Genomic DNA, 229731 nt, shown 5'->3' on the forward strand with positions numbered 1-229731 from the left:
CCGGCCACACCGTGACCATAGTGGCACCGGCCGTGCACGGGCAGCGGGGGCGCTCGATCGCGCCCGACGAGGCCTACCTCGACATCCCGTCGATCCCGATCACGCCCGACCGCGAGTACTCGATGTCGTGGCCCGGCCGGAGGACCGATCGATGGGTGGATGCCGCGCTCGCGGCGCGCCCGCCGGTCGACGTCGTGCACGTGCAGGCCGACTTCTGGGGTGCGTTCATCGGGCACCGCTTCGCTGCGCGGCAGGGACTCCCCGTCGTGCACACGATGCACAACCGCGTCGACGTGGGGATCGAGGCGACCGCGCCGTTCCCGAGGCTCGTGCTGCGGGTGCTGAACGCGTGGCGGCGGCGGGCGGTGCGTTCCGCGGCGCCGGGATCGGACGGCTGGGCGTACCTGCGCGGGCTCGCGTCCGGGGCATCCGCCGTCACGGCCCCATCGGCCCACTTCGCCCGGCGTCTCGAGCAGCACGGCGTCGTGCCGGGGGTGGTGCCGCCCGGCGCGACGGCGCCGGCCGGGGTCGACGTGATCTGGAACGGCATCGACGACGACCTCCTCGACGAGGTGCTCGCCGAACTCGCCCACCCCGATGCGAAACGGCGGCCGAGGTTCGTGTGGCTCGGCCGGATGAGCCCCGAGAAAAGGCTGCTGCCGTTCCTGGAGGCGCTCGCCGTGTCGGGTGTCGACGCAGACGTCGAGGTGATCGGGGGCGGCGGACAGCTGCGCGCCGCCCGCAAGGCCATCGACAGGCTCCGGCCGCGGGCGACGGTCGTGTTCGCAGGACGGATGCCGTACGCCCAGACACTGCGCAGGATCGCGGACGCCGACGCCGTCGTGCAGACCTCGATCGGGTTCGAGACGCAGGGGATGACGATCTTCGAGGCTGCGTCGCTCGGCACGCCGTCCATCGTGAGCGATCCCGATCTCGGCGCAGAGCTCGGGACGGGATTCTGGCCCGTCTGCGACGGCGTCACCCCGGACCCGTCGGTCGCTGCGCTCGCTGACGCGCTGCGCGCGGCGGCATCCGACATCGCCGCCGGCACGCCGCGTGTTCCCGACCCCGCGATCCGCGAGCGCTTCCGACAGTCGTCCCGGACGGCCGCGATGATCGAGGTCTACGAGCGCGTCACCGCGTGATCAGGCCAGCACCTGCACGAGTGCGCCGTAGAAGACCCCGCCGAGCACGGCCCACAGCGCGGTGACACCGATGCCGAGGCCGATCCCCGCGGCGCCCTTGGCGCGTCCGCGCAGCGCGAGCCCGATGCCGCCGCACGCGATCGCCGCCAGCGCGAGCGCGCCCTGCACGAGCGCGAAGGCGCCGAGGATCGCGCCGATGGCGGCGTAGTCGCCGGTGCGCATCATCGACGCCTGGACCACGAGCGACAGGCTCGAGGTGAGCAGGACGATGACGCCGAGGACCAGCGCGACGATGCCGAGCGCGTTGCGGGCTGGGCGCGTGACCGGGGCGGGCGCCCCGCCGTACCCCGCCGCCCCCGAGGGCGCGATCCCCGGGGGGACCGCTCCGTACGGCGCGGAGGGCTGCGGTGCGGCGAGGTGCGCCGCCGGCCGAGGGTCCGCCTGCCCGGCGGCGGGGCCGGGCTCGGGGGACGGCCAGGGCGTGTTCGAGGGAGTCGTCACGCCGCGAGTCTAGGGGCGTGACTCGGCATCAGGGGAGGCGCGTGCGATCGACCGGAGTCCGCCGGTAGCCGTCGCTGCGGAGGTTGACGATCGTCGAGGCGATCGCCACTGCGGAAAGGGCTGAGAAGAGAATCACCATCAACATGGCAGAAACGCTACGCTTGTGCTGCAACTGCCACGAGTGGCAGAATAGCCATGTCTCGTAGGAAAACTGCCAGGAGGTTCCTCGTGAAGACCGTCGCCTGCATCGTGATGGACGGGTTCGCGCCCTTCGAGTTCGGCGTGGCCTGCGAGGCGTTCGGCATCGACCGTGCCTCGGACGGCGTGCCGAACTTCGACTTCCGCGTCGTGACCGCCGACCCCGGGGTCGTGCAGTCCAAGCTGGGATTCTCGATCAACGTCGACAACGACCTGTCGTTCGCCTACGAGGCGGATCTCGTGGTGGTGTGCCCGACCCCGCGCGAGTACTGGCAGAACACCGACCCGCGCGTGCTCGACGCCGTGCGGGCGGCTGTGGCCCGCGAGGCCTGGGTGCTGAGCGTGTGCAGCGGGTCGTTCATCCTCGCTGCGGCGGGCGTGCTCGACGGCCGCCGTGCCACGACGCACTGGATGTACGCGCCCATCATGATGGCGATGTACCCGCAGATCGACGTCGACCCCGACGTGCTCTACGTGCAGGACGGCCGCATCATCACGAGCGCCGGCACCGCGGCCGGCCTCGACGCGTGCCTGCACCTGCTGCGACAGGAGCTCGGCGCCGAGCTGACCAACAAGATCGCGCGCCGCATGGTCGTCCCGCCGCAGCGCGACGGCGGCCAGGCCCAGTTCATCGACAAGCCGCTCCCCGCGACGACGTCGCTCTCGCTCGCCCCGGTCACCGACTGGATGCTCGACAACCTGCGCCTCGATCTCACGGTCGACCAGCTCGCGGCCAAGGCCCACATGTCGCCGCGCACGTTCGCCCGCCGCTTCAAGGCCGACTATGGCGCGACGCCGGCGGCGTGGCTCGCGCGGCAGCGGATCATCCACGCCCAGCGGCTGCTGGAGAAGACCGACCTCGGCCTCGATCGCATCGCGTATGAGAGCGGCTTCGGATCGGCCGCGGTGCTGCGGCAGAACTTCGCGCGCGTGCTGGGCACGACGCCCACCGCCTACCGCGCGCGCTTCTGCTGCGCGGACGAAGAGCGTGAAATGACGACGGATGCCTCGGCCTCCGCCGAAGTGGGAGCCGAGGCATCCGTTCTCGTCGCTTGACGGGCCCGCGTCAGGCCGTGCCCGTCAGAGCAGCGGGGTTCAGCGCGCCTTGAGCTCGCGACCGTGGACCGTGAGCGCGTAGATCACGAGGATGTCGAGCGCGAGGACCGTGAGCGAGAGCCAGGGCTGAGCGGCGATCAGGGTGAGCTGAGCGATCGCGTTCAGCGCGACCAGGATCACCGCGATGACGCGTGCCCACGTCGCACCGCCCCACAGTGCGAAGCCGACCAGGAGGATCAGCGCGCCGAGGATCAGGTGGAACCAGCCCCACGCCTCTATGTCGAGCGAGAACAGGCCCGCTTCGCCGAGGAAGTACGCGGTGTCGGGCCCGATGAGCGCCTGGAGTCCGTGGAAGATGTTGATGATCCCGGAGATGATGAGCAGGACGGCGGCGAACACGCCCCATCCCACCCAGCCGGTGACGGTGGTGTCGTTGTCGGTCATGGAGGATCCCTTTCAGGTTGGCGGAGTCGCTGCGCCCCGGGCAGGGCGCCGGTGCGGTACTCCGCGTAGCTCGATTCTGGGAGAAACCTGAGTGCCGCCGCGTCACGCAAGTCGCGTGAAATCCTGCGGGGGAGTCGTGTGCGCGGGCGCGTGGCGGGCGTCGGGAGGCGGCGCTCGCTAGCGTGGGCGCGTGAGTCTCGATCCGCGAACGTGGTTCTCGCGCAAGACGCTGCGCCGCGATCTCGTGGCGGGCGTCACGCTGGGCGTGGAGAGCGTGCCCGATGGACTCGCGCAGGGCCTCCTCGCCGGGGTCAACCCGCTCGCGGGGCTCTACGGCCACCTCTTCGGAATGGTCGGAGCCGCACTGTTCACCAGCAGCGCGCTCATGACGGTTCAGGTCACGGGCGCGATGGCGCTCATCGTCGCCGACGCCGACCTGCAGACCCGTGCCGACCCCGATCGCGCGCTGTACACGCTGGCAGTGCTCAGCGGAGTGCTGCTGGTGGTGCTCGGGCTTCTGGGCGGTGGACGGCTCGTGAGGTTCGTGCCCACCGCGGTGATGACCGGCTTCGTCACGGCGGTCGGGGTGAACATCGTGCTCGGGCAGCTGTCGAACCTCACCGGCTACGCGTCCGGCGGCGTGAACCGCATCGCCAAGACGCTCGACCTCGCGGCACACGTCCTGGAGTGGAACGTGCCGTCGCTCGTGGTGGGCGCCATCACGATCCTCATCATCGTGCTGCTGCAGCACACCCGGGTGGGCGCTCTCAGCCTCGTCGTGGCGGTGATCGTCGGCTCGCTCTGCGCGGTGCTGCTGAACCTGTGGGTGCCGCAGCCGGTCGTGGTGCTGCACGACCTCGTCGATGTGCCCGGCTCGCTGCCGACACCCGTGCTGCCCAGCCTCGACGACATCCTCTTCGTCTCGATCCCGGCCGTGTCGCTGACCTTCGTGGCGCTCGTTCAGGGAGCCGGCGTCTCGGCGGGGATCGCCTCACGCGACGGCAAGCCCGCCGATGTCTCGCGCGACCTCATCGGGCAGGGAGCCGGGAACATCCTGTCGGGGCTGTTCCGCGGCATGCCGGTGGGCGGGTCGTCATCGGGTTCGTCGCTCGTCATGACCGCCGGTGCGCAGACGCGGCTGGTGTACTTCCTCGCAGCCGGGGTCACGTCGCTCGTGATCCTGTTCGCCTCGGAGCTCGTCGCCTTCATCGCGATGCCTGCTCTCGCCGGCCTTCTGATCGTCGTCGGCGTGACGGCGGTGAAGCCCAGCCGGGTGTACTCCGTGATCAAGAGCGGGCCGCTTCCCACCGTGGTCATGGCGGTGACGTTCGTGCTCATGCTCGTCATCCCTCTCCAGTTCGCGGTGCTGGCCGGCGTCGGGCTCGGGATCATCCTGTTCGTCGCGCAGCAGTCCAACCGTCTCCGCGTGCGCCGAGTCGTCTTCGCACCCGACGGCCGGATGCGCGAGATCGACCCGCCGCACGCCATCCCGCCCCGGGAGATCGTGGTGCTCCAGCCCTATGGCAGCCTCTTCTTCGCAAGCGCTCCGACGTTCGAGCGACAGCTGCCCGCGGTGACCGCCGAGTCGCAGAACTCCGTCGTGATCGTGCGGCTGCGCGGCACCGATGACGTCGGGCTCGCGTTCGTCGAGGTGCTGCGGCGTTACGCGCACGACCTGGCGAAGGTGGGCTCGAGTCTCAAGCTCGTCGTGAGCGAGCCGGTCGTCGTGCGGCAGCTCGAGGCGGGAGGGCTCGCCGCCGACCTCGGCGACGACAACATCTACCGCGGCACCGAATGGGTGGGCGAGGCGCTGCGGCGGGCGTACGACGACGCGCGCGAGGAGCGCAACCGGTCCTGAGCCCTCAGTCGTCGAGGACGAAGGTCACTTCCAGCACGACCTGGAACGACGTGATCGCGCCGTCGTCGCACTCGACCTTCTGCTCCTTGACCCAGGCTCCGCTGACATTGCGGAGGGTCGCATGGGCTCGGGCGATGCCCTCCTTCAGAGCGGCCTCGAAGCTCTCGGGCGACCGGGCGGTGATGGTGGTGACGCGTGCGACCGACGTGCTGCTCATGATGAACTCCCTTGTTCGCGTGGGTCCAGGATCGTCCTGCGCGCACGTGGGATCAACCCCTCCTCTACCGCCGCGGGCGCGGCTTTGCTAAACTTGAGCCAGCACGACTCAAGTTTCGTGAACACAGACTTTCAGGAGAACGAATGAACGCACAACCCATGTCCGGGCAGGAGGACCAGCGCAGCGCGCTCGAGCAGTTCGGCATCAACCTCACCGACCGCGCCCGGCAGGGCAAGCTCGACCCCGTCATCGGGCGCGACAGCGAGATCCGGCGCGTCAGCCAAGTGCTGACCCGCCGCACCAAGAACAACCCCGTGCTCATCGGCGAGCCCGGCGTCGGCAAGACCGCCGTCGTCGAGGGCCTCGCGCAGCGCATCGTCGCCGGCGACGTCGCCGAGTCGCTGAAAGACAAGGAGCTCGTCACCCTCGACATCTCGGCGCTCGTCGCGGGCGCGATGTACCGCGGCCAGTTCGAGGAGCGCCTCAAGAGCGTGCTCAAGGAGATCACCGAGTCCGACGGGCGCATCATCACGTTCATCGACGAGCTGCACGTGCTCATGGGCGCGGGCGGCGGCGAGGGCTCGGTCGCGGCGTCCAACATGCTGAAGCCGATGCTGGCCCGCGGCGAGCTGCGCATGATCGGCGCCACCACGCTCAACGAGTACCGCGAGTTCATCGAGAAGGACGCGGCGCTCGAGCGCCGCTTCCAGCAGGTCTACGTCGGCGAGCCGAACGTCGAGGACACCGTCGCGATCCTGCGTGGCCTGAAGGGCCGGTACGAGGCGCATCACGGCGTGACGATCACCGACGGTGCGCTCGTCGCCGCGGCATCCATGAGCAACCGCTACATCCCCAGCCGCCAGCTGCCCGACAAGGCGATCGACCTCATCGACGAGGCGATGAGCCGCCTGAAGATGGAGATCGACTCGAGCCCCGTCGAGATCGACCAGCTCCGCCGCCAGGTCGACCGCATGCGGCTCGAGGAGCTCGCCCTGAAGAAGGAGAAGGACGACGCCTCGAAGGAGCGCCTGGCGAAGCTGCGCGAGCAGATGCGCACGGCCGAGTCGGAGCTGAAGCAGCTGGAGGCCCGGTGGGAGCGGGAGCGGGCAGGCCTCAACCGCGTCGGCGACCTCAAGAAGCGGCTGGATGCGGCGATCACCGAGCGTGATCAGGCGCTGCGCGCGGCCGACTACGCGAAGGCGTCGCGCCTCGAATACGAGACGATCAAGCAGCTGCAGGCCGAGCTCGACGCGGCGGAGAGCGCAGAGGCCGACCCGTCCGAGGAGCGCATGGTCAACGAGCAGGTGACCGACGAGGACATCGCGGCCGTCATCGCGGCCTGGACCGGCATCCCGGTGGGGCGCCTCCTCCAGGGCGAGACCGAGAAGCTGCTGCACCTCGAGGCCGAGCTCGGCAAGCGCATCATCGGGCAGAAGGATGCCGTCAAGGCGGTGTCCGACGCGGTCCGCCGCTCGCGCGCCGGCATCAGCGACCCCAACCGGCCGACAGGCTCGTTCCTGTTCCTCGGCCCGACCGGCGTCGGCAAGACCGAGCTCGCGAAGGCGCTCGCCGAGTTCCTCTTCGATGACGAGCACGCCATGGTGCGCATCGACATGTCGGAGTACGGCGAGAAGCACTCCGTATCGCGCCTGGTCGGCGCCCCTCCCGGATACATCGGCTACGAGCAGGGCGGTCAGCTGACCGAGGCCGTGCGGCGCCGGCCGTACAGCGTCGTGCTGCTCGACGAGGTCGAGAAGGCGCACCCTGAGGTGTTCGACGTGCTGCTGCAGGTCATGGATGACGGGCGCCTCACCGACGGCCAGGGCCGCACGGTGGACTTCAAGAACGTCATCCTGATCCTGACGTCGAACCTGGGCTCGCCGATCCTGATCGACCCGACGCTCTCGTTCGAGCAGAAGCGGGAGCAGGTGCAGGGTCTGGTCCGGCAGGCGTTCAAGCCCGAGTTCGTGAACCGGCTCGATGACATCGTCGTGTTCCAGGCGCTCACCGAGGACGATCTCGCCCAGATCGTGGAGCTCGCCGTGGATGCGCTCCAGCGACGGCTGCACGACCGGCGCCTGACCCTCGCGGTGACGCCCGACGCGAGGGCGTGGCTCGCCGAGCGCGGCTACGACCCGGTGTTCGGCGCCCGGCCGTTGCGACGGCTCATCCAGTCCGAGATCCAGGACCGCCTCGCGATGGCGCTGCTCTCGGGCGGCGTGCGCGACGGCGACGTCGTGCGGGTGGATGTCGCGGCCGACAGCTCGCAGCTCGTGCTGACGAGCGACGGCCCGGCGGCCGCGCCCGGCACCGACACCGACTCCGACGAGGACGAGGTCATCGAGGCCGAGCTGCTCGACGACTGAGGCGGCCGCCGCCGCTCCGTCCATCCCGCACGCGAAAACACCAGTCCGCGGCAAGACACGCCGGACCGCGGCATCCGTTACCGGCGTGTCGCCGTCACCGACTGGTGTCTTCGCAGCGGAGAGGGGCGAGTGGAGAGGGGCCGGTGAAGACGCGTGGCGGGGACTACGGGGGCGGCGGGCGGGGCGGAGGCGTGAGAGCATCGAGCGTGCGTACCGTCCGCGCCCTGTGGGGCTCGTCGCATCCGGGACCGACCCTCGTGGTCACGGCGCTCGCGCTCGCCCTCGGCGTCGCGACCGGGCTCGAGCCGTGGCGGCTGGTGCTGTTGACGGTCGCGGTGTTCGCCGGGCAGCTGTCGATCGGCATCTCGAACGATGCCCTCGACGCTCCGCGGGATCGCGCCGTGGGGCGCGCCGACAAGCCCGTCGCGCGCGGCGACGTGTCGGTGCGCGCGGCGTGGGTCGCGGCATCCGTCGCCCTCGCCGTGGCGCTGGCGCTGTCGGCTCCGCTCGGATGGCGCATGCTGGCGGCCCACGCCCTGACGCTCGGCTCGGCGTGGGCGTACAACGCGGGGCTGAAGTCGACCGCGTGGTCGATCGTGCCGTTCGTGGTGAGCTTCGGCACGTTCCCGTCCCTCGCGACGCTCTCCGCGCCGGTCCCGGCCTTCGCCGCGGGGTGGGCGTGGATCGCGGGCGCCGCGCTCGGGGCGGCCGTGCACCTGACGAACGTCCTGCCCGACCTCTCCGATGACGCGAGCACCGGTGTCCGCGGACTGCCGCACCGGCTCGGCCCGCGGGTATCGGCGGTCGTCGCCGCGCTCGCCGTCGTCGCGGGAGCCGTCGCGGTGCTCCTCGGAGCTGCGGGCGGGGATCTCGCCGCGGTCGCACCGGTGTCATGGGTGTTCTTCGCGGCCGTCGTGCTCGTCGCCGGCGCGACCGCGTGGCTCGCGGCGACGCGGTCGCCCTCACGCACGCTCTTCCGGCTGGTGATGCTCGCCGCGCTGCTGCTCGCGGCGCAGCTGGTCGCGTCGGGCAGCGCGCTCGCGGGGTGACGGAGGCATAGGCCGATCCGGCTCGGAACTAACTCTTCACAGATCGGCGCGAGTCTGGAAGTATCTTCCAAACGGAACGACCAGGAGGATCGACGATGCCCCTCGAACGCACACCACACGTCACGCCGCTCGAATCGCGCTCAGCCGGCATCGGCCGGCGCGGCTTCCTGACGCTCGCCGTCGCGGGAGCGGCAGCGTCCGCCTTCACCGTCACGATCGGCACGCTCAGCCCGACGCCCGCGTTCGGCTCGACCGCGGCCGCCACGGGGGACTCCGCCGTCGCACCCCGCAAGCGGGAGCTGCGGGCCATGTGGATCTCGTCCGTCGTGAACATCGACTGGCCCTCGCGCACGGGACTCTCCGCGGGCGACCAGCAGGCCGAGTTCCTCCACTGGCTCGACGTCGCCGAGCAGTTCAACCTGAACGCCGTGTTCGTGCAGGTGCGGCCGACCGCGGACGCGTTCTGGCCGAGCCCGCTCGAGCCGTGGTCGCAGTACCTCACCGGCGTGCAGGGCCAGGACCCGGGCTACGACCCGCTCGCCTTCATCGTCGACCAGGCGCATCGCCGCAACCTCGAGCTGCACGCCTGGTACAACCCGTACCGGGTCTCGATGGGCGCCGACCCGTCGAAGCTCGTGCCCGAGCACCCGGCCCGCGTGCACCCCGAGTGGATCTGGGCGTACGGCGGCAAGCTCTACTTCGATCCCGGACTGCCCGAGGTGCAGGAGCACATCCAGCAGGCGATCCTGCACTCCGTCGAGCACTACGACCTCGACGGCGTGCACTTCGACGACTACTTCTATCCGTACCCGGTCGCAGGGCAGACGATTCCGGATGCCGCGACCTACGCCGCGCACGGTGCGGGGTTCGCGAACATCGCCGACTGGCGGCGTCACAACGTGAACACGTTCGTGCACTCAGTCTCGCAGCGCATCAAGGCGCTGAAGCCGTGGGTGAAGTTCGGCATCAGCCCCTTCGGCATCTGGCGCAACCGGACGACCGACCCCCTCGGGTCGGAGACGGGCGGCTCGCAGTCGTACGACATGCAGTTCGCCGACACCCGCAAATGGGTGCTCGAGGGCTGGCTCGACTACATCAACCCGCAGATCTACTGGCAGTTCGGGCTCGCCGTCGCCGACTACGCGAAGCTCGTGCCGTGGTGGGCCGACGTCGCCGCGGCATCGGGCACGCACCTCTACATCGGCGAGGCGCTCTACAAGGTGACCTCGCGCGTCTTCACGGATCCGGCCGAGCTCTCGAAGCACCTGACGTTCGACCGCGAGATCGATGCGACCCGCGCCCCCGTGCACGGCAACGTGTACTTCTCGGCCAAGCACGTGCCCGCCGACCCGCAGGGATCGATGTCGCTCGTGCGCGCCGACCACTACTCGCACCCCGCGATCGTGCCGGCGATGCCGTGGCTTCCGGCGAGCCCCGTCCGCACGCCCGTGCTCGCCAACGCCGTGCACGGCGCCGGCGGAGTGACCGTGAAGTGGTCGGATGCCGCACCGCCGACTTCGCGGGCGACCTCGTTCGCGGTCTACCGGGTCGACGGCCACGCGAACGCGATCGACATCGACGACGCCGCGAACCTCGTGGCCACCCGGCGCGCAGAGCCGGGCGTGGTGCAGCGCTTCGTCGATGCGACGGCCGAGCCCGGCGCGACGTACACGTACGCCGTGACCGCCCTCGACCGGGTGTGGAACGAGACCGCGCCGAGCGGGGTGCGCGTCACCGAGTAGCGGCCCAGCGGCGCGGCCGGGGCTCAGGCGTCGGCGTCGGCGTCGAAGCCCATCGCGTAGGCGTGGGCGAAGAGGCGGTCGGCGGGCGGAGCGAGCATCGCCCGCACCGTCGCGCGCCGTGCCCGGTCGAGCGCGGCCGGCAACGGCCGGCCGAGCGCGGTGTTGGCCCAGGCCAGGCGCGCCGCGGCTGTCGCCGAGCGCACGCGCCTTTCCTCCCAGCGTCGCAGGTCGGCTTCGGGCGCCTCGTCGCTGCGGATCCATGCGGCCAGGAGGGGCGCGAGCGTGACGGCGTCGAGCAGGCCGAGGTTCATGCCCTGCCCGCCGATGGGACTCACCTCGTGCGCGGCGTCGCCGATCGCGAGCACCCGGCCGTTGCGCAGGCGCGGCGCGACGAACCGGCGCACGCCGAAAGCCGTCGCCTGCTCGACGGCGTCGGCGGCCGCCGTCTCGCCCCGGCGCTCGAGCGCCGCCCGCAGCCGGCGTGCGCGTGCCGCGGGATCGGGGTCGGCGCCGGGATCGTCCCACGCGACGAACCGCCGTGCGCCGCCCGGCAGCGGGAACGACTCGAGCACCCCGTCGGGGTCGAGGTGCACGATCGCCACCTCGGGCTCGGCGCGGGCGCCGGCCGCGGCATCCGTCATCAGATACCGGTCGCGATACTCACGCGGGCGCGCCGCTGCGGGCCGGTACACCAGGCCACGCCCTCCCGCACCCGCCGCGACCACGACGATGCGGCTCTCGAGCTCGATCGGCCGTCCGCCGACGCCTGCGCGCACGCGCACGCCGTGCGGGCCCGGCAGCACCGTCATCACGTTCACGCCGCGGCGCGGCTCGGGCGCGTCTGCGGCGAGCACCGCCTCGGTCGCCGACTGCGGCAGCGTCGCGACGAACGGGAACCTCGTCGCCACCCGGTCGAACCGCACGACCCCGAGCAGACGCCCGCGGCTGCGCGCCTCGCCGCGGCCCACGCGCACCGCGTCCGCGAGCAGCCGCTCGGTCACACCCGACGCCTCGAGCGCCGCGAGCACCGGAGCATGCACGCCGATCGCGCGTGTGCCCTCGCCGGCGCCGGGTCGCCGTTCGAGCACCTCGACGTCGATCCCGCGCCGCGTCAGCTCCCCCGCGAGCAGCATCCCGACCGGCCCCGCTCCGACCACGGTGACGTCAGCCACGATCGCCCCCCGCCGCCCGTGGTTCGGGTGGCGCGTTGTGTCGCATCGGAGGTGCGGATGCGGCGTGTCGTGACACCTGAGCGAGGCCGAGGCGCCGGATGCTGCGCCCCGCAGCCGAGGGACCGTCGAGGTCAGCCATGGCCGCGGCCCTCCGCGAGCAGACGGAACGGCACGGGGACCGACACGGTCCACACGCCGGGCACGTCGCGCTCGAGCGTCTCGGCGAGCTCGGCGCGCGTGTAGCTTCGGCGGATCGAGCGCAGACCGTCGGTGCGCAGGAACGTCCCCGGGGCGAGCGGCGTGATGCCGACGGCGTAGAGCCCGTAGGCCACACGGCTGCGGGCGATGTCGCTGTGCAGCACCATGCCGCGCGACAGGGCGGTGGATGCCGCCACGAATCCCGGCAGCTCGGCCCCGAGATGATGCAGCACGTGGTTCGACAGCACCACGTCGAACAGGTCGCCCGCGGCGACGAGGGTCGCGGCATCCGTGCACCGGAACGTCACCTCGGCCGGACGCGGACGCTCGAGTGCGGCCCGATGCGAGCGCTCGTCGGGATCCGCGCCGGTCCACGAGACCTCCAGGCCGTCGCGCCGCGCCGCTTGGGCGAGGCGCACGACGATGTCGCCGCCGCCCGAGCCGAGGTCGAGCACCCGCGCCGGGCGTGACAGCGACGCCAGGTAGGGGCCCAGTGTCGACCGGTAGACGGCGCCCCACCCCGCGACGAGCCGGTTCACGGTGTCGAAGCGGCGGAGCGTCGCGCGCAGGCGTGCGGGGTCGCAGCGCGGGTCGTCCATCAGCTCGGTGAGAGCCTCGTCGCGCGCGGCCAGCGTCATCGCGCTCCCGTCACGCCGGGACCGCCACGGCGGCCGCCGCGGCCGCCGCCGAATGCCGCGGTGCCGGTGCGCGCTTGGTGAGCATCGCCGACTCGACCGTCAGGCCCGGGCCGAACGCGAGTCCGGCGACGCGGGCCCCGTCGGCCACGGAGTCGTCGCGCAGCAGGTCGCGCAGGATGAACAGGATGGTGACGCTCGACATGTTGCCGTAGTCCCGCAGCACGGCGCGCGACGCGGCGAGGGCTCGCGGGTCGAGCGCCAGTCCCGTCTCGACCCGGTCGAGCACGCTGCGGCCGCCCGGGTGGACCGCCCACACGTCGGGCGGCCGGTCGTCGCCGACGAACCGGTCGACCGCACCGCGGATCTCGCGCCCGATGATGCGGGGCACCTCCGCCGACAGCACCATCTCGAAGCCGTGGTCGCCGATGGTCCACACCATGTCGCTCTCGCCCTCGTCGGTGAGCGCGGTGCCGAACCGGTCGAGCTCGAGCCCGCCCGGTCGGCCGACGTCCGCGGAGGTCACGACCGCGGCGGCCGCGCCGTCGGCGAAGACGGATGCCGCGACGATTTGCTGCGGGTCGTCCGAGGCGCGCACGTGCAGCGAGCACAGCTCTGTGCAGACGACGAGCACGACGGCGTCCGGCTGCGAGTGCGCGAGCCGTGCCGCGAGGCGGAGGGCCGGAAGCGCGGCGGCGCAGCCGATGAAGCCGAGGTGGTAGCGCTCGACGGTGGTCGGCAGGCCGATGTCGCGCACGAGCCGGTAGTCGGGCCCGGGCGCGAAGAAGCCCGTGCACGAGACGGTCACGACATGGGTGACGACGGATGCCTCGATTCCGGCATCCGTCAGTGCCCGCGTCGCCGCCTCCGCCGTCAGCGCCGGCGCGAGGCGGGTGTAGAGGTCGTTGCGCATGCCCGTGGTCGGTGACAGCAGCACCCCGGCGCTGTCGAGGAAGCGGCGGCCGGCGTCGTCGGGCGCGGCCGCCTCCCCGAGCTCGGCGAGCACGGTGTGCCGCTGCTCGATCGCCGACGCACCGAAGGCGGCATGGATGCGACGACGCGCGAGCCGGTCGAGGCCGGGCTGGTCGGCGAACAGATCGCGCACGTGGTCCTGCGGGATCCGCGTTGCGGGAACTGCGGTGCCGATCGACACGATGCGGGCCGTCATGGAGCCACCTAAGCACGGAGAGGCGGCGCGGCGGCAGAGGTTGCGCGATGTCTCCCGGCGGGTTATCGGTTTCGCGCGCGCTGCGTCGAGGGAGACGCCAGCCTCGGCCCGCACCCTGCGCGGCGGGCCGAGGCTGGGCCCGCGCGCCCGGAGGGGGCGTGGGGATCGCGGTCTGATCAGCTCGACTCGGGTTCGTGCTCGGCGTGCACGTCGGGCAGCTCCCGCAGTCTCCAGAACGGGCCGATGACGACGAAGAGGCACGCCAGCAGCTCGCCGGTCGCCGCGAGCCACAGCGTCGGGACGGTGCCGATCCACGTGCCGAGCGCACCGGCGAGCAGGGCGCCGATCGGCATGACGCCCCACACCACGAAGCGGATCGAGGCGTTCATGCGGCCGAGGAGGCGCGGCGGCGTGATGCGCTGGCGGAAGGTCACCTGCGTGACGTTGTACAGCAGGATCGTGAAGCTCATCACGAAGAACTGGATGACGAGCAGCGGGAAGGCCAGGGCCGGCACGAGCGAGATCGCCGGCAGGAAGAAGGGCGCCAGCGAGAACGCGATGGCGCTGACCGGGATGGCGCGCGCCTCGCCGAGGCGCTTGACGATGTGAGGGGTCGCGATCGCGCCGAGCAGGCCCCCCACGGCTGACAGCGAGAACACCACGCCGAGCATCTGCGGCGTGAGCCCGAGCTCGCGCAGCGCGAAGATCGGCAGCAGGGTCGTGGCGATCGTGCCGAAGAAGTTCGCCACGCCGGTGGTGCCGACGATGCGCCGCAGCAGCGGGTTGCCGAACACCCAGCGCAGGCCCTCGCCGATCTCGTGGACGAGCGGCTTGTGCTCCTCGGGCGCACGCAGCGTCTCGTGGTCGCGCGTGAACAGCAGCGCGATGAACGAAGCGACGTAGGTGCCGACCGTGATGAGGATCGCGAGCGGCGCCGCCAGCACGCCGACGAGCCATCCGCCGAAGGCGGGGCCGGCCAGACCCGCCAGCTGCTCGGTGGACTGCAGCTTTCCGTTCGCCTCCGCGATCTGGTTCGTGCGGACGAGCGAGGGGATGAGGCTCTGGTTGGACACGTCGAAGAACACCGTCGCGACGCCCATCACGAGGGCGACGAGGATCATGTGCCAGATCTCGAGCACGCCCAGGAGGGCCAGCACGGGCAGCGTGGAGAGCGCGACGGCCCGCACGGCGTCGGCCCAGATCATGACGTGGCGCTTGCGCATGCGGTCGATCCACGCACCCGCGGGGAGCCCGACGACGAGGAACGCCGCGACCTGCGCCGCGTTCAGGAGCCCGACCTCCCACTCCGTCGCGTTGAGGATGAGCACTGCGAGCACGGGGAGCGCGAGCTCCGTGATCTGGGCGCCGAACTGGCTGAGCGCCTGGCCGCCCCACATCGTGAGGAAGTTGCCGTCGCGCCACAGCGAGCCCTTCGGCGCGGGCGTGGCGGCGGCGGCCGCGGCATCCTGATCCGACTCGACGGCGTCATCGGCGCTCGCGCGGGAGGTGAGGGTGGAGGCCTCGGCACGGGCCTCGGCGACGGCTTCGTCGATCGCGGAGTCGAGCCCGCCCGGCTCGTCTGATTGGGACATGTCAATCAGTGTGCGACACCGATTGAGAACTGTCAATCACTCTTGTACGCTAGCCCCATGGCGGACGATCGCGAAGAGCGCATCGAGCTGCGGCGCGGCGATCCCGAGGCCGAGGCGCGCATGCGCGCGCTGAGTTCGCCGCTGCGGCTGCGCGTGCTGCGACTGTGCGCGTTCGAGTCGCGCACGAACAAGGAGCTGGCCGGGCTCCTCGGCGTCAACCCCGGCACGATGCTGCACCACGTGCGCACGCTCGTGCAGACGGGGTACCTCGCCGCCGAGCCCGAGCGCAGCGGTGCGCAGGGCGCCAGGGAGGTGCCGTACCGTGCGACCGGCCTGTCGTGGCGCACCTCGATGCCGGGCGGGTCGTACGTGCTCGTCGAGACGTTCCTGCAGCAGATCGAGGGCGTCGCCGACGAGGACCTCGACGCGACGTGGCTCGGGCTCAAGCTCAACGGCGAGCACAAGAGCGAGTTCCAGCACCGCCTCTACGCGCTGGTGAACGAGTTCAAGGAGCGCGGGCCCGACCCCGACGGCGACACGTACTCGTTCTTCAGCGCCCTCCACCCCGACGACAACCCGCCGGCGCGGGCGCCCGCGGACGTCGAGAAAACAGGCTGAAGCGGCCCACACGTCTTCCCCGCAGCGGAAACCGGCGGATTCTTCCTGCATTCTCAACGCCGCGCCGCGCCGCCAGGCGCCTAGCGTGGGCCCATGGGCACTTCGACAGCCGACCTCTACGACGAACGCGGCGACGGGCTCGACTCGCTCGCGTTGCAGCTACACGACGTCGGCGGGCGGATCGCGTTCGACGGACCGATCCGCACGGTCCGCTGCCATCGCGACAACGCGCTGGTGAAGTCCGTGCTCGCGACGCCGGGCGAGGGCGCCGTGCTGGTGATCGACGGCGGCGGATCGCTCGAATCGGCCCTCGTCGGCGACCTGATCGCGGCCTCGGCCGTCGCGAACGGCTGGGCGGGCCTCATCGTGCACGGAGCCGTCCGCGACACGGCGGTGATCGCGACCCTCCCGCTGGGGGTCAAGGCGCTCGGATCGAATCCGCGCAAGAGCGCCAAGGAAGGCATCGGCGAGGTCGATGTGCCCGTCACGATCGCCGGCGTCGCCTTCGTGCCCGGTCGGCACGTGTGGGCGGACGCCGACGGCGTGCTCGTGGAGCGCTGAGCCGGCCGTCGCCGGTCGCTCAGGGCAGCTTCGGCCATTCCTCCGGGCCGAGCGAGCCGGCCGGGTACTCCTCGAGCGGCACGCTGCCCGCCCGCCACGCGGCCAGCACCGGGTCGACGATGCGCCACGACTCCTCGGCGGCGTCGCCGCGCACCGCGAGCGTCGCGTCGGCGTCGAGGATGCCCGACAGCACCTCGCCGTAGGCCTTGAGCGCACCCGCGCCGAGGTCGGCCTCGAGGAGCGCGCGCTCCAGCTCGAACGGGTCCTCGCCGCCGTTGACGTTGAGCTCGAGGTCCATGCGGTCGGGGCCGAGCGAGAAGCGCAGCACCGACCCGGGTGCGTCGCCCTTGAGGCCCTCGGGCACGTGGTTGACGGGCCGGAAGGTGACGACCACCTCGCCGTCCTTGCCGGCGAGCGCCTTGCCGGATCGCAGCGTGAACGGCACGCCCTCCCACCGCTCGTTGCGCACCTCGCACGTGAGCTCGGCGAGCGTCTCGGTGCCCCGGGCCGCATCGACACCGGGCTCGTCGACGTACGACGGCAGCCTCCGGTCGCCCACGACGCCCTCGATGTACCGCGCTCGCCGAGAAGCTCTCGCCGGGTCGTCGCCCCACACGTGCGTCGCCCGCAGCACCGCGGCCGTGGCATCCCGCAGATCCCGCTCGTGCAGCGTCGACGGCGGCTCCATCGCGAGGATCGCCATCACCTGCAGCAGATGGCTCTGGATCATGTCGGCGAGGGCACCGGCACGGTCGTAGTAGCCCGCGCGTCCCTCGAGTCCGAGCGTCTCGTCGTATCGGACCACGACCGACTCGATGTGCTGAGCCGACCACACCGGCGCGAAGATGCGGTTCGCGAAGCGGACGCCCAGCAGGTTCAGCGTCGTCGATCGACCGAGGAAGTGGTCGATGCGGAAGATCTGCTCCTCGGGCACGAGCCGCGCCAGGGTCGCGTTGAGCGCGCGTGCGCTGGCCTGGTCGACGCCGAACGGCTTCTCGAGCGCGAGCACCGTGCCTTCGGGGATGGCGACGTCGGCCAGCGCCGTGCACGCCGCCGCCGCGACGGCGGGCGGCACCGCGAAGTACAGCGCGAGCCGGTCGCCGGAGTCGGCCATCAGCGTCGTGAGGTCACGAGGGTCGGTGATGTCGGCACGCTGGTAGGTCGTCTCGGCGACCGCGTCGAACGCGTCGGCGAAGCCCGCCGAGGTGAACGCCTCGCGCACGACCTCCCGCCAGCGGTCGTCGTCCCAGTCGTCCATGCCGGCGCCACGCAGGCGGATCCGGCGGTGCGGCTCGAGCGTGAGCAGCTGTCCGAGCGCCGGGAGCAGGAGTCGTGAGGTCAGGTCGCCCGTGGCGCCCAGGATCAGAAGCGTGGTCTGCGGCTCCGCCATGCGCCCAAACCTACCCGGCGCCGAGTCGAGGGCGACAGACAAGGATGCCGCGGCCGGCGCAGAGCGCCGGGCCGCGGCATCCGGAATCCCGCGTCAGCGGGCGAGGGCCTCCGCGAGCTTCACGCGGCCGCCCATGCGCAGCAGCGAGTTCTCGTAGATGCGCGCGCCGACGAAGATCGCGGCGACGCACGTGGCGACGAGGATCGCGAGCGACACGAGCGGCTCCCACCACAGCGCCTCGCCCAGGAAGATGCGCATCGGCATGCCGACCGGCGCCGAGAACGGCACGTACGACATCACCGCCAGCACGACGGGGTTGTCGTTGAAGAAGATCACCAGGAAGTACGGCGCCATGATGAGCATCGTGAGCGGCGTCGTGGTCGAGCCGATGTCCTCCATGCGCGACACCATCGACGCCGCCGCCGCGAACAGCGACGCCAGCAGGATGAAACCGAACAGGAAGAACACCGCGAACCACGCGATCGGCGCGCCGAGTCCCTGCAGCAGGGCGGTCTGGTCCGTCACGGTGAGACCCACGATCGCGATCGCGGCGAGGATGAGGATCTGCGCCATCGCGAGGACCGTGTTGCCGATGACCTTGCCCGCCAGCAGCACCCGCACCGGGATCGCCGAGATGAGCAGCTCGACCACGCGGGTCTGCTTCTCCTCGACGACGCTCTGGGCGATCGTGCCGCCGAACATCGACGCGGCGAGCAGGAACACGATGCCGAAGCCCACCGCGGCGATGTAGCCGAGCGCGGGGTTGGTGGCGTCGGGGCTCAGCAGCTCGACCGGCGGCAGCTGCGCGAGCTGCAGCAGCAGCTGCGTCGGTGCGTCCGACTCGGCCACCACGGCGAAGCCGGTGGGCGACGAGGCGTCGCCCACGATCGCCGCGTCGACGTCGCCGTCGGCGACGAGCGCCTCGGCCTCGGCGCGGTCGGCGACATCGGTGATGTCGAGATTGTCGACGCCCGCGACGTACTGCGTCGCGTCGGAGGTCACCGCGACCGGCGTGCCGCTGGCGTTGGAGGCCTGGAACCCGGCCCAGATGACGAGCGCCAGCGCACCGAGGAAGAGGATCGCGGTCGAGATGACGAACGCCTTGCTGCGCAGCTTCGAGCCGATCTCGCGCTCGGCGACGAGCCACACTCCCTGCGCGGCGCTGAGCGACGGGCCGGCGGTCTGGACGGTGCTCACTGGATGACCTCCTTGAAGATCTGGGCGAGGGTGGGATGCTGCGGCGCGAAGCTCGCGACATCGCCCTGCTCGACGGCGCGGCGCAGCACGCGCTGCGCGGTCTCGTCGCTGTCGGCGTCGAACACGGCGTATCCGCCGTCGAAGCTCAGAACCTCGACGCCGGGCTCGGTGCGCAGCCACCCGGCGTCGCCCGCCGAGACGAGCTCGTAGCGGCGCGTGGAGTGCTGGGCGCGCAGCGTGTCGCGCGGACCGGCGGCGCGGATCGTGCCGCCCGCGATGATCACGAGGTCGTCGCACAGCCGCTCGACGACATCGAGCTGGTGCGACGAGAAGAGCACGGCGGCGCCGGCGGCGGCGCGCTGCTGCAGCACGCCGGCGACGACGTCCACCGCGAGCGGGTCGAGCCCCGAGAACGGCTCGTCGAGGATCAGCACCTCCGGGTCGTGCACGAGCGCCGCTGCGATCTGCGCGCGCTGCTGGTTGCCCAGAGACAGCGTCTCGACGTAATCGCCCAGGCGCTCGCCGAGTCCCAGCCGCTCGAGCAGCGCGGTGGCGCGGGTCGCGGCATCCGTCTTCGAGAATCCGTGCAGCCGCGCCAGGTACACGATGTGCTCGAGCACCTTCATCTTGGGGTACAGCCCCCGCTCCTCGGGCATGTAGCCGAAGCGGCGGCGATCGGATGCCGTCACCTCGGCGCCATCGAGCGTCACGGTGCCGGCGTCCCGGGCGAGCACCCCCAGCACGATCCGCATGGTGGTGGTCTTGCCTGCGCCGTTGCCGCCGACGAAGCCGGTGAGCCGGCCCGGTCGGACGTCGAACGACACCTCGTCGAGCGCGCGGCGGCCCGCGTAGCTCTTGGTGATGCCTCGCAGCTGCAGCATCGTGTCTCCTCTGGTCGGAATCGTGAGACCCACGCTACGGACGGCGGCCGCCGCATCCCTCCCCCTGGAGGGGGATTCCCCGCCGGTCCCTCGTACGGGGGAGGAACCCGTGTGACGCGGGTTTGCATTCTCTGGAATAGAACTCGGATACATGTGCTTGCATGGAAGTGGAATGTCCACGGTGGTCCCCGCCGGGGACCGCTTTGTCTTAAGGAGCCTTATCCATGACCGACCGGACCATCGGCTACATCGTCGGCAGCATCTCGTCGACCTCGATCAACCGCCGCCTCGCGAAGGCGCTCGAGCGACTCGCGCCCGAGGGCACGACGCTCGTGGAGATCCCGATCAACGACCTCCCGTTCTACTCGCCCGACTTCGACGCCGACTTCCCGCAGGTCGCGCGTGACTTCAAGAAGGCGATCGAGGACGCCGACGGCGTCATCATCATCACCCCCGAGTACAGCCGCTCGATCCCGGGCGTCCTGAAGAACGCCCTCGACTGGTCCGCGCGCCCGTGGGGCCACGCGTCGTTCAACGGCAAGCCCACCGCCGTCATCGGCACCTCGCAGGGCGGTATCGCGACCGCCGCTGCGCAGCAGCACCTCAAGGCCATCCTCAGCCACTACAACGCCCCGACGCTCGGCCAGCCCGAGGGCTTCGTCCAGACCACGCCCGGCCTGTTCACCGAGACCGGCGAGGTCACCAACGACCAGACCGCCGAGTTCCTGGTCGGCTACCTCGAGGCGTTCGGCGCGCTCGTCGACCGCTACGCGCCCGCGCGCGAGGCCATCGCAGCCTGACCTCCTCCTCCCGCCGGCGGATGCCTCGCTCCTCGCCCCCCCGCGGGCCGGGGTTCGAGGCATCCGTCGTTCCCCCCCCGGTTCTCTTGCGCCCGGCGCTCCTCTGCCGGTGCTCCGCGGTCGGCTTCCGCGGACTACCGCCCCCAGTCCGCACACGTTGTGACTGCGGAGCGAATGGTCCGGGTGCTCCGCAGTCGGTTTGTGCGGGTTGCCGCGGTTCGGTCGCGCACTTCGTGGCCGCGGAGCGAGTGGGGCGCGGCGCAGACGGGGCTCAGGCGAGGCCGTGGCGGTGGGCGTACACGACCGCGGCGACGCGGTCACGGGCGCCGAGCTTCTGCAGGACGTTCGACACGTGGGTCTTCACGGTCGCCTCTCCGATATAGAGGCGCTGTGCGATCTCGGCGTTGCTCATCGCCTGCGCGACGAGCCGCAGCACCTCGGACTCGCGTTCGGTCAGCTCGACGCGGACCGCTTCGCCTCCCGGCGGCTTGAGGGAGCTCTGCTGCTCGCCTCTCGCGAAGTGCTGCCCCGGGCGGCCGTTCGCGATGGGGGAGCGGTCAGGGGTGGAGACAGGGGAGCGGTCGGGATCGCCCGGCACGGCGAAGCGGGCGATCACGCGCCGCGTGACCTCGGGGGCCAGCAGTGCGTCGCCGGCGGCGGCCACGCGCACGGCGTTCACGAGCTCCTCCGGGCCGGCGTTCTTCAGCAGGAACCCGCTCGCGCCCGCGGCGAGGGCCTCGAACAGGTAGTCGTCGCGGTCGAAGGTCGTGACGACGACGACCGCCGCGTCCACCCCGCCGTCGGCGACGATGCGCCGGGTCGCCTCGAGGCCGTCCATGTCGGGCATCTGCACGTCCATGCAGATCACGTCGGGACGGAGAGCGGATGCTGAGGCCACCGCCTCCCTGCCGTCCGACGCCTCGCCGACGACGACGATGTCGCTCGCGGCCTCGAGGATCATGCGGAATCCCGCGCGCATCACCGCGTGGTCGTCGACGAGCAGCACGCGGATCGGATCGCCGCTCACGCGCGGGCCTCCGGCGAGACGGCGGCACGCAGCGGTACGCGCAGGCGCACCAGGAATCCGCCGCGCGGGCGGGGTCCTGCCTCGAGCGTTCCCCCCGAGGCCAGCGCGCGCTCGCGCATGCCGACGAGGCCCAGGCCCGGACGCATCGCCACGACCGCCCGGCCGGTGTTGGTCACCTCGAGCTCGATGGCGTCGTCGCCGTAGCGCAGGCGCACGTCGGCCGAGGCATCAGGCCCGCCGTGGCGGCGCGCGTTGGTGAGCGCCTCCTGCGCGACGCGATACACGTTGACCTGCACGAGATCGGGCAGCGGCACCGGCTCGCCGACGACCGTCAGGGTGGTCGGCAGACCGTTGTCTTCGGCGTGGGCGACGAGCGCCTGCAGGCCCGACAGCTGCACGGTGGAGCCGCCCTCGTGGTCGCCTTCGGGCGTCCGGAGCGTCTCGAGCAGCTGGCGCAGCTCGTCGAGGGCCGATCGGGCGGATGCCTCGACCCCGAGCAGTGCGGAGCGCGCGGCATCCGGGTCGCGGTCGAGAACGGCCCGCGCCGCGCCCGCCTGCACGCCCATCGCCGACACGTGGTGCGCCACGACGTCGTGCAGCTCGCGGGCGATGCGGACGCGGTCGAGCGCGACCGCCTGGGCGGCCGTGACCTCGCGCTCGCGCTCCAGCTCACGCGTGCGCTCCTCGAGCGCCGCGCGCTCCATCGCCGATGCGTATGAGCGATCGCCGAGATAGTACGCCCCGCCGAAGAACGCCGCGTTGACGAGGAACTGGATCAGCATGTACGCGGCGAACGGCGAGAACAGCCCGCTGCGGGAGAGGAACTCGTCGGACGGGTCGATGGCCGCCTGGAACGTCGTGATGATGAGCCACACGAACATGCCGACGATCACGGCGATGCGCACGTACATCGCGCGACGGCGGTCGTCCACCCACGCGCCCACGGTATACATCGCGATGAACAGCGAGATCTGGTTGACGTACATCTCAGGGATGCGCGCCGAGATGCCGACGAAGAAGACGATCGCGATCGCGACCAGCGCGACCTCGGGGAAGCGGCGCCGGATCGCGAGCGGTGCGGTCAGGGCGAGCGCGTACAGGAGCGCCCACCCCATGCTCGGCGCGCTGTCGTCGCCGAAGAATCCCGCCACCGACCCGAGCGCGGAGCTGATGACGGCGCCGACAAGGAGCGCACCGGCGAGCCATACGTCGTTGCGCAGCTCCTGCGCAGCCGGCGGCGGCCGGTGCGCGGGGCGGGTGACAGGGGTGTCGAGCATGCCCTCAACGGTAGGCGGCGGCCCTCGGTCTCGGCATCCGTCGTGCGGGGGAGAAAGTCGATTGCTTGTTATTGACAAGCAGGGTTGTTATTTGCAAGCATCGGCGTATCGGGGCTGGACCCCGAACCGCACCTCGAGCAAGGAGCACGGCAATGACGCACATCTTCGTCAACATCCCGACGATCGACCTCGAGAAGGCGAAGACCTTCTACACGGCGCTCGGCGCCGACATCAATCCGCTGTTCACCGACGAGAACGCCGCGTGCATCGTGTGGGACGAGAACGTCTTCTTCATGGTGGTCACCAAGGATTACCTCGGGACGTTCACCGACAAGCCGATCGCCGACCCGAAGTCGGTTGCGCAGACGCTGGTCGCGCTGAGCCGAGAGTCGCGCGACGAGGTCGACAAGACCGTCGAGGCGGCGCTCGCCCACGGCGGCACGGAGCCCAAGGAGGCGCAGGACTACGGCTTCATGTACAGCCGCCAGCTCGAGGATCCCGACGGCAACATCGTCGAGTTCGTCTACATGGAGCCGCAGGCGGCCGAGCAGGGCCCTGACGCGTACATGGCGGAGCAGGCGCAGGCGTAAGTGGCCGCCCGCAGCTACGGACAGCACTGCGGGGTCACGACGGCCGTCGAGCTGATCGGCGAGCGGTGGGCGCTGCTCATCGTGCGCGATCTGCTCGTCGGTCCTCGCCGGTACACCGACCTCAAGCAGGGACTGCCCAAGATCCCCACGAACATCCTCTCCACACGGCTCAAGGAGCTGCAGGAGGGCGGTGTCGTGCGCCGCGTCCCGCTCCCCAACTGCGGGCTGGTGTACGAGCTCACGCCTTACGGCCGCGAGCTCGAGCCGATCGTGCTCGCGCTCGGCCGGTGGGGGTTCGCCCGGATGGGAGACGCGGGGCCCGACGACATCGTGACAGCCGACTCGCTCACGATGACCCTGCGCGCCGCATTCCGTGAGGATGCCGCAGCCTTGCTTCCGCCGGCGGACTACGAGGTCCACGTCGCCGACGTCGTCCTCCGCGTGCAGGTCGACGGTGCCCGGCTGCGCATCGCGCAGGTGCGGCCGGCCGGCCGCCCGGTCGAGCCCCGGTCGACGCGCGTCGCCGACGCCTCGGCGGGCGACCCCGGCCTGGTGTTCGCCGCGGGCTCCGGCATCCGTCGGCTCATCGCGGGTGACGTGACACCCGCCGAGGCGATCGATCGCGAGATCCTCGCCATCGTGTCGGGCGACGCCGGGCTGCTCGAGCGCTTCACGGCGACCTTCCACCTCGACCCAGGGGCCGCACGCGTCGCGTGACGGTGGGGGACTGTCAGGCGACCGGTTCGACCGGGGCGAGTGCGGTGATGGTGAACGTGGCGAGCCGGCCGACCCTGTCGGTCTCGGGATCGACATAGCGGACGCCGACGACGTGGTCGCCGGGAGCCGTGTTGTACACGACGCGTCTCAGGGGAGTGCCCGTCAGCTCGTGCCTGTTGCCTGTCGATGTGCCGTCGAACGAGACGACGGCAAGCCACCCCTGCTGCCCGTCGAGGAACAACGCCAGGTCGTCAGCCGCGCCGTCGCCGTCGGCGTCCTCGAGGAACGTCTGGGCAGTCCCCTCCGCCGTCGTGACGCTCGGGGCGGGAAGCGTGAAAGGCCCTGTCGCGGCACTCGGTTCGGAGGTGAGCAGGCCAGGGGCGGTCTGCACGGCGCGCACCGTCATGCCCTCCCGGAGGAGGTCCGCCGGGATGTCGGCGATGAACACCCCGTCAGGCTGCACCGTGGTCTCTGCGAGCGTTGTGCCCAGTTCGTCGTTGAGCACGACAGTCGCGCCGGGAACGCCCGTGCCGGTGATCGGGTCAGGCACGGGGGCGTCGAGGTTCGGCACCGGTGCGAGCGCCGGTGCCGCCGTGCGAGCGGGTTCGACGGGCGGAGTCGGAGTGGGAGTCGGATTCGGGGCCGGCGTGGGCGGCGGCGGCGGTGGTGCCGGTGCCGGCACAGGCGCAGGGGCCGGCGCGGGGACCGGCGCGGGCGGCGCCGGCGGCGCCGGAGCAGGCGCGGCCTCGACGACGGGCGGAGCGACCGGCTCGGGCACCGTCGGCACATCGGGTGTCGTCGGTGCCTCGTCCGCATCCGTGCCGTCGCTCGTCGGCGGTGAGTGCTGGCCACTCGATGCGTCCGAGACGATGGGAGCGGCATCCGTCTCACCCAGCGGCGCGTTCCATGGCGCGAGCGTGATCACGACCGCGACGGCCGCGGCCGCGGCCACCGCGCCGGCCGCGATCCCGACTGCGGACAGGACGGTGGTGCCGGCGCCCCCCGCGCCGGCACCCCCGTCCGAGGCGCCCCCAGATGCGCCTGTTCCCCCAGAGCCGGACGTCCCCCCTCCCCGAACGGGCGTTCCGGTCACCACCGCTGCCACGGCCGGAGTGGCATCGGTGGTGTAGGCAAGGGCCCCAACCCCGCCAAGTACAAGTGGCAGCAGCACCATCCGGAGCTTCTGCGACACGTTCTCGAGGTCGGCCGCCACGATGCGGCACGCCTGACACTCGCGCAGGTGCGCGTCGAGCCGACGCCGATCGCCACGACGCACCGGCTTCCTGTCGCTCGCGACGAGCAGCTCGCACACCCAGCGGCACTCCGCGGGCCGCGCGGGATCGCTGATGTGGGCCTGCAGCCAGGACTGCTTGAAGCCTTCGCGGGCGCGATACGCCAGCGCCGAGACGGCGTTGGGAGTCATTCCCAGCAGGGGCGCCACCTCGCGCGGCTTCATGCCCTCGACCTCGGTGTACCACAGCAGTTCGCGCCAGCGCTCGGGCAGCTCGCGGAACGCCTGCGCCAGCACCGAGCGATCGGCTACCAGCTCGGCGAACTCGGCCGAGGAGTCTGCCGCCCGCTCGTCGAGATCGTCGAGCGGGATCTCCTTGGCCCGGCGGCCCCACGACGCGGCGATGTTGCGAATCGTGCTGAACAGGTACGGGCGGAAGCCCTCGTGCGGTCCGCCGCCCTTGCGAATGGCGCTCAGGATCAACGTGAACGCCTCGGACACCAGGTCGTCCGGGTCGACCGTCGGGCTGACGGCTCGCGCCGCATTGCGCCCGCTCGCGACGTGCCGCTCCCACAGCTCCGCGTAGGCGGCGTCGTCCCCCGCGCGGGCGGCGTCGACGAGCTCCTCGTCGGAACGCACGGGCAGCGAGTCGTCCACGACGTCGCTGCGGGGGGTGTTCACGTCGACTCCTCGCCGGATGGCATACGGGTTTCACGGGTGACCGGCGGGGCGGATCCGCGCCAGATTAATGGGATGCGCTGGGAAACCCCTGGTGAGGGGCATCCGTCGTCGGGTGGACTGTGCGCTCCATTGTTCATGACGTACCGAGAGCTCGATCATGACGCGACGGCGGAAAAAACTTCTGCAACGTCTGGATCCCGCGCCGAGGTCCCCATTCACTGCAGCCTGCGGCTCGACCACGACGCAGCGGCGCACCAGCGGTCGTTCCTCGCATCGACCCGTTCCGCGTCAGAAGATCATCGGGCGATCGTCGTCGTCCGGACCCTCGAGATCGAGGTCGACGACGACCGGCACGTGGTCGCTCGGAGCTTCGCCCTTGCGCTCGTTTCGGTGGATGGCCGCGCCCGTCACGGCGTCGGCCAGCACGTGCGAGCCCAGGATGAAGTCGATGCGCATGCCTTCGTTGCGGGGAAAGCGCAGCTGCTTGTAGTCCCAGTAGGTGAAGCCCGTCGGCACGAGCGGACGCACGACGTCCTGGAGACCGGCCGCCTCCAGCGCGGCGAACGCCTCGCGTTCGGGCGGCGACACGTGCGTCGCGAAGCCCTGGACGACCGAGGGGTCGCCGTTGTCGGCATCCGTCGGGGCGATGTTGAAATCGCCGACGAGCGCGAGCGGCAGGTCCGGGTTCGCGGCGAGCGCGCCCGAGGTGTACTCAGCGAGCGCCGACAGCCAGTCGAGCTTGTAGAAGTAGTGCGGGTCGCCGAGCGAACGGCCGTTGGGCACGTACAGGCTCCACACCTCGACACCGCCGACCGTCGCGCCCATCGCACGGGCCTCCAGCGGGGCATCCGTGCCTACATGGTCCTTCGCGAACCCGGGCATGCCGGGGAACGCGGTGCGCACGTTCTCGATCGGCTCGCGGCTGGCGATCGCGACGCCGTTCCACTGCGAGAACCCGAACGCCTCCACGTGGTAGCCGGCGTCCTCGAAGCGCTCGAAGGGGAACTGCTCGGTCTTGCATTTGATCTCCTGCATCGCGAGCACGTCGATGTGCTCGCGCACCGCGAAGTCGACGATGCGGTCGACCCGGGCACGGATCGAGTTGACGTTCCAGGTGGCCAAGCGCATGGACCCCAGCCTATTCGCGGGCGCAGACGCTCACGGTCGTCGCGGCGTCCGTAGACTCGTCGGCATGACCGTCGCCTCCACGCCCGAGCTCGAAGCCGACCGCCAGTACCTCATCGCGCTCATCGAGGACGAGGCGGTGTTCCACGGCGACTTCACGCTCTCGAGCGGCAAGCAGGCGACGTACTACGTCGACATGCGCAAGCTGACCCTCGACCACCGGGCGGCACCCGCCATCGGGCGCATCATGCTCGACCTCATCCGCGACGTCGACGGCGTCGTGGCCGTGGGGGGCCTGACGCTCGGCGCCGACCCCATCGCGAACGCCGTGATGCACGAGTCCGCGCGCACGCACCGTCCGCTCGACGCGTTCGTCGTCCGCAAGGAGCCCAAGGACCACGGCCGTGGACGGCAGATCGAGGGGGCGGATGTCGCGGGCAAGCGCGTCGTCGTCGTCGAAGACACGTCGACCACGGGCCAGTCCGCGCTCAAGGCTGTCGAGGCGCTCCGCCGCGAGGGCGCCGAGCCCATCGCCGTCGCGGTGATCGTCGATCGCAAGACCGGCGCGCAGGCCGCGGTCGAGGCCGAGGGGGTGCAGTGGCTCGCGGCGATCGACCTCGACGACCTCGGGCTCGAGCCGCAGTAGCGCCGGGCGGGTCGGGTCAGTCGTCGTGGCGGTCGCGGCCGCGCCACAGCTGCCACACGAGCACGATGAGCGTGCCGAGCACGATCACGGCCGATACCGAGAGCAGCAGCGTCTGCTCGGTCCCTGAGATCACGGTCGTCGTCCTTCCGCAGCATCCGTCACGATCTTGGCGATCCGCGCGGCCCGCGTCTCGGGGCGCCGCGCCATGTCGACGCTCGCGATGCCGAGCTTGCGGGCCGACGGCGGGAACGCGTCCCACGCCGCGCGGGCTGCGGGCACCGCGTCGAGCGCCGTGGCGAGGTCGTCGGGCTCGCGCAGCGCCTCGGAGTTGTCGAGCACGCTCCACGCTCCGTTCGCCTTCGCGACCTCGATGGCTCGGATGCCGGCTTCCGTGAGCAGCCCCTCGGCCTCCAGCCTCGCGACCCTGGCCTTGTTCGTCGCCGCCCAGCCGCTCGACGGACGCCGGGGTGCGAACCACAACCCGCCACGGAGCTCGTCGAAGGTGCGCACCGGGCCGTCGATCCACCCGAAGCACAGAGCGTGGAGGATCGCGTCCTCGTACTCCACGAACGTGAGACCCGAACCGGCACGCGCCCGGACCAGCCACGCCCCCTTCGACGTGCGATGGTTCGCTTCGAGCCACGCGCGCCAGGCCGCGGCATCCGTCGCCTCCACCATCTCACCGTCGTCGAGCGCGCCCATGCGATGAACCTACCGGGGGCCTGCGACCTCGCGCACGGCGTCGGCGAGCCGGGCGACCGCCTCGTCCACGAGCGGATCGGCGAGATTGCCGTAGCCGAGCACGAGCCGCTCTTGCGCCCGTGAGGCCGGCGACACCCGGTAGCGCCGGAGGTCGGTGATCGCGACATCGCGCTCGGCCGCGGCACCGACCAGGCGTGCGGCGCTGACGTCGGGCTGCAGCTCGAGCACGACGTGGAGCCCTGCGGCGATGCCGGAGACACGGCACTCCGGCAGCCGCCGCGAGAGGGCGTCGAGCACCGTCTCGCGCCGCCGGCGGTATCGCGTGCGCGCTGCGCGCAGATGCCGGTCGAGGTCGCCGGCGGCGACGAAGCGGGCGAGCGCGAGCTGATCGAGCGTCGACGGCGAGGCGGCGCCGTCGACCGTCACGGGGGCGTGCAGCCACGGCGGCAGCACCATCCACCCCAGGCCGAGCGCCGGCGTGGCGCTCTTGCTGAGGCTGCCGACGAGCGCGACGCGGTCGGGCGCCATCGCCTGGAGGGCGCCGACGGGCCGACGGTCATAGCGGAACTCGGCGTCGTAGTCGTCTTCGATGACGACGCCCTCGTGCTCACGCGCCCACTCGACGAGCCGCTCGCGGCGCGATGCCGACAGTGCGGCTCCGAGCGGGAACTGGTGGGCAGGCGTCGACAGCACCGCGCGCGCACCCGTGCGGGCGGTGGCCTCGACCAGCGCATCGACGTCGATCCCCTCCTCGTCCACCGCAACCGGCACCGACGCGAGCCCCTCGGCTGCGGCGAGCTCGCGCATCCGCGGCCACGAGGGATCCTCGACCAGCAGCGACCGATGGCCGAGCGCGCGCAGGGCACGGGCGAGCCGGCGCATGCCGTCGGCCGCGCCGTGGGTGACGACGACGGCGTCCGCCTCGGCGCGCGCGAAGCGCGAGCGGGCGAGATACGACGCGACGGCGGCCCGGGCTGCGGGCACATCGGCATCGAGCCGGAAGAGCTCTGCATCGGGCGACTCGGTCAGAGCCGCCGACATCGCGCGGAGCCAGCGGGCACGTGGTGCATGACGAAGGTCGGGCACGCCGGGAGCCAGATCGAAGCGCGGCCGCTTCAGTGCGGCGGGCGGCTCGGGCGCCGGCCGGGGGATGGCGACGGCGACGGATGCCGCGACCCGCGTGGCCGAGCCGGTCCGGGCCTCGAGGATGCCCTCGGCCGCGAGGCGTCCGTAGACCTCGGTGACGACCCACCGCGACACGCCGAGCGACGCCGCGAGCAGGCGGCTCGGCGGCAGCGCGGCCCCGGACGGCACGCGACCGGTGGCGACGGCATCCCGTATGGCGTGTTCGAGGCGCAGATGCTTCGGCCCGGGTGTGGCGCCGAGGTCGAGCAGCATCTCCCATGCCACCGAATTGGTCTGGATTTCTGCCATCGAATCGGATCGTACCGCCGGACCGAACCGCTTGCACCATTGGAAGCACCACCACACGGAAGGACGCCTCATGCAATACCGCACCCTCTCGAACGGGACCACGGCCTTCGACGTCTCGGTTCTGTGCCTCGGCACGATGTTCTTCGGCACGCGCACCGACGTCGCGACCTCGCTCGAGATCCTCGACCGGTTCTCCGAAGCCGGCGGCACGTTCATCGACACAGCCAACAACTACAACGCGTGGGTGGGCGGTCACGGTCGCGACAGCGAGGACGTTATCGGCACGTGGATCCGCCGCCGCGGCGGCGCCGGCGACACGCGCATCGCCACGAAGCTCGGGGCCGCGAAGAAGGACCCGGCGCTGCCCCTTCAGAACGTGGAGCCGACCAACTTCCAGGGCCTCGGCGCCGAAGTCGTCGCCCGCGAGGCGCGGGCGAGTCTGGAGCATCTCGGGATCGACCGCATCGATGTTCTGTACGGGCATGTCGACGATCGCTGCACGCCGATCGCCGAGACCGTCGCCGCGTTCGGCGAGCTGCAGCGCGAGGGACTCGTCGGCATCTCCGGCATCTCGAACGTCGCGCTGTGGCGGTTGGTCGAGGCCCGCGAGGAGGCTGCGCGCCAGGGCGTCGCGCCGTACGGGGTCATTCAGCAGGGTTACAGCTACGTGTACCCGAACCCCGGAGCAGGGCGGACGAACGACGTGTCGGTGGAACTCCTGGACTACGCGGCGTCCACCGGCGTGGACGGTCGCCCGCCGCTCACCATCACCGCATACTCGCCGCTGCAGCAGGGTGCGTACACGCGTGCCGACAAAGAGCTCTACCCGCCCATGCGCCACGCGTCCAGCCGGGAACGCGTCCGGGTGCTGCACGACGTCGCGGCCGGGATCGGCGCCACGCCCAACCAGGTCGCGCTGGCGTGGCTCCTCGGAGGCGAGGTGCCGGTGATCCCCGTCGTGGGGATCTCGACGGTCGCGCAGCTCGACGAGGCGCTGGGCGGAGTCGACCTCGTGCTCGACGCGGAGCTGCGCGCGCGCCTCGACGCGGTCTGACCTCGGCAAGGCCCCGGGCTGAGGCGCCCGAGGTGTCAGAGCAGCTCGGGGTCCTCGGATTCGACGGGGTGGGCGTCGAGGAGGTCGGCGACCGAATCCAGCACCTCGTCGGGCCGGAACGGGTACCGCTGGATCTCGGCGGCATCGCTGATGCCCGTGAGCACGAGCACGGTGTGCAGGCCTGCCTCGATGCCCGCGACGACGTCGGTGTCCATGCGGTCGCCGATCATGCCGGTGTTCTCGGAGTGCGCGCCGATGCGGTTGAGGGCCGAACGGAACATCATCGGGTTCGGCTTGCCGACGACATACGGCTCCATGCCGGTCGCCTTCGTGATGAGGGCGGAGATCGCGCCGGTCGCCGGCAGCAGCCCTTCGGTCGACGGCCCGGTCGCGTCGGGGTTGGTGGCGATGAACCGGGCACCCGCTCCGATGAAGCGGATCGCCTTGGTGATCGCCTCGAACGAGTAGTTGCGGGTCTCGCCGACGACGACGTAGTCGGGGTCTGTCTCGGTCATGATGAACCCGGCCTCGTGGAGGGCGGTCGTGAGGCCCGCCTCGCCGATCACGAACGCCGTGCCGCCGGGCATCTGAGACTTCAGGAAGTCGGCGGTCGCGAGCGCCGACGTCCAGATCGACTCCTCCGGCACGATGAGCCCCGAGGCCCGAAGCCGCGCCGACAGGTCGCGCGGCGTGAAGATCGAATTGTTCGTGAGCACCAGGAACGGCACCCCCTGATCGCGCCACTGCTGCAGGAGAGCGGATGCCCCGGCGATGGGCGTGTTCTCGTGCACCAGCACGCCATCCATGTCGGTGAGCCAGCATTCGATGTCGGAGCGCGTGCGCATGCGTCCAGGCTAGGGGGTCGCGCTGACGGAGCGCGTCGGGCAGGCGTAGGGTCGAAGCGTGACGTGGGACCCCCGGAGCCTTCCCGATCTCTCCGGACGCGTATACCTCGTGACGGGCTCGAACGCCGGTCTCGGCTACTTCGCGTCGGAGCAGCTCGTGCGCGCCGGCGCGAAGGTGCTCATGTCGGGCCGCCACCCGAACCGGCTGTCCGCGGCGCGGGCGGCGATCCGTCGCCGGGTTCCGGATGCCGCGGCCGATGCCACCGAGCCGCTCATCCTCGACACGTCCAACCTCGGGTCGGTCCGCTCGGCGGCGGCGAGCGTCCGTGGCAGGGGCGGGTTGGACGGCGTGCTGCTGAACGCGGGGATCGTCCACGCGCCGCGATCGCGCGAGACCACGATCGACGGCCACGAGGTCGTCTTCGCGACGAACGCCCTCGGCCATTACGCCCTGGCAGGCGAGCTGCTGACCGCGCTCGCCGCGGGCGCCGGCCGCATGGTGTGGGTGGGGAGCATGTCGACTGCGCTCACGCCGTACGACCCCGTCGACCCCCAGCTCGCCGAGCGCTACTCGGCGTGGCGCGCCTACGTGCAGTCGAAGGTCGCGACTGCGGCTCTCGGGTTCGAGGCCGACCGTCGTCTGCGCGCCGAGGGCGTCCCGGTCGAGAGCGTGGTGGCACACCCGGGGTACTCGACGGGAGGCCGCACCCCCGGCATCGTCGGCGTCAACGAGCCGTCGCGCGCCAAGCGCTTCCGGGACAACCTGCAGGCAGCGTTCGCGCAGTCGAAGGAGCACGGCGCGTGGCCCCTCGTCCGTGCCCTCGCCGACCCCGACATCGAGGGCGGCGAGTTCTGGGGTCCGAAGACGGGCACCCGGGGCGCTCCCCGGCGTCAGACGGCGTCGAAGGTCACGCGCGATCCCGAGGTCGGTGCCCGCCTGTGGCGGTTCGCCGAGGCCGCGACCGGCGTGCACTGGCCCTTCGCGGCGGCCGCGGCATCCGCCCGCCCCTGAGCCTGTCCCCCAGGTGCGGGGCCCGGGTACGCGCTTCGGGTGTCACGACACGCGGGATCGTGCGGGGGATGCCGCGTGTTGCGCCACCTGAGGGTCGGCGCCCGGCGGTCGGCACGCGCGGGGCCGAGGGCGGGGCTTCGGGTGTCACGACACGCGGGATCGTGTGGGCGATGCGGCGTGTTGTGCCACCTGAGGGTCGGCGCCCGGCGTCGCGCGTGGGCCTGGGGCCGGGTTCGGGTGTCACGACACGCGGGGCCGAGGGCGAGGGTTCGGGTGTCACGACACGCGGGATCGTGTGGGCGATGCGGCGTGTTGCGCCACCTGAGGGTCGGCGCCCGGCGTCGCGCGCGGGTCTGGTGCGGGGTTCGGGTGTCACGACACGCGGGATCGTGTGGGCGATGCCGCGTGTTGCGCCACCTGAGGGTCGGCGCCCGGCGCCCGGCGCCCGGCGTCGCGCGGGCTCGGGTGCGGGGCTTCGGGTGTCACGACACGCGGGATGGTGCGGGGGATGCCGCGTGTTGCGCCACCTGAACGCGTGACGCGAGGTGGGGGACCCGATCGCAGTGCGCCCGGTCAGGCGCTGAGCCACACCGCGTCGGCCGCGGCGGGGGGAAGGTCCACTCGGGAGCCCGCGATGACCAGGGTCGCGGCATCCGTCACCGTCGCCTCCGCCCCGACGGCCACGCCCGCCGCCTCGACGGCGCGGAGCAGGTCGGGGTCGCGGTCGCTCACGCGCAGCACCCGCCCGACGTGACCCGGGATCGCCGCGCCGAGCAGCACGAAGGGCTCGCGGTGGACGTGGCCCGAGGCATCCGGGATCGCATCGCCATGGGGGTCGTAGCGCGGGCGGCCGAGACGGTCGTCGATGCCCTCGAGCAGGCGGTCGCTGATGGCGTGCTCGAGCACCTCGGCCTCGTCGTGCACCTCGTCCCACGCGTACCCGAACTCGCGCACGAGCCATGTCTCGATGAGCCTGTGGCGGCGGATGATGCCCGCGGCGCGCTGCTCGCCGGCTTCGGTCAAGGCGATCGGCCCATAGGGCCGGTGCGTCACGAGACCCTGCGCCGCGAGCTTCTGCACCATCTCGGTCACGCTCGACGGCGCGAGGCCCAGCTCGCCCGCGAGCTGCGACGGCGTGATGCGGTCGGTCTGCCACTCGGTGTGGTGGTAGATCGTCTTCAGGTAGTCGTCGATCGCGGGAGAGGCCACCGCATCAGGCTACCCGCGGGCTCACGACCCGCTCAGGACGAGCCACAGCAGGATCGCGTTGAGAGCGATGAGGAAGACGGATGCCGCGACCCCCGCGATCGTCGTCCACACGCGGTTGCGGAAGCCGCCGAGCACGTCGCGGTTCGCGGTGAGGGCGACCAGCGGGATGAGGGCGAAGGGGATGCCGAACGACAGCACGACCTGGCTCAGCACGAGTGCGACGGTGGGGTCGAACCCGATCGCCAGGATCGCGAGCGCCGGGATCAGCGTGACGAGCCGGCGCGCCAGCAGCGGCACGCGGATGTGGAGCAGGCCGTGCATGATCTCGGCCCCGGCGTATGCGCCGACCGAAGTGCTCGCGAGTCCGCTCGCCAGCAGGCCGACGGCGAACAGCGTCGCGACGAGGGGTCCGAGCCCCGCGTACAGCGCGGCGTACGCGCCTTCGAGCGAGTCGGTGCCGGGAACGCCCGCGAGGTTCGCCGCGGCCAGCAGCAGGATGCACAGGTTCACCGTGCCCGCGATCAGCATCGCGATCGTGACGTCCCACTTCGTCGCGCGCAGCAGGCGGCGGGTCGGCATGCCGCGCAGCTCGGCGAGCGTGGCGTCCGGTGCGGTGCGGTCGCTGAGCGGGGTCTCGGGGCCGGCGGCGGGCGGGGCGAACCGGTCCCTTGCCAATGCGCTGTGCGCATAGATGGCGTGCGGCATGATCGTTGCGCCGAGGATCGACGCGGCGAGCAGCACCGAATCGGTACCCTCGAAGCGCGGCACCAGACCCGCAGCGACTCCCGCCGCGTCGGGCGGTGCGACGAAGACCCCGAACGAGAAGCCCAGCGCGATGATCGCGAGCAGGCCGATCACGACGAACTCGAACGGCCGCGGTCCGCGGCGCGACTGGATCAGCAGCAGCGCGATCGACACCGTGCCCGTGATGACGCCGCCCCACAGCAGCGGGATGTTGAACAGCAGGTTGAGCGCGACCGCGCCGCCGATCACCTCGGCGATGTCGGTCGCCATCGCGACGAGCTCGGCCTGCAGCCAGTACGCCCGGCGGCCCCACTTCGACCGGATCCGTGCGCCGAGGGTCTCGGGAAGGCTGCGACCGGTGACGATCCCGAGCTTGGCCGACAGATATTGGATGAGCCAGGCCATGACGTTCCCGATCACGACCACCCACACCAGCAGGTACCCGTAACGCGCGCCGGCCGTCATGTTGCTCGCGACGTTGCCCGGGTCGAGGTACGCGACACCGGCCACGAGGGCGGGCCCGATCAGCCACGCGACCCGGGGGATCGTCGAGGGGCGGCGGGCGTTGTCCGACGAGGTGCGGGCACTGGCGTCGGCGACAGTTTTCGGCATGCCGAAATATTAGCCTCCTTTCGGGACGCCGAAAAGAGGCTATGTGTCGAGAACTCAGGAGACGCGCCGACGCACGGGCCGTTCGCGCGCCGCACGGTCGCGTCCTTCCTGAATTCTCTGCACGCAGCGGCGATACCCTGGGCCGGTGAGCACGCCCGACCCCGACGGCCCTGAGACCTTCGCGCCGCGGCCGGAGCGGGCCGAGTCCGGATCGGCCGAGCCCGAGCAGGCCGAGCCCACGCTGCCGGTCGGGGTGGGACCCTGGCCGGGTGGGCCCGACGCGTGGCCCGACGACCCGCGCTACGACCTCGAGCTGCTCGCACACGGCGACGCCCGCAACGTCGTCGACGAGTACCGGTACTGGACGATGGACGCCATCGTCGCCGACCTCGACAACCGCCGCCACCGGTTCCACGTCGCGATCGAGAACTGGCAGCACGACATGAACATCGGCTCGATCGTGCGCAGCGCCAACGCGTTCCTGGCCGCCGAGGTGCACATCATCGGTCGGCGTCGCTGGAACCGGCGGGGTGCGATGGTCACAGACCGCTACCAGCACGTGCGCCATCACGAGTCGATCGCCGACTTCACACGGTGGGCGGATGCCGCTTCCCTGCCCGTCATCGCCGTCGACAACGTCGCCGGCTCCGTGCCGCTGCAGGACTCCGACCTCCCCGAAGCGTGCGTGCTGCTGTTCGGCCAGGAAGGACCCGGGCTCTCGCCCGAGGCGCTGGCCGCGGCATCCGTCGCCGTCGAGATCACGCAGTACGGCTCCACGCGGTCGATCAACGCCAGTGCCGCGGCCGCGGTCGTGATGTACGAGTGGTGCCGCCGCTGGGCGTGACGCCTGTCAGGCGCCCGCTGTCGTCCAGGCCGACCCGCGCACACGCCAGCCGAGGGTGCCCAGGCGCGCCAGCATGTAGACGCCGAAGAACGCCACCGCGAGCCACGCGAGCCCGGCCGCGCCGGCCGGGTGCAGCACGGCCACCAGCACGAGCGCCGGCAGGAACGGCACCAGGTTCAGCACGCCGACGATGGCCAGGTACTTCGCGTCGCCCGCGCCGATGAGCACGCCGTCGAGCACGAACACGACGCCGCACACCGGCTGGGCGACGGCGAGCACGATGAGCGCGGGCTGCACGAGCGCCGCGATCTCGGCATCCCCCGTGAAGACGAGGCCGATGACCCCTGACAGCGCGCCGATCGCGACGCCCACGATGACTCCGAACCACGCGCCCCACGCGACGGTGCGTCCGAGCACGCGCCTGACCAGCGGGGCGTCTTCGGCGCCGAGCCCTTTGCCGACGAGCGCCTGCGCGGCGATCGCCAGGGCGTCCAGGGCGAACGCCGCGGTCGAGAAGATCGTGAACGCGACCTGCCAGCCGGCGAGCTCGTCCGTGCCGAGGCCTGTCGCGACGGCGACGGTCGCGAGCAGCGCGATGCGCAGCGACACCGTGCGGACGAACAGCCAGCCGCCTGCTCGCGCCGACCCCCGCACGCCCTCCCGCTGCGGGCGGACGGATGCCTCGTGCCGCCGTGCGAGCCTTCCCACCACGACGACGTACGCGGCGACCATGCCCCACTGCGCGACGACGGTGCCCCATGCCGATCCTGCGATGCCCCACCCGAAGCCGTAGATGAACGCCCAGTTGAGGAGAGCGTTCGCGGCGAAGCCCAGGCCCGCGATCCACAGCGGCGTCACGGTGTCCTGCATGCCGCGCAGCAGACCCGTCGCCGCGAAGACCACGAGCATTGCGGGAAGACCCCACATCGAGATGCCGAGGTAGGTCTCGGCCTGCTCCGCGACCCCGGGCGCCGCGCCGAACAGCCCGACCAGCAGCGGGGTCGCGAGGTAGCCGCCGAGCGCGAGCACCGCGCCGATGCCGAGCGCCAGCCACATGCCGTCGATCCCGACCGACACGGCGCGCGACGGGTCGCCCGCGCCGAAGCGGCGCGCGACGGCCGGTGTGGTCGAGTACGCCAGGAACACCATGAGCCCGACGATCGTCTGCAGAACCGCCGAAGCGATGCCGAGGCCTGCGAGCGGCACGACGCCGAGGTGCCCGACCAGCGCGGAGTCGACGATGAGGAACAGCGGCTCGGCGACGAGGGAACCGAGAGCGGGCACGGCCAGCCGCAGGATGTCGCGGTTGAGAGTGTCGCGGGCCGTCGTCACCCTCCGAGCCTACGAGGGCAGGGAGACACCGGCGGCCGAAGCCCTCCCGGCGGGCGGCTAACCTGGAACGCATGACCGATGCCCTCCGCTCCGGTCTCGCGCTCGACGAGCTCAGCGCCGAGATCCGCCCGCAGGACGACCTGTTCCGTCACGTCAACGGCGCGTGGCTCGAACGGACCGACATCCCGGAGGACAAGGCCCGCTGGGGCTCGTTCCACCTCATCGCCGAGCAGGCCGAGAAGGACGTCCACGCGATCGTCGAGGAGTCGCAGGGCGCCGAGCCCGGCAGCGAGGCGCGCAAGATCGGCGACCTCTACACGAGCTTCATGGACACCGAGCGCATCGAGCAGCTCGGCGCCTCGCCGCTGGCCGATGTGCTGGCGCGCGTGGACGCGATCGACAGCATCCCGGCGTTCCTCCGCACCGTCGGCGAGTTCGAGCGCGACGGCGTCGCGGCCCTCATCCACCTGTACATCGAGCCCGACCCGGGCAACCCGCAGCGGTACGTGCCGTTCTTCATCCAGGGCGGCCTGTCGCTGCCCGACGAGAGCTACTATCGCCTCGACAACTTCCAGGAGACGCGCATCGCGTTCCGGACGCACGTGCACCGCATCCTGGAGCTGGCGGGAGTGACGGATGCCGAGGCCGCCGCCGACCGCATCGTCGCGCTCGAGACGGAGCTGGCCACGCACCACTGGGACAACGTCGCCAGTCGCGACGCGGTGAAGACCTACAACCTCAAGACGTGGGACGAGGTCCAGGCTCTCGCGGGCGTCGATCTGACGCCGTGGCTCGAGGGCATCGCGCCCGACCACAGCGAGGCGTTCGCAGAGATCAACGTCTATCAGCCGAGCTTCCTCGAGGGGCTCGGGCTGCTGCTCGTCGAGGACCGCCTCGAGGACTGGAAGGCGTGGCTGCGGTTCGCCGTCGTGCACTCCGGTGCGCCGTTCCTCTCGGAGGAGTTCGTCGCCGAGAACTTCGGCTTCTACGGCACGCAGCTCACCGGTGTCCCCGTCAACCGCGAGCGCTGGAAGCGCGGCGTGAGCCTCGCGGAGGCGGCGATGGGCGAGGCGATCGGGCGCGTGTACGTCGAGCGCCACTTCCCGCCGGCGGCCAAGGAGGCGATGGACGAACTGGTCGGGAACCTCATCGAGGCGTACCGGCACTCGATCTCCGACCTCGAATGGATGAGCCCCGAGACACGCGAGCGCGCGCTCGCCAAGCTCGACGCCTTCACGCCCAAGATCGGGTACCCGGTGAAGTGGAAGGACTACTCGAGCCTCGAGATCGATGCGGCCGATCTGATCGGCAACGTGCGCCGCGCGCACGTGTGGGAGCACGATCGCCAGCTCGACAAGGTCGGGCAGCCGATCGACCGCGACGAGTGGTACATGACGCCGCAGACCGTCAACGCGTACTACAACCCGCTCATGAACGAGATCGTGTTCCCCGCGGCGATCCTGCAGTACCCGTTCTTCGAGGTCGACCGCGACGCCGCCGCGAACTACGGCGGCATCGGCGCGGTCATCGGCCACGAGATCGGCCACGGCTTCGACGACCAGGGCAGCCGCTTCGACGGCGACGGCTCGCTGCGCGACTGGTGGACCGACGCCGACCGTGCGGCGTTCGAGGAGCGCACGAAGATCCTCATCGACCAGTTCGAAGAGCTCGTGCCGCGGGGCCTGGCCGAGGAGCACCACGTCAACGGCGCCCTCACGATCGGTGAGAACATCGGCGACCTCGGCGGGCTCGGGATCGCGATCAAGGCCTACCAGCTCCACGCCGAGCGGGCCGGCGACCCCGAGATCGACGGGTTCACCGGCATCCAGCGCCTGTTCCTCAGCTGGGGGCAGATCTGGCAGCAGAAGGGGCGGGATGCCGAGACCATCCGCCTGCTGACGATCGATCCGCACGCGCCCAACGAATTCCGCTGCAACCAGATCGTCCGCAACATCGACGCGTTTTATGATGCGTTCGGTGTGACAGAGCCCGACGCCCTCTGGCTCGACGAAGACAAGCGCGTCACGATCTGGTGATCGTGCGGGCCCGGCCCGCACGCGACTGACGAGTACCACCCCGAATCCGAACAACACTGGGAATCACAGAACCGGAAGGACACCCGTGGGCACCGAGCCCAGAAGGGATGCCGAGTCGCAACGGGGGGCGCGACGAAGCACCAGCAGACGACTGCCGAGGAGGGCGGCGGTCGGCCGCCGTTCGTTCACGTCGACGCTGAAGGCGCTCGACGAGCTGGCCGCATCCGGCGCGAAGATCTCGGTGCGCATCACCGACCTCGATCGGGGGACGTCCGTCCTCGCCGGCGACGACTTCGTCACGCTCCCGGTCGCGGGGCTCGGCGTCGTGCCGCTGCTCATCGAGGTGGCCGCCGGGTTCGAATCGGGGCGGCTCGACCCGCTGGAGATCATCGACCGCTCGCACATCGATCCGGTGACCGTCGCGGGCGTGTGGCAGCACCTGAAGGCGCCCGCACTGCCGCTGTCGGACCTCGCCGTGCTCACGGCATCGACCGGCGACGCGCTCGCCGCGAACGCGCTCCTGTCCCGCGTGGGGCTCCCGGCCGTCCGGGCGCGCATCGAGCAGCTCGGGCTCGCGCGTTCGGCGCTGCTCGACCGGTTCCGCGACGAGCGCGGTCCCGACGACGCGCCGCATTTCGCTCTCGGCTCCTCGCGTGAGCTCGCCGAGGTGTTCGCCGCGCTGGTGAACTCGCAGGTCGTCTCGCCGGGCGTGAGCGCCCAGGTCGCGGAGTGGCTGAGCCTCAACCACGACCTCTCGCTCGTCGCCTCGGCGACCGGCCTCGACCCGTTCTCGCACGAGAACGACGAGCACGGTCTGCTCTTCGTCAACAAGACCGGCCGGGATGCCGGCATCCGTGTCGAGGCCGGAGTGCTGGCGGGTCCGCGGGCCGGCGTCTCGTACGCGCTGATCGTGTGCTTCGACGACCTGTCGATCTACCACCGCATGCGGGCTCACGAAGCGTTCCGCATCCTCGGCATGGACCTCATGGAGTACGTGTTCTGACGGTGGTTTCATCGCGGATTGTGACGGTACGTTTCCCTATGCCTGGAGGCATCGGCTAGCCTCGCAAGGGTGTCAACACCGCCGTTCCGCGCCGACATCGTCGGCAGCTTCCTCCGTCCCGCAGCCCTCGCCGAGGCGCGCCGCCGCTTCGCGGAAGGCGCGATCGATGCCGATGCGCTGCGCATCGCCGAAGACACCGCGATCGCCGAGCTGGTCGTCCGCGAGGCCGATGCGGGCCTGAAGCTCGCGACCGACGGCGAGTTCCGCCGGTCGTGGTGGCACTTCGACTTCTTCGGACTGCTCGACGGCGTCGACATCGTCGAGCTCGATCACGGCATCCAGTTCCAGGGTGTGCAGACGCGGCCGCGCGGCATCGAGATCACCGGACCGATCGGCTTCAGCGACAGTCACCCGTTCCTCGACCACTTCCGCTCGCTGAAGAGCCTGCTCGAGCGCACCACCGGCGCCGTGCCGAAGTTCAGCATCCCCGCGCCGACCGTGCTCGACTTCCGTCTCGAGCCCGACCACATCACCGCCTCCGAGTACGACGGCCGCGACGCCATCGTCGACGATCTCGTGAAGGCGTACCGCGACGCCGTGGCCGCGTTCTACGACGCCGGCGCCCGGTACCTGCAGTTCGACGACACGGCGTGGGCGTACCTCTGCTCGGACGTCGAGCTCGCCAAGGCCCGCGAGCGCGGCATCCGCACCGACGGGATCGCCGAGCGGTACGCGACCATCCTCAACCGCATCCTCGACGGCAAGCCCGACGACCTCGTCGTCACGACCCACGTGTGCCGCGGCAACTTCCGCTCGACGTGGATCTCGTCGGGCGGCTACGAGCCGGTCGCCGAGCAGCTGCTGGGCAACACCGCGTACGACGGCTACTTCCTCGAGTACGACAGCGAGCGGGCCGGCGGGTTCGAGCCGCTGCGCTTCCTGCCCGAGGGTGACAAGACGGTGGTGCTGGGGCTCATCACGTCCAAGAGCGGGGAGCTGGAAGACGTGGATGCCGTGAAGAAGCGCATCGACGAGGCATCCGCGTTCGCCCCGCTCGAGCAGCTCGCCCTCAGCCCCCAGTGCGGCTTCGCCTCGACCGAGGAAGGCAATCTGCTCACCGAGGACCAGCAGTGGGCCAAGGTGCGCGAGGTCGCCGACATCGCCGCCGACGTCTGGCGCTGAGCCGCGGTATTTTTCGCCCGGCGGCCGCGACTCAGCGCAGGTCGCGACGGAGCGGCGCGACGACCGCGATCGCGGCCGCGAGCAGCGCGTACGCGACGAGGATCGCCGCACCGATCAGAGGTGAGGCCACCGGTGCGCCGCCCAGGTCGGTCTGCTCCGCGATGGCGTCGGTGAGGAAGGTGAGCCGCGTGAGCGACGCCGTGGCCCCGCCGGGCAGGAACGGGTACAGGGCGTTGGCACCCGGGATCAGCATGAGGGCGTGCTCGAGGAAGTAGAAATACCCCAGCACGATGCCGATCGCCAGGAGCTGGTGGCGTGCCAGCGCGCCGATGCCGACCCCCAGCACCATGTAGACGGCGGATGCCACGGCCAGCTGCCCGAGCGTGACGATCAGCTGCTCACCCGTCAGGCCGAGGGTCACGCCGCGCAGGGCGGCGGCGCCGATCAGCGTGAGGCCGGACGTCGCCGACGCGACCACGCCGTAGAAGAGGCCCAGGAGCGCGTATACCACGAGCTTGGCGCCGAGGACTCGGCCGCGGCGCGGAACGCTGAGGAACGTGGTGCCGATGGTGCGGTGCCGGTACTCGCTCGTGATCGCGACGGTGCCGATGAGGGCGGGCACGAACAGCAGGAGCGCCCCGAGGCCGACGACGAGGCCGGCACCCTCGGCGGTGTCGACGCCCGGCATCGGCGTCGTCGAGTTCTCGGGTCCGATGAGGGCCAGGAGGCCCGTGATGCCGCCGCCGCACACGGCGGCGAGGAGCGTCCAGAGCGGCAGCCGGGTGGAGAAGAGACGGATCAGTTCGCCGCGGATCGTGTTCATGCCCGTGCGCCTTCCTGCGTGAGGTGGAGGAACGCCTCTTCGAGCGAGAGGCCGGTCGTGAGGAGGTCGGAGAGGGTGCCGGCCCACGTGATCCGGCCGTCGTCGATGAGGACGACGTCATCGATGCTGTGCTCGAGATCGTTGAGCAGGTGACTCGAGACCAGGACGGCGCCGCCGGCGGCGGCGAAGCTGCGGAGGAAGCCGCGCAGCCACGCGATGCCGGCGGGGTCCAGGCCGTTGGAGGGCTCGTCGAGCACGAGCACTTCCGGATCGCCCAGGAGTGCGGTCGCGAGCGACAGGCGCTGCGTCATCCCGGTGGAGAACGTGCCGATCCGGCGGTCCGCGAAGCCGTCGGCCTGGACGGTCGTCAGCACGCGTTCGACCCGCTCGGCGGGGAGTCCTGCCAGGGCGGCGTAGGTGCGCAGGTGCGCCCGTGCGGTCGTGCGGGGATGTGCGGCGGCGATGTCGAGGACGGCCCCGACCGTGGCGACCGGAGAAGGCAGGTCGCGATAAGCGCGACCGTCGATGAGCGCGCTTCCTTCGTCGGGTCGGATCAGGCCCAGCAGCATCCGCAATGTCGTCGACTTGCCCGCTCCGTTGGGCCCCAGGAACCCCGTCACGCGGCCCCGCTCGACGCGGAAGGTCGCGTCGGACACGGCGTGCACCGCACCGAAGCTCTTGGTCAGGCCGGCCACCTCGATCGCCGGATGCCTCACGAGCGCACCTCGCGCTCGATCCGTGTCGCGTTCGCCAGCGTCTTCATGTCGCACCTCGTTCGATAGAATCGTTCTAACGAAGAGAACATTATCAGACTGAGAACAATGGAGAGGGGACGAGCGATGGACGACTCCTCGATCGCCGACGTCGTGATGCATCCGGTGCGCCTGCGGATCATCCAGCAGCTCGGCGGACGCAGCCTGACCACCGCCCAGCTGCGCGCCGCGCTCCCGGATGTCACGCAGGCGACGCTGTACCGGCACGTCGCGACGCTCGTGGACTCCGGCATCCTGTCGGTCGTGGAAGAGCGGAAGGTGCGTGGAGCCGTGGAGCGCACTCTCGCGCTCGGCGACCGCATGGCCCACGTCGACCAGGCCGAGCTGCGGGCCATGAGCGCCGCGCAGCTGCGCTCGGCATTCCTCGCCTTCCTGGGCGACGTCTCGGCGGACTTCGACCGGTTCGTCGACGGCGAGGACCCCGGGCTGCGCGATTTCGTCGGCTTCGGGCGGGTGGCGCTCTATGTGGACGCCGCCGACCTCGCCGCCATCCAGGCGGGCCTCTCGGAACTCCTCGCGCCCTACCTCGCCGAACGCGGCGGCGGACGGCGCCGAGTGAGCCTCGCGACGGTGCTCATCCCCGAGTCCGAGCCGCTCCCTGCCTAGACGAGCGGAGTGCCGTGGGTATGGAAGGTCTCGATCGTCTTCATGCCCCACGCCTGGCCCTTCTTGCGCTCGGCCTCGGACCACTCGACGACGGGCTGGTCGGGGTCCAGCAGCAGGCGCGCGCCGGCCTGGGCGAACTCGATGCGGTTGCCGCCGGGCTCCCACACGTAGAGGAAGAACGTCTGGTTGATGGCGTGCTTGTGGGGCCCGGACTCGATGTGGACGCCGTTCTCGAGGAAGATGTCGGCGGCCTTGAGGATGTCTTCGCGAGTGTCGGGGGCGAAGGCGATGTGGTGCAGGCGGTTGCCGTGCTTGGTCCAGTCGTCGGAGTACACCACGTCGTACGACTTCAGTGAGAAGTGGAACCACCAGGCGGCGAACCGGCCGCTGTCGAGGCGGATGCGCTCGGACTCGCGCATGCCGAGCGCGCTCGCGAGGAACTCGCCGTTCGCCTCGACGTCCTTCGCGAGGTAGTTGATGTGGTCGAGGCGGCGGGCATTGACTCCGCGGCCGGGGAAGCGCGACGCCTGGTTCTTCAATGCCGGGCGGTCGTCGTCGCCGGCGACGTAGCGCTCGGTCTCGTAGTAGATGCCCATCGAGTGGCCGTCGGGGTCGCGGAACGCGTACGTCGGACCGGTTCCCACCTCCCCCTCGACCCAGCCCTCGCCGAGGCCCGTCGCCTCGATCGCAGCGACGCGGCGGTCCAGGGCCTCGCGCGACGATGCCCGGAACGACGTGCGGCCGACGCCCGCTGCATCCTTCGCCGTCAGCTTGATCGTGTACAGCTCGTACTCGTCCCAGGTGCGGAGGTAGACCGAGTCGCCCTCATCGGCCACCACGCGCATCGCGAGCAGCTCTTCGAAGAACCAGCGGCTCTCGGCGGGCTTCGGGGTGAACAGCTCGACGTTGGCGAGGTGGGCGACGTCGAACGACGTGTACGCGGTCATGGGGCGTCCTCTCTGACGGGCGGGGGTTCGGGTCACAGGCGCGGTCGCGGAAAGACGACGCCGTCGAAGAGCTTGCGTGCCGTGCGCAGCGAGAGCGACGTCGCCTGCCACACGCCGTCGTCGCCACGTGCCACGTGCACGCGCGACGGGAACGTCCCGCTCGGGTGCTCGATGAGCGCGGTGTCGCCGTCGAGGGGGGCCGCGAGCTCGGCGCCGACGGCGCCAGGGATGCGGAGGGCGGCTGCGACGGATGCCGCCATCAGGACGCCGATCGAGCTGTGCACGCGCGCCGGGATGAAGGCGCGTGTCGAGATCGCGCCGCCCGCGCGCGGCGGCGACAGCAGGAGCAGCTTCGGCACGCTCTGCGCCGTCACATCGCCGAGCCCCATCAGCGGGCCCGCCTCGCGACGGATCCGCTCGATCCGCTCGCGCAGGGTCGCGTCGCCTTCGAGCTCGGCCGGCGACTCGTCGCCGCTCAGGCCGAACTCGTCGGCACGCAGCAGCACGACGGGCATGCCGTTGTCGATGAGGGTCGCGCGGTGGCCGTCGATCTCGTCGGCCGGGCGGCCTGTCGGCAGCAGCGGCTTGCCCGGTCCGCCGCCCACCTCGAGCGAGATGGCCGATGCGGTGCCCGGGACGCCGTCGATCGTGGCGTCGCCGTCGTAGTCGGGGCGGCCGGCCGAGGTCGCGAACTCCGAGGTCGCCACCGCGCCGGTGTTGAGAAGGCGGATGCGGACGGTGGTCCGAGGCTCGGAGGGGGCGACGAGGCCGCGCTCGACGGCGAACGGCCCGATGCCGGCGAGGAGGTTCCCGCACGTCTGCGCGTCGCCGACAGTCGCCTCGTCCACGCCGATCTGCAGGAACAGGTAGTCGACGTCGACGCCCTCCGCGGTCGAGGGCGACACGATCGCGACCTTGCTGGTGAGGGGGTGCGCACCGCCGATGCCGTCGATCTGACGTTGGTCGGGCGATCCCATGATGCGCAGCAGCAGCTCATCGCGCGCCTCCCGTTCCGAGGGGAGGTCGTCCGCGAGGAAGTACGCGCCCTTCGATGTCCCGCCGCGCATGAGCATGCAGCGGATGCCGTCGCGCACCGCATCCGTCGTGCTCCGGTCAGCCATCGTCCCGTGCCTCGTAGCGGGCCTGCGTCACGTACTCGACCCCGAGTTCGGCGAGGAGCGGGCGCAGGCCCTTGCGGTCGAGGCTCAGCTCGGCTCCCGACGCGTAGGCCTCGCGATCCGCCGCCTCCTTCGCGACGCGGGCATCGGCCGCCGCCAGCACCGCCGATGCGCGGTCGCGGGGCACGACCACGACACCGTCGTCGTCGGCGACGACGACGTCACCCGGACGCACTGTCGCGCCGGCGAGGACGACGGGCACGTTCACCGAGCCGGGCGTCGCCTTCACGGTGCCCTGCGCGTGCACGGCTCTCGACCACGCGGGAAAGCCCATCTCGCGCAGATCCGCGATATCGCGGACGCCCGTCGTCGTGACGAGCCCGCGCACGCCGCGGGCCTTCAACGCGGTGGCGAACAGGTCGCCGAACGCGCCGTCGCTCGACTCCGACGTCGTCGCGACGACGAGCAGGTCACCCTCGCGGCACTGCTCGATCGCTGCGTGGATCATGAGGTTGTCGCCCGGCTGGCTCAGGACGGTGATGGCCGTCCCCGCCACGCGTGCACCCGCCTGGATCGGACGGATGCCGGGACCCACGAGGCCCGCACGACCCATCGCCTCGTGCACGGTCGCGACGCCGTGCGCTCCGAGCGCGGCGGCGGTCGCGGCATCCGCCCGCTCGATGTCGGTGACGACGACCGGGCCTCTCATGCCCGGACCTCCCCCGCGCGAGACTTCACCATTGTCATCGCCCAGGCTCGAAATCGAGACAGAGGTGAAGTCTCGCGGCGTGAGGGGGTCATGACAGCCTCGCGGTGACCTGCGGGAAGTAGCGCATGTAGGCCTCGCCCATCGTCTCGTGAGGGAGACCCAGGTTCGGGCCGGCGTTGCGCTTGAGCTGGACGCCACGGCGCACGGCGAGGTCGGTGTAATACGACCACATGTGCTTCTGCGCGGGGAGGCACTCCATCGCCGCCCGCTTGCGGGGGAAGGCGTCGGTGATGTCGAGCAGCACGTCGGGCGTGAAATCGCACTGCTCGGGCTGGTGCGGTTCGAAGAAGAAGACAGGGGGCGCGCCGATGATCTCGTCCTGCGTGGGGAACGAGCCGTCGGAGTTCGCGACGCCGATCGCCTGGGCGAGCACGCGGGCCTCGAGCGCCATGCGTGCCGCAGCCGGGTGGTCGCCGTTGTAGGGGTCGCGGAGCGTGTGGGTCAGCACGATCGACGGCTGCACGCGACGGTAGAGGTCGACCAGCCGCGCGATCGCCTCGCGGGACTCGGCGAGGGGGTAGTCGCCGAGGTCGAGGAACTCGATCTCGGCGCCGAGAGCGGATGCCGCAGCCTCCGCCTCCGCGCGGCGGATGGCCTTGATCTCGTCGAGGCTCTTGCCCTGCAGCCACTGGCTCGCAGACTCCCCACGCTCACCGTAAGAGAGGCACGCGACGACTGCGCGCTCGCCGCGCATCGTGGCGGCGGCGATCGCGCCGCCGGCCCGCCACACGAAATCGCCCGCGTGGGCGCTGACCACGAGGAGCGTGTCGGGGGTGTCCGTCATGGGGCCAGCGAAGCATACCCCTGGCGGATTGGTCAACATATTGTCTACAATCGTGGCGACCCGGATACCTCTGGACATAGGTATCTGGCCCACGTACCATCGCGGTCAGGCCCCGCGGTGCCAGCACACCGGACAAGGAAGTCGAGGGACTCATGGCCAGCAACCTGCAGGAGCTGATGGACCAGCGCGGAAGCGTCGTCGAGATGCTGCGCAACGCGCAGCTCGGGACCTACATCTACCCCGTGGTCCCCGCGGAGTTCACGAACTGGCGCCGCGAGCAGAAGGCGTGGCGCGAGACGGCGGTGCTCTACGACCAGACCCATCACATGGTCAACTTCTTCATGACCGGCCCGGACGCGTTGAAGCTCCTGTCCGACACGGGGATCAACTCGTTCGCGAACTTCCCGGTGAACACCGCCAAGCAGTTCGTGCCGACGTCGTCGACCGGCGGCGTCGTCGGGGACGGCATCCTGTTCCACCTCGCGGAGGACGAGTACGTGTACGTGGGCCGGGCGCCGGGGGCGAACTGGCTGCAGTTCCACGCCGAGACCGGCGGGTACGACGTCGAGACGCGCTACGACGACCGGTCGCCGTCGCGCCCGTATGGGGCCGCGGTCACGCGGGAGTACTACCGCTTCCAGATCCAGGGCCCGAACGCATGGCAGATCATCGAGAAGCTCGCCGGCGGCCCCGTCGAGCAGGTGAGGTTCTTCCACATGGGCGAGATCGAGATCGCGGGGCAGCGCGTGCGCACGCTCCGCCATGGCATGGCGGGCGCCCCGGGACTGGAGATCTGGGGTCCGTACGAGCAGCACGGCAGGATCCGCGACGCGGTGCTGCAGGCGGGGGCGGAGTTCGGCATCGAGCCGTGCGGCTCGCGCGCGTACTCGTCGAACACGCTCGAGTCGGGCTGGATCCCGTCGCCGCTGCCCGCGATCTACAGCGGCGGCGCGATCGAGCGGCGCTACCGCGAGTGGCTGCCGGCCGACAGTTACGAGGCGATCAACGCGCTCGCCGGCTCTTTCGTCTCGGACAGCATCGACGACTACTACCTGAACCCGTGGGACCTCGGCTACGGCTCGTTCGTGAAGTTCGACCACGACTTCATCGGCCGCGACGCGCTCGAGCAGATCGACCCCGAGCGGCAGCGCAAGAAGGTCACGCTCGCGTGGGACGACGAGGACCTCGGCCGGATCCTCGCCTCCGTGATCGACCGCGAGGGACCGGGCTACCAGTTCTTCGACCTGCCGAACGCGAACTACGGCTCGTCGAACTACGACGCCGTGCTGGATGCCGACGACAACGTCGTGGGCCTGTCGCTGTTCACCGGCGTCACGGCGAACGAGCGTCGCGGGCTGTCTCTGGCGACGGTGGACAGCGACGTGCCGATCGGCGCGGAGGTGCGCGTCGTGTGGGGCGAGCCCGACGGCGGCACGCGCAAGACGACGGTCGAGCCGCACGAGCAGATCGCGGTGCGAGCCGTCGTGAGTCCGGTGCCGTACGCCGTGACGGCGCGGCAGGAGTACCACGGCGGCTGGCGCACCGCCGGAGCGGCGTAGCGGCCCATGGCACGCGGCTCGGACGGCGAGTCCGTCCTGCACAAGCACCTCCGGGTGCTGCAGGCGTTCGACATCCTGCGCCCGTTCCTCACGCTGACCGAGATCTCCGAGACGACCGGGCTCCCGGCATCCACCACCCACCGGCTCGTCGCCGAGCTCGAGCGCGAGGGGCTGCTCGAGCGGATGCCCGACCGCTCGTACCGGCTCGGGGTGCGGCTGTGGGAGTTCGCCTCGCGCACGCCGGGTGCCGTCGGTCTTCGTGAGCTGGCGCGCCCGTGGCTCGAGGCCGTGCACGCGCGGGTGCGTCAGCACACGCAGCTCGGCGTGCTGAGCGGCCGGGACGTGCTCTTCATCGAGCGCCTCTCGACGCGCGACGCCGTGGTCAACGCGACCCTCATCGGCGGTCGCGTGCCCCTCCCGGTGAGCTCGAGCGGGCTCGTGCTGCTGGCGCACTCGGCACCCGGCGCCGTCGACGAGGTGATCGTGGAGGGGTGGCCGCGCTACACGTCGGCGACGATCAGCAACGGCGACGAGCTGCGTGCCCGCCTGCGTCGGATCCGCGCCGACGGCTTCGCCGTGACCGATGGGCACATCCATCCCGAGTCGCGCGGGATCGCTGTGCCGGTCATCAGCGCGCGGGGGCGGACGCACGCCGCGATCGGCGTCGTCGTGCCCAACGACGGCACATCCGCGCAGCCCGTGATCGAGCTTCTGACCGTGGCGGCCTCGGGCATCTCGCGTGCGCTCGAGGAGGCGTACCTGCCCGACGGCGCCGGCGACACGGGCACCGCAGGGCACGGGCTGCGCGCGCTCGTCAACAGCTCCCGTCCGTCGCTGGACTACTTCGCGTCGCTCGACGCACGGGCGCCCTCGGCGGCGCGCGGCGCCTGAGCGATCCGCCATGCGGGACCCCGGCACCCGCCGGGGTCCCGCATGGCGGGTGCCGGTCAGCCGGTCACGCAGGCGAACGAGCCGGCCTGGTCGAGCGAGCCCGCGCCCTCGTACCGGGGCCACGACGGGTACTCGCACATCGGCCGCGTGCGGTCGGCGCCTGGATTCCCGTCGCGGGCCACGAGTCCCGAGGGCTCGACGCCGTTCTCGACCCAGTCGACGATCGCGTCGAGGCCGTCGTACTGGGCGACGAAACGGCCCTGTCCGTGACCCCAGCCGGGCACCATGTAGAACTTCGCGAACGAGTCGAGCCGGTGGCCGAACTCGTCCTGCAGCGACTCCCAGTACTGCACGGTGTTGTGCGGGGTGATGAAGTCGTCGATCGTGCCGTGGGTGAGGATCACCTTGCCGCCGTGCGCGCGGAAGCGGTTGAGCGACACATCCGTGACGTCCATGATCTCGCCCACCTCCTGCACGCGATCGGCGTAGTCCAGCGGATCGGCCGTGTACGCGTCGAAGCCGGGGGGATCGCCGGCCACGCCGTAGCGCATGGTCGCCTCGAACACCTGGAACTGCAGGCCCTGCGACAGCGGACCGCTGCCGAAGCCCGGGAACCCCTGGTAGAGCGCGCCCTCGAACAGGGCGCTCCGCGCGAAGACCGAGTTGCCCTCGATGTCGATGCCGAGGTCGTAGTCGGTGGTGATCTTGATCGCCGCCTCGATCTCGGTCTCGGAGAGACAGCTGTCGACCGCCGCGGGGTCGGTTCCCGCCGGGCACGCGAGCGTGTCGATGTCGAACGCGTCGCCGCAGCCCGCGACGTCGCTGACGATGCCGTCGGCCGCTCCGTCCAGCCCGTCGCACGCGGCATAGACGGCGCCGGTGATGGTCGACGTCTCTGCGGCGTTCAGGTGCCCGGCGCCGCCCTCGAGGAGGAGTGCGTCGCGGAAGTTCACCGCCCCCACGTGCATCATCGTGACGTTGTACGCGGGGTAGTTGGCGATGACCCCGTCGTAGTCCTTCGGGTACCGCGCCGCGGCGTCGAGCGCCTCGTGTCCGCCCTGGGAGCCGCCGATGAAGTACGACCACTCCGGATCGACGCCGTACGCCGCGTCGATCACCGCGTATGCCGCGTCATGCGCCTTCTTCACGGACCACTGCCCGTAGTTGAGGAACAGCTCCTCGTCGAGCTGGAAGGTGCCGTCGAAGCCGGGAGCGCCCTGATGCCCGCCGTCCGAGCCGAGCGTCACCCAGCCCTGGGCGAGCGCGGTGGGCGTTCCCGAGGGCTGCGCGGTGTACGCGCCGGTCGCGGTCACGAGCGACCCGTCGAATCCGCCGCCGCCGAACTGCAGCGTGCGTCCGTTCCATGCACTCGGGAGGTTGACCTGGAACTGCATGTCCTGCGGCGCCGAAACGGCGCGGATCCACCCGGTGACGGCGCAGTAGCTCCCCGCGGCGTCCCACACGGCGGTCTCGATGTCGGCGCCCCGCGTGGGCAGTCCGATCTCCTTGGCGGGGACGGCGAGCCCGGCCAGCGAGGCGCACTGCGCCTCGGTGAGCGCGGGCGGGTCCCCGTGGGGTCCGCCCGCGGCGGCGGCGGACGCCGTCCCCGCACTCGCGACGAGCACTGCGGCGATGCCGATCGACAGCGCCGTCAGTCGCCTTGACGTGGTTCTCATGACGCTCCTTTGCGTTTGTCTTCGCCCGGCGCTGCGGCACGCCGCGCCGTGCACGTGCCGCGACGATGACAGGTCGGCCGGCGCGCGACAACCGCATTTCCGTCCAGTGCCGCTTCCCGTTGTGCGCGGCGACGGACGGGGGTATCGTCGCGTGGCTCTGCGTGTCGCGCAGCGTCAGCCGTCGCGCTGCTCGCCGACGATGCGCTCGAACCACGCGAGGGTCGCGCGGGTCATGTCGGCGGGCTGACCGGCCTCGTCCAGCGATTCGAGGGCTGCGCGCACCTCGTGCTCGCGTCGCGCCGCGTGGCGCCGCGTCCCCTCGATGAGTCGATCGACGAGGCGTGCGCCGTCGGGGCCCAGTTCGATGGCCATCTGCGCACGGAGCCAGTCGTCCGCGCCGGCGGCGCGGGCGGCCCCGAGCCCTTCGAAGACGAGTGCGGCCAGTCCCTTCATGAACACGCTCCGCAGCAGGCGCAGCCGCGCCGCCTCGCCGGCGTCGGCGTCCAGCACATCGACGGGCACCTCGTACGGCTCGAGGCGCGCGGCGAACTCCCGTGCGCCGGTGCCGCTGGCGAGCAGCGGGGTGCGGTGTCCCTCCCGGGCGACGGGGGCGAGCACGGCGACGTCGGCCATGGCGAGGCCCCGGTCGGCCGCCACCTCGGCGATGTGCTGCTTGATGTCGGGCGCGGCGGTGTTCAGATCGGCGTACACGGAGTCGGCGGGCACGTGCGGCAGCGCAGCGCGGGCGACGGATGCCGCGGCCTGGCCGGTCACGAGGCTCAGCGTCACGTCGGCGCCCGCCACCGTCTCGGCGAGTGTCGCGAACTGCGGCACGGCGGGGTCGCCGAGCTGATGGTGCGGGTCGTGGCCGCGCACCGCCGCACCGGCGCGCGCGAATCCGCGCGCGTAGAGGCGGCCGGCTTCGCCGAGGCCGAGGATCGCGATGGTCGTCATGCGCGGCCCCCCTGGAGCTCGGCCGCAGCGATGGGGTGAGGCGCGGCGGCATCATGCGGGTCCGTCTCGAGGCTCTCGAGGTACTCGAGTGATCGCCGGGAGCCGCTGACGAGCGGGCGGATGCCGTGCGTGCGCTCGTCGACGTCCGGGCGGTAGGCCGTCGCGAGGTCGCGGGCGATGCCCGCCGCCGCACGCCGGAGCAGTTCGACATACGGGTGGGGCGAGCCGCCGTCGTTCGGCAGCACGACGCCGATCGCGGCGTACACGCTGCCCCCTGGCCCGGCGACGGGCACGGCGATGCCGCGCGACTCGGGATGGATGTGCCCGTCCGTGAGTGCGTAGCCGTCCTCCCGCACCCTGCTCAGCCGCGCGCGGAGCTCGGCCTCGGTGCGGATCGTGCGGTCGGTGTAGGTCCGCAGTCCGCGCTCGACGACCGCGTCGACGAGGTCGGGCTCCGCGTACGCGAGGAGGGCGAGTCCGCTGGAGGAGGCGTGGAGGGGGATGCGGCCGCCGATGAGCGTCGCGTTGACCACCGCGTCGCGCGTCGACAGACGGTCGATGAACAGCACGTCCCGCCCGCTCAGCACCGCCAGCTGCGTATGCTGCCGCACGCGCTCGTGCACCGCGCCGAGCCACGGCCGGGCGATCTCGCGCAAGCCGACCGCCCCGGGGGTGCGGCTCGCGAACTCCCACAGGCGCACCCCGAGCCGGTACGTGCGGTCGGGCAGGCGCTCGAGCAGCCCCTCGCTCTCGAGTTCGGCGATCAGCCGATGCGCGCTCGAGCGCGCGAGGCCCGCGGCATCCGCGATCTCGCTGAGCGTGAGGAACGGATGCCACGCGTCGAAGCTCTCGAGCACGCGCAGGTGGCGGTGCAGCACCGACTCGCCCGCTGATCCCCGTGCCACGGCATCCTCCTCGACGACGGCGCCATGCTACCCGCCGGCTCCTGGGCGGGGGCCCGGCGTGACGGCGTCACGTGTTCTGGCGATAGACCGTCCGCGCGTAGTCGTGGTACGGCGCGGGAGCGACGGTCGCACGGATGCGCACCTGGCGGTGATCGGCGTCGACCGAGTCCTTGCGCGAGACGGGGTCCTCTCCCCACACGACCTCGACCTGCTCGCCGTCGCCGATGCCGGTGTCGAGCGTCGCGAGCGACATGTAGAGCTGGTCGTACGCGACGTACCCGGCATCCGTCGAGATCCCCACGCGCTCGCCGTCCTTCAGGATCTCGTCCATCTGATAGAGCCCGTAACGGGCCTTGGGGAAGTCCAGGTACTTGGCGGGCGTGCCTGGCTCGAGCTGCGAGCGCACGACGGCGGCGACGTCCTCGGAGTTCCAGATGAGCGTGACCTTGCGGCGTCGCTGGTTCTCGGCGTGCTTCTCGAGCGCCTCGCGCCCGTGGAAGTCGTGGTCGAAGCGCACCGAACGGCCGAGGCCGATGTCGAAAGGCGTCATGTAGTAGTCGTGGACGTCGGGGGAGTACAGCGAGCCGCCGACCGACCCGATCCGCGCGGCCGGCAGCCATTCGCGGTAGTCCGCGAAGTCGTCGTCGAACACGGCGGGGAACGGCGTCGGCACCCAGCCCGACTCCAGCGGCGACGACGAGTACGCCTTGGCGCCGACGCGACGGATGTCGTGCTCGGCGCCGGCCTCCATGAGCGCGTCGAGCACGACCTCGTTGTCTTCCCAGGGTCCGTAGAACTCGAAGCCGGGCTGCCCGGCCATGCCGTGCCGCAGCGCCTTGACGGGGCGTCCGGCGATCGTCACATCGCCGATGTGGAAGAACTTGATCTCGGGCGCGGGGCCGCCGAAGACCTTCTCCATCACGATGTCGGCCTTCGGTCCCTGGAGCTCGTAGCGGTAGAACGTCGGCGGGCCCTGCCGCATGTGCGAGTTGGCCTCGAGCCGGTAGCGCACGTCGCGGCCTGCGGCCTGCGCCTTCTCGACGTTGTAGCGCACCCAGTCGATGAGGATGTGGTGCCCGATGAGCACGAGCCCCTCGGGGCCCTCGGAGTTGTAGAAGAGGATGCCGTCGCCGATGAGGTAGCCGTCCTGGTTCACCGAGATCAGCTGCTTGGCGACACCCGGGCGGAACGTCGCGAACGTGTTCGGCGAGATCGAGCTCAGCAACGGGATCAGGTCGGTCCCGTCGAGGAAGAGCTGCGTCATGTGATGGGACTGGTCCATGAGCGCCACGGTCGTGTTCCACGCGCGCTGCTCATCGCGCCAGTTCGTGAACTCGGGCGCCACGGGGAACGTGAACGCCGGCCAGTTCTGGTTGCGCAGCAGTTCGACGGCGCTTCCTGCGCGGTCGATGGCTTGGGCGAGTGTCTCGGTCATCGTCGACCCTTCCGTGTGAGATCTGAGCTGCGGTCAGCGTAGGAGCGGGGTCCCGAGAGGCCTCGTCGGTATTCCGTTGAGTGGAAACGGATGCCGCGACCGTGCGTCCGGCGGGAGACCATCGGATCGAAGATCACGGTCGCGAAACGTCACGCCAAAATCGTTGACAATCTCGACGTAGCTCCGTAGTTTTCGGGCAGGGGAGGACTCGAGTCCCCTGGTCGACCACGACGCGATGACGCGAAAGGTGGAGGAATGGGCGCTCGGCTCGCTCTCCGCGACGTCAGCCTCCACTTCGGCGGCGTCAAGGTCCTCGAGAGCGTCTCGTTCACGGTGGAACCGGGTCAGATCTTCGGCCTCGTCGGCCCGAACGGCGCAGGCAAGACCTCCCTGTTCAACTGCGTCAGCGGCCACTATCGGCCGAGCGCCGGCTCGGTCATGATCGACGACGCCGAGGTGCTCGGCTGGCGCCCTGCGACGCTCGCGAGGCACGGCCTCGCCCGCACGTTCCAGCATCCGGCGCTGCAGTTGCGTGAGACCGTGCTCGAGAACGTGCTCCTCGGCGCGCACACCCGGCTTCCGGGCGGCCCTGTCGAGTGGTCGCTCCGGCTGCCGCGCACGACGCGCGCCGAGAAGGCGCTCCGCCAGGAGGCGCTCGACCTCCTGGAACGCAATGGGCTCGGGTGGGCGGCGAAGATGCGCGCCGAAGAGCTGTCGCACGGACTCCACAAGGGGATCGAACTGTGCCGCGCGCTCCTGACGAAACCGCGCCTGCTGCTGCTGGACGAGCCGGCGGCGGGGCTTCCCCACTCCGAGGTGGAACAGCTGATCGACACCGTGCGGCGGGTGCGCGACGACGACATCACCATCGTGATCGTGGAGCACAACATGGGGCTCATCTCGGCGCTCACGGACCGCGTCGTCGTGCTCGACCACGGTCGCAAGCTCATGGAGGGCTCGGCCGCCGAGGCGCAGGCCGACCCTCGCGTCATCGAGGCGTACATCGGCAAGGAGGCGGCCGATGACGCTGCTTGAGCTGATCGACATCACTGCCTCGTATGGACGCGTCCAGGTGCTCGAGTCGGTGTCGCTCGCGGTCCCCGATGGCGGAGCCGTCGGGATCCTCGGTGCGAACGGCGCGGGCAAGACGACGACGCTGCGCGCCATCTCGGGCACGGTGAGATCGACCGGCACCATCCGCTTCGACGGCCGGGAGCTGCGCGGACTCCGGCCCGACCAGGTCGCCGCGCTCGGGATCGCCCACGTCCCCGAGGGTCGCGGCACGCTTTCCGACCTGACGGTGCGTGAGAACCTCCGCGTCGGCGCGTACAAGCGCAAGGACCGCAAGGGCATCCAGGCCGACATCGACTACTGCCTCGACCTGTTCCCGCAGCTGCAGGACCGGATCCGCTCGAACGGTTCGGCGCTGTCGGGCGGCGAACAGCAGATGCTGGCCATCGCCCGTGCGATCATGGCGAAGCCGCGGCTGCTGCTGCTGGACGAAGCATCCCTCGGTCTCGCCCCCGGCACGGCCAGGGCGGTGTACGCCGCGATCCGCCGGCTGCGCGTCGAATCCGGCATCGCGATGCTCGTCGTCGAGCAGAACGCGAATCTCGCCTTCACGCTCGTCGACAGCGCGACCGTGCTCGAGACCGGCCGCAGCGTCCTGACCGGCTCCGCGGCGGAGCTCAAGGGCATGGACGAGATCCGCCGCGCATACCTGGGAGGCTGACGGTGGGGACCTTCATCCAGCTCGTGATCGACGGCCTGTCGACGGGGTCGATCTACGCCGCCCTGGCCCTCGCCATCGTGCTCGTGAACCAGGCCACCGGCCTCATCAACTTCGCCCAGGGCGGCATGGCCGTGCTCTCGGCCTACATCGCGTGGGCCATCTACGGCTTCGGCGTCCCGCTGATCCTCGCGATCGTGGCATCCGTCGCGATCTCGTTCGTGCTCGGCGCCGTCATCGAGCGCTACCTCATTCGGCGGTTCGAGCGCGGCGACCCCGACACCGCAGTCGTCGTGACGATCGGCCTGCTCACGCTCATCACGGGCCTCTGCGCGTGGATCTGGACGTACAACAACCGCCTGTTCCCCTCGCTGTTCCCGCTCGAGACGATCCAGATCGCCGGGGCGGTCGTCAGCGTCCGCTCGCTCGGCACGTTCATCGTGATCGTGGCGATCATGCTCCTGCTGCAGGCGCTGTTCCTCGGCACCAAGCTGGGGCTCGCGCTGCGGGCGGTCGCGATCAATCCCGATTCGGCGGCGTTCTCGGGGGTGCCGGTCGGCCGACACCTCATGATCGGGTGGGGACTCGCCGCTTCCCTCGGTGCGGTGGCCGGCGTCCTCGTCGCCCCGCAGCTGACGCTCACCCCCGGGATGATGGACTCCGCGCTCGTGTACGCGCTCGCCGCGGTCATCCTCGGCGGCCTGTCGAGCCCCATCGGCGTCGTCGTCGCCGCATGGCTCATCGGCGTCCTCGAGAACCTCGCCGCCGTCTACGTGCCGTTCATCGGGCACGACCTCAAGATCGCGGTGCCGTTCATCCTCATCTTCGTGGTGCTCATCCTGAGGCCGCAGGGCCTCTTCGGCCGGAAAGCGGTGGTGCGCGTCTGATGTCGACGACCGAAGCGACTCCCCGCCGCGCGTCCGTTCCCGACGCGACGCCGTTCCTCCACCGGCCGTGGGTGCGGTGGGCCGGCATCGCGCTGATCGTCGTCCTCGCGGTGGTCGTGCCCCTCATGCTCCCCGAGTTCGCGAACCAGACGATCGCGCGCATCGGCGTCTTCGCCGTCGCGGTGCTCGGACTCAACGTCGTCATGGGATACACCGGCCAGGTGTCACTGGGGCAGATCTTCTTCGTCGGACTCGGCGCGTACGTGACGGCGTGGGGGGTGCAGGCCGACCTCAACATCGTGGTGGTGTTCGTGCTCGCCCTCCTCGTGCCCGCCGTCGTCGGACTGCTCATCGCGCTCGCCGCGGCCCGGCTCGGCGGGCTCGCCATCGCCATGGTGACGATCGCCCTGCCCATCGTCGGGGTGCCGCTGGCCAAGCGCCTGTCGGACTTCACCGGGGGCTCTCAGGGCACGTCGGCCCGATTCTCGGATGCGCCGGAGTGGACCGGCCTCTACGACGACCAATGGCAGCTGTACATCGTCATCCTGATCGGCGGCATCACGTTCCTGCTCACGCGGAACCTCGTGCGCGGCAAGTACGGCCGGGCCTTCGCCATCGTCAAGGGCAACGAGGCGGTCGCCGGAGCCATGGGCGTCTCGCCGTACCGCTACAAGGTGCTGGCGTTCACGATCGCATCGCTCATCGGCGGCATCAGCGGCTTCCTCTACATGGTCGTGATCCAGTACACCTCGCCCGAGACCCTTCACTTCGGCCACTCGATCGAGCTGCTCGCCTCGATGGTGATCGGCGGCGCGGGCAGCATCCTCGGGTCGCTGCTCGGCGGCATCTGGTACGTGGTCGTGCCGCAGATCACGAACATCATCGATCCCAACATCACGGCGATGCTGCAGGGCGCGATCCTGCTCGTCGTGCTGTTCATCCTCCCCGGCGGGCTCGTCTCGCTGCCGCGGCTGTTCCGACGCCGTCGGCGCGACTCGGGGTCCGCCCCGCGGCCGGGCGGCGCAGGATCCACCACACGGGCGGACGCTCCCACCAAGTCACCACCACCTACGACGCAGTCGTAAGAACACAGAGAGGCAGGACCCATGAGCACGAATCGCAGAAGGATGCGCGTCGCCTCGGTCGTCGCGGGAATCGGCATCGTCGCCGTCCTCGCTGCCGGCTGCGCGCGCGGCGGCGGCACGCCCGAGGGCACGGAGGGCGGCGGCGAGGCCAGTCCCGGCATCACCGACGACTCCATCACGCTCGGCATCACGACCCCGCTGTCGGGGCCGACCGCCGGTCCCGGCACCTGCACGGTCGCCGGCATCACCGCCTACTTCGGCGCGAAGAACGCCGAGGGCGGTGTCGAGTTCGGAGACGGCAACACCCGCACCGTCGAGATCGAGGCGCTCGACGACGAATACGACCCGCAGAAGGCCAAGGCCAACTACGACCAGCTCAAGAGCAGCGTGTTCGCGATGACGGCGGGGCTCGGCACGCCCACCAACCGGGCGTGGCGCGAGGCGGCGATCGCCGACGAGGTGCCGCAGGTGCTGATCATGACGGGCGACCCGATCTTCAGCGACGCGGCAGAGAGCCCATGGCAGCTCGGGTTCGTCCCGATCTACCAGAACGAGGGTGAGGCGTTCGGAGAGCTGCTCGCCGGCTCGGCCGAGGACCACAAGGTCGCGATCCTCTCGCAGAACGACGACTACGGCGAGGGCTACGTCGAGGGCTTCAAGTCGGCGATCGAGGGTGCCGACAACATCGAGGTCGTGAAGGAGCTCACCTACGAAGCCACCGACACCTCGGTCGACGCCCAGCTGACCGAGCTCGCAGGCTCCGGAGCTGACGTGTTCTTCAACGCGATGTCGATCACGCCGCTGGTGATCTCGTCGCTGCAGAAGACGCAGGAGCTCGGATGGCTGCCGTCCTGGTTCCTTCCGTCGAACACCTCGAGCCCGAGCGCGATCCTCGAGCCCGGCGGCGCCACGGCCTTCCCGGGCGTGTACACCGTCGCGTTCGCGCAGTCCGCTGCCGCGCCGACGTTCGCCGAGAGCGAGGAGGGCGCTGCCTTCCTCGAGCAGATGGCGGAGTACGCGAACTACCCGGACGTTCCGGCGTTCCCGCACTGCGTCTGGTCGTACCAGATCGGCGCGACCCTCGAGCAGGTGTTCGCAGAGATGACCGAGCCCACGCGCGAGAACTTCATGGAGGCCCTTCGCAACGTCTCGGGCTACACCGCGCCCCTCATGCTGGAGGGTTCGACCGTCGACACGACCCAGGACGGCCAGCCCGCGGTCTCGACGGTGCAGGTGCAGAAGTACAACGGCAAGGGCTACGCCCCGGCCGAGAGCTGGGACGAGTGACCTGAACCGGCGAGAGGGGCGGCGTGGAGGCATCCGCGCCGCCCCTCTCTCGTTCCGGGCTGTCACCGGCGGCGACGAGATCAGGTGATGTCACGGGGGCAGGTGGTTTCGCGCTGGTTCCGCCTACGCCGGTGACATCACCTGATCTCGTGACGGATGCCGCGGCCGGCCGCGCCGATCACTCCATGCTGTGGAGCACCTCGACGATGCCCGACAGGTGCGCGCGGGTCGCGGCCTCGGCGGCGTCGGCGTCGCCCGCGAGGATCGCGTCGATGATCGCGATGTGCTCGGGTGCGGACTGGGCCGCGCGGCCGGGGTGGAACGCGAGGCGAAACTGATGGCGAGCCGACTGCGCGCGCAGGCGCTCGAGCAGCTGGGTGGCGGTCCCGTGCCGGCTCAGGTCGCGGATGCGGCGGTCGAGCTCCTGGTTCAGGCGCGAGTACCCCACGAGGTCGCCGGAGCCGACGGCCGCCTCGATCGCGCCGCGGAGCTCTCTCAGCTGTTCCGCGTCGGCGGGCGTGACGTGCTGGGCGGCCTTGCGGGCGCACAGCGTCTCGAGCCCGATGCGGACCTCGACGATCTCGATGGCCTCGTCCACGCTGATCGCCCGTACGCGCGCGCCGCGGTTCGGGAGGCGCTCGACGAGACCCTCTCCGGCGAGGTTGAGCAGCGCGGTCCGCACGGCTGCCCGCGATGCGCCGTAGCGTTCGCTGAGGTCCGCCTCGATGAGGCGCTGGTGCGGCGCGAACTGCGCGTCGAGGATCGCGTCCCGGATCTGCTGCGTCAGATCGGGGCGTTCCGTCGCATCATCCGTGTCCAGCAGCGCGGCATCCGTCATGTCGGCCTTCCCCTTCGGCATCCTCGCCCGCACTGACACTATCTCGCGATCCGTGCGGTGTTGAGCAGCATTCCATACGAAATCTTCGCGGATTTCGTCGACAATCTTGATTCGGCCGCATGCGAGGAGCACGCTGGAGACAACGGTCCGCGCACCCGAGCGCGGACCTTGCACGGAGAGGTGGGCGTTCCATGAGCGAGACGGTGGCGGGGACTGCGGTCCGGACGGGACTGTTCATCGGAGGTGAGGAGCGATTCACCGACGACGTGCTGTCGATCCCCGATCCCGGCAAGCCGGGTGTGACCGTCGGCGAGGCGGCGGCGGCGTCGCCCGCGGACGTGACGGATGCCGTCGCCGCGGCGAAGGCCGCGTTCCCGGCATGGGCGGCCCTCTCGCCTCAGGAGCGCGCTCGGCAGATGTCCGAGGCGATCGCAGGCATCGCCGACGATCGTGACACGGACGCGGCGATCCTGTCGCAGGAGAACGGCAAGATCCGGCTCGAGGCGTGGATCGACGCCCTCGTGTTCGAGCTGCGCTGGAACCTCGCCCTGATGCTCGCCGACGAGGTCGACACCGGCAAGACGCTGCCGCCCGTCCCCGGCGCGATCCCGGTCTCGACCGACGTGTCGTACCAGCCACTCGGAGTGGTCACGGTGATCGTGCCCTTCAACTGGCCCATCGCGATCCTCGGAGCGTCGCTGCCGCACGCGCTTCTGGCGGGCAACACCGCGATCGTCAAGCCGCCGCCCTCGGCGCCGCTCGCGACCGCCCGGGTCGTGCAGCGCGTCGCCGAGAAGCTGCCGCCCGGCGTGCTCAACGTGATCACCGGCAGTGATCAGGACATGGCGGGACTCATCCAGAACCCGGATGTCGCGAAGGTGTGCTTCACCGGATCCGTGAACGGCGGCAAGCGGATCATGGAGATGGCATCGAAGACGCTCACACGGGTGACGCTCGAGCTGGGCGGCAACGACGCGGCCGTGTTCCTCGAGGACGCCGTCCTCGACGACGAGCACCTCGACCGTCTGTATGCGGCGATCTACGACACGACGGGCCAGATCTGCATGAACGCCAAGCGCGTGTTCGTGCACCGCTCGCGCCTCGACGAGCTCGTGGCAGGACTCGCCGCGCGCCTCGAGAAGGCACGACTGGGCCACGGGCTCGACGACGGCACCACGATGGGGCCGCTGCATCAGCCGGCGCAGAAGGCGTTCGTCGACGAGATCATCCAGGAGGCGAAGGATGCCGGAGCCGACGTCCGGGAGTTCGGCGAGCTTCCCGGCGGCGATCTCTCCGGCGGCAACTTCGTGCGGCCCGCGATCGTGGTCGAGCCCGACCCGCAGCTGCGCGTGGTGACGCAGGAGCAGTTCGGGCCCGTCATCCCGGTCATCCCGTTCGACACCGAGGAGGAGGCGGTGCGCCTCGCCAACGACACGTGGGGCGGTCTGTGCGGCTCGGTCTGGACGGCCTCGCCCGAGGCCGCGAAGCGCGTCGGCTCGCAGCTGGTGTGCGGGTACGTGTGGGTCAACGACCACGGCGCGACGCGCCTGGACCTGCGGGCTCCGTTCGGCGGCATGAAGCAGTCGGGCTTCGGCCGCGAGCAGGGGATCGAGGGTGTCCGCGCCTTCCAGGACACGCGTTCCATCGCCACGATCGACCCGGAGGCCCTCGCGTCGATGGCGCACTGACCGGCGCGGGTCGGGAAGTGCGGAATGCCATGATGTAGCGCATGACCCTCGCCGACGAAGCCCCCAACGGCTTCGGCATCCGTCGCGCGTCGCCGGTGCGACTCGTGCTCACGATCTTCGGCGACTACTGGTGGCACGTCCAGGAGCCGCTGCCCACCGGCGCGCTGGTGGCGGCGCTCACGGATCTCGGGCTCAAGGAGGCGGCCGCGCGCGCCACGCTCACGCGGATGACGCGCAACGGGCTGCTCGACGCTCAGCGCGCCGGCCGTCGCACCACCCACAGGCTCACCGAGCGTGCGATCGCGATCGTCGACGAGGAGGCGCGCTGGCTCGATGACTTCGGGGTCGACGAGCAGCCGTGGGACGGCTTGTGGACGGTGCTCGCCTTCTCGATCCCCGAGTCCCGGCGCGCCACGCGCCACCTTGTGCGCTCGCGGCTGAAGTGGCTGGGGTTCGCGCCGCTGTACGACGGCGTGTGGATCTCGCCGCGGGATCGCGCGGCGGAGGCGATGGCGCAGCTGCGCGAGCTGGACGTCGCCGACGCGACCGTGATGCGCGCACAGCTGGAGACGTCGATCCCGGGCGGCCCGCAGTCGGCGTGGGATCTCGCCGGCGTCGCGGAGCGGTATCGTGCGTTCGCGGCGGAGGTCGCGGCATCCGTCGCCGATGCCGACCCGGCAGACGCCTTCGTCGAACGCACGCGGCTCATGCTCGCGTGGCAGGCCTTCCGCGTGCTCGACACCGGGATCCCGGTCGAGCTCGTGCCGGCGGACTGGCCACGGGCGGCGACGCGGCGCGCGTGGGCGGATCGTTACAACCGACTGGGGCCGGCCGCCGAGCAGCGCATGCGCGGGTTCGTCGCCGAGATCTCCGTCGACCTCGCCGACCTCGTCACCCGGCGCCGGCTCGCGGACTAGCGCGGACGAACGGGCCCAGGCCGTCCGGCTCCGGGGGCCACGGTGCTGCACCGTGATCAATAGTTGATGTTTGATTGACGAGCGTCAGTCATAGTTCTAGTCTTTCGCGTGAGGCGGCGGCAAGGGTGCCGGTGCCGAAGGACGACGGCGTCTATGGAGGTTGCGCGATGAACAGATCCAGAATCGGCCCGCTCGCGATCGGGGTGACCGCCGCTGCCGGCGCACTCGTGGCGGGACTCCTCATGCCCGCCGCCGCGACGGCCGCGCGGCCGGTCCATATCGAGATCCTGTCGGGCAGGGCCGACTCCGTCACCGGCGGCGATGCGTTGGTCTCGGTGGCCGATGCGCGCCGTGACTTCCGCATCGTGGCGGCCGGCGTCGATGTGACCGACTCGTTCTCACCGCTCGGCGGTGCACTCGTGGGGCTGGTCGAGGGGCTGCCGCAGGGGACGAGCGAGATCGCGGTCACCAAGAAGAACGGTCAGGTGCAGGCCGTGCTCGAGGTCGAGAACCACTCCGTCACCGGTCCGGTGTTCTCGGGTCCGCAGCATCCGATGTACTGCACCGCCGACCGGGCCCCCTGGAACCTGGGTGCCGTCGACGACGACTGCCATGTCGCGGCGCCGGCGGTGACGTACCGCTACCGCACGACGTCGGGCCAGTTCGCGAACTACCCGACCGACGGGTCCGTGCCTGCGGACGTCGCGACCGCGACCGTCGAGGGCCAGGCCGTTCCCTACGTCGTCCGCATCGAACGCGGCACGATCAACCGTGCCGTCTACGAGACGGCGGTGCTCCATCAGCCGGGAGCCGCCGACCCCGTACCGACGCGGCCCTCGGCCGGCTGGAACGGCAAGCTCGCCTACACGTTCGGCGGCGCGTGCGGTGTCGGATACTGGCAGGGATCGAGCACGGGAGGGGTCGAGAACGACCTCTTCCTGAGCCGCGGCTACGCCGTGGCGTCGGCGACGTTCAACGTCTACGCGCAGAACTGCAACGACGTGACCAGCGCCGAGACCGCGATGATGGTCAAGGAGCACGTGATCGAGCAGCTCGGCCCCGTCGAGTACACGGTCGGCTCCGGCGGCTCGGCGGGCACGATGCAGCAGCTGCTGCTCGCGAACAACTACCCGGGCATCATCGACGGCGTGCTGGGTGAGATCGGCTACCCGGACGAGCGATCGACGACCATCGGCGGACACGACTGCCGTGGACTGCTCGGCTACTGGAACTCACCTGCCGGCGCCGGATGGACGAACGCCCAGAAGATGGCCGTCACCGGTCATGCGACGCCCAACACGTGCTTCGGGTTCACGTTCTTCGACGGCGTCGACGATCCGAACCGCGGCTGCAACGCGGCCATTCCGATCGCGGACCGCTGGTCGCCGGCGAATCCCGACGGGCTGCGCTGCACGATCGCCGACATGGTCAAGAACGTGTACGGAACGGATGCCGCGGGCCGCGGCCTTCGCGTCGAGCCCGACAACGTCGGGGTGCAGTACGGCTGGAACGCGCTGCAGGAGGGTGCCATCACGGTCGAGCAGTTCATCTCGCTCAACGAGGGCGTCGGTGGCATGGACATCGACGGCAACCGCACCGCCGCCCGCTCCGAGGCGAGCGTCGAGGCGATCGAACGGGCGTATGCGACCGGCCGCATCAACATGATGACGGGCGGCCTGGCATGGACGCCGGTCATCGAGATCCGCAACTACACGGATCCGACGGGCGACTTCCACGAGCGCTACCGCTCGGCGATCATCCGAGAGCGGATGCTGGCCGCACACGGCGACGCCGGCACCCATGTGAGCTGGACCGGGGCGAACATCCCGGCGAACACCGCCGCGATGCGTGCGACAGCGCTCGACCAGCTCGAGGCATGGCTGGATGCGATCGAGGCGGCCGGGGGTCCAGGCGACCGTGACCGCACGATCGCGGCGCGCCCCGCCGACTTGGCCGACGGCTGCTTCGACGCGCAGATGACGTTCATCGAGGAGGTGCTCGACTACGACGACCCGTCGACCGCGTGCAACCAGCTGTATCCGTTCCACTCGCAGCCGCGCGCGGAGGCGGGCATGCCGCTCCTCGCGGATGGGCTGAAGTGCGCGCTGGTTCCTGCCGACCGCACCGACTACCCGTCGATGAGCGATGCGCAGTGGCAGCGGCTGAGGGCGGTGTTCGCCGGCGGCGTGTGCGACTGGTCGCAGCGCCCCCAGGGCTACGAGGAGCTCGAAGGCACCTGGCTCAGCTTCGGCTAGCCTCGGCCGGGCGCACGGAGGGGCAGGTTCTCGCGCTGCGGGGACCTGCCCTTCCGACGGGAGGCCGGATCCGCCGATCGAACCGGATCTCGCGGCGGGTGCCGTCGTCCTTCGTCGTCAGCTTCGACGCTTCCAGCGGCGCGTGCGTGAGGCGACATGTTCGAGATCCGCCCGTCGCTGACGCTCGCGTGCTTCCGCCGCGCGCTCAGCCCGTCGTTCAGCCCATGACCGCACGGTCTGGTCGACGTCTCGCGGCATCGTCACGAGCGGCGGGCCGGCGGAGAGATCGTAGCGCGCGCGGATGACCCGCGAGTTGAACGCCTCGATCTCGCGGCGCACGTCCTTCTCACGAGACAACCCGTCGAGCTCTGCGTCCAGGGCGGCGTCGTCCTTCCGCAGCTGGATGGAGGGAGGGAGCATCACGAGCCCCTCCCTCTTCATGAGGCTTTTCAGCCACCAGTCCGGGTCGTGGCTGTCCGAGAGGTCGAGTGGCTTGCCGCTTCCAGGCAGGTCGTCGAATTCGCCACGCTCGATCGCTCGGCGGATCTGAAGATCGGCGAGCAGCGCGATCGCGACCTCGGAGTCGATGGACACGGCGTACGGATTGAAGAAGGAGGTGGGTTGTCCGGGATCCGTCACACGTCCTCCTCACTTTTATAGGTCATCTGTATTATGTCATCTGTATTGGAAAGGAGGTCGGATGCCGAGACTCGTGGACCACGACAAACGGCGGGAAGAGATCGCCGAGGCGTTATGGCAGGTCGTCGACCAGCAGGGCTGGAGCCGGGCGACCATGCGGGAGGTCGCGCGAGAAGCCGGTGTCTCGCTCGGGCAGCTGCAGCACTACTTCTCGTCGCGCCGGGAGATGCTGACGTTCGCTCTGGAGCTCGCGGCGGAGCGGACGTCCGATCGCGTGGAGCGCGCCATGCTCGCGCTCCCGCAGCCCCCACACCCAGGGGAGGCCTTGCAGATCGCTCTCACGGAGATGCTTCCGCTCCATGCCCATTCCCGCGCGACGAGCCGCCTGCAAGCCGCCTTCGTCCTCGAGGCTCTGCACGACCCGCAACTGCATGGCGAGGCACGGACCGGGTTGCAGGCCGGACGCGAACGGGTCGAGCAGATCATGCGGGGCGCCGTAGCCGACGGCTGGATCTCCCGTGACCGCGACGTGGCGGTGGAGACCGACCTGCTTCTCGCTCTGACGGGCCTCGCACCTCTCCTCGACCTCGGCGTGATCACCCCGGACGCGGCCCGCGCTGCGATCCGGGCGCACCTGGAGCGCCTCTTCTCCAGCGTGTGATCCCGTCGGCGTCGACACGGGATACTGGACGCATGTCGTCATCCGTCGAACGCCAATCCAATCCGACTGCCTGGGCCGCGTTCTGGTTCGCGCTGGCCGGCCTCGTGCTGATGCCCATCCCGCTGTTCATCGGGCTCATCCTGGGCGGCGGTCTGTCCATCGTCGCCGCGGTGCTCGCCGTGATCGCCCTCTTCAAGGGACTCGCGCGCAGCGGCAAGGGCATCGCGCCCGTCGTGTTCGCCGCGATCTTCATCGCGCTCACGTGGGGCGGCATCTCGATCGGCGGCGGCACCATCTGGTAAGGGGCGGCCGAGGCGTTGCCCCACATCCGAGCCTGGCCTCCGTGCGCGGCACGGCAGTCGGGCGGCCGTGATTAGCCTGGAAGCATGGCGAGAAAGATCGGACTCCTGGCTGGCGGCATCGTCCTGATCGGGCTCTTCCTGGCCTGGATGCTTTTCAAGGGTACGGATCCGGTCCAGTCCTGGACCGACGCGAATCAGCTCCTGGGTCTGGTGGCATGGGGAGTCGCGTGGCTCTGCGTGCTCGGCGGCGCCGCTCTCGTCGCCCGCGCGCTCTTCCATCAGCCTCCGGACTCGGTGGCCGACCGCGACTGATGCGGTCCGATCCTCTCGGTCAGCCCTGGCCCGGAGCTCCGTACATCGCCCCGTCGGGGAGGGGCGGGCAGACGGCGGATTCGGTCATGGCTGCGATCTCGGCTCTGACCGCGACGCCATCGGCGGTCCTCTCGATCGTGTAGACGATCCCTTCCTGCGAGTCCGGTGCAGGGATATAGCCGACGATCGCGGAATTGATCGCCGGATCGTCGGGCACGGGCGCAACCGACGTCGTCGTCAGGTCCGCGGTCGGATTCTCCCTCAGCCAATTGGCCGTTCCGGGGACGGTCGCGCCCGGGATCGTCCAGAACGCTTCGAGTTCCTCGACCGGGCCGCACGGCCAGCCCGTGAAGGAGCTGAAGCTCGCGACGCTCACATCGGAGCGGATGGCGCCCGGCGGGAGGGTGGCGGCGTCGAGCCACGCCTCGGCTTGAGCGCGTGCCGCGGCATCCACGCTCGCCGAAGCGGCGGGCTCGGGCGACTCGGAGGGCTCGCTCACCGCACGGGGAGCAACGACCGTGCCGTCACCTGGAGGCGTGGCGCAGGCCGCCAGGGAGAACGCGAGGATCGACAAGCCGACCGCGAAAGCTGTACGAGACCGCATGCTCCCACCGTAGGCCGAACTCGCAGCTCGGTTCACGTTCGCATCGCGATGAGATCGCGCCTCCGGGTGGGGACTTCGTGGCGGGTCGCCACCTCACGTGCGGGTTGACGTACCTAGGCGTGGAGGCGGTCGACGAGATCGAGGCCGCGGCGGGCCCACGCGATCTCGCCCTGGGCCCGCTCGACGAGTCCCTCGTACGCGAAGCGCTTGTACGCGATCGTGCGCTCGCGGTCGGTGTCGGCGGTGACGGCCAGGCGCCGCACCAGCATGGGGTTCGCGACCGCGTCGATGCGCTCGAGCTCGCCTTCCCACTGTGCGAGCTCCCCCTCCCACTGGGCGATGTGCCGCTCGAGGAACTCGCGCGCGGCCTCGGGCGTTGTCGCCTCGAGGTAGGCCGCGCGCAGGTGCGCGGGGTCGCGCACGCGCTGGTACTCCAGGGGAGACGTCATCCATTCGAGGAAGGCGCGGTCTCCGGCATCCGTCACGTGATACATGCGCCGGGTGCCGCGCTCGCCGCGGGGCTGCTCCTCGCCCTCGATGAGGCCGAGATGCTCCATCTTGCGCAGCTCGGGGTAGATCTGCGAGTCGGGCGCGTGCCACACATGCCCGACGGACTGGTGGAACTGCTTCTGCAGGTCGTAGCCCGAGAGCGGTCCGACCCGCAGGATCGCCAGCAGCGCGTAACGCAGACTCATGGATCTCCTCTCCCTGCCCGAGGGTAGCGGTCGGAGCGCCGGCTCCCGCGCCCCGCCCGGGCGCGTTCAGGTGTCACAACACGCCGCAACACCTCGGTGAAGCGGCGTGTCGTGACACCCGAGCTGCGCGGCGCCGACGTTCGAGTGTCACAACACGCCGCAACGCTGCGGGCGAAGCGGCGTGTCGTGACACCCGAACATCAGGGGACGGATGCCGCGGGTCAGGCGGACTGCTGATACCCGGTGCGCCAGCCGCCCTGGTAGGTCTGGCGGGCGACCGTCGAGTACGGCACCGGCGAGACGACGGCGCGCACCTCGAGCTGACGGTGCGGCTCGACCGACGCCTTCGACGTCCCGCCGTCGGGCTCGCCCCACACCACGGTGACCTCCGCGCCCTCGGGCACGTCGGGGGCGACCGTGGCCAGCGACAGCGCGCGCTTCTCGTTGGCGCTGTACCCGGTGAACATCGAGAAGCCGACGACCGTGCCATCGGCATCCGTGACCGCGTCGTAGTTGGCCGAGCCGTAGTTCGCCAGCGGCAGGTCGAAGAACTTGTAGCTGTCATTCTCGGTGTCGAAGAGCGACGCGAAGATCTTCGTGACGTCCTCGGGGTTCCACGCGAGCGTGACCTTGCGGCGCTGCGTGGCCGGGTCGATCTTCTCGAGCGCGTCGCGGCCGATGAAGTCGTGGTCGAACTTCACGAACGAGCCGTAGCCCAGCTCCCACGGGGTGAGGTAATAGTCCGCGATGTCCTGCGAGACGAACGAGCCGGCGAGCGTGCCGGTGGCCTCGTAGCTGTCGATGCCGAGCCACTCGCGGTAGCCGCGCTCGGCCTCTCCCGAGTAGATCGCGGGCAGCGGCGACGGGATCCAGCCCGACTCGAGCGTGTTCGACGGGTACGCGCGCGACCCGACCGGCACGAGGCCGAACTCCTGGCCCGTCTCGACGATGAGGTCGCGCACGCGGTGGTGATCCTCGTACGGTCCCCAGATCTCGAGCCCCGGCGCACCGGCCATGCCGTGACGCAGAGTGCGGACGTTCGCGCCGCCGAGCTGCATGGTCGACATGCTGAAGAACCTCAGCTGCTCGAGCGGTCCGCCGTTGAGCTTCTCGATGACCTGCCACGCCGCCGGCCCCTGGATCTGGAACCGGTAGTAGCGGCGGCTCACGGCGTCGCCGTACGGCCGCGAGGGCGAGCGGCGGTCGATCGTGACGTCGAGGTTCGCGTAACCGCCGGTCTCGCCGTGGTACATCAGCCAGTTCGACGCGGGCGCGCGGCCGACGTAGACGTACTCGTCCTCGGCCTCGTGGAAGAGGATTCCGTCACCGATCACGTGACCCGACGCGGTCGTCGGCACGTACTGCTTCGCGCGGTTTACCGGGAACGTCGCCACCGAGTTGATGGCGGTGTCGGAGATGAGCTTGATCGCGTCAGACCCCTTGAGGAATACGTTGTCCATGTGGTGCGACTGGTCGTAGAGCACGGCGGTGTCGCGCCACGCCTTCTGCTCCTTGATCCAGTTCTGGAAGTCCGCGGGGACGACCGGGTAGATGTACGAGCCGATCTGCGAGTTGCGCAGCATCTCGACCGGGTTCTGCTGGTCGATGAGCTCCTGCAGATTCTTCGCTGCCATGGGAGGGAACCTCTCTGTTCGTGGGTGGGCGGTGATGGTGACGGATGCCGCGGCCCGCGGCATCGGTCAGGTGAAGACGATGGTCTGGTTGCCGTGGCGGATCACGCGATCCTCGGCATGCCACTGCACGGCGCGGGAGAGGACGGCGCGTTCGACGTAGGCGCCGCGGGCCTGGAGGTCGGCGGCGCTCATCGCGTGGGTGACACGGGCGACGTCCTGCTCGATGATCGGGCCCTCGTCGAGGTCTTCGGTGACGTAGTGGCTGGTGGCGCCGATGAGCTTGACGCCTCGCTCCTTGGCCTTGCGGTACGGCGCGGCGCCGATGAAGGCCGGGAGGAACGAGTGGTGGATGTTGATCACCGGCGCCCCGACCTGCTCGAGGAATCCGCTCGAGAGGATCTGCATGTATCTGGCGAGGACGACCATGTCGACGTTGCCGGTGAGCAGCTCGAGGATGCGCGCCTCGGCGCCGCTCTTGTCGGACCCCTGGGAGGGGACGTGGAAGAACGGGATGCCGAAGCTTCGGACGTCCTCGGCCACGCCGGTGTGGTTCGAGATGACCATCGGGATGGTCACCGGCAGCTCGCCGCGGCGATGCCGCCACAGCAGTTCGAGCAGGCAGTGGTCGCTGGTCGAGACGAGGATCGCCATGCGCTTGGGGATCGAGCGGTCGGTGAGGCGCCATTCCAGCCGCAGCGGACCGAGCGTCTGGTCGAGATCGGCCTCGATCTCGGGCAGCGCCGCCTGCAGATCGGCACGGTGGAACACCACGCGCTGGAAGAACTCGCCGCTCTCGGGGTCGTCGGAGTACTGGTCGAGCGTGACGATGTTCCCCTCGTTGCGCGTGATCAGGGCGGTGACCGCCGCCACGATGCCGGGCTGGTCGGGGCCGTGCACGATGAGGCACGCGTGGTCGCGCAGCGCTTCGAGGTGAGCCGTCATCGCAGGGCGCCCGACGACTGTGCGGCGACGAACTCGCGTGCCCACTGCGAGGTGGCCAGCAGTCCGCCGAACGTGTAGAAGTGCAGCTTGACGTCGCCGGTTTCCGCGTCGGTCGCGAGCAGCTCGGCGAGGTCGGTCACGAACCGGTCGGGCCCGGCGGTGCCCATCAGGTTGGTGAGCGAGAAGCCGTACTTCTTCACGATCATCGCGTTCGCGCCCACGCCGAATCGGCGGGCGAAGTTGATGAGCCGCTTGATGCCCGCGGGTCCGGGTGTGCCGACGCGGATCTGCGCGTCGATGCCGCGCTCGCGCACCTGGTCGATCCACGTCATCACCGGATCGGTGTCGAACGAGAACTGCGTGAGGACCACCGCGTCGAGGTCCTGCTGCGCCAGCGAGAGCGCCTTCTCATCGAGGTGGCGCCACAGCACGTCGTCGGCGATGTCGGGGTGGCCCTCGGGGTACCCGGCGATCGACACCTCGCGCGCGCCGTACTTCTTGAGCAGGCCCGAGCGGATCAGGGTCAGCGCGTCCGGGTACGGTCCCGCGGGCTCGGCCGGGTCGCCGCCGACGGCGAACACGTGCTCGGTCGCGCCGACCTCCTGCAGCCTGTCGAGGAACTCCTCGAGCTGCGCCTGCGATTCCAGGCGGCGTGCCGAGATGTGGGGGACGGGCACGAACCCCATGTCTCTCACGGCCTTCGCCGCGGCGACGCGCATCTCGAGGTCTTCGTTGCCCAGGAACGTCACGTTGATCTTGGTGCCGGGCGGGATCGTCTCGCGGGCCTCTTCGAGCCCGGGCACGTCCTTGCCGGTCATCTCGAGCGAGAAGCCGTGCACGAGCGCGGCCGCCTTCGGGGAAGCGGGAGTCGGGTGAGCCACTGTCGAGGTCCTTTCCTCTGCCGGCGCTTCGACGCGCCGGTCCGTCCACGATAACTATGTCCATAGGTAATGGCAATAGGTACGCGATTGCGCGTCCGACCATCTTGGAGGTCGCCGCGCCACCGGCGGCGGTGGGATTCCGTTGGGCGGACGCCGGCGTCTAACCCCGTCGAAGTTCAACGAATTCGTGACGGGCGTCACGAAAGTCTTGACACTGGCGTGGGAGTGGCGCACGATGACTGTGTCCGGCACGCCGAGGTGAGGACGCCCGACTCGCCTCCGACAGAACAGGCCGGCGTTCACCCGCACCGTCACGAGAGGCCCGTCAATGAAGAAGAGTCTTGCCACCCTCGGCGTCCTCGCCGCCGCCGCGCTCGCGCTCAGCGGCTGCACCGACTCCGCCGCCCCGTCGAACACCGCCACCGGCGACGCCGGATCGGAGCCGGGCGAGCTGACGACCGTCCGCGTCGCGGCCCTGCCCATCGCCGAGACCGGCGCACTGTGGGGAGCCATGGAGGAGGGGATCTTCGAGGAGCACGGCCTCGAGATCGAGGTCGTCCCCGCGCAGGGCGGCGCCAATGCCATCCCGGCCCTGCTCAGCGGCGACATCCAGTTCGCCATCGGTCAGCCCTTCGGGCCGATCCGCGCGGATCTCCAGGATCTCGGGGTCGTGATCGTCGGCAACTACGCCAACAGCCTCGCCGAGGGCACCGACGTCAACGCGGTCGTCGCGCTCGGGGACTCCGGCATCACGCGGCCGGCAGACCTCGCCGGCAAGAAGGTGTCGGTCAACACGCTCGGCGCGGCCGGCGACCTGACCATCCGCAAGGCCGTGCAGGACGACGGCGGCGATCCGTCGACGATCGAGTTCGTCGAGGTCGCCTTCCCCGATGTGCCGGCCCAGCTCGAGGCGGGCACCATGGACGCCGCGTGGGCGCCCGACCCGTTCCGGGGCATGATCCTCGGGGGCGGCGGAGTCTCGGTGGTCGCGCCGTATCAGGCGACGATCCCTGGTCTCACCGTGCTCACGAGCATCACGACCCAGGCGCTGCTCGATGAGGACCCCGACCTCGTCGCCTCCTTCTCCGCGGCGATGTCCGAGGCGCTGGAGTGGGCCTCGGGCAACGAGGAGGCCGTGCGGGCCGCGATCGCGACGAACCTCGAGATCCCCGAGGAGGCCGCCGCCGGCATCACGCTGCCGGAGTTCACGTGGGACCTCGGCGACGCCGGCATCGAGGAGCTCGGCGCGCTCGCGGTCGAGTTCGAGTACATCGAGACCGAGCCCGACTACAGCCGGCTGATCCAGCAGCAATAGTCACGGCGTGAGGAGGGCGGATGCCGCGACCTGCGGCATCCGTCCCTCCCCGCCGCTCCGTCCGTCCCTTCCGCCATACGATCGGACCCACTGTGACCGCCACCGCCGACGCCCCGATGATCGTGGCCGCCCCGCCGCCGCGCCGCAGCCGGCACCGCACGCTGCGGAAGGTCGCGCTGGGCCTGGCGGGGATCGTCGGGTTCCTCGTGACCTGGCAGCTGCTGCCGACGCTCGGGATCGTGAACCCGACGTACTTCCCGACCGCGACCGAGACGATCGCGCAGCTGTTCGTCGAGTTCCAGGACCTGGAGTTCTGGCGCAACGTCGGCCGCACGCTGACGTCGTGGGCCATCGGGCTGGTGCTCGCGACGGTCCTCGCGGTCGTGCTCGGCACGATCATCGGCCTCGTGCCGTTCCTGCGGCGGGCCACCCACACGACGGTGGAGTTCCTGCGGCCGATCCCGTCGGTCGCGCTCATCCCGCTCGCGATCCTGATGTTCGGCTATCAGCTGCAGGCGGCGCTCCTCATCATCGTCTACGCGAGCTTCTGGCAGGTGTTCATCCAGGTGCTCTACGGCGTCGCCGACGTGGATGCGGTCGCCCGCGACACGGCTCGCAGCTTCGGCCTGTCGCGTGGCTCGCGCATCGTGAACCTGGTGTTCCCCACTGCACTGCCCTACCTCATGACCGGGCTCCGCCTGGCCGCCACCGTGGCGCTGATCCTCGCGATCACCGCCGAGATGTTCATCGCCGTCCCCGGCCTCGGGCGTGCCATCATGCTCGCGCGAGAGGCGCAGCAGTGGACCACCGTCTTCGCGCTGGTCATCGTCACCGGCGTGCTCGGGCTGCTCGTGAACCTCGGGTTCCGCGCGATCGAGCGCCGCACGCTGTCGTGGCACCAGTCGGTGCGCGGGGAGGAGATCCTGTGACCCTCTACACGAGCACCGTGATCACGCCGCGCCCACGCTCCCGGGCGTGGGCGAAGTTCGGCGAGAACACCGCCTACGCGCTGGGCCTTCCGATCATCCTGCTGGTGATCTGGGGCGTCTGGTCGTCGATCTCGCCCGCTCCCTTCTTCCCCAGCCCGCTCGTGATCGCCGAGGCGTTCGTCGAGACGTGGGTGGGCCCCGCGTTCGTCCAGGACGTGCTTCCGAGCCTCGGGCGACTCGCGATCAGCATCGTGCTGGCCGTCGTCCTCGGCATCGCGGCCGGAACCGTCATCGGCCTGGTCCGCTGGCTGCGAGAGCTGCTCGAGCCGATCTTCGAGTTCTTCCGCGCGGTGCCGCCGCCCGTGCTCATCCCGATCGTCGCGGTGCTCGTCGGCGCCACCGACACGATGAAGATCGTGGTGATGGTGACGGGAGCCGTGTGGCCGGTGCTCCTGAACACGATCGAGGGGGTGCGCGCGACGGACTCGGTCATGACCGAGACCGCGCGGTCGTTCGCGCTGACGCGCGGCGAGAGGCTCCGGTTCCTGGTGCTCCCCGCCGCGAGCCCGCGCATCATGACGGGCGTGCGGCAGTGCCTGTCGATCGCGCTCATCCTCATGGTGATCTCGGAGATGTTCTTCTCCTCGTCGGGTCTGGGCTACCAGATCGTCTTCTTCCAGCGGAACTACCTCATCGCCGAGATGTGGAGCGGCATCGTGCTGCTCGGCCTCATCGGCGTGCTGCTCGCGGTGATCTTCGGATTCGCCGAGCGGCGGGTGCTGCGCTGGTACCACGGAATCAAGGAGGTCGAGCGTGCCTGAGACGCTTCGAACAGCACAGACGCTTCTCGCGGTCGAGCACCTGCGGAAGGTCTACGAGTCCTCGACGGGCAACGTCGAGGCCATCGGCGACATCAGCTTCACGATGGATGCCGGTCAGCTGGTGTGCATCGTCGGGCCGTCCGGCTGCGGCAAGACCACGCTGCTGAAGTGCATCGCGGGCCTCCTCGGGCCCACGTCGGGGTCCGTCGAGCTCCACGGCAGCCGAGTCACGGCGCCGCCGCCGAACATGGCCCTGGTGTTCCAGGAGTACGGGCGCAGCCTCTACCCGTGGCTGACGGTGCGCGGCAACGTCGAGCTTCCGCTCAAGCACAAGAAGCTCTCGCGCGCCGAGCGCGGCCGCCTGATCGACGACGCCCTGACCGCGGTCGGCCTCGAGCACGCCGCCGGCAGCTACCCCTGGCAGCTGTCGGGAGGCATGCAGCAGCGCGTCGCGATCGCGCGGGCGGTCGCGTACCAGCCCGAGGTGCTCATCATGGACGAGCCCTTCGCCGCCGTCGACGCCCAGACCCGCGCCGACCTGGAGGACCTCGTCCGCGCCCTCCACCGCGAACGCGGCATGTCGATCCTGTTCGTCACGCACGACATCGACGAGTCGGTCTACCTCGGCGAACGCGTCATCGTCCTGTCGAAGTCGCCCACGTGGGTGCAGGAGGACCTCGTGATCGACCTCGATCCCGACCGCGACCAGATCACCACGCGCGCCCTGCCGCGCTTCACCGAGCTGCGCACCCACGTGTACGAGCAGATCCAGCGCGCGAAGCGCGGCGAGGCCGTGCGGCCCGGGACGAGCCCGGCGTGAGCACGTCGCTCACCGTGGACGTGCTCGGCGACGGCTCGGGCGAGACCTCGGTCCTCGCGCGCAAGCCGCGGCAGCTGCTGCTCGCGTTCTTCGGCGAGTACGTGTGCGACCGCTACTTCGAGCCGCTGCGCGCCAGCGTCGTGATCGGAGTGCTCGAGGGAGCGGGCGTCGCGGCGTCGGCGGTGCGGACGAACCTCGACCGCATGGTGCACAGCGGCGTGCTCGAACGGCGGCGCCTCGGACGAGAGATCGGGTTCGAGCTCACCGAGCACGGCAGCGAAGTGCTGCGCGAGGCGTCCGGTCGCGTCAACGGCCCCGCCCCCTTCGAGCCCCAGGGCGACGGGTGGACGCTGGTCACCTTCAGCGTGCCCGAGCACCTGCGCGATCTGCGGCACCGCCTGCGCGCGGCGCTGACGTGGGCGGGTTTCGCGCTCCTGCGCGACGGCCTGTGGATCGCCCCCGGCGCAGTCGACCTCGCGGCGGCCCTGGGGGCGATCATCCCCGATCTCCCGCCCGCGGCCGTCAACGCGTTCGCCGCGTCGGAGCTCGACGGGTTCCCGATGGCCGATGTCGTACGCGTCGCCTGGGACGTGGAGCGCATCCGCGGCGCGCATCGCGAGTTCATCGACCACTGGGAGCGGGAGGACGCGGCATCCGATCTCCCGCCGCTCACGGCCCGCACGCTGCTCGTGGCGGACTGGCTCGCGCTGCTGCGCGCCGACCCCCGGCTGCCGCGGCAGTACATGGGCGCGGACTGGCCGGCCGACCGCTCGTTCGAGCTCTTCACGCGGCGTCATCGCGAGTTCGCGTTCCCCGCGGTGCGCGACTTCGCGGCGCTCGTCGGCTGACGCTCAGCCCTAGTCGCTGAAGCGAGCGCGGAGGTCGGCCTTGCGGACCTTCCCGGAGGCGGTGCGGGGCAGCTCCTCCACGACGACCACGTTCTTGGGGAGCTTGTACCGCGCCACCACGCCGTCGAGGCGGGACCGCACCAGCTCGGTGTCGACCTCGGCTCCCTCGCGCAGTGTGACGACCGCCCACGGAACCTCGCCCCACCGCTCATCGGGCACGCCCACGACGGCGACGCCCGAGATGCCCTCGATGTCGGAGATCAGGTTCTCGACCTCGGCCGGGTAGATGTTCTCGCCGCCCGAGATGATCATGTCCTTGAGCCGGTCGGCGATGTAGAGGTAGCCGTCCTCGTCGAGGCGGCCGAGATCGCCGGAGCGGAACCAGCCGTCCTCGGTGAACGACTCGGCGGTCGCCTCGGGCAGGCCGTGGTAGCCGAGGAAGACGTTCGGGCCCGAGATCTCGATCTCGCCGACCGTGCCCGGAGGGACGGGCCGGCCCTGCTCGTCGGTGATGCGCACGTCGGTGAAGAAGTGCGGCAGCCCGACGCTGCCCTGCTTCTCGCGGGTCATCGCAGGCGAGAGCGACGTCGCGCCAGGCGAGGTCTCGGTCATGCCGTACCCCTGCGAGAACGACAGCCCGCGCTCCTCGTACGCGTTGAGGATGCGCGTGGGCACGGCAGAGCCGCCGCACGTGAGCTTGTGCAGCGACGAGAGGTCGGTCGACGCCCAGTCGGGATGGTCGGCCATCATCTGGTACGTCGTCGGCACGCCGCTGAGCATCGTGATGCCGTGCATCTGGATGAGCGCGAGCGCGCGGCCGGGGTCGAATCCCTTTTCGAGCACGAGCGTCGCGCCCTTGAGGATCACCGGCAGGGCGCCCATGCCGAGCGACGCGACGTGGAACAGCGGCGAGATCATGAGCGACACGTCGGTCGAGACGACGTCGTAGTCGACGACGCAGTTCAGCGCGACCCAGGTGAGGTTGCCGTGGCTCAGCACGGCGCCCTTCGGCCGGCCCGTGGTGCCGGAGGTGTAGATGATCGCTGCGGGGTCGTCGAGACCCACCTCGGCCGGGGAGTCATCGGCGGCCGACTCGGCCACCAGCCGGGCGAGCCCCGGATGCTCGGGCAGACCGTCGCCGGTGACGATGACGTGGGCGATCCGGCCGGCCTCGACCCCGGGCATCGCGCGGTCCAGGAACTCCGCGTCGAGGATCAGTGCACGCGCCCCCGAGTCGGTGAGCACGTGCGTCATCTCGGGGGCCGCCAGCCGGGTGTTCACGGGCACGAACACCGCACCGAGCTGCGCGGCTCCGAACATGACCTGCAGGAGCTGCGGGCTGTTCTCGCCGATGTAGGCGACCGCGTCGCCTTTGCCGATGCCGCGATGCCGCAGCACCGCGGCGACGCGGTCCGCGGCATCCGCCAGCTCGCGATACGTCAGCACGTCGTCGCCGAAGATCACGGCGGGCTTGTCGGGGCTGCGCAGGCGCCGCTTGCCCAGCCAGAAGCCGATTCCCTGGTGCATCGTTGCGGTTTCCTCTCCTTCGAGGACGTGAGCGACCCGTCGGGGTCAGGCGTAGAAGCGGTACAGGCCGCGCGCGACGACAGCGGGCTTGTCGGCGCCCTCGATCTCGATCGTCTGGTCGACGGCGAACTGGTAGCCGCCGCGCACCTCGGTGACCTCGGCGATCACCGCGCCGCCGCGCACGCGCGCGCCGACCTTCACGGGCGAGACGAACCGCACCTTGTCGAGGCCGTAGTTCACGCGCGTCGTGACGCCGGTCACGTCGAACAGCTCGGACCAGAACTTCACGGTGAGCGAGAGGCTCAGGAAGCCGTGGGCGATAGGGGCGCCGAAGGGGCCGGATGCCGCACGCTCGGGGTCGACGTGGATCCACTGGTGGTCGTCGGTGGCGTCGGCGAAGAGGTTCACACGGTCCTGCGTGACCTCGAGCCACTCGGTGAAGCCGAGATCGGTGCCGGCGAGCCCGGCGACGTCGGCGTAGTCGACGGTGGTGGTCATGGATGTTCTCCTTGGCTGGGGATCGGGGATCAGGTGAATGCCGAGACGCCGGTGAGGGCGCGGCCGACGATGAGGGCGTTGATCTCGTGCGTGCCCTCGTACGAGTACACGGCTTCGGCGTCGGCGAAGAACCGCGCGGCGTCGTGCGGGAGCAGGATTCCGTTGCCGCCGAGCACCTCGCGGCCGAGCGCGACGGTCTCGCGCGCGAGGCGCGCGGTCTGCATCTTGGCGAGGGCGGAGTTCTCGTCGGCGAACTCGCCCTGATCCTGCCGCGCCGACAGCTGCACGACGAGTGCGAGTGACGCCACGGTGTTGCCGAGCATGCGGGCGAGCTTCTCCTGCACGAGCTGAAAGCCGCCGACGGGGCGGTCGAACTGGTGCCGCTCGCGCACGTACCGCACGGCGGCGTCGAGGGCGCCGGCCTGGAGGCCTGCGGCGATCCAGGCGACGTCCGACCGCATCGCGCGCAGGATGCGGGCCACGTCGCGCCAGCCGTTCACGTTCTGCAGGCGGGACGCCTCGGCCACGCGCACGTCGTGAAGCGTGATGAGCGCGTTCGGCATGGGCCGCAGCGACACCTTGCCGCTGATCGCCTCGACGCGCACGCCGGCGGCCTCCGTCGGCACGAGGAACGCCTTGACCTGCCGGTCGTCCTGGTCGCGGGCGAAGACGACGAGCACGTCGGATGCCGCAGCGCCGCCGATCCACTTCTTGCGGCCGTCGATCACCCAGTGATCGCCCTCGCGTCGCGCGGTGGTCGCGAGGCCGCCGGCGATGTCGGACCCGTGCTCGGGCTCGGTGAGCGCGAAGACGCCTTTCAGCTCGAAGCTGCGAACCCGCGGGTCGAGCTCGGCTGCCTGTGCCGGCGACCCGCCGAGCGCGACTGCGGTGCGGAACAGCCCCGATTGCGCGTTGTACAGCGTGGCCACCGACACGTCGGTGCGCGCGAGCACGTAGTTGCGGAAGCCCGAGAACATGCTCGAACCCGCCTCCGCGGCATCCACTCCCTCCGGCTGCATGAGGTCGAGGGGGATGAGCCCGTCGAGCACCTCCGCCGGCATGGTCGCCGTCTCCCACGCCTCGGCGAGGAGGGGACGGATGCTGCGATCCAGCGTCTGCTGCAGACGCTCGAGCGCGGCTCGCGCCGAGGGGCTCAGCCGCGCGGACGCGATCGCGTACGGGTCGAACCCGAACGTCGCATCCGCCTCGAGCGCGGGCATGTCAGCCCCCGAGTCCCAGCAGACGTGCGGCGTTGTCCTTGAGGATGCCGGGCATGACCTCGGGCTTGAACGAGCCGGCGGCGTCGGCATCCCGCATCCATCGGTCCGGCGTGAGCAGCGGGAAGTCCGAGCCGAAGAGCACCCGGCCCTTGAGGTACGAGTTCGCCGCGCGCACGAGCGACTCCGGGAAGTACTTGGGGCTCCACCCCGACAGGTCGATCCAGGTGTTGTGCTTGTGCGTCGCGACAGCCAGCGCCTCGTCCTGCCACGGCACCGACGGGTGGGCCATGACGATCTGCAGCTCGGGGAAGCGCGCGGCCACCGGGTCGAGCAGAATCGGGTTCGAAAGGCCCAGCAGCAGGCCGCGCCCTCCGGGAAGGCCTGCGCCGATGCCGGTCTGGCCGGTGTGGAACAGCGCGACCACGCCGGCATCCTGCAGCAGCTCGTACAGCGGGAAGTGCGCCTCGTCCGACGGGTCGAACCCCTGCACGGTGGGGTGGAACTTGAAGCCGCGCACGCCGTGCTCGGCGATCAGCGCGCGGGCGAGCTCGACCGCCTCGGCGCCCCGGTTCGGGTCCACCGACCCGAAGGGGATGAGCACGTCGTTGTTGCGTGCGGCGCCTTCCGCGATTTCGGCGCTCGAGAGCGCCGGGTGGCGCAGGTGGGTGTGCGCGTCGACGGTGAACACCACAGCGGCCATGCGGCGCTCGCGGTAGTGGTCGGCGATCGAGTCGAGGTCGGGACGCGGACCGTCGGCGCTGAAGTACCTCGACGCGGCCTCGGCGAGGTCGTGCGGCAGCGACGCATGACCGTGGCCGTCGACCTCGATGTGCACGTGCACGTCGATCGCCGTGATGGCGTCGAGATCGATCGCGGGTTCGTAGCGGGTCATCGGCGATTCGTCTCGCTTCGCTCGCTCAACGACCGGCTGCGGGGCGCTGGAGCTCCTCGGGCAGGGGCGGGAAGGTCTCGCCCACGGACTGCAGCTCGCCGACGGCATCCGCGAAGCCGTGCTGCAGCGCGTCGTAGGTCCAGCCGCCCTCGCGGTACGCCGACGCGACGGGCTCGGGGTGCGACCACAGCTGCAGGCGGTCGCCGCCGATGCCGATGGCCTGCCCGGTGACGGATGCCGCGGCATCCGACGCCAGATAGGCGATGAGCCCCGCGACGTCGTCCGACGTGCCGAACCCGAGGTCGTGACGGAAGAAGGCGGGCATCGGCTCGCCCTTGGCATCGGCCTCGACGGCGGCGGCGAAGTACGGAACGGTCGCGGTCATGGCGGTCGCGGCGACCGGGATCACGGCGTTCGCGGTGATCCCGGCCTTCTTCAGCTCGAGCGCCCACGTGCGCACCATGCCGACGATGCCGGCCTTGGCGGCGGCGTAGTTGGTCTGGCCGAAGTTGCCGCGCTGCCCGGTCGGCGAGCCGATGCAGATGATGCGGCCGGGCGTGCTCGTCTCGCGCATGTGGGTCGCGGCCTCGCGCACGCACGTGAAGGTGCCGCGCAGGTGCACGTCGATCACGGTGTCGAAGTCGTCGTCGCTCATCTTCCACAGCACCGTGTCGCGCAGCACGCCGGCGTTGGTGACGAGGATGTCGAGCCGCCCGAACGTGTCGACCGCTGTCTGCACCAGCTGCCTCGCCGTCTCGGTGGGGCCGACCGGAGCCACGACGGCGACCGCCCTGCCGCCGGCGGACTCGATGCTCGCGACGGCGTCGGCCGCGGTGGCTTCGTCCACGTCGTTGATCACCACGGCAGCGCCCTGCCGGGCGAGCTCCTGAGCGTACGCGAGACCCAGGCCCCGGCCCGACCCGGTGACGATGGCGACTTTGCCTTGCAGTGACATGCGTGACTCCTTCGTTGCTGAGTCCATTACACGACCAAACCATTGACAATGTCAATCGTTCCGTTCATCCACGAACTCGGCTACCATCAGACCCATGCCGAAGCCCGCCGCTGCATCCGACACGGGCCTGCGCCGGTCGGTGCTCACGGACGACCTCAGCTTCCTGCTGGCACGGGCGAACGCCATCGCGCTCGCCGCCGGCAACAGCGCGCTGGGCGATCACGGACTCAAGGCCCGCTCGTATTCGGTGCTGACGCTCGCCGCGGGCGAGGCGCGGCCGTCGCAGCGCGAGCTCGCCGAGTTCCTGCGGCTCGATCCGAGCCAGGTCGTGAGCCTCGTCGACGACCTGCAGTCCCGCGGACTCGTCGAGCGCCGGCCCGACCCCGCAGACCGGCGTGCGAACGTCGTCGTGGCCACTGATGCGGGACGAGCGCTCGCCGAGTCGGCGCGGGAGTCGGCGCGCGCCGCCGAGGAGCGTGTGCACGCCGAGCTCTCGGATGCCGAGAGGGAGACGCTCACGGCGCTGCTGCGGCGGCTCGCGTTCCCCTCCGAGTGACCGCTGCCCGGGGCTCGGCGCTCGGGTGTCGCTCGGGGGCGGCGCTCGGGTGTCACGACACGCGGGGTGCGTGTGTCGATTCCGCGTGTTGCGCCACCTGAGGGGGCGGGCCGGCGTGGGGTCGGCGCGGCGTGGGCTTGGGAGCGGCGCTCAGGTGTCACGACACGCGGGGTGCGTGTGTCGATTCCGCGTGTTGCGCCACCTGAGGGGGCGGGCCGGCGTGGGGTCGGCGTAGCGCGGGATCTGGGGCGCCGCTCGGGTGTCGCGACACGCGGGGTGCGTGCGTGGATACCGCGTGTTGCGCCACCTGAGTGGGCGCGCCGGCGTGGGGTCGGCGTGGTGCGGGCTCGGGGGCGGCGCTCGGGTGTCACGACACGCGGGGTGCGTGTGTCGATTCCGCGTGTTGCGCCACCTGAGGGGGCGGGGCGACGGTGCGAGAGCCGCGGCATCCGGTGACCGCGTCAGCGGCGGTCGAGCACGTAGCGGTTGCGGCCCGCGAAGACGCCGACCACGGTGAGGGCGGCGAGCACGGCCAGCACGAGCGCGAGGGAGGCGACCCACCCGCCCGAGAGGCTGTGCAGCGCGCCGAACGCGACCGGACCGAGCGCGGCGATGACGTAGCCGACCGATTGCGACATGCCCGACAGCGCCGTCGACGTGTCGTGGTCGCGGGCGCGCTGCGCCATGAGCGTGAGCGACATCGCGAGGGTCGCGCCGCCAGTGAGACCGATGAGCGAGCCCCACACGATCACGGCGGCCGGAGCCGCCATCAGCCCCGCGACGCCGACGATCGCGAGCGACGGGATGAGGGCAGGCGCCCACCGCTCGAGGCCGCCGCGGAGGATCAGCGGCAGCAGCATGCACCCCGCCAGTGAGAACAGCTGGTAGACCATGACGTCGATGCCCGCGACGACCTCCGAACGGCCCACCGACATCGACAGCGGCGCGAGCCAGGTCACGAACATGTAGAACATCGAGGCCTGCAGCCCCATGTACACCGCGACGAGCCATGCGACGGGGTCCGACCAGATGCCGGTGCGGCCGCGCGCGGCGGCGGAGCGGACGTGGGCGTGCTCGGCGCCCCGATGCGCCCACCACCAGCCCGCGACGGCGAAGGGGAGGAGCGCGGCGCCGGTGACCAGGAGCGCCGTCCGCCACCCCGCCGGCTCGCCGCCGACGTCGAGGTGCGAGATCGGCACGGCGACGCCCGACGAGACGGCGCCGAACCCGGCGAGCAGGGCCGTGTAGATCGCGGTGACGGCCGGGACGCGGCCCGGGAACTCGCGCTTGACCACGGCGGGCATGAGCACGTTGATGATCGCGATGCCGATGCCGATGATCGCGGTGCCGATCCACAGGCTCACGACCGGGCCGGGAAGAGACCGCACCAGAGTGCCGGCGAAGAGCACGAACAGCGACCACAGCAGCACCCGCGGCTGCCCGAAGCGGCGGCTGAGGTCGTGGGCGAGCGGTGAGAACACCGCCCACGCCACGAGCGGCACGGCGGCCAGGACGCCCAGGGCGGGCACCGACATGCCGGTGTCGGCCCCGATCTGATCGAGCAGCGGGCCGAGGTCGGTGATCGCGGGCCGCATGTTCGCCGCGACCAGGCACACGGCCACGAGCAGCATCGCCCCCGACGCGGTGCGCGACGGCTGAGGCGGGGCGGTCGGCGGCGTTGGGCCCATGGGCACCGGACTATAGCCGAGGCCCGCGCCGAGGCATCCGTTCACTCCCGGTCAGCGGGTGGATCGCGGTCCTCCCGCGAGGCTCACGCGCGCACGCTTCGACGTGGCATCGCCGTGCATCCAAGGCATGTGAACCCACGGCAGCGGCCGCTGCGCGGCGTGCGGGGCGGTCAGGCGAGACCTTCGAGCGGCCAGCCCGTGTACGCCTCTGCGAGGAAGCGGCGGCCGGCCTCGGACTCGACCACCGAGCGCAGCTCGCCGAGCTGCCGCAGCCGGTCGAAGTCCGACGCGTCGGGCGCGACGTGGAGCATGCTCGTCATCCACCACGAGAAGTGCTGCGCCTTCCAGATGCGGTGCAGCGCCGTCTCGGGGAACGCCTCGATGAGCCGCCCATCGTTCTCGAGCAGCAGGGCGCGCAGCGCGCGCTCGAGCACCATGACGTCGGCGACCGCGAGGTTCATGCCCTTCGCGCCCGTCGGCGGCACCGTGTGCGCGGCATCGCCGATGAGGGCGGCGCGTCCGTGCAGCAGCTCGTGCGCGACGAAGCTGCGGAACCGCAGCACGTCGCGCTGGAAGATCCGGCCCTCCTTCAGCGTCGTGCCGGGCACGCGGGCCTGGAGCGCCTGCCACAGCTGCTCTTCGGTGAGGGCGTCGGGATCGGCATCCGGGTCGCACTGGAAGTACATGCGCTGCACCGTGGCGCTGCGCTGGCTGATGAGGGCGAAGCCGTCGGGGGAGTTGCTGTAGATGAGCTCGTCGGCGCTCGGCGGCGCCTCGCAGAGGATCCCGAACCAGGCGAACGGGTACTCGCGGAAATAGCCGCCCGTCGACGAGCCGGTCACGGCCTCGCGCACGACGCTGCGCGAGCCGTCCGCGCCCACGACGAACTCGGCCTCGATGACGAGGGGCGCCCCCTCCGCGTCGGTCGCGATGACACGGGGGCGATCGGATGCCGCGTCCTCGACGCGCTGCGCCGTGACGCCGAATCGCAGATCCTGGCCCTTGTCGAGGCGGACCGCGATGAGGTCCTTGAGCACCTCGTGCTGCGGATACAGCCACACGCCGCGCCCGACGAGATCGGCGAAGTCGATGCGATGCCCGGCGCCGGCGAAGCGCAGCTCGATGCCGTCGTGGCGGTTGCCGACCGTGCGGACGCGGCTCGACGCGCCCGTCGAGTCCAGGACTTCGACGGTGCCTTGCTCGAGGATGCCGGCCCGGATCGTCGTCTCGATCTCTTCGCGCGATCGCTGGTCGATCACGATGGACTCGATGCCGGCGATGCCGAGCAGGTGCGACAGCAGCAGGCCGGCCGGGCCGGCGCCGACGATCGCGACGCGGGTGCGGATCGTGGTCATGGCGTCTCCTTCGACGGTCGATGACGGATGCTGCGCACCAGTGTGCCGCGGGCATCTCGAGGCGGGACGAGATTCCCGTTGATCGGGCATCGTCGCGACGGACGCTCGCGCATCGGCCGAGCGTCACTGTGCGCACAACTCAGGCAGAACCTGCCGGATGCCGCGCGAACCGGGCCTCGACGACGCCGCCGCCTGAGTTACGCGCACCCAGACCGCGATGCGCGCCCCGACCACGCCGCCGCCTGAGTTGCGCGCACCCAGACCGCGATGCGCGCCGCGAGGGGGTCAGCGACGGTCCGAGCGCAGCGCCGCCTCGATCGCCGCGGCCGCGTCGCGCAGCGCGGCGATCGACGGCTCGGTCGGGGTCTCGCGGGGCAGCACCACCGACAGCGCCGCGACGACCTCGCCCCGGTCGCGGATCGGCACCGCGACGCCCGTCGAAACCGCCTCGACCGATCCCGGCGCCACCACCACCCCGCTGCGACGGACTTCGGCGAGGATGCGGCGCAGGCGTGCGGCATCCGTCACCGTCTCGGGAGCGAGGGCGCGCAGCGGACTGGCGAGGACGCGCTCGCGAACGGGCGGCGGGGCGTGCGCGAGCAGCACCAGGCCCGACGACGACGCGTGCAGGGGCAGGCGGCCGGCGATGCGGGTGATGTTCGCTCCCGCGTCGGGGTGGGACAGCCGCTCGAGGAAGAGCGCCTCGTCCTGCTCGAGCACCGCGAGCTGCGTGTGCTCGCGGATGCGGGCCTGCACGGCCTCCATGTGCGGGAGCGCGGCCTGCCGCAGCCGCAGAGCGGTGGACCCGCGCAGCGCGAGCTCCCACAGGTGCATGCCGAGGTGCACGCGGCGGTCCTCGTCGCGTTCGAGCAGGCCGGCCGCGACGAGCTCGTCGACGATGCGGTGAGCCGTCGTCGACGGCAGGCCGGCGCGGCGGCCGATCTCGGCGGTCGTCTGCACCGACCGCTCCGCCGTGAACGTCTCGAGCACGCGCACGATGCGCGCGGTCATCGAGTCGCCGGAGGGCGAGTTGGCCATGCGCCCACTGTCTCACGGGCGCGGTGCGCGCAACTCCTCAGAACCGGCGACGGCGTGGCTCGGAACGCCGCGATCCGGGTGGGCCGCGGCCGGTTCTCAGGAGTTCGGAACGGACAGGACGGGTAGCCTCGCACCAGGGAGGCGCCATGACCGACGGCGAGGGCATGCTCGGGCGCATGCTGCGCGTGCTCGGCTGCTTCACCGACGACGAGCCGGCCATCACGGCCGCGGAGCTGGGGGAGCGCACGGGGCTCGCGTCGTCGACGCTGCACCGGCTTCTGGCGGGACTCGTCGCCGAGGGGCTGCTCACCCGCGGACCCGGCCGCACGTACGCGATCGGTCCGCGACTGTGGGAGCTCGGCGAGCTCTCGCCGCTGTCGCTGCGGCTGCGCGAGACGGCGCTGCCGCACATGGTGCGGCTGTACGAGGCGACCGGCGAGAACGTGCACCTCGCCGTGCTCGACGGCGCGACTCCCGAGACGACGACCGCGCTGTACGTGGGGCGCCTGACCGGCCGTCAGTCGATCCCGACCCTGAGCCGCATGGGCGGACGAGGACCCCTGCACACCACGGGCGTCGGCAAGGCGCTGCTCGCCACGCGGGACGAGCCGTGGCTCGAGCGGTACTTCCGCGTGCCGCTGGAGCGAGAGACCGTCCACTCGATCACCACCGAGGCGGCGCTGCGCGCCGACATCGCCCGCGCACGCGCGCTCGGCTACGCGACGACGCGGGAGGAGATGACCCTCGGCAACGTGTCGGTCGCGGTGGCGCTTCCGAGGGTCGAGGGACTGCCGCCGACGGCGCTCGGCATCGTCGTGCACCTCGAGCGCGCCGACGAGCGCCGCCTGGCGCCCTTGGTGATGCAGGCCGCCAAGGACCTCCACCACGATCTGCGGGACACCTGAGCGGTCGACGGATGCTGTGGCTACCGGCATCCGTCATTCCCACTGAGTGGGAATCCGCCGTGCCGCGGCGGCGACCCGGTGCGACGCTGGGACGACCCGAGTCGTCGAAGGAGACCTCATGACCGCAGCGCAGGCCGACCCCCGTGGCGAGGAGGCGTTCTCGTCGTCGGTGGTGCTCGAGCAGACGGCAGCTGCTCCGGAGTCGCTGCTGGCATCGCCCGATCAGCTCACGCAGGCTGAGATCACCCAGGAGATCGTCGACTACCACGCCGCCGCCGCGCGACGCGAGGCCGCCGGCGAGAAGCTGAACATCAGCCTCCACGACTTCCCGCCGTACCGGTCGAGCCTCCTGCGCCACCCCACCAAGAACCCCCGGCTCGTCGACCCCGAGACGATCGAGCTGTGGTCGCCGGCGTTCGGCCAGCGTGATGTCGCCGCGATCGAGGCCGACCTCACGCTGCAGCACACCGGCGAGCCGCAGGGCGAGCGGATCACGGTCGAGGGCCGCGTGCTCGACTCGTGGGGGCGTCCCGTCGCGAACCAGCTGGTCGAGATCTGGCAGGCCAACGCCGCGGGCCGCTACATCCACCAACGGGATCAGCATCCCGCACCGCTCGACCCGAACTTCACCGGCGCGGGCCGCATCGTGACTGACGACGACGGGTTCTACAAGTTCACGACGATCAAGCCCGGCGCGTACCCGTGGAAGAACCACGTCAACGCGTGGCGCCCCGCCCACATCCACTTCTCGATCTTCGGCTCGGGGTTCACGCAGCGCCTCGTGACGCAGATGTACTTCCCGGGCGATCCGCTGTTCCCGCTCGACCCCATCTACAACACGATCTGGCGTCAGAAGGACCGCGACCGCCTCATCGGGATCTACGACCACGACCTGTCGGTGCCGGAGTTCTCGATGGGCTATCGCTTCGACATCGTCGTCGACGGCCCCGACGCGAGCTGGTTCGAGCCCGAGGAGGGAGAGCACTGATGCCCGGTTCGACCCGCACCAAGCGTGACCTGGGGCCGAAGACGCACGAGCCCACCGGCGGCCAGACCGTCGGGCCGTTCTTCGCGTTCGGCCTGGACTACCCGAAGAAGCACGAGGTGGTCTTCCCGCACAGTCCCGGTGCCATCGTGCTCGGCGGGACGGTGTACGACGGCGCCGGCGCGCCCATCCCCGACGCGGTCATCGAGATCTGGAGCGCCGACGAGAACGGCGAGGTCCCCCGCGCACACGGCGCGTTCCGCCGCGACGACCACTCGTTCACCGGCTTCGGTCGCGCCGCCACGACCGATGTCGGCCGCTACGAGTTCTGGACGCGCAACCCCGGCCCCGTCGACGGTCGTGCACCGTTCTTCTCGGTGATCGTGTTCGCTCGAGGTCTGCCCGACAAGCTCGTGACGCGCATCTACCTGCCCGAGCACGAGGAGCTCCGGGCATCCGACCCGCTGCTGTCCTCGCTCGAGCCCGACGAGCGCGCTACGCTCATCGCGACGCGCCTGCCGGACGGACATCTGCACCACGACATCCACCTGCAGGGCGAGAAGGAGACCGTGTTCCTTGCCTTCTGACCCCCGACGGCCCGGCCCCTCGATCCGCGAGCGATGCGAGGGCCGGTCGTGACGGCGATCGATGAAGGGCTGCTCTCGCCGGTCACGGCCGGGCACGACGAGACGGTGACGGATGCCGCGTTCCTCGACGCGCTCGTGACCGCCGAGGTGGCGCTCAGCCGTGCGTACCGCGAGCTCGGTCTCGCGCCCGACGAGGCCGTCGACGAGATCGAGGCCGAGTTCGGCTGGCAGGGCGCGCTCCGCGGATGCCGTGACCATGGCGTCGACGTTGCGTCGCTCGCCGCGGAGGCCGTCGCCGGCGGGAACCCGGTGATCCCGCTCGTCGCACGGATGAGGGAGCGCGTCTCGGTCGACGCGCGGGCGTGGCTGCACCGCGGCGCGACGAGCCAGGACATCGTCGACACGGCCCTCATGCTCGTCGCCCGCGCGGCGTCGGAGCGCGTGATCGCCACGCTCGCGCACGCCGAGATCTCGCTGCGGTCGCTCGCCCGGTCTCGTCGCGACGACGTGGCTGCCGCGCGCACGCTGACGCAGCACGCGGTTCCCACGACGATCGGGCTCCGCGCCGCCGGATGGCTGCGCGGCGTCGCGCGAGCGAAAGAGCGCCTGGACGCGGTCCGTCCGGAGCTGCCCGCGCAGCTGGGCGGCGCCGCGGGCACCGGGGCCTCGTTCGTCGAGCACGCCGGCTCACCCGCGCGGGCGCGGGAGCTCATCGCCGCGTTCGCGCACGAGGCCGGGCTCGACGCGCCGCGCGCGCCCTGGCACACGTCGCGATGGCCGGTCACCGAGCTCGGCGACGCGCTCGTGCAGGCCGTCGACGCCGTCGGCAAGATCGCGGCCGACGTCGCGACCCTGAGCCGCACCGAGATCGGCGAGCTCGCGGAAGGCGCCGGCGGCGGATCGTCGGCGATGCCGCAGAAGCACAACCCCGCGTCATCCGTTCTCATCCGCTCCGCCGCACTGCGTGCCCCGAACCTCGCCGCGACGCTCCACCTGGCCTCGGCCCTCGCTGGCGACGAGCGCCCCGACGGCGCGTGGCATGCGGAATGGCCGACGCTGCGCGAGCTGCTGCGCCTCGCGCTGGGCGCGACCGCGCATGCCGCGACGCTCGTCGCGGACCTGCACGTCGAGCCGGACGCCGTGGCACGCAACCTGCGCGCCACGCGCGGGCTCATCGTGTCGGAGCGGCTGTCGATCGTGCTGACACCGCTGATCGGCGCCGAGCGCGTGCGCGCGCTCATCGCCGCGGCCGGGCGCGGCGACGATCTCGCAGCACTCGTGCGACGGCTTCCCGAAGCGCAGGCGCTCGACGTCGACGCGCTGCTCCACCCGGCGCGCTACACCGGGCTCGCGGGCGAGTTCGTCGACGACGCCGTGGAGCACGACGGCGGCCACGACGAGGAGGATTCATGACCGTACCCGAGATCGCGCTCACGGGCTCTCCGGCGGGGTCCGGAACGGGACCGCTCGTCGTGCTCGGACCGTCGCTGGGCACCTCGACGATCCTGTGGGAGAACGTCGTGCCGACGCTCGCCGACGGCTACCGGGTGCTCGCGTGGGATCTGCCCGGCCACGGGGCCTCGCCGCGCGCGACAGAGCCGTTCACGATGGCGGAGGTGGCGGATGCCGTCGCCCGGGCCGTCGGCGAGCCGTTCCTGTACGCGGGGGTGTCGTTCGGCGGCTGCGTCGGGCTCGAGCTGCTGCTGCGGCATGCCGACCAGGTGATCGGCGCCGCGATCGTCGCCTCGGGTGCGCACATCGGCGAGCCGCAGGCCTGGCACGAGCGGGCCGCGCAGGTGCGCGCGCAGAGCACGTCGACCCTCATCGTGGGCTCGGCGCAGCGCTGGTTCGCACCGGGATCGATCGAGCGCAATCCCGACATCACGGGGCGTCTGCTGCACGCACTGCAGGACGCCGACGACGAGAGCTACGCCCTGTGCTGCGAGGCGCTCGCCGGCTTCGATGTGCGCGACCGCCTCGGCGAGATCGCCCGGCCCGTGCTCGCGGTGTGGGGCGCCCACGACGGAGTCACGCCCGAGGCATCCGCTCGCGAGATCGTGGGTGGCGTGCGCGACGGCCGCTCCGTCGGCATCGACGATGCCGCGCACCTGCCTCCCGCCGACGACGCGACGGCCACGGTGGCCGTGCTGCGCGAGTTCTTCGACCGAGTCGTGAAGGAGAAGACGGATGCCGCGTCCTGACGGCGAGGGCCTCACCGACCAGCAGCGATACGAGCAGGGCATGTCGGTGCGGCGCGAGGTGCTCTCGGACGAGCACGTCGACCGCGCCGTCGCCAACACGACGGAGCTGACCGCCGACTTCCAGGACTTCATCACGCGCGTCGCGTGGGGTGACATCTGGTCGCGTCCGGGGCTCGATCGCCGCTCCCGTTCGGTCGCGGTGATCACCGCGCTCATCGCCCTCGGCCACCACGAGGAGCTCGCGATGCACCTCCGTGCGGCACTGCGCAACGGGCTCACGGTCGACGAGATCCGCGAAGTCATCCTGCAGGCCGGCCTGTATTGCGGAGTTCCCGCGGCGAACACGGCGTTCCGCATCGCGAGCGAGGTCTTCGCCGCCGAGTAGCCCACCCGCGCGCCCGCGCTCAGCATCCTCCGCGTCGGCAGTCGGGCGCACGGGATCCCCGCGTCCGCAGTCACTTTCGGCGATCCGTCGGCTCGACTCCGCGAAAAGCGACTGCGGAGCGGTAGGTGTGCAGGAAACCTCGAGCGTCCGCAGTCACTTTCTGCGGATCTGTGGGGCTCGATCCGCCAGAAGTGACTGCGGGGCACCGAGCACCGAGAGACCTTTCGCGATAGCCCGGGGAGGGCGTAGACTGGCCGCAGTACGGACAAGTGTTCGCAGAGCGAACAAGGAGTGGACGTGATCGACAAGACCGTGGCATCCGTCGAGGAGGCCGTCGCCGGCATCCCCGACGGCGCGACCATCATGATCGGCGGCTTCGGCCGCGCCGGGCAGCCGGTCGAGCTGATCGACGCGCTGATCGCCCAGGGCGCGTCCGGCCTCACGATCATCAACAACAACGCCGGCAACGGCGACACCGGTCTCGCAGCACTGCTCGCGAAGAGGCGGGTCCGCCGGATCCTGTGCTCGTTCCCGCGTCAGCACGATTCGTGGGTGTTCGACGGGCTCTACCGTGCCGGCGAGATCGAGCTCGAGCTCGTGCCGCAGGGCAATCTCGCCGAGCGCATCCGCGCCGCCGGCGCCGGCATCGGTGCCTTCTTCTCGCCCACGGGCGTCGGCACCGAGCTGGCCGAGGGCAAGGAGGAGCGTGTGATCGACGGCCGCACCTATGTGCTGGAGTACCCGATCAAGGCCGACTTCGCCCTCATCAGCGCCCTCAAGGCCGACCGGTGGGGCAACCTCGTGTACCGCGAGACGGCGCGCAACTTCGGTCCGATCATGGCATCCGCCGCCACGACCACGATCGCCCAGGTCGATGAGGTCGTGCCGCTCGGATCGCTCGACCCCGAGACGGTCGTCACCCCAGGCATCTTCGTCGACCGGGTCGTCGCGGTCGGCGAGCGCGCGTGGCTGCGTGGGGGCGAGTTCACCGGGGGAGTCGATATCGAAGGACGCCTGCGGGAACGCGCGGATGCGGCGACAGAGGCGGAGGTGGACCAGTGAGCGTCAGCGAACCGAAGACGCAGGCCACGCGCATCAGCCGCGACGAGCTCGCGAAGCGCATCGCGGCCGACATCGCCGAGGGCTCGTACGTGAACCTCGGGATCGGCGCCCCGACCCTGGTCGCGAACTTCCTGCCGGCCGACCAGGAGATCATCCTCCACACCGAGAACGGGCTGCTCGGGATGGGGCCCGCCCCGGACCCCGACCGCATCGACCCCGACCTCATCAACGCCGGCAAGCAGCCGGTGACGGCGCTGCCCGGGGCGGCGTACTTCCACCACGCCGACTCGTTCGGCATGATGCGCGGCGGGCACCTGGACGTGTGCGTGCTGGGTGCGTTCCAGGTCTCGCAGACCGGCGACCTCGCGAACTGGTCCACCGGCGCGCCCGGCGCGATCCCCGCCGTCGGCGGCGCAATGGACCTCGCGATCGGCGCGAAGCAGGTGTTCGTGATGACCGACCTGCTCACGAAGACCGGCGAGTCCAAGCTCGTCGAGGCCTGTACGTACCCGCTCACCGGCGTCGGCTGCGTCACCCGCGTCTACACCGATCACGCCGTCTTCGACGTCACGCCCGACGGCTTCGCCGTGCGCGAGGCCTTCGGCGACAACACCGTGGAGTCCCTCGCCGAGCTCATCGGACTGGAATTGCAGGTCCCCACGCCCACTCCACGCGCCGCTGGCGCGTCGCGCGGAGCCTCCGGGCGCGTGGGCCCAGTCTCAGCCGCGACATCCGTCGAAGGGAACTGACATGCCCGCCACCACTTACATCTACGACGCCGTCCGCACACCGTTCGGCCGTGCCGGGGGCGCGCTCTCGGGGGTCCGCCCCGACGACCTCGCCGCGGTCGTCATGAAGGCCGTCGTCGATCGGACCGGCCTCGACCCCGCCCGCATCGAGGACGTGATCTTCGGCGATGCCAACCAGGCCGGCGAAGACAACCGCAACGTCGCGCGCATGGGCGCGCTGCTGGCCGGCTTCCCCACGAGCGTGCCCGGCGTGACGGTCAACCGCCTGTGCGGCTCGTCGGTCGAGGCCGTGATCCAGGGGTCGCGCGCGATCGAAGCCGGCGACGCCGACCTCGTCCTCGCGGGCGGCGTCGAGTCGATGAGCCGCGCGCCGTTCGTCGTCGAGAAGTCGCCCCGCCCGTGGCCGGCGGTCGGCAATCAGACGCTGTGGAACACGTCGATCGGCTGGCGCATGGTCAACAAGAACCTGCCGGCCGAGTGGACGATCTCGAACGGCGAGTCCGCCGAGAAGCTCGCCTCGATGTACGGCATCTCGCGCGAGGCGCAGGACGCCTTCGCGCTGCAGAGCCATCGACGAGCGGCCGAGGCCTGGGCCGAAGGGGCGTTCGACGACGAGATCGTGCAGGTTCCCGGGGCGGAGCTCGCTCGCGACGAAGGCATCCGCGATGACACGACGCTCGAGAAGCTCGCCGGGCTGAAGGCGCTGTTCGCCGCCGACGGCACCGTGACGGCGGGCAACTCGTCACCGATCAACGACGGAGCGTCAGCCGTGCTCCTCGGCAGGGAAGGGGCGATGGATGCCGAGCCCCTCGCCCGCATCACCGGCCGGGGTGCCTTCGGGAACGACCCGGACGTGTTCGGCGTCGCTCCCGTCGAGGCCGCGAACCGTGCCCTCGCCCGCGCCGGCCGCACGTGGGCGGATGTCGACTTCGTCGAGCTGAACGAGGCGTTCGCGTCGCAGAGCCTCGCGTGTGCGCAGCTGTGGACCAAGCTCGATCCGGCGCGGCTCAACGAGCGGGGCGGCGCGATCGCGATAGGGCACCCGCTCGGCGCATCCGGCGGCCGCATCATAGGGCGGGCCGCGCACGAGCTGCGCAAGCGCGGAGGCGGCGTCGCGGTCGCTGCGATCTGCATCGGCGTCGGGCAGGGCCTCGCGGTCGTGATCGAGCGGTAGTCGAGAATGGACGGATGACCGAGATCGAAGCCTCCGGCGACTTCGTCCAGTCCCTCGCACGGGGCATCGCCGTCATCCGGGCCTTCGACGCGGAACATCCCGAACTGACGCTGAGCGAGGTGGCGCGCCGCGCCGACATCACGCGCGCGGCGGCCGGGCGGTTCCTCCGGACGCTCGAGCGACTCGGGTACGTCCGCGCCGACGAGCGCCTCTTCACCCTGACGCCGCGGGTGCTGGAGCTCGGCTTCAGCTACCTCTCGTCCCTCTCGCTGCCCGAGATCGTGCAGCCCCATCTCGAGAAGCTCTCGCGCGACGTCGACGAGAGCGTGTCGGCGGCCGTGCTCGACGGCGGCGACATCGTGTACATCGCGCGCGTCCCGACCCGCCGCATCATGAGCGTCCGCATCACCATCGGCACCCGGTTCCCCGCGTATGCGACGTCGATGGGGCGCGTGCTCCTGGCGGGGATGCCGGATGCCGCGCTCGACGCGCTGCTGCCGGCATCCCGTCTCCCTTCGCTGACCGAGCGCACCGTGACCGACCCGGGTGCGCTGCGCCGTGAGATCGAGCACGTGCGGGATCAGGGCTGGGCGCTCGTCGACGGCGAGCTCGAGCCCGGGCTGCGGTCGGTGGCGGCGCCCGTCCGCGATCGACGGGGCGACATCGTGGCCGCAGTGAACGTCTCGACGAGCGCGACCCGCGACACCGTGGAGCACGTGGTCGAGGAGTACCTGCCGCGCCTGCTCGAGACGTGCCGTGCGATCGACGCCGAGCTGCGCCTGGTGTGACCCCGGCCGACGTCCACCTGCGCCCGCGCCCGGCGACCCCGCCGCTTCAGGTGGCGCAACACGCGGAATGCCTCGCGCGATTCCGCGTGTCGTGACCCCCGAAACCCGGGCGGCGCCGCTTCGAGCGAGACGACGGATGCCGCGGCCCACGGCATCCGTCCCGCCCTCGCCCGGCTTTGCCGCCGCGCTCAACTCGTGTAGACACGTGGATGGCACGCGGCGACGATGTCGCGTTGACCCCGCATCGGACACGAAGGAGAGTCGCCCATGGACAACCGCACCGCCCTCATGCCGGAACTGTCGAAGATCGAGATCGTCGACCGCGGAATGCCGTCGGCGGGTCCTCGCCAGGCGGTGGTGAGGATCGAGTCGGTGGGGGTGTGCGGATCCGACACCACGTATTTCACGGTCGGCCGGATCGGGGACTGGGTCGTCGACGGGCCGATCGTCCTCGGTCACGAGGTCGCGGGCACCGTGGTCGCGCTCGGTCGGGACGTGAGCCGGGTCCGCGTCGGAGACCGTGTGGCGATCGAGCCGGGCACGCCGTGCCGCGACTGCGAGGACTGCACGGCGGGGAACTACCACCTCTGCGCCGACCTGGTGTTTCTCGCGACGCCGCCGCACGACGGCGCGCTGACGCAGTTCATGGTCGTCGATGAGCGGAACCTCTTTGCGATGCCGGACCACATGAGCTTCGACGAGGGGGCGATGCTCGAGCCGCTGTCCGTCGGGATCTGGGCATGCCGTCGAGCGGGCCTCCAGCCGGGGGACCGCGTGCTGGTGTCTGGTGCCGGGCCTGTCGGCGTGCTCGCCGCGCAGGTCGCCCGGGCGCTGGGCGCGTCCGTGGTGCGCCTGGCCGATATCTCGCCGTACCGGCTGGAGGTCGCCGCCGGTCTCGGATTCGAGGTCGAGCAGGCGGGAGGGGGCGGCACCATCCCCGAGTTCGACGTGCTGCTCGAGTGCTCCGGCGCCCCCACGGCGCTCGGCGACGGACTGTGGCGGCTGCGCAACGGCGGGAGGGCCGCGATGGTCGGGATGCCGAAGCAATCGGTCGAGCTGCCGCTGTCCCGGCTGAACGTGCGCGAGCTGTCGGTGTCGCTCGTGAACCGCTACGCCCACACCTGGCCGACGGCGATGGCGCTGGTGGCGTCGGGCCGCGTCGACGCCGGTGCGATCGTGACGCACCACTTCGGACTGGACGACACTGCCGAAGCCCTCATGCTGGCGGCCAACGAGCCGCGCTCGATGAAGGCCGTGATCCACCCGCAGCGGTGAGCGATCGGGAACCGTGATCAACTCGTGTTGAATTGGGTCTTGCCACCCCAATTCAACTCGTGTTGAATGGCCGCTTGTACGCACTCGATGAGGAGGGTTCGAAGTGGAACGGGTACTACTGGACGTGGATCTCGCCATGGGGGCGCCGGGCAGCGACATCGATGACGGATTCGCCCTCGCGCTGGCTCTCGCAGACTCGGAGATCGAGCTCGAGCTGGTCACCACCGTGAACGGCAACACCGACGCCGACACCGCGACCGCGCTCACGCTCGAGCTGCTGCACCGTCTCGGGCGACCGGATGTGCCGGTGGTGCGCGGAGCGACGCGGCCGCTCGTTCGCCCACGCGCACGACAGGGGTCGCTGCCCGCCGACGTCCCGGCACGAGAGGCGAAGGAGGGGACGGCAGCGCAGGCGATGGTCGACCTCGTGCGCGCCAACCCCGGCGAGATCACCGTGGTCGCCGTCGGCCCCCTCACGAACGTGGCGCTCGCGATGCGTCTCGACCCCGGGTTCGCGGGGGCTCTGAAGTCCCTCGTGATCATGGGCGGGGTGTTCGAGGGTCAGACCAACAACGCCGCGATGCCGGGCGAGTTCAACATCTGGTGCGACCCCGAAGCGGCCGCCGTCGTCCTCGACTCCGATGTCGTCGCGCGGTGGGTCGGACTGGACGTGACGCTGCAGGTGCGCGTCGAACGCGAGCAGGCGCTCGACATGGCGGCGAGCGAACGCCGGTTCATGGCGTTCGCGGGCGAGTACACGGCCGCGTGGATCGACCATCTCGCCGAGATCGATGAGCCCGGGCTCACCTCGTGCGCGATGCACGATCCGCTCGCCGTGGCCGCAGTGACGCGCCCCGACATCATCACCTGGCGCGACGCCCACGTCGCGGTCAGCACGGCCGACCTCACCCGCGGGGTGATGGTCTGCGACTTCCGCTGCGCCGGCAGCGGACCGGACGGGACTCCCCGCCCCACCCGCCCCAATGCCTCGGTCGCCGTCGCCGTCGACGTCGCCGAGTTCAACAAGCACTTCCTTGAGAATCTGGAGGCAATCGCATGACCCGCGCCGCATTCGGCAAGATCTTCGTGCTCGGCGCCGCCGCGACAGTGTTGTTCGCCGGCTGTGCCTCGGACCCCTCGACCGGCTCGCCGTCCGAGGACTGGAGCATCCCCGATGAAGACCCCACGGCCACGATCAAGGTGGTGGGCATCGTCGATCCCGTCGCCGAGAGCATGGACGACGTGATCGCCGCCTTCGAGGAGGCGCACCCGACCATCCAGGTGGAGTACCAGTACGTGCCGTTCGACGACCTCAACAGCGTGCTGGACACGCGCATCACGTCCAAGAGCGGCGACCCGGACGTGTTCTGGGTCGATCAGCCGCGCGTGCCGGCACTGTCGGAGCGCGGCTATCTGGAGGACCTGACCGAGGCGTTCGAAGGGCGGCTGGACGGCCTCGTCCCCGCGACGGTCGAGTCCAGCTCCTACGACGGAAAGCTCTGGTCCGTGCCCATCGCGAACTCGACGCAGGTGCTCTTCTACAACAAGGACATCCTCGACGCTGCCGGGATCACACCTCCCGGGTCCACCGGCGAGCGGGTCACGTGGCAGCAGCTCAAGGAGCTGGGCGCGAAGGCACAGGCGTCCGGGGGTGCCGAGATCGGACTGATGGTCGGGCAGCCCAACCGCTACTACCAGCTCGAACCGATCCCGGTCTCCGCCGGCGGCGGCGTCGGGGTCACGGGCGACGACATGCTCACGCCGGATCTCACGAACGAGGGCTGGGTCGACGCGATGACGTACTACGGCTCGCTGTTCACCGACGGCGTCTCGCCGAAGGGTGTCACGCCGGAGCAGACAGACGCGACCTTCCTCGCGGGGAAGACCGCGTTCTTCATCGAGGGCAACTGGATGGTGCCCAAGATGCTCGACGCGACCTTCAACTGGGGTGCGGCGCTCAACCCGGTCTGGGAGGGTGGGGACCCCGCGACGCCCACAGGGTCGTGGTCGCTCGGCATCAATCCGTTCTCGAAGAACAAGGAGGCGGCTGCCGTCTTCATCGATTGGATGGCCGTCGACGGTGAGGGCGGGTATGGGAAGCACCGTGAGTTCGCCGAGCTTCCTGCCAACCTCGCCGGGCTGGAGACCTACCTCACGAGTCCGGCATTCACCTCCTCCGAGGGCGGGGCACAGGCCGCCGAAGTGATCGCCGAAGAGACCGAGACCAGTGCGGTGGCCCGTGCGTCGACGGTCGGCTACATCGAGTTCGAAGAGATCCTCGGTCGTGCGTTCTCCGACATCGCGAACGGCGCGGACCCGGCCGAGGCCCTTGCCGCCGCAGAGACGGAGCTGACGAACGCATGGAAGCAGTACCGGTGATGTCAGAGGTGGGGACCCCCGCAGCGGGGGTCCCCACCGGGCCGGGGACTCAGGCAGCCCGCGACACGCGAAGGACCTCCGCCGTCGCCCCGCGACGGGCCACACGGCGGGGCCGCCGAGGGTGGATGATCGCCGCGGCATTCCTTGCTCCCGCGGTCGTCACGATCCTCCTCATCCGCATCATCCCGTTCCTCGGGGCGGTGTGGTCGACGCTGCATGTGCGAGACGGCATCGGACTGCTGGCAGAGGAGCGGTTCGCAGGACTGCAGAACTACGTCGAGCTGCTCGCCGATCCGCTCTTCCAGGCGACGCTCGGTCGCACGCTGCTCTTCAACGTGATCATCAACCCGCTCCAGATCGCCCTCGCGCTCGTGATCGCGGTGCTGCTCACACGGCGGCTGCCCGCCCGCGGCCTGTGGCGCATGGCCGTCTTCATCCCGTGCACGATCCCGCTGGTCGGGTCGTCCATCGCGTGGGGCGTCGCCCTGCGCGCAGACGGACCGGTGAACGGCATCCTGCAGTTCCTCGGTCTTCCCGCGCAGCCCTTCCTCTCGTCGCCGAGCCAGGCCCTGGCCAGCATCATGCTGGTCGCGTCCTGGGTGGGCATCGGCTACTGGATGATCTTCCTGGTCGCCGGGATCAACGAGATCCCCGAAGAGCTGTACGAAGCAGCCTCCCTCGACGGCGCGGGCGCCTGGCGCAGCTTCTGGTCCGTCACGCTGCCGATGCTCCGCCGGCCCCTGCTGTTCGTGCTCGTCGCCGACACGGTGGCGAACTTCGTCCTGTTCGTCCCGATGCAGATGCTCACCGAGGGCGGACCGCAGAACTCGACGACGATGCTGATGTTCGATGCGTATCGCCGGACGTATACCTATTCCCAGCCGAACCAGGGCGCGACGGCGACGGTGATCCTCACGATCATCATGCTGATCATCGTGTTCGTGCAGTTCCGCCTCCTGAAGGAGGACAAGCGATGACCGCCGACACCAGTGCCGGCACCCGGCTGCGCCGCAGGATCCGCGTGCAGTACGTGCTCCTCGGAGTCCTCGCCGCGCTCGTCGGCGTGCTCTTCCTGCTCCCCGCGATCTGGATGCTGTTCGGCTCGCTGCGCCCGGGCAGCGACGTGATCGGCAGCGTGAGTCCGCTCAGCTGGAACACGCTCATCCCCGACGTGTGGACGCTGGAGAACTACGCCGCGCTGTTCGGGCCGCTCCGGTTCGGCCGGGCGCTGCTGAACTCGCTGATCGTCGGATTCGCGAGCGTCGTGCTCGGACTCGTGATCACGATCCCGGCCGCATACGCCCTCAGCGTGTTCCGCTTCCCGGGACGCGAGCTCGTGTTCGCCGTCCTGGTCGTCGGCTTCATGATCCCGTTCGAGGCCATCGCGATCCCGCTTGCGCAGATCTTCACGCAATGGCACCTCGACAACACGTACCTCGGACTCATCCTGCCGGGCATCGGGAACGGGCTGGCGATCTTCAACCTGCGGCAGTTCTTCCTCGGCATCCCGACCGAGCTTCACGAGGCCGCTCGCGCGGACGGGGCGTCGGAGCTTCGGACGATGACGCAGGTGTACCTGCCGTTGAGTGTGACGCCGGTGATCAATTCGGCGCTGCTCATCTTCCTCGCTCAGTGGAGCGCGTACCTGTGGCCGCTGCTGGTCGTCTCGGACGAGAACGTCCAGGTGGCCGCGATCGCGCTGTCCAGGACGTTCTCCGACACCAGTTTCAATTTCGGTCAGATGTTCGGCGGAGCGCTCGTGATCTCGGTGATCCCGGCCGTGCTCCTCCTCGTGCTGCAGCGGTACTTCACGCAGTCGGTGGCGACGAAAGGGTTGAAGTGACGGACGTCGTCGTCGTGGGATCGGTGAACTACGACCTCGGACTGCGGGTGCAGCGACTGCCCTGGGCGGGCGAGACGGTGCTGTCGTCGTCGATCACGCGGACTCCGGGAGGGAAGGGGGCGAACCAGGCGGCGGCCGTGCGGGAGCAGGGGGCGACGTGCGCGATGGTCGCCACCGTCGGAGGCGATGGCGACGCGCTCGTGGCTGACCTGCGCGACCGCGGGGTCGACACGACGTGGATCCGACGGGTCGCCGAAGCGATGACGGGGACGGCCGTCATCATGATCGACGATCACGGTCAGAACTCGATCATCGTCTCACCCGGCGCCAACGATGCGCTGACCGCGGACGAGGTGCGCACCGCGATCTCACGGCTCCCCGACGCACGCGTCGTCCTGACGCAGGGGGAGTCGCCGGTCGCCGCGATCGTCGAGGCTGCCGCAGCCGCCGAAGCTGCATCCATCCGGTTCGTCTTGAACCTCGCTCCGGCCATCGGCGTGCCGCGAGAGGTCATCGCGCTCGCCGACCCGCTCGTCGTCAACGAGCTCGAGGCGGAGGAGACCGCGCTCGCGCTGGGACTGGAGGTCGACGGGCTCGAGCGTGCGGACGTCGCGACCGCTCTGGCCGCTGTCGCGCGTTCCGTTGTGATTACACTGGGCGCCAGCGGGGCCGTGTGGGCCTCTCGCGGGGAAGGCGGCCGGTCGCATGCGGAACGAGTCGAGGTCGTCGACACGACCGGTGCAGGAGACGCGTTCGTGGGCGCGATGGTCGCGGAGCTGACCCGGACGGGCGATCTGGCGGCGGCGGTCCGCCGCGGCGTCGCCGCGGGAACGCGTGCGGTGCGGTTCGTCGGCGCGCGCGGCGCCCAGCAGGCGGTGCGATGACCCAGGTCCGGCGCGCGGATGTCGCTCGCGTGGCCGGCGTCTCGCCGGCCGTCGTCAGCTATGTGCTCAACGATGGTCCGCGACCGGTGTCGGCCGACGCCCGGCGGCGTGTCGAGGCGGCGATCGCGGAGCTCGGGTACCGGCCGAACAAGGTGGCCCAGGCGTTGCGTGGGACGCGGACGCATTCGATCGCGATGCTGATGCCCGATCACCTGAACCCGCACTTCGCCGAGCTCGCGCAGGCGATGGAAGACGAAGCGCAGCAGCGCGGGTACGTCCTCATCATCGGCACGGCCGCAAACGACGCGGAGCGCGAGCAGAGTTATCTCAGGTCGTTCCTGGATCGCCAGGTCGACGGTGTCGTGCTGATCAGCGCGTCGGGGCATCCCGACGTGGCCGAGATCGAGCGAGCGGGGATACCTCTCGTGCTGCTGGACCGCGCGGGCGGCGGCACTCCCTATTCCAGCGTCGTGACCGACAACCGCGCGGCCGCGGCGATGGGCGTCCGCCATCTGCAGGAGCACGGACGCGCACGGCTCCGCTTCCTCTCGGGACCGGCCGAGCTCGAGCCGGTGCGCGATCGCGACCAGGGCTGGCGCGAGACTTCGGGTGACTCGACGGGCGAGCGTGTCTGGCGGAGCGCGTTCTCACGCGAGGCGGGCTACGAGGCGGTCCGCCGTGGACTGGCCGAAACGGGCGTCGACTTCGACGGGCTGTTCGCGGCCAGCGATGCGCAGGCGATCGGTGCGCTCAAGGCGCTGCGGGAAGCCGGGATCGGTGTGCCTGGAGACGTCGCCGTCGTGTCGCTCGACGGCTCAGAGGCAGGGTTGTTCACCGTTCCGACGCTGACGGCCGTCGTGCAGGACGTGCGCCGGCTCGCCGCCGAAGCCGTCGAGATCGTCGTCGCCCGCGCCGCCGACGCGGCCAGTGTGCCCGTCCATCACGTCTTGCAGACCTCGCTGCGCCGCGGGGACTCGTGCGGATGCGGCGCCGAAGAGGACGCGCGGCAGCGCTCTTCATGACGGACGCCGCACGTCGCGACACCCGAGTGCCGGGTCGCATCGCTTCAGGTGGCGCAACACGCGGAATGCGCCGCGCGATGCCGCGTGTCGTGACACCCGGACGGGGGGAACAGGTCGCTTCGGCGTGACGGATGCCGCGGCCCGCGGCATCCGTCGTCAAAACACGATCGTGTGGTTGCCGTGGCGGATCACGCGGTCCTGCGCGTGCCACAGCACGGCGCGCGAGAGCACCTGGCGCTCGACGTCGGCGCCTCGTCGGGCGAGCTCGGCGGCCGAGTCGGCGTGGGTGACCCGCACGGTGTCCTGCTCGATGATCGGTCCCTCGTCGAGGTCGCCGGTGACATAGTGCGACGTGGCACCGATGAGCTTGACGCCGCGCTCCTTGGCCTTCTTGTACGGCTCGGCGCCGATGAAGGCCGGCAGGAACGAGTGGTGGATGTTGATGACCGGGACGCCGAGCTGCTCGAGGAAGTCCGGCGACAGGATCTGCATGTAGCGTGCCAGCACGACGAAGTCGACGTTGCCCTTCAGCAGCTCGAGGATCCTCGCCTCGGACGCCGACTTGTCGGGCCCGGCGACCGAGGGGACGTGGAAGAACGGAACGCCGAACGAGCGGACGTCGTCGGCAGACGTGGTGTGGTTCGAGACGACCATCGGAATCGTGACCGGCAGGTCGCCGCGGCGGTGGCGCCACAGCAGGTCGAGGAGGCAGTGGTCCTGCTTCGAGGCGAGGATCGCCATGCGCTTGGGCACCGACTGATCGGTGAGCGACCACTCGAGGTCGAAGTCCGCGAGCGTCCGTCCGATCTCGGATTCGATGTGCGGGCGGTCGGCGGCGAAGCGCGGCCGGTGGAACACGACCCGCTGGAAGTACGCCCCGCCGATCGGGTCGTCGGAGTACTGGTCGAACGCGACGATGTTGCCGCCGATGCGCGTGATCACTGCCGAGACTGCCGCGACGATCCCCGGACGGTCCTTGCCGTGGACGATGAGGCAGGCGTGGTCGGGGGTGAGGTTCACGGGGACGGCCATTGTTCGATTCTGCCCTGCCGGCGGCTGACGCCGTGGACGGATGCCGTCAGGCGGCGTCCGCGCGGCGGATCAGGTCGCCGTGCCGGGTCAGCTCGAGATACCGCGCGACCGCGTCGCGGCTCTTGGTGAGGCACGCCAGGCGGTCTTCCAGCACGGTGAGCTCCTCGGCGAGCTCTTCGGCGAGGGCGAGGGAGCACTGCGGGGGCGCGGCCAGCTCGCACTGGCGCTCGATGTCGAGCACGACCTTCGCCATGCGGGTGGACAGGCCCGCCTGCACGAGGCCGCGCACGCGGACCGCGCGGTCAACGTCCGCCTCGTCGTAGGAGCGGTAGCCGTTGGCCGACCGCTCCGAGCTGAGGAGTCCCTGCTGCTCGTAGTAGCGCAGCATGCGGGTGGGGATGCCGGTGCGTACAGAGAGCTCGCCGATCTTCATGTCGTCCCGTTTCGCGAAAGAGCTTGACATTGACATTGATGTCAAAGTTTAGCCTCGCATCATGACGACGACAACGACCGCCCTGGCCGAGGCATCCGCTCCACCGGCCCGCTTCCCGATGCGCGCCCTGCTCATCCTGAGCTTCGGCGTGCTCGTGACCGTGACCGCCGAATCGCTCCCCGCAGGGATGATGCCCGAGATGTCCGCCGATCTCGGGGTCTCGTCGATGCAGATCGGTCTGCTCATCTCGGTGTGGGCGCTCACGGTGATCCTCACCAGCATCCCGCTGTCGAAGGCGGTGTCGCGCGTCGACCGGCGCCTCGTGGTGGGGGTCTCGCTCGGGGTCTTCGCGCTCGCCAACCTCGCGACCGCGCTGGCTCCCTCGTATGCCTTCGCCTTCGCGATGCGCATCGCGGCCGCGGCCGCGCACGGCGTCTTCTGGGCCGTCGTGATCGTTTACGCGACATCGCTCCTCGCACCCTCGCATCTGGGACGCGGGCTGGCGATCGTCACGGCGGGCGGCACGGCCGCCACTGTGGCGGGGCTGCCGGCCGCCACGCTGCTCGCGCAGTGGGTCGGGTGGCGCGCGGCGTTCGTCGTGCTCGGCGGCATCGCCCTCGTGATCGGCGTCATCGTGCTGCGAGGGATGCCGCGCTACGTGCCCGCGCGCGACGCCGCCGCCGATCGGGTGCGCGGCTTCTGGCGCGATCCGTCGCTGCCGGCGCTCGCCGCATTCGGGGCGTCGGCAGTGCTCATCGCGGTCGCGCAGTTCGCCTCGTTCACCTACATCCGGCCGTACCTCGAGGTGTCGGCCACGATCGGCACCGAGTGGGCCGCGATGCTGCTGTTCGCGTACGGCATGGCGGGAATGGTGGGAGTCGTCGCGGCCGGATTCCTCGCCGATCGGTTCCCGCGCAGCTCGCTCGTGGTCATCCTGGCCGCCTTCGCGGTGGCGTTCGCCGTGCTGACTGTCGCTGCCGGCGCGCTCGCCGCGGTCATCGGCGCGCTCCTGGTGTGGGGCTTCGCGATCGGTGCGCTCTTCCCGCTGCTGCAGACGACCCTCATGCGCATCGCCACCGAGCGCACGCGCACGCTCGCGAGCGCCGGCATCGTCGTGCTGTTCAACGTCGGCATCGCGGTCGGCCCCTGGCTGGGCGGGCTCGTGGGCGGTGAGTCGGCGCCCACCGTCACCACGGCGGTGTCGGCGGCGGCCATGGTCGTCGCAGCGGTGCTGGGAGCGGTGGGCGTCGTGCTGGCCCGGGCGAGGCTCGCGGCGTCAGCCCAGGCCTGAGTCGGCGGCGGCGGGCCGCCGCGGAATCCGTCATCGCACAGTGCTTACTGGGGCTTCGCCCCAGACCCCCGGGTGCTCATCGCACAGTGCCTACTGGGGCTTCGCCCCAGACCCCCGGGTGCTCATCGCACACCCCGCATGAGCGCGAGCACCGGCTTCACCGAGAACCACAGCGCGATGCCGAGGCCGATCGAGATGAAGCCGAGGATCGTGAAGTACGGCACCTCGTTCGCCGGGTCGTAGAACTGCGCGAGCCAGCCCGCCACCGAGGTTCCGAGCGCGACCGACAGGAAGTAGAGCGCCACCATCTGCGTGTGGAACCGCTGCGGCGCGAGCTTCGTCGACGCCGAGAGTCCGACCGGCGAGATGAACAGCTCGGCGATCGTGAAGACGAGCAGGATGCCGACGATCGCGAGCAGCGGCGTCGAGTTCGGCGCGCCGTTCGCGAAGGGCAGGAACAGCAGGAACGCGATCCCCATGATGATCGCGCCGAGCGCGAACTTCACCGGGGTCGAGGGCTGGCGCGTGCCCATCTTGGTCCAGATCGCGGCGAACACCCCAGACAGGATGATCACGAAGATCGGGTTGATCGAGTTGACCCACGACACCGGCATCTCCCACCCGAGGATGTCGCGATTCAGCTGCTTGTCGGAGTACAGCGTCAGCACCGTGAACTGCTGCTGGTACAGCGACCAGAAGCCGACGTTGACGATGAACAGCGGGATGAAGGCGAAGACGCGCGAGCGCTCCACCGCGCTGATCGCACGCGACGACACGATGACCGCGAAGTACGCGACCGTCGCGCCCAGCGTGACGATGATCACGATGCCCGCGAGGTTGTCGGCGCGGATCACCCCTATCAGGACGAGCCCGGCGACGACGACGAGTCCGCCGACCGCGATGCCGACGAACAGCAGGCGCCGGTTCGCGGGAAGCGGGTTGGGGACCACGCGCGACGAGGCGGGGAGCTGCTTGCGTCCGAACGAGTACTGCAGCAGACCGAGCGCCATGCCGACCGCGGCCGCCGCGAAGCCGGCGTGGAATCCGATCGACGACTGCAGCGCACCGGTGACGATCGGTCCGAAGAAGGCCCCGAGGTTGATGCCCAGGTAGAACAGCGAGAAGCCGGCGTCGCGCCGCGGATCCTTCTCGGCGTAGAGCGTGCCGACGACGGAGGTGGCGTTCGCCTTGAGGCCCCCCGAGCCGACCGCGACGAAGATCAGGCCGATGCCGAGACCCCACGTGCTCGGGAGCACGGCGAGTGCGATGTGCCCCGCCATGATGACGATCGCGCTGTAGAACAGCACCCGCTCCGATCCGAGGAGCCGGTCCGCGACCCACGCGCCGAGGATCGTCGAGAGGTACACCGTGCCGCCGTAGGCGCCGACGATTCCGGTCGCGACGGCTTCGTCGATCCCGAGCCCGCCCTCGGCGACCGAGTAGTACATGTACAGCAGCAGGATCCCCTGCATGCCGTAGAAGCTGAACCGCTCCCACATCTCGACGCCGAACACGTGCGCGAGCGCCCAGGGCTGGCCGAAGAACCGCGTGTCTCGGTCGCCGCCCGCCGCGGGGGCGGTGGTACCGGCCGCGTCGGTGCCGCTCGCGCGCGCAGCTGCCGCGCCGCGCGTGGTCGAGGCGTCCGCCGCCGCCGTCGCGCCCTCGGGCGCACCCACCGGCACCTGCTCCGGCTCGTCTCGCCGGTCGTTCCGCTCCCGCCCGTCCATGCGCGTGCTCCCGTCGCCCCCGACAATGACGCCAGGCTAGCGGTCGGATGCCGCCGCGTCAGCAGGGCTCAATCCGGGAGCGACGGATGCCTCTCCTCCGGCGCGCGCCGGGACGGGATGAACACCGCGATGCCCAGGGCCACGATGGCGGCAGCGCCTCCCAGGATCAGCGACAGCGTGAAGCCTCCGGGCGTGGGAACCGGGACCCCCTCGAAGTCCACGGAGTAGCTCGCGAGCACCGCCCCGATGACGGCGGCCGCCGTGCTCGTGCCGAGGGAGCGGAACAGCGCGTTGAGCCCGTTCGAGGCTCCGGTCTCGCTCTGCGGCACCGACCGCATGATGAGCATGGGCATCGAGGCGTACCCGAAGCCGATTCCCGCGCCGATGAGGATGTTCGCGACGACGAGGTGCCATACCTCCGACGACCACAGCAGCGTGAACCCGTACGCGACGATCAGCGAGACGGCGCCGAGGAGCAGCAGCAGCTTGGGGCCGGTGCGCTGCGCGATGCGGCCGGCGATGGGGGAGAGGAGCATCATCACCAGGCCCGACGGCATGACGACCAGGCTCGCGGCGAGCAGCGACAGTCCGAAGCCCGAACCGGTCGCGACCGGCAGCTCGAGCAGCTGCGGATAGACGACGTTCGACGCGAACAGCGAGAACCCCATCGCGACCGACGCGATGTTGGTGAGCAGCACCGCAGGCCGGGCGGCGACCCGGAGGTCGAGCAGCGGCTCCGCGATGCGCAGCTCGAACCAGCCCCACAGCAGCAGCACCGCGAGCCCGCCGAGTCCCGAGATGAGCACGGCCGGCGACGCCCAGCCCCACTCGTTGCCGCGCGAGATCGCCAGAAGGACGCCGACCAGGCCCACCGCGAGGCCGGCCGCGCCGACGAAGTCGAAGCGGCCGGCGGTGCGCAGCACGCTCACCGGCACGATCCACAGCACGAGCCCGAACACCACGACGCCGAGGCCGGCGGCCATCCAGAACAGCATGTGCCAGTCACTGCGCTCGGTGACGACGGCGCTGATCGGCAGGCCGAGCGCTCCGCCGACGCCGAGCGTGGCGCTCATGAACGCGATGGCAGAGTCCACCCGGTCTTCGTGGAGCACGTCGCGCATGATCGAGATGCCGAGCGGCACCACGCCGACGATGGCCCCCTGCAGCGTGCGCCCGACGATGATGCCGATGATCCCGGGCGACAGCGCCGCGATGACGGACCCCGCGACCATCACGGCGACGAGAACCAGCAGGATGCGGCGCTTGCCGTACATGTCGCCGAGGCGCCCCGAGATCGGCGTGATCACCGCGGCCGCGAGCAGCGTCGAGGTGACGACCCACGCCGTGTCCTCGCGGCTCGCATCCAGCAGTTCGGGCAGCTTCGACTGGATGGGCACCATCAGGGTGAACATGAACGACGAGCACAGGCCCGCGACGGCCAGCACCGCCACGATGGCGCCCTGCCGAGGCATCCGGGTGAGTCGTCGTCTCGCGCTCTCGTCACCCGCACCCATCCGTCCAGGCTATCGGCGCCGCCGACGCCGGGGCTCGGCGGACGCCATCCGACGGTCCGCCCACCCGGCCGTGCGCAACTCCTGAGGATTCCTCGGGCGAGGCGATGAGTCCGCAGGATTCCGCTGTCGGACGGCGCGGCAGATGCCGAAGTTCAGGAGTACGGCTCGCGCGGCCGGTGACACACTGGTGGGCATGGCAGACACCACGACGCCGCCGCGCATCGAGATCCGTCCGCTCGACACGGTCGAGGAGGTGTTCCGCGCGTCAGACGTGCTCGCGGAGGTGTGGGGCGGCGACCGCGGCGGCATGCCGCCGAACCTGCTGCGGGCCCTCGCGCACTCCGGCAACTACGCGGTCGGCCTGTACGAAGAGGGCGTCATGGTCGGGGCATCCGTCGCCTTCTTCGCCGCTCCGGCGACGCGCTCGATGCACAGCCACATCACCGGTGTGCTGCCGGGGCGCCAGGCGCACGGCCTCGGACGCGTGCTCAAGCAGCACCAGCGCGAGTGGGCGCTCGCGCGCGAGGTCGGCCACATCACGTGGACCTTCGACCCGCTCGTCGCCCGCAACGCCCACTTCAACCTGCGCGTGCTCGGCACGCGCGTGACCGAGTACCTCGTGAACCACTACGGACCCATGGACGACGGCGTCAACCGCGGTGACGAGACCGACCGCATCATGGTGTCGTGGGCCCTTGCCGCCCCGCCGGTTCCCACGCCCTCGGATGATCGCGTGGTCGCGTCGGTCGAGATCCCGCACGACATCGAGGCGATGCGCCGCGAGGCGCCGACGGATGCCGCGGCCTGGCGCCTGCGCGTGCGCGACGCCGTGCTGGGGCACGTGGCCGACGGCCTCGCGATCGGCGGCTTCGACGACGAGCGCGGCTACCTGTTCACCCGGCCCTGAGGCTCAGGCCTCGGGATCCTTGGTGGGGTCGCCGGGCCGCACGTCGGCGTCGTCGCGGATGTCGATCCGCGTCACGCCGTCGCGATGCGTGACGTCGATGCGCGGATCGGCGTCGGATTCGACCGCGTCGGGCGCTGAGGTGAGCTGGTCGCGCCGCTTCTCTTCGTCCGTCATACCCGTGGTGTCTTCAGTGTCCATCGTCATCCTTCCCGCCACGCGTCGCTCGTGAGGTGGGAGCCCGCCTGCGGCCCCATCTGCAGCATCCCGCCGTCCACGCTCCAGCTCGCGCCGGTGACGTAACTGGCAGCGGGCGAGGCGAGGAACGCGACGACGGCGGCGATCTCCTCGGGCTTGCCGGGGCGGCCGAGCGGGATGCCGGGGCGATGCGTGTGCTCGGCGTCCTCGGAATCCATCTCGTTCATCGGCGTCGCGATCTCTCCGGGCGCGACCGCGTTCACGGTGATCGCGTGTTCGCCGAGCTCCTGCGCCATCGTCTCGATGAGGCCGCCGAGGCCGTGCTTGGCGGCGACGTACGGCGCCGACCCGACGCGCGGCTGAGATTCGTGCACGCTCGTGATCGCGATGATGCGGCCCCCGCGGCCCCCGCGCACCATGTGGCGCGCGGCCGCCTGCATCCCGGCGAAGGCGCCGTCGAGGTTGAGTGCCACGATGCGGCGCCAGTCCTCGATCGACACGTCGAGGAACGGCCCGCCCGAGCCCCCGCCGGCGTTGTTGACGAAGACGTCGAGACCGCCGAGGCGCTCGACGAGCTCGTCGAGCGTCGGGGCGACGCGCTCGAGGTCGGTCGCGTCGAACCGGATCACCTCGGCGCTGCGGCCGCGTTCGCGCACGGCCGCCGCAGTGCGCTCGGCGCCCTCCTCGTCGCTGTGCCAGGTGATGCCCACGTCCATGCCCGCATCGGCGAGAGCCAGCGCGGTGGCCTGGCCGATGCCCGAGTCCGACGCCGTCACGATCGCGCGCCGGGGTGCGAAGTCGAAGGTGTCCATGCCGCGACGCTACGTCGGCCGCGGCCCGGTCGTCACGGGGTTGCCATCGCACGATCGAGCGGCTAGCGGGGTTCGGTGCGCAGGAGAACAGCCCCTCTACCGGAGGAATCCTGCCCACTTCGCCCCGCGGGACGTCATTTCTCCTGCCGGCCGACCGAGGCCCCCTATGCTCTCGCCATGCCTGCCGACACCGAGTACCGCGCACACTTCGACTTCGACATCCGCTTCGCGAACGGCGGCGGGATGTCGGGCACCGGCTTCCGCCTCGACCTGCCGTCGCCCGACCTCGGCGAGGACGAGATCTCTCGGCTCCTGATCGCCCACCTCGGCCTCGCGCTCGTCGACGAGGTCGAACTGCGCGGACTGCGGGTGGTCGAAGAGCCGCACCGCGGCAGTCGCGGCGTCGACACCGCGACGGACGCAGAGCCGGATGCCTCGGCGCGCACGCGCGTCGTCGATCTGAGCCACCCGATCCGGGCCGGGCTCGTCACGTACCCGGGGCTTCCCGCGCCGACGATCACGCCGCACCTCACCCGCGAGGACTCGCGCGCCCGCTACGCCCCCGGCACGGAGTTCGCGATGGACGTCATCACGATGATCGGCAACACCGGCACCTACCTCGACTCGCCGTTCCACCGCTACGCCGAGGGTCCCGACCTCGCCGGTCTCGACCTCTCGTCGCTCGTCGGCCTGCGCACCGAGGTGTTCCACCTCGAGGACGCATGGGATGCCGCGCGCCGAGGCATCCGTCCCGAGACGCTCGCCGATCGCGACGTGCGCGGAGCCGCCGTGCTGCTGCACACCGGATGGGACCGCTGGTTCGGGCGGCCGGAGTACGGCACGGGCGCGCCCTTCCTCACGGGCGAAGGCGCGCAGTGGCTCATCGACCAGGGCGCCGTGCTGGTGGGGATCGACTCGCTCAACATCGACGACACCGAGTCCGGCGGCGAGCGGCCGGCGCACTCGCTGCTGCTCGGCGCCGGCGTCCACGTCGTCGAGCATCTGACGAACCTCGGCGCCCTGCCGCCGAGCGGCGCCCGGTTCACCGCGGCGCCTCCGGCGGTCGAGGGTTTCGGCACGTTCCCGGTGCGCGCGTTCGCGGAGGTTCCCGCAGCCTGACCCGCGCGTACCGTCGCACTAGGTCGCCTCTCAGCGCGCCGTGGGGCCTTCCGCGACGGTTCGAGGAGCTCCCCGCGTGACGCGGAGCGATGTCGGAACCCCGGCGTACCGTGCTGCCATAGCGGGACGTATCACCGGATGCGTCCGCCGCTCTTCTCAGGGGAACGAGGAGGAGCCATGCGCGAACACATCGAGACGCTGATCACCGAGCTGAGCGGCGCGATCCGGCGGACGCCGAACGTCACGGCGCCGGCTGAGCCCCGATGGCGTCGCCCGCGCGTCGCACGGTCGACGTACACGCCGGTGCGCCGCGACCTCGCCCGCTCGCCTCGCTTCGCCCACTGACACCGGGTCGCGCGGCTCGCCCGGCGCGTGCTCAGACGGCGTCGTCGGCGGGTGCGCGCGAGGGGATGAGCGTCGGCTTCGAGCCGCGCACGCGGACCTCGTCGCCGACGCGGCGCTGCGTGTCGGCCGTCGGCACGCGCGCATGCCAGTGCATGCTCTTGATCTTCGACCAGCGCTTGTCTCTCGCGGCGCGCTGCTGGTCGGGGGTCTGTTCGCTCGGGGGGTGGTCGCTCGTCATCTTCTGAAGGTAGGCGGCGCACATGTGCGCTCTCCCAGGCGCCGCGCGCCGACGCGTGCCCTGTGGGCTCGGAGTCGGCCGCGGGCCGGGCGTACGCTGAGCGCATGCCCATCGCCCGGCCCGCGGCATCCGTCGCCCTCGAAGGATTCGAGCTGCGCGTGCTGCACCTGCCGCTCGTCGCCCCGTTCACCACGTCGTTCGGCACCGAGACGGTGCGCGAGGTCATCGTGGTGCGCGCTCTGACGGCGGACGGCGACGGCTGGGGCGAGATCGTCACGCAGGCCGGTCCGCTGTACTCGAGCGAGTACACGCAGGGGGCGTGGGATGTCGCGCTGCGCTTCTTCGTGCCCGCCCTGCTCGACCGGCGGCACGTGGCTCCGCACGACGTGGCGGACGTGCTCGAGCCGTTCAAGGGACACCGCATGGCGAAGGCCGGCCTCGAGCTCGCAGTGCTCGACGCGGCGCTGCGCGCCGAGGGGCGCTCGTTCGCCGAGTACGCCGGTGCGGTGCGCGACCGCGTGCCGAGCGGCGTATCGGTCGGCATCCAGCGCGATCCTGCCGCGCTCGTCGACACCGTGCACGGCTACCTCGACGAGGGGTACGTGCGTATCAAGATCAAGATCAAGCCGGGACGGGACGTCGCCGACACCGCCGCCGTGCGCGATGCGTTCGGCACGATCCCGCTCCAGGTGGACGCGAACTCCGCCTACACGATGACGGATGCCGACACCCTGGCCGAGCTCGACCGCTTCGACCTCCTGCTGATCGAGCAGCCGCTGCAGGAGGACGATCTGGTCGATCACGCGGCGCTCGCCCGGCGCCTGAAGACACCGGTGTGCCTCGACGAGTCGATCGTGTCCGACAAGGCCGCGGCCGACGCGCTTGCGCTGGGCTCGGCATCCGTCGTCAACATCAAGGCCGGACGCGTCGGCGGGTACCTCGAGGCGGTGCGGATCCACGACCGCTGCCTGGACGCCGGCGTGCCGGTGTGGTGCGGCGGCATGCTCGAGACCGGGATCGGTCGCGCGGCGAACGCGGCTCTCGCGGCGCTCCCCGGGTTCACGCTGCCCGGCGACGTCTCGGCGTCGAGCCGCTTCTACGCGCGCGACATCGTCACCGAGCCCGTCGTGCTCGAGGACGGCCATGTCCGGGTGCCGATCGGCCACGGCCTCGGCATCGAGATCGACCCCGTCGCGCTCGACGACTTCACCGTCGCGCGCGAGACGCTCACGCGGTAGCGGGCGGGGTCGGTCGTGTCGGCTGCGCGTACCGTTCTCCTGAGAAACGGGGAAGGGACGCTGCGACCCGCCGCGCGCGAGGCGAGTGAGGCCCCGTCGTTCCGGAGAACCGCACGCCGGGGCGTGGGCTTGCCCGTCGCCGTGGCGGTGCTCGCATTGGCAGGGTGCGGGGCCGGCGGCGGCGAGCCGGACGCCGAGCAGACACTGCCGCCCGGCGTGACGGTCGAGTTCGTCCAGCTCCGTGCCGACGTCGCACCGCGCCAGGCGCAGGTCCATGTGACGAACGACTCGGACGCCCCGATCACGATCGGCGACGTGCGCGTCGAGGATCCGCGGTTCGAGGGCCCCGCGATGCGCGTCGTCGCGGGACGCACGAGCACCGTCCCGGCGGGACGCAGCGTCGACGTGCGCGTGCAGCTGCCCGCCGTCGACTGCGGGGCACCGGAGGACGCTGTGCCCGAGGTCGTGCTCGAGCTGGTCGGTGAGGACGGCACCGCCGAGGTGACGGCATCCGCGTCCGAACCGCTGGGCTTCGTCGCGCCGCTTCACGAGCGGGAGTGTCGCAGGGAACGGCTCGCGGATGCCGCGTCCGTCGCCTTCACCGGCTTCCGGGCGTCGGCACCCGGTGCTCCGGCCGCGCTCGAGCTGACGATCACGCCGACCGGCTCGGGCGCCGCGACCATCGTGGGGGTGCAGCGGACCAATCTCATCGATTTCGCGGGCGCGACGGCGGACGGGGCGTTTCCGCTCGACGTGGTGATCGAGCCGGGGAGCGATGGTCCCGTGGTGGTCGAGGTTCCGCTCGTGCCGTTCCGGTGCGACCCGCACGCCGTGCAGGAGGACAAGCGCGGCACGATCTTCGCCGTGCACGTCGACGTCGACGGCGAGCGCGGAGACATCGACGTCTTCGTGGGGGACGAGCTGCGCGGCCGGATCCTCTCGTGGGTCGTGGACTGGTGCGGCTACGGCGGCTGAGCCCGAAGACGAGCGTGGTCGGCCATCCGGAATCCGCAGATGCGTCGCCCATTCGCAACGCAGACCCAGGCTGCAACCGGCCGGTATCCCCCAGATGGGGACAGAACCCTGGTCGTAGGCTGGCGCCATGGCCCAACGCAGCGCCGCTCCCGAAGACCCGGCCGCCGCTTCGCGCGGCATCTCGCGCCGGACGCAGTCCGAGATCTACCGCGCCGGCATCAGCGGAACGCGCCCCCGGGTCCCCGTCGACGCCGACGTGCTCGAGGCGACGGCGCGGAAGGCGCTGAGCGCGGAGGCGTTCGCCTACATCGCCGGGGGCGCAGGCTCCGAGCGCACGGTCGCGGCGAACCGCGTCGCCTTCGGCCGCTGGCAGGTGTGGCCCCGGCCGCTGCACGACGTGTCGAGCCGCGACCTCTCGATCGACTTCCTCGGTGCGCGCCGTCCGACCCCACTCGTGCTCGCGCCGCTCGGGGTCATGGAACTGGCCCACGCGGACGCCGACGTGGCGGTGGCGCGAGCCGCGGCATCCGTCGGCGTCCCGTACGCGCTCTCGAACCAGGCATCCGTGACGATGGAGGCGATCGCGGATGCCGCGCCCGCCGCGCCGCGGATGCTCCAGCTGTACTGGTCGGCGTCCGACGAGCTCAACGCGTCACTGCTGCGCCGTGCCGAGGCATCCGGATGCGAAGCGATCGTCGTGACGCTCGACACGCACCTGCTCGGCTGGCGCACGCGCGATCTCGACCTGGCCTATCTGCCGTTCACGCGCGGGCTCGGCATCGCGCAGTACACGAGCGATCCGATCTTCCAGCAGCTCGTGCGCGAGCGGGTGAGGAGGGGGTCGGATGCCGCCCCCGCCGTCCGTGTCACGCCCCGGGCGATCCGCGCGGGCGTCTCGATCGCCCGCAAGGGTGCGGCGCTCACGGGCTCGCGCAGCGTCCGCGGCAACCTGCGCTCGCCGCTGCCGCGCGCGGCGGTCGAGACCTTCCTCGACGTGTTCTCGACCCCCGCGCTCACGTGGGACGACCTCGCGAAGGCCAGGCAGTGGACGACGCTGCCCATCCTGCTGAAGGGGATCGTGCATCCCGACGACGCCGTCCGTGCTCTCGACGCCGGCATGGACGGCATCTGGATCTCGAACCATGGCGGACGCCAGATCGACCAGTCGGTGCCGACGCTCGAGGTGCTGCCCACGATCGCCGACCGGGTCGCGGGTCGGGCGCCGATCGTCTTCGACTCCGGCGTGCGGCAGGGCTCGGATGTCTTCATCGCCCTCGCGCTCGGTGCGACCGCGGTCGCGCTCGGCCGGCCCTACGCGTACGGCCTCGCGATCGCCGGCGAGCAGGGCGTGCGGGAGGTCGTGCGCAACGTGCTCGCCGAGCTCGACATCACGCTCGGCCTGTCAGGGCACGCCTCCGTCGAAGAGGTCGGGCGCGAAGCCCTCCGCGAGGCGTGATCGCTCGCGCGAGCGGCGCGTGAGCGGTTTCACCCGCGCCCGGACGGTCGACCGGACGCCGATAGAATCGACGGATGCCGCGAATGCGGCCGCCGGATCAGTGCCCGCTCTGCGAGCACATCGAGATCATCCTGCACTCTCGTGCGACCCTCTCCCCGACCATTGGAGCCACCGTGGCCGAACAGTCCCGCCTCGACAAAGTCATCGCCCTCGCCCGTCACCGCGGGTTCGTGTTCCAGGCGGGTGAGATCTACGGCGGATCCCGGTCGGCATGGGACTACGGTCCTCTCGGCACCGAGCTCAAGGAGAACATCCGGCGTCAGTGGTGGCAGACGTTCGTGCGCGGCCGCGGCGACATGGTCGGCCTCGACTCGTCGGTGATCCTGCCCAAGCGCGTGTGGGAGGCATCCGGTCACGTCGCGACCTTCACCGACCCGCTGGTCGAGTGCCTGCAGTGCCACAAGCGGTTCCGCGCCGACACCCTCGTCGAGGACTTCGAGGCCCGCAAGGGCCGCAAGGCCGAGAACGGCCTCGCCGACGTGCCCTGCCCCAACTGCGGCACCAAGGGCCAGTACACCGAGCCGAAGGCGTTCTCAGGCCTCGTGAAGACCTACCTCGGCGTCGTCGACGACGAGTCGGGCCTGTACTACCTGCGCCCCGAGACCGCGCAGGGCATCTTCGTGAACTTCTCGAACGTGCTCACCGCGAGCCGCAAGAAGCCGCCGTTCGGCATCGGGCAGGTGGGCAAGGCGTTCCGCAACGAGATCACGCCCGGCAACTTCATCTTCCGCACGCGCGAGTTCGAGCAGATGGAGATCGAGTTCTTCACGCCGCCGGCGGAGGCGCAGCAGTGGTTCGAGCACTGGGTGGAGGAGTGCTGGAACTGGTTCGTCGACCTCGGCATCGACCCGCGCAACATGCGCCGCTTCGACGTCCCCGAGGACGAGCGCGCCCACTACTCCGCCGGCACCATCGACGTGGAGTACCGGTTCGGGTTCCCGGGCAAGGAGTGGGGCGAGCTCATGGGCATCGCCAACCGCACCGACTACGACCTCGGGAGCCACACCGAGGCGTCGGGTCAGTCGCTGTCGTACTTCGACCAGGCCTCGGGTGAGAAGTACATCCCGTACGTCATCGAGCCGTCGTTCGGCCTCACGCGCAGCATGATGGCGTTCCTCGTCGACGCGTACCACGAGGAGGAGGCGCCGAACGCGAAGGGCGGCACCGACACCCGCACGGTGCTCAAGCTCGACCCGCGCCTGGCGCCGGTGAAGGCCGCGATCCTGCCGCTGTCGCGCAACGAGCAGCTCTCTCCCATCGCGCGCGAGGTGGCAGAAGACCTCCGCGGCGAGTGGAACATCGACTTCGACGACGCCGGCGCCATCGGCCGCCGCTACCGTCGCCAGGACGAGATCGGCACGCCGTTCTGCGTCACCGTCGACTTCGACTCGCTCGACGACCGCGCCGTCACGGTGCGCGACCGCGACACCATGGGCCAGGAGCGCGTGCCGCTCGAGGGTCTCAAGGCGTACCTCGCCGAACGCCTGCGCGGAGCCTGACTCTTCGCCTGTCGAAGGACGGGCAACGGATGCCTCGACCCGGTGCGGGCCGAGGCATCCGTCTTCTCGGGATCATCCGTGGCGGACCCTCATCCGTCCCGGCACTCTCGAGAACGCCCGGCCACGCAGCCCCAGGCGCGCGCCGGGCCACGGGCGAGGCCGGCCGGGGAGTGTGCCGTGCCGCGCCCGAGGCCTCGTCCCGCACACGACGGTGCCGCGCGCGGGACGAGGACGATCGTGTCGCCGTTCGGGTCGGCGACGCGCTCTCACACATCAAGACGCGGATCGGGGCGTTTCATGACGCGGCCCGGCGTCATCCGTCTCCCGGTATGGTCGCGCGGCCGAACCGTGCTCGCGCGATCGAAGAATGCGGGCGCGCGAGCAGGTTTCCGCAGCGCGAGGCCGTCGGTCCCTAGGCTGACCCGTGCGGGCGACGGAGCCCGCGGCGGGGAGTGAGCGTGACCGCGAGCAACATCGAGATCGCACAGCGGGCCGAACTGTGGCCGATCACCCGGATCGCAGCGGGTCTCGGCATCCCCGATGACGCACTCGAACCGTACGGGCGTCACAAGGCCAAGGTCTCGCTGCAGCATCTGCGCACGCTGCGCGACCGCCCGCGCGGCAGGCTCGTGCTCATGACGGCCGTCTCGCCGACTCCCGCGGGCGAGGGCAAGACCACGACGACCGTCGGGCTCGGCGATGCTCTCACCCGGATCGGCGAACGCGCGATGATCTGCTTGCGCGAGCCGGCGCTGGGCCCGGTGTTCGGCATGAAGGGCGGCGCTGCCGGGGGCGGCTACGCGCAGGTCGTGCCGATGGAGGACATCAACCTCCACTTCACCGGCGACTTCCCCGCGATCGCGGTGGCCACCAACCTCCTCGCGGCGCTGATCGACAACCACATCCATCACGGCAACGAGCTCGACATCGACGTGCGCCGCGTGACGTGGCGCCGCGTGCTCGACGTCAACGACCGCGCCCTGCGCGACACGGTGGTGGGACTCGGCGGGCCGTCGAACGGGTATCCGCGTGAGAGCGGCTTCGACATCGTGGTGGCGTCCGAGGTGATGGCGATCTTCTGTCTCGCGACCGACCTCGCCGACCTCAGGGAGCGGCTCGGCGACATCGTCGTCGGCTACACCCGCGATCGCGCGCCGGTGCGGTCGCGCGACCTCCACGCCCACGGCGCGATGGCCGCGATCCTCCGCGACGCCCTCGCCCCTAACCTCGTGCAGACGCTCGAGCACACGCCCGCGTTCGTCCACGGCGGCCCGTTCGCGAACATCGCGCACGGGTGCAACTCTTTCATCGCGACGGATGCCGCGCTCCGCCTCGCGGACTACGTCGTCACCGAAGCGGGGTTCGGGGCCGACCTCGGAGCCGAGAAGTTCGTCGACATCCTGTGCCGGTCCACCGGCCTCCGCCCCGACGCGGCCGTCATCGTCGCGACCGTGCGGGCGCTGAAGTACCACGGCGGCGTGGAGGTGCAGGGCCTCGCGCGGGAGGACGTGGCCGCGCTCGAGCGCGGCGCCGCGAATCTGCGCCGCCACCTCGAGACGGTGCGCGAGACGTTCGGCATTCCGGCGGTCGTCGCGATCAACCATCGCGACGAGGACACGGATGCCGAGACCGCGGCGCTCGTCGCGGTGGCCGAGGCGGCCGGGGCCGAGGCGGTGGTCGCGCGGCACTTCGCCGAAGGCGGCGCCGGTGCCGAGGATCTCGCCCGCGCGGTGGTGCGCCTGTGCGCGCGGCCAGCGGCCGGCCAGGCATCCGCCGCCTCTTCCCTGCGCTTCACATACCCCGACGACGCGACGCTGTGGCAGAAGATGACCGCGATCGCGACCCGCATCTACGGGGCGTCCGAGGTGACGGCGTCGACGGCGGTGCGCGCGCAGATCCGGCGCCTGCAGGACGAGGGCTACGGCGCGTACCCGGTGTGCGTCGCCAAGACGCAGTACTCGTTCTCGACCGATCCGAGGCTGCGCGGGGCGCCCACAGGCCACGTGGTCGACATCCGCGCGGTCCGTCTCGCCGCCGGCGCGCGGTTCGTCGTGATGGTGTGCGGCGACATCATGACGATGCCGGGGCTGCCTGCGGTGCCCGCGGCCAACACGATCGACGTCGACGCGGACGGCCGCATCGTCGGCCTCTTCTGAGACCGGTCAGCATGCCATGACGTCGTGGCGCGATGCCGCGGCCTCGCGCTCGATCACGCAGGAGGGAAGGAGCGCACGCGCTGCACGCGCAGCGTGTGGGGGAGCCCGGCGGTGTCGCGCGCACCGTCGTCGCGTGGGAACTCGTACACGTCGAGCATGAGCTGCACCGGGTAGTCGAGCGACTGCGCGACCGTCTTCACCCATCGCCCGTCGATGAAGAAGCGCACTCGGTCGCGCGTCCATTCGACGGCGTAGTCGTGGAAGTCGGTGAGATCTCCCTCCACGCGGATCTTCTCGAAGTCCTCCTGCAGCCGGGGATCGTTCTGCGGCTTCACCCCCACGCCGACCCAGCCGCCCGCGTCGTCGAGGTCGCGGCCGAAGATCTCGGCGATGCACAGTTCTCCGCAGTCCTCGGGGCGGTCCTCGAAGCCGATGGGCCAGAAGGCGACCATCACGTCGGGATGCCGTACCGCGGCGAGGCGGACCTCGATGGCGCCGTGATGCACGAGCCATAGGCGCCGCTCGGGCTGCTCTTCGCGCACCACCAGACCGGTGCGGAACCGGTGCTGCCCGATGCCGCTGCCGAGCGGGCCCGAGTACTGCCCGGTCTGCAGGTGCGAGACGCGCAGGTCGCCGTCGAGCTCCGGCGCCCACGGTGCCGTCCCGGGCTCGATGGAGAGCTCGAGACCGCCGCCCGCGCCTATCCGGTGCCGGGCGGCCGCGGCATCCCGCGACGACCAGTGCGGCGTGTAGAAGGGCCACCAGCGCGTCTCATCGAGCGACGGGCTCGTGAAGGTCTCGTCGACGTCGGGATGCCGGTCCGTCAGATCGAGCGGCGACATGTCGAGCATCCACGTGTTGAACCGGAGCCTGGATCCGCGCCACGGGATCGTTCCCGACCCGACGTGGTCGAACCCCGCGCGCCTGCACAACGCATTGGACGCCGCATTGTCGACCCCGGGATAGGCCACGAGCAGGTGCCGCTCGTCTCGCGCGGCGACCTCGCGCACGATGTGCCGGAGCGCCTCGCGTGCGATGCCTCGTCCCTGCCACTCCGGGAAGACGTTCCACCCCGTCTCCCACGCCGGCGCGCCGTCGTGCTCGATCTCCCAGTACCCGATGCCGCCGACCGGTGCGTCGTCGACCTCGATCCGGTACATCGAGGCTTCGCCGCTCCGCATGAGCCGCAGGTAGCGCTGCTGGCGCTCGCGGAGCTCTGCCGGGGATTCGGGTCCGCCGAGGTGCGCCGTCATCTCGGCGGTGTTCGCCCGCTGCAGGAGCGGCAGATCGTCCGCACTCCAGGGGGCCAGGGTCACCGTTCCGCCGGTCATGGCGTCCATTGTCGGCCGTGCCGCCGACAGTGGCTCGTGGGCGGTGTGTCCGCAGGGCTCCCCTGTGCGCGCCGCACAACGCGCCTGGCACTCGTCCCGACCCCGACTTGTCGAATGTCGCCAGTCGCTTTGCCCCGCGGTTGTGGGAGTCCTACGGTCGGAGTGAACTTCCTTGTCCATCCGAGAGGTGATGCACATGGCCGACGCCGTCCGCACGAAGAAGCCCGCCGTAAACAAGCGCACGCCCGCCGGGGGCGCCCCGACTGCTCCGCACACCGCGGCGGAGGCATCCGAGCCCCGCATCGATGTCGCCGCTGTCACTGACCTGCTGCTCGGCACGTGGGCCGAGACCCGGCGCACCGCGCGCGAGATGATCAAAGACCCCGCGTTCTGGCGCATCGAGGGGCAGCCCATGCCCGAGCACCGCGAGCGCGTGCTGACCCAGCTGCACCTGCTCGTCGAGCACGGCGGGGCGAGCCGCGCGTTCCCCGAGGAGTACGGCGGCCTGGGCGACAACGGCGCGAACATCGCCGGGTTCGAGGAGATCGTGCTCGCCGACCCGAGCCTGCAGATCAAGTCGGGTGTGCAGTGGGGCCTGTTCGGCTCGGCGATCTACCAGCTCGGCACGAAGAAGCACCACGACAGGTGGCTGCCGAGCGTCATCGACATGAGCCTTCCGGGCGCGTTCGCGATGACCGAGACCGGGCACGGCTCGGATGTCGCGGCCATCGGCACGACGGCCACCTACGACCCTGACGCCGAGGAGTTCGTGATCCACACGCCGTTCCGCGGCGCGTACAAGGACTACCTCGGCAACGCGGCGCTCCACGGCAAGGCGGCGACGGTGTTCGCGCAGCTCATCACCGGCGGCGTGAACTACGGGGTCCACTGCTTCTTCGTGCCGATCCGCGACGACGAGGGCCGGATGCTCCCCGGCGTCACGAGCGAGGACGACGGTGTCAAGGGCGGCCTCAACGGCATCGACAACGGCCGCCTCGCCTTCGACCACGTGCGCGTCCCGCGCGAGAACCTGCTCAACCGCTACGGCGACGTCGCCCCCGATGGCACGTACTCGTCCGACATCGCGAGCCCGGGCCGCCGCTTCTTCACGATGCTCGGCGCGCTCGTGCAGGGTCGGGTGTCGCTCGACGGCGCATCGACCACGGGCACGGCTCTCGCGCTCTACATCGCGCTGACCTATGCGAACCAGCGCCGCCAGTTCGACTCGGGTGCCGGCACCGACGAGGTCGTCCTCCTCGACTACGGCAAGCACCAGCGGCGCCTCCTGCCCCTCCTCGCGCAGAACTACGCCCAGTTCTTCAGTCACGACGAGCTGCTGAAGAAGTTCGACGGGGTGTTCTCCGGCCGCGCCGACACTCCCGACGAGCGCGAGGACCTCGAGACGCTCGCGGCCGCCCTCAAGCCCCTCAGCACCTGGAACGCGCTCGCGACGATCCAGGAGGCGCGGGAGGCGTGCGGCGGATCGGGCTTCCTCGCCGAGAACCGCATGGTCGGGCTCCACCAGGACCTCGACGTCTACGTCACGTTCGAGGGCGACAACAACGTGCTGCTGCAGCTCGTCGGCAAGCGGCTGCTGTCTGACTACGCCAAGCAGTTCAAGGGGGCGGATGCCGCGACCCTCGCCCGCTTCGCCGCGCTGCAGGCAGCGGGCAAGGTCTTCCATGGCGCGGGTCTGCGCCAGCTCGGGCAGGCCGTCGCCGACCTCGGCTCGACCGCGCGCTCCGTCGAGCTCGGCCTGCGCGAGGAGCAGCAGCACGAGCTGCTCGCCGGCCGCGTGCAGCAGATGGTGGCGGATGTCGCGGCCGCCCTGCGTCCCGCCTCGAAGCTGTCTCCGGCCGAGGCGGCGGCCCTGTTCAACAGCCACCAGGCCGAGCTCATCGAGGCCGCCCGCGCCCACGGCGAGCTCCTGCAGTGGGAGGCGTTCACCGACGGCGTGAACCACATCGCCGACGAGGGCACCCGTCGCGTGCTGACGTGGCTGCGCGACCTGTTCGGGCTGCGCCTCATCGAGAAGCACCTCGCGTGGTACCTCATCAACGGGCGGCTCTCGACCCAGCGCGCGGCAGCCGTCTCGCGCTACATCGACCGGCTGTGCGCGCGGCTGCGTCCGCACGCCCAGGATCTCGTCGACGCCTACGGGTTCGAGCCCGAGCATGTTCGCGCACCCATCGCGTCGGGCGCCGAGCGCGCGCGTCAGGACGAGGCCCGCGAGTACTACCGCGAGCTCGCGGCGTCGGGCGACGCGCCCGTGTCGGAGAAGTCGCTGAAGAAGAAGCAGAGCGCCTGATCACGAAAAGGTAACGAATCGGGGCGGCCTGTCAGGATGCGCGTCGCAGCGGACACATCCCCTGTGAAGGCACCTCCCGACAGCCGCGCCATCGGGCTTCGCGCGCGGTGGGAGGGCCTTCGCAGGGGGCCGCGTTCTGGGGACGCGGTCCCCTTACCTCTTCGCGCGGAGCGTGTGCAGCGGTTCGAACGAGGTCAGTCGCCCGACCAGCCGCATATGCCGCACTCGCCCGTGGCCGAGACCTCGACGAAGCAGTTCGGGCACATCGCGCGCTGACGTTCCGGGATCGTGGGTTTCGCCGGCCGGCGCTCAACGGCCGGGCGCGACGCACGCGCGCCGCCACGCGGCGGGGCGACGGATGTCGCGGCCGGACGCTGGATGACCGGCCGGTGCTCGGCGCAGTAGAAGCGCACGTAGCCGTCGTGGTTCTTGGGGTGGCGGTGCTTGTAGGCCCACAGCTCGGTGCGCGGGTGCGGCTCGGAGTCGGCGCCGCACGTGAAGCAGCGCGTCGGGTCGCCGGGCACGACGTCGGCGACGAGCACGAGCGTGTCGAAGGGGATGGCATCGCGCCAATCGGACGAGGCGACGATCTTCACGGAGGTCCTCCCAGCTGCGCGGGCCATAGCAGGCCCGACATTCCAAGGTAAGCGACGCGCGGGACGTCCGGGTACCGAGGCGGTGACGGAACGCTGAACGACGCGGCGTCGGTGGGCGCCCCTAGGCTGGCGCGGTGAGCACGGACGTCCGCATCGGTCCCGACGAGGTCGCGCGCTGCGCGTGGGTCGGCGACGACCCCGAGTACCGGCGCTATCACGACGAGGAGTGGGGCACGCCCCTCCGCGGCGACCGGGCGCTGTTCGAGAAGATGAGCCTCGAGGGGTTCCAGGCAGGGCTGTCGTGGATCACGATCCTGCGCAAGCGTCCGCGATTCCGGGAGGTGTTCGCGGGCTTCGATCCCGATGCGGTCGCGCAGTTCGGCGAGGCCGACGTCGAGCGACTGATGACGGATGCCGGGATCATCCGCAACCGCGCCAAGATCCTGGCGACGATCGGCAACGCCCGCCTGGTCGTCGAGATGGCGCCGGGGGAGCTCGACGAGCTGATGTGGTCGTTCGCCCCCGATTCCCGCCGCCGGCCGCGCTCGCTGGCGGAGGTCCCGGCCACGACCGCCGAGTCCGACGCGATGAGCAAGGCCCTGCGTGCGCGCGGCTTCCGTTTCGTCGGGTCCACCACGATGTACGCGCTGATGCAGTCGACCGGCATGGTCGACGATCACGTCGAGGAGTGCTGGCGCGCCGGCTGAGCCGCGTCGTCAACCGGTCGCTGTCCCGCCGTCGGCGTCGCCGCTGCCCAGGAACGCCAGCACCGCCGCCACCCGGCGGTGGGTCTCGGCATCCGCGCCCGAGAGGCCGAGCTTCGCGAAGATCGCGTTGATGTGCTTCTCCACGGCGGATTGCGAGAGGAACAGCGACCGGGCTATCGAGGCATTCGAGCTTCCCGACGACATCGCCGCGAGCACCTCGAGCTCGCGTGGCGTGAGCTGCGCGAGCGCGCGATCGGACGCCGAGGTCTGGCGGTTCAGCAGCGCCTCCACGACCATGGGGTCGATCACGGAGCCGCCCGAGATCACCGCCCGGAGGGCTCGGAGCAGCTCGTCGAGGTCGCCGATCCGATCCTTCAGCAGATAGGCCAGTCCCTGGGTGCCGTCGCGGAAGAGCTCCAGCGCATAGAGCGAGTTCGCGTGCTGGGACAGCACCACCACCCCCGTGCCGGGATGCTCGGCGCGGATGGTGCGCGCCACCTGGATGCCCTCCATCTGGTGATGCGGCGGCATCCGGATGTCGACCACCGCCGCATCGGGGGACAGGCGCGACACGGCGTCGAGCAGCTGCTCGCCGTCGCCGACCGACGCCATCACGCGAACCTCGCCGGATGCCTCGAGCAGTTGCCGGGTGCCTTCCCGCACCAGGAAGTGATCGTCGGCGATCGCGACCTCGATCATCAGGTGCCTTCCCTCGGTCCGACCGGCAGGTGGGCGCGCACGGTCGTGCCCGCGCCCGGCGCGGAGTCCACCGACATCGAGCCGCCCAGGGCCGTGAAACGATCCGCGAGGCCCATGAGCCCGTGCCGATGCACCCGGCGCGGGTCGAACCCGGCGCCGTCGTCAGCCACGGTCAACCAGAGTTCGGAGCGGTCGCACGTCAGCTCGACTCGCGCATGGGTCGCGTGCGCGTGCTTGAGCACGTTCGTGAGCGCCTCGACGACGAAGAAGTAGGCCGCACCCTCGATGTCGTCATCGAAGCGGGCGCCTCGCAGCCCCGGCCCGACCATCAGCCGGATGTCGATGGGGAGTCGATCGCATCGATCCTCGACCGCTGCGACCAGCCCGCCGTCGGTCAGCACCGACGGGTGAATGCCCTGGGCGAGCTCGCGCACCTCGCGCAGCACCCCCTGCACCTCGTGCTGCAGTTCGATGAGGATCCCCTCGTCGAGGCTGCCGGCGCGAGCGCGGGCGCGCGCGAGGCCGAGCTTCGCGACGAGCGACACGAGCTCCTGTTGGGCGCCGTCGTGGAGGTTGCGCTCGATCCGACGCCGCTCGGCTTCCTGCACCTGCACGATGCGTCCCGCGAGCCGCCGGTTGGCGACGAGCAGCGCCGACTGCTGACCGAGGGCGCCGATGAGGCGGATGTCGCGATCGGTGAGCCGCCCGGTGAGCTTGGGTCCGCAGCGGATCTCACCCACCCTCGTGCCATCGCTCCCGAGCGGAAGCCTGAGCGCCGTATCGGCCGAGGGGGTGCCCGCGGTCCCCTCCGCGGCCGGCGGGATCGAGACCGCCACCCATCGCAGGCGCACGGCCGAGCGCACCAGTTGGGCCAGGCGCGCGGCCACCTGCTCATCGTCCGGGTCGTCCGGGCTGTCGGAGTCGAGCACTGCGACCGGTCGCACGCCGAACACCCATCGGTCGGCGATCGTTCGCAGCCGCTCACGCAGTGGCTGGAACCCGAACGCGAGCACCGCGGTGACCGCGATCGCCACCTCGACCGGCAGCCCCGCACCCGCGGTGACGCCGAGGCCCGCCACGACGACGGTGTAGACGGCCAGGATGCCGAGCGAGAGTGCGCCGTAGATGAACGACTTGCGCATCACCGCTTCGGAGTCGAGCCAGGTCGGCGGCTCGAGCGCGAGGAGGAGCGACAGGGGGATGAGCGGGATCGCGAACGCACTGAGCGTGATCGCGAGGTCACCGTGCTGCGGTGCGCTCGCGCCGAGGATCGGCTGGACGAGGAACGGCACCAGTCCGACCGCGAGGGCCGCTCCGCCGCCGAACAGTACCCAGCGGATCTGCACGCGGTGCTCGAGCGACTCGTGCCGGTAGCGGACGAGGAGTGCGACGATGGCGACGGCGACGACTGAATACAGCAGCTCGCGCATCGAGGCGGTGACCGGAGCCAGGAACGCCAGTGCAGGGGCATGCAGGGGGTTGGCCATCGGCGGCAGCTCGCCGTATGCGATGCGGTCGACCAGCACGTTCTCGTGCGCCAGAAGCGCGAACAGCATCGGCAGCGGTAGGAACCACAGAGCGCGCACGAGACGGCGCTGCAGACGGCTCCTCGCGACGCACGTCGGGAAGAGGCCGATCGCCACGGCGAAGCACGCCATGCCCCACGTGCCGATGAGTGCTTCACCGGCCAGCGCCCACGGCATCCACGCCTCTTCGCCGTGTGCCGCATACCGGGCCTTGATCAGCACCTCGAGCGGCGCCGCGACTCCCAGTCCGAGGATCGACCCGAGCAGCAAGAACGCGCCGGCGCGGTGGCCCTTCGCGAACAGCACGATCCCGACGATGAGGAACGGGATCGGAGCGACCAGCAGGTAGAGCAGCATCAGCCAGGGCACCGGCCGCTGGTAGAGCACGGCGAAGAGGGCGGCGGTCACGGCCGATACCGCGACCCCCGTCGACACCCAGATCAGGCTCCGCACGGCAGGTCGCCCCACGGTGCAATCTTCCGGCGAACCGCGGGCGGCGTCTACCGTGCGGACCGCACCCCCGATCTGCGGTCCGCCTCACCCGTTCGGGCGGCCTGCCTGCTGTCGCGACGAGAGACGTCGTCCGTACCGTGAGCTCGATCGCGAACGGGCGCGATCACGAGCAAGGGGGTCGGACATGCGCAAGGTGTTCTTCGTCGTCAGCCTGATGGCGATCGGGGTCGTGGCGGTGCAGTACTACTTGGCGGCGGTGGGAGTCTTCTCCCACGCCGAGAAGGAGGGCTTCGTCTACCACGGCACGTCGGGGCGCATCGTGGCGCCCATCGTCTTCCTGCTCCTCATCGCGACGGCCGCGCTCGCCCGCGCCGGGAAGCGGACGATCTGGCTGACCGTGCTCATGCTGGGTCTGCTGGTCGTGCAGACGCTGATCTTCGTGGTCACCGGCCTCATCTTCTCGGTGGGCCCAGACACGCCGATGCTGCCGGTGGGGGCGATCCTCACAGTGAGCCTGCACGCGGTGAATCCGCTGTTCATCCTCTGGACGGGCGTCGTCGTCGCCCTTCGCGCGCGTCGACTGGCGTTTCCGAGGGCGACCGCGAGGGGGACGGATGCCGCGGCCGTGGCTGCGGATCCGCTCCCGGCGGGACGTACCGCCGATCCGGGCGTGCCGGAATGAACGGCAGCCTCCTGCAGTACGGCGGGGCGGCGCTGATCGCCGGCGCCGGGACGGCGTGGGCAGTGGTCGCGACCTCGCGCGACGGGGTCCGCGCCGCCGGCTGGGGGGTGCGCGCCGCTGCCGCCGTCGTACTGACGCTCGCCGCTCTCGCCGTCGCACTCGGGGGCTGGGCGGCGGGCGCCTGGTGGTTCGTGGGTGACAAGGTGATCGCGTACGCACCGCTCGCTGCGGCGGCGCTGATCTGGTTCTGCATCGCCGCGGTGCGCGGGGCGCGACACCCCGGAAGCGGGTCCGCGGCCCCGCCCTCGGTGCGAGCCTCTTCGTGGGCCGGCGCGATCGCCGCCATCGCGGGGCTCGTCGTGCAGCTCGTCGTCGGGTTCCCGGCGCCTCCGTGGGCGACTGCGGGCGTGCTCGCGGCTGCCGCAGCGAGCATCGCCGTGGTGGCGATGCGGGTGCACCGCTCGTCGAGACGGCCATTCGGCACAGCGGCCGCGATGGTCGGCACGGTCGTGGTGGTGGTGGCCGCGACAGCGTCGGTCGGCGCGGCCGGGGGTGCGACCCCCCATGCCCACGCACACGCCCCGGCTTCCGGGATCGCGACGAACGCCGATGTCGCAGCCGAGGCATCCGTCGACGTGACGGAACTGCGCACCTCCGCCGACCGGACAGCCGACGTGCGGGTCGACGTCGAGGCGCAGCAGCAGAGAATCGACCTTCCGTCCGGTCGCACCGTGGCGGCGTGGACATTCGGCGAGCTCGGCGGACCGCTCATCGAAGCGGACGAGGGCGACCTCGTCGAGGTGACGCTGCGCAACCGCGACATCGCCGAGGGCGTCACTGCGCACTGGCACGGCTACGAGGTGCCGAACGGCGAGGACGGCGCCGCGGGGATCACGCAGGACGCGGTGCGACCCGGTGACTCGTTCACCTACCGATTCGTGGCGGCGACGCCCGGCACGTACTGGTACCACACGCACCAGCGCTCGTCGGCGGGCGTCCCGCGCGGGCTGTACGGACCCCTCGTCGTCCACGCACGCGACGCGGAGCGTGCCGACCACGACATGGTGCTCCCGCTCCACACCTTCGGCGGGCGAGTGGTCCTGGGGGACAGCGACGTGCCGCAGCGGATCGCGGTGGCCGCGGGGGAGACCGTGCGGGTGCGGCTCATCAACACCGACCAGGACGCGCATGTCGTCGCCGTGACGGGGACGCCGTATCGCGTGGTCGCGATCGATGGGCGCGATGTCTCCGAGCCCGGACTCGTAGACGGTCGTGCACTGCGCATCCCCGCGGGTGGACGCTACGACGTCGCGTTCGTCATGCCTGACGGCGCGGTCGGAGTCAGCGCCCGGGCATCCGATTCGGCTTCCGTGACGTTCGCCGCCGCGAGCGCGGACGACGCGCCTGCCGCACGGTACGACGAGGTCTTCGATCCGCTCGCGTACGGATCGCCGCGCGGCCCCGCGCTCGAGGCGTTCGACGTCGAGCGCACGATCGTGCTCGACCGACTGCCGCGCATCGTCGCGGGGGCGCCGGCGTACGCGTACACGATCGACGGCGAGGTCCATCCGCACATCCGGCCGACCGTGGTCCGGGAAGGCGACCGTGTGCGGCTCACCGTGGTGAACCGCGGATTCGAGACGCACCCGATGCATCCTCACGGTCACCACGTCGTGGTGCTCTCGGTGAACGGGCGGGTGCCGACGGGCGGCCCCGTCGTGCTCGACACGTTCGAGGTGCGCCCTGGCGAGACGTGGGAGGTCGCCCTGGTCGCCGACAACCCGGGCATCTGGATGGACCACTGCCATGACCTCGACCACGCCGCGCTCGGCATGGTCACGCATCTGGTGTACCGGGGCGTCGTGACGCCGTTCGACCATGGCGGCGCAGCCGGCAACCAACCCGAATGAGGAGGACGACATGACCGAACAGCTGCGGATCTGGGCGGGTATCACCGGCTTCATGAGCGCCGCCGCACTACTCGCGCTGGTGCTGTTCTTCGTGCTCGCGCGCCCGTTCGGCGATGAGAACCGGCAGTGGTTCTGGCTGGGACCGGTGAACGACTGGCTCACCGTGCTCTCGGCAGGACCGTGGATCGTGGCCACGATCCTCCTCGCGCTGCGGGCACGGCTCGACGGCGCGTGGTGGATCCTCACCGGCGCGACGATCGCCGGGATCGGGGCGATCGCCCTCACGACCCTCGCGATGCTCGCGGGCTGGACGACCCTGACCGTGCAGTCGCTCGTCGCGGTGCCGGCAACGCTGCTGGCGTTCGTGTGGGCGGCCGTCGCCACCTCGGCGGCGGCGCGCCGGGCCGTCGTGGCGGACGGCGTCGCCGCCATCGCGCTCGTCCTCCTCTTGGCGCTGGTCGTGGGCGGGATCATGATCGGGGTCGCGTTCCTCGTGCCCGAAGGGCCGTTCCGGGTCGCGTTGTGGGTGATCGGCGGCATCCCAGGCGGGCTCGCGTGGGTCGGCTACCCGGTCGTGTGGCTGGGCGTCGCCTCGACGGCCCGATGAGCCGGAGGACCCATTGACCCGGGATGCGTGATGCGTGATGCTTGATGCATGCGCACCACGGTGACGATCGACGACGACGTTCTGGCAGCGGCCAAGCAGTTCGCTGATGCGCGCGGGCTCACTCTGGGCGAGGCGCTGTCGCAGCTCGCCCGGGCGACGCTGACGGAAAGGCAGCGCCACGGGGGCACCCGCAACGGCATCGTGCTCCTCCCGGCACCGCCGGAGGCCCGGCAGGCGACGCTCGACGAGGTCAACGCCCTGCGGGATGACACGCCGTGACGCGCCACCTCCTCGACGTGAACGCGGTCATCGCGCTCATCGACCCGCTGCACGTCCATCACGACCGGGCCCACCGGTGGTTCGCGTCGCGCGGCGGCGATCCCTGGCACTCGTGCCCGATCGTGCAGAACGGCGTCGTGCGGGTGGTGAGTCACCCGTCGTACCCGAACACGCAGCCCGCCCCGGTCGTGCTCGCGAGCCTGGCGAGCCTGGCCGCACGCCCCGATCATGCGTTCCTGGCCGACACGGTGAGCCTGCTCGACAGCTCGGTCCACACCGAGCGGCTGCTCGCCAGCTCGCAGGTGACCGACACGTACCTGCTGCACCTCGCTGCATCGAACGACGCGATGCTCGCGACCTTCGACACGCGCATCGTGACCTCGGCGGTCCCCTCCGGCGCGACCGTCCTCTTCCCCATCCCGTAACCCGCCGCGGTACCTATTCGGCGGAATGAATCGCGGATGCCGCGGGTTCCTGTCGTCGGAGGACCATATGGATTACGGCCACGCGCTCGAGTTCGGCGCGTTCATCACCCCATCCGCTGCCGCTCCCGACGCGCCCGTCCTGCTGTCGCAGGTCGCAGAGGCGTCGGGCCTCGACCTCGTCACCTTCCAGGACCATCCGTATCAGCCGGCGTTCCTCGACACGTGGACGCTGATGTCGTTCGTCGCAGCCCGGACCGACGGCATCCGCATCGCCCCCAACGTGCTCAACGTGCCGCTGCGTCCGCCCGCGGTGGTCGCGCGTGCCGCGGCGAGCCTCGACCTGCTCTCGGGCGGCCGGTTCGACCTCGCACTCGGCGCGGGCGGGTTCTGGGATGCGATCGAGGCGTTGGGCGGCACGCGCCTCACGCCCGGACAGGCCGTGACGGCTCTCGAGGAGGCCATCGACCTCATCCGCGAGCTGTGGCGCACCGACGAGCGGCGCGGCGTCTTCACCGACGGCCGGTACCACCGCGTGCACGGCGCGAAGCGCGGGCCGCGGCCGGCGCACGACATCCCGATCTGGATCGGCGCGTACAAGCCGCGCATGCTCGCGCTCACCGGGCGCAAGGGGGACGGCTGGCTGCCATCGCTGGGCTACCTGCAGCCCGGCGACCTCGCGAAGGGCAACGCCGCGATCGACGACGCGGCGGCCTCGGTCGGCCGCGACCCGCGTGAGATCCGACGGCTGCTCAACATCGGACAGCTCGCCGCCGACCCGCGCGAGTTCGCGGAGCGTCTGGCGCGCCTCGCGATCGACGACGGCATCGGCACCTTCATCCTGGCGGCCGACGACCCGCGCCTGCTGCAGACGTACGGCGAGGACGTCGCGCCGGCGGTGCGCGAGATCGTGGCTCGCGAGCGCGGCTCGCGGGGCACGGCCGAGGCCCCGGTGCGTTCGGCGGCCGCGCTCGCCGCACGCCGTGACGGCATCGCGTACGACGACGTGCCCGCGGGCGTCCGCGCGATCGAGCCCGGCGACTTCGAGTACGGCGATGTGCGCGCCACCTACATGCGCGGGGGCGCGCCGGGCATCGTGCTGCAGCCCGACTCGCCGCAGCAGGTGGCCGATGCGCTGGCCTTCGCGCGGCGCCATCCCGATCTGCCGCTCGCCGTGCGAAGCGGCGGCCACGGCATCAGCGGCCGCAGCACGAACGACGGCGGCATCGTGATCGACCTCCGCCGGCTCAACGCGATCGAGGTGCTCGACGAGGACCGGCGGCTCGTGAGGATCGGTCCGGGCGCGCGGTGGATGCAGGTCGCCGCGGTGCTCGGCGAGCACGGCTGGGCTCTGAGCTCAGGCGACTACGGCGGGGTCGGCGTAGGCGGTCTCGCGACCGCGGGCGGCATCGGGTTCCTCGCGCGCGAGCACGGCCTCACCCTCGACCACCTCCGTGCGGCCGAGGTGGTGCTCGCCGACGGCAGGATCGTGCGAACGGATGCCGAGCACCACCCCGACCTGTTCTGGGCGGTCCGCGGAGCAGGCGCCAACATCGGCATCGTGACGGCATTCGAGTTCGAGGTCGACGAGGTCGGCGACGTGGGCTGGGCGCAGCTCGCCTTCCAGGTCGACGACGTCGCGGCGTTCCTGGAGGGGTACGGGCGGATCGTCGAGGCCGCGCCGCGCGACCTCACGGTGTTCCTGCTGGCCGGCGGGCCTCGCCCGGGACAGCCCCAGGTCGTGCAGCTGTACGGCGTCGTCGACTCCGACGACCCCGACACGATCATCGCGCGCCTGCAGCCGTTCGCCGAGCTCGCGCCGCTCGTGCAGCAGTCCGTGCAGCTCGTGCCGTACGCGCAGGTCATGGCGAACGCCGACCTCGGCCCCCAGCACGGGGCAGGCGAGCCGCACTCGCGATCCGGGCTGATCGAGCACGTCACGCCGGAGTTCGCCGAGGCGGCGACGCGGATGCTGCAGTCCGGGGCCATCCCGTTCTTCCAGCTCCGCGCGGTCGGCGGGGCGGTGGCCGACGTCCCGGAGGAGGCGACGGCGTACGCCCACCGGTCGGCGAACTTCTCGGTCGTGGCGCTCGGCTCCAACCCCGACCGCCTCGATGCGCAGTGGCAGAGCCTCGCCGACCACGTCCGCGGCATGTACCTGAGCTTCGACTCGTCCGAGCGCCCGGAGCGCATCGCCGAGGCGTTCCCGCCGGCGACGCTCGCGCGACTGCGCGCCATCAAGGCCCAGTACGACCCGACGTGCGTCTTCCGCGACAACTTCGCGATCGAGCCGTCGGCCGCCGACGCCGCCTGATCCCGGCATCCGTCGTCCTTCCCCTCGCCCACGGCGAGCATGTCCCGCTTTCGCGCCTGCGTGTCCCGATCTCGTCGGCACTGTGGGGCGCACGTGCACGAAAGTGGGACATGCATCGCCTGGACGTGCCGGGCTTCGAGCAGGATCGAGGAAGCGGAGTGTCCGGGTTGACCGGCAGACTGGTCGGCATGCCTGAGACCCATGTCGCCGATTCCCACGAAGTCATCCGCGTCATCGGGGCGCGCGAGAACAACCTCAAGAACGTCTCGGTCGAGATCCCCAAGCGCCGGCTGACCGTGTTCACGGGAGTCAGCGGCTCGGGCAAGTCGTCGCTCGTCTTCGCCACGATCGCGAACGAGTCGCAGCGCCTCATCAACGAGACGTACCCGACGTTCGTGCAGCAGTTCATGGGGCAGTTGAGCCGCCCCGAGGTCGATGCGCTCGAGAACGTCAGCCCCGCGATCATCGTCGACCAGGAGCGAATGGGCTCCAACGCGCGGTCGACCGTCGGCACCGCGACCGACGCGTATGCGATGCTCCGGCTCCTGTTCAGCCGCATCGGCCAGCCGCACGTCGGTTCGCCGCAGGCCTTCTCCTTCAACATCCCCTCGGTGTCGGGGGCGGGCGCCGTCACCTTCGAGAAGGGCGGCAAGAAGGTCAAGGAGAAGCGCACGTTCGAGATCACGGGCGGCATGTGCCCGCGGTGCGAGGGCCTCGGCGAGGTCAGCGACATCGACCTCGACGAGCTGTACGACAAGACCAAGTCGCTCGCCGAGGGCGCGCTCACGATCCCGGGCTACAACGTGGACGGCTGGATGGTGAAGGGGTTCACCGAGTCCGGCTTCGTCGATCCGCACAAGCCGATCCAGGACTACACCGAGCAGGAGCTCGCCGACTTCCTCTACAAGGAGCCGACGAAGGTCAAGATGTCGGGCATCAACATGACCTACGAGGGGCTCGTGCCCAAGCTCACGAAGTCGATGCTCCAGAAGGACCGCGACTCGCTCCAGCCGCACATCCGCACGTTCGTCGACCGCGCGGTGAAGTTCACCGCGTGCCCCGACTGCGGCGGCTCACGGCTGAACGAGGGAGCCCGGTCATCGAAGATCCGCGGGATCAGCATCGCGGATGCCGCGGCCATGCAGATCTCGGACCTCGCGGAGTGGCTGGGCACGATCGACGAACCGGAGGTGGCGCCGCTCATGGCGGGCCTGCGACAGACGATCGCCTCGTTCGTCGAGGTCGGCCTCGGGTACCTCTCGCTCGACCGTTCGTCCGGCACGCTGTCGGGCGGTGAGGCGCAGCGCACGAAGATGATCCGGCACCTCGGGTCGGCGCTCACCGACATCACGTACGTGTTCGACGAGCCGACCGCGGGACTGCACCCGCACGACATCGCGCGCATGAACGACCTGCTGCGGCAGCTGCGCGACAAGGGCAACACGGTGCTCGTGGTCGAGCACAAGCCCGAGGTGATCGAGATCGCCGACCACATCGTCGACCTCGGCCCCGGCGCCGGCCGCGCCGGCGGCGAGGTGCAGTACGAGGGCGATGTCGCCGGGCTCCGGGCGTCGGGCACCATCACGGGCCGTCACCTCGACGACCGCGCGCAGCTGAAGCCCGCGACCCGCGCGCCGAAGGGAGCGCTCGAGATCCGCGGCGCCACTCAGCACAACCTCAAGGACGTCGACGTCGACATCCCGCTCGGCATCCTCACCGTCGTCACCGGAGTCGCAGGGTCGGGCAAGTCCTCGCTCATCCACGGCAACGTCCCGGCGTTCGACGACGTCGTGGTGGTCGACCAGTCGCCGATCAAGGGCAACCGCCGCAGCAGCCCCGCGACGTACACGGGACTGCTGGACACCATCCGCACCGCGTTCGCGAAGGCGAACGGGGTCAAGCCGGCACTCTTCAGCGCGAACTCCGAAGGCGCGTGCATCGCGTGCCGCGGGCTCGGCGTCATCATCACGAACCTCGGCTTCACGCAGACGGTCGAGACGCTGTGCGAGGTGTGCGACGGCTCAGGCTTCTCGGACGAGGTGCTCGAGTACCTGCTCGACGGCAAGAACATCGCCGAGGTGCTCGCGATGACAGCCGCCGAGGCATCCGTCTTCTTCACCAAGGGCCCTGCTCACACGACTCTCACCCGCATGATCGACGTCGGACTCGGCTACCTGACGCTCGGCCAGGCGCTCAACACGTTGTCGGGCGGCGAGCGGCAGCGCCTCAAGCTCGCGATCTCGATGGCGAAGAAGGGCGCGATCTACGTGCTCGACGAGCCCACCACGGGCCTCCACCTCGCCGACGTCGACAACATGCTCGGGATGCTGGACCGCCTCGTCGACGCCGGCAACAGCGTCATCGTGATCGAGCACCACCAGGCGGTCATGGCGCACGCGGACTGGATCATCGACCTCGGTCCCGGCGCCGGCCACGACGGTGGCGAGATCGTGTTCCAGGGCACTCCGGTCGACCTCGTCGCGAAGAGCGATTCGCTCACCGCGAAGCACCTGCGGGAGTACGTCGGCGCCTGACGCCTTCCGCAGTTCCCCGAAAGCCAGCGCGACGGGTGATGCCGCGGGTGAAATCTCGCCGTCACCTGGCATGTGATCGTACGCTGCACACATCGGGGGCAGTCAGCACAGCGCCGCGACGACCGGAGCGCTCCGGTGGCGGCGACCAGGCCTGTGCCGTCGTCGAGGGCACAGGGGAGTGAGATTGTCTCGCGCGAAATCGAAGAGTGCAGGTCGGTCGTCGATCGCCTTCGGGCGGCGATTGCTCGCGCCGATCGCGGCGATGGCCATGCTTGCGAGTCTGCTGTCGGCAGCCCCGGCGGCGGCCGCCGGCCCAGCGGTGCTATCCATCAACGTCACACCGGTCGACTACCTGACCGGTCAGGTGCAGACGACCGCCGGCCGCGGCCAGCACGGTGACCGGATCGCCTACCGGGTCGACTACTCGTGCGCCGTCGACGCGTGCGCGGGTGCGACCGTCCGATTCACGCCGTCCCAGCCCGACCCCCACGGGATCGTGACCAGCCCGCCTCGGGGCGGCAAGACCCTCCTCTCGTACGAGACGTGGACCCGCCCGCCGGGCAGCGGAACCGCCGAACCGACCGGGAGCGACGACACGGGCTGGACCTTCCCGCTCGGCGACGTCCCGGCCGGGACGTCGGGCAGCTTCCTCGTGCAGTACATCAGCCCGGCAGTGAACACATATACGACGGTGCTGCCGTCGCAGTTCTATCCGAACGGCTTCCAGATCGTCATGGGTGCGACGATCGACTCGCCCAACGCGCAGGCGCCCGCGACGTCCACCGCGGCGGCCGTCACATGGCAGAACGTCGTGCCGGACCCGAGCATCACGGTGCGCGGTCCCGGATTGGTCAAGCCGGGAGACACCGCGAGCTACGTCGTACGGATGTCGACGGGCGCCATCGCCCGGCGCGACGCGACATCCGTCGCCGGCTTCTCCAACCTCCAGGCGGCGAGCAACTACACCGTGCGCGTTCCGCTGCCGCGCGAAGCGGTGTACGTGGACGGCAGCGCGTCGCGTGGTGGCACCTACGACTCGGCGTCGCACAGTGTGATGTGGACGCGCGGCACCATCGAGACGCCCGACTATTACGCCGCCGGCGGCTTCGGCACGTCGAGCCCCACCCAGCAATGGGTCGCCCGCGACGAGTATCGTGCACGCTCCTTCTCGGTGACGTACCCGGCCTCGAACTTCCCCGAGGCCGATGAGAACGGCTGCAACTTCGAAGAGACCGCCACGATCCAGAGCGCCACGGTCACCGCGACGTACCTCGACACGGCGCGGACGACCAAGACGTCGGCGCCCGACTCGTTCGGGACGGTGGTGTCGTGCTACGACCCGTTCGCCCGGGCGAGTACCGCCAAGGACGCGCTGTCGGACGCCACGGTGGGAGGCGTCCGCCAGGTCAACGTGCCCCCGGACGTGACCGGGATGACGTGCCCCGAGACCGGCCGCGACGACTGGAACCGCGTCTGCACACCCGGTCAGGCCCTCGCGCCGTTCGCCGACAACGCGAAGTACTGGGTCGTCGCCGCCTACAACGCCGGAAACGTGCCGGGCCGCGCGGTGATCGTCGACGACGGCCTGGATCAGGCCGACGCGCCGGTCTACCAGATCCGGGCGACCTCCACGCAACCGGCGCCGACCATCGACTTCACCTACCAGTGTGCGACCGGCTCTCCGGTGTCGGGTTCCGTGACGGCGGTCAGCACCACGCTCACCGCTGCGCAGCGCGCCGACGGCTGTCGATACACGTCGGCGACCGTCACCAGCGGAGACATCGCGCCCGGAAACGTCCGTCCCACCGACACGGCCGTCGGCACGCCCTTCCACGTGTACTTCGACTTCACCGTCACCACGACCGCGCCGGCGGGCGAGACCCGCACCAACGGTGCGTCGATGACGATGACGTACCCCGGCTACGACCTCGAGGACGTCGTCGGCGGCGTGAACCGCACCCTCCGGTTCCGCGAGACGCCGCGCGTGGCGACCGCACTACCGCGGTTCACCGCGAGCTTCGTGGGCACCCCCGTCGTCGAGAACGGCGGGAACGCGGTGCCCGGCCGGAACGTGACGTTCTCCCTGCGCGGCGCCACGGCCAACATCCGCGTCGACCAGGACATCGCTCCGATGTATGTCTTCACAGCGCCCGTCGGGTGGCGCGTCGTACCGGATTCGGCGTCGTTCGGCACACAGGCGATCGACCCGTCCGTGTCGTTCTCGTACCGTACGGTCACGATCGGCGGTCAGCAGCGCGACGTCGTCGTGGCGAGCTGGCCCGACACGGTCCGATTCGGCGAGAACACCACCTGGCCCACGATGACGGTGAAGGCGCAGCCGACCTTCGCGGTCGCCGCCGGGACGCAGAGCCGGGCCACCGCGTGGGTGGGCGACTCGCGCGACGCCTATGCGGCGTCCGACGCCACCTTCTCGGGAGCGGTGACCGACACGGCCGACGTCGATGGCGACGGATCGACCAGCGACGTGTTCTCGAGCGCCGTGCAGGACGTCCTGGTATCGGGCACGGACCTGGCTTCCGTGGTGAAGGAGATCTGCCTCCCCGACGACAACGGCGACTGCGACTGGATCGGCGACAGCAGCCGGCCGGTCCCGGTTTCCACGACTGCCACCGACATCCGCTACCGCGTCACGATCGCGAACGCGGGCAACCGGACACTGAACGGCATCGTGGCCTACGACATCCTTCCCTTCGACGGGGACTGGCGAGGTTCGACGTTCACCGAGACGCTGAGCGCGGTCGAGAACGTCTCCAGCGGCTTGGACCTCAGGTACTCGGTGTCGCGCAATCCTCCGCGCCCGGAGGTGACGAGCGAGCCCACAGACAGCACCCCCTGGACCCCGACGGTCGCGGGCGCTGCCGCCATCCGCGCCGCCTACAGCGGCGATCTGGCGCCCGGCCAGGAGGTCTCGTTCGAGTACACAGCCGATGTCGGCGCCGGCTCGAGCGCCGATGCGCGCGCGTGCAACTCGATCGCGATCGACACCGCGCAGACCCTGCCGTCGGAGCCACCGGCCGTGTGCGCGGTCACGGCGGAGGCGGACCTGGAGATCACGGTCCCCGAACGGCTCCCGCTGCAGGAAGGCCGGCCCGGTGTGCTGCCATTCACCGTCGTGAACCACGGCGGCTCGGCCGACGCGCCGGGGAGCGTCACCGTCGAGGTGCCCGAGGGACTCACCGTGACGTCGCTGAGCCCGGCCGGATGGTCGTGCGCCACACCGGCCGGCACCGCGCCCGTCCAGGGCGCCGCGACGCTTACGTGCGAGCCGGTCGATGCGTCCGGCGCGGTCACGACGCTGCCGCTGGACACGCCGGTTCCACTGCACGTGCCGGTGCGTCCGGCGGACGGCGTGGGCGCAATCTGTGCGCCGGCCATCATCTCGGGGATCATGGTCGACCCGGTGGTGGAGAACAACGACACCGAAGGCTGCTTCCGGATCTTCGCCGGCGCGCCCGGGCTGGACGTCGACAAGACGGACGGCGTGGACGTCGCCGTCGCGGGCGAAGAACTCACATACACGATCACGGTGACGAACAACCTCGTCGGCGAGGCCCTCACCGGCGTGTCGGTCGAGGACACACTGCCGGCCGGCGCTGTGTTCGTGAGCGCGAGCGACGGTGGCGTGCACGCGGGTGCGGACGCCAACGGCCGCGGCGGCACCGTCGAGTGGGTCGTCGACGTCGCACGAGCGGGCACGCCGAACGACGAAGGCTCTGACGGCACGGGGGCCGCCGGCAGCGCGGTGACGCGAACGGTGACGGTGCGGGTGGACCCGGCTGCCGTCGGCGATGTGATCAACATCGTCACGGCGTCGGCGCCCGACCCAGCGTCGAGCGGTGAGGTGCTGTCGGCCGAAGCCGAGGACGCGGATCAGCTGCGCCGTGTCTCGGTGTCGAAGTCGAGCAACACGGCGCCGTCGGGCGTGCGTCCGGGCGATCGTGTGACCTACACGGTCAGCATGGTCAACGACGGCACCGCGGACTTCCCCGAGGACGACCCGGCACGCCTTGTGGATGACATGTCCGGCGTACTCGACGACGCCTCGTTCGCCGAAGGAACGGCGGCCGTGACGGGCACGGACACCGTCGCGATCTCGCCGAACAGATCGGGCCGCCTCGTGTGGTCCGGGTCCCTGCCGGTCGGTGCCGCGGTCACGTTCACCTACACCGTCGTCGTGGGCGAAGGAGCGGACCTGCGTCTTGCGAACACCGCGTGGGGTTCGGGGGCGGTCGGCACGTCGTGCGAGAACGGCGTCGACCAGGACGGTTTCGCGTGCGCGAAGGTCGAGTCGGTGTTCGCTCCGGAGCTGGGAAAGCGCGTGGAGTCGTTCTCGCAGAATGACGACGGCACGTGGTCGATCGTCTATGCGATCGAGGTGACCAACGTCGCGCCCACCGGATCGACGACGTACGCGCTGGCCGACAGGTTGCGCTTCGGCGCCGGCCTCGAGGCGATCAGCGCGACGGCGACGCTCCCCGGCGGCTCTCCCTCTCCGACCTGGGCGGCCGACGGCGACGCCACGATCGCGACTGACATTCCGATCGCAGCCGGCGAGAGGCACACCTACCGGGTGAGCGTGACAGCCGATGCGCACGAGACGCCGGGCACCTCGGCGGCGATCTGCACCGCTGGAGCGGCGGGCGGCTTCGCGAATGCCGCGTCTCTGTCGATGCCGGGTCGCTCGGTCGTGACCGCCGAGGCGTGTGCGTCGCCTGCCGAGCCTCGAGTCGGCAAGACGGCCGCGGCACCCGTGCAGCAGCCGGACGGCAGCTGGATGGTCTCCTACACCGTGTCGGTGGTGAACACGAGTCGGGCCTCCACCGATCTCGCGTACACCCTTCGCGATCAACTGCGGTTCCCGTCGGGCGTCGTGTTGCTCGATGTCGCCGCCACAGGTCCCGACGGCAGTCCGGTCCCCGGATTCGACGGCGCGGCGGCGACGTCGCTGACGTCCGGCGTCGTGCGCCTCCCCGCACCGACCGGCACGCAGTCATCGGTGGCGCACTCGTACACCGTGACGGCACGGGTCGACGCGCCCCTCGGTGCCGTCCCGCCCTCGGACCTGCTGTGCGGCCCCGCCGGAACCGGCGGCTACGCGAACACTGCGACGCTCTTCGCCGGGACCGGGCCGACGGTCTCGGGAACGGCGGATGCCTGCACCGCGGTGGTCGCCACCCCGATGGTCGACGTCCGAAAGCGCGTCGCGTCGTCCTCGATCCTCGAGAGCGGCAACTGGTCGATCGTGTACGAGGTGAGGGTCGAAAACCCCGACGCCCGGTACGCGTCGCACTACCGTCTCGAGGACCGGCTGGCGTTCGCCGACGAAGCGACGGTGGTGGATCGCCGCGTGACCGGCCCCGCCGGCGTTGCCCTCGACGCGACGTGGAACGGAGACTCGAACCCGCGGCTGCTCGGCGCTCCGGCGGCGATCGCCGCAGGAGCGACCCACGTCTACACGGTGACCGTCGAGGTCGACCCGGGCAATCTCGCGGCGGAGTCGCCGGCGGCGGATTGCCGCCTCGATGCAGGCGAGACAGGAACCGGCTACCGCAACATCGCGACCGTGATCGTGGGCGGACGCACGGCGTTCGCCGACGCCTGCGAGCCGGCTACCGACCCCAGCGTCGTGAAGGCCGTGGCAGGGCCGCCCGTTCAAGACGAAGAAGGTCTGTGGACCGTGGCGTACACGATCACCGTGACGAACCGTTCCACGACCACCGGCGGCACGATCCCCTACGAGCTGACCGACGCCCTGACCTTCCCGACCGGCATCGCGATCGAACGAGTCGCCGTCGTTCGACCGGACGGCGCAGAATCGGACGGCGTCTTCGACGGTACGACGGTGAGGTCCCTGGGCCGTCACGAGATCGGCGCGGCGACGAGTGAGTCAGAGCCGCGCGTGCAGACCTGGACGGTGACGGTGACGTTCTCCGTGCCTGCCGGACTGTCCGCCGTCCCCGTCTGCGATCCGCAGCAGGGTCCGGGCGGACTTCGCAACGAGAGCGAGATTCACGTCGGGAGCAGGATCTCGGGTGCGGTCGCGTGCGTCGACGCCCCCGAGGTGCCGGTGCCCGCCGTCTCGAAGAGCGTCACGTCGCAGCGGCAGCTGGCCGACGGCACGTGGGCGGTGGATTACGAGATCGCCGTCGCAAATCCGTCGGCGACGGCGGCGAGCCGGTACACCCTCGACGACGCATTCGCGCTCGGCGAGGGCATGACGTTGGTCGAGGCGGCAGTGGACGTGCCTGAGGGTCTGGAGGCCTCAGAGTGGGACGGCACGGACGGCGAATCGATCGCGACGAGCGTGCTGCTTCCCGCGGGTGGCAGCCACACCTACATCGTGCACGCGGTCATCGACGCAGGCGCGGTCTCATCCGTCGATGACGCGGCCGACTGCACGGCTCAGCCGGGCGAGACCGGGACAGGCTTCGGAAATTCTGTCACACTCGACACGGGACCCGTGCAGCTGGTGCGCTCAGCTTGCGCCGAGACCTGGGATCCCGGCGTCACCAAGCAGCTCGGCGGCGTGCCGGTGCAGCAGTCCGACGGCTCATGGCTGCTGTCGTACACGATGACCGTCGCGAACCCTTCCGACGTTCAGCTCTCGTACGGGCTCGTGGACGAGTTCTCGTTCCCGGAGGGCAGCGAGATCACCGTGGAATCGGCCGCCGGCCGGCCCGGCTCACCCGCGGTGAACGCGGACTGGGACGGCCAGACGGAGCTCCAGCTCGTCCTCGACGGCACGGCGCTGCCGCGGAATGCGGTTCACGTGTTCGACGTCACCGTCCGCGTGATGCTGCCGGATGGTCAGGACAGCGTCGAAGACGGCTGGGTGAACACCGCGACGGTTGCCTCCGGCGTGGAGGGAGCCATCCGGACGGATGCCGTGGCCGCAGCCGACATCCGCGTGCCGGAGCTTGCGATCAGGAAGGTTGCGACGCCGTCCGAGCCGTTCCTGCGGATCGGCGACTCCGTCGCGTACGAGGTCACGATCGAGAACGTCGGCGAGGGAGAGTTCACGGAGCTTTACCCCGCGCTGTTCTGGGACGTCCTCGGCGATGTGGAGGACGACGCCGATCTCGCGGGCGATCTGACGGCGAGCCCCGCGGTCGGGCGCTTCACCGCGACCGGATCCGCGTACCGGTTCCACGCCGCGCTCGCACCGGGCGAAAGCGTCACCGTCACGTACACCGCCGTAGTGGCCGACAATGGCGGCAACGCGGATCTGATCAACCTCGCGTACGTGTCGGATCTGACGGAGGCCGCACCGAACCCTCCGGCGGCCGACGATTGCGAAAGCGACGGCGACGGCGGCTGCGCCATGACGCGCACGCCTCTGGCGGCGCTCCAGATCACCAAGACGGTCGATGCCGCGGTGGTGTCACCTGGCGACGCACTGCGCTACGCGGTGGCCATCACCAACACCGGTAACGCCGACATCCCGGAGGGCGATCCAGCCATCGTCACCGACGACCTCGGCGGAGTGCTCGACGGGGCCGCGTACAACGGCGACGTGTCGGCCACGAGCGGCGGTGTGGTCGTCAGCGGTGCGACGCTCACGTGGACGGGCGGTCTCGAGATCGGTGAGACGGCGACGGTGACCTACTCGGTGACCGTGGCGGACACCGTGAGGGACGGCTCCCATCTGGTCAACGTCGTCACGAGCGACCCGAGCCTCTTGGTGCGGGGCATCGACGGAGGGGATGCCGTGCGGCAGGCGTCGACCACCTCGACTGTCCAGCAGCTGGCCGTCACCGGCCGGCAAGGCTCCGTCTGGTCGGGGTGGGCACTCGCACTCGCCCTGCTTGTTGCGGGGCTCGTCCTGATGATCGGTCGTCGCCGGGGTGCCTCCGCCTCGTCGATCTGAGTACGTCGGCACCTGCCGCCGCACAATGCCCGGGTCCCCAAGAGGGACACCCCGTGGGGATCCGGGGCTGCGCGGCATCGCCTCGGAGACCGGTGGGCGGGGCTGCACTGAAGTCCGGGTTAGGCTGTAGTTCCCCCTCTTTCGCGAGCTCTGGCCATCCGCCGGATGCTCCGTCACATCGAACGATGACGCCCCCGAGGAGGCCCAGGTCGCATGAGGTCGTTCACCTGGCTTCGGTCGCGCCCGCGCACCCTCGCATCCGCTGGCGCCGTGACCGCGGCGGCGGTGACGCTCACGACGATGGCCTTCGTGTACCAGGGCCTTCCGACGACCGAGGTCGACCTGCACGACGGCGGTGTGTGGGTGACCAAGCGCTCGAGCCTGCTGGTGGGCCACTTCAACCACGAGTCGAAGGTGCTCGACGCGGGTCTTCGCACCACCGGCGATGAGTACGACATCCTGCAGTCCGGCGGCACCGTGCTCGTCGTCGACGAGGGATCCTCGAGCGTCACGGTGGTCGACCCCGCCATGGTGGCGCTCGCCGAGGCGGCGAACGTCCCGAACGGGGCGAAGGTGACGCTCGGCGGCTCGACGGTGTCGATCCTCGACCGGACATCGGGCGACCTGTGGGTGGTCGACGCGGCGGCGATGGGCTCGTTCCAGATCGAGGGCACCGACCCTGCCGTGAACGTCGGCAAGGGAGCGGATGCCGCGGTCGGCGTCGACGGACTCGTCCATGCCGTCTCGCCCGAGAGCCGCGAGGTCGTCACGGTGGGGCTGCAGGAGGACGGGACGCTCTCGGATCCCCAGCGGACGACGATCGCCGATCTTCCCGAGGACGCGAAGGTGTCGATCTCAGCGGTCGGAGCGCGACCGGTCGTGCTCGACACGTCGACCGGCACGGTCTACGTCGACGGCAGGGCGGTCGTGGTGGACGGCGCCCGCAGCGCCGTCCTGCAGCAGCCCGGGGCGTCCTCCGATGCCGTGACCCTGTCGACGGATGCCGCGCTGCTGCGTGTGCCGCTGGACGGCTCCGAGCCGACGGCGATCGATGCCGGGCCCGAGGGGTCGCCGACGGCGCCGGTCTGGCTCGAGGGCTGCGCGTACGGCGCGTGGAGCGGATCGGCGCGCTTCGTGCGGGACTGTCCGGGCGACGGCGACGACCTCACGAGCGACATCGAGGGAGCAGAGCCCGCCTCGGTGCTGCGGTTCCGCGTGAACCGCGACGTGATCGTGCTGAACGACGTCGTCGGCGGCGCCACCTGGATGGCGGCCGAGAGCATGCAGCGGGTCGACAACTGGGAAGAGATCACGCCCCCGGAGGGTGAGACCGAAGAGGACGAGGAGACCACCGAGGAGACCGTCGAGACGACGCTCCCGGAGCGGTCCGACATCAACACGCCCCCGGTCGCCACCGACGACGATCTCGGCGTCCGGCCGGGCCGCACGACCATGCTCCCGGTGCTCGACAACGACAGCGATCCCGACGGCGACGTGCTCACCTCGCGTGTGCTCGACGGGGGACCGTCGATCGGGGACGTGCAGTCGATCGACAACGGCCGTGGTCTGCAGATCGCGGTGCCCGAGGACGCCAGCGGCGCGGCGTCCTTCTCGTACGAGGTCTCGGACGGCCGTGGCGGGACCGACACGGCGTCGGTGTCGCTCGCCGTGCGCCCGTGGGACGTCAACGCCGCCGCGACGCAGACGCGCATCACGACGGTCGCCGTGGAGTCCGGCGGGACGGTGACGTACAACGTGCTGCCGGACTGGATCGACCCTGACGGCGACGACGTGTTCCTCGCCTCGGTCACCCCGGCCGAGGGCGACGAGGCCGATTTCACGTCGGACGGCCGCATCACCTACCGCGCGGTCGGCGGCACGCAGGGCCGCAAAGACGTCGCGATCACGGTGTCGGACGGCACCGATGTCGCGGTGGGCACGGTGCGGTTCGACGTGCGGCCGGTGGGCTCGATCGACCCGGTGACCAACGCCGACTACGTCGCGGTGCGGGCGGGCCAGACGGCGACCGTCTCGCCGCTCGCGAACGACGTCGGCGCGGGACGCGAGCCCCTCCGGCTCGCGCGCGTCGACGAGGTCCCCGGTGCCCAGGTGGTGCCCGACTACCCCAACAAGACCTTCACCTTCGCCTCGGCGACGCCCGGCACGTACTACGTGCAGTACCTGGTGGCGGCCGGCACGGGCGGCGTGCCCGGGCTGGTGCGCATCGACGTCCTCTCGGAGGGCGAGACGAACCTCCCGCCCGTGGCGGTGCGCGACGTCGCGCTCCTGCCTGCCGGCGGCGAGGTGCTGGTGAACGTGCTGTCGAACGACTCCGACCCGTCGGGTGGCATCCTCGTCGTGCAGTCCGTCACCGTCGAGCCGAACTCCGGCATCGCGGTGGCGGTGCTCAACCACGAGACGCTGCGCATCAGCGACCAGGCCGCGCTGTCGGAGCAGGTGCGCATCTCGTACCGGATCTCGAACGGCGCGCAGTCCGCCGAAGGCGACGTGATCGTCATCCCGATCCCCGCTCCGTCACAATTGCGGCCGCCGGTCGCCAACGACGACCAGGTGGTCGTGCGCGCGGGCGATGTCGTCACGATCCCTGTGCTCGACAACGACTACCACCCGAACAACGACGCCATCCACGTCGCGCCCGACCTCGTGCCGCCGCTCATCACGCCCGAGCAGGGCGAGATGTTCGTGTCGCAGGACGCGGTGCGGTTCCGGGCGTCGGACGAGCCCGGCACCGTGTACGGCACGTACGAGGTCGTCGACAGCACCGGGCAGAAGGACGCCGGGTACATCACGATCCAGGTGCTCCCGGTCAACGCCGAGACGAACTCCGCGCCGAAGCCTCGAGACCTGACGTCCCGCGTGCTCGCCGGGAGCCGCGTGCGCATCGCGGTGCCGCTGGACGGCATCGACGCGGACGGCGACTCGGTCACCCTCGTCGGCATCGACTCGGCTCCCGAGAAGGGCCGCATCGTCGAGACCGCGTCGGATCACCTGCTCTACGAGGCGTTCGACGACACCACGGGCGTCGACACCTTCACGTACCTCGTGCGCGACCGGCTGGGCGCCGAGTCGACCGCGACGATCCGCGTCGGCATCGCCCCGCCGGAGGCCGCCAACCAGGCGCCGTATGCGGTCAAGGACTCCGTGGTGATGCGCCCCGGCCGCTCGGTGGCGGTGCCGGTGCTCGCGAACGACTCCGATCCGGACGGCGACCTGTTCGGCCTCGTCTCGAACGGCCTGGTCCTTCCCGACGTCGACGGCCTGACGGCGAAGGTGCAGGGCGACCGCGTCGTCGTCACCGCCCCCGACAGCCCGGTCGAGACCTCGCTGCAGTACTCCATCAAGGACGACCGCGGCGCCAAGGCCACCGCGGTGCTGCAGATCACCGTCGCCGAGGACGTGCCCCTCCTTCCGCCGATCGCACGCGACGACTACGTGCGCGCGGCCGATGTCGAGGACGGCTCGACCGACGTCGAGGTGCTCGCCAACGACGAGGACCCGGACGGCACGCTGGACGCGCTGACGGTGTCGGTGACGGATGCCGACGCCCGCGTCCTCGCCGACGGCAGCGTGCGCGTCACGCTCGCCGACGACTCTCAGCTCGTGCAGTACACGATCGCGGACGGCGACGGGAACGAGGCATCCGCCTTCATCCACGTCCCCGGTCTCGACACGCTGCCGCCCACGCTCACGACGACCGAGCCGATCGAGGTGAAGAGCGGCGAGACGATCGAGATCCCGCTCGCCGACCACGTGCGCTCCGCGGACGGCAGTCCGGTGATCGTCACCGAGGCGGCCAAGGTGTCGGCCGTGCACGCCGACGGCTCGGGTCTCGTGAAGGACCAGTCGACGCTCGTGTACACGTCGGCTGGAGGGTACTTCGGCGCGGATGCGATCACGTTCGAGGTCACCGACGGCAGCGGCCCCGACGATCCCGAGGGCCGCAAGGCCACGCTGACGCTGCCGATCACGGTGCTTCCGCCCGACAACCAGCAGCCCACGTTCACGAACGGCCAGATGGACGTCGCACCGGGCGAGGAGGCGACCGGCCTCGACCTGCGCGCGCTGACGTCCGACCCCGATCCCGACGACATGGAGGGCATGGCATACCGCATCGTCGGCGGCTCGCCCGCGGGCATGACCGCGTCGATCGAGGACGGTGAGCTGCGCGTGAGCGCCGCCGCCGCCACCAAGAAGGGCACCGCGGCGACGATCGATCTCGAGATCACCGACGGCGTGACCGAGCCCGTCGAGGGGTCGGTCACGGTGCGGGTGACCGCATCCACGCGTCCCCTCGCGACCGCGAACGACGACGTGATCGACGAGGCGCACCAGGGCAGGACGCAGTCGGTGGCCGTGCTCGCGAACGACTTCAACCCGTTCGCGCAGGACGGCGAGGCGCTGACCGTGACCACCGCGCTGATCGAGACCGGCCAGGGCGAGGTGGAGGTCGCGGGCGACAAGGTCGAGGTCACGCCCGACAAGGACTTCTTCGGCACGATGGTGGTGCGCTACCGCGTGCAGGACGCCACGGAGGACGTCGATCGCGAGGTCGAGGGCCGCATCCGGCTGACGGTGCAGGGCCGACCCGACGTACCCGGCACGCCGACGGTCTCGAGCGTGCAGGACCGCACCGTCGTGCTGTCGTGGACGCCGCCCGCCGACAACGGCGCGCAGATCACCGGCTACACGGTGTCGTCGGTCGCCGGCGGCTACACCCAGAAGTGCGCGTCGACCACGTGCACGCTGGACGGCCTCACGAACAACGTCGAGTACAACTTCACCGTGATCGCCACGAACCGCGTCGGGGACTCGGACCCGTCCGCGCCGTCCGAGACCGCTCGTCCCGACGCGCGCCCCGACACCCCGCAGGCGCCGACGCTGGCATTCGGCGACCGCAGCCTCACGGTGACGTGGGTGACGCCGCCGACGCCGGGCTCGCCGGTGGAGTCGTTCAACCTGCAGATCTCGCCGGCCCCGCCGTCGGGGGTCTCGCTCAAGACGGAGGTCACCGGCAACAGCATGGTGTGGGACGGCCTTGAGAACGGCGTCTCGTATCAGGTGCAGGTGCAGGCGGTGAACCGTGCGCCCGAACCGTCGTCGTGGAGCCCCTGGTCGGTCGGCGAGGTGCCCGCGCGGGCGCCGGAGCCGCCGGCCGCGCCGACGACGAACCGGCTCGACCCGGTCGGGAACCAGGCCCAGCTCGAGGTCGTGTGGGCGCCGCCGGCCGGCAACGGCGACGCCATCTCGGCCTACCAGGTGCAGGTGTGGCAGGGCTCGACCCTGCAGAACACGATCGACGTGAGCGCGAGCGCCACGCGCCAGGCCGTGAACGTGCCGACCTCGACGACGGACTACACGTTCAAGGTGCGTGCGCAGAACAAGGCGGGCTGGGGTGACTACAGCGCCGCGTCCGCGCCGAAGCGCGCGTTCGGGGTGCCCGGAGTGCCGCCGAACGTCTCGCTCTCGACCCCGAACAACAACAGCGCCGTGGTGGTGTCGTACGGCGATGCGCCCGGCAACGGCGCGAGCGCAGGCGAGGTGCAGTACGAGTACTCGTTGAACGGTGGCGAGTGGGCGGCGATGCCGGGCAACAAGACGATCGGCGGACTGTCGACCTCGACCGACTACACGATCCGGGTGCGCGCGTACACCTCGATGGACGGCGTGAGGTATACGGGCGACCCGTCGCCGCAGTCCAACAGCGTGCGGCCGTACGGACCGGTGAACACGCCGGGCGCGACCGCGCGCGCCAGCGGCACGACCATCACCTACGAGTGGTCCGCGCCCGCCGACAACGGCCGGACGATCCAGGTCATGCAGATCAGCATCAACGGCAGCGCGTGGGAGAACGTCGGCCGCACCGGCAGCCGCGCGATCAACCACGGTCACAGCTTCACCGGCACGATCAGGGTGCAGGCGATGGACACCGAGGGCCAGTGGTCGCAGATCGCGAGCGCCTCGGCGCGGACCTCCGACCCGCCCCAGCCCCGCGTGTGGGTCACGAAGGGCTCGGAGGTCGGCGGCTGCTCGACCAACTCGCTCGGCAACCGGTGCCACAAGTACGTGATCAACACCGAGAACTTCAACGGCGGGTCGTACCGCATCGAGTGCCATGACGTCGACGGCTACTTCGCCAACAACGCGGGCTACCCGGTGAACATCCCGTCGAACGGCTCCGTCGAGCTCGACTGCTACAACGGCTACGCCGGCCCGCACTACGTACGGATCATCGGCGGCAATCCCGAGTGGAGCGAACGCGCCACCTGGTAGCGCCGCCTCCCGCTCCCGTGCCCACCCTCCCCAGAAACGAGAGACCCGCGACATGACGATGACCCCCGAGCAGGCAGCCTGGTTCCAGGGCACCTTCGCGCGCCTGGTCGACAACGTCGATCAGGCCCTCATGGGCAAGCGCGAGGTGGTCGGCCTCGTGCTCTCGGCGATGCTCGCCGAAGGGCACGTGCTCCTCGAGGACGCTCCGGGCACCGGCAAGACGAGCCTCGCGAAGGCGCTCGCGGCGACGGTGCAGGGCACGAGCAGCCGCATCCAGTTCACGCCCGACCTGCTGCCGTCCGATGTCACCGGCGTCACGATCTACGACCAGGCGTCGCACCGCTTCGAGTTCCACAAGGGCCCGGTCTTCGCCTCGATCGTGCTCGCGGACGAGATCAACCGCGCATCGCCCAAGACGCAGTCGGCGCTGCTGGAGGTCATGGAGGAGTCGCGCGTGACCGTCGACGGCGTGACGCACGAGGCCGGTAGGCCGTTCCTCGTGATCGCGACGCAGAACCCGATCGAGCAGGCCGGAACGTACAAGCTGCCCGAGGCGCAGCTCGACCGGTTCCTGGTGAAGACCTCGATCGGCTACCCCGACCTCGACGTCGCCGAGCGCATCCTCGCCGGCGCTGCCGACCGCAACCCCTCCGCCCACCTGCCGGCGCTCATCACGACGGCCGCGGTGGCCGACATGGCAGACCTCGCGGCCAGCGTGCACGTCGACCCCGCGGTCCTGCGCTACACGGCGCAGCTCGCCGAGGCGACGCGCGAGGACCCGGCCACGCGCCTGGGCGTCTCGGTCCGCGGCTCGCTCGCGATGATCCGCCTCGCCAAGGTGTTCGCCGCCGCGCAGGGCCGTCACTTCGTGCTGCCCGACGACGTCAAGGCGCTTGCCGGCCCGGCGTGGACGCACCGCATCGTGCTCGACCCCGAGGCCGAGTTCGCGGGCACCTCGGCCGAGACGGTCATCGCGCGCGTGCTCGAGTCGGTGGCCGCGCCGCAGGCGAGGTCCGCCGCCTGATGACCACCGACGCGCTCGGAGCGGCGGCCGCGACGGCGGACCGCCGCGCGTTGCCCGCCGAGTACGCGGGCAGCGCGTTGCGCGCACTGCGCGGCGTGCTCTCCGTGGTGCGTCCCGCGGCGTGGGTGCTGATCGCCCTGGCGATCGTGCTCTGGGTGTCGGGCCAGCTGCTCGGCTGGTGGGAGCTCACCGTCGCGGCGGTCGTGGTGACCACCGTGCTGGCGCTGTGCCTGCTGTTCCTGATCGGGCGCACGGCGTACGACATCACGCTCGACCTCAATCGCACGCGCGTCGTGGTGGGTGAGCGGGCGGTCGGCGCCTTGACGCTCGCGAACACCGGCGGCCGCGCCATCCTGCCCTCGCGCGTGCTGCTGCCGGTGGGTTCCGGACGCGGCGTGTTCGACATCCACCGTCTCGCGCCCGGCGACGCCGCCGAGGAGCTGTTCGCGATCCCCACGTCGCGCCGCGCCGTGGTCAAGGTCGGGCCGGTGAGCGTGGTGCGCGGCGACCCACTGGGCCTGTTCGAGCGCGTGCACCGCCGGGACGAGCCGGTCGACCTGTTCGTCCACCCGCGGACCGTCAACTTCGACGGGCAGTCGCTCGGGTTCCTGCGCGACCTCGAGGGTCTTCCCGCCACAGATCTCTCGCGCGACGACGTGTCGTTCCACGCGCTGCGCGAGTATCAGCCCGGCGACGACCTGCGCCACGTGCACTGGAGGTCGACCGCCCGCACCGGGGACGTCATGGTGCGGCAGTACGAAGAGACCCGCCGCTCCCACTTCGTGATCGGGCTCACCACGAATCCGGCCGACTATCGCGACGACGAGGAGTTCGAGCTGGCGATCTCGGCCGCCGGATCGCTCGGCCTTCGCGCGCTGCGCGACTCGCAGCGCGTCGAGGTGCGCGTGCAGCAGCGTCTGCTGCCGTCGGCGACGGGCAAGCAGTTCCTCGACTCGCTCTCGGCGCTCGTGCACTCCGGTCCGCGTGCCGGCCGCATGGTCGACCTCGCGGGCGTGGTGGCCGCCACCCTCCCCGCGGCGAGCGTCGTGGTGCTGGTGTGCGGCAGCCGGGTCGACGCGAACGACCTGCGCGCGGCGTGCAGCCGGCTGCCGTTCGGCGCGCGCGTGCTGGCCGTGGTCGCCGAGTCCGGCGCGACTCCGTCGCTGCGGCGTATCGGCGACGCGAACGTGGTGACCGTCGGCGCCCTCGACCAGCTCGCCGGAGCCCTGCGGAAGGTGCTGGCATGACGGCATCCGCGCCCCCGGCCGCCGCCGCGCTTCCGCCGCGGCGCTGGGTCGCCGACCTGTCGGCGGTGGTCCTCCTGCTGGCGATCCCGATCATCGGCTTCCAGCCCACGTTCGGCGGCCCGAGCTACCTCGTGGCCGCGTTCGGCGCCCTCGCGATCGGCGTGGCGCTCGGCGTGCTCGGCACGCTGCTGCGCTGGGGCATCCTGCTGCTGTCGGGCGCCACCGTCGTCGCGTACTTCCTGCTCGGCGGCGCGCTCGCACTGCCCCACACGACCGTGGCCGGCGTGATCCCGACGCTCGAGACGCTGCGGCTGCTCGCCCTCGGGTCGATCGAGTCGTGGAAGAAGCTCCTCACGACCGTCGCGCCGGTGGCCTCGGCCGACGGGCACCTCATCGTCCCGTTCCTGCTCGCGCTCGTCGCGGGCGTGCTCACCGCGTCGCTCGCGCTGCGCGCGCGCCACGCGGCCTGGGCGCTGCTGCCCGCCGCGGCGTTCCTCGCGGTCGAGATCGCGCTGGGGACGTCGCAGCCGTTCGTGCCGATCGTGCAGGGCGTCGCGTTCGGACTGATCGCGGTGGTGTGGCTCGCGATCCGTCAGGCGTGGCTTCCGCAGGTGGCGGCGGTCGCGGTCGGCGAGCGCGCCTCGTCCACGCGTCCCGCCGTCGTGAGGCGCGCGCTCCTCGGCGCCGCGGTCATCGCCATCGCCGCCGTCGCGGGCGTCGCCACGAGCGCGTTCGCAGCGCCGTCGTCGCCGCGCTACGTCCTGCGGGACGTCGTCATCCCGCCGTTCGACATCCGCGAGTTCCCGAGTCCGCTGCAGTCGTTCCGGGCGTTCGTGCGCGATTACCCGGACGAGGCGCTGTTCACCGTGTCGGGTCTCCCCGAGGAAGCACGCGTGCGCCTCGCGACGATGGACGCCTACAACGGCACCGTGTACAACGTCTCGGACTCCGGCGCCGGATCGTCCAGTGCGTTCTCGCCGGTGCGGACGAACATGTCCGCCGACGCCGAGGGCACTCCTGCGACGCTCCACATCGAGATCGGCGCCTTCGACGACGTGTGGATGCCGGATGCCGGCGCCGTGCAGAGCATCACGTTCGACGGAGACCGTGCCGACGACCTGCGCCGCACCGCGCACTACAACGAGGCGACGTCGACCGGAGTCGTGACGGCGGGCCTCGCCGAGGGAGACGCGTACACGATCGAGACCGTCATCCCCGACGTCCCGAGCGACGAGGCGCTGGCCGACGCCGCGTTCGCGCCGCTGGCGCTGCCGGATCAGGAGGGCGTGCCGCAGGACATTGCCGAGCTCGCCTCGACGACCGTCGCCGACGCCACGACCCCCATCGAGCAGGTGCGGGCGCTGCAGACGATGCTGTCGGAGGGCGGCTACTTCAGCCACGGGCTCGAGGGTCAGCCGCTGTCGCGCGCCGGGCACGGCGCCGAACGCATCACGACGCTCCTCGGAGCGGAGCAGATGGTCGGCGACGACGAGCAGTACGCCACCGCGATGGCGCTCCTCGCCCGCGAGATCGGCATCCCCGCACGCGTGGTGATGGGGTTCTACCCCGGCGAGGAGCAGCGGGGCCCGGTCTTCGAAGCCAACGGCGACACGCTCCACGCGTGGGTCGAGGTCGCCTTCGACGGTCACGGGTGGGTGCCGTTCGACCCCACCCCGCCCGAGGACCAGATCCCGAGCGACCAGACGACCAAGCCCAAGGCCGACCCCAAGCCGCAGGTGCTGCAGCCGCCGCCTCCGCCGCAGGAGCCCGTCGACCTGCCGCCGACCATGACCGACGATCGCGGGTCGGACGACGACGAGGGATTCGACGCCGCCCTGATCTGGATGATCGTGGCACTGAGCCTCGGCACGATCGGCATCCTGTTCGTGCTGCTCGCTCCGCTGGTGGTCATCGGGGCGCTCAAGGCCGCTCGCCGGCGGCAGCGCCGCTCGGCCGAGCGCGCAGCGGACCGCATCAGCGGCGGCTGGGACGAGCTCGTCGACCGGGCGGCCGACCACGGCGCACCCGTGCGGCCCGGTGGCACGCGCCGGGAGGATGCCGGCATCCTGAGCGCGGCGTTCGCCGAGCCGCGCGTGGCGACCCTGGCCTCGCGTGCCGACACCGAGGTGTTCGGGCCGACCGAGCCCACGGCGGCCGACGTCGAGGAGTTCTGGACCCAGGTCGACGAGATCGTCGGAGGCATGGGCAGAGGTCGCTCGTGGTGGCATCGCCTCGGCGCGCGCCTCAGCGTCCGGTCGCTTCTCGCGGGAACGCGCTTCGCGCTGCCGCCCCGCACTCCTCGTCCTCCCGCCGAGCGCACGAAGAGGCGTCGCCCGGCCGATCGGAGCACCCGCGATGGCTCCGAGCCCGCACCGTTGGAGACCGAATGACCGCACCGCCGCCCCTCGCCCCCCGTCCCGCGTCCATCGGGCGCCGGATGTGCGCGTTCGCGATCGACGTCGCCGTCGCCTGCGGGCTGGCCACCGTCCTGGGGATCCTCCTCGTCGTCGTCGTGATGGGAAGCAGCGCCCGGCGTGACTACGCCCTCGTCGCGGTCGTCGCGACCACCTCGTACGCGGTGCTGCTCGCATGTCTGCTGGCGTGGTGGCTCGTGTACTCCGCGATGCAGGGCGGGCGGGGCTCGATCGGCCAGCGGGCCCTCGGACTGCGCCTGCACGATGCGTCGTCTCCGCAGCCGATCGGCTTCTGGCGCGCCGTTCTGCGCAATGTGGTGTGGGGCCTGGCCGGGTCCATCGTCGTCGGCTACTTCACCCCGCTGTTCGACTCGAGTCCGCGCCGCCAGGGTTGGCATGATCTGGCCGCGCGTGCCACGGTGGTCGATGTGCGAGGGATCCCGGATGCCGCGGCCGCGGCATCTGCGAGGCACACGGCGAATCCGTACCTCGCCCCGGCCGGGGCGGCCCCCGGCCCGTGGCCGTGGGGACAGGCACCGACCGAACGCTCCGCGCCGCGACCGGCGCCGTCCGCGACTCCGGCCACGGTGCCCGTGTCGGTGCCCGTCCTCGTCGCGCCGGCAACCGCCGCGGTCGCTCCCACCGTGTATGCCTCGGCCCCGGCGCCGGCCGGTCCCGCCGGGTCTTCGCCCGCGACCTACGCCTCGGCGCCCGCGACGTACGCTCCGGCACCCGTTGCCTACGCCCCGGCTCCGACCCCGGCCGTTCTCGCGCCCGCGGCCGCGGTTCCCGTCCCCGCTCCCGCCGCCCCCGCCCCCGTGCTCATGCCGGCGGGGCGCGCGGCCGCCGAGGACGTGGACGAGACCCGGGTGCCGGCATCCGTGCCGCCTCCCGCGCAGCGCGCGGCGCTGTACCCGGACGCGCCCGTGCTGGCGGTGCTCACGTGGGACGACGGCACGCGCATGGCCGTGTACGGTCGCACGCTGTACGGCCGCAATCCGGCGGGGGAGCCCGGCGCCGTGACCGTCGCGGTGCGGGACGAGACGCTGTCGCTGTCGAAGACCCACTTCGAGATCGGGTCGGACGAGCGGGGTCCGTGGATCGTCGACCGCCACTCCACGAACGGCACCGTGCTCGTCCGCGACGGCGGACGGCATCCGCTCGAGCCCGGCGTGCGCACCCTCCTCCGCGACGCCGATCGGCTCGAGCTCGGGGATCGCAGCACCGGGGTGGGCATCGCATGACCAGCGAACCGCCGATCACGGTGCGATGCGGCGCGGCCACCGACGCGGGACTGCGCCGCCGCATCAACGAGGACTCGTTCCTGGCGCGCTCGCCGCTGTTCCTCGTGGCCGACGGCATGGGCGGGCACCAGGCGGGCGAGATCGCCAGCGCAACCGTCATCGACGAGTTCGCCGCGTTCGCCGGTCGCGACAGCCTCACGATCGACGACGTCCACGCGGCCGTCGCGCGCGCACGGCGGCGGGTCGACGCGATCGCGAGCGCTGCGGGAGCGGGCGCCGGCACGACACTCAGCGGCGTCGTGATCGCCGATGTCGCGGGCGAGGGGTACTGGCTCGCCGTCAACCTCGGCGACTCGCGGACCTATCGGCTCAGCGAAGGCGTCTTCGAGCAGGTGAGCGTCGATCACTCGGTCGTGCAGGAGCTCATCGACAGCGGAGAGCTCACCGCCGAGGCTGCCCACCGCGACACCCGTCGCAACGTGATCACGCGGGCGATCGGCGCGGGCAGCGACGGCGAGCCCGACTACTGGATGATCCCGGCCGAGGCGGGCGACCGCATCCTGGTGTGCTCCGACGGCCTCTCGAGCGAGCTCGAGGACTCCCGGATCCACGACGTGCTCCGCGACGAGACCGACCCGCAGTCGGCGGCCGCGCGTCTCGTGCACGAGGCGATCGTCAGCGGCGGACGCGACAACATCACCGTGCTCGTGGTCGACGCCATCGGCGTACGCTCGCGCGCCGACTCGTCGGGGGAGCGCGATACGGTACCTGCAGCCCCCGCGATCGATGTCGAGATCGACGGCGACACGCTTCCGCGTGCCGTCGCCGCTGGAGGATTCTGATGCCGACCCTGTACTCGCCGGGTGAGTCGCTGGTCGCGGCCACGCCGCACGGCGTCGTCGTGCTCGAGCCGGGCAGCCCGGTCTCGGTCGCCGCGCAGGTGCGGGCCCTCGTCGCGGAAGGACGCGGGCTGGGCGGGGTCATCGAGGCGCTCACCGGCGCGTACGGCGCATCCCTCACGACGATGCCGTCGTTCGCCGTCGCGCTCGCCGAGGGCGGCAGCGTGCGCGTGGCGGTGCGCGGCGGGTTCGTGCTTCAGGTCGAATCCGCCGGCCCCGAGCGCATCTCGGGCGAAGGCGTCACGACGTGGAGCGAGCGGGTGCTCGACGGCGTCGCGCGCGTCACCGTGTCGTCGAAGAATGCCTCGGAGGCCGCGGCGTCCGGATCCCCCGAGCTGCCGGTGAACGACGGCGTGATCCTCGCGTCGATCGTCGCGTGGGAGCCGGCCGGTGCGGGCGCCTCCTCGGCGCCGACGCGTGCTTCGGCGCGTGCCGCGACGCCCGCACCGCAACCGGATGCCGTGACGCCTGTGCCGCCCGCGACGCAGGCGTCGGCGATTCCCTTCGATGGCCCCCCTGTGCCGCCCGCGGTCGTGCCGGCATCGCGCGGCGATCTCATCGATTCGTCGTCGGTGCGGTCGGTCGCCCACGCGCTCCGGTCGGACCCTCCCGCGAGAAGCGGGCCTGTCGAGGTGGCCCGCGACGCCGGTGCCGACGATCCTCTCCTGGAGACGATCGTGCGAGGCGGCGAGCTGCCCGCCACCCCTCCGGCTGCCGGGGACCACGACGGCGAGACCGTCTCGCTCGCGCAGGCCCGTGCGATGCGCGGCCGCGCGGTCCCCACGTCGTCGGTGCCGCCGCTCGCTCCGCCGCGACCGCGGTCGCCAGGCCGGCTCCGCGTGTCGAACGGTCAAGAGGTCGCGCTCGACCGCACCGTCGTGATCGGGCGCCGCCCCCGGTCGACGCGTGTCTCGGGGACCGACCTGCCGCACCTCGTGGCGGTGGACAGCCCCCAGCAGGACATCTCGCGCAGCCACCTCGAGGTCCGCGTCGAGGGCGACAGCATCGTGGCGACCGACCTGCGCACCACCAACGGCACCACGCTGCGCCGCCCGGGCACCGATCCGGTGCGCCTGCATCCGGGCGAGGGGACGGTCGTCGTGCCCGGCGACGTCCTGGATCTCGGCGACGGCATCACGGTGGCGGTCGAGGGACTGTCGTGAGCAAGCGCTCGGCGATGACCCCGCCCGACCTCCCGGGCTTCACGTACCTCGACCTGCTCGGCTCCGGCGGGTTCGCCGATGTGTACCTCTACGAGCAGCAACTGCCCAAGCGCCGCGTCGCGGTGAAGGTGCTCCTCACGGAGCGCATCTCGAGCGGTTCCGTCGAGGAGTTCACGGCCGAGGCGAACGTCATGGCGATGCTGTCGACGCATCCGGCGATCGTCACGATCTACCAGGCGGGCGTCGCGCGCGACGGGCGTCCCTACCTCGTGATGGAGTACTGCCCGAAGCCGAACCTGCAGGTGCGGTACCGCCGTGAGCCGTTCTCGGTGGCCGAGTCCCTGCGCGTCGGGATCCAGGTGGCGGCCGCCGTCGAGACGGCGCACCGCGCAGGCGTGCTCCACCGCGACATCAAGCCCGCCAACATCCTGGTGACCGAGTACAACCGGCCCGCGCTCACCGACTTCGGAATCGCCTCGACGACGAACGCGGCGGCCGAGTCCGCCGGCCTCTCGATCCCGTGGTCGCCGCCGGAGTCGTTCGCCGACGCGCCCCGCAGCGATCCGCGCTCCGACGTGTACGCGCTCGGCGCCACCGTGTACACGCTGCTGGCCGGCCGCTCGCCGTTCGAGCTGCCGGGCCAGCGCAACACCGCCGCCGAGCTCATCCACCGCATCGAGACGATGCCGCTGCCGTCGCTCGGCCGCCCCGACATCCCGATGTCGCTGCAGCGTGCGCTCGAGCGAGCCATGGCGAAGCCGTCCGGAGACCGGTACGAGAGCGCGATCGCGTTCGCGCGCGCACTGCAGAAGGTGCAGATCGAGCTGTCGCACGCGGTCACCGCGATCGACATCCTCGACGACCACGTGCCAGAGGATGTCGAGCAGGACGAGGACGACGGCCTCACGCGCGTCCGCGGCGTGGTCAGCATCGACCCTGAGACGGCGCCTGCGGCGGGGCTCACGCGCCCGTCGGCGACGACGGCGCCCAGCGGCTCGCCCTTCGCGCCGCGGTCCGGCCCCGAGCCCGCGCTCGACGCCACCGTCGTCAAGCCCTCGACGTCGTCCGCGCCCGACGGCGTGGACGACACCGTGCGCCGCGCGTCCGCGGCAGGACTGCCCGCGTTCGACGCCCCCGTCCTCGACGCCGCTCTCGAAGAGACGGTGATCCGAGGCGGCAGCGCCCCGGCGCGCCCCCCGCGCGCGGCGCCGTCGGGCGACAGGCCGGCGGCGCCTGGAGGGGCTGGCGGGACTGGCGCCCCTCCCGTCTGGGATCACGGTGCGCCCGCGCAGCCCGTGTTCACGGGCTTCGACGCGCCCGCACCGAGCGACGCCGAGCCTGAGAAGCGCCGGCCACGCGTCGGCCTCTGGATCGGCCTGGCGGCAGGGCTCGTCGTAGTGGCCGGGGTCATCGTCGGGGTGTCGCTTCCGGGGATCCTCTCGGGGGATGCCGGCGACCCCGCGCCGTCCGCGACCGCAGCCCGGCCGCAGGACCCGGTGAGCGCAGTCGTGCCCGCACCCGAGGACCTCGGCGGAACCGCCGTCCCCGAGGGCGTGCGCTTCACCTGGACCAACCCTGAGCCCGCCGACGGCGACCACTACATCGTCGCCGTCGTGGACCGCACCGGGGCGAGCGGCGAGGCCGAGTCGATCGACGCTCCCGAGCACACGGTGCCGGCCGATCCTTCGGGCACCACGTGCCTCGAGGTCATGCTCGTGCGCGAGGGCGGTCAGGCCTCGGAACCCGTGACGGCCTGCGTGCCCTGACCCGGGCGGGGGTGACGGGTAGTCGGCTCGAGGTCGGCGAGTCAGCGCCCGGCGTCGTAGAGGTGCCGGCCGCCGTGGCTCAGGACCTTCACGACGACACCGCGGCGGTGGAGCTCGGCGACGGTGCGCGTCTCCTCGTCGATATCGCGGCCGAGCGCATGGACGTTCGCGACGACCAGCACGTCACCGCGCCGCAGCGTGCCGAAGAGGCGCACCAGCCGCTCCTCCCACGACTCGAGCGTCTCGGGCGCAGGGTGGCGGAATCCTTCGATCGGCACGCCGAACCGCGTGAGGTCGTTGCGCTGCTCGACCACCGAGGGCATGTCGTCGCGTGCGATCACGAGTCCGACCAGACGTGAGCCGGCAGGGCGCGCGAGCCACCACGTGCCGTCGGCCTGCAGCTCGGTGAAGCACTTCGGGCATTCGGCTGCCGCGTGAGGCAGGTGAAGCGGGGCGGTCTCGGCGGCGACGCCGTCGGACGCGTGGGCGGATGCCGCGTCCGTCCGTGTGATCTCGCTCATCGTGCCCCCTTGCTCTGGACCATTCTCCCCTATCCGGCGCACGCCGTGCGCCCCGGCCCGGTCCCGGTGCAGGTCGTCAGTCCTCGTCGTCGAGCCGCAGCTCGAGGCTCAGCTGGTCGGCGTCCAGCTCGGCCAGAGCGTGCCGCAGCGCAGGAGTGCTGTAGCTGCCATCCCTGCCGAGATCGTTGAGCCGCGCACGCATCGCCTCGATGAGCGCGAGCCGCAGCTCGAGCATCTCCCCTCTGCGCGCAGTGGCCTCGTCGTCGGGCGGCTGCAGGTACTTCGCGTCGACGCGCTGCAGCACCTCGTCGGGGAACGGGGTGCCGTCGCGGCGCCGCAGCGACGCGTGCGCGAGGGCCGCGGCAGCGGCATCGCGCAGGTCCGCGTCCAGGGCCGATTGCTCGGCGCGGTCGAGGGTGTCGTCCCCGGGACGCTCCAACCGCAGCAGCCGCACCACCCACGGCAGCGTGAACCCCTGGAGCATGAGGCTGCCGACCGCGACGGCGAACGCGATGAAGACGAGCAGCGCACGATCGTCGGTGTCCTCGCGCGGCAGGGTCTGCGCGGCGGCGAGCGTCACGACGCCGCGCATGCCCGCCCACACGATGACGACGCCGTGCTTCCAGCCGAGAGGCGAGGCCTGGTAGTAGTCGAGGTCGCTGAGCGACCGCGCGATGCGCTGCCGCATGGACTCGAGCCGGCGCTGCACGTGCGGGCTGCCGGCATCCGGAGCATCCCGTCGTCGCCGACCTCGGGGCGGGACGCCGGCCTTGGCCGAGCCGATGGCGTCGATCCGCTCCCCGAGCGCCTCGAGTCGGGCGCGCTGGCGACCCCGGGCCCGGCGGCTCTGCAGCCACACCAGCAGCGACACATACGCCGCGCGGACGACGAGGACGATTCCGAGCGCCCCCGCGGCGACCGCGAGCCCGGTGCCGAGCCCGTTGTGCTCCTCGACGTTCTCGCCGACGATCGCGTTGAGCTCGAGGCCCATCACGAGGAAGACGGCGCCCTCGAGCACGAGCTCGATCGTGCGCCAGTTGTGCTCGTCGGCGCGCCGCTGCTCGGGGGTGAACCAGCGCGAGGCGCCCTGGCCGGTGACGATGCCGGCGACGACCGCCGCGACGAGCCCGGAGCCGCCGAGTGCCTCGGTGGGGATGTACGCGACGAACGGCACGACGAATCCGACCGCGGTGTTGGCGGCCGAGTGGCCGATGAGGGCCCGCAGCCGCAGGTTCAGGTAGCCGACCAGCGCGCCCACGACGACGGCGACCACCACGCCCCACGCGAACGCCGGCAGGAACCCGACGCCGACGGTCGCGTCCCCGGTCACGCTCGTCGCCACCGCGACGGACGCGATCATCGTCCGCAGCAGCACGAGGGCCGTCGCGTCGTTGAGCAGGCTCTCGCCCTCGAGCATCGTGACCACGCGCCGCGAGACCCCGAGGCGTTTCACGATCGAGGTGGCGACGGCATCCGTCGGGCTCAGGATCGCGCCGAGCGCCACAGCGATGGCGGGATGGATGCCGGGGATCACGGCCACGAAGAACAGCCCGAGCACGACCGAGCTGATGAGCACCAGCACGAACGACAGCCCCGCGATCGGACCGAAGTCGCGCCGGAACTCGATCGCCGGCAGCGCGACGGCAGCCGAGTACAGCAGCGGCGGCAGGACCCCCACGAGGATCCACTCGGGGTCGACCTCGGGCACCTCGACGAACGGCAGGAGGCTCACCGCCGCGCCGATCAGCACCAGCACGAGCGGGCCCGCGATGCCGAGCTTCGGCGCGATCGCCGTGGCCAGCGCGATCACGACGATCGCGGTTATCGCGATCAGGAGCACGTCCACGCGTGGGCCCTACAGCGCCCCGAGCGCGTGCACGGCGTCGCGCTCGGCGACGAGCTCGGCGACGGATGCCTCGAACCGGGCGCGGCCGCGCGCGTCGAACCGCAGACCCTCGATGACGCGGTAGCCTTCGCCGTCGCCGCGCGAGACGACGGGCAGCGAACACACCAGGCCCTCCGGCACTTCGTATTCGCCGCGCGAGACGACCGCTGCCGACGTCCAGCCGCGATGCGTGCCCAGCTGCTCGTCGCGCACGTGCTCGATCGCCGCGTTCGCGGCCGAGGCGACCGATGACGAGCCGCGCACCTCGATGATCTCGGCGCCGCGCTTGGCGACACGGGGGATGAACACGTCGTCGAGCCACGTCGTGGCGGCGTCGGTCCCGCCGAGGCGCTCGGCGAGAGCCTCGAGCACGGTCCGCCCGTCGGCGAGTCCGGCATGCGAGACATCGGGAAACTGCGTCGCCGAGTGATTCCCCCAGATGATGACGTCGGCGATGTCGCCGGCGGGCACCTCGAGAGCTTCGGCGAGCTGGCCTATCGCGCGATTGTGGTCGAGGCGCGTGAGCGCGGTGAAGCGGTCGGCGGGGATGTGGGGGGCGGCGGATGCCGCGGCGATGAGCGCGTTCGTGTTGGCCGGGTTGCCCACCACGACCACGCGCACGTCGTCGGCGGCGACCGCGCCGATCGCGGCGCCCTGGGGTCCGAAGATGCCGGCGTTGGCGGCGAGCAGGTCGCCGCGCTCCATGCCGGGGCCGCGCGGGCGCGCACCGACCAGGAGCGCGATGTTCGCGCCGTTGAAGGCCGTCAGCGGATCATCCGTGATGTCGACGTCGTCCAGCAGCGGGAACGCGCAGTCCTGCAGCTCGAGCGCCGCGCCCTCGGCCGCACGGATGCCCTGCGGGATCTCGAGCAGCCGCAGCCGGACCGGCCGGTCGGGGCCCAGCATGTCGCCCGCCGCGATGCGGAACAGCAGCGCGTAGCCGATCTGCCCGCCCGCGCCGGTGATGGTCACGGTCGTGGGTTCGCTGGCCATGCCCCGAGCATATTCCCCCTGATTCGGGGCCGGTTCCGCGCGCGTTCGATGCTCGCGCGGTACCGTGAACCCCATGACGTTCAACCAGAACGCCAACGTCGGGGGGAACCGCGCTCGGCGTAGGGGGGCAGGGGCCGCGGTCGCGGGAGGCGGGATCGCGGGGATCGGCGCGCTCGCCGTCATCCTGTTCCAGCTCTTCACCGGCACCGACATCTCGGGCCTGGTCCCGAGCGTCCCGCAGCCGGGCGGCGGTGCGGAGTCCGAGATCGAGCAGTGCGAGACCGGCGCCGACGCGAACGCACGGGACGACTGCCGGCTCGCGGCGGGCAGCGTCGTGCTCGACGAGTACTGGACCGGCGAGGTGCAGGGCTACCGCCCGCCCGGACTGATCGTGGTCGACGGACAGACGCCGACGCAGTGCGGCACGGCCTCGAACCAGACCGGTCCGTTCTACTGCCCGCCCGAAGAGACGGTGTACATCGATCCCACGTTCTTCGCGCTGATGCGCGAGCGGTTCGGCGCGTCGGCCGGGGAGCTCGCACAGCTGTACGTGCTCGCGCACGAGTACGGGCACCACGTGCAGCACATCACCGGCATCATGGAGCAGCACCCGAACAACGGCACCGGCCCCGACAGCAACGGCGTGCGCACCGAGCTGCAGGCCGACTGCTTCGCGGGTGCCTGGGTGGGCTCCCTGCCTGAGCAGCGCGACGAAAACGGCGTTCCCTACTTCGACCCGGTGACGCCGCAGCAGATCGCCGACGCGCTCAACGCCGCGGGGACCGTCGGCGACGACCACATCCAGCAGCAGTCGGGGTCGTTCATCAATCCGGAGTCCTGGACCCACGGGTCGAGCGAGCAGCGTCAGCGGTGGTTCCAGGCGGGCTACCAGGACGGCCTGTCGGCATGCGACACCTTCGCGGTCTCGGGGAGAGACCTGTGAACGAGCAGCTCGAGCACATCCTCTACCCGCCGATCGAGCCGTACGAGACCGGCGAGCTCATCGTCGGCGAAGGCAATCGCGTGTACTGGGAGCAGAGCGGCAACCCCGACGGCAAGCCCGTGGTCTTCCTCCACGGCGGTCCAGGTGCGGGCACGGCGCCGTGGCACCGACGCTTCTTCGACCCCGAGCGCTACCGCATCGTCCTGCTGGATCAGCGCGGCTGCGGGCGCTCCACGCCACACGCGAGCGAGCCGCACGCCGAGCTCCGCCACAACACGACGTGGCATCTGGTCGCCGACATCGACCTGTTGCGCAAGAACCTCGGCATCGATCGGTGGCAGGTGTTCGGCGGGTCGTGGGGGAGCGCACTCGCACTCGCCTACGCGCAGGCGCACCCACGGGCCGTCGCCGAGCTCGTGCTGCGGGGCGTCTTCACGCTGCGCCGGCACGAGCTGGAGTGGTTCTACGAGGGCGGCGCGGCATCCGTCGCCCCCGACCTGTGGGAGCAGTTCATCGCGCCCATCCCGATCCTCGAGCGCTCGAGGCTCATCGAGGCGTTCCACCGGCGGCTCAGCGATCCCGATCCCGCCGTGCACGTGCCGGCGGCTCTCGCGTGGTCGCAGTGGGAGGCGTCGAACCTCACTCTCGTGCCCGACGCCGAGCTCATCGACGCGATGACCGAGCCGCGTGCCGCCGTCGCTTTCGCGCGCATCGAGAACCACTACTTCCTGAACGGCGGCTGGTTCGACGAAGGCCAGCTCATCGCCGGCGTCGACCGGATCCGGCACATCCCGGCGGTCATCGTCCAGGGCCGCTACGACGTGTGCACGCCGCCGATGACGGCGTGGGACCTCCACCGCGCGTGGCCCGAGGCGTCCTTCGAGATGATCCCGGATGCCGGGCACTCGGCGTCCGAGCCCGGAATCGCCCGTGCGCTCGTGGCCGCCACCGACCGCTTCGCGGCGCCCGACGCCGTGGACGACGAGCCCGCCGCCGTCGACGAGCCCACGCCGATCGACGCCTACGAGCAGCCCGCCGCCTCCTGACCCGCGTCTCCGGCTGCGAAAACACCACTCCGTCACGCGACACGCCGGGGTGCGGCATCCGTCGCCGGCGTGTCGCCGTGGGCGACTGATGCTTTCGCACAGGCCGCGAGCGGACGCCCAGGCGGGTACTGGTAGGGTGGGAGACCTTGCAGCGCCTCGTGCGCTTCTCGCGTCGTAGAACGCTTCCCCTCCCGCCGCCGCCTTCCCAGCGAAGTGCGATGCCGGTGATGACTTTCGAACGGCGACCCGTGGGCGAGATCCGCCCCCGGCCACCGATGGGGCACCGACGTGCCCAGAGAATCCTCATGACTGAAACCACTTTCGGCGCGCTCGGCGTGCCTCAGCCCCTCGTCGACGCACTCGCCGCCGACGGCAAGACCACCGCGTTCCCGATCCAGATCGACACGCTCCCCGACACCCTCGCCGGCCGCGATGTGCTCGGCCGCGGCAAGACCGGCTCGGGCAAGACCCTCGCCTTCTCGATCCCGATGGCCGCCCGCCTCGGGGGCAAGCTCGCCGGCGGAAACCGTCGCAAGGGCCGGCCGCTCGGCCTCGTGCTCGCACCGACCCGCGAGCTCGCCACCCAGATCGACGCGGTGCTCGCGCCTCTCGCGAAGGCCTACGGCCTGACCACCACGACGATCTTCGGCGGCGTCAACCAGAACCGCCAAGTGCAGGCGCTGAACGCCGGCGTCGACATCATCGTCGCGTGCCCCGGGCGCCTCGAAGACCTCATGAAGCAGGGCTACGTGCACCTCGACGCCATCGAGATCACGGTCATCGACGAGGCCGACCACATGGCCGACCTCGGCTTCCTGCCGGGTGTCACACGCATCCTGAACGCGACGCCGTCCGGCGGGCAGCGGCTGCTCTTCAGCGCGACGCTCGACAACGGCGTCGACAAGCTGGTGAATCGCTTCCTCCAGAACGAGGTGCTCCACTCCGTCGACGAGGCGAACTCGCCCGTCGCCGCGATGACCCACCACGTGTTCACGATGGACGCCGAGACCAAGAAGGACGTCGTGAAGACCCTCGCCTCGGGCAAGGGCCGCCGCATCCTGTTCATGCGCACGAAGCACCACGCGAAGAAGCTCGCCAAGCAGCTGACCTCGCAGGGCATCCCGGCCGTCGACCTGCACGGCAACCTCTCGCAGCCGCAGCGCGATCGCAACCTCGCCGCGTTCTCGGCCGGCACCGCGAAGGTGCTCGTGGCGACGGATGTCGCGGCACGCGGTGTGCACGTCGACGACGTCGAGCTCGTCATCCACGTCGACCCGCCCACGGAGCACAAGGCGTACCTGCACCGCTCGGGCCGCACCGCACGCGCGGGCGCCGAGGGCGCCGTGGTCACGCTGGTCATCCCCGGCCAGGAGAAGGACGTAGCGCAGCTGCTGCGCAAGGCGGCCATCACTGCGACGCCCGTCGCGGTGAGCCCGTCGTCGCGTGAGGTCGCCGACCTCGTGGGCGAAGTCGCCCCCTACGTCAAGCCCGAGCCCGTACAGGCTCCGGTCCGTGGCGGCGGCACCAGCCAGGGAGCCAACGCGCAGCGCAAGCGCGCCGCGCGCGACGGTCAGCGATCGTCGACGGATGCCGCGCGCCAGAGCCGCGGCGCCGGCCAGGGCGGCTCGCGCCGCGGGTCGGGTCAGGGCTCGGGCGGCGGCCAGGGCCGCGACGCCGCCGCTGCGCGTGACAAGTCCACGCACCAGCGTCACGACCAGAGCGCCGGGCACTCCCGTTCGGCCCAGCCGGCGCAGGGCAACCCGCGCACCCCGGGTCGTCGCGCCTCCGCCGGCGGCACCGGCAAGCTCATGGTCGGCTCCGTCGTCCGTCCCAACGGCACGAACCGCCGCGGCGGCCGCTGAGCCGCGCACCGTTCGGGTGGCGCGACACGCGGCATCGGTTCGTGGATTCCGCGTGTTGTGACACCTGAGGTGGGGGTGCGGCGGCTGCTTCACGCGCACTGTTCGGGTGGCGCGACACGCGGGATCGGTTCGTGGATTCCGCGTGTTGTGACACCTGAGGTGTGGGGTCGCGGCGGCGGCTGCTTCACGCGCACCGTTCGGGTGGCGCGACACGCGGCATCGGTTCGTGGATTCCGCGTGTTGTGACACCTGAGGTGGGGGTGCGGCGGCTGCTTCACGCGCACTGTTCGGGTGGCGCGACACGCGGGATCGGTTCGTGGATTCCGCGTGTTGTGACACCTGAGGTGCGGGGGCGCGGCGGCCGTCGCCGACCCGCAGACACCGACTTCAGGAGCCGCGGCGGATGAGGTCGGCCGCGACCTCGCCGATCACGATGGCGGGGGCGTTCGTGTGGCCGCGGATGATCGTGGGCATGACGGATGCGTCGGCCACGCGCAGACCCGTGACTCCGCGCACCCGGAGCGAAGGATCGACGACGGCAGCGGCATCCGCTCCCATCCGCGCCGTGCCGACGGGGTGGTAGAGCGTGTGCGAGTAGCGGCGGAGCGACAGCTCCGCACGCTCCTCGGGGGTCATGCGCTCACCCCCCTCGGGCTGGATCCAGCCGCCCGTGGTCACCGCGCGCAGCGCGTCGGTGTCGATGAGCCGCTCGCATTCGGCGAGGCCCGCAAGCATCGTCTCGGCGTCGATGCCGTCGGGGTCCGACAGGTAGGCGGGGTCGATGAGCGGCTTCGCGTGGGGGTCGACCGACGCGAGCCGGATCGTGCCGCGGCTGCGCGGTCGCAGCAGGATCGCGCCCACCGTGAGGCCCTCGCCCGGCAGTGGCACGAGCCCTTCGCCGACATACGGGGCGGGGGCGAAGATGATCTCGATGTCGGGGAGGCCCTCGGGAACCCCGGCGCGGTCCGCCATCGCGGTGCGCACGAACCCGTACGCCTCGGCGACGTTGGAGGTCAGCATCCCGCGTCGTCCGCCGAGGTATCGACCGAGCTCGCGGCGGCTCTCGGCGGTGAAGAGCGTGCCACCCTTAGCGGCGGGCGCGAGCCCGGCCACGAGATGGTCCTGGAGGTTCGCCCCCACGCCGGGCGAGTCGACGACGACACGGATGCCGTGCTCGGCGAGATGCTCGGAGGGGCCGATGCCGCTCAGCATCAGCAGCTGCGGCGTGTTGATCGCTCCGCCGCACAGGATCACCTCGCGCCGCGCCCGCACGTGCCGCGTGATGCCCGTGATGTCGACATAGACGCCGGTCGCACGTGCCTCTACAGGCTCGGCGCCCGGCGGCTCGGCCGTTGCGCGCCGCGAGAATGTCACGCGCCGCACGTGGGCGTTCGTGATCACGCGCAGGTTCGCGCGTCGCCGCGCCGGGCGCAGGTACGCATCGGCCGTGGAGGCGCGAGCCCCGCGCCGCTGCGTGACCATGGTCTGTGAGAACCCCTGGCCCGCGGGCAGATTCGCGGGGGTGACCGGATGCCCCGCCTCGGCCGCCGCCCGCAGGAACGCGGCCGTGTGGGGCCGGGGGTCGCGCTGGTGCTCGATCGACTGCGCGCCGTCGGAGCCCTGGGTCCGGTCGACGGCATCGGCGGTGCGCTCGACCCGGCGGAAGGAGGGGAGCAGCGACTCCCACGACCAGGCCCGGCCCGCGGCATCCGCCCACTCGTCGTAGTCGGCGGCGAAGCCGCGCACCCACATCATCGCGTTGAGCGACGACGATCCGCCGAGCGTCTTGCCGCGCGGCCAGTACACCGTGCGCCCCTCGAGCTGCGGCTGCGGGACGGTGTCGTAGTCCCAGTCGTAGCCGCTGCGGAACAGCTTCTTGAAGGCCGCCGGCACGTGCAGTTCGATGGCGCGGTCGGGTCCGCCGGCTTCGAGCAGCAGCACCGAGACGCCGGGGTCCTCGGTGAGCCGTGCCGCGAGGGCCGCTCCGGCGGAGCCCGCGCCGACCACGACATAGTCGGCCTCGAGCCCGTCGGCCCCGAACGGCCGCGCCGCGCGCGACCTCATGCCCGGAAGGCTCTGACGAGCGTGACCATGAGCTTCGCGTAGTCGCCGTCCATGCGGAACCGCGTGAACCCCTCGCTGACGACGGCCCCCGTACGCGATGTGACGAACCACGGCGGCTTCGGCAGCACTGAGAAAGACCTGCCCTTGGAAGAGCCGAGCGACCGCGGCGCGAGGGCGCGGGGGAAGGGTCGGAACGGCCCGCGTGTCACCGATCGCTCCACGCCGTCGAGGAGCAGCGCGTTGTGCACGACGCCGATGCCGCTCTGCACGTCCTGCGGGGTCGCCCCGGGGAACCCGCCCCACGGGAGCGCGGGCGTCAGGAACCCGAACGCCGTCCAGGAGTTGATCGACACGGTTCCGTAGCGCAGCTCGGCCATCGCGCGCTCGAAGCCGTCGCCGAGTGCCGCCTGCGTCTCAGGGTCGATGAGGACGTTGACGCCGAGGGTTCCGGCGAGCTCCTCGTTCGCGTGGGCGACGGCGGTGTCGAGGAACTCCTGTCCTGTGCCGGGCAGCGACACGACCCCGAGCACGGGCGCGAAGTACTCGGTCGTCTCGAGCGCGGTGGCGTCGTCGCCGGTGCCGATCTCGATGAGCGCGCGCGTGCCGTCGGCGCACCACGCCGCCCCGGCGTAGTCGGATGCGGCGGCCTCGAGCTTCGCGTCGCTGCGGGGATACCAGGCCGAGCGCCGGGGCGCCGCCTCGTACGCGGCGCGCAGTGCGCGGAGGAAGGCCGCCCGCTGCGGCCAGTCGGAGCTCAGGATCACGACCTGCCCTGCGATGCAGTTGTGCCCGGAGTTGTACAGGCGCATCGTCACCACGTGCTCGGCCTGGAACGCGAGATCCGCGTCGCTCCACCGGCCCGGGACGATGATGATCGGCGAGACGCCGCCGAGCTCGGCCGTGATCGGCTTCTTCAGCTGCGGCCGGTCCTCGCGCTTGCGCCGCGCCGCCTGCGGCCCGGAACCCCACACGATCGCGTCGAACGTCGGCGCAGCGCCCGTGATGTGCACGTGTGCGATGCGCGGGTGACGGGTGAGATACGCGCCGACGTCGCCGCCGCCGCGCACGATCCGCAGGAACCCGGGCTCGATGAGCGGCGCGAACGCTCGCTCGAAGATGGGCACGAGCGTGTCCTGCGTCGGGTTCACCTTGAGCAGAGCGACGCGGTTGTGCGCGAGCAGCTCGTACAGCGCGTCGAGCACCGGGATCGAGGTGACGTTGCCCGCCCCGAGCACGAGCCCGACTCCGCCGGCGACGGTCGGCGTGAGCTGCGCGAGGCCGGCGCGGCGCCCGGCGTCCTCGGCCGACACTCCGGGCTCGAACCACACTTCGCCGGTGTAGCCCGACAGCAGCATGCCGTCGACGGCATTCATCGGGAAGACATGGGCGCGTACGCGACCGCCGGGCGCGGCATCCGTCGCCACACCGTCGAGAGGACTGTCGCCACGGGCCAGCGAACGCAGCGTGGCCGCGTACGCGTCCACCGCGACGAGCGCGGCATACGGGCCCGACAGCCACTCCTCGCCACGCAGGGGATGCCCTGGCGCGAGGTCCTTCGACGACGCCGCGACATCGGCCCACTCCTCCGCCGCGGCGGTGACCGAGTCGTGCAGCCGCGACATCAGCCGTGCGCGCTGGTCGAGCGTGAGAGCCGACCACACACGCGCACCCTCGTCGAGCTGCGAGACGCAGGCGTCGAGCTGCTCGCGCACCTCGCCGCCGAGGGCGGACTCGTCGGCGCGAGACGGTGCGGGGGCGGCGTTCGGCACGGGCGCTCTCCTTCGGGCGGGAGTCTCAGTCTACGTGCGCGGACTGAGTGTCAGGAATCGTGCGACTGGATGCCTCAGGCCGACGCCGCGTCCACGTCGCGGCGGCGCAGCGGGTACCGTGCGAGGGTCACGAGACTGAGCGCGATCAGGGCAGCCGGCACGACGCTGAAGCTCACGACGATGCCGGTGACCGCGGCATCCGGCTGCACGACCGCCTGCCCCGCGACCGAAGAGACGTATCCCGTCAGCGCGAGGATCACCGACAGCACGGTCGCGCCGAGCGCGAACCCCACGGTCTCGCCGGCGGTCCACACGCCGCTGAACGCACCGGCGTTGCCGGGACCCGACACGCGCTCGTCGTGCGAGATGACGTCCGGCAGCATCGCCATCGGCAGCGACTGCATGCCCGCATACGCGATGCCGGCGATGCCGACGGGTGCATAGATCCAGTCGCCCGGGGCCCACAGCACGCCGACGATCGACAGCGCCGCGACGGCGAACACGATGCTCGCGATCCGGAACGCGCGCTCCTTCCCGATGCGGCGGGCGACGGCTCCCCACGCGGGGGCGGCCAGCAGCGCCGGCGCGATGAGCGCGACGAACAGCAGCTCGACGGCCGCCTCCGAGTGCAGCACCCACGTCGCGACGTACTGCGCGCCGGCGAGCATGAGCCCTGTGGCCAGAGCCTGCAGCACGAACGTGCCGAGGAGCGCGCGGAACGGCGCGCTGCGCCGCAGAGCTCGCACGCCCGACGCGTAGTGCTCGCGGATGCCCCGAGGCCGGGAGTCGTCACCGGTCTCACGGGAACGGGGCGAGCGCGCCGCGCGCCGCGCGACGGTGGTGGCCACGAGCATGCCGAGGCCGATCGTGACGCCGGCGACGATGCCCATCACGAGATAGCCGACGACCGGGTCGTCGGCAATGCGGCGCAGGGCGGGGCCGCCCGCGCCGAACAGGAGGATCGCGAGCGTCAGCACGACCACCCGCCACGTCAGGAGGCGCGTCCGCTCGTCGTAGCGCGGTGTGAGCTCGGCGGGCAGCGCGATGTACGGCACCTGGAAGAGGCTGAAGGCTGTCGCGGTGAGCGTGAACGCCACGAGCACCCACAGCGCCCCGATGACAGGGCCGAGCGCGGGCGCCACGGCGAACGTCAGCGCGAACAGGAGCGGCAGGGCGCATGCCCCGACGAGCATGAGCCGCCGGCGGGTGCCGTGGCGAGCGAGATCGCGATCGGTCAGCGCTCCGATCACCGGGTCGATGACGACATCCCACACCTTCGCGATCGTGATGACCGCGCCCGCCGCGAGTGCCGCGACGCCCAGCGAATCGGTGAGGTAGTAGGTCAGGACCAGTCCGGGCAGCGTCGCGAAGCCGCCCGTGCCGAGCGAGCCGGTCGCGTAGCGGGCGATCGTGCCTCGACGGAGACGGGACGACGGGATGCCGGTGGCTTCGGGTGCCGCGGGAGCCTCGTTGCTCATCGCGCCAGTGTAGAGCGGCAGCTCGCCGAGATTCCGTGCCATGCGAAAAAACCAGTCCGCGACGGCGACACGCCGCGGACGGATGCCGCGACGCGGCGCGTCGCGCGACGCACTGGTGTTTTCGCGCCCAGGGGACGGGCGACGAGCGGGTCAGGACTCCGCGCGGACCGCCGCCTCGACGGCACGCAGGCCGGTGAGCGTCTCGGCGAACGAGGTCGACAGCGGCGACAGGCCGATGCGCAGACCGCCGGGGTCGCGGTAGTCGGGGATCACGTCCTGCTGCCACAGCCGTGCCGTGACGGCGCGCATCGCGGGGTGCGACAGTGTCACGTGGCCGCCGCGCTCGGCGGGGTCGCGGGGCGACGCGACGGTCACGCCGAGCGGGGCGAGCAGCTCGTCGGCGACGCGCACGGCGAACTCGGTGAGGGCGATGGACTTCGAACGGATGCCGTCGATCCCGGCTTGCTCGAGGAGTGCGAGCGTGTCCTGCATCGCGATCATGCCGACGATCGGCGGCGTGCCCGACAGGAAGCGGCGCATGCCCGCTGCGGGCTCGTACCGAGGACCCATCGCGAAGACGTCCGCCGCGCCCATCCATCCCTGCACTGGCTGGGCGAGGCCATCCTGGTGCCGGGCGGCGACGTAGGCGAACGCGGGCGAGCCGGGACCGCCGTTCAGGTACTTGTACGTGCAGCCGACCGCGAGATCGACCTCCCACGCGTCGGCCTCGACCGGCACGGAACCTGCGGAGTGGCACAGGTCCCACACGACGAGCGCGCCGGCGTCGTGGGCGATGCGGGTGAGGGCAGGGGCATCCGCGAGATATCCCGACCGGTACGCGACGTGCGAGAGCAGCACGACCGCGGTGGCAGGGCCGACGGCCGCGTGCAGCGCGTCCGCCGTGACGCCGGCTGTCACGTCCACATCCACCCATCGCACGCGACCGCCGCGCTCGGCGGCGATGCCCTCGACGAGGTAGCGGTCGGTCGGGAAATTGTCGCGGTCGACCACGAGCTCGACGCGCGCGGGGTCGGCGGCGACGGCGGCGTCGAACGCGGCGCGCACGAGCTTGTACAACAGCACCGTCGTCGAGTCGCCAACGACCGTCTGCCCTGGAGCGGCGCCGATCGCGACGCGGCCGATCGTGTCGCCGATCTCGAACGGCAGCTGCATCCACGACTCGTCCCATCCGCGGATGAGCCGGCCGCCCCACTCGTCGCGCGCGAACGCTGTGAGCCGCTCGACGCTCGCACGGGGCGGGCGGCCGAGCGAGTTGCCGTCGAAGTACACCAGCGGCGTCTCGGACCCGACGAACGCGTCGCGGAAGGCGCGCAGCGGGTCGGCCTCGTCGAGGGCGGATGCCTCGGCCTCGAGATCGGCGCGATCAGTGTTCGTCATGGATGAGCTCCTCGGTCGGCACGACGGCGGCACCCGCAAGCCACTCCGCGATGTCGTCGAGGACCTCGGGCGACGGCCCCGGCACGAACGTGCTCACGCCGGCCGGCGGCTCGTCGAGGGGCCACGGGTCCGACATCGCGGCGATGAGCGCCGGCCCGCGGACTCCGGCTCGGTCGAGCGCGGCGACCTCGTGTCGATTGACGCCGACCGGCTGCTCGCCGTTGCCGAGGTCGGTGCCGTACAGCACGCGCCGACCGGCCGCCGCGAATCCGGCGAGGTTCAGGCGGGCGTTCTCGGCGGCCTCGGGTTCGTCTCGGTGGATGGCGAGCGTCGAGATCCAGACCTGCCCCGCCGACACCGCATGCGCGGTGAGCCTTCGTCCGACGAGCTCCGTGAAAGGGGTGTGCGCGAGCGCTGCGGCCCCCGCGTCGAGCGCGAGCTGCGGCATCCCCTCGCCCTCCGTATGTGCGACCACGGGGAGGCCGCGATCGCGCGCGGTCGCGACGATCGCGGCGAGTGTCTCTGCGTCGAGCACGGGACCGGCGACGCTGTTGAGGACGACCTTTATGACGGATGCCCCGAACGACGCCTGCTCGTCGACCACTGTCGCCGCGCCGCAGGCGACGCCCGGGTGCGGTGAGGGATCGCCGATTTCGCGGATGATCTCGGGCGCAGCCCATGGCCGCCCGACCGGGTAGGCGCCGACGGCGGTGAGGAACGCGCCGGCGTATGCCACGCGCGGAATGCCGTGGCTCTCGCGTCGTGCGAGCGCGATGGGGTCGCCCCCGAGGTCGAGGACGCCGGCGATGCCGTGGGCGGCCAGTCCGCTCTCGTCGATGAGGTGAAGGTGCACGTGATGGTCGATGAGCGGCGGGAGCGACACCCCGTGCTCGCCGGTGATCGCGCGGCGGCACAGCGCGGCGTCGTCGCCGAGCAGGGCACGCAGGCGGAAGGGGTCGCCCATCACAGCTCCGTCCGCACGGCGTACAGCTCCGGGAAGAACGTCAGTTCGAGCGCCCGCCGCAGGAACGGGACGCCGCTCGAGCCGCCGGTGCCGGTCTTGAGTCCGATGATGCGCTCGACCGTCTTCAGGTGGCGGAAGCGCCACAGCTGGAAGTTGTCCTCGAGGTCGACCAGCTCCTCGCACGTCTCGTACGCGGCCCAGTGCGTCTGCGGGTCGGCGTAGATCTCGACCAGCACCGGCACGAGCTCGGGGGTGTAGGTCCACGCGGTCGTGACGTCGCGGTCGAGCACCGACGCCGGGACGGGGTAGCCCGATCGCGCGAGCATCCGGAGGAACTCGTCGTAGACGCTCGGCGCCTCCAGGGCCGCCCGCAGCATCTCGTGCGCCGACGGATCGGCCTCGAACACGCGCAGCATGGCGGCGTTCTTGTTGCCGAGCGTGAACTCCACCGCGCGGTACTGCGCGGACTGGAACCCGCTCGCGTGACCGAGGACACCCCGGAACTGCGCGTACTCCGCAGGAGTGAGGGTTGCGAGCACCGACCACTGCTCGGTGAGGGTCTTCTGGATGTGCTTGACGCGCGCGATGCACTTGAGAGCCGGTGCGAGCTGGTCCTCGCGCAGCAGGCGGCACGCCGCACCGAGCTCGTGCAGCACGAGCTTGAGCCACAGCTCGGTCGTCTGGTGCTGCACGATGAACAGCAGCTCGTCGTGGTGCTCCGGATCGCTGAGCGGCCGCTGCGCCGACAGGAGCGTCTCGAGGTCGAGATAGCCGCCGTAGCTCATGCGGTCCTCGAAGTCGGTCACGACCGTGCCCTCGATCGCCCGGGTATTGCGTTCGACGCCCTCGCTCACGGCCTCAGCCTAACGACGACGGATGCCTCGCCGTCAGGGATCAGATGAGGGAGAGCTCGCGGAGCTTGGCCTCGACCGCGGCGTTCGAGGGCTCGACGTGGTGCGAGGCGTCCGGGTACACCACGACCGGGATGTTCGTGCGGCCCGAGATGTCCCGCGCGACGTCGGCCGCGCCAGGATCGGCCATGAGGTCGACGTACGTGTAGGAGACGCCGAGGTCGTCGAGCTGGCGCTTGGTGCGGATGCAGTCACGGCACCAGTCGGCGCCGAACATCGTGATCGTGGTGGGGGAGGTCATCAATCCATTCTCGCCCGGGAATCCTGGATGGGCGCCGCACAGGCACCCGTGCGAGGATGGGCCGCGATGCAGCTGTCGATCATCGTCCCGACCTTCAATGAGGCTCCCAACGTGGCGGAGCTGGTCCGTCGCATCAGCGCGGCCGCGGACGGCATCGACGCCGAGATCGTCTTCGTCGACGACAGCACGGATGCCACGCCCGACGTCGTGCGCGAGGTCGCGGCATCCGCCCCGCTGCCGGTGCGGATGATCCACCGCGACCGGCCCACCGGCGGCCTCGGCGGTGCGGTGCTCGAGGGCTTCGCGGCGGCCGAGGCGGACGCGTGCGTGGTGATCGACGGTGATCTGCAGCATCCGCCCGAGCGGATCCCCGAGCTGTGGCGCCGCTTCTCGCGCGGCGACGTCGACGTCGTGATCGCGTCGCGCTACGCCGGCGGCGGCACCGCGCACGGCCTCGCCGACCGCACGCGGGTGCTGGTGTCGAAGGTGGCGACGGCGCTCACCCGCGCGATGTTCCCCATCCGGCTGAAGGATGTCACCGACCCGATGACCGGCTTCTTCCTCATCGACCGGCGCACCGTCGATCAGGCGCTGCTGAAGCCGCGTGGATTCAAGATCCTGCTCGAGATCCTGGCGCGGCGCCCGCTGCGCATCGCCGAGGTGCCGTTCGACTTCGCGGACCGTCACGCGGGGGAGTCCAAGGCCTCGGTGCGTCAGGGCGTGCACTTCCTCACGCAGCTGACGGCGCTGCGGTTCGGCAAGATGTCGCTGTTCGCCGTGATCGGGGGACTCGGTGCGATCGCCAACATCGCGATCGTGTGGGCGCTCACCCAGCTCGGCGTCGACTACATCGTCGCCGCGATCGTCGCGGCCGAGACGACGATCATCGGCAACTTCCTGCTGCAGGAGCGGTTCGTCTTCCACGACATGCGCGAGCACGCGTCAGGCGGCTGGCTGCGGTTCGCGAAGTCGTTCACGTTCAACAACGCCGAGGCGCTCATCCGCATCCCGATCATGGCGCTGATGGTCGAGACGTGGCACTTCTCGGCCGTCGTCGCGACGGCGATCACGCTGGTGGTCGCGTTCTTCGCGCGCTTCGTGTTCCACTCGCTCGTCGTGTACGCGCCCCGCAAGCCCGGCGCGGTGCCGAGCCGCGCCCGTCGCATCGTCGAAGAGCTCGACGCGCAGGCCACGGCCCCCGGCGAGCTGTAGACGACGGATGCCCCGGCCCGGCGTTCGTCGTGGGTCCGGGCTCAGCTGCCTGCGGCCCTCGTGAATCGCGCTGCGAGAGCGTGGAGGGCCTCCTTCAGCTCGGGAGCGTCGATCACCTCGAACTCCGCGTCGAGCATGCCGAGATAGAGCGCCAGCATGCGGGGATCGTCCGAGCCGACCACGAGCTCGGACCGCTGCGGTCCGCGCTCGATGATGGTCACGCGGACGGGGATCCGTTGCCGTACGTGGTCGGCCGACGCGTGGACGAGCACACGCGCGCGGTAGCGCCACGTCGCCCGCCCGATTCCCTCCGACACGTGCGCGAGGATCTGCTCGTCGGTCGGGAGCGCCCGTTGCGCGAACCTCGGGCCGGCAGGAGTGCGCAGCGCGATCCGATCGACGCGGAACGTGCGCCACGCCTGGCGTTCGGGCTCCCACGCGAAGAGGTACCAGCGACCGGAGGCCGCCACCAGTCGGTACGGCTCGACGTCGCGGCGGCTTCGCGAGCCGGTGTGCGACTCGTAGTCGAAACGCACCCGCTCGGTGTTACGGCAGGCAGCGGCGATCGACACGAGCACCTCGGGGTCGACCGCCGATTCCGACGTCGGCACGGCGAGCGCCGAGACGCGCAGCGACTCGACGCGCTCGCGCAGCCGTGAAGGAAGCAGCCGCTGGAGCTTGAGCAGGGCGCGGACGGATGCCTCCGGCATCCCTCCGACGCTCGCCGAGGTCGCCATGCGCAGCGCGAGGGCGAGAGCGACGGCCTCGTCGTCGTCAAGCAGCATCGGCGGCATGGTTGCGCTCTCGCCGAGCCGGTAGCCCCCGGTGACGCCCGGGCTCGCCTCCACCGGATAGCCCAGGCGCCGCAGTCGTTCGACGTCGTTGCGGATCGTTCGGGTCGTGACCTCGAGGCGCTCCGCGAGCTCCGGCCCGCGCCAGTCGCGCCGCAGCTGCAGCAGCGACAGCAGGCGCAGCAGTCTCGCCGAAGTCTCCAGCATTCATCCACGATCTCATGCATTGCGGAAAGAAGTGTTCCGCATCCCCGGATACCGTCGGAAATGTCCCGGTGCGCAGGGCACCGCAGACATCGCAGAGGAGAGTCCGATGGACGAGATCCAGCCCTTCACCATCGCGGTCGGCGAGGCCGACCTCGACGACCTCCGGCGTCGCCTGGACGACGTCCGCTGGCCCGACGAGTCCCCGGCCGACGGGCGCGAGCGCGGCATCCGGCTGTCGGAGGTGCGCGCGCTGACCGACCGCTGGCGCAGCGGGTTCGATTGGCGAGCGCACGAGGCGCGCCTGGCCCGGATTCCTCAGTTCGTCACCGAGATCGACGGGCAGAGGATCCACTTCTTCCATGCGCGGTCGGCGCAGGAGGACGCCCCCGTGCTGCTGCTCACCCACGGGTACCCGAGCTCCAACGTCGAGTTCGCGCGGCTGATGGAGCTGCTGACCTCGACCGGATCGGGACCGTCGTTCCACGTCGTGGCGCCTTCGCTCCCCGGATACGGGTTCTCGACGCCGCTGAGCGGGGCGGGGTGGGCGATGGGCCGCACGGCGCGGGCGTGGGTGGAGCTCATGCGCCGCCTCGGGTACGACCGATACGGAGTGCACGGCGGGGATGTCGGCGCCGGCGTCTCGGGCATGGTCGCCGGCCTCGACCCCGAGCACGTCACGGGCGTGCATGTCGTCACCGATCCGATGACGGCCGCGAACACCGCGACGTTCCTTCCCGGACTCGCCGACCGGCTCGACGCCGACGACCCGGTCGACCGGCTCATCCTGGACCGGATGGTGGAGTTCCGCGACGACGCCTCCGGGTACCTCGCGATCCAGAACACGCGCCCGCAGACGATCGGGTACGGACTGATCGACTCGCCGGTGTTCCTGCTCGCGTGGATCGCCGAGAAGCTCGAGGACTGGACGGATGTCGAGCTCGACGTCGACCAGATCCTCACGCTCGTCTCGGTGGCGTGGTTCGGCAGGGCGGGCGCATCTGCGGCGCACACGCTGTACGACCAGGCCCACTCCCACGAGTGGGGCCTGCCGACGAACGTGCCGCAGGCGATGATGGTGTTCGGGGCGGACCCGACGGTGCGACGTGTGCTGCCGTTCCCCGACGACGGGCGCTGGACCGAGTGCGACCGGGGCAGGCACTTCCCCGCGATGGAACTGCCCGACCTCCTCGCGGACGACCTGCGCGCGTTCTTCGGACCGCTGCGCTGAGCGCGTCGAGTCGCGTCGACCCGCCGGTCAGCCGATGAGTCCCACGAGCGCGTCGAGGCCCATGCCGTAGTTGATGCGGATCGTCGGCAGCGCGAGCTTGTCGGTTCCGATCGTGACATAGCCGGGCTCGATCGTGCGAGCCATCTCCCACCCGGCCTGGCGGAGTCCTTCCTTCGCGGTGTCGTTGTGGTGGCCGAAGGGGTACGCCATGACCTCTTTCACGCCGAGCACGCCGGCGGAAGCCTCCATGTCGGCCACGATCTCGGGCACCGACCAGTTGACGATGCGCCCGTCGCCGTTCGCGCCGGCCTGGTGCATGTCGTGGGTGTGCGAACGCCGCAGCACGTACGGGTTGGGGGCCGGATCCTGGCGGTACGCCGTGATCATGAACGACGTCGCCAGCACCTTGTACTTCTCGACGACGGGTGCCGCGAGGTCGAACCAGGTCTGGTCGGCGTCGTCGTCGGTCACGATCACGGAGTGGTTGGGCAAGAACAGGCGCCCGTCGATGAACGCCGACAGCTCGTCCCACGTCGGCAGGTAGAAGCCCGTCGAGGCGATGTGGTTCATGTGCGCGTCGAAGTCGCCGATGTACGCGTAGTTGCCGCGCAGCCAGCCGCTCTCGCCCTCGGGCTTGGTGGTGAACTGGTGATACATGAGGATCGGGATGCGGGCGTTCTCGGCGGCGTTCTGCTCGGGGCTCATCCACGCGCCGTGCAGGGTGATGCGCCGGTCCGTGCACGCGACGAGCTCCGACCCGTTCACCCGGCCCGGGATCGCGTACGCCGCGGCATCCTCGGGGGTCGCATACCAGCCGGCGAACACGAGGCCGTCGCGCGATGGGATGGGCAGCGCCGCATACAACGTGCCCTGCGTCTGCAGCATCGGAGCGTCGGCGATGCCCTCGCCCGCGAAGCTCACGGCGCACGCCGCCGGGTCGGTGGTGCCGGCGAGAAGCTGCTCTTCGGCGGTGAGGGGAGTGGGGTCGGGCGTTGGCGCCGGGGCCCCTGCGGCGGGGGACGTCGGCGCGGCCTCGGGCTCGGCATCCGCGGCCTGCCGCGCGAGGGCGATCGCCGTGACCGTGCCGGCGACGGCGAGCAGCACGAGCACGCCCGTCGAGAAGACGAGCGCGCGCCGACGGCGCACGCGTTTCGACGGGCGCTGCGGCGCGCCCGTGCCGGATGTGGCCATACGACTCCCCATGCGTTGGACCCCGCATCCCCACACGCGGTCGTTGAGGGGATGCTACCGGGATGCCGGCGCCGCCTCCCGCCCGCCGCGCGGGGCTCAGCGACCTCGCATCGGCGAGCACGGTGCCGCGGTGCTCGGCTAAGCTCGGCTGCCGTGCTGCCTGTGGACTGGATCGAACATCGCCGCGCCGACAGCGAGGTCCTCGGGTGGATGCTCGCCGACGGCGAGGGCTTCCGCGTCTTCGACCTGCTCGGCCGAGAGCGCACGGACGCCCCGGTGGACTGGCTCGCCGCGGAAGAGCTGCTCGACGCGCTCGGCATGGGCTACCTCGCCGACCGCTGGACGCTCCGCTTCGCCGACGGCTCGGAGCGGCCGGTGCGCATCGCCGAGGCGAGTCCGCGCGGCGTCGTCGTGGTGGCGGACGAGTACGGCGCGGCGTCGGCGGTCGGGGCCGATCCCGAGCGCTTCCGGCTGCCGTTCCCGGTAGGCGACGACCTGACGCCCCGCTGACGCGACGCTGCCCGGCGACCGAGGTCACCGGGCAGCGTCGCGCTGTCGTCGAGCGTCAGCCCTGGGCCGCGGCGAGAGCCGTCAGGGCCTCCACCAGTGCCGAATCCGCAGCCGCACCCGACTTGCGTGCGGCGTTGGCGAGATGGTCGAGCACCGACTCGGTGTTGCCCTTGGCGGCGAGCATCTCGGCCTTGTCGACGTGCCTGCGGACGTCGGCCAGGGCCTTGCCCGTCAGCGTGCCGGCACGCTCGGCCTGGTCGACGTACGAACGCACCACCGCGAAGCTCGGCGCGTGGACGAGCTTCGTCTGCAGCTGCGCATTGAACTCGGCCAGCTGGATCTCTCCGGCCGCCGCGATCTCGTTCGCCGACATCATCGCGCTCGGGGTGAGTCCGAGCGTCTCGAAGCCGCGCGCGATCTCGCTGCCGAGCACGTTGCCGTTGTACCAGTACGTCGACCAGTACCCGCCGAGGTTGAGCCCTGTCGCGTTCGGCTCGTCGATGGGTCCGCGGTCGAGGTACGCGATCTCGACCGGGTTCGCGGTGTCGGTGAAGTCGATCACCGACAGGCCGCCCTGGTACCAGGCCTGCACGAGGATGTCGCGGCCGGGCACCGGCACGATCGACCCGTTGTGCGCCACGCAGTTCTCCTGCGTCGTCTGCACCGCCGGCAGCTTGTAGTAGCTGCGGAACTCGAGCTTGCCGTCGACGATGTCGAACAGCGCGTTCGCGCCCCACTCCGGCCGGTCCGTCACGCGGCAGCGGGCCGACGTGCCGCCGCCCCACTCGTCGGTGAAGATCACCTTCGTGCCGTCGTTGTTGAACGTCGCGGAGTGCCAGTACGAGAAGTTCGGGTCGGCGACCGCGTCCAGGCGAACCGGGTTCGCCGGATCGGAGATGTCGAGCAGGATGCCGTTGCCCTGGCACGCGCCGGCGGCCAGCCCGATTTCGGGATACGCCGTGATGTCGTGGCACGTGTTGGTGTTCGGCAGCGGGCTGTACGGCACCCCGGAGGGGTGGAGCGTTCCCGACAGCGTGTTCTGCAGCCCGTTGTACGCACCCGTGACCGGGTCGGAGAAGATCCGCGGCTGGCTGACGATCGCTGCCGTCTCGGGAGCCGCCAGCGGCACCTTGATGACGTCGATGCGCCACTGCGTCGGGTTGCCGGTCGTGACCGGGGCCTGTGTGTTCGACGAGACGTTCTCGCATCCGGCGAGCTCGGCGCCCGACCGGACGTTCGACGTGCCCGAGTTGTAGATGTACACGTTCGCCGGGTCGTCGGGGTCGGTGACCAGGGTGTGCGTGTGCGATCCACGGCAGGTCTGCACGCCCGGCAGCTGCACCGGGTTGTCGATATCGCTGATGTCGAAGATGCGCACGCCGCGGAAGCGCTCAGGGTTGACTGCTCCCGGGGCTCCCTGCGTGCCGCAGTCGATGCGGCCGCGCGTCTCCTCGACCGACATGAACAACAGGTCGCCGTAGACCGAGACGTCGCCCTGTCCTCCCGGACACACGAAGGCGCTGCGCAGCGTCGGGGCTCCGGCATCCGTCACGTCGTAGACCTGGAAGCCGTTGAAGTTGCCGACGATCGCGTGGTCGCCGGTGAAGGCGAGGTCGGAGTTGACGAACCCGAAGTTGCCGGGCGCGGCGTCGAACGGTGCGACGCGCGGAAGGCTGGCGAGCAGGTCGATGTTGCTGGCCGCCAAGCCGGCGTCGAAGTAGCCCGGCGCGAGGCCGACGCGAGGGTCGGCCTCCTCGTCGGCGGCGGTGGCCGTGGCGGTGGCGGTCAGCACCGACGCACCGAGCAGGATCGCTCCTGTTGCGGCGAGCGCGCGTCTGCGCCATCGCGTCGATGAACGGGTGATCTTCATTGAACGTGCCCCTCTCCCTGCGCTTTCGGACGGAGGCCTCCGAAGGCGTCCGCGCACGGCGACGTGCGGGGGCGCGGCCCTGGGGAGGCCGATGGTCGGAATCTATCGGTGCGAGAGGCCTCCTGGCTAGGATCGGACTCCGGGCACTTCGAGTACCCGCCGCCGGTGTCGGAGGAGCGTTCTGTGTCGCCAGTCGCCGCTCGTATGAGCGTTATGCTCGCCGCCATGCTGGCGCTGACCGCGTGCACTGCAGCAGAGCCGACTCCGCGGCCCACGTCGACGGCGCCGGTCGTGCAGCTCGGCGCTCCCGGCGAAGACAACCGCACGCTCTCGCCCGACGAACAGCTCGCGCTCGGCGAGTCCGAGCCGCACACCGCGGCCGACGTCGCGTTCGTGCGCGACATGCTGCACCACCACGCCCAGGCTCTTGAGATGACGGGCTATGTGGAGGATCGCACCACGGACTCCGGCATCCGTCTGCTGGCGGCGAGGATGCAGATCAGCCAGGAGGACGAGATGGGCCAGCTCGAGACGTGGCTGCAGACGCGGGGGGAGCCGGTGCGGGATCCGGATGCCGCGCACGACGCGCACGCGCTGATGCCGGGCATGCTCACCGAGGAGGAGCTCGCCGCGCTCGAGGCAGCGGAGGGTGAGGCCTTCGACGAGCTGTTCCTGCGGTCGATGATCCGCCACCACGAGGGAGCACTCGTCATGATCGCGGATCTCTTCGCGAGCCCCCACGGCGCGGAGCAGGAGCTCGCACAGCTCGCGAACCACTTCGACTCCGACCAGCGCGTCGAGATCGCGCGGATGTCGAGCATGCTGTCGGAGCTCGCCGGCTGACGAATTCACCCCTAGGGTGAAGGATCTCCTCGCCCTCCGGGAGTCCGCATAGAGTGAGCGTCGGACTCGACTGTGGGACGTACCGGGGGGCACGGACTGAGCGTGAGATGCAGACGCGACGCGTGAGCGACGTCGTCCGCGAGCTCGAGGCGATTGCACGCGACGAGCGGTGGGACGACCTGGCGGCCGTCGTCGACGACAGATTCTTCGCCTACCTGTTGCGCGCGCCGGAGGCGCTGCGGCATGCGCTCGAGGCGGTGCCCGAGGGGTGGTTGCAGGCCCACCCCCGGTATCTCCTCGCCCGCTCTCTCGCGCGTGCCCGACAGTCGCTCGGACTCCTCGACGACCGCGACCTCGTGATCTTCCGCGAGTGGGTGCAGTCCCAGGCGCACCCGGCGACGAGAGACCGGCTCGGGGTGCTCACCGGTTCGCTGCGTCACCAGATGGCCGCCGGACGCGTCGAGGACGCCAGCGCCACCGCGTCCGAGATCTTCGCGGCGATCGACCACGCCACCGACAGTGCGGGATTCCACGACGTCCTCGCCCCCGTGCTCATCCGCGCGGGGACGGCGAAGCTGCTCGCGGGCGACGTGTCCAGCACGATCGCGTCGTATTCCGAGGCGCTGCGGTGGACGCGCGTGCGCGCGGACAACCCGTTCGAGCGGGTCGCGTCGCAGCATCTCGCCCTGGCATACGCCGTCGCCGGCAACTACGCGAAGGCCGACCGTGAGCTGCGGGACGCATCCGAGGAAGGCGACGAGCTGCCCGGCGCGGAGGTCGCCGCGTACGCCCGGGCCCTCATCGCGATCGGCCGGCTGAATCGAGAGGATGCCGCCGCCCTCGTCGCGCGGACGGAGAGCGTCGGTGCGACGAGCGAGCTGACGTGGATGCGCGTCCATGTCCGGGCGAGGCACGCCCTCTATTGGGGCGACCGCGACCTGATGGTGCACGAGGTCGAGGACTACCTGCTGGCACATCGAGGTCTCACCAGGCCGGGGTCGATGGCCGGTGACCACCTGCGTGCGGATCTCGCTGACCTCTATCAGGCGCTCGGGAACCTCCCGGCGGCGGAGCACGTGCTCGGGACCCGCGGGGTGAGCCCGACCCATCGATCGGTGCTGACCTCGCGCTCGCGACTGCATCTGCTGAGGGGAGAGCAGGAACGGGCACTGGCGCACCTCGCCGAGGCGGAACAGCTGACGGGCGGCCGGGTGCATTTTCTCGCGAGCTGGCGTGTGCTGCAGGCGAGCGCCGGTCAGGCCATGGGCGATGCTGTCGATGCCGCGTCTCTTCGCGCGGTCGCCCTCGCGCTGGAGCACACGCACGCGTTCGATGCCCTGGTCGAGGGCTCGCCCGAGGTGCGCGCCGGCGTTGCCCGTCACCTGAGGTCGGAGCTCTCCGCGCTGCCCGACGTGTACGCCCCGCCGCCGACACGGGCGACTCTCACGCCGCGCGAGCGCGAGGTGCTCGGAGCGCTCCGCGAGCACACCTCCATCAAGGCTGTCGCGGCGGCCCTGCACGTGTCGCCGAACACCGCCAAGACGCACCTGCGCGCGCTCTACCGCAAGCTCGGTGCGAGCGGTCGCGAGCAGGCGCTGCGCATCGCCTCCTACCGGTTCGACGAGGTCACCCAGAATCTCACCCCGGGGTGAGATTGGGGACACCAAGGGGTGAATTACTCCGACTCGTTTCCAGGCAGCGCCTTCCTGGGAATTGACTGGACGCGACCGCGGTCACACCGACCGTGATCAGTCGAAGCTCGGCGCCGAACGCATAGCGGCGCCATTCGGGGGGCGAAATGCAGCAGTATCGGATGTTCGAAGCAGGTCGACGGCGCCAGTCCGAGACCCACGCACGGATCTGGCGGCAGGCATCGGTTGCGCTGACAGCTGTCGTGTCGGTGGTCGTCGGAGCGATGTCAGCGGTCGTGCCTGCTTCGGCGGCCGAGGCCTTCTCGTGGAGCGGCACGAGCATGGATGCCGCCGCCACCCGCGGCGTCGAGACGGCCGCGCCGCCGACCGGTGCCAAGGCCGCAGGCCTCATCCAGCCGAAGATGGCGCCCGGCAACCCGGGCGTGCCCTCTGATCCGACGGTCCTCTTCGAGGAGGACTTCGAGAACGTGCCGGGCACGGCTCCGGTCATCCTCGACGACTACGTCAGCGTCGACGGCCACACCTATACGGCGGCTCCCCTGTGGCTGTCGAACTGCAACGGCGTCATCGTCAACTTCAACATCCCCTACACGACACTCGGCAACTGCGTCTCGCCCGTCAGCTCGGCGAACCTGCGTCAGCTCGTCTACGCACTCGGCGTTCACGGGGGCGCCGCCGACGCCAACTCAAACGACGCCGTCTCGGCCTATACCGAGAACAATCCCGGCGTGAACGCGGTCGAGTTCGAGACGGTGGAGCCGCTCCCGCTCGCGACCGCTTCCGGCCGCTTCCTCACGTTCAGCGTCGACACCGCTGCGAAGAACTGCCAGGTGTCGCCGCCGCTGTACCAGTTCTCGTTCGTGTCCGACGCCGGCACCGCGACACCGGTGGGAGGGCAGCTCAACGCCTGCTCCTCCGGCGCGACAGTCCCGGCTCCCGCGGTCGGGGGCGTCGCCGCGACCGCGGTCAGTGTCGGCACCTACACCTCGAACGGCTCTGTGCTGTTCGACGGTGCCTCGCTCGGCATCCGCATGGCGAACGCCAACGGAAGCGGGGTGGGCAACGACGCCGCGTTCGACAACATCCGCATCCTCGATGTCACTCCGCAGCTCGACAAGGCGTTCTCGCCCACGACGGTCTTCGTCGACGGTGTCTCGACGCTGACCTTCACCGTCACGAACACGAGCGAGCTCGCCGCCAAGGCGGGCTGGGGCTTCACCGACACGTTGCCCGAAGGTCTCGTCATCGCGGAGGATCCGAACGTGGCCGGTTCGTGTGTCGCCACCACTACCGCGCCGGCCGGTGGAAACACGATCGAGGTCGCCGCCGGGAACCTGCCCGCGGGAGTCGCGTCGTGCACCATCTCGGTCGAGGTGACGGCGGCCGCCGCCGGCACCTACACCAACGGACCCGGCAATGTCACCGAGACGGGCCTCAACCCGCCCGCCGACACGACGCTCACCGTGGAGATGCCGGTGCAGTGTGCACCCGGTGGCACGCTCGTCCCCGTCGACCTCATCCAGAACCCGAGCTTCGAGAGCCGTACCCAGGATTTCCAGAACTCGGCGGCGAACTCGATCAACTACGCCACGGGATGGCATGACAGCCATTCGACAGGGGGCCAGTACCACGTCTTCTCGCCGACGTTCGACTCTGGACCTGCGGCCGGGTCGATGCCGATCCGGGCTGGTGCGGACGGGTACGGATTCATGGGTGGTCACTCGAGCCTGCCCGACGTGGGTGAGGGGGCGACGAACACCCTGATCGCCCCCTTGGACCCGCTGTCGACATACGTCGGGTACTTCTCGTTGGCTGCGGGCGGCTACTCGCGGCAGGGCGACGGATACATGCAGTTCTTCGGGGTCAGCGATCCCGAAGTCGGACACATCCCGGCCGTGAACGTGGTGGCCCCGACGGCAGCCAACAGTGAGCTGCTCTTCAGCACCCCTGTCGTCGAGTTCCCCGGGGTGGGCGTTACGCCGCAGTGGGAGCGGATTCCGTTCACGCTGAATGCAGACCAGGCGTGGCCGTACTTGCGTGTCGAGGTCCGGAACGCAAACCCTGCGAACAACGGGACGGTCGCCGGTCAGGTCTGGATGAACTTCGATGACTTCCACCTGTTCGAGTGCCAGTTCGATGTGGATCTCGGGGACGCGCCCGCCACATACGGCACGGATCTGGCTGCCAATGGCGCCCGGCACAACATCGTGCCGGGAACCCAGCTCGGTGGGAGCATCGACGGGGAGACCGACGGTCAGCCCAACGCGGCCGCTGACGGCGATGGTGCCGACGAGGACGGCGTGGTGTTCAACCCCGCCCTGGGCTATGCCACTCCGACGCTGCGGACGGGGCTCGACCCGGCGTCGCTGCAGCCGATCGAGAACACGCTCGGGGTGGAGGCATCCGCTGACGGGTTCGTGAGCGCCTGGGTCGACTGGAACCAGGACGGCGCCTTCACCGATGACGAGCGGGTCGCCAACGCGCAGCCGGTGACGGCGGGAACGAACGAGGTGTCGTTCGTGCAGGGCGTCAACCCCGCCGCCATCTCCACGTTCGTCCGCGTCCGCTATTCGACGGATGCCGCGTCCATCGCCACGCCGACCGGCGCCGCGCCGGACGGCGAGGTCGAGGACTACGAGGTGCTCATCGAGCGCTTGGTCCAGCCCGACGGGTGTGTCGTGTCGGGTGCGCAGTACTACGCCTTCACCTACCCCCAGCCGGTGAACCTGACCGGCAACGGGAGTGTGGGTTCGTCGGCGCTGTTCCAGAACGTCTCCGTTGTCGACGGCGTCGCCGTCGACATGCTCGCGGAGGTGATCGCCGGCTCGAACAGCATCTCTCAGTTCCCGCCGAACGGCTTCATCCGCAGCGGCGCGGATGACGCCGGATGGCTGATCTTCGCTGATTCGACGATCAGGTACTCCTTCTTCGAGGCAGGGACGACGACACCCGTCGACATCAACGGCGTCTTCACGGTCACTGACATGGACGACAACGAGAGCGCCACGTTCTCCCTCGCGGACCTCGCCTCGTACGCGGTGACCGAAGGTTCCGCCGTAGGCATCGTGGAATCAGGCGGCTCCGTCACATTCGATGGCAACGGCAACTGGACCCAGGATCCCGAGAGCCGATTCCAGTTCGTTCTCGAAGGCCAGAGCACATTCGATGTGCGCTGGCGGGGTGGATCGAACTCCGGCTTCGCCTTCGACGGCGACGGTGACTTCTCGATCGACCCGCCGGCGTGCTCCGACTTCGGCGACGCGCCCGACAGCTACGGCACGACGGCCGCCGCGAACGGTGCGCGGCACCAGATCACGCCGGGCGTGACCCTCGGCGACGAGATCGACTTCGACCCGGACGGACAGCCGACGGCCGACGCCGCCGGTGACGACGCGAACCGCGTCGCCGACGAGGACGGCGTCGCGGATCCGATCGTCGTGACGATCGGCGACGAGACCGCGGTGACGGTGTCGGCGACGAACAGCACGACCGGGGCCGCGACGCTCGCGGGCTGGATCGATCTGGACGGCAGCGGCACCTTCGACGCGGCCGAGCTGGTCACCGTTCCGGTCCCGGCGAGCTCGGGGACCGCGGACTACGTGCTCACGTTCCCGGTGGGAACGGTGACGGCCGACACGTTCGCGCGCTTCCGGCTCTTCCCGGCGTCGGTCACGGCCTTCCTGCCGACCGGTGCCGCGCCTGCGGGCGAGGTCGAGGACTATGCGGTGGCCGTCGTCGAGCGCGAGCTGTCGATCGAGAAGTCCTCCGACATGACGGCGGACTCGCGCGTCGGGGACGACATCACCTACACGGTGACCGTGACGAACACCGGGACCGGTGATTACACCGATGCCGACCCTGCTGTCGTCTTCGATGACCTCGCCGGTGTACTGGACGACGCGGACTACAACGGCGATGCGATGGCTGAGGCATCCGACGGCTCGGATGTCGCCGACCCGGCATTCGTGGCGCCGTCGTTCCTCTTGTGGTCGGGTCCGCTGGCTGCGGGTGAGTCGGTGACGATCACGTACACCGTCACCCTCGCGGCTGGCGGCGATGGCACCGTGCGGAACGTGGCGTGGGAGCCGACGACCCCGCCGGAGCCGGGTGTGCCGCCGGCGGATGTCCCGGCGTGCGACCCGCCGACCCAGGAGGGCACCGACCCGGTGACGGGTGAGGCGTGTGGTTTCGCCGAGGCGGAGCTGCCCAAGCTCAGCGTCGTGAAGACGTCGGACACGACCGATCTCCCGGCTGACGGCGCAACCGTGACGTACACGGTGACGGTGACGAACGACGGTCCGGGTGACTTCTCGGAGGACGCGCCCGCCACGATGACCGACGACCTGAGCGACGTGCTCGACGACGCCGCGTTCGGTGACATCCTGACCCCGGCCGACGGTGCGGAGTTCGATGCGGCCGCTGAGCAGGTCACGTGGTCGGGTCCGCTCGCGGCAGGCGAGTCGATCGACATCAGCTACACCGTCGTCTATGACGCGACGACCGGTGACAACGTGCTGCTGAACCGCGCGTGCGTCCCGGCCGATGACGCGACCGATCCGGAAGCGGCGTGCGATTTCGTGCAGATCCCGGCCGCGGAGCTGGTGATGGACAAGACGGTGGATCCGGCCGACGGCACCACGGTCGTCGCCGGTCAGGAGGTCACCTACACGCTGACGTTCCAGAACATCGGGCAGTCGCCCGCCGCCGTCGACGCCGTGGACACGCTGACCGATGTCCTGGATGACGCGACGCTGACGGGCGGTCCGACGGCGGATGCCGGGCTCACGGCAGCGCTCAGCGGCGATGAGCTCGCGGTCACGGGTGACGTCCCGGTGGGGGAGACGCTGACCGTGACCTACACGGTGACGGTCGACGCGTACGCGGATCAGGGCGACCACGTGCTCGGGAACGTGCTGAGCAATGCCGACGGCTCATGCCCGCCGGAAGGCTGCCCCGAGACGGAGAATCCGATCCGCCACCTGTCGGTGGAGAAGTCGGCCGACCCCGTCGAGGGTGTGCAGCCCGGTGATGTGGTGACCTACACGGTGACCGTGACGAACGACGGTGAAGCCGACTACACGGTCGACGCTCCCGCGGTCATCAGCGATGACATGACGGACGTCCTGGACGACGCGACCTACAACGGCGACGCGGTGGCCGTGACGAACGACGGCTCGCTCGTGCCGGCACCGGTGTTCGCCTCTCCGACGCTGACGTGGTCGGGTGCGCTGCCGGTCGACGGAGTCGTGACGATCACGTACTCGGTGACGGTGACGAACCTCGGCGATCACGACCTGGTCAACAGCGCCGGGCCCGTGTGCGCCGCGCCCGAGATCTGCGACCCGCCGACTGTCGTCGAGGTACTGCTGCCCTCGATCGTCCCGGCGAAGTCGTCCGACCCGGCATCCGGTGAAGGCGTCGAGGCCGGTGACGTCATCACCTACACGCTGACGTTCACCAACGAGGGCCAGGCGACGGGGGACGTGAACACGACCGACGACCTGACGGACGTGCTCGACGACGGCACGATCACGTCGGACCCGGTCGTCGATGACGCCCACGCCGACGAGATCACCGCGGTGTTCGACGCCGACGCGCAGACGATCGTGATCGCGGGCCCGCTCGCGCCGGGCGAAACCGCGACAGTGACGTACGAAGTCACCATCGGGGCGGACGGCGAGCGCGGCGACAACGTCGCACGCAACGTCGCGACTCCCGAGGTGCCGCCGTTCGTGCCGCCGGCGGACTGCGACCCGGTGGACTGCCCGCCGTTCGTTCCGCCGACCACGGAGCACCCGATCGGCGAGCTGGTCATGGACAAGTCCGTCGCGCCGGCGTCGGGCACGACGGTGGATGCCGGACAGCAGGTCGTCTACACGCTCACGTTCTCGAACACCGGCGAGGCGCCGGTGACGGTCGACGCGCTCGACGACTTGTCGGACGTGCTGGACGATGCGACCCTCACCGCGGGTCCCACCGCGGGTGCACCGCTGGCGGCGGCCCTCGCCGGGGACGAGCTGTCGGTGACGGGTGAACTGGCGGTGGACGCCGTGGTGACGGTGACCTACACGGTCACGGTGAACGCATTCGCCGACCAGGGCGACCACGTGCTGGGGAACGTCCTCGGCTACGCGGACGGCACCTGCCCGGCCGACGACTGCCCGTCGACGGAGAACCCGATCCGCCACTTCTCGGTGGACAAGTCGGCGTCCCCGGTCGATGCGGTCAACACCGGCGACGTCGTGACCTACACCGTGACGGTCACGAACGACGGCGCCGCGGACTACACGGCCGAGATCCCGGCATCCGTCACGGACGACATGACGGACGTGCTCGACGACGCCACGTACAACGACGACGCGTCGGCCGTCATCGCCGGGGTCACCGTGACCCCGCCGGCGTTCAGCGCGCCGACGCTGTCGTGGTCGGGTGCGCTGCCGGCAGGCGAGACCGCCACGATCACGTACAGCGTGACGGTGACGAACCTCGGCGACCACGACCTCGTCAATGTCGCCTCGCCGGTGTGCGCCGACGGCGTGATCTGCGACCCGCCGACACCGCCGGTGGAGGTGCTGCTGCCGTCCATCGTGCCGGCGAAGTCGTCCGACCCCGAGTCGGGCGCGGCAGTCAACGCTGGTGATGTGATCACCTACACGCTGACCTTCACGAACGAGGGTCAGGCGGCGGGTCCGGTGGACTCGACGGATGACCTGTCCGATGTGCTGGATGACGCGGAGGTGACCTCCGAACCGGTGGTCGAGGGTGACGGCGTGACCGCGCAGCTGGATCTGGAGGCGCAGGAGATCCGGGTGACGGGTGACCTCGCTCCCGGTGCGACGGCGACCGTGACGTACCAGGTGACGGTGCTTCCGGACGGCGAGCGCGGCGACGACATCGCCGGCAACGTGCTGACGCCGGATGTGCCGCCCTACCAGCCCGATCCGGACTGCGAGGTCGATTGCGTGCCGCCGTTCGTTCCGCCGGCCACGGAGCACCCGATCGGCGAGCTGGACGACTGGAAGACCGTCGATCCGGCCTCGGGCGGCACCGTGCAGCCCGGGCAGCAGGTGACGTACACGCTGCACTTCCAGAACACCGGCGAGGCGGTGGTTCCGGTGAGCCGGGACGACGTCCTCACCGGGGTGCTCGACGACGCCACGATCACGGCCGCGCCGGTGGCGAGCGATGCCGCGCTGACGGTATCGGATGTCGCGGACGGGCGCTTCTCGGTGACCGGTGCCCTCGAGCCGGGCCAGGTCGTGACGGTGTCGTACACCGTGACGGTGAACGCGGACGGGCAGCGTGGTGATGACCGCCTCGGCAACTTCCTGGTGGATGCCGGAGAGGAGCCGCCGGCCACGTGCGAACCGGCTGACGCGGAGCGGGCGGACTGCACGATCAACCACGTGTCGAACGTGGTGGCGTCGAAGTCCTCCGACCCGGCGTCGGGAACGGCGCTTCCGCAGGGTGCCTCGGTCACGTACACGCTCACGTTCGAGAACGTGTCGGCGAATCCGGATGCCGCGGCCGCCGCGATCGACTACACCGACCACTTGGGCGATGTGCTCGATGACGCCACGCTGACGAACGGTCCCGTCTCGTCCGAGGCCGCGGTGACCGCGACACGGTCGGGGAACGCGATCCAGGTCACCGGAGAGGTCGCATCGGCCGACACGGTCACGGTCACCTACACCGTGGTGGTGAAGGCGTACGACCAGCAGGGCAACCATGCGCTGGGCAACGTGATCGCGATCACCGGTGAAGACCCGGTGTGTGCCGCGGGCAGCCCGCTGTGCACGCGGCACGACCTCACCCCGCCGCCGCCGCTGGCGGTGACCGGTGGTGACATCGCCTGGACCGCGGCCTACACCGGGATCGGCCTGCTGATCCTCGGTGCCGGAGCGTTCCTGATCGCACGCCGTCGTCGCGCCGACGCCTCGGCGAGCGGATCCACCCGGTCCTGAGGCATCCCGCGCTCGACACGGGACTCCCCCAGCCGACGCGGCTGGGGGAGTCTCTGCGTGACGAGAGCACGCAGCGCGCACGGCTGAGTACGCTGGCTCGCATGACGACGCTCGTGCTCACCGTGGTCGGCGACGACCGCGCCGGACTGGTCGCGGCGGTCGCCGATGTGGTCGGCAACCACGGCGGGAACTGGGAGAACAGCCAGCTGGCCGAACTATCGGGGGCGTTCGCGGGGATCATCGAGATCTCGGTCGCACCCGAGCGCGCCGATGAGCTGCGCGAGGCGCTCGCCGTGCTCGACGGCCTGCTCACCGTGGCGGTGCACGCCGGTTCCGAGGGGGCCCAGCGGGAGCCCGACCCGGTGTCGGCGCGCGGGCTCGTCCTCGAGGTGGTCGGCAACGACCACCCCGGGATCGTGCGCGACATCTCATCGGTGCTGCGCGCCCACGGCGTGAGCATCGACCGCATGACGACCACGACGCGCGAGGCCGCGATGTACGGCGGCCGGCTCTTCGAAGCGACGGTCGCGGCGCGGGTCCCGGCATCCGTCGATCTCGACGCGCTCACCGCAGAGCTCGAGCGCCTCGCGACCGAGATCCAGGTCGACGTCACGCTCGACGCCTGACGCGCCTCACGCCCCGGCAGGTCGCCCGACGATCATTCTGGATGCCACTCATGACAACGGAGTGCAACCAAAGGGTTGCGGTGTTCCAACAAGGTGTGCAACTCTGTGGTTGCACTGACCGCTTTGAAGGGAGCACAATCATGAGCATGACCATCAACCCCTCGTCGATCGTCGACGAGGACGCATTCGCCGTCACCCGCACCATCCGCATCTCCGCTCCGGTCGAGAAGGTGTGGGCCGCGGTCACCGAACCCGAGCACGTGTCACGATGGTTCGGCCGCCTCGACCTCGATGGCCGCGGCGCCGGAGCGGCGGGAACTCTGTCGTTCGAGGGCTATGGCGCGGTGCCGATCCGCGTCGAGTCGATCGACGCGCCGCGTACCGTGACGTACCGGTGGGGCAACGACGACGCGAGCCCGAGCCGGCCCGCCCACCTCGACGACTCCACCTCGACCGTCTTCACCTTCACCCTGGTCGAGGTCGACGGCGGCACCGAGCTGACGGTGGTCGAGCGCGGGTTCGAGGTGACGTCGGATCCAGCGTTCAACCTCGCCGAGCACGGCAAGGGTTGGAACGACGAGCTCGACAAGCTCGTGGCGCTGCTCGAGAGCGAGACGGTGTGACCGAGACGCTCGTTCCCGTGTTCGCCGCGCTCGGCGACGACACCCGGTGGAGCATCCTCCAGGCGCTCGGCGAGACGGATGCCTCGGCATCCGCCCTCGCCGGGCGTCTGCCGGTGTCGCGCCAGGCGATCGCGAAGCACCTCGCGGTGCTGCAGGAGGTCGGGCTGGTGGAGTCGGTGCGCGTCGGACGTGAGGTGCGCTACCGCGTCGTCGGTGCGCAGCTGGCGGCCACCGCCCGGCGACTCGAGGCCGTCGGCGCCGAGTGGGACCGCCGCCTGGCCGCGATCAAGGACATCGCCGAATCGCTGTGACGCCTGGCGTTCAGCCCTCCGACCAGGCTACGCGAGCGCGCGCTCGCGGTGGGTCTGGCGCCACGTCGATGGCGGCATCCCGAAGTTCCGGCGGAACGCCCTGCTGAATCCTTCGTCGGAGCCGTAGCCGAGCTCGCGAGCCACTGTCGAAACCGGCAGTCCCGATTCGAGCATCCGCTTCGCGGTGTTCATCCGCACCTCGGTGACGTAGCTGGCGGGCGTGCTTCCCAGAGCGGCGCGGAACCGCTCTGCGAACACCGAGCGCGACATCGCCCCCACCGATGCGAGCAGCTCGACGGTCCAGTCGCGTCCCGGCTCGTCGTGGATCGCCTCGACCACGCGGTCGAGGAACGGATCCTTCGCGACGGACGGCCATCCCTCGGGCGCGCAGCCGTTCTCGGCCCACGCGCGGATCACCGAGAGCAGGACGGTGGTCGCCATCATGCGGCAGATGACGGGGTCGCCGGAGCGCAGCGCGCACGCATCGGGGTCGACGATGCCCATGTTCGCCGCCAGAGCCGCTGCGGCCGGCTCGAGGCCCGCGAAGTCGGTCACGGTGACGAGGTCCGGCACGACCACTGGGACTCCGCGCGCGGTGTCGGAGAGCTCCAATTCGAAGACGACCAGCGATGCGGTGGCGTCCGGCTCGAGTGCGAACCGGCGGGAGCCGAACGTGATGAGGGCGTCGCCGGCGACGAGGAGGGCGCGGTCGCCTCGGGCGGTGACGGAGATCTGGTGCGACCCGCGGTCGATGTCGAGCCGGCAGCCGCTGCCGAGGGGAGGATGCCCGCGCACGCTGCCCTCGGCGACGTAGACGAGCGTCACGGAATCCGAGGAGATCGGCAGGAAATCCCCTGCTGCCAGCTCGATTCGACGGGCAACGCCCAGGCGCACGTCGATCGAGGAGAGCACCTGAGCGAGCGCATCCGAGTCGACCACTGCCATGCGATGGCGCAACGTGCGGGCGGCGATGCCTATTCCGGAACGGCGAACCGGCAGGACGATCGCCGGGGCGCGACTCGCGCGCGCCGGAGGATCAGCCGCGGACGCGATTCGACGCGCCGAAGAGCACCGCTCCCACGAGAAGCATCGCGGCACCGATCACGTAGACGAGCTCGACGCCGACGTTGTCGACGAGGAGGCCGCCGAGCGCGGCGGCGATGGCGATCGCACCCTGGAACCCCACGACCACGAGGCTTCCGCCGGCTTCCAGGCGGTCCGGCATGCGGTGTCCGATCCAAGTGTTCACCACGATCAGCCAGGACGCGAAGAAGAAGCCCCACACGAATGCGACGACGGCGACGGCGGCCACCGAGCCGGAGAGGAGCAGCATCGCGGCCACCGCGACGGCGATGACGACCGGGGTGAAGACTGCGAAGAACGCGAAGGACCGATCGATGATCATGCCGATGACGATGTTGCCGATCAGCCCGCCGGCGCCGAACAGGGCCAGCAGGAGCACGATCGTTCCCGCGTCGACGGCTGAGGAGTCCTGACCGACCTGCATGCGCTCGAGCGCGAGCCGGATGTAGGTGTACGCGAGGAAGTGACCGAGCACGACGAGGACGTGGCCGATGAGGCCGAGCGTGATCCCGGGCCGGCGAGCGGTGTCGGCGAGGATCGCGAAACTCGACGCGGGTGCCGGCGGGACAGAAGGCAGCAGCATCCGCATCGCGATCGCCAGCAGCCCCGTGATCACGCCGGCGAGCGCGAACACGACGCGCCAGTCGAGCACGGCGCTGAGCATGACGCCGACGGGGACGCCCGCGACGGTGGCGAGGGATGCCCCGGCCGATGAGAACATGACCGCGCGCCCGAGCCGCTCGGGCCCGGCGATGCGTGCCGCGACCGTGATGGACATCGCCCAGAATGCGCTGATCGCGGCACCGAGGAAGAACCGCGCCAGCAGGACGAGCACGAGGTTCGGGGCGACCGCGACGACGAGGTTCGACACGGCGGCCGCGAGGGCCATCCACGCCAGCAGCGAGCGGCGATCGAGGCGCGGGAAGACCAGCCCGACCGTGGGTGCCACGACCAGGCCGACCAGTGCGGTGACCGTGACCGTCTGACCCGCCTGCCCGGGGGTGACGCCGAGCCCGACGGCCATCTCGGTGAGCACGCCGTTGGGGAGGAACTCGGCGGTGACGAGCAGGAAGCTCATCAGCATCATGGCGACCAGTCCGCCATAGCGCAGCTTCTGGACGGAGGCTTGAGGTGCAATCGTCAGGGAGTCAGTCGTCGGCATGCTCTCAACCTCCCATCGACGCGGCGCCGTCGCCCGACCGGTCGTCCGCGGCATCCGACCGATCGTCCGCGGGGGAGCATGCGATGGGGTTCGGTCAGCGGGCGGGGGCTGAGAGAGCCGTCGCGGTGGTGCCGGCTCCAGCGTCACGCGTCACGCGTCACGCGTCACGCGGTGTGCGCCGACGCTGCCGACCTGAACTCATCGACCCGATGCGCGAGTCGTGATCGACCGCAGCACGTCGAGCGCCGCCTCTGCGCGGTCCTCGGTGAACCCGAATATCTCGCTGATCGACCGATAGATTCCCGGAGCGTGCGAGCGCAGCCCGTCGCCGTGCGGCGTGAGCGAGACGATGACGGATCGCTCGTCCCGCGGGTTGCGGGTGCGCGTGACCAGTCCCTGCTGCTCCATCCGCTTGATCACCGGCGTGATCGTGCCGTAGTCGGAGCGCAGCGCCTCGACGATCTCGCCGACCGGCAGATCCCCGTCGCGCCACAGCACCGCGAGCACGAGGTACTGCGGATACGACAGGCCGAGCGGCTCGAGGAGCGGCCGATAGGCGGCCGTGACCGCGCGGTACGCCGCGTGCAGGTTGAAGCACACCATGTCATCCAGTCCGACTGCTGCGGGAGCGTTCGCCATGCCCGCGAATCTAGCACTTCCCTCGTGTACGAGACAGTCGGGCGCGAGGGAACGCCTCGGGCTCGCCTCCGTCGGCAGGGCTGACCGCATCGGCGGAGAGCAGAGCTTCGAGCCGCCCGACATCGCCTGACCTCGCGGCATCCAGGAACGCCCGAAGGAACTGAGCGTGCGAGCCGCGGTTCGCATGCCGGCTGCGAGCGTGTGCAAGATGCCTTCGGGCGCGGCTGACGAGCTGCCGAGCCGCGGCGGGCGACGACTCGATGACCTCGGCGATGCGCGCGTAGGGGTAGTCGAACGCCTCCCTGAGCACGAACGCCGCACGTTCGGTCGGCGTCAGCCTCTCCATCATCAGCAGCGTCGCGAAGTGGAGCGCCTCGTCACGTTCGGCACCCAGCGTCGGGTCGCCACTGGTGTCGACGGGGGTGGGAAGCCACGGGCCCGCGTACGACGTTCGTCTGACCCGTGCGCTGTCGAGGACGTTGATCGCCAGTCTGGTCGCGATGGTCGCGAGGAAGGCGGTCGGCTCGCGTACGTTCCGATGATCGCAGAGCTGCCACCGCAGCCAGGTCTCTTGCACCACATCCTCGGCTTCGGTGGGTGAGCCGAGGATTCGGTACGCGATCCCGAACAGGACCCCTCTCGCCGCGGTGAACGCAGCGAGGGCGGCGTCGTGCGGAGTGTGCCTGTTGAGGTCCGTCGACATTGCAGCTCCAGGGTGGGAGATCACTCACCGAGCGGGTGAGCTGACATGTCGTGGAATTTAGTACGTACACAAGTAAATAGCAAGCAATTTAAACGGAGAGGGCGACCTGCGCCGCCCTCTCCGTGATCCGTCAGCGCACCTGATCCGTCGGCCGCACGAGGATCTCGTTCACCGTGACGTGGTCGGGCTGAGTAAGTGCGAAGACGACGACATCCGCGATGTCGTCGGGTGTCAACGCGCGCAGAGACTGCTCGATATCCGCCGCCGCTGCCTGCATCTCCGGGTCGGTGATGTGGCTCGTGAGCTCCGTGGACACGAACCCGGGCTCGATCAGGGTGACGCGAACTCCACGGGCGGTGACCTCCTGACGGAGTGATTCCGTGAACGCGGTGATGCCGAACTTCGTCGCGCCGTACGCCCCGTTGCCGGCCGACGCGATGCGGCCGGAGGTCGAGGAGACCTGGACGACTGCGCCCCGCGACTCGACCAGATGGGGCAACGAGGCATGCACGGCGTACATCGAGCCGAGGAGGTTCGTCTCGACCATCCGTCGCCATTCGTGGCGATCCGCCCCCAGGATCGCCCCGGGCAGCATGAGCCCGGCGTTGTTCACGAGGGAGTCCAGACGACCGAATCGTTCCCGAGCCACGGCGACGGCGCGGTCGACGGACTCGGGGTCGGTCACGTCCATTTCGACAGGGACGATCTCGCCAGGCCCCTCGGTCACGAGCGCGTTGAGCCGGTCGACGCGCCTCGCAGCTGCGACGACCTTCGCTCCCTGTCGAAAGAGGGCCATCGTCACCGCCTGCCCGATGCCAGACGATGCGCCGGTCACGAGTGCGACGTGGTCGTTGAGAACTTCGTTCATCGTTCCTCCGAGATGGGATGGGGAGTGCGCCGGCGTTCCGCCGGACGGCTTCAGCCGCCTGAGCGATGACAACCACCGGTCCGAATTTGTGACACTTCGCGGCGGGATCATCGGCCTGAGCCGGCCGCCGAGGATGCGGCGAGCTCTGCGCGCAGCCCGTCGATGTCTCCTGCAGCCGAAAGCAGGGTGACGTTGCGTGCGACTTGGTCCGCAGAGTCCGCGCCGACCACCACCGAGACGACCGGCGGGGAAGGGCTGCGCGCGAAGGCCACGGCAGCCTCCGGCAGGCGGAATCCATGCCGCGCGGCGATCTCGCCCAGCGCGCTCGCCCGCTCCAGCACCTCGAGTGACGGCGCCGCGTAGTCGAAGTGCGACTCGGGGCCGGGGGCGTCGGTGGCGAGGACGCCGCTGTTGAACACCCCCGCGTTGATGATGGCGACGCCGCGCGCGGCGCATTCGGGGACGAGTTCCGACAGTGCCGAGTCGTCGAGCAGGGTGAGGCGTCCGGCGACCATGACGACGTCGATGTCGCACTCGCGGACGAACCGCAGGAGCGTCGGCACGTCTTTCGTGCCCACGCCGATCGCACCGAGGTCGCCGTGGTCTCGCATGCGCTGCAGCGCGGGCATCGCGGCGCCGATCGCCTCGTCGGCGTGGTCGTCGGGGTCGTGGATGAAGGCGATGTCGACGAAGCCACGGTCCAATCGACGTAGCGACGACACCAGCGATCGCGCGACGCCTTCGCCGCTGAAGTCCCACTTCCGGCGTGCGGCCGCACCCTGCCCCACGATCAGCCGGCCGACCTTGGTGCTGATCACGACGCCGTCCCGCCGCCGCAGCGCCCGGCCGAGCCGATGCTCCGCGAGCCCCAGGCCGTAATGCGGCGCGGTGTCGAAGTGACGGATGCCGTGCTGCAGCGCTGCGTCGACGATCGCGTCGGCGTCGTGTTGATCGAGCCGTGTGTACAGGTCGCCCAGCTGTGCGGTGCCCAGTCCCATCTCGGTGACATGCACCGGGGTGTTCCGGATGCGGGTCGTCTTCACGCGGCCACCCCGTACACGCGGGCGGCGCTCGCCCCGAACAGCGCGGTGCGCTCGTCCTCGCTCCATCGACGGGTCGCCGCGTGCAGGCGCCGCCAGGGCGACTCGTCGGCCGAGAGTGTGTGGATCGGCCAGTCGGTGCCGGCGAGCAGTCGCTCGGCACCGAACCGTGCCCGCGCGACCTCGAGCCGCTCGGCCAGCCGCGGTGTGCGCACGACGGCGCCCGAGACCTTCAGATGGGCGCGTGGATGCCGGGCGAGCTGCGTGATCGCGTCGTGCCACGTCCCGCTCGTTGCGGACGGGCTTCCGAGGTGGTCGACGACGACGTCCAGCTCCGGCGCCGCGCAGCAGAGTCGGGCCACCGAGGCGAAGGCGGGCTCGTCGATGAGCAGCTCGAGAACCAGTTCGCGTTCCTGCAGAGCCCGAAGCCCGGGTGACAGTGCGACGGCTTCGACCGCGTCGGGGCCGAGCGCCACGTGCCGCACCCCACGCAGCCCCACTCCGCCTGAGCCGGACCGCAGAGCGTCGAGGCGCATGCCGACATCGACGGCGGTCAGGTCGGTCCAGCCGACCACGGCCACGACCTCGGAACGCCCGTGGCAGCGCGCGAGCAGCAGCGCGGTGCCCGCGTCGGACTCGTCCGCTGTTACCGCCACGGCCGACGCGATCCCCTCGGCGCGCAGCATCCGTATCGCGTCCTCGAGCAGGAAGGCACGCCGAAGGGGGCGGGAGCGCTCGTCGGTCAGCCAGCCGACCTCGAGCAGCTCCGCGCCCCACACGTGCAGGTGGGCGTCGATCACGTCAGACCAGCGGCAGACGCCCGCCGTCGCGCCATGCCTCGTACTCCACGCGGCTGTCGGCGTTCAGCGGGTAGTAGTCCGACAGCCGTGCGCCCTGCTCGAGGCGCATTCTGCTGAACTCCTCCCAGTTCTCGTGGTCCTCCGCCGACTCGACGAGCTCGAGGGCCTTGCCCTGCGGCACGATCACTGCGCCGTCGTCATCGGCCACGACCACGTCACCAGGCAGGGCGAGCACGCCGCCGACCGCGACGGGCACGTCGTACGCCCACGGGAACAGGTCCGTCTGCGATGCGTAGTGCGGCGTGACGCCCGTGCACCAGATCGGCACCCCCAGCTCGCGCACGCGCGCGGCGTCGCGGATGCGCCCGTCCACCACGATGCCGGCGCCGCCGCGCCGCTTGAAGTAGCGCACGAGCATGTCTCCGAAGCAGCCGGTGAACGCGCTGCCGTACGCCTGGACGACCAGCACATCCCCCTCCTGCACCGTCTCGAGGACCTCCCAGAGGGCGGTGTGGCGCTCGACGTACTCTTGGCTGACGCCGCTGGCGATGTCCTCGCGCTGGGGCATGAACTGGAGGGTGAGCGCCGAGCCGACGACACGCGCTCCGCGATCGAGCGGCGTCGGACCCTGGACGGCGCTGCGGGTGATCCCCATGCCGTTGAGCTTCGCGCAGGCGGTGGCCGCGCTCACGATGTTCATGCGGTTGACGATGTCGGGGTCGGCACGGTCGAATGCATCGCCGCGCACGGGGAGCGGCCAGACGGATGACAGGCCCTGAAGGCTGGTGTTCATGAGTTCTCCTGATTCGAGCGGATGAGCTGATGGGCCGCGCGGAAGGCGCGGCGAGTGATGGTGAGGGCGAGGTGGATGCGGGTGCGTGGCGGCAGCGCGACGACGAGGCGGCCGGCGCGCACGTCGCGTCGCTCCTTCGATGTCGCGATGTCCGGGATCGCGTACCGATGCGGGTCGCCGGGGTATCCGGAGGCGACATCGGATGCCGCGGCGTCGAACTCGACGGCGTCGATGCGGTCTTCGCCGAAAGCGCCGGCGATGAGCTCGACCTCCTGCGTCGCGTCGCCCAGATTGACGAGCTCGATCACGACGGTTTCCTCCTCCGCCGCGCGCACCAGCGCCGCCACGTCCGGAGGCAGGCCGGGGCGCCGACGCGCGGCGTCGGCGACGAGCACGCGCGCGAACGACAGCCCGCCGTAATAGACGGCTGGGGGTGCCCCCGTGACGAGCTGCGTGAGCACCTCGGTGACGACGGGGTTCAATCGCTGCCAGAAATGGATGTCGCCATCCTCCGGCTCTGCCGGTGCTGCGTCGATGAGCGCGAGGCGGCGCAGCACCTGGCCGATCGCCATCTCGAGCGCGCGCTCGGGGTAATCGGCGTTGCGACCGGCGAGGAACTCCAGCCACGGCGCCTCGTGACCCTGCTCTTCCTTGTCATGGAACCAGCGGACGGCGGTCCAGTCGGAGGTCGAAGCAGCGCGGATCCGATCGAGCAGGTCGCGGTCGTCGGGGGCATGACCGACCCAGTCGAGCCACATCACCGGCTCGATCGGCACCGGGTGGTAGTCGAACCAGCCGTTCGGTCCGTGGCGGTAGGGCACGAGCAGCTCGACGGTCTCGTCATTCGCGCCCAGGCGGTCGGCCCAGCCGGGCCCGAGGCTGCCGCGCGAGGAGATGCGATCCTGCGCCACCGCGTGCGCGAGGACCGTATCGAGGAGCCCGCGCGCGAGATCCAGACGCCGGGTGTCGCCGGCGAGCACGACCGTGTTCAACGCAGCGACGGTCGCGGCGGCGGCGATGGTGTGCAGGCCGTGCGGCCAGGTCCAGCCGTAGTGGCCGCCGTACCAGGCGCCGCCATGCAGCTCGCCGACGACTCCACCCGGGCCGACGTTGTCGGGGAGCACGCCCGCGTCGTCCGCGCGCTCGCGCCACGCGTCGACGTACTCCAGAGCCCACGCCCGATAGCGCTGGTCGTGGTCGTACAGCCAGGCGTTCGTCGCGAGCGTCGTGGCGGCGAGGTTCACGACCGTGTCGCCGCGGCCCATCCGGTCGTGCATCGCGGCACCCATTCGCGCCGCCGCGCCCGGGGCGGCGAGATCGTCCCACTCGTCGATGCCCTCCACATCGTGCAGCGGAAGGCCGTAGATGCGCATGCCGTCCTGGTCGGCCCGGTACTCGGCCCAGTCCTCGCCCACGCCGTAGCGCGGACCGCCCGACCCGGTGTGCGGCGCGACGATCGTGCGAGTGGCGGGGTCGTAGTTGCCCGTCGGCGAGCCGGGAAGATAGAAGCCGGCGAACCTGCGCGCCCGTTCGCGGAAGACCGGATCCGCGGGGTCGGCCGCGCAGATGCCGAGGAACAGCGGCAGCGACTCACCCTGGTGGAACCAGTCGTAACCGAGTTCGTACTCGTCGCGCACGAACCCGAACGCGGTCATCTGCTTCGTCACGCCCTCCCAATGATGCTTGGCGGCGGCGAGCAGATCGTCGGCACCGCCGAGCCGGTACAGCGCGGGCCAGTTGAAGAACGGCTCGTAGAAGTCGTCGACGCCGTCGCGCCCATACATCCGGCCCGAGTAGCGCAGACTCCCGTCCGGCTCCGTGAACCGGTCGGCGAAGCGGCGCCATGCGGTGTCGAGGAGCGCAAGCAGGTCGCGTTCGAGTGCCGCCCAGCGGGGGATGGCGCGGAGCGGGACGGAGGCCGTCAGACGCGTCATCCCTTGATCGCCCCCGAGGTCAGGCCGCCGATGATCCGCTTCTGCAGCAGCACGTAGAACACGATCACCGGCACGACGGCGAGCAGCATGTTCGAGTAGACCAGCGTGTAGTCCGTGGAGTACTTGCTGATCGCCGCGTACACGCCGGTGGTGACGGTGTACAGCCCGGAACCGGGGCCGAGGATGATGCGCGGATTCACGAAGTCGGCCCATACGCCGACGGCGTTGAGCACGACGGCCGTCGCGATGGCCGGCATCATGAGCGGGAAGATGACCCGCCAGAAGGTGCCGATCCGTGATGCGCCGTCGATGCGTGCCGCTTCATCGAGTTCGCGGGGGATGCTCTGCACGTAGGCGGTGAACAGGAACAGGGTCGTCGGGATCGTGAGCGCCGTCTGAAAGAGGATGAGCCCGGGCATCGTCCCCATGAGCCCCACCGTCTTGAGCACGTAGATCACGGGGATCACGATCGTCTGGCTCGGAATGAACAGTCCAGCGAGCATGACCAGGAGGATGACACGGTGACCCCGGCGCACGCCCCGGCCGATCGCGTACGCGGCGGGACCCGTCACCAGGATCGAGAGGACGTTGACGACGACGACGAGGAACGCCGTCGTGCCGTATGCGGCGATGACGTTGAAATCCGTGGAGGTGGCGGCCGCGATGATGTTGTCGAAGGTGAAGCCCTGAGTGGGCAGCCCGAACGGCGAGCCGAGGATGTCGTCCTCGGTCTTGAAGGCGTTCGTGACGAGCAGGTACAGCGGCGCGCCCATGAGCACGACGATGATCACGATGGCCGCGATCCAGCCGGTGCGCCGGGCGATCATGCGGCGACCGCCTCTTCGCTGCGTCGGCGCACCTGGGTGAGCACGACCGTGACCACGATGATGACGAGCATCAGCACGACTGACTGTGCGGCGCCGTAGCCCAGCTGCGAGCGGCTGAACGACGTCGTGAGGATGTTGAACACCACCGTCTGCGTCGAGCCGGCAGGTCCTCCGGCTGTCAGGGCGAGAACGATCTCGTACACGCGCAGCAGACCGATCGCGGTGAGGACGATGTTGAGGGTGACGGTCGGCGCGAGCACCGGGAGCTTCACGCGCCAGAACGTCGCCCAGGGGCCGGCGCCGTCGATCTTCGCCGCTTCCAGCAGCGAGTTGTCGAGAGTCTGCAGGCCCGCGAGGTAGAGGATCACGTTGAGTCCGAAGGTGGCCCAGATGATCACGAGCAGCGTGGTCGCCATCGCCCAGGCGGGGTCGGCGAGGAAGGGGACGCGCTCGACGCCGAGAAAGGTGAGCACCGAGTTGAGCGCGCCGTTGGTGCCCAGGATCGAGGCCCACAGGAAGCCGAGGATGATGGGCCCGATGACGTACGGCGAGAAGACGAGCACGCGCATCACGGTGTTGACCCGGGTGTTGCGGTTCAGCAGCAGCGCGATGCCGAGGCCGAAGGCATTGCAGACGATCGTGCCCACGACCGTGATGACGGCGGTGTACGTCGCGGCGCGCAGCGCGTCGGGATCCTGGAACAGGCGTTCGTAGTTGCGGACGCCGATCCACGAGGGCGGGATGGTGAACCCGTCCCAGTTGGTGAAGCTGAGGTAGGCGGCGATCCCGATGGGGATCAGGACGAAGAGAGCGACCAGCACGAGGGCGGGTCCGATCATGACGGTGTCGGACAGCAGTTCACCTCTGCCGCGCCGACGCCGACCGGCCGGGGCCGGCGAGGGCGTCGCCTCGCCGGCTCCGGACGTGACATCACTGCGCGGCATTCACGCCCCACCACGAGTCGAGCGCAGCGGCGGCGTCCGTAGGCGTGGTGCCCACGTACAGCGCCTGCACCTGCTTGTTCAGCTCGTCGCCGAAGCCGCCCGGGATGCCGGGGCCCGAGGTGCCGATCACGAGGCCCGGGGCAGCGTCGAGGATCGCGCCCACCTCCTTGTTCAGCGGGCTGCCCTCGTAGGAGTACCCCTGGCGGAAGTTGCCTTCGGACTCCAGGGAGGTGGTGACGGCGGTCTCGTCGGTGACGAGGTACTCCACCAGCGAGAGCGCGAGCTCCTGGTTCTTCGAGCCCTGCAGGATGGAGTAGGGCTGGGCCGGGCCGCTCATCTGGGCGGCGGGCTCTCCGTCGAGCGACGGAGCGGCGAACACGCCGACTTCGAAGTCGACGCCGGCGTCGTCGATGGACGGCACCAGCCAGTTGCCCATGACGATCGCGGCCGACTCGCCGCCGATGAACGCGTCGATGGAGTCCTGGTACTTCAGGCCCAGCGCGTCGGGGTCGACCAGACCCTCGGCGATCCAGCCGGAGTAGGCGTCCAGGTAGTCCGCGTACGCGCTGTCGGCGAAGGTGGCCTCACCGTCGGTGACCTCGGCGTAGAAGTCACCCGCGGCGAGCAGGTCGGGATTGGCCATCATGGCGAACTGCGCGCCCGTGACCCACTCGCCAGCGGTGCCGAGCGGGGTGTGCTCGCCGGCGGCCTTGACCGCCTTGAGCGCCTCAGTGAACTCGTCGACGCTCGTCGGGGTCTGGGTGACGCCTGCTGCGGCGAACGCGTCCTTGTTGTAGAAGACGAGCGACTGGATCTGCGCGCCGGTGGCGACCTGCCAGATCTTGCCGTCGACCTGGTTCTGCTCGGCGAGGGGGGTGTCGAGCACCCACTGCTCGTCGGGGAAGGCGAGCAGCTGCGGCGCCACGACCGGGTCGAGGTTGCTCGCGACGATGTCGGGGATGTCACCGGAAGCGAGTTCCTGCTGCAGCGTCGCCTGCACGTTCTCCCCGCTGGGGACCTCGATCGTCACGGTCACGCCCTTGTGCTCGTCGACCCACGGCTTCACGAGATCCTCGTAGTACTCCTTGGTCAGAACCGGCGTGATGTTGGCCAGGATGCGCAACTCGGTCTCGCCGCCGTCCGCGCCGCTCGTCGAGCATCCCGCCAGCAGACCGGCGCCCAGAGCCGATGTGGCGATCAGCGCGACGACATGTCGGGTGCTGTGTCGCATGAATCCTCCTTGATGAGTGCAATCGCCTATCGATAGGCGATTGCACTGTAGCGCGATCCGATCCCGACGGCAACTTGTCAGTTCTCAGGAGGATCGAGTGCCCCGGAAGCGTGTTCGGCGAATGCGGCCGCAGCAGCCTCTGCATCACCGTCAGCCAGGACGTCGATGAGATCGCTGTGCCATGCGACGACGCGCGTGCGATCTCCGAGATATGCCGGATCGCCGATGGCGCGCTGGCTGACCAGCATCGGCTCCAGTGTGTCCCAGAGGCGGGCCAGCACCGAGCGGCGTGTGGAGGCGATCACGGTGCGGTGAAACTCCACGTCCAGGGTGCGGAACGCGGCGCGGTCATCGGCGTCCATCGCCTTCTGCATGCGGCTGACGACGCCGCGAAGGATCTCGAGGTCCTCCTTCGAGGCCTCCGACACGGCGATCCGTGCCGCCTCCGCCTCGATCGAGGCGCGCATCGTCCGCGCGATGGCGAACTCCGCGGGGGAGATCTCGGTCACATAGCTCCCGTGGCGCGGCACTGAGACGACGAGTCCGGCGTGGACGAGGCGTTTCACGGCCTCGCGCACGGGTGCCTGGCTGATGCCGAGCTGGCGTGCGATCTCAGACTCCACGACGCGCGTGCCGGGCGCGCGCGTGCCGTCGAGGATCGACGCCAGGATCAATTCGTACACCTGATCTGACAGCAGTCCTCTGCTGATAGTCGACTCGGGCATCGCCCTCCTTCCGCGCGGCGTCCTGCCACACTAGCGATAGTCGATGAGAGGGGTGCGGGTGGACACGGTTGTAGAGGGGTATCGCACTCGACTGCGTGCCGGAATGGCAGAGGACTACCGGCGCGTGCACGCCCGCATCCCCGCCGGGCTGCACGCGGCGCTGACCGAGTGCGGCATGGTGAATTGGCGCATCTGGATCGACGGCGACACCCTCTTCCACCTCATCGAGACACGCGATGGTCGCGAGCGGATGATCGCGCGGATGAACGCCAGGCCCCCCGTCGATCCCGAATGGGATGCCGTCATCTCGACGCTCGTCGACGATACGCCAGGCTCGGCCACATCCCTCGCGCTGGTCTGGGAGGCCGCCGGCGAGTGAGCGCGCTGGGCGCGGGCCCGCCGGTCGGCGATGTCCGCGCTTCGTTGACGGAACCGCTCGTTCGATGGTTTGATCGCTTCGTTGTAATCGACTATCGATTGGAGTGGTCAATGAGGATCCAGAGATTCGCCGCGCTCGCGGCGGTCGCTGCGGTGGCGGTCGGCGCGCTGGCTGCGGGCGTTTCAGCCCCCGCGGCCGGCGGCAGCGTCACGGCACGCACGTTCCATGTGGGAACCGACGGCGACGATGCGAACAACGGATCGCCCTCGGCGCCGTTCCGCACGATTCAGCACTGCGCGGACGTGATGCACCCCGGTGACACGTGCGTGATCGGCGAGGGCACATACCGCGAGACCGTCACCCCGCCACGAAGCGGCTCGAACCTGCTGCCGATCACCTTCGAGGCGGCCCCTGGCGAACGCGTCGTCGTCGACGGCACCGACCCGGTCACCGGCTGGGCTCAGGTTACGCCGGCCGACCTCGCCGCGCTGGTGGCGGACGACCCCACCCTGACCGGCTCTGAGTTCGCCTCGTCGGTGAACGGAGGCGCCGTCTACCGCGCCGCGGTCGCACTCCCCGCGGAGCTTCCCGGTCAGCAGATCTTCCTCGGCGACGCTATGGCGCCCGAGGCGGCGTGGCCCCACGCCGGCGACGACCCGGCCCACGCGGCGAAGGCGCACGCCGACTGGGGCACGCAGACCCAGCTCGGCGACGATGCGCTGTCGCAGCCCGAGGGCTACTGGGTCGGTGCCCGGCTGCTCTCGCACAACTGGTTCGTGAGTGAGACCGGCCGCGTGACCTCCTCATCGCCGGGCTCCGTCACGGTCGATGGGCTGCCTGCTTGCGTCGGGCTGAGCCCGAACACCACCAACTACTACTCCCTCTCGGGCAAGCTCGCCCTCCTGGGACGCGACCGCGAGTGGTTCTACGACACGGGCGCCGGCCAGCTGTACGTGCGTGTTCCAGGCGGTGACCCCGACGCGGCGAACATCGAGGCGAAGCAGCGCGAGTTCGGCTTCGACCTGTCGGGGCGCTCCCACATCAGCGTCATCGGCCTCGGGCTCAAGGGAACGAGCATCCTCACCTCCGACACCACTTCCCACATCACCCTCGACGGGCTGTCGGCGCGCTACGTGTCGGAGTACGCCGACCTCGAGATCGACCCCAACAAGGTCACGCCCGCCGATCCGTGCGACGTGCTGACCGCGGGCGAGACGACCAGCGGGATCCAGTTGCACGGCACCGACAACGTGCTACGCAACTCCTCCATCGCGTACAGCGCCGGCAATGGCGTGGTCGTCACCGGGCAGCGCAACAGCGTGCTCAGCAACGTCATCACCGACACGGACTACATGGGCAGCTACGCCGCCGGCGTGAACGTGCTCGGCGCCGACAACACCGTGATGCACAACACGATCTCCGGCAGCGGCCGCAGCAGTGTCAACATCGACAACAAGGTCGCCGGATACGACGCCTCGGGCCACCGCATCGCGTACAACGACATGAGCCATTACGGAAAGCTCGTGCACGATGTCGGCGCGGTGTACGTGTGCTGCCGGGTCGACCTCGGCGACACGCTCATCGACCACAACACGATGCGCGATGCCGCTCCCGTCTCGACCGTCGCTCCCGCGCCCGGCGTCTACCTCGACCTCGAAACCGTCGGTGGCATCGTGGCCAACAACGTCACGTGGAACCGCACGTCGTACGGCGTGGTGCTCATCAACCCCAACGGCGGGCACGCCTCGGGGACGAAGATCATCAACAACACCTCCGGCACCGACCGCAAGGCGCTGAGCCTGTTCGGCGGCACCTACGACGGCATAGAGGTCACCAACAACGTCGGCGACGTCGACAGCGCGGCCGGGGTGACGCTGGCGAACAACATCCCGAACAGCGCCGCGGCCTTCACCGATCCGGCAGCGCGTGACTTCACGGTGGGCGAATCGTCGACCGCGCGCAACGCGGCTGCACCGCGACCGCCGCACACGGACGGATCGACGGATGCCGTCCCCACCGCCGGCGCGTACCAGTACGGCGCCCCGCGGTGGGAGTCGGGTGCGGCGCTTCGCGGCACCGTCGTCGAGGCGGAGTCCTTCGCGTCCAGCTCGGGCACGAACACGAGAGCCGGTGCCACCGGCACGGTCGTGGGCAGCTTCGACGGCGACGACTGGGTCTCGTACGCCGGTGTCGACTTCGGCGATGGTCGCGACCTCGTGCGCCTGAACGTCGCCACCGACGACCCGTATGAGAACCAGACGTTCGAGATCCGCGTCGACTCGCCCGAGGGGCCGGTGATCGCGAACTTCCGGGTCGATTCGACCGGAGGCTTCGACAACTTCTCGGAGCAGTTCGCGGCGATCGTGCCGACCTCGGGCGTGCACGACGTGTATGTGAAGGCGGTCGGCTGGGCGGGTATCGGCGATGTCGACACCATCTCCTTCCTGACCTCGGGAACTCATGTCGAAGCCGAGTCCGCTGCCGTCGCGGCGGGTACGTCGACGGCCGCCGCCGGCACGGGCACCGTGGTCACGGGTGTGGACAGCGCTGACGTCCTGGTCTTCCGCGATGTGCACTTCGGGCACGGTCGGAGCGAGTTCGCCGCCTCCGTCGCCACCGCGGCAGCCACCGCGAAGTACACGGTCCGGCTCGGCTCACCGCTCGGGAAGAAGATCGGCACGTTGAACCTGACGGCGACCGGCTCGACCTCGCGATTCGAGACGCAGTCCGTCGCGGTCGCGGAGACGTCGGGAGTGCACGATGTGTACGTGATGCCGTCGGGCGGCCGCGGACTCGGCTCGATCGACTGGATCTCGCTGCGCTGATGCGGTGTCCGGAGGCGACGGGCGGCTCGGCCCCCGCCGCCTCCGCACACCGAGCCCCGGCACCGGAATCGGCGGCGGCTTGTCACAGAGTCGCTGGTGAGCCTGTCACGTATTGAGGGCGCCACATCGGTGTCCGAAGACGGAAGGTACCCGAAATGGCAAGGATCGTAGTAGTCGGTGGCACCGGGCACGTGGGCTCGAGCGTCGTGGCGAAACTCATCGAGCATGGCCACGATGTTCTTGCAGCATCTCGCAGGACCGGTGTCGACACGATCACCGGCGAGGGGCTGGCGCAGGCCCTCGAAGGAGCCGATGTCGTCGTCGACACGACGCAGGCGCCCTCCTATGCTCCGGACGCGGTGATGGAGTTCTTCACCACCTCCACGGCGAATCAGCTCGCGGCGGAGAAGGCGGCGGGCGTGAAGCACCACGTCGCCCTGACCGTGGTGGGTACGAACCGGCCGCAGGACATCAGCTACTTCCACGGTAAGGCGGCGCAGGAGAAGCTGATCGAGGAGTCGGGAGTGCCTTACACGCTGGTGCACGCGACGCAGTTCTTCGAGTTCGCCCCGGCGATCGTCTTCACGTCCACCGACGGTGACGGCATCCGGGTCGCCGACGCCCTCATCCAGCCCGTCGCCTCTGACGAGGTCGCCACCGCCGTCGGACGCGCCGCCGCGGGCGAACCCGTCAACGGTTCGATCGAGGTCGCTGGGCCAGAGTCCTTCCCGATCGAGGACTTCATCCGTCGGACGTTCGCCGCGAGCGGTGATGAGCGCTCCGTCACCGCGAGCTCGGAAGCCCCGTACTTCGGGGCCAGGATCGAACGGGAGACGCTGCTGCCGCGCGAAGGCTACACGGCCGCATCGACCACACTCGACGAATGGCTTGCCGCACAGGGCGAGCGCTGAGAGAGGCGGGTGGGAAGATCCGCGATCGCGGATCTTCCCACCTGTCTCCGTCCCTCGAGAAGGAGAGATTCAGATGGAACGCCACCCCCAGCCCGACGATCTCACGGGATCGGTCGATGAGAGGCTGAAGAGCCTCGCGCTGCTCGCGACGGAGTCGCTGACAGCCGAGTGGCTTCGGCGACAGCTCGAGAACGCGCTCAGCGCCTGGTCCGTATGCGAGACGGAACTCGACATCGCCAAGGAAGCGCACACCGACTATTGACGCTCATCACCGAACCCGGAGGTCTTGGGTAGCGCCCCGATTCCGGAAATGAAGAAACCCCCGTGCGTAGAAGCCGCACGAGGGTCCCAGTGGCTCCGACCGGCATCGATCCGGTGACCTTTCGATTTTCAGTCACATTTCGCACGATCCGGCTCGATCCCGACTGATTAGAATCTCGCTAGATGTCGCGTCTTTTCGGCATTCGGCCCGGCTTCTCGATCGTTCTCAATCCGGGCGGTTCCATGCCATCCGTGGGCAAACCGTGGGCAGAGCACACCAGGCCGACACGCGGGTACAAAGTGCTCATGTGCCAGGACAGGTACGACGCGTCCTGCAGGTCGTCACGGGCCATTAGGCATCTGCGGGGCGGCCGACGTTGGACGTCATGCCGGCCAGCCATCCGGCGGCACGGGCGGAGTGGATCCAGTCCAGCGCTGCGGTGCCGTAGAGGATCTCGATGACTTCCCATCGTTCATCCTTCATGCCGCGTTTGACGACGGCTTGAGCCAGCCATGGCGCGATGATCCGGCCGTCGCCGGCGGTGAGGTCTACGATGGCGGTCCACTCGGCGTCCGGATCGTCGTCGAGCCGTAGTGCGATGCAGTGGGGCACGGCGGCTTGCAAGATCGCTTGCGGCGCGGCGTGCTTGAGCCGGTACTCGTTGAAGTCCTCAGCGATCGCACGGTTGACGATGGTGGTGATGAGGTACCGCCCCCGGTCCGCGCTGTAGCGCGCTCGATGGTGGTCTCCACGCCCGCGGTGTCGTCGATTGCGGTCGCGACGAAGCTGGGTGCGGTGCGCAATGCGGCTCCGAGAGGCTGGGTGGCGTGCTTGGCTGCGATTCTGAGTTCAGCAGAAAGAGTGGGAGATGTCGACAGCGACGAATCCTGCAGAACCGGTGCTCAGCAAGGAGCTCCTGACCCCGAACGACGTGGCCGCGCTCCTGGCAGCGGTCGACCGGAACTGCGGTCTCGCCGCGGCCACGTAGGCGGTCGTTGGCGCACCGAGCGCAGAGCAGTGGGGCCCACGCACTGGGTGAGGTTATGCTTGCCTTATCCCGTTGTCCGCGATCGTCGCGATCGAGCCCGGAGTCCCGCATGCCCCGTACCGCCGTCGACCGCGGTTTGTCTCTGCTCGGTGGCGCGCCGCACGACGTCGCGTTGATCAGCCGACATGGCGAGGTCACCTATGCCGGGCTCGATCGGAGGGTGCAGGACCGTGTCGACGAGCTCGGACTCGTGCGCCGTCTCGTGATGGTGTGTGCCGCGATCGAGGTCGAGCCAGTTGTGACCTACCTCGCGGCGCTGCGCGGCGGGCACCCGGTGCTGCTGGTCGCCCCCGGCGACGACGACGGGTCGCGGCGCCACCGGGACTCGCTGGTGGAGCGATTCGATCCCGATGTGATCGCGCTGGGCGCCGACGACGGCTACCGGCTGCTCGAGCGGCGCGAGGGGACGGCGCACGACCTCCACCCCGACCTGGCACTCCTCGCGAGCACGTCGGGCTCGACCGGCTCCCCGAAGCTGGTGCGTCTCTCCGCGGAGAACGTCCGGAGCAATGCAGCGGCCATCGCCGAGTATCTGCGGCTGGACGAACGGGACCGCGCGATCACGACTCTGCCGCCGCACTACTGCTACGGACTCTCGGTGATCAACAGCCACCTGCTCGCCGGGGCCGCGGTGGTCCTCGCGGACCTCTCGGTGACCGACGAGGCCTTCTGGGAGCAGGCCGCTCGACACCGCATCACGAGCTTCGCAGGCGTGCCCTACACGTTCGAGCTGCTCGAGGCGGCGAACTTCGCCGACCGCGAGCTGCCGAGCCTGCGGTACGTGACGCAGGCCGGCGGTCGCCTGGCCCCGGATGCCGTACGACGGTTCGCGGAACTCGGCCGCGCGCGCGGCTTCGACCTGTTCGTGATGTACGGCCAGACCGAGGCAACAGCGCGCATGGCTTACCTCCCGCCGGAGTTCGCGGCCACCGCGCCGGAGGCGATCGGCCGGCCGATCCCCGGAGGGCGTTTCGTGATCGACGCCGAACCCGGCGCGGATGCCGGCGAGCTGGTGTACCTCGGGCCGAACGTCATGATGGGGTACGCGGAAGACCCCGCTGACCTCGCGCTCGGACGAACCATGCACGAGCTGCGGACGGGCGACCTGGCGCGGCAGCGGCCCGACGGGCTGTATCAGATCGTCGGGCGTATGAGCCGGTTCGTGAAGGTGTTCGGCCTGCGGATCGACTTGGATCGGCTCCAGCAGCTCCTCGCCGACGAGGGGCTCGACACTCGCACGGCGAGCGAGGACGAGCGCCTGCTCGTCTTCGCCCGTTCGGATCGGCTGGCGACTCGCGCCCGCGCTCGCGCGTCGGCGCTCGCGGGCATCCCCGCGCACGTCGTGTCTTCGTACGCCGTCTCGGAGTTCCCGCGGACGGCGAGCGGCAAACCGGACACCGCGGCGCTCGTGCGGCACGCGCGCGCGGTCGACCAACAGGCGGTGAACCGCGAGCGCGGGACCGGCCCGGTCGATGCCGAGACCATCCGGACGCTCTACGCCGCGGTGCTCGACCGCCCGGATGCCGGCATCGAAGACTCGTTCGCCGGCATGGGCGGCGACTCGCTCAGCTACGTCGAGGCCTCCTTGCGGCTCGAAGCCCTGCTCGGGCGGCTCCCGCGCGACTGGCCCGAGCTCTCGGCACGCGAGCTGGCGGCCGCGGCCCAGGACGCCCCCGACCGCGGCGCCACGCCGGCCCCTGCCGGCACGGCGACCACGATCGGCGCTCCGCACTCCGCGCCGGCGACGGCCGAGGCATCCAGACGCCCCCGTCTTCGGCGAATGATGCAGAGCGTCGAGACGCCCGCGGTGCTGCGCGCGATCGCGATCGTGCTCATCGTCGGGACGCATGCCGATGTGTTCTCGATCCAGGGCGGCGCGCACCTGCTCCTCGTGGTCGCCGGCTACAACCTCGCACGCTTCCAGCTCGCGGGCGGTCGCGGCGCCGCGCGCAGCCGGCGGCTTCTGCGCAGCGCGGCGCACCTCGCCGTTCCGGCGATCGTGTGGATCGGGGCGGTCGCCGCCGTCACCGGGATGTACGCTCCGACGACAGCCCTGCTGGTGAACAACCTCGCGCCCGGCGACGGCCGATTCACCCCGCAATGGCAGTTCTGGTTCCTCGAGGCCGCGCTGTACGCTCTGCTGCTGCTTGCGGGCCTCTTCGCGATCCGCGCGGTGGATCGGCTCGAGCGGCGAGCTCCGTTCGGGTTCGCGCTGGGCCTCGTGGCGTTGGGCCTCACCGCTCGTGTGCTGGTCGCCGGAGTCCAGGCAGACGGGCTCGAGAAGTACACGGCCTTCGTCGTGATGTGGCTGGTCGCCCTCGGCTGGGCGATCGCCCGCGCGCGCACGACGGGGCAGCGGCTCGTCGTCGCGACCATCGCCTTCGCGGCGACGTTCGGCTTCCTCGGCGACCTCGGTCGCGAGGCGATCGTGGTCGCCGGAACCCTGCTGCTGCTGTGGCTGCCGGCACTACCGCTGCCCCGGCTCATCGCGCCCGTCGTGGGCGTGCTCGCGGGGTCGTCGATGCTCGTGTACCTCACGCACTGGCAGGTGTACCCGCCCTTCGAGCAGTCGTCGCCGTTGCTCGGGCTCGTGCTGTCGTTCGTCGTGGGGTTCGCCGCTTGGAAGATCTACGGCGCCGCGACCCACGCTCTCTCGCGCGTGCGCCTCCGGCGTCAGTCCGAGCGCACCGCGGGGTAGAGCACGACCCCGCCGTCGACCCGGACGTCGGCCCGTGCGCAGGGTGCGAGGAGGCTCGCCTCGTGGGCAGCGACCCGATGCCGCAGCTCGGCCCGGAAGTCCGCGTGCTCCAGCGCGAGCCGCACGTCGGCGCCGGCCCCGATGGCACGCAGCTGCAGCACGCAGGCGGTTCCGGCATCCGTCGGCGTGATCGTGAGCTGGGCGGGCCTCACCATCGCGCGCACGCGCTCGGCGCCGCGGGCGAGATCGTGCCGGACCGGCAGGGTGCCGAGAGCGCTCACGGCTCGGTCTGCGGTCCGCACCGCGTCGACGACCACCACGTCGCCGAGGAACGCGGCCACACCCTCGTCGACCGGCGCGTCGAAGACATCGGCGGGCGGACCCGACTGCACCAGCCGCCGGTCGGCGAGCACGCCGACCTGTGCGCCGAACGACAGCGCCTCCTCCTGATCGTGGGTGACGAGGACCGCCGTGACGCCTGCCGTCTCGAGGATCTCGACGACCGACTCGCGTGTGTGGGCGCGCAGCCCGGTGTCGAGCGCGCTGAAGGGCTCGTCGAGAAGGATCACGCGCGGACTCGGCGCGAGCGCGCGAGCCAGCGCGACGCGCTGCTGCTGGCCGCCGGACAGCTCATGCGGCATGCGCTCCGCGAGGGCGGGGGCCAGCGCCGTGAGCTCCATCAGCTCGCGGACGCGCTCGCGTGCGGCGTCCCCACGGCCACGGGGCCCGCGCGTGGTGCCGAACGCGATGTTGCGCGCGACCGACAGGTGCGGGAAGAGCGCGCCGTCCTGCGGGACGTAGCCGAGGCCGCGACGATGCGTCGGGACGTGGACCCCCGGCCCCGACAGCACGCGTCCGTCGAGCTCGATCGTCCCGCCGTCGGGGCGCTCGAATCCCATGAGCAGGCGCAGCAGCGTGCTCTTGCCGCTGCCGGACTCGCCCACGAGGGCGAGTCTGTCGCCTGAGGGAAGCTCGATGTCGACATCCGTCAGCACCGTCTCGGTGCCGAAGGACTTCGAGACGGCGGTCATCCGCAGGGTCATCGCGTGCTCCGTCCGGTGGCGTGGGCGAACATGAGGGCGACCGCCGGCGCCGACAGCAGCACGAGCGCGAGGGCCGACGGCGCGGCGGCGGAGTAGTCGAGAGCGGATGCCGCCGACCAGAACTCCGTCGCGATCGTACGGGTGCCCGTCGGCGCGAGCAGCAGCGTCGCGGTGAGCTCGTTCGCCGCGCCGAGTCCGACCAGAGCTGCCGCCGCGGCGAGCGACGGGATCATGAGCGGCATCGTCACGACGAGCCGTGCGATCGCCGGGGAGCGGCCGAGCGAGCGCGCAGCCTCCTCGAGGGACTCCGGGATCTGGGCGAGGCCCGCGCGGACGGTCACCAGCGCGCGCGGCAGGAAGAGGATCACGTACGCCGCGACGACCGTCGCGAGCGTCTGGTACATCGCGGGGACGATCCGCAGCGAGACCACCACGAGGGCGAGTGCCACGATGATCGCCGGGAGGCTGCCGGCCAGATATGCACCGGACTCGAGCACGCGCGCCCAGCGACCGGGATACCGCACCGCGAGCCACGAGATCGGCAATGCCACGACGATCGCGCACATGGCGCCCGCCACCGCGAGCGCGATCGTCTGCGTCGTCGCGGGCCCGAGCGACGCGTAGTCCGCCGCGTCGGCCGCCGTCAGCCAGCGAGCGACGGTCGCGAGCGGCACGACGAGGGCGGCGGTGAGGAGCACCGCCAGGGCGGCGAGCACGAGCGGCGTCCACCCGCCCAGCGCGAGCCGGGTCGCGGGATGGGCGCTGCCGCCGCCGACGCGCGCGTACGAGAGGCGCCCCCGGGCCGCCGCCTCGGACGCGAGGAGCACGACCGTGAGGAGAGTGAGGACGATGCCGAGGCCCGCGGCATTCGGGCCGGCGAAGGTCGATTGATACGCGACCACGATCGCGGTCGTGAACGTGTCGAAGCGGAGGAACGCGAACGCGCCGTACTCGGCGAGCAGATGCAGGCCCACCACGAGCGCACCGCCGAGGACCGCCAGTCGTAGTTGCGGCACGACGACGCGGAAGAAGACGCCCCACGAGCCCATCCCGAGCGATCGTGCGGTCTCTTCGAGCGCGGGGTCGAGGCCGCGCAGCGCCGCCAGCACGGGCAGATAGACCAGCGGGTAGTACGCGAGCGTCGCGACCAGGACGCCGCCCCACAGGCCGCTGATGGAGGGGATCGCGCTCGCCCAGCCGTAGCTGGCGACGAACGCGGGAATCGCCAGCGGAGCGGCAAGAGCCACCGCGAAGAGGCGTCGCCCGGGAAGGCTCGTGCGCTCGACGAGCCACGCACCGCCCACCGCGAGCACGATCGTGCAGGGAAGACTGAGGACGACGAGCAGCACCGTGTCGGCCAGCAGGCGCCCGATGTAGGGGCGCACCAGGATCTCGGCGAGCTGCTCCGGCCCGAGTGCGATCGCGGACTGCGCGACGTACCAGACCGGAACGAGGCATCCGAGCACCAGCGCCGCAACGAGGGCGAGCAGCCCCGCAGGCGCGCGTCGACCGCGCGCGGACGGGCGCGCGGTCGACGCGGGAGCGGCGGCGCTCGGAGTCGCCTCGATGAGAGCGGTCAGAGCAGCCCGGCCTCGGTCATCAGCTCGATCACCGTCGGCCCGTTGAGTGTCGATGGGTCGATGACGGGCGCGTCGAGCGAGTCGAGCGCGGGAAGCGCGGGGTTGGCGGGGATGCCCGTCGCGACCGGGTACTCGAAGCTGTACCCCTCGCCGAGGATGCGCTGCCCCTCCTCGCCGACGAGGAACGCGAGGAACTCCTGGGCCTCCTCGGGGTGCGGGGCGCTCGCGAGCACGCCTGCGCCGGACACGCTCACGAACGCCCCCGGGTCAGCGTTGCCGAAGTACTTTGGCGCGGTGTTCCCGCTGTTTTCCTTCGTGGCGTCCTGGTCGCGGTACCAGTAGTAGTGGTAGATGATGCCCATCGGCACCTCGCCCGCGTTGACCGCCTTCATGGTGACGATGTTGTTTCGGTAGACGGTGGCGTTCTCGGCCATCCCCTCGAGCCAGTCCCGCGTGCCGTCCTCACCCTGCGTCGCGAGCACCGCGCTCACGATCGCCTGGAAGTCCGCCCCGCCGGGCGCGGCGCCCCACTTGCCCTTGTACTCGGGCGATGCGAGGTCGAGGAGGGATGCGGGCAGCTCGTCCTCCGAGACGAGGTCGGGGTTGTAGACCAGCACCGTGGACCGTGCGGCGATGCCCGTCCACGCACCCGAGGCCGGGCGCCGCTCGGCCGGCACCGCCTCGAGCGTGGCGTCGTCGACCGGGGCGAACAGGCCTGCCTGCTCCACGAGGGACATCGCGGGGGAGTTCTCGGTGAGGAACACGTCGGCCTTCGATGCCTCGCCCTCTAGTACGAGCTGGTTGGCGAGCTCGCTGTCGCCGCCGTGGCGCAGTACCACCTCGATGCCGGTCTCCTCCGTGAACGCCGCGGCCCACTCTTCGCCCAGCTGCTCGTGCTGTGCGTTGTATACGACGAGAGCGTCGGGGTCGGCGGGCGCACCCGCGCCGGAGGAGGCGGCGCAGCCGGTGGCGAGGGCTCCTGCGGCGAGGAGGGCGACGGCGGCGGCACGTGGGCGTGTGGGCATAGCGAAACCCTTCGATATCCATGAGGGAGGTAAGGCTATGCTAACCGGCCAATGCGCGTGGCCGGTCTCCATTTCCCCGCCGCTCCCGAACTCGAGCCGCAGCACGCGAGCGCTGAAGTGGCACATGGTGTCGGAGCAGTCATGCAGAGGGCGCGACGCCGCTCCGATGGACGAGACAACATCCACGACGGACTGATCGGCAGCAAGTTGCTCCGAGACCGCGAAAGTCCGCGAGCGACCGGACCCGGAGCGCGGGGCGGGTGAATGCCGAATCGAGCTTCTCTCCACGCGCGGGCAAGGTTGCGCCGGAGCACACGCCCGAAGGCTGCAGGTCAGCGGCCCCGGACTGTGGCGAATGCTCCGCCTCCCTTGTCTCGTCGACGAGACAACTCTCGTCGTCGCAAGACGTTCCGCTGAGCGTCTCCTAGCCATGGTCTGGATCTGCAAGCGCTCGGCCGCGTAGTCGATCTCCGCGTACTACACCGGGAACATCTCGGGTCGGAATCCGGACGCATCGCGGACGCACGGGGCGGCTCTCCTGCGTCCTTGATCGTACTTGGGTACACCTGGTGTCGGGCATCCTTCCCAGCGGCACCTGGCCCAGGTGTTCGACCGCGCTGGTGCAGCGGGTGGACCAGTCCACGTCGACGTGGACGTCGGCGTTTGCGCCGGTCTGTGGTGGCCGCGTGTCCCGCTTCGGTCCCGCGGGGGTTTTACAGCAGCGAAGCTTCGGCATGCCGTCAGATGGCTCACCGCCTCACGGGGGCACGGCCTCGACCTCGCCGAGATCGATCCCACGGCCGATGCGGACGATCAAAGAGTGGGGCGCCTGGCGGCCTGCCTCGTCCTCGGGATGGCTGCCGGCGTTGCACTGCGCAGACTTCCCGGATAACTCCGAGGCAAAGGGACGGCCCACGCTCGAGGTGTGCCCGCGCGTGTCCGGGCGCACCCACCGTACGCACGGGCGGTTGGCGGAGGGCGGTGAGCCAATTAACTTGTGCACAAGAATTTGGGGTGCGTAATATATGGAAGGTGTCGGCTACGCCATCTCCTCTCGATCGCTCCGTCTGCTTCGCCCTCTATGCGACGATGCATGCCACGCTAGGGCTCTATCGAGATCTCCTTGCCCCGTGGGGGATCACCTACCAGCAGGCATTGGTTCTCGCCCTCCTCTGGGATAGAGAACCGTGCAGCCCGGGAGAACTAGCGGACCATCTCGCGCTTGATGCGAGCAGCGTCACCGGTCTCCTCAACCGCATGGAACGCGCGGGCCTTCTGACTCGGACATTGGACCCTCGGGATCGGCGGCGATTCCTCGTGCGCTCGACCGAACTGAGCCGTGATCTGCGCGCACAACTCGGATGGGTTGAGGACTGCGTCGCGGAGGCGATCTCGTTTGACAGCACGCAAACCGCAACACTGTTGCGGGAACTTGGCCGACTGCGGGAGAACATCTCGACTTACCCTCACCACCGGACCCCGGTCACAACAGAGAGCTGAGACGTAATCATGAACATCGCCGCAATCGAACTGACAATGCTTGACGGAACGACGAAGACATTTGGAGAGGTGTCGGCAGGCAGGGTCGCACTGGTCGTGAACGTCGCTTCGCGCTGCGGTCTGGCTCCGCAATACGAGCAGTTGGAACTCCTGCAGAAAGGCTATGCCGACCGCGGCTTCACCGTATTGGGTGTGCCCAGTAACCAGTTCCTGCAAGAGCTCGGCTCCGCGGACGCGATCGCCGAGTACTGCTCAACGACGTGGGGCGTCACGTTCCCCATGACGGCGAAAGCTAACGTCAATGGGCGCAATGCACACCCCTTGTACAAAGTGCTGAGGACAACTCCGGACGACAATGGGAAGGCCGGTCGGGTGACGTGGAACTTCGAGAAGTTCCTCGTCCATCCGGACGGGCGTGTGCGACGTTTCCGTCCGCCCGTCACGCCGGACGCGCCTGAGGTGATCGCACAGATCGAAGAGTGGGTCTCGTAACCCACGCCGAGTTCGGCCTCGATCTAACCCGATGGGCTCAGGGGTGGGTGGCGATCCTATGTTTGGGAGCGTTTGGTTTACCAGAAGGGCAGGGTGGCTGCCGCTGAGTGGGAGGGCGAGATTACCTTCTTTGCGACGCGGGTCGAGGAGCGAGCGCCTGACTCAGGCTCCTGTCTTGTCCGTGGAGAGGTTGTGGACGAGCATCGCGATGCTCGTATCGGTGAGTTCGGGTGCGGCGAGTAAATCGCTCTGAGGAGTCCGCCGAAAGATCTCAAGATCGATCCTTCGATGGGCGGTGGGGGTTCGGCAGGAGAGGTGGCCCTGAAGTCTGGTGCGGAGTGGGTCATTTAGTTGATCGCCCGATGTCCCCCGCGTGATCCTCGCCAGCGCGGTGCGGCCGAGGAGTCGTTGTTGCCAGATGAGACCGGGGTGGCAGGCAACCCTGACGCGCGCCACGTCGATCTGGGATACAACTAGGGTGGTGCCCTGTCTTCTGGGGCCGCGAACCGAGTGGGCTCAGAGGTTGGCTGCGATGAGCGGTGCGAGCAGGGAATAGCCCGTCTCGGCGAGCTCGCGATTCGTGAGCAGATTGTATCCGTGATCCGCTTTCGGGATGTCGACGTAGGAGATGAGTGAGCCGGCCGCGGCGAGCTTCTGGGCATAGGTCACGCCCTCGTCACGTAGGCGATCGTATTCGCAGGTTGCGACGATGGCGGGTGCGATCCCGGACAGATCGTCGGCGTTGGATCCCCACACAGGAGACGCAAGCCGGTGTTTTCGCTGCTCGGCGTCCGGGGTGTAGGCGGTCTCGAAGACATCGCGCATCCATCCGCGCAGGACCGTCTTTGCCAGCGGCGAAGGCTTCAGCCTAACGTCCGTGACGAGGTCGAGCGGCGCATAGTGCAGAACCTGCAGCGAGATATGTGAGCTTTGGGCGTCGAGCGCCATGCGTGCTGCGCCTGCTGCGAGATTACCACCCGCGCTCTGACCCCCAACGGCAACGCGGCTGTGGTTCCAAGGGCGGTCGACGCTTGCCGCCCACAGGGAGACGTCGTACGCCTGTTCGACGGGGATGGGGAAGCGCACGCGGGGCGCGGTGCTGTATTCGACATTCAGGACGTAGTTGCCTGTCGCCGCAGCGAGGTAGCGGCACCAGGGATCGTCCTGACGGCGACCGGGGACGACGAACCCGCCGCCGTGGAAGTTCACGTACACGCCCGGCGGGTTCTCGGATTCCGCGGTCGGTGCGTACAGCGTGCACGGCAGCTCTCCATGGCGGGTGGGGACCCGGACCTCTTGTGTGTTTCCAGGGATCTCGGGGAAGCCGAGCGGCCCCGAGGCGGGCCGTGGGCTGAAACTGCCCATGAACCGGGCGACAGTGTCAGCAACGAACGGGGTGGTAAGGAATGACATGGGTCTTCTCGTTCCGGTTGAGGGGTTGGGGTAGGGGTTGCAGCGCCCGGGATCTGGTTTCGTGAGTCGGGCGGAGGCCGGCGGCTCAGGGCTGAAGTGCGAGGACGTCCGTATGGTCTTTCGGGTCATCGTTGTCGGCCGGGGATTCGCGCGTGCGCTCGGTGTTGGGCGCCGCCTGGGGGGTCGGCGTGTTGTCGGTCGCGAGCGTGCTGTCGTCTGCTCGTGTGCGACGTCGAATCGCGCGGACGATGCCGATGATCACCACGCCGAGCACTGCAGCTGCCGTCCACACGAGGAGCTGACCGAGCCATTCGCCCGCTTGCGCACCATTGAAGTAGAGGAGGCTCCGCATGGCCTCGAAAGCGCCCGCGCCGATCCAGAATCCGTGCACTCCCTGCCAGAAGGAAGGCAGGAAACCCGCCGCCAGGGCGCCACCCGCGCTCGGCAAGTTGAACGCAGTGAGGAAGATGTTGCACGCCAAGGAGGCCAATGGGCCCAGCACCGCTATGAGCACGATCGCGAGGAGCGCGACGGTGAGTCCGTACAGCGTCGCGACGCCGAGCACACCCGAAATCGTGCCGAAATCGGCGCCGTAGTCCCCGATGAATATGCTCGACAACGCGAAGCACAGCACCGGCGCCACGATTGCGGCTGAGGCAGCGGTGATCAGCTGAGTGCGCAGACGAGCCCGTGGGTGCGCTTGGAAGAGCATCGTGATGGCCAAGTACGATCCCACCGTTGTCACTACGAAGAGGAAGAATAATCCGGTGCCGCTGCCGTCGCCCTCTCGGGTTGGAACGACATCCTCGACAGACGACTCACGCTGCATCGAGGAGGCGATCTGGGCACCGACCTGCTTGATGATCGACGTGCCGGAGACGCCTGCCGCGTTGGCGACGAGTGTCACCACCTTCTGGTCGTCGATGACGAATGCCGCGAAGATCTCACGATCCTTGATGGCTTGGCGAGCGTGGTCAGCGTCTCGATAGGAGGTGAAGACGAAGGCGTCGTCACCGGCACGGTCCTCGATGCTGTCTTCCACGGCTGACTGAGCGGTCGACGAGGCGACCATTCCGACCGGTAGCTCGTGCGGTGTCGGAGCGTGCAACGCGCTGACGTAGCAGAAGATGAAGACGGAGATGAAGATGACGGGTGCAGCGATCAGCGCGCCGATCGTGCGCTTCCGGTCCGGGTTCAACTGGGCGCTCGACGGCTCGGTGACCGCGTTGGTCTGTTTCATGAATTCGCTCATCGCGCAGTTCCTTCGGTTGCTCCTTGCATCTGCACCGGTGTCGCCTGGATCGGTGAGTCGGGTGTGGTGGAACCCCTGCGACGCGTCGATCGATCGACGGCGTTGAGCTCTCCGCGCATGCGCGCGTTGGACTTCGCCAAGGCCACGAGGGCGACGGCCGCAGGCATTGCCACCGCCCAGGACGCGAGTTGCAGGACCCACCGCGTCACGCCGTGGCCACCGAAATAGACGAGCGAGCGGAAGGACTCCATCGCCCCCGCCCCGAACGAGACGGAATGCACCCATTGCCAGAAGTCGGGAAGCAGTGGGTACGGCACGGGTCCGCCTGATCCGGGCACGTTCAAGAAGATGGCGAGGAAGAGGATGCCGATCAGCAGGGATCCGCCGAGGAACTCGTGCATCAAGATGGCGAGGGATCCGATCGTGAAGACATACAACGCGTCCACCGCGAGGAGGGCGGCGATCGCGCCGAACGAGGCGCCGTAGTCGCCGACGAACACAGATGACAGTCCGAAAACAAGCAGCGGGATCAGCACGCTTCCGATGCCGACAACTGCGAACATGCGGCTGGCTTTCGTCTTCGGTGCGGTCTCTGCAAGGACGATGACGAGCATGAACGCGCCTACGGTTGAATAGATGAATAGATAGAAGAGATTGCTGCCCATCGGATCCTCGGCGGCAAGGGGCGCGACGTCTTTCACCGTCAGCGGCACGCCGAGCTGCGATGCAACCTCCTCGCCGGTGGCTCGGACAACGGCGCCGGTGCTCGGCCCGTTGCCCGACCCCACAAAAGCGGTCAAGGATGCGGGCCCCTGGGCGGGATCGTCGTGCATCTCGACGAGCAACGCGCCGACAGAGTCTCTCGTCTTCACGTCATGCTTCGCACGCGAGGTGACGTCGCTTTGAACAACGTGGAACTCATCCGTGTCATCGAGAGAGTCGACGAGGTCGCTGACGACGGCGTTCGGCCCTACGACGGTGATCGTGACGTCGTTCGGGGCGGGCGCATGGAAGGCGCTGACGAAGGCCAGCGGGAATGCGATAACGAAGAGCAACGGCACGGCGAGACTCGCCATGATCCTTGCTCTGACCGATCTGGGGGTGGACAGCATTGCTTCTCCTGGAAAATTTGCCAACGCTGTTGACAGTATGCGTCATCATCGATTCGCTGTCAACAGTGTTGACAAATTCCGCGTGCGTCGCCACACTGGGTGCATGACACGACACCGGGTTGATCGCTCCGCCGAGCTAAAGACCCGTATCCGCGCGGTCGCCGAGGAACTGTTCTCCACAGCTGGATACTCGACCACCAGCATCCGGGACATCGCCGCCGCCGCGGGCGTGGACCCCTCAATCGTGATCCGACACTTCGGGTCTAAGGACTCGCTGTTCGTCGAGACCGTGCGCCTACGCACGAAAGACGGAAACGTGCTGCGCGGCCCGATAGAGTCGATCGGCCGAGGCGTGGTGCGGAAAATTCTCACCAATCCCGAGGAACTGGTGCGCAGCCGAGGGGCGTTCGCCGCGTTGCTCCGCGCCACCGACAGCGCAGATGTGCGCAGCCTGCTCCTGCACGAACTGAACACCAGTCTCGTCGCATCGCTCGAGGCGAGACTTCCCGGACCGGACGCGACTCTACGCGCGCACATCTTCTCGGCACAGCTCATCGGTCTCTTCACTGCCCTTTGGGTGATCGAGGATCCCGTACTGGTCAACGCGGATCCCGAAGACCTGGCGGTGGAGTACGGGCACTTGCTGCAGAGTGCGTTGACGGGACCGTTGCCTGTCGAGGGTGGAGCGTCCGCTGACGCTCCGCCGGCTGTGTAGGACGATCTGACCTCCACCAGCTAACGCTGCCAGAGGACTCGACTCCGTGGTGACGGACGGCGGCCATGACCCGCAGCTCCGGGCGAGAACGTCGCGCGACGACACTTCGCTCTCGGCCACGGCAGGGATGTGGTCCATGAACTGCCATCGGGGTCGAGGGTTCGTCGGCTATCGACTTGGTCCCAAAGGGACGCGGTTTGCGTTCGGCGCCACTGAGTGGGTGACCCCTGGCGGATTCGGTGGACTTCCCGCGGTCATCATGCAACCCGCTCGTTCGCGAACGCCCAGACATCGCGAGCGAGACCCCGTTTCGGTCCGTGTTGACCGCGGGCTCGACGCGACGTGAAGCACCGCGCAGGGTCGTGGGCCCCTCGGCCGAGTCTCGCGAGCGTGCCGTAGGGAGCATCCCGGGCCGTCATGAGAACGTCCGCAGACTCAGCTCTCGAGTTCTTCGATGATCGACTTCAGCGCCTCGATATAAGACGTAATGTCGGCGTCCGTCATCGGCAGTGATAGTGAGAACTCGCCGCGATGCACCGGAAAGAATCCGCGGCTCGCCAGTTCCAGAGAAATGACCTGCGTCATTTCGCCGTCGAGGTTCCGCCAGTAGTCCCTATGGGTCCGGATCGACAGGCCGGGCTTGTTCATGTACCCGTACGCCATGTGCGAGAATCCGCCGCCGTAGACGGTGAAGGGGCTGTTGCGCGCGCCGGCCCACTCATTGAGCTCGGTCATGATGCGAGCGGCGTAACCGTTGAGGCGCTCGAAAGCTGCTGCGTTGAGCGCTTCCATGCACGCGGCGCCTGCGACGAGCGCGAGGCGGTGCCCGTGGTGGGTGCCCGAGATCGTGACACGCCCGTCTTCGAGGACCTGCATCACCTCGGTCGAGCCGCCGACGGCTCCCAGCGGCATGCCGCCGCCGATGATCTTGCCCATAACGGTGAGGTCGGGGGTCACGTCATACACCCCCTGCAGGCCGTGGTAGCTCGCCCGCAGGCTGATCGTCTCATCGAAGATGAGGACGATGTCGAGCTCCTTCGTGAGTTTGCGGATGCCCTCAACGAACGTCCGGTCCAGGACGACGAGCCCGCCGGCGCCGGACTGCAGTTCCATGATTACGCAGGCGAGCTCGCCGGCGTGCGCGCGGAGCGTGCGCTCACACCCGGCGAGGTCGTTTTGTGTCAGGAGGATCGCGTTCTCGATGTCAGCTGCGGGGATTCCCCCACTGTCGGGGAGCGGGTGTGGCGCGTCGTCCGGACCGCTCAGCGCGGGGTTCGGGTGCGAAGAGATGTGAAGGAGGTCGCTGAACCCGTGGTAGCCGCCCTCGAACTTGGCAACCTTCGTCTTGCCCGTGTATGCGCGTGCCACGCGAACCGCGCTCATGCACGACTCGGTTGCAGAGCAGGAGAACTGGATCTTCTCCACGGATGGGATGCGATCGATGAGGATGCGCGCGAGGTCGGCCTCGGCGGGGCTTGGATTTCCGAACGAGAAGCCGGCAGGGATCGCCTCGATGAGCGCCGTGGTGACGGCGGGGTGATTGTGACCGAGTACGTTCACCGTGAAGTTGTTGTTGAGATCCAGAAGGCGGTGCCCATCGACAGTCTGGATGTACGCCCCCTCACCGCGTTCGGCGAACACAGCGTGCGGGCCGAAGTTGAAAGAATTGCGGCTGTACCCGCCAGGGATGAGCGCCTTGCCTTCCCGCGTGAGATTCATCGAGACGGCGAACTTCTCCGAGAATCGTTCTAGGCTCGATTCAAGCGTGAGGTTGGGCATGATTTCTCCATTGCGATGGGTCGCCCGGCGCGAAGGCTGCGGCAGCCGTTGCGCGCAGCGCGAACCGGTAAGCACGTCGTCCCATCGTCCGTTTGGCTCGTCTACGGGTCAACGACGGAATGGCGATCGCGCGATCGTCAACCGCGATTGCAAACCACGAAGCGGGCCAGGTTGGCCCGACTAGTCCTCGGCCTCAATGAGGCTCACAGCACCCGGCACGAGGGACAGGTGCGCCGTAACCACGTCACTTGCGACAGCCCGGAATCGCTGGACCAGGGCGTCACGACCAGCAGACGATGCAGAAACTATCGCCAGGCTGGTCGGTTCCGCGTCGGTCAATGGCACGTATCGCACACCGGGGTGGGAGAACATCTCGGCCGCTGTCGATGGGAAAGTGTCTACTGCCCTGCGGTACGCAATTGCAGCCAAACTCTCTTGCACCGAGCGGACCTCGCCAGCGATACGGCCGCTTCCGCCTCGCTGCGCGTCGAAGGACCAGTACGAGCGCCACTCGGCGGGTGCGCCGTCGGCGGCTACGGCAAACGGACGGTCCAACAGGTCCTCCACGGAGAGCCCCGGAGCGTCGGCCAGTTCGTCTTCCGCCGGCACCGCGGCAACACGCGGCTCCGAAAACAACGGGTAGACATAAAGCCGCTCATCCGCGATCGGCAACCTAAGCAGCGCAACGTCGACATCGCCGTCCCGCACGGCAGCAAGCTGATTCACCATGGACAACTCGACGAACTGGATGTCGACACCCGGGGACTGGGCCCGAAAAGCGGACAGGATCAGGTGAGTCAACGGGCCAGCGCCTTCACCGAAAATGCCAACCCGAAGGCGCCGGTGTGGCCCCATCGCGACGTTGCGGGCCTGGCTGACCGCGTGACCGAGTGAACGCAGCGTTTGTTCGACGTCGGTGAGGAAAGCCGCCCCTGCCGGTGTGAGGGTTACGCGGTGGCTCGTGCGATCGAACAGTCGGAATCCGAGCTCCTTTTCGAGCGATGCGATCTGAGCGCTGATGACCGACTGGGTGACGAATTCCTTCTCCGCGGCCCGACCGAAGTGCAGCGTCTCGGCGACGCGCGCGAAGTATCGAAGCTGTCTGAGCTCCATCCGTCGCCTCCTGGACAGTGTCCATCGCCGCACGCGATCGAGC

At 70.5% G+C, this 229731-nt stretch carries 194 protein-coding genes (1 of these 194 cut by a window edge); 103 read left to right on the forward strand and 91 right to left on the reverse strand.

All coding sequences use genetic code 11. From position 1 onward, the window contains the following. Positions 1-1145, forward strand: the 3' portion of a protein-coding gene (locus AC3ANN_RS00205; RefSeq protein ID WP_488338997.1) for a glycosyltransferase. The gene continues 91 nt to the left of window position 1, outside the view; only the last 1145 of its 1236 coding nucleotides appear in the window; its start codon lies beyond the left edge, outside the window; it ends in the stop codon at positions 1143-1145. Here AC3ANN_RS00205 and AC3ANN_RS00210 read toward each other — a convergent pair whose 3' ends face one another. After that, positions 1146-1646: a hypothetical protein gene (locus AC3ANN_RS00210; protein WP_488338998.1), complete on the reverse strand. Its 501-nt coding sequence runs from the start codon at positions 1644-1646 to the stop codon at positions 1146-1148. Positions 1647-1874: 228 nt separating this feature from the next. On the opposite strand from AC3ANN_RS00210, the gene AC3ANN_RS00215 reads away from it, so the two are divergent. Beyond that, on the forward strand, positions 1875-2900 hold the full coding sequence (locus AC3ANN_RS00215; RefSeq protein ID WP_488338999.1) for a GlxA family transcriptional regulator: 1026 nt from the start codon (positions 1875-1877) through the stop codon (positions 2898-2900). Positions 2901-2939: 39 nt separating this feature from the next. On the opposite strand, the gene AC3ANN_RS00220 is transcribed toward AC3ANN_RS00215, so the two are convergent. Next, positions 2940-3344: a DUF7144 family membrane protein gene (locus AC3ANN_RS00220; protein WP_488339000.1), complete on the reverse strand. Its 405-nt coding sequence runs from the start codon at positions 3342-3344 to the stop codon at positions 2940-2942. Between the two features lie 190 nt (positions 3345-3534). Here AC3ANN_RS00220 and AC3ANN_RS00225 point away from each other — a divergent pair, with 190 nt between their 5' ends. Beyond that, complete coding sequence (locus tag AC3ANN_RS00225; protein ID WP_488339001.1) at positions 3535-5202, forward strand: SulP family inorganic anion transporter; 1668 nt, start codon at positions 3535-3537, stop codon at positions 5200-5202. A 4-nt stretch (positions 5203-5206) separates the two neighbouring features. On the opposite strand, the gene AC3ANN_RS00230 is transcribed toward AC3ANN_RS00225, so the two are convergent. After that, positions 5207-5419: a dodecin family protein gene (locus tag AC3ANN_RS00230; RefSeq protein ID WP_488339002.1), complete on the reverse strand. Its 213-nt coding sequence runs from the start codon at positions 5417-5419 to the stop codon at positions 5207-5209. Positions 5420-5562: 143 nt separating this feature from the next. Here AC3ANN_RS00230 and AC3ANN_RS00235 point away from each other — a divergent pair, with 143 nt between their 5' ends. From AC3ANN_RS00235 to AC3ANN_RS00245, 3 genes are all read left to right on the forward strand, one after another. Further along, positions 5563-7785 (forward strand): ATP-dependent Clp protease ATP-binding subunit, encoded by a 2223-nt coding sequence (locus tag AC3ANN_RS00235; protein WP_488339003.1) that lies wholly within the window; start codon positions 5563-5565, stop codon positions 7783-7785. A gap of 206 nt (positions 7786-7991) precedes the next feature. Next, positions 7992-8834: a UbiA family prenyltransferase gene (locus AC3ANN_RS00240; protein ID WP_488339004.1), complete on the forward strand. Its 843-nt coding sequence runs from the start codon at positions 7992-7994 to the stop codon at positions 8832-8834. Between the two features lie 95 nt (positions 8835-8929). Next, complete coding sequence (locus tag AC3ANN_RS00245; protein WP_488339005.1) at positions 8930-10576, forward strand: glycoside hydrolase family 10-like protein; 1647 nt, start codon at positions 8930-8932, stop codon at positions 10574-10576. A gap of 23 nt (positions 10577-10599) precedes the next feature. Here the strand turns inward: AC3ANN_RS00245 and AC3ANN_RS00250 are convergent, their stop codons facing one another. The 4 genes from AC3ANN_RS00250 to AC3ANN_RS00265 all read right to left on the reverse strand — a co-directional run bounded on the left by AC3ANN_RS00250 (position 10600) and on the right by AC3ANN_RS00265 (position 15341). After that, entirely contained in the window at positions 10600-11748 is a 1149-nt protein-coding gene (locus AC3ANN_RS00250) for an FAD-dependent oxidoreductase (protein ID WP_488339006.1), read from the reverse strand. 131 nt (positions 11749-11879) lie between these two features. Then, positions 11880-12584 (reverse strand): methyltransferase domain-containing protein, encoded by a 705-nt coding sequence (locus AC3ANN_RS00255; protein WP_488339007.1) that lies wholly within the window; start codon positions 12582-12584, stop codon positions 11880-11882. 10 nt (positions 12585-12594) lie between these two features. After that, on the reverse strand, positions 12595-13749 hold the full coding sequence (locus AC3ANN_RS00260; RefSeq protein ID WP_488339008.1) for a type III polyketide synthase: 1155 nt from the start codon (positions 13747-13749) through the stop codon (positions 12595-12597). Between the two features lie 176 nt (positions 13750-13925). Continuing rightward, entirely contained in the window at positions 13926-15341 is a 1416-nt protein-coding gene (locus AC3ANN_RS00265) for an MFS transporter (protein WP_488339009.1), read from the reverse strand. 57 nt (positions 15342-15398) lie between these two features. Here AC3ANN_RS00265 and AC3ANN_RS00270 point away from each other — a divergent pair, with 57 nt between their 5' ends. After that, positions 15399-15959, forward strand: coding sequence for an ArsR family transcriptional regulator (locus tag AC3ANN_RS00270; protein WP_488339010.1), 561 nt, complete (start codon positions 15399-15401; stop codon positions 15957-15959). 93 nt (positions 15960-16052) lie between these two features. Then, positions 16053-16520 carry a ribonuclease E activity regulator RraA gene (gene rraA / locus AC3ANN_RS00275; protein ID WP_488339011.1) on the forward strand — a complete coding sequence of 156 codons (468 nt, stop codon included), beginning with the start codon at positions 16053-16055 and terminating at the stop codon, positions 16518-16520. Between the two features lie 19 nt (positions 16521-16539). Here rraA and AC3ANN_RS00280 read toward each other — a convergent pair whose 3' ends face one another. The 3 genes from AC3ANN_RS00280 to AC3ANN_RS00290 form a co-directional block, all read right to left on the reverse strand. Continuing rightward, the gene (locus AC3ANN_RS00280) at positions 16540-17910 is read right to left on the reverse strand and encodes a glucose-6-phosphate dehydrogenase (RefSeq protein WP_488339012.1); all 1371 of its coding nucleotides are present in this window, start codon (positions 17908-17910) and stop codon (positions 16540-16542) included. A gap of 93 nt (positions 17911-18003) precedes the next feature. Then, entirely contained in the window at positions 18004-19107 is a 1104-nt protein-coding gene (locus AC3ANN_RS00285; protein WP_488339013.1) for an ABC transporter permease, read from the reverse strand. Continuing rightward, positions 19104-19988 carry an ABC transporter ATP-binding protein gene (locus tag AC3ANN_RS00290; protein WP_488339014.1) on the reverse strand — a complete coding sequence of 295 codons (885 nt, stop codon included), beginning with the start codon at positions 19986-19988 and terminating at the stop codon, positions 19104-19106. Before AC3ANN_RS00290 ends, AC3ANN_RS00285 begins: the two co-directional genes overlap by 4 nt. A 224-nt stretch (positions 19989-20212) precedes the next feature. Here AC3ANN_RS00290 and AC3ANN_RS00295 point away from each other — a divergent pair, with 224 nt between their 5' ends. After that, positions 20213-20788 carry an NADPH-dependent FMN reductase gene (locus AC3ANN_RS00295; protein ID WP_488339015.1) on the forward strand — a complete coding sequence of 192 codons (576 nt, stop codon included), beginning with the start codon at positions 20213-20215 and terminating at the stop codon, positions 20786-20788. Between the two features lie 271 nt (positions 20789-21059). Here the strand turns inward: AC3ANN_RS00295 and AC3ANN_RS00300 are convergent, their stop codons facing one another. Both AC3ANN_RS00300 and AC3ANN_RS00305 read right to left on the reverse strand, forming a co-directional pair. Next, positions 21060-21767: a response regulator gene (locus tag AC3ANN_RS00300; RefSeq protein ID WP_488340881.1), complete on the reverse strand. Its 708-nt coding sequence runs from the start codon at positions 21765-21767 to the stop codon at positions 21060-21062. Between the two features lie 44 nt (positions 21768-21811). Further along, positions 21812-23092, reverse strand: coding sequence for a sensor histidine kinase (locus AC3ANN_RS00305; RefSeq protein ID WP_488339016.1), 1281 nt, complete (start codon positions 23090-23092; stop codon positions 21812-21814). Positions 23093-23244: 152 nt separating this feature from the next. On the opposite strand from AC3ANN_RS00305, the gene AC3ANN_RS00310 reads away from it, so the two are divergent. After that, entirely contained in the window at positions 23245-23682 is a 438-nt protein-coding gene (locus AC3ANN_RS00310) for a VOC family protein (protein ID WP_488339017.1), read from the forward strand. Further along, the gene (locus AC3ANN_RS00315) at positions 23683-24399 is read left to right on the forward strand and encodes a winged helix-turn-helix transcriptional regulator (protein WP_488339018.1); all 717 of its coding nucleotides are present in this window, start codon (positions 23683-23685) and stop codon (positions 24397-24399) included. It begins immediately after the preceding gene. Between the two features lie 13 nt (positions 24400-24412). Here AC3ANN_RS00315 and AC3ANN_RS00320 read toward each other — a convergent pair whose 3' ends face one another. Together AC3ANN_RS00320 and AC3ANN_RS00325 are read right to left on the reverse strand one after the other, a co-directional pair. Beyond that, positions 24413-26311: a sigma-70 family RNA polymerase sigma factor gene (locus tag AC3ANN_RS00320; RefSeq protein WP_488339019.1), complete on the reverse strand. Its 1899-nt coding sequence runs from the start codon at positions 26309-26311 to the stop codon at positions 24413-24415. Positions 26312-26599: 288 nt separating this feature from the next. After that, the gene (locus AC3ANN_RS00325) at positions 26600-27439 is read right to left on the reverse strand and encodes an exodeoxyribonuclease III (protein WP_488339020.1); all 840 of its coding nucleotides are present in this window, start codon (positions 27437-27439) and stop codon (positions 26600-26602) included. Positions 27440-27503: 64 nt separating this feature from the next. Between AC3ANN_RS00325 and pyrE the strand changes: the two genes are divergently transcribed. Beyond that, entirely contained in the window at positions 27504-28082 is a 579-nt protein-coding gene (gene pyrE, locus AC3ANN_RS00330; protein ID WP_488339021.1) for an orotate phosphoribosyltransferase, read from the forward strand. Positions 28083-28211: 129 nt separating this feature from the next. On the opposite strand, the gene AC3ANN_RS00335 is transcribed toward pyrE, so the two are convergent. Next, a complete protein-coding gene (locus AC3ANN_RS00335) occupies positions 28212-28784 on the reverse strand; it encodes a YdeI/OmpD-associated family protein (protein WP_488339022.1) in 573 nt (190 codons plus the stop codon). A 9-nt stretch (positions 28785-28793) separates the two neighbouring features. After that, complete coding sequence (gene pdxR / locus AC3ANN_RS00340; RefSeq protein ID WP_488339023.1) at positions 28794-30218, reverse strand: MocR-like pyridoxine biosynthesis transcription factor PdxR; 1425 nt, start codon at positions 30216-30218, stop codon at positions 28794-28796. 70 nt (positions 30219-30288) lie between these two features. Between pdxR and AC3ANN_RS00345 the strand changes: the two genes are divergently transcribed. Continuing rightward, a complete protein-coding gene (locus AC3ANN_RS00345) occupies positions 30289-31272 on the forward strand; it encodes an aldo/keto reductase (protein ID WP_488339024.1) in 984 nt (327 codons plus the stop codon). Between the two features lie 35 nt (positions 31273-31307). Here AC3ANN_RS00345 and AC3ANN_RS00350 read toward each other — a convergent pair whose 3' ends face one another. Next, the gene (locus AC3ANN_RS00350) at positions 31308-32117 is read right to left on the reverse strand and encodes an HAD-IIA family hydrolase (protein WP_488339025.1); all 810 of its coding nucleotides are present in this window, start codon (positions 32115-32117) and stop codon (positions 31308-31310) included. Between the two features lie 58 nt (positions 32118-32175). Here AC3ANN_RS00350 and AC3ANN_RS00355 point away from each other — a divergent pair, with 58 nt between their 5' ends. After that, positions 32176-33129 carry an SDR family NAD(P)-dependent oxidoreductase gene (locus tag AC3ANN_RS00355; protein ID WP_488339026.1) on the forward strand — a complete coding sequence of 318 codons (954 nt, stop codon included), beginning with the start codon at positions 32176-32178 and terminating at the stop codon, positions 33127-33129. A 573-nt stretch (positions 33130-33702) separates the two neighbouring features. Here AC3ANN_RS00355 and AC3ANN_RS00360 read toward each other — a convergent pair. Then, positions 33703-34338 (reverse strand): metal-dependent transcriptional regulator, encoded by a 636-nt coding sequence (locus AC3ANN_RS00360; protein WP_488339027.1) that lies wholly within the window; start codon positions 34336-34338, stop codon positions 33703-33705. 21 nt (positions 34339-34359) lie between these two features. Next, on the reverse strand, positions 34360-35694 hold the full coding sequence (locus tag AC3ANN_RS00365; protein ID WP_488339028.1) for an Nramp family divalent metal transporter: 1335 nt from the start codon (positions 35692-35694) through the stop codon (positions 34360-34362). Between the two features lie 241 nt (positions 35695-35935). On the opposite strand from AC3ANN_RS00365, the gene AC3ANN_RS00370 reads away from it, so the two are divergent. Then, positions 35936-36538, forward strand: coding sequence for a TrmH family RNA methyltransferase (locus AC3ANN_RS00370; RefSeq protein ID WP_488340882.1), 603 nt, complete (start codon positions 35936-35938; stop codon positions 36536-36538). Positions 36539-36544: 6 nt separating this feature from the next. On the opposite strand, the gene AC3ANN_RS00375 is transcribed toward AC3ANN_RS00370, so the two are convergent. Then, positions 36545-37870 carry an MATE family efflux transporter gene (locus AC3ANN_RS00375; protein ID WP_488339029.1) on the reverse strand — a complete coding sequence of 442 codons (1326 nt, stop codon included), beginning with the start codon at positions 37868-37870 and terminating at the stop codon, positions 36545-36547. A 71-nt stretch (positions 37871-37941) separates the two neighbouring features. Between AC3ANN_RS00375 and AC3ANN_RS00380 the strand changes: the two genes are divergently transcribed. From AC3ANN_RS00380 to AC3ANN_RS00390, 3 genes are all read left to right on the forward strand, one after another. Further along, complete coding sequence (locus tag AC3ANN_RS00380) at positions 37942-39906, forward strand: M13 family metallopeptidase (RefSeq protein ID WP_488339030.1); 1965 nt, start codon at positions 37942-37944, stop codon at positions 39904-39906. Between the two features lie 85 nt (positions 39907-39991). Then, positions 39992-40909 (forward strand): serine hydrolase, encoded by a 918-nt coding sequence (locus AC3ANN_RS00385; RefSeq protein WP_488339031.1) that lies wholly within the window; start codon positions 39992-39994, stop codon positions 40907-40909. 69 nt (positions 40910-40978) lie between these two features. Further along, positions 40979-42091, forward strand: coding sequence for a 5-methyltetrahydropteroyltriglutamate--homocysteine S-methyltransferase (locus AC3ANN_RS00390; RefSeq protein ID WP_488339032.1), 1113 nt, complete (start codon positions 40979-40981; stop codon positions 42089-42091). A gap of 31 nt (positions 42092-42122) precedes the next feature. Here the strand turns inward: AC3ANN_RS00390 and AC3ANN_RS00395 are convergent, their stop codons facing one another. Together AC3ANN_RS00395 and AC3ANN_RS00400 are read right to left on the reverse strand one after the other, a co-directional pair. After that, a complete protein-coding gene (locus AC3ANN_RS00395) occupies positions 42123-42914 on the reverse strand; it encodes an ABC transporter permease (RefSeq protein WP_488339033.1) in 792 nt (263 codons plus the stop codon). Continuing rightward, positions 42911-43630 (reverse strand): ABC transporter ATP-binding protein, encoded by a 720-nt coding sequence (locus tag AC3ANN_RS00400; RefSeq protein WP_488339034.1) that lies wholly within the window; start codon positions 43628-43630, stop codon positions 42911-42913. Before AC3ANN_RS00400 ends, AC3ANN_RS00395 begins: the two co-directional genes overlap by 4 nt. 123 nt (positions 43631-43753) lie before the next feature. Between AC3ANN_RS00400 and AC3ANN_RS00405 the strand changes: the two genes are divergently transcribed. Beyond that, positions 43754-44293: a helix-turn-helix domain-containing protein gene (locus tag AC3ANN_RS00405; RefSeq protein ID WP_488339035.1), complete on the forward strand. Its 540-nt coding sequence runs from the start codon at positions 43754-43756 to the stop codon at positions 44291-44293. Here AC3ANN_RS00405 and AC3ANN_RS00410 read toward each other — a convergent pair. From AC3ANN_RS00410 to AC3ANN_RS00425, 4 genes are all read right to left on the reverse strand, one after another. Beyond that, positions 44290-45240 carry a VOC family protein gene (locus AC3ANN_RS00410; protein ID WP_488339036.1) on the reverse strand — a complete coding sequence of 317 codons (951 nt, stop codon included), beginning with the start codon at positions 45238-45240 and terminating at the stop codon, positions 44290-44292. The genes AC3ANN_RS00405 and AC3ANN_RS00410 overlap by 4 nt on opposite strands. Before the next feature lie 32 nt (positions 45241-45272). Then, positions 45273-46361, reverse strand: coding sequence for a 4-oxalomesaconate tautomerase (locus AC3ANN_RS00415; RefSeq protein WP_488339037.1), 1089 nt, complete (start codon positions 46359-46361; stop codon positions 45273-45275). After that, complete coding sequence (locus tag AC3ANN_RS00420; RefSeq protein WP_488339038.1) at positions 46354-47067, reverse strand: 4-carboxy-4-hydroxy-2-oxoadipate aldolase/oxaloacetate decarboxylase; 714 nt, start codon at positions 47065-47067, stop codon at positions 46354-46356. The genes AC3ANN_RS00415 and AC3ANN_RS00420 overlap by 8 nt, the downstream gene beginning before the upstream one ends. Before the next feature lie 88 nt (positions 47068-47155). Further along, positions 47156-47911, reverse strand: coding sequence for a PIG-L deacetylase family protein (locus tag AC3ANN_RS00425; protein WP_488339039.1), 756 nt, complete (start codon positions 47909-47911; stop codon positions 47156-47158). A 152-nt stretch (positions 47912-48063) separates the two neighbouring features. Here AC3ANN_RS00425 and ligM (AC3ANN_RS00430) point away from each other — a divergent pair, with 152 nt between their 5' ends. Next, positions 48064-49470, forward strand: coding sequence for a vanillate/3-O-methylgallate O-demethylase (ligM, locus tag AC3ANN_RS00430; protein WP_488339040.1), 1407 nt, complete (start codon positions 48064-48066; stop codon positions 49468-49470). A 6-nt stretch (positions 49471-49476) separates the two neighbouring features. Then, complete coding sequence (locus AC3ANN_RS00435) at positions 49477-50361, forward strand: IclR family transcriptional regulator (RefSeq protein ID WP_488339041.1); 885 nt, start codon at positions 49477-49479, stop codon at positions 50359-50361. Positions 50362-50417: 56 nt separating this feature from the next. On the opposite strand, the gene AC3ANN_RS00440 is transcribed toward AC3ANN_RS00435, so the two are convergent. The 4 genes from AC3ANN_RS00440 to AC3ANN_RS00455 all read right to left on the reverse strand — a co-directional run bounded on the left by AC3ANN_RS00440 (position 50418) and on the right by AC3ANN_RS00455 (position 55331). Beyond that, the gene (locus AC3ANN_RS00440) at positions 50418-52037 is read right to left on the reverse strand and encodes a tannase/feruloyl esterase family alpha/beta hydrolase (protein WP_488339042.1); all 1620 of its coding nucleotides are present in this window, start codon (positions 52035-52037) and stop codon (positions 50418-50420) included. Between the two features lie 174 nt (positions 52038-52211). Continuing rightward, complete coding sequence (locus AC3ANN_RS00445) at positions 52212-52991, reverse strand: DUF1932 domain-containing protein (protein ID WP_488339043.1); 780 nt, start codon at positions 52989-52991, stop codon at positions 52212-52214. Then, positions 52988-53896: an IclR family transcriptional regulator gene (locus AC3ANN_RS00450; RefSeq protein ID WP_488339044.1), complete on the reverse strand. Its 909-nt coding sequence runs from the start codon at positions 53894-53896 to the stop codon at positions 52988-52990. Before AC3ANN_RS00450 ends, AC3ANN_RS00445 begins: the two co-directional genes overlap by 4 nt. Before the next feature lie 67 nt (positions 53897-53963). Further along, positions 53964-55331 carry an aminomethyl transferase family protein gene (locus AC3ANN_RS00455; protein ID WP_488339045.1) on the reverse strand — a complete coding sequence of 456 codons (1368 nt, stop codon included), beginning with the start codon at positions 55329-55331 and terminating at the stop codon, positions 53964-53966. A gap of 255 nt (positions 55332-55586) precedes the next feature. On the opposite strand from AC3ANN_RS00455, the gene AC3ANN_RS00460 reads away from it, so the two are divergent. Genes AC3ANN_RS00460 through AC3ANN_RS00480 form a run of 5 tightly spaced genes read left to right on the forward strand, consistent with a single transcriptional unit; the run spans position 55587 to position 60319 of the window. After that, positions 55587-56366 carry an ABC transporter ATP-binding protein gene (locus AC3ANN_RS00460; RefSeq protein WP_488339046.1) on the forward strand — a complete coding sequence of 260 codons (780 nt, stop codon included), beginning with the start codon at positions 55587-55589 and terminating at the stop codon, positions 56364-56366. Continuing rightward, positions 56353-57063: an ABC transporter ATP-binding protein gene (locus tag AC3ANN_RS00465; RefSeq protein WP_488339047.1), complete on the forward strand. Its 711-nt coding sequence runs from the start codon at positions 56353-56355 to the stop codon at positions 57061-57063. Before AC3ANN_RS00460 ends, AC3ANN_RS00465 begins: the two co-directional genes overlap by 14 nt. Before the next feature lie 2 nt (positions 57064-57065). Then, complete coding sequence (locus AC3ANN_RS00470; protein ID WP_488339048.1) at positions 57066-57947, forward strand: branched-chain amino acid ABC transporter permease; 882 nt, start codon at positions 57066-57068, stop codon at positions 57945-57947. Continuing rightward, entirely contained in the window at positions 57947-59032 is a 1086-nt protein-coding gene (locus AC3ANN_RS00475) for a branched-chain amino acid ABC transporter permease (protein ID WP_488339049.1), read from the forward strand. Before AC3ANN_RS00470 ends, AC3ANN_RS00475 begins: the two co-directional genes overlap by 1 nt. 21 nt (positions 59033-59053) lie before the next feature. After that, the gene (locus tag AC3ANN_RS00480; RefSeq protein ID WP_488339050.1) at positions 59054-60319 is read left to right on the forward strand and encodes an ABC transporter substrate-binding protein; all 1266 of its coding nucleotides are present in this window, start codon (positions 59054-59056) and stop codon (positions 60317-60319) included. Between the two features lie 178 nt (positions 60320-60497). Here AC3ANN_RS00480 and AC3ANN_RS00485 read toward each other — a convergent pair whose 3' ends face one another. Next, positions 60498-61178, reverse strand: coding sequence for a GntR family transcriptional regulator (locus AC3ANN_RS00485; RefSeq protein ID WP_488339051.1), 681 nt, complete (start codon positions 61176-61178; stop codon positions 60498-60500). A 170-nt stretch (positions 61179-61348) separates the two neighbouring features. Here AC3ANN_RS00485 and AC3ANN_RS00490 point away from each other — a divergent pair, with 170 nt between their 5' ends. The 3 genes from AC3ANN_RS00490 (at position 61349) to AC3ANN_RS00500 (ending at position 66017) form a co-directional block, all read left to right on the forward strand. Then, complete coding sequence (locus tag AC3ANN_RS00490; protein ID WP_488339052.1) at positions 61349-62845, forward strand: aldehyde dehydrogenase family protein; 1497 nt, start codon at positions 61349-61351, stop codon at positions 62843-62845. 41 nt (positions 62846-62886) lie between these two features. Then, on the forward strand, positions 62887-63762 hold the full coding sequence (locus AC3ANN_RS00495) for a PaaX family transcriptional regulator (RefSeq protein ID WP_488339053.1): 876 nt from the start codon (positions 62887-62889) through the stop codon (positions 63760-63762). A 167-nt stretch (positions 63763-63929) separates the two neighbouring features. Next, on the forward strand, positions 63930-66017 hold the full coding sequence (locus AC3ANN_RS00500) for a DUF6351 family protein (RefSeq protein WP_488339054.1): 2088 nt from the start codon (positions 63930-63932) through the stop codon (positions 66015-66017). A 117-nt stretch (positions 66018-66134) separates the two neighbouring features. On the opposite strand, the gene AC3ANN_RS00505 is transcribed toward AC3ANN_RS00500, so the two are convergent. Continuing rightward, positions 66135-66656 carry a DnaJ family domain-containing protein gene (locus AC3ANN_RS00505; protein ID WP_488339055.1) on the reverse strand — a complete coding sequence of 174 codons (522 nt, stop codon included), beginning with the start codon at positions 66654-66656 and terminating at the stop codon, positions 66135-66137. Positions 66657-66717: 61 nt separating this feature from the next. Between AC3ANN_RS00505 and AC3ANN_RS00510 the strand changes: the two genes are divergently transcribed. The 3 genes from AC3ANN_RS00510 (at position 66718) to AC3ANN_RS00520 (ending at position 67931) form a co-directional block, all read left to right on the forward strand. After that, positions 66718-67317 carry a TetR/AcrR family transcriptional regulator gene (locus AC3ANN_RS00510; RefSeq protein ID WP_488339056.1) on the forward strand — a complete coding sequence of 200 codons (600 nt, stop codon included), beginning with the start codon at positions 66718-66720 and terminating at the stop codon, positions 67315-67317. A 32-nt stretch (positions 67318-67349) separates the two neighbouring features. Beyond that, a complete protein-coding gene (locus AC3ANN_RS00515; protein ID WP_488339057.1) occupies positions 67350-67619 on the forward strand; it encodes a hypothetical protein in 270 nt (89 codons plus the stop codon). An 84-nt stretch (positions 67620-67703) separates the two neighbouring features. Further along, a complete protein-coding gene (locus tag AC3ANN_RS00520; RefSeq protein ID WP_488339058.1) occupies positions 67704-67931 on the forward strand; it encodes a hypothetical protein in 228 nt (75 codons plus the stop codon). A gap of 19 nt (positions 67932-67950) precedes the next feature. On the opposite strand, the gene AC3ANN_RS00525 is transcribed toward AC3ANN_RS00520, so the two are convergent. The 5 genes from AC3ANN_RS00525 to AC3ANN_RS00545 all read right to left on the reverse strand — a co-directional run bounded on the left by AC3ANN_RS00525 (position 67951) and on the right by AC3ANN_RS00545 (position 72687). Further along, positions 67951-68535 (reverse strand): hypothetical protein, encoded by a 585-nt coding sequence (locus AC3ANN_RS00525; RefSeq protein WP_488339059.1) that lies wholly within the window; start codon positions 68533-68535, stop codon positions 67951-67953. A 113-nt stretch (positions 68536-68648) separates the two neighbouring features. After that, on the reverse strand, positions 68649-69230 hold the full coding sequence (locus AC3ANN_RS00530) for a PadR family transcriptional regulator (RefSeq protein ID WP_488339060.1): 582 nt from the start codon (positions 69228-69230) through the stop codon (positions 68649-68651). A 221-nt stretch (positions 69231-69451) separates the two neighbouring features. Next, on the reverse strand, positions 69452-70864 hold the full coding sequence (gene ligM / locus AC3ANN_RS00535; protein ID WP_488339061.1) for a vanillate/3-O-methylgallate O-demethylase: 1413 nt from the start codon (positions 70862-70864) through the stop codon (positions 69452-69454). A gap of 66 nt (positions 70865-70930) precedes the next feature. Then, positions 70931-71806, reverse strand: coding sequence for a formyltetrahydrofolate deformylase (purU, locus tag AC3ANN_RS00540; RefSeq protein ID WP_488339062.1), 876 nt, complete (start codon positions 71804-71806; stop codon positions 70931-70933). After that, entirely contained in the window at positions 71803-72687 is an 885-nt protein-coding gene (locus AC3ANN_RS00545; RefSeq protein WP_488339063.1) for a methylenetetrahydrofolate reductase, read from the reverse strand. Before AC3ANN_RS00545 ends, purU (AC3ANN_RS00540) begins: the two co-directional genes overlap by 4 nt. Before the next feature lie 328 nt (positions 72688-73015). On the opposite strand from AC3ANN_RS00545, the gene AC3ANN_RS00550 reads away from it, so the two are divergent. The 5 genes from AC3ANN_RS00550 (at position 73016) to AC3ANN_RS00570 (ending at position 77420) form a co-directional block, all read left to right on the forward strand. Continuing rightward, on the forward strand, positions 73016-74002 hold the full coding sequence (locus tag AC3ANN_RS00550; protein WP_488339064.1) for an ABC transporter substrate-binding protein: 987 nt from the start codon (positions 73016-73018) through the stop codon (positions 74000-74002). A 92-nt stretch (positions 74003-74094) separates the two neighbouring features. Then, entirely contained in the window at positions 74095-74931 is an 837-nt protein-coding gene (locus AC3ANN_RS00555; RefSeq protein ID WP_488339065.1) for an ABC transporter permease, read from the forward strand. Further along, positions 74928-75752 carry an ABC transporter permease gene (locus tag AC3ANN_RS00560; protein WP_488339066.1) on the forward strand — a complete coding sequence of 275 codons (825 nt, stop codon included), beginning with the start codon at positions 74928-74930 and terminating at the stop codon, positions 75750-75752. The genes AC3ANN_RS00555 and AC3ANN_RS00560 overlap by 4 nt, the downstream gene beginning before the upstream one ends. Then, positions 75745-76572 (forward strand): ABC transporter ATP-binding protein, encoded by an 828-nt coding sequence (locus AC3ANN_RS00565; protein ID WP_488339067.1) that lies wholly within the window; start codon positions 75745-75747, stop codon positions 76570-76572. Before AC3ANN_RS00560 ends, AC3ANN_RS00565 begins: the two co-directional genes overlap by 8 nt. Further along, positions 76569-77420 carry a PaaX family transcriptional regulator gene (locus tag AC3ANN_RS00570; protein WP_488339068.1) on the forward strand — a complete coding sequence of 284 codons (852 nt, stop codon included), beginning with the start codon at positions 76569-76571 and terminating at the stop codon, positions 77418-77420. The genes AC3ANN_RS00565 and AC3ANN_RS00570 overlap by 4 nt, the downstream gene beginning before the upstream one ends. Before the next feature lie 9 nt (positions 77421-77429). Here AC3ANN_RS00570 and AC3ANN_RS00575 read toward each other — a convergent pair whose 3' ends face one another. Genes AC3ANN_RS00575 through AC3ANN_RS00595 form a run of 5 tightly spaced genes read right to left on the reverse strand, consistent with a single transcriptional unit; the run spans position 77430 to position 82512 of the window. After that, positions 77430-78947 (reverse strand): acyl-CoA synthetase, encoded by a 1518-nt coding sequence (locus AC3ANN_RS00575; protein ID WP_488339069.1) that lies wholly within the window; start codon positions 78945-78947, stop codon positions 77430-77432. 45 nt (positions 78948-78992) lie between these two features. Beyond that, the gene (locus tag AC3ANN_RS00580) at positions 78993-79445 is read right to left on the reverse strand and encodes a MaoC family dehydratase (RefSeq protein ID WP_488339070.1); all 453 of its coding nucleotides are present in this window, start codon (positions 79443-79445) and stop codon (positions 78993-78995) included. A gap of 29 nt (positions 79446-79474) precedes the next feature. Further along, the gene (locus AC3ANN_RS00585; protein WP_488339071.1) at positions 79475-80665 is read right to left on the reverse strand and encodes an acyl-CoA dehydrogenase family protein; all 1191 of its coding nucleotides are present in this window, start codon (positions 80663-80665) and stop codon (positions 79475-79477) included. Position 80666: 1 nt separating this feature from the next. Continuing rightward, entirely contained in the window at positions 80667-81557 is an 891-nt protein-coding gene (locus tag AC3ANN_RS00590) for an amidohydrolase family protein (protein ID WP_488339072.1), read from the reverse strand. Between the two features lie 25 nt (positions 81558-81582). After that, positions 81583-82512, reverse strand: a complete 930-nt coding sequence (locus AC3ANN_RS00595; RefSeq protein ID WP_488339073.1) for an SDR family oxidoreductase — start codon at positions 82510-82512, stop codon at positions 81583-81585. A 94-nt stretch (positions 82513-82606) separates the two neighbouring features. Between AC3ANN_RS00595 and AC3ANN_RS00600 the strand changes: the two genes are divergently transcribed. Beyond that, positions 82607-83068 (forward strand): MarR family winged helix-turn-helix transcriptional regulator, encoded by a 462-nt coding sequence (locus AC3ANN_RS00600; RefSeq protein ID WP_488339074.1) that lies wholly within the window; start codon positions 82607-82609, stop codon positions 83066-83068. A 461-nt stretch (positions 83069-83529) separates the two neighbouring features. Here AC3ANN_RS00600 and AC3ANN_RS00605 read toward each other — a convergent pair whose 3' ends face one another. The 3 genes from AC3ANN_RS00605 to AC3ANN_RS00615 form a co-directional block, all read right to left on the reverse strand. Continuing rightward, complete coding sequence (locus AC3ANN_RS00605; protein WP_488339075.1) at positions 83530-84756, reverse strand: MFS transporter; 1227 nt, start codon at positions 84754-84756, stop codon at positions 83530-83532. 170 nt (positions 84757-84926) lie between these two features. After that, positions 84927-86111: a 4-hydroxybenzoate 3-monooxygenase gene (locus AC3ANN_RS00610; protein WP_488339076.1), complete on the reverse strand. Its 1185-nt coding sequence runs from the start codon at positions 86109-86111 to the stop codon at positions 84927-84929. 285 nt (positions 86112-86396) lie between these two features. Beyond that, entirely contained in the window at positions 86397-87149 is a 753-nt protein-coding gene (locus AC3ANN_RS00615; RefSeq protein WP_488339077.1) for an IclR family transcriptional regulator, read from the reverse strand. Between the two features lie 146 nt (positions 87150-87295). Between AC3ANN_RS00615 and AC3ANN_RS00620 the strand changes: the two genes are divergently transcribed. From AC3ANN_RS00620 to AC3ANN_RS00700, 17 genes are all read left to right on the forward strand, one after another. Continuing rightward, the gene (locus AC3ANN_RS00620; RefSeq protein WP_488339078.1) at positions 87296-88054 is read left to right on the forward strand and encodes an IclR family transcriptional regulator; all 759 of its coding nucleotides are present in this window, start codon (positions 87296-87298) and stop codon (positions 88052-88054) included. Between the two features lie 118 nt (positions 88055-88172). Beyond that, a complete protein-coding gene (pcaH, locus tag AC3ANN_RS00625; RefSeq protein WP_488339079.1) occupies positions 88173-89042 on the forward strand; it encodes a protocatechuate 3,4-dioxygenase subunit beta in 870 nt (289 codons plus the stop codon). After that, the gene (pcaG, locus tag AC3ANN_RS00630) at positions 89042-89626 is read left to right on the forward strand and encodes a protocatechuate 3,4-dioxygenase subunit alpha (RefSeq protein ID WP_488339080.1); all 585 of its coding nucleotides are present in this window, start codon (positions 89042-89044) and stop codon (positions 89624-89626) included. Before pcaH ends, pcaG begins: the two co-directional genes overlap by 1 nt. 48 nt (positions 89627-89674) lie before the next feature. After that, complete coding sequence (locus AC3ANN_RS00635) at positions 89675-91039, forward strand: lyase family protein (protein ID WP_488339081.1); 1365 nt, start codon at positions 89675-89677, stop codon at positions 91037-91039. Next, positions 91036-91827, forward strand: coding sequence for an alpha/beta fold hydrolase (locus AC3ANN_RS00640; RefSeq protein WP_488339082.1), 792 nt, complete (start codon positions 91036-91038; stop codon positions 91825-91827). The genes AC3ANN_RS00635 and AC3ANN_RS00640 overlap by 4 nt, the downstream gene beginning before the upstream one ends. Next, entirely contained in the window at positions 91814-92212 is a 399-nt protein-coding gene (gene pcaC, locus AC3ANN_RS00645; RefSeq protein ID WP_488339083.1) for a 4-carboxymuconolactone decarboxylase, read from the forward strand. Before AC3ANN_RS00640 ends, pcaC begins: the two co-directional genes overlap by 14 nt. A 297-nt stretch (positions 92213-92509) precedes the next feature. After that, the gene (locus AC3ANN_RS00650) at positions 92510-93274 is read left to right on the forward strand and encodes a 3-oxoacid CoA-transferase subunit A (protein WP_488339084.1); all 765 of its coding nucleotides are present in this window, start codon (positions 92510-92512) and stop codon (positions 93272-93274) included. Beyond that, positions 93271-94023, forward strand: a complete 753-nt coding sequence (locus tag AC3ANN_RS00655) for a 3-oxoacid CoA-transferase subunit B (protein WP_488339085.1) — start codon at positions 93271-93273, stop codon at positions 94021-94023. The genes AC3ANN_RS00650 and AC3ANN_RS00655 overlap by 4 nt, the downstream gene beginning before the upstream one ends. 1 nt (position 94024) lies before the next feature. Next, positions 94025-95197, forward strand: a complete 1173-nt coding sequence (locus AC3ANN_RS00660) for a thiolase family protein (protein ID WP_488339086.1) — start codon at positions 94025-94027, stop codon at positions 95195-95197. A gap of 14 nt (positions 95198-95211) precedes the next feature. After that, on the forward strand, positions 95212-95985 hold the full coding sequence (locus tag AC3ANN_RS00665) for an IclR family transcriptional regulator domain-containing protein (protein WP_488339087.1): 774 nt from the start codon (positions 95212-95214) through the stop codon (positions 95983-95985). Positions 95986-96252: 267 nt separating this feature from the next. Next, a complete protein-coding gene (locus tag AC3ANN_RS00670) occupies positions 96253-97260 on the forward strand; it encodes an NAD(P)-dependent alcohol dehydrogenase (RefSeq protein WP_488339088.1) in 1008 nt (335 codons plus the stop codon). A 103-nt stretch (positions 97261-97363) separates the two neighbouring features. After that, the gene (locus tag AC3ANN_RS00675) at positions 97364-98320 is read left to right on the forward strand and encodes a nucleoside hydrolase (protein WP_488339089.1); all 957 of its coding nucleotides are present in this window, start codon (positions 97364-97366) and stop codon (positions 98318-98320) included. Then, entirely contained in the window at positions 98317-99639 is a 1323-nt protein-coding gene (locus tag AC3ANN_RS00680; protein WP_488339090.1) for an ABC transporter substrate-binding protein, read from the forward strand. Before AC3ANN_RS00675 ends, AC3ANN_RS00680 begins: the two co-directional genes overlap by 4 nt. 125 nt (positions 99640-99764) lie before the next feature. Beyond that, on the forward strand, positions 99765-100616 hold the full coding sequence (locus AC3ANN_RS00685) for a carbohydrate ABC transporter permease (RefSeq protein WP_488339091.1): 852 nt from the start codon (positions 99765-99767) through the stop codon (positions 100614-100616). Then, a complete protein-coding gene (locus tag AC3ANN_RS00690; RefSeq protein ID WP_488339092.1) occupies positions 100613-101482 on the forward strand; it encodes a carbohydrate ABC transporter permease in 870 nt (289 codons plus the stop codon). The genes AC3ANN_RS00685 and AC3ANN_RS00690 overlap by 4 nt, the downstream gene beginning before the upstream one ends. Next, positions 101479-102366, forward strand: a complete 888-nt coding sequence (locus AC3ANN_RS00695; protein ID WP_488339093.1) for a ribokinase — start codon at positions 101479-101481, stop codon at positions 102364-102366. Before AC3ANN_RS00690 ends, AC3ANN_RS00695 begins: the two co-directional genes overlap by 4 nt. After that, positions 102363-103388 carry a LacI family DNA-binding transcriptional regulator gene (locus tag AC3ANN_RS00700; RefSeq protein WP_488339094.1) on the forward strand — a complete coding sequence of 342 codons (1026 nt, stop codon included), beginning with the start codon at positions 102363-102365 and terminating at the stop codon, positions 103386-103388. The genes AC3ANN_RS00695 and AC3ANN_RS00700 overlap by 4 nt, the downstream gene beginning before the upstream one ends. 156 nt (positions 103389-103544) lie before the next feature. Here the strand turns inward: AC3ANN_RS00700 and purU (AC3ANN_RS00705) are convergent, their stop codons facing one another. After that, on the reverse strand, positions 103545-104420 hold the full coding sequence (purU, locus tag AC3ANN_RS00705; protein ID WP_488339095.1) for a formyltetrahydrofolate deformylase: 876 nt from the start codon (positions 104418-104420) through the stop codon (positions 103545-103547). 46 nt (positions 104421-104466) lie between these two features. Further along, positions 104467-104853, reverse strand: coding sequence for a MerR family transcriptional regulator (locus AC3ANN_RS00710; protein WP_488339096.1), 387 nt, complete (start codon positions 104851-104853; stop codon positions 104467-104469). Positions 104854-104914: 61 nt separating this feature from the next. Between AC3ANN_RS00710 and AC3ANN_RS00715 the strand changes: the two genes are divergently transcribed. Continuing rightward, positions 104915-106144, forward strand: coding sequence for an MFS transporter (locus AC3ANN_RS00715; RefSeq protein ID WP_488339097.1), 1230 nt, complete (start codon positions 104915-104917; stop codon positions 106142-106144). A gap of 122 nt (positions 106145-106266) precedes the next feature. On the opposite strand, the gene AC3ANN_RS00720 is transcribed toward AC3ANN_RS00715, so the two are convergent. Then, positions 106267-107871 carry a peptide MFS transporter gene (locus tag AC3ANN_RS00720; protein ID WP_488339098.1) on the reverse strand — a complete coding sequence of 535 codons (1605 nt, stop codon included), beginning with the start codon at positions 107869-107871 and terminating at the stop codon, positions 106267-106269. 68 nt (positions 107872-107939) lie between these two features. Further along, on the reverse strand, positions 107940-109343 hold the full coding sequence (locus AC3ANN_RS00725) for an MFS transporter (protein WP_488339099.1): 1404 nt from the start codon (positions 109341-109343) through the stop codon (positions 107940-107942). A 235-nt stretch (positions 109344-109578) separates the two neighbouring features. Here AC3ANN_RS00725 and AC3ANN_RS00730 point away from each other — a divergent pair, with 235 nt between their 5' ends. Then, a complete protein-coding gene (locus AC3ANN_RS00730; protein ID WP_488339100.1) occupies positions 109579-110292 on the forward strand; it encodes a GNAT family N-acetyltransferase in 714 nt (237 codons plus the stop codon). A gap of 3 nt (positions 110293-110295) precedes the next feature. Here the strand turns inward: AC3ANN_RS00730 and AC3ANN_RS00735 are convergent, their stop codons facing one another. Then, positions 110296-110490: a hypothetical protein gene (locus tag AC3ANN_RS00735; protein WP_488339101.1), complete on the reverse strand. Its 195-nt coding sequence runs from the start codon at positions 110488-110490 to the stop codon at positions 110296-110298. Positions 110491-110492: 2 nt separating this feature from the next. Continuing rightward, positions 110493-111299 carry an SDR family oxidoreductase gene (locus tag AC3ANN_RS00740; RefSeq protein WP_488339102.1) on the reverse strand — a complete coding sequence of 269 codons (807 nt, stop codon included), beginning with the start codon at positions 111297-111299 and terminating at the stop codon, positions 110493-110495. Positions 111300-111476: 177 nt separating this feature from the next. Here AC3ANN_RS00740 and AC3ANN_RS00745 point away from each other — a divergent pair, with 177 nt between their 5' ends. Both AC3ANN_RS00745 and AC3ANN_RS00750 read left to right on the forward strand, forming a co-directional pair. Continuing rightward, positions 111477-112418 (forward strand): cyclase family protein, encoded by a 942-nt coding sequence (locus AC3ANN_RS00745; protein ID WP_488339103.1) that lies wholly within the window; start codon positions 111477-111479, stop codon positions 112416-112418. A 177-nt stretch (positions 112419-112595) separates the two neighbouring features. Continuing rightward, on the forward strand, positions 112596-112763 hold the full coding sequence (locus tag AC3ANN_RS00750; protein ID WP_488339104.1) for a hypothetical protein: 168 nt from the start codon (positions 112596-112598) through the stop codon (positions 112761-112763). Between the two features lie 31 nt (positions 112764-112794). Here AC3ANN_RS00750 and AC3ANN_RS00755 read toward each other — a convergent pair whose 3' ends face one another. Further along, positions 112795-113001 carry a hypothetical protein gene (locus tag AC3ANN_RS00755; RefSeq protein ID WP_488339105.1) on the reverse strand — a complete coding sequence of 69 codons (207 nt, stop codon included), beginning with the start codon at positions 112999-113001 and terminating at the stop codon, positions 112795-112797. Positions 113002-113105: 104 nt separating this feature from the next. Here AC3ANN_RS00755 and menC point away from each other — a divergent pair, with 104 nt between their 5' ends. From menC to AC3ANN_RS00780, 5 genes are all read left to right on the forward strand, one after another. After that, positions 113106-114239 carry an o-succinylbenzoate synthase gene (menC, locus tag AC3ANN_RS00760; protein ID WP_488339106.1) on the forward strand — a complete coding sequence of 378 codons (1134 nt, stop codon included), beginning with the start codon at positions 113106-113108 and terminating at the stop codon, positions 114237-114239. Between the two features lie 123 nt (positions 114240-114362). Beyond that, positions 114363-115214: a hypothetical protein gene (locus AC3ANN_RS00765; protein WP_488339107.1), complete on the forward strand. Its 852-nt coding sequence runs from the start codon at positions 114363-114365 to the stop codon at positions 115212-115214. Between the two features lie 127 nt (positions 115215-115341). Continuing rightward, positions 115342-116670, forward strand: coding sequence for an alpha-hydroxy-acid oxidizing protein (locus AC3ANN_RS00770; RefSeq protein WP_488339108.1), 1329 nt, complete (start codon positions 115342-115344; stop codon positions 116668-116670). Between the two features lie 173 nt (positions 116671-116843). Further along, the gene (locus AC3ANN_RS00775; RefSeq protein ID WP_488340883.1) at positions 116844-118229 is read left to right on the forward strand and encodes a glycine--tRNA ligase; all 1386 of its coding nucleotides are present in this window, start codon (positions 116844-116846) and stop codon (positions 118227-118229) included. Positions 118230-118687: 458 nt separating this feature from the next. Further along, a complete protein-coding gene (locus AC3ANN_RS00780) occupies positions 118688-120385 on the forward strand; it encodes a formate--tetrahydrofolate ligase (RefSeq protein ID WP_488339109.1) in 1698 nt (565 codons plus the stop codon). 53 nt (positions 120386-120438) lie between these two features. On the opposite strand, the gene AC3ANN_RS00785 is transcribed toward AC3ANN_RS00780, so the two are convergent. Continuing rightward, complete coding sequence (locus AC3ANN_RS00785; RefSeq protein WP_488339110.1) at positions 120439-121716, reverse strand: GNAT family N-acetyltransferase; 1278 nt, start codon at positions 121714-121716, stop codon at positions 120439-120441. A gap of 196 nt (positions 121717-121912) precedes the next feature. Between AC3ANN_RS00785 and AC3ANN_RS00790 the strand changes: the two genes are divergently transcribed. After that, positions 121913-124024 carry an acyl-CoA dehydrogenase family protein gene (locus tag AC3ANN_RS00790; protein WP_488339111.1) on the forward strand — a complete coding sequence of 704 codons (2112 nt, stop codon included), beginning with the start codon at positions 121913-121915 and terminating at the stop codon, positions 124022-124024. A 194-nt stretch (positions 124025-124218) separates the two neighbouring features. On the opposite strand, the gene AC3ANN_RS00795 is transcribed toward AC3ANN_RS00790, so the two are convergent. Beyond that, the gene (locus AC3ANN_RS00795) at positions 124219-124620 is read right to left on the reverse strand and encodes a glucose-6-phosphate dehydrogenase (RefSeq protein ID WP_488339112.1); all 402 of its coding nucleotides are present in this window, start codon (positions 124618-124620) and stop codon (positions 124219-124221) included. Positions 124621-124754: 134 nt separating this feature from the next. Between AC3ANN_RS00795 and AC3ANN_RS00800 the strand changes: the two genes are divergently transcribed. Further along, positions 124755-125327, forward strand: coding sequence for a DNA-3-methyladenine glycosylase I (locus tag AC3ANN_RS00800; protein WP_488339113.1), 573 nt, complete (start codon positions 124755-124757; stop codon positions 125325-125327). 9 nt (positions 125328-125336) lie between these two features. Here the strand turns inward: AC3ANN_RS00800 and AC3ANN_RS00805 are convergent, their stop codons facing one another. Both AC3ANN_RS00805 and AC3ANN_RS00810 read right to left on the reverse strand, forming a co-directional pair. Beyond that, complete coding sequence (locus tag AC3ANN_RS00805) at positions 125337-126026, reverse strand: response regulator (RefSeq protein WP_488339114.1); 690 nt, start codon at positions 126024-126026, stop codon at positions 125337-125339. Further along, positions 126026-128020 (reverse strand): sensor histidine kinase, encoded by a 1995-nt coding sequence (locus AC3ANN_RS00810; protein ID WP_488339115.1) that lies wholly within the window; start codon positions 128018-128020, stop codon positions 126026-126028. The genes AC3ANN_RS00805 and AC3ANN_RS00810 overlap by 1 nt, the downstream gene beginning before the upstream one ends. 169 nt (positions 128021-128189) lie before the next feature. Between AC3ANN_RS00810 and AC3ANN_RS00815 the strand changes: the two genes are divergently transcribed. The 16 genes from AC3ANN_RS00815 to AC3ANN_RS00890 all read left to right on the forward strand — a co-directional run bounded on the left by AC3ANN_RS00815 (position 128190) and on the right by AC3ANN_RS00890 (position 160689). Further along, positions 128190-128687 (forward strand): DUF6220 domain-containing protein, encoded by a 498-nt coding sequence (locus AC3ANN_RS00815; RefSeq protein WP_488339116.1) that lies wholly within the window; start codon positions 128190-128192, stop codon positions 128685-128687. Then, complete coding sequence (locus AC3ANN_RS00820) at positions 128684-130597, forward strand: multicopper oxidase family protein (RefSeq protein ID WP_488339117.1); 1914 nt, start codon at positions 128684-128686, stop codon at positions 130595-130597. Before AC3ANN_RS00815 ends, AC3ANN_RS00820 begins: the two co-directional genes overlap by 4 nt. Positions 130598-130607: 10 nt before the next feature. Further along, positions 130608-131204 carry a hypothetical protein gene (locus AC3ANN_RS00825; protein ID WP_488339118.1) on the forward strand — a complete coding sequence of 199 codons (597 nt, stop codon included), beginning with the start codon at positions 130608-130610 and terminating at the stop codon, positions 131202-131204. Positions 131205-131252: 48 nt separating this feature from the next. Then, positions 131253-131483: a hypothetical protein gene (locus AC3ANN_RS00830; RefSeq protein WP_488339119.1), complete on the forward strand. Its 231-nt coding sequence runs from the start codon at positions 131253-131255 to the stop codon at positions 131481-131483. Then, positions 131480-131908, forward strand: a complete 429-nt coding sequence (locus AC3ANN_RS00835) for a TA system VapC family ribonuclease toxin (protein WP_488339120.1) — start codon at positions 131480-131482, stop codon at positions 131906-131908. Before AC3ANN_RS00830 ends, AC3ANN_RS00835 begins: the two co-directional genes overlap by 4 nt. Before the next feature lie 67 nt (positions 131909-131975). Then, the gene (locus AC3ANN_RS00840; RefSeq protein WP_488339121.1) at positions 131976-134219 is read left to right on the forward strand and encodes an LLM class flavin-dependent oxidoreductase; all 2244 of its coding nucleotides are present in this window, start codon (positions 131976-131978) and stop codon (positions 134217-134219) included. A gap of 188 nt (positions 134220-134407) precedes the next feature. Beyond that, positions 134408-136753 (forward strand): ATP-binding cassette domain-containing protein, encoded by a 2346-nt coding sequence (locus tag AC3ANN_RS00845; protein ID WP_488339122.1) that lies wholly within the window; start codon positions 134408-134410, stop codon positions 136751-136753. Positions 136754-137021: 268 nt separating this feature from the next. Beyond that, positions 137022-144641 carry a DUF7927 domain-containing protein gene (locus AC3ANN_RS00850; RefSeq protein WP_488339123.1) on the forward strand — a complete coding sequence of 2540 codons (7620 nt, stop codon included), beginning with the start codon at positions 137022-137024 and terminating at the stop codon, positions 144639-144641. A 213-nt stretch (positions 144642-144854) separates the two neighbouring features. Beyond that, positions 144855-150932, forward strand: a complete 6078-nt coding sequence (locus tag AC3ANN_RS00855) for an Ig-like domain-containing protein (RefSeq protein ID WP_488339124.1) — start codon at positions 144855-144857, stop codon at positions 150930-150932. Between the two features lie 52 nt (positions 150933-150984). Further along, complete coding sequence (locus tag AC3ANN_RS00860; RefSeq protein ID WP_488339125.1) at positions 150985-151956, forward strand: AAA family ATPase; 972 nt, start codon at positions 150985-150987, stop codon at positions 151954-151956. Further along, a complete protein-coding gene (locus AC3ANN_RS00865; protein WP_488339126.1) occupies positions 151956-153203 on the forward strand; it encodes a DUF58 domain-containing protein in 1248 nt (415 codons plus the stop codon). The genes AC3ANN_RS00860 and AC3ANN_RS00865 overlap by 1 nt, the downstream gene beginning before the upstream one ends. Further along, positions 153200-155593, forward strand: a complete 2394-nt coding sequence (locus tag AC3ANN_RS00870; protein WP_488339127.1) for a transglutaminase-like domain-containing protein — start codon at positions 153200-153202, stop codon at positions 155591-155593. The genes AC3ANN_RS00865 and AC3ANN_RS00870 overlap by 4 nt, the downstream gene beginning before the upstream one ends. Then, positions 155590-156861: an RDD family protein gene (locus AC3ANN_RS00875; RefSeq protein WP_488339128.1), complete on the forward strand. Its 1272-nt coding sequence runs from the start codon at positions 155590-155592 to the stop codon at positions 156859-156861. The genes AC3ANN_RS00870 and AC3ANN_RS00875 overlap by 4 nt, the downstream gene beginning before the upstream one ends. Further along, a complete protein-coding gene (locus tag AC3ANN_RS00880; protein ID WP_488339129.1) occupies positions 156858-157703 on the forward strand; it encodes a PP2C family protein-serine/threonine phosphatase in 846 nt (281 codons plus the stop codon). The genes AC3ANN_RS00875 and AC3ANN_RS00880 overlap by 4 nt, the downstream gene beginning before the upstream one ends. Then, positions 157703-158923 carry an FHA domain-containing protein gene (locus AC3ANN_RS00885; RefSeq protein ID WP_488339130.1) on the forward strand — a complete coding sequence of 407 codons (1221 nt, stop codon included), beginning with the start codon at positions 157703-157705 and terminating at the stop codon, positions 158921-158923. Before AC3ANN_RS00880 ends, AC3ANN_RS00885 begins: the two co-directional genes overlap by 1 nt. A gap of 14 nt (positions 158924-158937) precedes the next feature. Continuing rightward, entirely contained in the window at positions 158938-160689 is a 1752-nt protein-coding gene (locus AC3ANN_RS00890; protein ID WP_488340884.1) for a serine/threonine-protein kinase, read from the forward strand. 41 nt (positions 160690-160730) lie between these two features. Here AC3ANN_RS00890 and AC3ANN_RS00895 read toward each other — a convergent pair whose 3' ends face one another. From AC3ANN_RS00895 to AC3ANN_RS00905, 3 genes are all read right to left on the reverse strand, one after another. Beyond that, complete coding sequence (locus AC3ANN_RS00895; RefSeq protein WP_488339131.1) at positions 160731-161210, reverse strand: recombinase family protein; 480 nt, start codon at positions 161208-161210, stop codon at positions 160731-160733. Between the two features lie 76 nt (positions 161211-161286). Beyond that, positions 161287-163056, reverse strand: coding sequence for a cation:proton antiporter (locus tag AC3ANN_RS00900; RefSeq protein WP_488339132.1), 1770 nt, complete (start codon positions 163054-163056; stop codon positions 161287-161289). A gap of 9 nt (positions 163057-163065) precedes the next feature. Further along, on the reverse strand, positions 163066-164088 hold the full coding sequence (locus tag AC3ANN_RS00905; protein WP_488339133.1) for a malate dehydrogenase: 1023 nt from the start codon (positions 164086-164088) through the stop codon (positions 163066-163068). 73 nt (positions 164089-164161) lie between these two features. On the opposite strand from AC3ANN_RS00905, the gene ypfJ reads away from it, so the two are divergent. From ypfJ to AC3ANN_RS00920, 3 genes are all read left to right on the forward strand, one after another. Then, complete coding sequence (gene ypfJ, locus AC3ANN_RS00910; RefSeq protein WP_488339134.1) at positions 164162-165031, forward strand: KPN_02809 family neutral zinc metallopeptidase; 870 nt, start codon at positions 164162-164164, stop codon at positions 165029-165031. After that, positions 165028-166077, forward strand: coding sequence for a prolyl aminopeptidase (pip, locus tag AC3ANN_RS00915; protein ID WP_488339135.1), 1050 nt, complete (start codon positions 165028-165030; stop codon positions 166075-166077). The genes ypfJ and pip overlap by 4 nt, the downstream gene beginning before the upstream one ends. Positions 166078-166382: 305 nt before the next feature. Then, positions 166383-167939 carry a DEAD/DEAH box helicase gene (locus AC3ANN_RS00920; protein ID WP_488339136.1) on the forward strand — a complete coding sequence of 519 codons (1557 nt, stop codon included), beginning with the start codon at positions 166383-166385 and terminating at the stop codon, positions 167937-167939. Between the two features lie 387 nt (positions 167940-168326). On the opposite strand, the gene AC3ANN_RS00925 is transcribed toward AC3ANN_RS00920, so the two are convergent. From AC3ANN_RS00925 to AC3ANN_RS00955, 7 genes are all read right to left on the reverse strand, one after another. Then, positions 168327-170003, reverse strand: a complete 1677-nt coding sequence (locus tag AC3ANN_RS00925; RefSeq protein ID WP_488339137.1) for a GMC family oxidoreductase — start codon at positions 170001-170003, stop codon at positions 168327-168329. Further along, positions 170000-171772 (reverse strand): aldehyde dehydrogenase family protein, encoded by a 1773-nt coding sequence (locus tag AC3ANN_RS00930; protein WP_488339138.1) that lies wholly within the window; start codon positions 171770-171772, stop codon positions 170000-170002. Before AC3ANN_RS00930 ends, AC3ANN_RS00925 begins: the two co-directional genes overlap by 4 nt. A 74-nt stretch (positions 171773-171846) precedes the next feature. Beyond that, a complete protein-coding gene (locus tag AC3ANN_RS00935) occupies positions 171847-173250 on the reverse strand; it encodes an MFS transporter (RefSeq protein ID WP_488339139.1) in 1404 nt (467 codons plus the stop codon). A 150-nt stretch (positions 173251-173400) separates the two neighbouring features. After that, on the reverse strand, positions 173401-174648 hold the full coding sequence (locus tag AC3ANN_RS00940; protein WP_488339140.1) for a kynureninase: 1248 nt from the start codon (positions 174646-174648) through the stop codon (positions 173401-173403). Continuing rightward, positions 174635-175612: a hypothetical protein gene (locus AC3ANN_RS00945; protein WP_488339141.1), complete on the reverse strand. Its 978-nt coding sequence runs from the start codon at positions 175610-175612 to the stop codon at positions 174635-174637. The genes AC3ANN_RS00940 and AC3ANN_RS00945 overlap by 14 nt, the downstream gene beginning before the upstream one ends. Beyond that, on the reverse strand, positions 175612-176466 hold the full coding sequence (gene kynA, locus AC3ANN_RS00950) for a tryptophan 2,3-dioxygenase (protein ID WP_488339142.1): 855 nt from the start codon (positions 176464-176466) through the stop codon (positions 175612-175614). Before kynA ends, AC3ANN_RS00945 begins: the two co-directional genes overlap by 1 nt. Before the next feature lie 40 nt (positions 176467-176506). Further along, on the reverse strand, positions 176507-176764 hold the full coding sequence (locus AC3ANN_RS00955; protein WP_488339143.1) for a glutaredoxin domain-containing protein: 258 nt from the start codon (positions 176762-176764) through the stop codon (positions 176507-176509). Positions 176765-176830: 66 nt separating this feature from the next. Here AC3ANN_RS00955 and AC3ANN_RS00960 point away from each other — a divergent pair, with 66 nt between their 5' ends. After that, positions 176831-177976: a glycosyltransferase gene (locus tag AC3ANN_RS00960; RefSeq protein ID WP_488339144.1), complete on the forward strand. Its 1146-nt coding sequence runs from the start codon at positions 176831-176833 to the stop codon at positions 177974-177976. A gap of 41 nt (positions 177977-178017) precedes the next feature. Here AC3ANN_RS00960 and AC3ANN_RS00965 read toward each other — a convergent pair whose 3' ends face one another. Beyond that, on the reverse strand, positions 178018-178974 hold the full coding sequence (locus AC3ANN_RS00965; RefSeq protein ID WP_488339145.1) for a helix-turn-helix transcriptional regulator: 957 nt from the start codon (positions 178972-178974) through the stop codon (positions 178018-178020). Positions 178975-179080: 106 nt separating this feature from the next. On the opposite strand from AC3ANN_RS00965, the gene AC3ANN_RS00970 reads away from it, so the two are divergent. After that, positions 179081-180202 (forward strand): epoxide hydrolase family protein, encoded by a 1122-nt coding sequence (locus AC3ANN_RS00970; protein WP_488339146.1) that lies wholly within the window; start codon positions 179081-179083, stop codon positions 180200-180202. Between the two features lie 27 nt (positions 180203-180229). Here the strand turns inward: AC3ANN_RS00970 and AC3ANN_RS00975 are convergent, their stop codons facing one another. After that, the gene (locus AC3ANN_RS00975; protein ID WP_488339147.1) at positions 180230-181393 is read right to left on the reverse strand and encodes a polysaccharide deacetylase family protein; all 1164 of its coding nucleotides are present in this window, start codon (positions 181391-181393) and stop codon (positions 180230-180232) included. Positions 181394-181546: 153 nt separating this feature from the next. Between AC3ANN_RS00975 and AC3ANN_RS00980 the strand changes: the two genes are divergently transcribed. Further along, on the forward strand, positions 181547-181903 hold the full coding sequence (locus AC3ANN_RS00980; RefSeq protein WP_488339148.1) for a hypothetical protein: 357 nt from the start codon (positions 181547-181549) through the stop codon (positions 181901-181903). A 55-nt stretch (positions 181904-181958) separates the two neighbouring features. Here AC3ANN_RS00980 and AC3ANN_RS00985 read toward each other — a convergent pair whose 3' ends face one another. After that, positions 181959-183773: an LVIVD repeat-containing protein gene (locus AC3ANN_RS00985; protein ID WP_488339149.1), complete on the reverse strand. Its 1815-nt coding sequence runs from the start codon at positions 183771-183773 to the stop codon at positions 181959-181961. 225 nt (positions 183774-183998) lie between these two features. Between AC3ANN_RS00985 and AC3ANN_RS00990 the strand changes: the two genes are divergently transcribed. From AC3ANN_RS00990 to AC3ANN_RS01015, 6 genes are all read left to right on the forward strand, one after another. Next, the gene (locus AC3ANN_RS00990) at positions 183999-184616 is read left to right on the forward strand and encodes a DUF305 domain-containing protein (RefSeq protein ID WP_488339150.1); all 618 of its coding nucleotides are present in this window, start codon (positions 183999-184001) and stop codon (positions 184614-184616) included. 122 nt (positions 184617-184738) lie between these two features. Continuing rightward, positions 184739-186268, forward strand: a complete 1530-nt coding sequence (locus AC3ANN_RS00995; protein ID WP_488339151.1) for a response regulator transcription factor — start codon at positions 184739-184741, stop codon at positions 186266-186268. 161 nt (positions 186269-186429) lie between these two features. Next, complete coding sequence (locus tag AC3ANN_RS01000) at positions 186430-194232, forward strand: DUF7927 domain-containing protein (protein WP_488339152.1); 7803 nt, start codon at positions 186430-186432, stop codon at positions 194230-194232. 101 nt (positions 194233-194333) lie between these two features. Beyond that, the gene (locus tag AC3ANN_RS01005) at positions 194334-194858 is read left to right on the forward strand and encodes a glycine cleavage system transcriptional repressor (protein ID WP_488339153.1); all 525 of its coding nucleotides are present in this window, start codon (positions 194334-194336) and stop codon (positions 194856-194858) included. A 146-nt stretch (positions 194859-195004) separates the two neighbouring features. Next, positions 195005-195481 carry an SRPBCC domain-containing protein gene (locus AC3ANN_RS01010; protein ID WP_488339154.1) on the forward strand — a complete coding sequence of 159 codons (477 nt, stop codon included), beginning with the start codon at positions 195005-195007 and terminating at the stop codon, positions 195479-195481. After that, positions 195478-195792, forward strand: coding sequence for an ArsR/SmtB family transcription factor (locus AC3ANN_RS01015; protein ID WP_488339155.1), 315 nt, complete (start codon positions 195478-195480; stop codon positions 195790-195792). The genes AC3ANN_RS01010 and AC3ANN_RS01015 overlap by 4 nt, the downstream gene beginning before the upstream one ends. Positions 195793-195819: 27 nt before the next feature. Here AC3ANN_RS01015 and AC3ANN_RS01020 read toward each other — a convergent pair whose 3' ends face one another. The 13 genes from AC3ANN_RS01020 to AC3ANN_RS01080 form a co-directional block, all read right to left on the reverse strand. Then, a complete protein-coding gene (locus AC3ANN_RS01020) occupies positions 195820-196737 on the reverse strand; it encodes a helix-turn-helix domain-containing protein (protein ID WP_488339156.1) in 918 nt (305 codons plus the stop codon). Between the two features lie 91 nt (positions 196738-196828). After that, a complete protein-coding gene (locus tag AC3ANN_RS01025) occupies positions 196829-198037 on the reverse strand; it encodes an MFS transporter (protein ID WP_488339157.1) in 1209 nt (402 codons plus the stop codon). A gap of 198 nt (positions 198038-198235) precedes the next feature. Further along, positions 198236-198676 (reverse strand): MarR family winged helix-turn-helix transcriptional regulator, encoded by a 441-nt coding sequence (locus AC3ANN_RS01030; protein WP_488339158.1) that lies wholly within the window; start codon positions 198674-198676, stop codon positions 198236-198238. Positions 198677-198686: 10 nt separating this feature from the next. Next, entirely contained in the window at positions 198687-199379 is a 693-nt protein-coding gene (locus AC3ANN_RS01035) for a sigma-70 family RNA polymerase sigma factor (RefSeq protein ID WP_488339159.1), read from the reverse strand. Between the two features lie 130 nt (positions 199380-199509). Continuing rightward, a complete protein-coding gene (locus AC3ANN_RS01040) occupies positions 199510-200247 on the reverse strand; it encodes an SDR family oxidoreductase (RefSeq protein WP_488339160.1) in 738 nt (245 codons plus the stop codon). 107 nt (positions 200248-200354) lie between these two features. Continuing rightward, positions 200355-201290 (reverse strand): aldo/keto reductase, encoded by a 936-nt coding sequence (locus tag AC3ANN_RS01045; protein WP_488339161.1) that lies wholly within the window; start codon positions 201288-201290, stop codon positions 200355-200357. Further along, the gene (locus tag AC3ANN_RS01050) at positions 201287-202087 is read right to left on the reverse strand and encodes an amidohydrolase family protein (protein ID WP_488339162.1); all 801 of its coding nucleotides are present in this window, start codon (positions 202085-202087) and stop codon (positions 201287-201289) included. The genes AC3ANN_RS01045 and AC3ANN_RS01050 overlap by 4 nt, the downstream gene beginning before the upstream one ends. 1 nt (position 202088) lies before the next feature. Continuing rightward, on the reverse strand, positions 202089-202880 hold the full coding sequence (locus AC3ANN_RS01055; protein ID WP_488339163.1) for an RraA family protein: 792 nt from the start codon (positions 202878-202880) through the stop codon (positions 202089-202091). Further along, a complete protein-coding gene (locus tag AC3ANN_RS01060) occupies positions 202877-204814 on the reverse strand; it encodes a DUF8034 domain-containing protein (RefSeq protein ID WP_488339164.1) in 1938 nt (645 codons plus the stop codon). The genes AC3ANN_RS01055 and AC3ANN_RS01060 overlap by 4 nt, the downstream gene beginning before the upstream one ends. Then, positions 204811-205641: a carbohydrate ABC transporter permease gene (locus AC3ANN_RS01065; protein ID WP_488339165.1), complete on the reverse strand. Its 831-nt coding sequence runs from the start codon at positions 205639-205641 to the stop codon at positions 204811-204813. Before AC3ANN_RS01065 ends, AC3ANN_RS01060 begins: the two co-directional genes overlap by 4 nt. Continuing rightward, on the reverse strand, positions 205638-206480 hold the full coding sequence (locus AC3ANN_RS01070) for a carbohydrate ABC transporter permease (protein ID WP_488339166.1): 843 nt from the start codon (positions 206478-206480) through the stop codon (positions 205638-205640). The genes AC3ANN_RS01065 and AC3ANN_RS01070 overlap by 4 nt, the downstream gene beginning before the upstream one ends. 91 nt (positions 206481-206571) lie before the next feature. Then, entirely contained in the window at positions 206572-207816 is a 1245-nt protein-coding gene (locus AC3ANN_RS01075; RefSeq protein ID WP_488339167.1) for an ABC transporter substrate-binding protein, read from the reverse strand. Positions 207817-207893: 77 nt separating this feature from the next. Continuing rightward, on the reverse strand, positions 207894-208541 hold the full coding sequence (locus tag AC3ANN_RS01080; RefSeq protein ID WP_488339168.1) for a GntR family transcriptional regulator: 648 nt from the start codon (positions 208539-208541) through the stop codon (positions 207894-207896). Positions 208542-208584: 43 nt separating this feature from the next. Between AC3ANN_RS01080 and AC3ANN_RS01085 the strand changes: the two genes are divergently transcribed. The 4 genes from AC3ANN_RS01085 to AC3ANN_RS01100 all read left to right on the forward strand — a co-directional run bounded on the left by AC3ANN_RS01085 (position 208585) and on the right by AC3ANN_RS01100 (position 212918). Beyond that, entirely contained in the window at positions 208585-208920 is a 336-nt protein-coding gene (locus tag AC3ANN_RS01085; protein WP_488339169.1) for an L-rhamnose mutarotase, read from the forward strand. Between the two features lie 110 nt (positions 208921-209030). After that, complete coding sequence (locus AC3ANN_RS01090) at positions 209031-211745, forward strand: carbohydrate-binding protein (RefSeq protein WP_488339170.1); 2715 nt, start codon at positions 209031-209033, stop codon at positions 211743-211745. A gap of 155 nt (positions 211746-211900) precedes the next feature. Further along, positions 211901-212656, forward strand: a complete 756-nt coding sequence (locus AC3ANN_RS01095; RefSeq protein WP_488339171.1) for an SDR family oxidoreductase — start codon at positions 211901-211903, stop codon at positions 212654-212656. Between the two features lie 73 nt (positions 212657-212729). Further along, positions 212730-212918: a hypothetical protein gene (locus AC3ANN_RS01100; protein WP_488339172.1), complete on the forward strand. Its 189-nt coding sequence runs from the start codon at positions 212730-212732 to the stop codon at positions 212916-212918. A gap of 351 nt (positions 212919-213269) precedes the next feature. Here AC3ANN_RS01100 and AC3ANN_RS01105 read toward each other — a convergent pair whose 3' ends face one another. Further along, entirely contained in the window at positions 213270-213530 is a 261-nt protein-coding gene (locus AC3ANN_RS01105) for a hypothetical protein (RefSeq protein ID WP_488339173.1), read from the reverse strand. Positions 213531-214015: 485 nt separating this feature from the next. On the opposite strand from AC3ANN_RS01105, the gene AC3ANN_RS01110 reads away from it, so the two are divergent. Beyond that, positions 214016-216664: an AMP-binding protein gene (locus tag AC3ANN_RS01110; RefSeq protein WP_488339174.1), complete on the forward strand. Its 2649-nt coding sequence runs from the start codon at positions 214016-214018 to the stop codon at positions 216662-216664. Here the strand turns inward: AC3ANN_RS01110 and AC3ANN_RS01115 are convergent. The 3 genes from AC3ANN_RS01115 to AC3ANN_RS01125 all read right to left on the reverse strand — a co-directional run bounded on the left by AC3ANN_RS01115 (position 216640) and on the right by AC3ANN_RS01125 (position 220312). Then, positions 216640-217707: an ABC transporter ATP-binding protein gene (locus tag AC3ANN_RS01115; RefSeq protein WP_488339175.1), complete on the reverse strand. Its 1068-nt coding sequence runs from the start codon at positions 217705-217707 to the stop codon at positions 216640-216642. The two genes, AC3ANN_RS01110 and AC3ANN_RS01115, sit on opposite strands and share 25 nt — an antisense overlap. Then, the gene (locus AC3ANN_RS01120; RefSeq protein ID WP_488339176.1) at positions 217704-219173 is read right to left on the reverse strand and encodes an ABC transporter permease; all 1470 of its coding nucleotides are present in this window, start codon (positions 219171-219173) and stop codon (positions 217704-217706) included. The genes AC3ANN_RS01115 and AC3ANN_RS01120 overlap by 4 nt, the downstream gene beginning before the upstream one ends. 110 nt (positions 219174-219283) lie before the next feature. Then, complete coding sequence (locus tag AC3ANN_RS01125; RefSeq protein ID WP_488339177.1) at positions 219284-220312, reverse strand: iron ABC transporter substrate-binding protein; 1029 nt, start codon at positions 220310-220312, stop codon at positions 219284-219286. 556 nt (positions 220313-220868) lie between these two features. On the opposite strand from AC3ANN_RS01125, the gene AC3ANN_RS01130 reads away from it, so the two are divergent. The 3 genes from AC3ANN_RS01130 (at position 220869) to AC3ANN_RS01140 (ending at position 222304) form a co-directional block, all read left to right on the forward strand. Next, on the forward strand, positions 220869-221204 hold the full coding sequence (locus tag AC3ANN_RS01130; RefSeq protein ID WP_488339178.1) for an arginase family protein: 336 nt from the start codon (positions 220869-220871) through the stop codon (positions 221202-221204). 197 nt (positions 221205-221401) lie between these two features. Next, entirely contained in the window at positions 221402-221812 is a 411-nt protein-coding gene (locus tag AC3ANN_RS01135; protein ID WP_488340885.1) for a MarR family winged helix-turn-helix transcriptional regulator, read from the forward strand. 9 nt (positions 221813-221821) lie between these two features. Continuing rightward, a complete protein-coding gene (locus AC3ANN_RS01140; protein WP_488339179.1) occupies positions 221822-222304 on the forward strand; it encodes a glutathione peroxidase in 483 nt (160 codons plus the stop codon). A 516-nt stretch (positions 222305-222820) separates the two neighbouring features. Here the strand turns inward: AC3ANN_RS01140 and AC3ANN_RS01145 are convergent. The 3 genes from AC3ANN_RS01145 to AC3ANN_RS01155 form a co-directional block, all read right to left on the reverse strand. Next, positions 222821-223717 carry an alpha/beta hydrolase fold domain-containing protein gene (locus AC3ANN_RS01145; RefSeq protein ID WP_488339180.1) on the reverse strand — a complete coding sequence of 299 codons (897 nt, stop codon included), beginning with the start codon at positions 223715-223717 and terminating at the stop codon, positions 222821-222823. 85 nt (positions 223718-223802) lie between these two features. Then, positions 223803-224969: an ABC transporter permease gene (locus AC3ANN_RS01150; protein WP_488339181.1), complete on the reverse strand. Its 1167-nt coding sequence runs from the start codon at positions 224967-224969 to the stop codon at positions 223803-223805. Continuing rightward, positions 224966-226045: an ABC transporter permease gene (locus AC3ANN_RS01155; protein ID WP_488339182.1), complete on the reverse strand. Its 1080-nt coding sequence runs from the start codon at positions 226043-226045 to the stop codon at positions 224966-224968. Before AC3ANN_RS01155 ends, AC3ANN_RS01150 begins: the two co-directional genes overlap by 4 nt. Here AC3ANN_RS01155 and AC3ANN_RS01160 point away from each other — a divergent pair. Beyond that, entirely contained in the window at positions 226044-226796 is a 753-nt protein-coding gene (locus AC3ANN_RS01160) for a TetR/AcrR family transcriptional regulator (RefSeq protein ID WP_488339183.1), read from the forward strand. The genes AC3ANN_RS01155 and AC3ANN_RS01160 overlap by 2 nt on opposite strands. Positions 226797-227231: 435 nt before the next feature. Here the strand turns inward: AC3ANN_RS01160 and AC3ANN_RS01165 are convergent, their stop codons facing one another. Both AC3ANN_RS01165 and AC3ANN_RS01170 read right to left on the reverse strand, forming a co-directional pair. After that, positions 227232-228650 (reverse strand): aspartate aminotransferase family protein, encoded by a 1419-nt coding sequence (locus tag AC3ANN_RS01165; protein ID WP_488339184.1) that lies wholly within the window; start codon positions 228648-228650, stop codon positions 227232-227234. Between the two features lie 105 nt (positions 228651-228755). Next, on the reverse strand, positions 228756-229688 hold the full coding sequence (locus AC3ANN_RS01170) for a LysR family transcriptional regulator (RefSeq protein ID WP_488339185.1): 933 nt from the start codon (positions 229686-229688) through the stop codon (positions 228756-228758). Positions 229689-229731 lie beyond the last annotated feature (43 nt).

Source organism: Microbacterium sp. STRO-2N (genome assembly GCF_057747775.1).

What these genes read in the sequence shown, in the direction of transcription:
- AC3ANN_RS00270 (WP_488339010.1), top strand. Translation starts at nt 15,399, where the DNA reads ATGGCGGACGATCGCGAAGAGCGCATCGAGCTGCGGCGCGGCGATCCC.
- AC3ANN_RS01005 (WP_488339153.1), top strand. Translation starts at nt 194,334, where the DNA reads ATGACGACGCTCGTGCTCACCGTGGTCGGCGACGACCGCGCCGGACTG.
- AC3ANN_RS01025 (WP_488339157.1), bottom strand. Translation starts at nt 198,037, where the DNA reads ATGCCGACGACTGACTCCCTGACGATTGCACCTCAAGCCTCCGTCCAG.
- AC3ANN_RS00965 (WP_488339145.1), bottom strand. Translation starts at nt 178,974, where the DNA reads ATGCTGGAGACTTCGGCGAGACTGCTGCGCCTGCTGTCGCTGCTGCAG.
- AC3ANN_RS00295 (WP_488339015.1), top strand. Translation starts at nt 20,213, where the DNA reads ATGACCGACCGGACCATCGGCTACATCGTCGGCAGCATCTCGTCGACC.
- AC3ANN_RS01030 (WP_488339158.1), bottom strand. Translation starts at nt 198,676, where the DNA reads ATGGCGAACGCTCCCGCAGCAGTCGGACTGGATGACATGGTGTGCTTC.
- AC3ANN_RS00690 (WP_488339092.1), top strand. Translation starts at nt 100,613, where the DNA reads ATGACCGCCGACACCAGTGCCGGCACCCGGCTGCGCCGCAGGATCCGC.
- AC3ANN_RS00880 (WP_488339129.1), top strand. Translation starts at nt 156,858, where the DNA reads ATGACCAGCGAACCGCCGATCACGGTGCGATGCGGCGCGGCCACCGAC.
- AC3ANN_RS00790 (WP_488339111.1), top strand. Translation starts at nt 121,913, where the DNA reads ATGGCCGACGCCGTCCGCACGAAGAAGCCCGCCGTAAACAAGCGCACG.
- AC3ANN_RS01060 (WP_488339164.1), bottom strand. Translation starts at nt 204,814, where the DNA reads ATGACGCGTCTGACGGCCTCCGTCCCGCTCCGCGCCATCCCCCGCTGG.
- AC3ANN_RS01070 (WP_488339166.1), bottom strand. Translation starts at nt 206,480, where the DNA reads ATGATCGGACCCGCCCTCGTGCTGGTCGCTCTCTTCGTCCTGATCCCC.
- menC (WP_488339106.1), top strand. Translation starts at nt 113,106, where the DNA reads ATGCCCATCGCCCGGCCCGCGGCATCCGTCGCCCTCGAAGGATTCGAG.
- AC3ANN_RS01170 (WP_488339185.1), bottom strand. Translation starts at nt 229,688, where the DNA reads ATGGAGCTCAGACAGCTTCGATACTTCGCGCGCGTCGCCGAGACGCTG.
- AC3ANN_RS00670 (WP_488339088.1), top strand. Translation starts at nt 96,253, where the DNA reads ATGGACAACCGCACCGCCCTCATGCCGGAACTGTCGAAGATCGAGATC.
- AC3ANN_RS00440 (WP_488339042.1), bottom strand. Translation starts at nt 52,037, where the DNA reads ATGAGAACCACGTCAAGGCGACTGACGGCGCTGTCGATCGGCATCGCC.
- AC3ANN_RS00840 (WP_488339121.1), top strand. Translation starts at nt 131,976, where the DNA reads ATGGATTACGGCCACGCGCTCGAGTTCGGCGCGTTCATCACCCCATCC.
- AC3ANN_RS01125 (WP_488339177.1), bottom strand. Translation starts at nt 220,312, where the DNA reads ATGCCCACACGCCCACGTGCCGCCGCCGTCGCCCTCCTCGCCGCAGGA.
- AC3ANN_RS00235 (WP_488339003.1), top strand. Translation starts at nt 5,563, where the DNA reads ATGAACGCACAACCCATGTCCGGGCAGGAGGACCAGCGCAGCGCGCTC.
- AC3ANN_RS00420 (WP_488339038.1), bottom strand. Translation starts at nt 47,067, where the DNA reads ATGAGAGGCCCGGTCGTCGTCACCGACATCGAGCGGGCGGATGCCGCG.
- ligM (WP_488339061.1), bottom strand. Translation starts at nt 70,864, where the DNA reads ATGGCAGCGAAGAATCTGCAGGAGCTCATCGACCAGCAGAACCCGGTC.
- AC3ANN_RS00245 (WP_488339005.1), top strand. Translation starts at nt 8,930, where the DNA reads ATGCCCCTCGAACGCACACCACACGTCACGCCGCTCGAATCGCGCTCA.
- AC3ANN_RS00515 (WP_488339057.1), top strand. Translation starts at nt 67,350, where the DNA reads ATGTCGTCATCCGTCGAACGCCAATCCAATCCGACTGCCTGGGCCGCG.
- AC3ANN_RS00640 (WP_488339082.1), top strand. Translation starts at nt 91,036, where the DNA reads ATGACCGTACCCGAGATCGCGCTCACGGGCTCTCCGGCGGGGTCCGGA.
- rraA (WP_488339011.1), top strand. Translation starts at nt 16,053, where the DNA reads ATGGGCACTTCGACAGCCGACCTCTACGACGAACGCGGCGACGGGCTC.
- ligM (WP_488339040.1), top strand. Translation starts at nt 48,064, where the DNA reads ATGGCCAGCAACCTGCAGGAGCTGATGGACCAGCGCGGAAGCGTCGTC.
- AC3ANN_RS00940 (WP_488339140.1), bottom strand. Translation starts at nt 174,648, where the DNA reads ATGACGAACACTGATCGCGCCGATCTCGAGGCCGAGGCATCCGCCCTC.
- AC3ANN_RS00905 (WP_488339133.1), bottom strand. Translation starts at nt 164,088, where the DNA reads ATGGCCAGCGAACCCACGACCGTGACCATCACCGGCGCGGGCGGGCAG.
- AC3ANN_RS00365 (WP_488339028.1), bottom strand. Translation starts at nt 35,694, where the DNA reads ATGCCGAAAACTGTCGCCGACGCCAGTGCCCGCACCTCGTCGGACAAC.
- AC3ANN_RS01155 (WP_488339182.1), bottom strand. Translation starts at nt 226,045, where the DNA reads ATGGCGAGTCTCGCCGTGCCGTTGCTCTTCGTTATCGCATTCCCGCTG.
- AC3ANN_RS00310 (WP_488339017.1), top strand. Translation starts at nt 23,245, where the DNA reads ATGACGCACATCTTCGTCAACATCCCGACGATCGACCTCGAGAAGGCG.
- AC3ANN_RS00875 (WP_488339128.1), top strand. Translation starts at nt 155,590, where the DNA reads ATGACCGCACCGCCGCCCCTCGCCCCCCGTCCCGCGTCCATCGGGCGC.
- AC3ANN_RS00860 (WP_488339125.1), top strand. Translation starts at nt 150,985, where the DNA reads ATGACGATGACCCCCGAGCAGGCAGCCTGGTTCCAGGGCACCTTCGCG.
- AC3ANN_RS00445 (WP_488339043.1), bottom strand. Translation starts at nt 52,991, where the DNA reads ATGACGACCATCGCGATCCTCGGCCTCGGCGAAGCCGGCCGCCTCTAC.
- AC3ANN_RS00575 (WP_488339069.1), bottom strand. Translation starts at nt 78,947, where the DNA reads ATGCACCAGGGAATCGGCTTCTGGCTGGGCAAGCGGCGCCTGCGCAGC.
- pcaG (WP_488339080.1), top strand. Translation starts at nt 89,042, where the DNA reads ATGCCCGGTTCGACCCGCACCAAGCGTGACCTGGGGCCGAAGACGCAC.
- AC3ANN_RS00850 (WP_488339123.1), top strand. Translation starts at nt 137,022, where the DNA reads ATGCTTGCGAGTCTGCTGTCGGCAGCCCCGGCGGCGGCCGCCGGCCCA.
- AC3ANN_RS00665 (WP_488339087.1), top strand. Translation starts at nt 95,212, where the DNA reads ATGACCGAGATCGAAGCCTCCGGCGACTTCGTCCAGTCCCTCGCACGG.
- AC3ANN_RS00750 (WP_488339104.1), top strand. Translation starts at nt 112,596, where the DNA reads ATGCGCGAACACATCGAGACGCTGATCACCGAGCTGAGCGGCGCGATC.
- AC3ANN_RS01085 (WP_488339169.1), top strand. Translation starts at nt 208,585, where the DNA reads ATGAGAGGGGTGCGGGTGGACACGGTTGTAGAGGGGTATCGCACTCGA.
- AC3ANN_RS00715 (WP_488339097.1), top strand. Translation starts at nt 104,915, where the DNA reads ATGACGACGACAACGACCGCCCTGGCCGAGGCATCCGCTCCACCGGCC.
- AC3ANN_RS00510 (WP_488339056.1), top strand. Translation starts at nt 66,718, where the DNA reads ATGCCGAGACTCGTGGACCACGACAAACGGCGGGAAGAGATCGCCGAG.
- AC3ANN_RS00465 (WP_488339047.1), top strand. Translation starts at nt 56,353, where the DNA reads ATGACGCTGCTTGAGCTGATCGACATCACTGCCTCGTATGGACGCGTC.
- purU (WP_488339095.1), bottom strand. Translation starts at nt 104,420, where the DNA reads ATGGCCGTCCCCGTGAACCTCACCCCCGACCACGCCTGCCTCATCGTC.
- AC3ANN_RS00945 (WP_488339141.1), bottom strand. Translation starts at nt 175,612, where the DNA reads ATGGGCGACCCCTTCCGCCTGCGTGCCCTGCTCGGCGACGACGCCGCG.
- AC3ANN_RS00480 (WP_488339050.1), top strand. Translation starts at nt 59,054, where the DNA reads ATGAGCACGAATCGCAGAAGGATGCGCGTCGCCTCGGTCGTCGCGGGA.
- AC3ANN_RS00550 (WP_488339064.1), top strand. Translation starts at nt 73,016, where the DNA reads ATGAAGAAGAGTCTTGCCACCCTCGGCGTCCTCGCCGCCGCCGCGCTC.
- AC3ANN_RS00890 (WP_488340884.1), top strand. Translation starts at nt 158,938, where the DNA reads ATGACCCCGCCCGACCTCCCGGGCTTCACGTACCTCGACCTGCTCGGC.
- AC3ANN_RS00485 (WP_488339051.1), bottom strand. Translation starts at nt 61,178, where the DNA reads ATGCCGAAGGGGAAGGCCGACATGACGGATGCCGCGCTGCTGGACACG.
- AC3ANN_RS00770 (WP_488339108.1), top strand. Translation starts at nt 115,342, where the DNA reads ATGGCCCAACGCAGCGCCGCTCCCGAAGACCCGGCCGCCGCTTCGCGC.
- AC3ANN_RS01135 (WP_488340885.1), top strand. Translation starts at nt 221,402, where the DNA reads ATGCATGCCACGCTAGGGCTCTATCGAGATCTCCTTGCCCCGTGGGGG.
- AC3ANN_RS00865 (WP_488339126.1), top strand. Translation starts at nt 151,956, where the DNA reads ATGACCACCGACGCGCTCGGAGCGGCGGCCGCGACGGCGGACCGCCGC.
- AC3ANN_RS00305 (WP_488339016.1), bottom strand. Translation starts at nt 23,092, where the DNA reads ATGCTCGACACCCCTGTCACCCGCCCCGCGCACCGGCCGCCGCCGGCT.
- AC3ANN_RS00500 (WP_488339054.1), top strand. Translation starts at nt 63,930, where the DNA reads ATGAACAGATCCAGAATCGGCCCGCTCGCGATCGGGGTGACCGCCGCT.
- pdxR (WP_488339023.1), bottom strand. Translation starts at nt 30,218, where the DNA reads ATGGCAGAAATCCAGACCAATTCGGTGGCATGGGAGATGCTGCTCGAC.
- AC3ANN_RS00530 (WP_488339060.1), bottom strand. Translation starts at nt 69,230, where the DNA reads ATGAGTCTGCGTTACGCGCTGCTGGCGATCCTGCGGGTCGGACCGCTC.
- AC3ANN_RS00380 (WP_488339030.1), top strand. Translation starts at nt 37,942, where the DNA reads ATGACCGATGCCCTCCGCTCCGGTCTCGCGCTCGACGAGCTCAGCGCC.
- AC3ANN_RS00395 (WP_488339033.1), bottom strand. Translation starts at nt 42,914, where the DNA reads ATGAACACGATCCGCGGCGAACTGATCCGTCTCTTCTCCACCCGGCTG.
- AC3ANN_RS01140 (WP_488339179.1), top strand. Translation starts at nt 221,822, where the DNA reads ATGAACATCGCCGCAATCGAACTGACAATGCTTGACGGAACGACGAAG.
- AC3ANN_RS00935 (WP_488339139.1), bottom strand. Translation starts at nt 173,250, where the DNA reads ATGAGCAACGAGGCTCCCGCGGCACCCGAAGCCACCGGCATCCCGTCG.
- AC3ANN_RS00600 (WP_488339074.1), top strand. Translation starts at nt 82,607, where the DNA reads ATGCCGAAGCCCGCCGCTGCATCCGACACGGGCCTGCGCCGGTCGGTG.
- AC3ANN_RS01160 (WP_488339183.1), top strand. Translation starts at nt 226,044, where the DNA reads ATGATCCTTGCTCTGACCGATCTGGGGGTGGACAGCATTGCTTCTCCT.
- AC3ANN_RS00660 (WP_488339086.1), top strand. Translation starts at nt 94,025, where the DNA reads ATGCCCGCCACCACTTACATCTACGACGCCGTCCGCACACCGTTCGGC.
- AC3ANN_RS00350 (WP_488339025.1), bottom strand. Translation starts at nt 32,117, where the DNA reads ATGCGCACGCGCTCCGACATCGAATGCTGGCTCACCGACATGGATGGC.
- AC3ANN_RS00585 (WP_488339071.1), bottom strand. Translation starts at nt 80,665, where the DNA reads ATGCCCGCGCTCGAGGCGGATGCGACGTTCGGGTTCGACCCGTACGCG.
- AC3ANN_RS00990 (WP_488339150.1), top strand. Translation starts at nt 183,999, where the DNA reads ATGCTGGCGCTGACCGCGTGCACTGCAGCAGAGCCGACTCCGCGGCCC.
- AC3ANN_RS00495 (WP_488339053.1), top strand. Translation starts at nt 62,887, where the DNA reads ATGACCCTCGCCGACGAAGCCCCCAACGGCTTCGGCATCCGTCGCGCG.
- AC3ANN_RS01055 (WP_488339163.1), bottom strand. Translation starts at nt 202,880, where the DNA reads ATGAACACCAGCCTTCAGGGCCTGTCATCCGTCTGGCCGCTCCCCGTG.
- AC3ANN_RS01040 (WP_488339160.1), bottom strand. Translation starts at nt 200,247, where the DNA reads ATGAACGAAGTTCTCAACGACCACGTCGCACTCGTGACCGGCGCATCG.
- AC3ANN_RS00975 (WP_488339147.1), bottom strand. Translation starts at nt 181,393, where the DNA reads ATGGCCACATCCGGCACGGGCGCGCCGCAGCGCCCGTCGAAACGCGTG.
- AC3ANN_RS00460 (WP_488339046.1), top strand. Translation starts at nt 55,587, where the DNA reads ATGGGCGCTCGGCTCGCTCTCCGCGACGTCAGCCTCCACTTCGGCGGC.
- AC3ANN_RS01090 (WP_488339170.1), top strand. Translation starts at nt 209,031, where the DNA reads ATGAGGATCCAGAGATTCGCCGCGCTCGCGGCGGTCGCTGCGGTGGCG.
- AC3ANN_RS00815 (WP_488339116.1), top strand. Translation starts at nt 128,190, where the DNA reads ATGCGCAAGGTGTTCTTCGTCGTCAGCCTGATGGCGATCGGGGTCGTG.
- AC3ANN_RS00260 (WP_488339008.1), bottom strand. Translation starts at nt 13,749, where the DNA reads ATGACGGCCCGCATCGTGTCGATCGGCACCGCAGTTCCCGCAACGCGG.
- AC3ANN_RS00615 (WP_488339077.1), bottom strand. Translation starts at nt 87,149, where the DNA reads ATGGCCAACTCGCCCTCCGGCGACTCGATGACCGCGCGCATCGTGCGC.
- AC3ANN_RS00700 (WP_488339094.1), top strand. Translation starts at nt 102,363, where the DNA reads ATGACCCAGGTCCGGCGCGCGGATGTCGCTCGCGTGGCCGGCGTCTCG.
- pcaH (WP_488339079.1), top strand. Translation starts at nt 88,173, where the DNA reads ATGACCGCAGCGCAGGCCGACCCCCGTGGCGAGGAGGCGTTCTCGTCG.
- AC3ANN_RS00825 (WP_488339118.1), top strand. Translation starts at nt 130,608, where the DNA reads ATGACCGAACAGCTGCGGATCTGGGCGGGTATCACCGGCTTCATGAGC.
- AC3ANN_RS00725 (WP_488339099.1), bottom strand. Translation starts at nt 109,343, where the DNA reads ATGCCTCGGCAGGGCGCCATCGTGGCGGTGCTGGCCGTCGCGGGCCTG.
- AC3ANN_RS00830 (WP_488339119.1), top strand. Translation starts at nt 131,253, where the DNA reads ATGCGCACCACGGTGACGATCGACGACGACGTTCTGGCAGCGGCCAAG.
- AC3ANN_RS00605 (WP_488339075.1), bottom strand. Translation starts at nt 84,756, where the DNA reads ATGGGCCCAACGCCGCCGACCGCCCCGCCTCAGCCGTCGCGCACCGCG.
- AC3ANN_RS01075 (WP_488339167.1), bottom strand. Translation starts at nt 207,816, where the DNA reads ATGCGACACAGCACCCGACATGTCGTCGCGCTGATCGCCACATCGGCT.
- AC3ANN_RS00920 (WP_488339136.1), top strand. Translation starts at nt 166,383, where the DNA reads ATGACTGAAACCACTTTCGGCGCGCTCGGCGTGCCTCAGCCCCTCGTC.
- AC3ANN_RS00740 (WP_488339102.1), bottom strand. Translation starts at nt 111,299, where the DNA reads ATGGACACCTTCGACTTCGCACCCCGGCGCGCGATCGTGACGGCGTCG.
- AC3ANN_RS00685 (WP_488339091.1), top strand. Translation starts at nt 99,765, where the DNA reads ATGATCGCCGCGGCATTCCTTGCTCCCGCGGTCGTCACGATCCTCCTC.
- AC3ANN_RS00885 (WP_488339130.1), top strand. Translation starts at nt 157,703, where the DNA reads ATGCCGACCCTGTACTCGCCGGGTGAGTCGCTGGTCGCGGCCACGCCG.
- AC3ANN_RS01000 (WP_488339152.1), top strand. Translation starts at nt 186,430, where the DNA reads ATGTTCGAAGCAGGTCGACGGCGCCAGTCCGAGACCCACGCACGGATC.
- AC3ANN_RS01110 (WP_488339174.1), top strand. Translation starts at nt 214,016, where the DNA reads ATGCCCCGTACCGCCGTCGACCGCGGTTTGTCTCTGCTCGGTGGCGCG.
- AC3ANN_RS01035 (WP_488339159.1), bottom strand. Translation starts at nt 199,379, where the DNA reads ATGTCGACGGACCTCAACAGGCACACTCCGCACGACGCCGCCCTCGCT.
- AC3ANN_RS00855 (WP_488339124.1), top strand. Translation starts at nt 144,855, where the DNA reads ATGAGGTCGTTCACCTGGCTTCGGTCGCGCCCGCGCACCCTCGCATCC.
- AC3ANN_RS00580 (WP_488339070.1), bottom strand. Translation starts at nt 79,445, where the DNA reads ATGACCACCACCGTCGACTACGCCGACGTCGCCGGGCTCGCCGGCACC.
- AC3ANN_RS00415 (WP_488339037.1), bottom strand. Translation starts at nt 46,361, where the DNA reads ATGGCTGACCGGAGCACGACGGATGCGGTGCGCGACGGCATCCGCTGC.
- AC3ANN_RS00755 (WP_488339105.1), bottom strand. Translation starts at nt 113,001, where the DNA reads ATGACGAGCGACCACCCCCCGAGCGAACAGACCCCCGACCAGCAGCGC.
- purU (WP_488339062.1), bottom strand. Translation starts at nt 71,806, where the DNA reads ATGACGGCTCACCTCGAAGCGCTGCGCGACCACGCGTGCCTCATCGTG.
- AC3ANN_RS00620 (WP_488339078.1), top strand. Translation starts at nt 87,296, where the DNA reads ATGACCGACGGCGAGGGCATGCTCGGGCGCATGCTGCGCGTGCTCGGC.
- AC3ANN_RS00960 (WP_488339144.1), top strand. Translation starts at nt 176,831, where the DNA reads ATGCAGCTGTCGATCATCGTCCCGACCTTCAATGAGGCTCCCAACGTG.
- AC3ANN_RS00710 (WP_488339096.1), bottom strand. Translation starts at nt 104,853, where the DNA reads ATGAAGATCGGCGAGCTCTCTGTACGCACCGGCATCCCCACCCGCATG.
- AC3ANN_RS00735 (WP_488339101.1), bottom strand. Translation starts at nt 110,490, where the DNA reads ATGGACACTGAAGACACCACGGGTATGACGGACGAAGAGAAGCGGCGC.
- AC3ANN_RS00300 (WP_488340881.1), bottom strand. Translation starts at nt 21,767, where the DNA reads ATGCGCGCGGGATTCCGCATGATCCTCGAGGCCGCGAGCGACATCGTC.
- AC3ANN_RS00970 (WP_488339146.1), top strand. Translation starts at nt 179,081, where the DNA reads ATGGACGAGATCCAGCCCTTCACCATCGCGGTCGGCGAGGCCGACCTC.
- AC3ANN_RS00820 (WP_488339117.1), top strand. Translation starts at nt 128,684, where the DNA reads ATGAACGGCAGCCTCCTGCAGTACGGCGGGGCGGCGCTGATCGCCGGC.
- AC3ANN_RS01095 (WP_488339171.1), top strand. Translation starts at nt 211,901, where the DNA reads ATGGCAAGGATCGTAGTAGTCGGTGGCACCGGGCACGTGGGCTCGAGC.
- AC3ANN_RS00425 (WP_488339039.1), bottom strand. Translation starts at nt 47,911, where the DNA reads ATGACGGACACCCCCGACACGCTCCTCGTGGTCAGCGCCCACGCGGGC.
- AC3ANN_RS00255 (WP_488339007.1), bottom strand. Translation starts at nt 12,584, where the DNA reads ATGACGCTGGCCGCGCGCGACGAGGCTCTCACCGAGCTGATGGACGAC.
- AC3ANN_RS00475 (WP_488339049.1), top strand. Translation starts at nt 57,947, where the DNA reads ATGTCGACGACCGAAGCGACTCCCCGCCGCGCGTCCGTTCCCGACGCG.
- AC3ANN_RS00785 (WP_488339110.1), bottom strand. Translation starts at nt 121,716, where the DNA reads ATGACCGGCGGAACGGTGACCCTGGCCCCCTGGAGTGCGGACGATCTG.
- AC3ANN_RS00720 (WP_488339098.1), bottom strand. Translation starts at nt 107,871, where the DNA reads ATGGACGGGCGGGAGCGGAACGACCGGCGAGACGAGCCGGAGCAGGTG.
- AC3ANN_RS01080 (WP_488339168.1), bottom strand. Translation starts at nt 208,541, where the DNA reads ATGCCCGAGTCGACTATCAGCAGAGGACTGCTGTCAGATCAGGTGTAC.
- AC3ANN_RS00490 (WP_488339052.1), top strand. Translation starts at nt 61,349, where the DNA reads ATGAGCGAGACGGTGGCGGGGACTGCGGTCCGGACGGGACTGTTCATC.
- AC3ANN_RS00985 (WP_488339149.1), bottom strand. Translation starts at nt 183,773, where the DNA reads ATGAAGATCACCCGTTCATCGACGCGATGGCGCAGACGCGCGCTCGCC.
- AC3ANN_RS00220 (WP_488339000.1), bottom strand. Translation starts at nt 3,344, where the DNA reads ATGACCGACAACGACACCACCGTCACCGGCTGGGTGGGATGGGGCGTG.
- AC3ANN_RS00610 (WP_488339076.1), bottom strand. Translation starts at nt 86,111, where the DNA reads ATGACCACGATCCGCACCCGCGTCGCGATCGTCGGCGCCGGCCCGGCC.
- AC3ANN_RS00955 (WP_488339143.1), bottom strand. Translation starts at nt 176,764, where the DNA reads ATGACCTCCCCCACCACGATCACGATGTTCGGCGCCGACTGGTGCCGT.
- pyrE (WP_488339021.1), top strand. Translation starts at nt 27,504, where the DNA reads ATGACCGTCGCCTCCACGCCCGAGCTCGAAGCCGACCGCCAGTACCTC.
- AC3ANN_RS01145 (WP_488339180.1), bottom strand. Translation starts at nt 223,717, where the DNA reads ATGTCATTCCTTACCACCCCGTTCGTTGCTGACACTGTCGCCCGGTTC.
- AC3ANN_RS00895 (WP_488339131.1), bottom strand. Translation starts at nt 161,210, where the DNA reads ATGAGCGAGATCACACGGACGGACGCGGCATCCGCCCACGCGTCCGAC.
- AC3ANN_RS01150 (WP_488339181.1), bottom strand. Translation starts at nt 224,969, where the DNA reads ATGAGCGAATTCATGAAACAGACCAACGCGGTCACCGAGCCGTCGAGC.
- AC3ANN_RS00925 (WP_488339137.1), bottom strand. Translation starts at nt 170,003, where the DNA reads ATGAGGTCGCGCGCGGCGCGGCCGTTCGGGGCCGACGGGCTCGAGGCC.
- AC3ANN_RS00230 (WP_488339002.1), bottom strand. Translation starts at nt 5,419, where the DNA reads ATGAGCAGCACGTCGGTCGCACGCGTCACCACCATCACCGCCCGGTCG.
- AC3ANN_RS00455 (WP_488339045.1), bottom strand. Translation starts at nt 55,331, where the DNA reads ATGACCGAGACACTCGCCCAAGCCATCGACCGCGCAGGAAGCGCCGTC.
- pcaC (WP_488339083.1), top strand. Translation starts at nt 91,814, where the DNA reads ATGCCGCGTCCTGACGGCGAGGGCCTCACCGACCAGCAGCGATACGAG.
- AC3ANN_RS00520 (WP_488339058.1), top strand. Translation starts at nt 67,704, where the DNA reads ATGGCGAGAAAGATCGGACTCCTGGCTGGCGGCATCGTCCTGATCGGG.
- ypfJ (WP_488339134.1), top strand. Translation starts at nt 164,162, where the DNA reads ATGACGTTCAACCAGAACGCCAACGTCGGGGGGAACCGCGCTCGGCGT.
- AC3ANN_RS01065 (WP_488339165.1), bottom strand. Translation starts at nt 205,641, where the DNA reads ATGATCGCCCGGCGCACCGGCTGGATCGCGGCCATCGTGATCATCGTC.
- AC3ANN_RS00805 (WP_488339114.1), bottom strand. Translation starts at nt 126,026, where the DNA reads ATGATCGAGGTCGCGATCGCCGACGATCACTTCCTGGTGCGGGAAGGC.
- AC3ANN_RS01020 (WP_488339156.1), bottom strand. Translation starts at nt 196,737, where the DNA reads ATGGCAGTGGTCGACTCGGATGCGCTCGCTCAGGTGCTCTCCTCGATC.
- AC3ANN_RS00265 (WP_488339009.1), bottom strand. Translation starts at nt 15,341, where the DNA reads ATGTCCCAATCAGACGAGCCGGGCGGGCTCGACTCCGCGATCGACGAA.
- AC3ANN_RS00870 (WP_488339127.1), top strand. Translation starts at nt 153,200, where the DNA reads ATGACGGCATCCGCGCCCCCGGCCGCCGCCGCGCTTCCGCCGCGGCGC.
- AC3ANN_RS01115 (WP_488339175.1), bottom strand. Translation starts at nt 217,707, where the DNA reads ATGACCCTGCGGATGACCGCCGTCTCGAAGTCCTTCGGCACCGAGACG.
- AC3ANN_RS00845 (WP_488339122.1), top strand. Translation starts at nt 134,408, where the DNA reads ATGCCTGAGACCCATGTCGCCGATTCCCACGAAGTCATCCGCGTCATC.
- AC3ANN_RS00595 (WP_488339073.1), bottom strand. Translation starts at nt 82,512, where the DNA reads ATGTCACTGCAAGGCAAAGTCGCCATCGTCACCGGGTCGGGCCGGGGC.
- AC3ANN_RS00590 (WP_488339072.1), bottom strand. Translation starts at nt 81,557, where the DNA reads ATGACCCGCTACGAACCCGCGATCGATCTCGACGCCATCACGGCGATC.
- AC3ANN_RS00290 (WP_488339014.1), bottom strand. Translation starts at nt 19,988, where the DNA reads ATGCTGCAGCTGCGAGGCATCACCAAGAGCTACGCGGGCCGCCGCGCG.
- AC3ANN_RS00745 (WP_488339103.1), top strand. Translation starts at nt 111,477, where the DNA reads ATGCCTGCCGACACCGAGTACCGCGCACACTTCGACTTCGACATCCGC.
- AC3ANN_RS00345 (WP_488339024.1), top strand. Translation starts at nt 30,289, where the DNA reads ATGCAATACCGCACCCTCTCGAACGGGACCACGGCCTTCGACGTCTCG.
- AC3ANN_RS00405 (WP_488339035.1), top strand. Translation starts at nt 43,754, where the DNA reads ATGGACGACTCCTCGATCGCCGACGTCGTGATGCATCCGGTGCGCCTG.
- AC3ANN_RS00525 (WP_488339059.1), bottom strand. Translation starts at nt 68,535, where the DNA reads ATGCGGTCTCGTACAGCTTTCGCGGTCGGCTTGTCGATCCTCGCGTTC.
- AC3ANN_RS00280 (WP_488339012.1), bottom strand. Translation starts at nt 17,910, where the DNA reads ATGGCGGAGCCGCAGACCACGCTTCTGATCCTGGGCGCCACGGGCGAC.
- AC3ANN_RS00435 (WP_488339041.1), top strand. Translation starts at nt 49,477, where the DNA reads ATGGCACGCGGCTCGGACGGCGAGTCCGTCCTGCACAAGCACCTCCGG.
- AC3ANN_RS01100 (WP_488339172.1), top strand. Translation starts at nt 212,730, where the DNA reads ATGGAACGCCACCCCCAGCCCGACGATCTCACGGGATCGGTCGATGAG.
- AC3ANN_RS00680 (WP_488339090.1), top strand. Translation starts at nt 98,317, where the DNA reads ATGACCCGCGCCGCATTCGGCAAGATCTTCGTGCTCGGCGCCGCCGCG.
- AC3ANN_RS00730 (WP_488339100.1), top strand. Translation starts at nt 109,579, where the DNA reads ATGGCAGACACCACGACGCCGCCGCGCATCGAGATCCGTCCGCTCGAC.
- AC3ANN_RS00335 (WP_488339022.1), bottom strand. Translation starts at nt 28,784, where the DNA reads ATGGGCGCGCTCGACGACGGTGAGATGGTGGAGGCGACGGATGCCGCG.
- AC3ANN_RS01010 (WP_488339154.1), top strand. Translation starts at nt 195,005, where the DNA reads ATGACCATCAACCCCTCGTCGATCGTCGACGAGGACGCATTCGCCGTC.
- AC3ANN_RS00325 (WP_488339020.1), bottom strand. Translation starts at nt 27,439, where the DNA reads ATGCGCTTGGCCACCTGGAACGTCAACTCGATCCGTGCCCGGGTCGAC.
- AC3ANN_RS00410 (WP_488339036.1), bottom strand. Translation starts at nt 45,240, where the DNA reads ATGACCGCGTACACGTCGTTCGACGTCGCCCACCTCGCCAACGTCGAG.